Genomic DNA, 181,383 nt, shown 5'->3' with positions numbered 1-181,383 from the left:
GTGGACGAGAAGGCGAGGGGGGGGGGGGTGGGTGGGGTGGTCGAGGGGGGTGGGGTGGGGGGGGGGGGTGGGTGCGGGGTTGGTCCAGTGCGGAGGGAACAAGTCCCCCCCCCCCCCCAGCAAGCTAGCGGACCGGACCGGCCTCGGCCAGCCCCGGCCCGGCCCGAACCGGCCGGGAACCGGTCACGCGAGGGCGGTTCGGACCGACGGAGCCGGCGCCGTGCCCTGCCCGTTCGGGCAGCCGCCTCTGCCTCGGGGGCTCCTGACGTTCCAGGGACGAGGCGTTAACGTCCCTGCGTGAGTACCAGGTTCCGGCGAGCGCCCAGGTGAACGACGAACGGCTGACCGTGGCGGAAGCCGCCCACGTCGCGGACGAACGGCCCCCGGAGCGACCGGAGCAGCCGCGACAGGCGGGGGCGGGCCCGGAAGAGCGGCCGGAGCGGGCCGCCGGGCGAAGGCGCCGCGGGCCGGTCCTCCTCACCCTGCTCCTGCTCCCGGGACTGGTCACCGTCATCGGTGTGGCCGCCTTCCTCGCGCTCACCGGCGGTCCGTCACCGGGGCCCGAGGACCCCGACGCGGACCGGGCGGCCGAGGTCGGCATCGACCCCTCCTACGTCCCGTGGCTGCGCCAGGCGGCCGCCGCCTGCACGCTGCTCACGCCGTCCCTGCTGGCCGCCCAGATCGACCAGCTCTCGGGCTGGAGCGACGGCACGGACGATCTCTCCGGCCAGAAGGGCATCGCCGCCTTCACGGACACCGAGTGGCGGACCTGGGGCAGGGACGACGACGGCAGCGGCAAGGCGTCCCCGCGTGATCCGGCGGACGCCATCATGGCCCTCGCCCGCCGGGACTGCTCCCTGGCGGCCGAGGTCACCGCACTGCGCACCGCGGGCGAGGTCAACGGTGACCTGGTGGACCTCACCCTCGCCGCGTACGCGACCGGACCGGACGCCGTGTCCGAGGCGGGACGCGTGCCGCCCACCGCCAAGACGTACCTCGCCGAGGTCCGGGCCCTGCTCCCCCGGTACGAGGCGCTCGACCGGGCCGACGCCGGCGGCGGTGCCGGCACGGCGACGGGCGTGCTGCCGGCCGCCCCGGTGACCCCGCTGACCGTCACCTCGCCCTACGGCTCGCGGGAGCACCCGCTGACCGGGGTGACCAAGCTGCACACGGGGGTGGACTTCGCGGCGCCCCAGGGCGCGCGGGTCGTCGCAGCGCGTCGGGGCCACGTCGTCTTCGCCGCGAACACGAAGGCGTACGGCAACCGTGTCGTGGTCGACCACGGGACCATCGAGGGCAAGCGGCTGGAGACCACCTACAGTCACCTGTCGTCCCTGGACACCACCGTGGGCCGGACGGTGGAGGCCGGGACCCTGATCGGCCGGGTCGGGTCGACCGGCCTGTCCACCGGCCCCCACCTGCACTTCGAGGTCGTGCTCGACGGGTACTACACGGATCCGCGGCCCTGGCTCGCGAACGGCGGGTAGGACGCGCCGTCCGGATCACCCCGTCCGGATCGCTCCGGTCGGCTCCGCCCGCGGGGTTTGATCCGGCGGATCGTGTCGACGCTCACCACATGAGCCAGTCGAAGCGCGAGACAGAGCGAAAGTACGAGCCGGCCGCCTCCGGCGCCGACGGGCTGCCGGACCTCACCGGCGCCGGCCCCGTCGCCTCGGTCACGGCGGCCGGGCCCGAGGAGCTGGACGCGGTCTACCACGACACCGCGGATCTGCGGCTGGCCGGGGCGTCGGTGACGTTGCGCCGCCGGACGGGCGGAGCGGACGCCGGCTGGCACCTCAAGCTGCCGCTGGGCGGCGACAGCCGGGAGGAGGTCCGGGCGCCGCTGTCGGACGACGTGCCCGAGGAGCTGCGCGACCTGGTGCTCTCCCGTACGCGGGGCGCCCGGCTGCTTCCGGTCGTGCGCATCCGGTCGAGCCGCTCCCTGCGGCAGCTGCGCGACACCGGGGGCACGGTGCTCGCCGAGCTGAGCCTCGACGAGGTGCGCGCCGAGTCCCTGCGGGCCGGCGGCGGGCACGCCGAGTGGAGCGAGCTGGAGGTCGAGCTGGCCGACGGCGCCCGCGCCGCACTGCTCGACACGGTGGAGAAGAAGCTGCGCAAGAAGGGCATCCGGCGGTCCGACAGCCCTTCCAAGCTGGTGCGGGCGCTGCGGGAGACCGGCCTGGAACCCGGCCCGGCGCCGCACCCGTCCCCCGGGGTGACCCCGGGCTCTCCGGGCTCCTACGTGCTCGCGTACCTGCGCGAACAGGTCGACGCGCTGGTGGCGCTGGATCCCGCGGTCCGCCGTGACCTGCCCGACGGGGTGCACCAGATGCGGGTCACCTGCCGCCGTCTGCGGAGCTGCCTTCGCTCGTACCGGTCCGTGCTCGACCGGCGGGCCACCGATCCGCTCCGCGCGGAGCTGCGCTGGCTGGCGGGGGAACTGGGGGTGGCGCGGGACCAAGAGGTGCTGCGCGAGCGCATCGGCACGGCCCTGGACCTGCTGCCCGGTGATCTCGTGCTCGGTCCCGTCGCCGCGCGGCTGCGGGTGTGGGACGTCTCCGGGAACGACGAGACGCGCACGCGCACCCGGGAGGCCCTGGCCTCGTCCCGCTATCTGCGCCTGCTGGACGCGCTGGACGACCTGGTCCGGCGACCGCCCCTGCGCACGAAGGCCGCGAAGAAGCCCGGCCCGGTCATGGCCAAGGCCGTCCTCAAGGAGTACGACCGCTTCGCCGCGCGCACGGACCGGGCGCTGGAGCTGCCGCCGGGGCCGTCGCGCGACGCGGCGCTGCACCAGGCGCGCAAGGCGGCCAAGAAGGTCCGCTACGCCGCCGAGGTGGCGCGGCCGGCACTGGGCAAGCCCGTCGCCCGGCTGGGCAAGCGTGCCAAGGCGGTGCAGAAGGTGCTCGGTGACCACCAGGACGCCGTCGTCGCCCAGGAGACCCTGCGGGGGCTGGCGGTGGCGGCGCACGCCGCGGGCGAGTCCGCGTTCACCTGGGGGCTGCTGCACGGCCGGGAGGGTGCGCGGGCCGAGGCACGGCAGGAGGAGCTGCCGTCGGTGTGGCGGGCGGCGTCGGACCCCGCGCTCCGGGCGCCGCTGACGCGCTGATCCGCACAGCGTCCGCCGGGCGCCGGGCCGGGTGGCCGGCGCCCGGGGCGCTGCGTGCGGTGCGGGCTCCGGGGTGTCAGTCCGCGCGGTCGGGGTGGATCCCGGGGCCGTCGCCGTGCCCGGCCAGCGGGGTCGGCGAGAGGTCGACCGGTTCCTCACCGGCTTCGAGCAGGGTGTCCGCGGCGCCCACGATCAGCGGGTCGGGCCGCCCCACCGCCTCCAGGTTCTTGGCGGGGTAGTCGCAGCGGTCCAGCAGGCTGCGCATGGCCTCCAGCCGGCCGCGGCGCTTGTCGTTGTTCTTGACCACCGTCCACGGTGCGTGCGGTGTGTCGGTCGCACGGAACATGTCGACCTTGGCCGCGGTGTAGTCGTCCCACCGGTCCAGTGAGGCGAGGTCGGTGGGCGACAGCTTCCAGCGGCGCACCGGGTCGACCTGGCGGATGGCGAAACGGGTCCGCTGCTCCGCCCGGGAGACGGAGAACCAGAACTTCACCAGCATGACGCCGTCGTCGGTCAGCAGCCGCTCGAAGAGCGGCGCCTGCTCCAGGAACTGGCGGTACTCGGTCTCCGTGCAGAAACCCATCACCCGCTCGACGCCCGCCCGGTTGTACCAGGAGCGGTCGAAGAAGACGATCTCGCCGCGGGCGGGGAGGTGCGACACGTAGCGCTGGAAGTACCACTGCCCCGCCTCCCTCTCGGTCGGCTTGTCGAGCGCGACCACGCGCGCGCCGCGGGGATTCAGCCGCTCGGTGAAGCGCTGGATGGTGCCGCCCTTGCCGGCCGCGTCGCGGCCCTCGCACAGGACGACGACCCGCTGCCCGGTCTCCTTGACCCAGCGCTGCATCTTCAGCAGCTCGATCTGCAGGACCCGCTTCTGCCGCTCGTAGTCGGCCCTGCGGATCTTGCGGTCGTAGGGGTGGTTCTCCCGCCAGGTGTCGACGGGCGTGCCCTCCGCGCTCAGCAGGATCGGCTTCTCCGGCCTCCGCTCGTCGACGCGCAGACCCGCGAGGAGGTTCTCCTCGGCCGGTTCGCCCCCGGCGTCGCCCGACTGCGCCGTCCCCTCGTCCTCACGCTCGGAATCCACTGCGCCTCTCCCCTCGTCTCGCCGGCCTCATGCCGCGTATGCCCGGTCCCGCACCGCGCGCACCGACCCGGCGGGGGTGCGTATCGCCTTGACCCGGTAGATGGTGCGGGCGGGGTCGGTCAGCGGCTCGCCCAGGCTGATACGGCCCGCCGCGTGCAGCTTGTCGCACTCCGCGGTGGGCAGCGCCGCGTAGCAGCCGCCCCGGCCCGTGGCGGAGTCCAGCGGCCGCCAGTAGCTGTATCTGCGCCGGCCGCCCTCGCGCACCGTGACGAACACGGGGGTGCGCGGGTCGGCGACGATCCGCAGGACGTCGGCCTCGGCGGGGCTGAGCGGGCCACCCGGGCGGGGCCCGCGTCGACCGGTCGCACGGGAGGGGGCGGTCTGCGCGTGGACGACGGTAAGCGGCATCGGCTGTGGCCTTTCCGGGACAGGGACTCGAGACCGCCTACCCGCTCCGGCCGGTGTTGATCTCGCTTGGCCGCATTCTTGTGCACGGCACTGACAATCCCGCCCCCGCTCCGCCGGGCGAGGCCGTGTTCAGCCCAGGGGCACGGCCGCGGGGCGCAGCGGGTGGGGGTTGAGGCGGGCGAAGCCCTCCTGCCGTTCGTAGGGGAAGTACGGGTACGGGGCAGTGGTGGCGCTCGCCGCGTCGAGCCTGGCCACCTGGTCCTCGGTGAGGGACCACCCGACGGCCCCGAGGTTCTGCCGCAGCTGCTCCTCGTTGCGGGCGCCGATGATCACGGAGGAGACGGTGGGGCGCCGCAGCAGCCAGTTGATGGCGATCTGCGGGACGGTCCGGCCCGTCTCCTCGGCGACGACGTCCAGGGCGTCGACCACCCGGTACAGAAGCTCGTCGGCGACGGGCGGGCCGTAGTCGGCCGTGGCGTGCAGCCGGCTGCCGGCCGGGAGCGGGCTGCCGCGGCGGATCCGGCCGGTGAGCCGGCCCCACCCCAGCGGGCTCCAGACCACGGCTCCGACGCCCTGGTCCCGGGCGAGCGGCATCAGCTCCCATTCGTAGTCCCGGCCGACCAGTGAGTAGTAGACCTGGTGCGCGGCGTAGCGCTGGTGTCCCCGGGTGTCCGCGTCGGCCAGCGACTTCATCAGCTGCCAGCCGCTGAAGTTGGACACGCCGGTGTAGCGCAGCTTGCCCGCCCGTACGAGGTCGTCGAGCGTGGAGAGGACCTCCTGGACGGGGGTCCCGGCGTCGAAGGCGTGCAGCTGGAAGAGGTCGATGTAGTCCGTGCCCAACCGGCGCAGGGCCCGGTCGACGGCGGTGATCAGGCGGGCCCGGGAGGTTCCCGCCTCGGTGGGCCCGTCTCCGGTCGGCAGGCCGGCCTTGGTCGAGATGATCACCTGGTCGCGGCGCCCCTTCACGGCGGCTCCGAGGACCTCCTCCGAGGCACCGCCGGAGTAGACGTCGGCGGTGTCGAACATGGTCACGCCCGCCTCCAGGCAGATGTCGACCAGTCGGCGCGCCTCGGTAGCGTCCGTGGTGCCCCAGGCGCCGAACAGCTCTCCGCGCCCGCCGAAGGTGCCCGCGCCGAAGCTGAGTGCCGGGACCATGAGTCCGGACGCTCCCAGTCTCCTGTGTTCCATGACCGCGTCTCCTCGTCCGGCCGTCCGTCGCGTCGCGGTGGTGCGGCGCGCGGGGACGGCGTCCATTAACGGGACTTCCGTTCCGTTAAGATGTCCCCACAGTAACAGCAACCCACCCACTAATGGAACCGGAGTCCCGTTATGACGTCCGAAGAGAGCGGTCCCGGCTCCGCCCGCCCGGGGGGCCGGACCGCGCGCGTGCGGTCAGCGGTCCTGCGGGCCGCCGGTGACGCCCTGGCCGAGCACGGCCTGGCCGGCCTCGACCTCGCCGACGTGGCCCGCCGCGCCGAGGTCGGGAGGACCACGGTCTACCGGCGCTGGGGAACCCCGGCCGCCCTGGTCGCGGACCTGCTCGCGGACATGGCCGAGCAGTCGCTGCCCCGCACGGAGACCGGCACCCTGCTCGGCGACCTGCGCGCGAACGCCCGGCTGGTCGCGCGCACGCTGGCCGACCCGCGCCAGGGGGCACTCTTCAAGGCGGTGATCGCCGCCGCGACCTGCGACACCCAGACGGCCACCGCCCTCCACCGCTTCTACGACCTCCGCGTCTCGGAGTGGGAGCCCTGCGCCCGCCAGGCCGTCGAACGCGGCGAACTGCCCGCGGACACCGACCCGCGCGAGGTGGTCCGCGCGGTCTCGGCCCCCCTCTACTACCGCCTGCTGACCACCGGTGAGCCCCTCGACGAGGCGGCGGCGGACCGAGCCGCCGAGGCGGCGGCAGCGGCGGCCCGCGCCGGAGCCTTCCGCTCCGGCACGGGCTGACGATCTCCTTCCGGAGCGAGCGGGCCACGGCGCCCGGACGAGGCCGCGCTCCCGTGACCTGCGACCGGCCATGAGGCGGCGCGGGCCGGGACCAGGCCGTCCCGGCCGGCGCGGCCCCCTCGGCGGGCACCCGGAATCCGCCATTGCCGTCCAGGCACCCGGTCGCACACGGGGCCCGTGACGATCGGGCGCCGCCCCGGGCACACCCGGGCACTGTCATGCGAGAACGCCGGCCACCACCCTTTGTGACGGCGTCATCACGCATCCTTCACCGTAGGCACACTTCCGGCCGGGCCGTGTTCCCGGCGTTCCGCACGGTGCAGACGGTGCGTCATGGCCGTGCCTAGTCTCCCGGGCCATGCGATCCACACGAACGAGGCGCTTCGGCCTCGCCACGATCATCGCCCTCGCCCTCGCCCTGTTCGGCCTGGCGCCCTCCGCGAGCGCCGCCGACCCCGCCCCGGCGGAGCTGACGTTCACCACCGACGCGGCGACCACCCAGCCCGGCGGCACGGTGAACCTGTCGATGACGATCAAGAACAACCAGACGTACGACATCTGGTTCGTCTACCAGACGATCAACCCGACCTGGCTGACCACCCAGCGCCCCGACCTCAAGTACAGCTTCACCGGGTGCAGCCTGGCCTCGGAGGCCGGCGCCGTCCCGTGCTCCGGCACCGGACCCGCGAACCTCGGCACCAACTACGGCGCCACCATCCCGCCCGGCCAGAGCCGCACCGTCACCCTGACCCTCCAGGTCGGCGCCGACTCCGGCTGCAACGGCAACATCGGTTTCTACTCGTACTACTACGCCGAGTTCAGCGACAGCACGAGCGTCAACGGGGGTCCGGTCTACACGCCCGAGACCCGCGTCCTGTGCGCCTGACCGCACACCTCCCGCAGGGCTGAGCGCCGACGTCGTCCGACCCACCGCGGGTCGGACGACGTCGGCGCTCCGGTGCGCCGGTTGACCTGATCTCGCTCCGGCGCCGGTCAGCGCCCTGGTCGAGACCATTGACACCCGCGCGCCACGGAGGCCGGAGTTCCGGTCCGCCTCCTGCCGACTCGCCGCAGCACACAGGCCTGCCGGTGCGGTTCACCGGGCGGAACGCGGCGCTCGCGGCGGGCCCGGAGCGCCGTCCGTTCCGGGCAAATGGACACATGCGCTTTTCCGTCAAGTTCCGCAGCAGGCACACAAAAGCTCCACACGCGCCTCACTATGTGACGCGACGGAAACGTCGACGACCGGCGTCTCAGGGGGGCGACGGCGTGGTCACGGGGTGGGGCTGGTTCCGACAGGAGCCCGTCCGCCCCTGCCCGGGGGAGGGAATCTCACCGCATGAAGCGGACCATTCGCACCACGGCGCTCGCACTGAGCGCGCTGACCGCCTCGCTCGGCCTGTCGGCCGGTCCGGCACGGGCCGACGCCCCGGCCCCGCGCATCGACCTGCGGGTCCTGGTCGTGAGCGACGGAGGACCGGCCACCGACGCCATCGCCGCCGAACTGGAGACCGCCGGCACGCCGTACACGGAGGTCGACCTCCAGGACGCCGGCCGCCCCGTGATCGACGCCGGGTTCCTGGCGGACACGGTGGACGGACACCCGCGTGCCAAGTTCCAGGCCGTCGTCCTGCCCAACGACAACCCCTTCCCCGCGAACTCCGCCGAGATGACCGCGCTCGCCTCCTACGAGCGGACGTACGCGATCCCCCAGGTCGACGCCTACACCTACGCACGCCCCCAGGTGGGGCTCCAGGCCGCGGTCGGAGCGGGGTACGCCGGAAGCGTCGACGGGGTCAGCGCGGAGGTGACCCCGGCGGGACTGGCCGGACCCTTCGGATACCTCGAAGGCGCCGTTCCGTTCGAGGACAACTCCCCCACCGTCGGTGAGTCCTACGCCTACCTGTCGACACCCGCGCCGGGGGCCGACTTCGTGCCGTACGTGCAGGCCGCGATACCCGGACGCGCGACCAAGGGCTCCCTGGTGGGCGAGTACCGGCACGACGGACGGCGGGAACTCGTCGTCACCTTCGTCTACAACCAGCACCAGCAGCAGTTCCGCCTGCTCGCCCGGGGCATCGTGGAGTGGATGACCGGCGGGGTCCACCTCGGCGCCGACCGCAACTACTTCGCCGTGCACGTCGACGACGTCTTCGCCGCCGACGACCGCTGGGACACCGTGCTCAACTGCACCCCCGGCGACGTGGACTGCGCGCCGGGCGAGGGCACGCCCAACCCGATCCGCATGGTCCCGGCCGACGTCGACCACGCCACCGCCTGGCAGGACAGCCGGGGCTTCACGCTCGACATGGCCTACAACGGCTCCGGAAGCGTCGACCACCGCCAGGACAACGGCGGCGCCGACCCGCTCGCCGACAGGCTGATCGCCGAGCGCGACGAGTTCCGCTGGATCAACCACACCTACACGCACGCCTTCCTGGGCTGCCGGCAGGACGTCAGCGTGGTCCCGTGGAAGTGCGCGACCAACCCCGACGGCAGCACCCAGTGGGTGAGCCGCAACGAGATCGCCGACGAGATCGCCACCAACCGCGTCTGGGGCGAGAGCGCCGGACTGCCCCTGGAGGACGACGAGTTGGTGACCGGCGAGCACTCCGGCCTGAAGGTCACCCCGCAGCAGCCCGTGGACAACCCGAACCTGGGCCCGGCCCTCGCGGACAACGGCATCGCCTGGCTCGCCTCGGACAACTCCCGCGACCCCGTGCAGCGGCAGGTCGGCAGCGCCACCACCGTCTCCCGCTACCCCATGAACGTCTTCTACAACGCCGGCCGGGCCGCCGAGCAGGTCGACGAGTACAACTGGATCTACACCAGCCGCGCCCAGGGGGGCAGCGGCATCTGCGAGGACAACCCGGCCACCTCCACCTGCCTGCCCGCACCGCTGGACACCGCCACCGGCTACGCGGGGCACATCGTGCCGCTCGAGACGCGCATCGCGCTCGGGCACGTGCTCTCCAACGACCCCAAGCCGCACTTCATCCACCAGTCGAACCTGGCCGAGGACCGCATCGCCTACCCGGTCCTCGACGGTGTCCTGGGCGGCTACGACGACCTGTTCGCCGGGAACACGCCCGTGGTGAACCTCCGCATGGAGGACATCGGCGTCGAGATGCGGCGCCGCGCCGCCTGGGGCGCCGCGGTCGACGCCGGCCAGGTCACCGCGTACCGCGTCGGTGACGCCGTGACCGTCCAGGCCCCGGACGGCGTGGCCGTGACGGCGACGATGCCCGCCGGCACCCAGCGCGGCAACGCGGGCTTCGGCGACGCCTACGCCGGCGCGCTCTCCGGCTGGACCACCACCGCCGACGGCGCGCTCGCCCTCACCCTGCCGTCCACGGCCACCGCGCCGGCCCCGGCCGCCGAGCCCGACGGTCCGGCCACCACTCCCTCCACCGCGCCCCGCACCCGGGTGCCGGCCGGGGTGAGCGATCCGGTGCCGTACGGCGCCGAGCGCTGAGCGCCGCCTCGACCCGCAGGTCCGCCCAGCCCGCACGATCACCCACACCTCGGCCGTGGAGCACATCCATGCACGTTCCCCACGGCGCGCGACGCTCCGGCGCGTCGCGCGTCACCCTGCTCACCGAAGGCACCTACCCGCACAGTCACGGCGGCGTGAGCGTATGGTGCGACCAGCTCGTCACCGGCATGCCCGACCTCGACTTCGACGTCACGGCCGTCACCGGCACCGGGCGTGAACCACTCGTGTGGGACATCCCCGGACACGTCGGCCGGGTCGTCTCCGTCCCCATGTGGGGCCCGGCCCCTCCGGGGCACCCGCCCCGCGGACGGGCGGGCAACCGGCTCGCCGCCGCCTACGAGCGGTTCGTGACCGCGCTGCTCGACCCGCGCGCGGAGGACGGCTTCGGCCCCGCCCTGTACCGGCTGGCGCGGGCCGCGGCCGACGGCCGGCTCAGCCCGTTCCTGCGCGGCGACCGGGCGATCGCCATCCTGACCGCGGTCTGGAACCGGCCGGGACTGCCCGTGCGCGAGGCCCGGCCCACCCTGCACGACGCGGTGACCGCGACCGCGCTGCTGGAGCACGCCCTGCGTCCACTGGCCGCCCCGTACCCGGAAGAGGGCGTGGCGCACGCGGTCAGCGGCGGGGTGGCGGTCCTGCCCGGCCTCGCGGGGCTGGAGCGCGACGGCGTGCCGCTGCTGCTGACGGAGCACGGCGTCTACCTGCGCGAGCGCTACCTCGGCTACCGCACCGCCCCCTACCGGTGGCCGGTGAAGGCGCTGCTGCTCGGCTTCTTCCGGCTGCTGGCCGAGGAGACCTACCGCCGGGCCGCCCTGATCACCCCGGGCAACCGCTACAACCGGCTGTGGGAGGAGCAGGGCGGCGCCGCCCCGGAGTCCATACGCACGGTGTACAACGGCGTCGACCCGGCCGCCTTCCCGCCCGCCGGACCCGAACCGGCCGAGCCCGTGCTCAGCTGGGCCGGACGCGTCGACCCGATCAAGGACCTGGAGACCCTGATCCGCGCCTTCGCCCTGGTACGGGCCGAACTGCCCGCCGTCCGACTGCGGTTGTTCGGCGGCACCCCGCGCGGCGGTGAGGCCTACCGGGAACGCTGCGAGGCGCTGGCGGACCGGCTCGGCCACGGCGACGCGGTGACCTTCGAGGGGCGGGTCGACGACATCAAGGACGCGTACGCCGCGGGGAACGTCGTGATGCTCTCCAGCATCAGCGAGGGCTTCCCCTTCACCCTGATCGAGGCCATGTCGTGCGGCCGGGCAACCGTGTCCACGGACGTCGGCGGGGTCCGGGAGGCCGTCGGCGACAGCGGTCTGGTCGTGCCGCCGCGCGATCCGGCCGCCATGGCCGCCGCGGCGCTGGAGCTGCTGCGGGACGCGGAGCGCCGCCGGGCCATGGGCGAGGCCGCCCGCCTCCGGGTGATCGAGCAGTTCACGCTCCGCCAGACCATCGACACCTTCCGGTCCGTGTACCTGGAGCTCTCCGCGTTCGGGGGTACGGCCGCACGCGCCGGCGCGGCCGCGGAGGACCTCCTCGCACCGGCGGGCGGAGCACCGGCGCCGGTGAGGAGTGCGACCGGATGAGCGGGCCCATGGCACTGGAGCCGGGCGGCGCGGAGCAGGACACGCTGGCGCTGCGGCTCGCCGGCGGACGCGCCCCCGCCGGCTTCCCGGCCGACCAGCACACGCTCGCCCTGGTCCGCCCCGGCCACGGCGCCCAGAGCGACGCGGTCGACCTGCTGGCCGCGGAACTGGCCGACCGGATCGCACCCGCCGTCCACCCCTACGAGGTGGCCGCGCTGCTGGAGTCCGAAGGGCTGACCGGTGAGGCGATCCGGGAGCGGTACGGACACCGCGACCTCTTCTCCCTGGCCGCGGCCCTCTACGAGCGCATACCGCGCACGTTCCCGGACCCGCCGCGCCCGGCCGACCCCTGGCGGCCCGACCACGTGCGCTGTGCGCTGCGCGGAGCGCTGTTCGCCCTGCCGGGGCTCGCCTACGCACTGGCCGGCCGGCTGCTGGACCAACCAGGCGCGGTGCGGGCGCTGGTGGTGGCCGGTCTCCTCTCCTGGGCCTGGAACCAGGCGCTGGGACACCGCGCCTACCTGCGGCTGGCCACCGGGCGCCGGGAAGCGGGCCGCACCCTCCTCAAGGGAGCGACCGCGGGGGCCCTCGCGGCGACCGCGGCCGGGGTGGCCCTCGCCGGGTCCGGTCCCGCCGCCCTGGCCGTCGCCGCACAGTCGGGCTACCTCGCGGCGGCCGGGGTGCTCCTCGTGCTGGGCCGGGAGCGTCTGCTGCTGGCCGCCCTCACGCCGGTGATCGCCGGTGCGGCGACGCTGCCGTGGTGGGAGCCCGGCGCCGTGCTGCGGGCGGGCCTGCCGCTGCTGGCGTTCCTCGGCACGCTCGCCGCGGCCGGCTGGGCCCTGCGCGGCACCCGCACGGCCACGCCCGTGGCGGGCGCCACCCGCCCGTCTCCGGTCCGCTCGCTGCCGTACGGCCTCTTCGGACTGGCCGCGGGTGCGCTGGTCTTCCTGACGGGCCGTCATCATCCGTGGGGGGTGATCGTGCTGACCCTGAGCATGGGCCCCGCGGAATGGCTGCTGTACCGGTACCGCGGGCTGTCGGTGGCGGCGCTGCGGGCCACCGCCACCCCGGCCGGTTTCCGGTGGCGCTCCGCCGCGGTCCTCGCGGGCTGCCTGCTGGTGTACCTGGGCCCGCTGCTGCCCGCGGCCCTGCTGGTGGACGCCGAACCCGTCACGCTGCTGCTGCTCGCGGCGGCCCTGTGGACCTCCCTGCTCCTCCAAGCCTTCGGTGTGGCCTGGCCGCCGGCCGCGCTGTGTCTCGCGGCGGCCGGGGGCGCCGGCGCGGCCGCCCTGGCCGGATCACCACCGGGGCCGGCGACCGCCCTGCCGCTGTGCTGCGGCGCGGCCGCACTCTGTCTCACCGTGTGCGTGCTGCGGCTGCTGGGCCGGCCGGCGGCCCATGCCTGACGCCGCGGCGGAACCGGGCCACCACCGCCCGGCCGGCCGCTCTTCGCTCTCGGCCGGCACCGGCCCCCTGCCCCACGGACTCACCGCCCCACCGCCCCACCCCGACCCACCGACCCACCGACCCACCGACCCACCGACCCACCGACCGGAAGGACCCCCGCGTGACCGCATCACCGCTCGCCGCCGTCACCGGAGCCGAGGGCTTCATCGGCTCCCACCTCACGGAGGCGCTCGTCGCCTCCGGGCACCGCGTGAGGGCCATGGCGCAGTACAACTCCTTCTCCTCCTACGGCTGGCTGGAGACCCTCTCCCCCGACGTCCTCGACCAGGTCGAGATCGTCCTCGGCGACGTCCGGGACCCGGGCTCGGTCCGCGGGCTCGTCGAGGGCGCCGACTGCGTCTACCACCTGGCCGCCCTCATCGCCATCCCGTACTCCTACCAGGCCCCGCACAGTTACGTGGACACCAACGTCACCGGCACCCTCAACGTGCTGGAGGCGGTCCGCGCCCAGGGGACGCCCCGGCTGGTGCACACCTCCACCAGCGAGACGTACGGCACCGCGCAGACCGTGCCGATCACCGAGGACCACCCCATCAACACCCAGTCGCCGTACGCCGCGTCCAAGGCGGGCGGCGACCGGCTCGCGGACAGCTACCACGCCAGCTTCGGCACGCCGGTGGTGACGCTGCGGCCCTTCAACACCTACGGGCCCAGGCAGTCCATGCGGGCGGTGATCCCGACCGCCATCGGCCAGATCGCGGCCGGCGAACGCACCCTCACCCTCGGCGACCTGCGGCCCACCCGGGACTTCACCTTCGTCAAGGACACCGCGCAGGCGTTCCTCGCGGTCGGCTCCGCGCCCGCCGAGCGGGTGGTGGGCCGGACGTTCAACGCGGGCACCGGCGGCGAGATCTCGGTGGGCGACCTGGTGGCCCTCATCGGCAAGGTGATGGACACCGCCGTCGACGTACGGGAGGACGCGCAGCGGCTGCGTCCGGCGAACTCCGAGGTGATGCGGCTGGTCGCCGACGCGACCCGGCTACAAAAGGCCACCGGCTGGAGCCCGGCGCACGACCTGGAGGCGGGCCTCGGGCACACCGTGGACTTCTTCCGCGACCCGGCCAACCTGGCCCGCTACAAGACCGGCATCTACAACATCTGACCCATCGCCACATCTGACCTGGACCGGCACGTGAACCGAGGGGGGAACCTCATGCACGCAGTGATCCTGGCCGGGGGCAAGGGCGTCCGGCTGCGGCCCTACACCACCGCACTGCCCAAGCCGCTCGTGCCCATCGGCGACCAGCACGCCATCCTGGAGATCGTCCTGCGCCAGCTCGCCTCGGCGGGCTTCACCGGCTGCACGATCGCCATAGGCCACCTGGGCGAGATCATCCGGGCCTACGTCGGTGACGGCTCGCAGTGGGGCCTGACCGTCGACTACTCCACCGAGGAGAGTCCCCTGGGGACCATCGGACCGCTGCTCACCATGCGCGAGCGGCTGCCCGAGCACTTCCTGGTGATGAACGGCGACATCCTCACCGACCTCGACTACGCCGACGTCCTGCGCCGGCACACCGCTTCCGGTGCCCCGCTGACCATCGCGACCTACGTCCGCAAGGTGCACATCGACTTCGGCGTCCTGACCACCGACGCGAGCCGGGTCGTCGCCTTCACCGAGAAGCCCAGCATGGACTACCGCGTCTCCATGGGCGTGTACGGGCTCTCCCGCGCGACCCTCGACGAGTACACGGCCGGACTGCCGCTGGGCTTCGACGAGTTGGTGCTCGACCTGCTCCGATCCGGCGACTGCCCGCACGCCTACGACTTCGACGGCTACTGGCTCGACATCGGGCGCCCGGACGACTACGACCGTGCCAACGCGGAGTTCACCAGCCGCAAGTCCCTGCTGCTCAAGGGAGCCTGAGCACCGCATGCGCATCCTCGTTGTGGGCTTCACCGGCTATCTGGGCGCCCACGTCGCCGAGCGGCTCCGTGCCCGGCCGGGCACGCGGGTCCTCGGCGGCGGCCGCTCGGCCGCCGCCGACGTGCCGGTCGACCTCGCGGGCGACCGCGTCGACCGGCTCGCCGAGGCCCTGGCGTCGGCGGCCCCCGACGCCGTGGTCAACTGCGCGGGCGCCACCGGCGGCGACCCGGTGGCGCTCGCCGAGCTGAACGCCCGCGGCCCCGCCGTCCTGTGCGCCGCCCTGCGGCTGGCCCGCCCCGCCGCCCGCCTGGTCCACCTCGGTTCGGCCGCCGAGTACGGGCCGGGCACGGTATACGTCAGGGTGCCGGAGTCGGCGGCGACCCGCCCGCTGTCCGCCTACGGCGCGACCAAACTGGCCGGCACCGTCACGGTCGCCACCTCGGACCTGGACGCGGTGGTCCTGCGGCTCGGCAACCCGGTGGGGCCCGGCGCCCCGCCGTCCGGACTGCCCGGCCGGGTCACCGGGCTGCTGCGCGCGGCGGGTGCGGACCCGGACGCGGTGCTGCGGCTCGGCGACCTGTCGGCGTACCGGGACTTCGTGGACGTGCGCGATGTCGCGCGGGCCGTCGAACGCGCCGTCCTCGCGGCCGGCCCGCTGCCGCGCGTGCTCAACATCGGCGGTGGTGACGCCGCGCCGGTGCGCCGACTGGTGCGGACGCTCGCGGACACGGCCGGCTTCCGCGGCCGGATCGAGGAGGACGCCACCGGTTCGGCGCGTTCGGGCGAGGTCTCCTGGCAGTGCTCCGACATCGCCGCGGCGCGGACCGCCCTGGACTGGCGGCCCTCGTACTCGCTCGACGAGTCACTGGCCGCGCTCTGGTCGGCGGACGCACGTCCGCGGGCCCTCACCGCGAAAGGCGACGGACCCTCGTGAGCCTGCTGATCCCGCTGTACGTCCACCCGGCCGAGGACCCGGGCGCCTGGCACCGGCTCATCACCGCGGCCGACCGCACGTACGGCGTCGTCATCAACCCCGGGGACGGTCCGGGCGGTGCTCCCGACCCCGCCTTCGTCGCGGCGGCCGACGCGCTGCGGGCGGCGGGCGCCCGCCTGCTCGGCTACGTCGACACGGACTACGGCACGCGCCCGCCGGCCGCGGTCGCCGAGGACGCCCTGCTCCACCGGGAGTGGTACGGGACCGACGGGTGCTTCCTGGACCGGGTCAGTTCGGCGGCCGACGCGCTGCCCGCCTACCGGGCCCTGGTACGGGGGCTGCGTCGGCGGGGGGCGCGGTCGGTCGTCCTGAACCCCGGGGTCCACCCGGCGCCGGGATACGCACGGCTCGCCGACCTCGTCGTCACCTTCGAGGGGTCCTGGTCCACCTACGTGTCCGCGTTCAGCCGGCCGGACTGGACGCTGCGGCTCCCGCCGGAACGGTTCTGCCACCTGGTGTACGGGGTGCCCGAGGCGCTCGCCCCGCTCGCCGTGCGGACCGCCCACGAGCGCGGCGCCGCCGTCTCCGGCCCCGTGACGGGCGAACCGCCCAACCCGTGGGCCCGGCTGACGCCCCTGCTGACCGGAGCGCAGCGGTGAGGCGCCGGGCACGGGTGTGCGCCGCGCTGCTGGTCGTCCTGTCCCTCTCGGTGGCCGCGGGGTGCTCCGGCGCGGACCACGAGCCCGCACCGGACCCGTCCGACGGCGCGAGGTGGCGGCCCGGGCCCGGACTGGCCTGGCAGTGGCAGCTCGACGGCAGGGTCGACCCGTCGGCCGACGTGCCCGTCTACGACATCGACGCGTTCGAGAACGGCACGGCGGACGTGGCCCGGCTGCACCGCGCGGGGCGCAAGGTGATCTGCTACGTCAACGTGGGCGCCTGGGAGGACTACCGGCCCGACGCGGACGCCTTTCCCCGCGCGGTGCTGGGCGAGCCCAACGGCTGGCACGGGGAGCGCTGGCTGGACATCCGCGAGATCTCCGTACTGCGCCCCCTCATGGAGCGGCGCTTCGACATGTGCCGGGACAAGGGCTTCGACGCGGTGGAGCCCGACCTGGTGGAGGGCTACGCGGACGAGACCGGCTTCCCGCTCACCGCGCGGGACCAGCTCGCCTACAACCGCATGATCGCCGCCATCGCCCATGAACGGGGCCTGGCGGTGGGCCTCAAGAACGACCTGGCGCAGATCCCGCAGCTGGTGGACGACTTCGACTTCGCCGTCAACGAGCAGTGCGCCGAGTACGGCGAGTGCGCGCGGCTCACGCCGTTCGTCGAGGCCGGCAAGGCCGTCTTCCACGTGGAGTACGGCGAGCCGACCCGTGCGTTCTGCCCCGAGTCGCGCCGGCTGGGCCTGTCCTCGATGCGCAAACGGCCGGAGCTGGGCGTCTGGCGCGATCCCTGCTGAGCAGGGCATGCGGCAGGATGGGGACATGAGCGTAGTCAAGATCAACGTACTGACCGTCCCGGCCGAGCAGCGGGAGACGCTGGAGAAGCGCTTCGCCTCGCGGGCGCACGCCGTGGAGAGTTCCGACGGGTTCGAGTGGTTCGAGCTGCTGCGGCCGGTGGAGGGCACCGACGACTACCTCGTCTACACGCGGTGGCGTGACGAGGAGTCGTTCCAGGCCTGGATGGAGGGGCCCATGAAGGCGGCGCACCAGGGTGGCGGCGCGGAGGGCGGCGAGCGTCCGAAGCCCGCGGCGAGCGGGTCCACGGTGTGGTCCTTCGAGGTGGTGCAGCAGGCGGCCCCCAAGGAGGCGTGAGGCCACGTAGGCGGCCGCGGTCCGGTGGTCCGGGCCGCGGCCGCCTCCGTGCTCAGCCGAGCTGCACGAGCAGGTCGCCGCCCTCGACCTGCTGGATGCGGTTGATGGCGAGCCTGGTCACCGTGCCGGACTTCTGTGCGGTGATCGTGGCCTCCATCTTCATCGCCTCGATGGTGGCCACGGTGGCGCCGGCCTCGACCTCGTCGCCCTCGGCCACGGCCAGGGTCACCACCCCCGCGAAGGGCGCCGCGACATGGCCGGGGTCCGAGCGGTCGGCCTTCTCGGTGACCGGGACGTCGGAGGCCGCCGACCGGTCCCGGACCTGGATCGGCCGGAGCTGGCCGTTGAGCGAGGACATCACGGTGCGCATGCCGCGCTCGTCGGCGTCGCCGACCGCCTGGAGTTCGATGAGCAGGCGGACGCCGGGGTCGAGGTCGACCGTGTACTCCTTGCCGGGGCGCAGCCCGTAGAAGAAGTCCTTGCTGTCCAGGACGCTGGTGTCGCCGAAGGTGCCGCGGTGGGACTCGAACTCGCGGGCCGGTCCGGGGAACAGCAGCCGGTTGAGGGTGGCCCGGCGCTCCTTGGCGAGTCCGGTGCGGTCGTCGGCGGTCAGCTCCGGCAGGGGCTTGGCGTCGGCGCGGCCGCGCAGTGCCTTGGTGCGGAACGGCTCGGGCCAGCCGCCGGGCGGGGTGCCCAGTTCGCCGCGGAGGAAGCCGATGACGGAGTCGGGGATGTCGAACCGGTCCGGGTCGGCCTCGAAGTCCGCCGGGGAGACTCCGGCGCCCACCAGGTGGAGGGCGAGGTCGCCGACCACCTTCGAGGAGGGGGTGACCTTCACCAGGCGGCCCAGCATCCGGTCGGCGGCGGCGTACATCGCCTCGATGTCCTCGAAACGGTCGCCGAGGCCGAGCGCGATGGCCTGGGTGCGCAGGTTGGAGAGCTGGCCGCCGGGGATCTCGTGGTGGTAGACGCGGCCGGTCGGTGAGGCGAGGCCCGCCTCGAAGGGGGCGTAGACCTTGCGGACGCTCTCCCAGTACGGCTCCAGGTCGCCGACGGCCTGGAGGTCGAGGCCGGTGGGGCGCTCGGTGTGGTCGGTGGCGGCGACGATCGCCGAGAGGGAGGGCTGCGAGGTGGTGCCCGCCATGGACGCCACCGCCCCGTCGACGGCGTCCGCGCCGGCCTGGATCGCGGCGAGGTAGGTGGCGAGCTGACCGCCGGTGGTGTCGTGGGTGTGCAGGTGCACGGGGAGGTCGAACTCCCGGCGCAGCGCGGACACCAGCGTCGCCGCGGCCGGCGCCCGCAGCAGGCCGGCCATGTCCTTGACGGCCAGGACGTGGGCGCCGGCGGCGACGATCTTCTCGGCGAGCCGGAGGTAGTAGTCGAGCGTGTACAGCCGCTCGGACGGGTCGGAGAGGTCGGCGGTGTAGCACAGGGCCACCTCGGCGACCGAGGTGCCGGTCTGCCGTACGGCGTCGATGGCGGGGCGCATCTGCTCGACGTCGTTGAGGGCGTCGAAGATCCGGAAGATGTCGATGCCGGTGGCCGCCGCCTCCTGGACGAAGGCGTCGGTGACCTCGGTCGGGTACGGGGTGTAGCCGACGGTGTTGCGGCCCCGCAGCAGCATCTGGAGGCAGATGTTGGGGACGGCTTCCCGCAGGGCGGCCAGGCGTTCCCAGGGGTCCTCGGCGAGGAAGCGCAGGGCGACGTCGTAGGTGGCGCCGCCCCAGCACTCCAGGGACAGCAGCTGGGGCAGGGTGTGGGCGACCTGGGGGGCGACGGCGAGCAGGTCCTTGGTGCGGACCCGGGTGGCGAGCAGCGACTGGTGGGCGTCGCGGAACGTGGTGTCGGTGACGCCGATGGTGGGCGACTGGCGCAGCCGGCGGGCGAAGCCCTCGGGGCCCAGTTCGGCCAGGAGTTGCCGGGAGCCCGCCGGGGGCTCGCCCGCGGTCAGGGGCGGCAGCTTGGTCAGCGGGTCGGCCAGGTCGGGGCGCTCGCCGTGCGGCTTGTTGACGGTGACGTCGGCGAGGTAGGTCAGCAGCTTCGTGCCGCGGTCGGCGGAGTGCCGGGCGGTGAGCAGGTGCGGGCGCTGCTCGATGAACGACGTGGTGACCCGGCCGGCCTGGAAGTCCGGGTCGTCCAGCACCGCCTGGAGGAAGGGGATGTTGGTGGCGACGCCGCGGATGCGGAACTCGGCCACCGCACGCCGGGCGCGGTTGACGGCGGTGGTGAAGTCCCGTCCCCGGCAGGAGAGTTTGACCAGCATGGAGTCGAAGTGGGCGCTGATCTCCGTACCGGCGTGGGTGGTGCCGCCGTCCAGGCGGATGCCGGAGCCGCCGGGTGAGCGGTAGGCGCTGATCCGCCCGGTGTCGGGGCGGAAGCCGTTGGCCGGGTCCTCGGTGGTGATGCGGCACTGGAGGGCCGCGCCGCGCAGGGTGATGTTCTCCTGGGCGAGGCCGAGGTCGGCCAGCGTCTCGCCGGCGGCGATGCGCAGCTGGGACTGGACGAGGTCGACGTCGGTCACCTCCTCGGTGACCGTGTGCTCGACCTGGATGCGCGGGTTCATCTCGATGAAGACGTGGTTGCCCTCGCGGTCGACGAGGAACTCCACGGTGCCGGCGTTGCGGTAGCCGATCTGCCGGGCGAAGTTCACGGCGTCGGCGCAGATGCGCTCGCGCAGTCCCGGGTCGAGGTTCGGGGCGGGCGCCAGCTCGATGACCTTCTGGTGGCGGCGCTGCACCGAGCAGTCGCGCTCGAAGAGGTGGATGACGTTCCCCTCGCCGTCGGCGAGGATCTGCACCTCGATGTGGCGGGGTTCCACGACGGCCTTCTCCAGGAAGACCGTGGAGTCGCCGAAGGCGGAGGCCGCCTCCCGGGACGCCGCCTCGATGGCCTCCCGCAGCTGGGCGGGTTCCTCGACGCGGCGCATGCCGCGGCCGCCGCCGCCCGCGACCGCCTTGACGAACACGGGGAAGCCGACGTCCTCGGCCGCGCGGACCAGTTCGTCCACGTCGGTGGAGGGCGCGGAGGAGCCGAGCACCGGGACCCCCGCCTCGCGGGCGGCGGCCACGGCGCGGGCCTTGTTGCCGGTCAGTTCGAGGATGTGGGCGCTCGGTCCGACGAAGGTGATGCCGGCCTCTTCGCAGGCGCGGGCCAGTTCCGGGTTCTCGGAGAGGAAGCCGTAGCCCGGGTAGACGGCGTCCGCTCCGGCCCGCCGGGCCGCCCGCACGATCTCCTCCACGGAGAGGTACGCGCGTACCGGGTGCCCCGGCTCGCCGATCTCGTAGGCCTCGTCGGCCTTGAGCCGGTGCAGCGAGTTGCGGTCCTCGTGCGGGAAGACGGCGACGGTGCGCGCGCCGAGCTCGTAACCCGCGCGGAACGCGCGGATCGCGATCTCACCGCGGTTGGCGACCAGCACCTTGCGGAACATAGTGATCCCTTCAGCCTGCCGGGTGACGAGACCATGGTGTCGGCGCCGCCCCCGGTACGCCATGTGAGCCGGGCCACTCATGGCTCGCCCGGGGGGCGGGGTCCGCCGCGGTTCGGGGCGCGGGTCAGACGTCGGAGTCGATGCCGGTGACCACCGACGGGCCGAGGGGCGCGCTGCTCACGTCCAGGCCGACCGCGCGCAGGGCGGCGTCCGCGACCTCGTGGGCGCGGCCTTCCGCCTGGGCGGTGGTGTCCGCCTCGACGGTGAGGCGGATGGTGAAGGTGCCGTCGTCGTTGAGCGAGAGGGCGTCCAGGTCCTCCTCGTCCCCCAGGTGGGTGCCGTGCGGGTCGTCCGGGCGCAGCGCCCGGGCCAGCTCGTCCTTCGTGCCGTCCTGGACCGTGCCGGTGAACGTCCCGGGTACCGAGATGACGTACGTCGTCATGGCTGTCCTCCTTCGGATGCCCTCCGCCTACCCCGATCCGGCCGCGGGACCCAGGCCGTGCGGGCGGGGCGGCGGGCCGCCCGGCCCGTCCGGCCGGGTGTCCCGCGCGGGGCACCCGGCGGTGGCGGGCGGGAGGACCCTGCCACCGCGGGTGCGCCGACGGTGCACCGGCGGCTCGCCGGGTGCACGCCGACAGGCTGTCCCGCGGCACGGCCCGGTAAGCGGCCCGCGGGGGTGGCCGCGGAGCGTCCGAGGCGTCCGAGGGGCGCCCCGCGGGCTCCCGCACCTCGCTTCACGTCTTCACGCTGGAGCGCCCCCACCCGGCCCCGGTCCGGGGGCGGCGGCCCGTGACGGGCGGAGACCGGCCGGTTCGTGGCCGTCGTGCTTCCTCAGCGGACTTTGGCGGCTCTTTTAAGGCTTTCTGAAGATGACCTTCGGACGGCCCTTTCCGGCCCGGCCGCGTCCTAGGCTGCCGACCACCCCCCACAGTCCCGGTGGGCGCGGTCGCGTCCACCGGGTACGGGGTCCGATCAGCCGACAGACAAGCCGAGGTGTCCTGCGCATGGGTTCCCGCCGAGCCGCCCGTCCGTCCCGCTCCCACGCCCGGCCCCGCGGCGGGCTCAGGACCCGCGGTACCGCGCTGGCGCTCGGCGCCGTCACGTTGACGGCGGGCGTCGGGATCACCCTGGCCGTCGCGGGGGGCGAGGACGAGCGGGCCACGGACCGGGTCGCCACGAGCGCGGCCGGTGAGGCCCCGCGTGCCGGGGAAGCGGAGGGCGGCGCGGCTCCGCTCGCCTCCGCGTCCGCCCGTCCGAGTGCCACGGCGAGCGGCTCACCGAGCGCGAGCGCCGGAGCGAAGGACGCGGAGAAGAAGAAGGACGGGCGCGAGCCGAAGAGGACGACGAGCCCCTCCTCCGCCCGGCCGGCGACGACGGCCCCGTCCGAGGCTCCCGCGCGGACGACGGCGAAGAGCGGCGGCGACCGGACGTCGGGCGGTGGCGGTGACACCGGGTCGGGCGGTACCGGCGCGGGCTCGGGATCCGGTGCGGGGTCCGGCGGGTCGGGCGGCCCCGAGGCGCAGGTGCTGGCTCTCGTGAACGAGGAGCGGGCCGCGGCGGGCTGCTCGCCGGTCACCGCGAACGACCGGCTGACCCGGGCCGCCGACGACTACAGCGACGTCATGGCGAGCAGCGGTGTGATGTCGCACACCGGCCCCGACGGCTCCACGATGACGAGCCGTGTCGAGGCCGCCGGTTACCAGTGGTCCACGCTCGGCGAGAACATAGCCAGGGGGCAGGCGGACGCCGCTTCGGTGATGGAGTCGTGGATGAACAGCTCCGGTCACCGCGCGAACATACTGAACTGCTCCTTCAAGGAACTGGGCGTCGGCGTGCACTTCGGCGACGGCGGCCCCTGGTGGACCCAGAACTTCGGCGCCGGCCGCTGACGCCTCCGTCACCGTCCGCCGTTCGCACCCGCGAGTCCGAACGACACCCGCACCCGTGCGCCTCCCAGCGGCGCGCGGGTGATCGTCAGCTCGCCGTCCGCCGTCCCCGCCGCCCGGGCCACGATGTCCAGGCCGAGACCGGTGGAGCCTCCGACGCTCACGCCCCGGGTCAGCGCCGCCTCGGGGTCCGCCACGCCCGGGCCGGCGTCGTCGACGGTGAGGACGACGTGCCGCTCCGCCCGTTCCACGCGGACGGCGAAGGCGGTGCCCTGCGGGGTGTGCCGGAACACGTTGCCGATCAGGGCGTCGACGACGGCCGCGAGGTCGTCCTCGGGGAAGGCCACGGGTGCCGGGCGCGGGGTGAGGGAACGCTCGTAGGGCCGGCCCTGCTGGGTGGCGAGGACGGACCAGAACTCGAGCCGCATGGCGACCACCTCGGCGAGGTCGCACGGTTTCGCCGTGGCCGTCCCCGCTCCGCCGAGCTGGGCGGCGGCCAGGGGCGTGCGGGCCGCGGCGATGATCGAGTCGAGTTCGCTCTCCAGTTGCCCGGCCGCTTCCGTCACCCGCCGGGCGCTCGGGGTGGCGCCCATCCGGTCGGCCTCCAGGTACAGGGCGGTCAGCGGGGTGCGCAGCCGGTGGGAGAGGTCGGCGACCAGCTCGCGTTCCACGGCGAGGAGGTCGACGACCCGGTCGGCCATGGTGTTGAACGCGACGCCGGCCTCCTGGAGCTCGGGCGGGCCGTCCGGTTCGACCCGTACGTCGAGGTCGCCGGAGCCGAGGGCCAGCGAGGCGCGCTTGAGGCCGCGGGAGGAGCGGACGACGCGGGCGCCGAGCCGGTCGGCTACCAGCACCGAGCCGCCGACCAGGCCGAGCGCGAGCAGCGCCATCACGCCCCAGGACGCGGCCACGCCCCGGGTGAGGTCGGCGGCGGGCACGTAGGCCTCGACGACGGCGACCCGGTCGCCGCGCAGGACGACGGGCTGGAGGTAGACCCAGCCGTCCTCGGTGTCGACGGCGAGCGTCTCCCGCCCGCGCACGGCCCGGTCGAGCGCGTCCTTCGGCGCGTGCGGGTCCCCTACGAAGCCGCCGTCGGGCAGCCGCACCACGAGCTGGTCGGACGAGCCCAGCTCGGCGACGGCCTGGTGCACGTCGGCGCGCCGGGTGGTGAGGGCGAGCACCGGGGAGAGGGCCGAGGCGCGCTGCTCGGCGGCGGTGGTGACCCGGTCGCGGGCCTGTTCGCGGACGAGGAGGGCGAGCGGGATGAGGAACGACAGGGCGACCATCGAGGTGACGGCCAGGGCGATCCCGGCGAGGGCACGTCTCATGGCGAGCTGACCAGCTTGATCCCGATGCCGCGCACGGTGTGGAGGTAGCGGGGCTTGCGCGCCTTCTCACCCAGTTTGCGGCGGAGTGCGGAGAGGTGGACGTCCACCGTCTGGTCCTCCAGGTACGGCTGCTGCCAGACCTCGGTGAGGATGCGCTGCCGGGAGATGACCTGGTCGGTGTTGGCGGCCAGGTAGGCGAGCAGGTCGAACTCGCGGCGGGTGAGGGCCAGCTCCCGGCCGGCGAGGTGCGCGGTGCGGGCGGTGGGGTCGACGCGCAGGTCGGCGACCTGGAGGACGGACCGCCGCGCCGCCCGCACGTCGGCGGGCTCGGACCGGCGCAGGACGGCGGCGAGGCGGGCCGCGAGCTGCCCGCCGGAGAACGGCTTGACCAGGTAGTCGTCGGCCCCCGCGTTGAGCAGCCGGATGATCTCCGTCTCGTCGTCGCGGGCGGTGGCGACCAGCACCGGGACGCGGGAGATGCCGCGGATCATCCGCAGTACGTCCAGCCCGTCGAGGTCGGGCAGCCCCAGGTCGAGCACCACGATGTCCGGGGGGCTCTGCGTGATGTCGCGCAACGCCTCGAAACCCTGGTGAGCGGTCTTCACCGCGTAGCCGTGCCCGGTCAGGACCTCGATCAGCGCGGCCCGGATCACAGGGTCGTCCTCGACGACAAGTACGGAGGCCATGGGCAGGCACGTTAGCCGGTCCGTCACTATGGTGTCGTGTCCCGCCTCCTCCGCTACCTGATCATCTGGCTGTCGTGCACGGCCGCCAGTGTCACGGCCGTCATCATCACGATCCACTTCGTGGTGGGCTCGACCCGGCCGACGGCACCGGTCGCGCAGTCGGCGCCGCAGGAGCTGGCGGCCCCGTCGACGTCCCCGCGGCCCTCCCCGTCCCGGACCGCGAAGCCCTCGCCCAGCCCGTCGGCGACCAGCCGCGAGCCCAGCCCCACGCCGACCCGCACCAGCGAGAAGCCGGCCGATCCGGTTCCGACGCCGACGCCCACCGCCCGCACCACGCCTCCACGGGCTCCGGCGGGCGGGGGCGACCTCGGCTGCGAGAACGGCGGGGCCGGCGTCTACACCGTGCCGTCGGAGGGCGGCAAGGTGACCGTGCGGTTCGGCGGCACCGGGGTGTGCCTGATCTCCGCCGTGCCGAACCAGGGCTTCACGGCGGGCACGAGCCAGAGCGATCCGCGGACACTGACGGTGACGTTCTCGGCGGACCGCCACCGGTCGGAGATCACGGCGACGACGCAGCCGCGGAGCCAGGCCAGTGTCCGCGAGGTGTCGTTCTAGGGTGTCCCGCCCGGCGGGGGCCGGCGCGGGGCACCCGCGGTGCCCGCCGCCGGCCGGCGGGGCGCTCCGCCTACGTCCTCGCGCAGGCGGACCCGTTGACGTGGAACGCGGTCGGGGCGGTGTTGGCGGACCCCTTCGCGCCGGTGAACCCGAGGGTCACCGCGGAGCCGGCCGGGACCGTGGCGGTGTAGGAGGCCGGGGTGACGCTCACGGCGCCCCCGTTCTGGACCGGGGTCCCTCCCCACATGTTCGTGATCCTCTGTCCGTCGGCGAACGCGAAGGCCAGCGTCCACGGGCCGAGGGGCGCGGTGCCCGTGTTGCGGACGACGATCTCCCCCTGGAAGCCGCCGGGCCACTCGCCCACGACGCGGTAGCCCACCGAGCACGTGGCGCCGGGGGTGCCGCCCGCGTCGGTGGTGACGTTCACGGTGGCGGAGCGGGCCGAACGGTTGCCGGCCGCGTCACGGGCGTAGACGGCGAAGCTGTAGGCGGTGTTCGCCGTGAGGCCCGTCACGGTGGCGGTGGTGCTGGTGGAGGCGGCGGCCGGGGTCTCGCCGCCGGCACCGAGGCGGACCACGTCGTAGCCGGTGACGCCCACGTCGTCGGTGGCCGCACTCCAGCCGAGGGTGACGGAGGTGGCGGTGACGGCGGTGGCGACCGGGGTGCCGGGGGCCGTCGGGGCCCGGGTGTCACCGGGGCCGCCGCCTCCGAAGACCGTCGCCTCCTTCGAGGTCGCGGCGATACCGTTCACGCCGTTGAAGATGCGCTCGCCCCAGGAGCTGAGCCGGCTGGGGTCGAAGTCGATCACGAGGTCGAGGATCGGGTCGGTGTTGCCGCTCCAGGACCAGGCCAGGTAGCCGAGGTCGAGCTGCTCGGCGGTGGCCATCATGGTGTCCTCGTCGGGGTCGCCCCACTGGTCGGCGGGACCGCCGAACTCCCCGATGAGGATGGGCAGTCCGGCGTCCACGAAGGAGTTCAGGTAGCTGGTGATCTCCTGCGCGGTGTCGTAGACGCTGTACATGTGGATGGAGAAGATCAGGTTGCCGGTGGGGTCGGCGTCGTAGACGGCCTGGGCGTCGGCCTTCATCACGCCCTGCCAGTCCTGGCCCCAGTTGGGGGCGTCCACCATGATCGTGTGCTGGAAGCCGGCCGCGCGGAGCTTCCCGACCGCGGCGACGGTCGGCGCGGTCCAGCCGGCCGGGTCGGTGTTGCCCCAGGGCTCGTTGCCGATGTTGACGATGACGTAGTCCTCCTCACCGGCGAGGACGTCCTTGAGGCCGATCCAGTAGTCGGCGGCGTGGTCGAGCGTGCCGGCCGCGGCGTCCTCCCCGTAGCCCGTGGTGTCGTGCACCTCCAGCACGCAGATCAGGCGGTTGGCCTTGCAGTCCGCGACGACGGCGGCGACGTCGGCCGGGCTGTTCTCGGACCAGCGGTGACCGTCGGAGAGGACGACCCGGACGCTGTTGGCGCCCTTCGCCTTGATGTCGGCGAGCGACTGCGTCTCACCCGGGTACCAGGTGTGGGCGTGGTTGACCCCGCGCATGACGAAGTCGTTGCCGTTGCCCTCCAGCAGCCTGCCGTCGCTGATGTGCAGGCCGACGGCCTGGGCGGCGGGCGCCTGGGCCAGGGCGACGGCCGGGCAGAGGGCGCCGACGACGACCAGGCCGATCAGGGTGGCCAGACCGGTCAGGAGACGGGCGACGGCGCTTCTGCTCTTCGGCAGGGGGCGTCGTACCGGTAAGGGGCGTTGTGCGGTGCGCACGGCGACTCCAGGGGGCGAGTAAGTGCGGACACGGGGGACACGAAGCTGTGGGAGCGCTCCCATAGAACTCAGGCGTCACGTACACGTCAAGACCTCGGGCGGAAAACGCTTGCCGGCCGCCCGTTTCCGGGCGGCCGGCAGCCGACTCACGTGACCGCACCCGTCAGGGCAGGGTCCACTTCTGGTTGGGTCCGGTGTGGCAGGACCACAGGTGCACGGGCGTACCGTCGTTCCAGGTGCCGCCCGACGCGTCCAGGCACTTGCCCGACTGCGGGTTGCGCACGGTGCCGTCCGACTGCGCCGCCCACTTCTGGGCGCCCGAGCCGTTGCACGTCCACAACTGGATCCGGGTGCCGTCCGCGCTGCCGCCGCCCGAGACGTCCAGGCACTTGCCCAGCGCCTTCAGCGTCCCGTCAGCGGCGACCGTCCAGCTCTGCGCCCCGCTCCCGTTGCACGTCCACACCTGCACCTTCGTCCCGTCCGCGGTACCGGAGTTGTCCACGTCCAGGCACTTGCCGTTCACGCCCGTCACCCGACCGGTACGGGGCCCGGGCGACGTGCCGGACTGCTTGACGCGGATGTTGCGGAAGGCCACGTCGTCGCCGTCACCGTGGTTCTGGAGTCCGATGTGCCCCTGGGCCAGGCTCCGCGCCGGGTCGGTGTTGGTGAAGTCGTTGATCTTCGACCCGTTGAGGAAGATCTCCAGCCGCTCGCCGGTGACGCGCAGTTCGTAGGTGTTCCACTCCCCCGGCGGGTTCAGCGCTGCGTCCCGTGCGGGAAGGTCCGCCGACTTGAAGCCGTAGACGGCGCCCGTGGTGCGGTCGGCGGCGTCCGTGGCGTCGATCTGGATCTCGTAGCCGTTGTTGACCGCCGACCAGGGGTCGCTGGAGGCGGGGAAGCCCAGGAAGACACCGGAGTTGTCGTCGCCGGACGCCTTCCAGTCCAGCTTGAGGGAGTAGTCCCCGGTGAGTTCCCGGGCGGAGTGCCAGAGCAGGCCCAGACCCCCGTGGGAGGTGAGGGTGCCGTCGGCGAGGGTGAACCCGCCGGGGCCCGCCTGCTGCCAGCCGGTGGTGCCGGAGCCGTCGAAGAGCGACGTGTAGCCGCTCTCCGGGCGGCAGTCCGCGTTCGTCATCCCCGCCGCCCAGCGGACGCCGCCGAGCAGGTGCCGGCGGAAGGCGGGGTCGGTGTAGGACTCGTCGGTGTGGCCGCCGCCGGTGTAGAAGGCCCGGCCGCCCCGGTAGTCCTTGCACCAGGCGATCGGGTGGTCGCCGTTCATGTTCCCGCCCGCGTAGCTCGACTCGTCGAGGGAGGCCAGCACATGGGCCGTGGTGCGGGGGTTGGTGCGGTAGTTGTACCACTCGTCGGTCCGCTGCCAGGTGCCGCCCAGGTGCGCGGTGGCGTCGTGGGCCCGGTCCTCGACCTCGACGGTCGCGGACTGGACGGCCGGGTGCGAGTGGAAGAGGGCGCCGGCCAGCCCCTCGTAGAAGGGCCAGTCGTACTCGGTGTCGGCGGCGGCGTGGATGCCGACGTATCCGCCGCCGCCGGTGACGTAGCTCTCGAAGGCCGTCTGCTGCGCGCCGCCCAGTACGTCGCCCGTCGTGGACAGGAACACGACCGCCTTGTACTGGGCGAGGTTCCCGGTGGTGAAGGCTGCCGGGTCCTCGGTGGCGTCCACGGTGAAGTTGTTCGCCGTGCCGAGGGCCCGCAGCGCCGCGATGCCGTCGTCGATCGAGGAGTGGCGGAAGCCCGCCGTCCGGGAGAACACGAGGATCTTGTAGGCCGGGTCGGCCGCGGCTTGGGCCACGGTCTCCGGGGCCGCCTGCGCGGCGGTGGTGCGGGCGGTGTCACCGGCGGCGACGCCGGGAAGGGCGGTGGCCTGGGGGGCCATGCAGAGCAGTGTTCCGGCGAACAGGCCCAGGGCTGCTCTCAGTTTGTTGCGCATGATCGTCGCCTCCTCTCTACGGCAGGGTCCACTTCTGGTTGGGTCCGGTGTGGCAGCTCCACAGGTGCACGGGCGTCCCGTCGTTCCAGGTGCCGCCCGACGCGTCCAGGCACTTGCCCGACTGCGGGTTGCGCACGGTGCCGTCCGACTGCGCCGCCCACTGCTGCGCACCCGAGCCGTTGCACGTCCACAGCTGCACCTTCGTGCCGTCCGCCGTGCCGCCGCCGGACACGTCGAGGCACTTGCCCAGCGCCTTCAGCGCGCCGTCACCGGCTACCGTCCAGCTCTGCGCCGTACTCCCGTTGCACGTCCACACCTGCACCTTCGTCCCGTCCGCCGTGCCCGCGTTGTCCACGTCCAGGCACTTGCCGTTCACCCCCGTCACCGCACCCGTGCGGGTGCCTGCGCCGGAGGTGGAGAAGGAGAACTCGTCCACGTCGAACAGCGAGCCGCTGCCGCCCTTGAAGACCAGGTGGAGGGTGGTGGAGCCGGTGGGCTGGTTGCTCAGTGCCGCGGTCACGTCCTGGAACGTCTCCCAGCCGCCGGTGACCGGCACCGTCGCCGTGCCCAGCAGCGTGCCGGTCGGGGAGCCCGCGCGCACCTCGATGGTGCCGCCGGACCCCGCGGAGGAGACCCGGGCGGTGAAGGCGGTGGTGTTGCCGAGGGCGTACGGCTGGAAGGAGATCCAGTCGCCGTTCTCGATGTGACCGACGGTCCTGCCCCCGTGCGCCGGAGCGTGGGTGACGACCTGGACGCCCGAGGAGTTCCCGTAGTGCTCGGCCTGCCGGTGGCTGGGCTGGGTGATGTGCTGGTCGTGGGTGGTGAGGGCGGGCTGCCCGTTCGCGCCCAGGTCGGTGTACTCGGCGTCGATGACGCCGAAGATGTTGGCGTTGGGGTCGTGTTCACCGTCCGCGAGGGTCCGCAGGGTGCCGGTGCAGCCGGTGGCCGAGGTCTGCGGGTGTCCGTGGCTGTCGTGCCCCACGATGAAGGTCACCTTCACCCTGGCGCAGTCGATGGTGGCGTCCTCGGGGTCGGTCACCGTCACCTTGAACGGGATGGCGGCGCCGAAGTCGTAGACGCTCCCGTCGGCCGGCAGGTCGAGCCGCACCGTGGGCGCGGTGTTGCCGACCGTGATCTGCACCGAGGCCGTGGCGGACTTGCCCGTGGTGTCGGTAACCTTCAGCGTGGCCGTGTAGCGGCCGTTGGTGGTGTAGGTGTGGGACGGGTTGGCCGCGGTGGAGGTGGCGCCGTCGCCGAAGTTCCAGGCGTACGCGAGGGCGTCGCCGTCCGCGTCGGAGCTGCCGGCGGAGGAGAAGGCCACCGCGAGGGGCGCCTTGCCGGAGGTGGTGTTCGCCTTGGCCTGGGCCACCGGGGCGTGGCCGCCGGTGACGTGCTCGATGCGGTACAGAGCGGAGTTGGCGTCGCCGTTGAAGTAGCCGGTGCCGTAGTCGAGTACGTACAGGGCGCCGTCCGGGCCGAAGGCCATGTCCATCACCTGGGTGCCGCTCCAGGGGAAGGCGTTGATGGACTGCACGGTGCCGTCGCCGCCGGCCTCGATGCGCTTGATCCAGCGCCGGCCGAACTCGCCGGCGAAGAAGTCGCCGTCGTACTCGGCGGGGAACTTGACCTCGGAGGTGGAGTTCGCGTCGTAGCGGTAGACGGGTCCGCCCATGGGCGACTCCGAGCCGCCGCCGAACTCCGGTACCGAACCGCCGTCGTAGGGGATCCAGGCGGGCTGGACGGGCGGCAGGTCGGTGAGGCCGGTGTTGCGCGGGGAGGTGTTCTTCGGGGCGGCGCAGTTGAAGGCGGCACCCGAAGCGCCGGAGGCGAAGTCGTGGTCGACGTAGGCGTCGTTGTCGCCGGTGCAGTAGGGCCAGCCGAAGTTGCCGGCCTTGGTGACGCGGTTGAACTCGACCTGCCCGGCCGGTCCCCGGGAGGCGCTCGCGGTGCCGGCGTCGGGGCCGTAGTCACCGACGTAGACGGTCCCCGTGGCCTTGTCGACGCTCATCCGGAAGGGGTTGCGGAAGCCCATCGCGTAGGTCTCGGGGCGGGTCCTGGCGGTGCCGGGGGCGAAGAGGTTGCCGGAGGGGATGCCGTAGGACCCGTCGGCGTTCACCTTGATGCGCAGGATCTTGCCGCGCAGGTCGTTGGTGTTGCCGGAGGAACGCTGGGCGTCGTACGCGGGGTTGCGCGAGGCGCGCTCGTCGATGGGGGTGTAGCCGTCGGAGGCGAAGGGGTTGGTGTCGTCGCCCGTCGACAGGTAGAGGTTGCCGGCCGCGTCGAAGTCGATGTCGCCGCCGACGTGGCAGCACAGGCCGCGGGAGGCGGGCACGTCGAGGATCTTCTTCTCGCTGCCGGTGTCCAGGGTGCCGTCGGTCCGCAGGACGAACCGCGAGAGCCGGTTGACGCCGTCGAAGGGGGCGAAGTCGGCCGCCGATCCACTGGCCGGCGCGTCACCGGCGGGGGTGCTCAGCTTGGGGGCGTAGTAGAGGTAGACGAACCGGTTGGCCGAGAAGCCGGGGTCCGCGGCGACGCCCTGGAGTCCTTCCTCGTCGTGGCTGTAGACATCCAGTCTGCCCGCCACGGCCGTGGTGCCGGCCGCGTCGGTCCGCCGGAGGGTGCCGTCGCGAGAGGTGTGGAGCACCGAGCGGTCCGGCAGGACCGCCAGGGTCATGGGTTCGCCCGTCTCGGCCACCCCCTTGGCGAGGGTGACCTGCTGGAACTCCTCGGCCGCCGCGGCCTTGGTGCCGCCGCCCGGGTCCGCGGGGGACGCGGCGGCCGGGCTCAACGGCAGCGTCAGGCCGACGGCACACGCCAGGGCCGGCAGCAGGAAGCGGACACGTCTGTGTCCGCGCGGTCTCGTGCGCACTGGGTTCTCCCGGAGAGTGAGGGGTGGCGGCAGGCATGCTGGGTCTGCCGTGAGGGAGTACGGGCGCGCGCCGTCGCGCCGTCGAGCGCCGGTCGGGGGACAGCTATGACCGGTTCATTTCAAGGAAGTTAGCGGCCTTGGTCCGAACCTGTAACCCCCTTCTCCACAAGATCTCTATTCTTTTTCCGCCGACGGGACAAAGTGCCTGGACGCGTCGCCGAGGAGGATCACGGCGCGCCGCGCCGGCCTACGCGGTCCAGCACCGCCCGCATCGCGCGCCGGACGGCCGCCCGGGACTCGTCGGTCGGGTCGACGGTCTCGAACGAGTGGTGTCCGTGCGGTACGTCGATCACCTCCACGTCCGCTCCGCCGTCCTCGGCCGCCGACAGGAACTCCTCGACGGTGGCGGCGATCTCGGGCATCTCCAGACCGACGCGGGTGAGCACGACGGGCAGCGCGCCGGCGTCCGCCACCGTTCGCGCAGGGTGGAAACGGGTGCCGGACAGGCCCCAGTTGGGCAGGGGTACGAGGACCGGGTAGGTGACCGCCAGGCAGCGCAGCCACGCCGGGGGCGCGGCGAGCCAGTCGGCCGCGAGCAGGCCCGCGCCCGAGAAGAACCACAGCGCGATCCGGTCCGCGTCCACCCTCGGGTCGGCCCGGACCGCCTCCACCGCGGCGGCCACGTCCGCGGCGGCGCGCTCGAAGTCGGCCAGGTCGTGGAGACGGTGGTCGACGACGGCGCCCACCGCGCCGCCGGCCGCCGCGCCGCGCGCGTAGCCCTTGAGGGTCGGCCAGTCCCTCGGCGTGGGCCGGGCGTCGGCGGGGACCGGGCCGCCGTGCACGAACAGCACCGCGGGCCTGGGCCCGTCGGCTCCGGGCAGGTGGAGGTCGACGTTCCCGTGCCGCTCCCTGGGCGCTTCGGGCACGTCGAGCAGGAACGGCCGCAGGTGTGCCGGTGGGGCCGCCGCGTCGGCGGGCACCAGCCGGCGTCCCTCACCGGCCGCGGCCCGCAGCAGCACGTCCGTCAGCTCCGCGGGGCGGGAGAGCATCGGCCAGTGCCCGGTGGCCAGTTCGAAGAAGGTCACCCGCGGGTCGGTGAGGGCCTGCAGCGCGGGGTCGCCGAAGCCGACGCGCATCTGCACCGTGTCGATGCTCGCGCCGTTCTCCGTGCACAGCACGCCGGTGGTGGGTACCGCGGTGACGGCGGCGGTGAGGCGCAGCGGCTGGAGCAGGGTGCCGAGCGGCTGCGGTGCGGCGTGCGCGGTGAGCCGGTCGAGCGCCGTGTCGTCCACGCCCGCGGTGCTGCCCCACAGCCGCCACGCGTCGCGCCCGGCGGGGGGCGGCAGGACCTCACCGATGCCCCGGTCCTCGCCCGCGCCGGTCAGCCGTGCTCGCAGGGACTGGTCGGGCACTGCGGCCAGGGCCGGGGCGCCGTCCCTGGGCATGCCGGAGTCCAGGTACACGATCCGGTCGACGCGCCCGGCCCTCCGGTCGGCGGCGCCGAGCGCGGGGTGGATGCCGTAGCCGTGGCCGACCAGCACGATCTTCCGGTCCGTCGTGGCGCCGACCGAGTCGACCACCGCGAGGACGTCCGCGATGTGGGTCTCCAGGTCGACGCCGCTCGCCGGCACGGCGCGCGGACCCTCCAGCCCGGTGAGGACGACCGGGTGCGCCTCGGCGCCGGCGGCGGTCAGTCGGGCGGCGGTGTCCTGCCAGACGTGCGTGCCGGTGAACATGTCCGACACCAGGACGAACGCGGTCATGGTCTCTCCTGTCGTGCCTGTGCGGGCCGGCCCGATCACCGGCCCGCGCTCGCCGGTACGGTAGGAACTCCCCCTGAGGGAGGTTCAAGTGACCACGTCGGACGACGGGCTGCACGGCATCGGCGAACTCGCCGAGCGGGCGGGCGTCACCGTGAAGACGGTCCGTTTCTACTCCGACCGCGGACTGCTGCCGGAGGTCTCCCGCAGCGCCGGCGGGCACCGGCGCTACGGCCCCGAGGCACTCGAACGCCTGCGGCTGATCCGGTCCCTGCGGGCCCTGGGGGTGTCCGTCCCCGAGGCGCGCCGGGTCCTCGACGAGGAGGACGACGCGTGCGGTGCGCGCGCCGCGGGGGGTGCGCTGGAGGCCGCCGTCGCCGGGCGGCTGCGCGAGGTGGGCGACGAGCTGCGGGCGTTGCGCTGGCGGGAGGCGGCGCTGCGTCTGGTGCGGGAGTGCGCGCCCGGGGAGCGGCCGGACCGGCTGCGGCTGATCGGCGCCATGGGCGTCCCGCCCGGCACGGCCCCGCTGGTCCGGTTCTGGCGCGGCTGGCTGCCGCCGCGGATGCCGGCCCGGTCCACCGGCGCGTTCCTGGAGGTCGCGGTGCCGAGGCCGCCCGACGATCCGGCCCCGGCGCAGGTCCTCGCCTTCGCGCGGCTCAACGCCCTCACCCTCGCCCCGTGCCCGGGTGCCGCGCGGCCGCAGCCCGAGGCGCACCGGGCGGCGGGTGCCCGCGGGGCCGTCGTGCTGTACGCGGGGCTGGCGGAGGCGTACGAGCTGGCGGGCGTCCAGCTGCGCCGGGACCGGCCCCCCGGCCCGGGCGAGGCGCTGGACGGCTTCGTCGGCGCGTACACGAGCGCGTACGGCGTCCGGGACACTCCGGACTTCCGTCGCCTGCTGGCCGGACAACTCGCGGCCGACCCGCGGATCGACCGCTACTGGGAGCTGGTCGCCGAGGTGACCACCCCGCCGGGCCGGCGGCCCGAGCCGACCCCGGGCACCGCGCACGACTGGCTGCTCGCGGCCCTGCTCGACGAGACGGGGGCGCCGGCGGCGGTGCCTCAGGGCACGTCGCCCCGCCAGTCGAAGCGCCTGCGGTCGCGAGGCCGCGGACCGTACGCGGAGCGGCCGCCCGGGCCGTAGCGGCCTATCTCCGTGGCCAGGACGACTCCCCTGGCCCGCTCGCGCTCCGTGAGGTCCGTGACGTCCAGGAGGAGACCGTCCAGGGGGCCGCCCACCAACTGGACGTAGGCCCGGCCGACCCGCGGGCCCGGGCTGTCGTGGTCGGCGCCGTAGACCCTGCCGCGCATGAACTCCACCTCATCCATGACGCGCAGCCTCGCATCCGCCACTGACAACGACTGCCGGACGGCTTCCTCGCAGGGGGTGACGGTGTCCTGGGACCGTCCCCGGTCCACCACCGTCCGCGTCGTCTCGCGCACCGCCTCGTCTCAGCACCGCGTCCCGGGTGCGGCCACCGCTTTTCGGCCCTGGCGGGTCGTGCCCGCGCCGGGAGTGCGGCGGACGGTGAGGGCGAGGAGGGCCGCGGCGGCGCAGGCCGCGCCGAGGACGGTCCACAGCGGGTCGTAGCCGGCGAAGGCGTCCCGTACGACGCCGCCCAGGACGGCGGCCAGCGCGGCACCGACCTGGTGCGCGGCGTTGGCCCAGCCGAAGACGATGGCGCTGTCGTCGCCCCAGAAGGCGCGGCACAGGGCGATGACGGGGGGCACCGTGGCGAGGTCGAGGAGTCCGAAGAGGACGACGAAGGCCATCATGGGCGGCGTCACGGTCGCGCTCATGAGCGTGGGCAGCGCGACCAGCAGCAGACCGCGCGCGGTGAGGACGACGGCCAGCAGCCTGCGCGGATCGAGCCGGTCGGTGAGCCAGCCGGCGACGACGGTGCCGGCGACGTTGAAGACGCCGATCAGCGCCAGCAGTGCCGAGGCGGTGGTGACCGGCATGCCGTGGTCGTGGGCGGCGGGGGTGAAGTGCGTCCACATGACGCCGTTGGTCGAGGCACCGCAGACGGCGAAGGCGGTGGCGAGCAGCCAGAAGGGGGCGGTCCGCGCGGCGTCGCGCAGGACGGTGAGGGCGCGCCGTGCCGCGCCCGGGACGGGGGGCGGCTTGGGGACGAAGGCGGCGTGGCCGTAGGGGCGGTGACCGCCGTCGGCGGGGTGGTCGGCGAGGGCGAGCCGGACCAGGAGCAGGACGGCCAGGGCGGCGAGGGCCGGCGCGGCCAGCGACGCACGCCAGCCGTGGTGGTCGACGGTCCAGGACAGGGCGGGCAGGAAGACCATCTGCCCGAGCACGCCGGCCGAGGAGAGGATGCCGGTGACCAGGCCGCGGCGGGTGGTGAACCAGCGGTTGGCGACGGTGGTGGCGAGGGTCATGGACAGCGCGCCGGTGCCGAGGCCCACCAGGAGGCCCCAGAGGAGGGTGAACTGCCAGGCGGCGGTCATGACGGTGGTGAGCAGCGCTCCCGCGGCGACGACGCCGAGGGCGGTGCCGACGATCCGCCGGATGCCGAAGCGGTCCATCAGGGCCGCGGCGAACGGGGCGGTGAGGCCGTACAGGACCATGTTCACCGAGGCGGCGAGGCCGATGGTGCCGCGGGACCAGTGGAACTCGTCGTGCAGCGGGCTCTGGAGGATGCCGGGCAGGGTGGAGAACGCACCGGCGACGACGATCGTGGCCGCGGTGAGGGCCGCCGTCCACCAGGCGCGGTGGCCGGGGAGGGTGCGGAGGTGTCGGGTCGTGTGGCGCATGGGCACCACCCTTCGCCGGTCCCGGAGCACACACCACTGGCCAGATGGACAGCGAGTGAAAGAATCTGGTCATGACTGATGAGCGAGGCCGGGCGCCGCACCGGGTGGCGGTGTTCGTGCGCCCCGGGTTGCTGCCGATGGAACTGGGCATCGTGCACCGGCTGTTCGGGACGGCCGCCGATGAGGACGGGCGGCCGCTGTACTCGGTGCTCACCTGCGCGAGCGCGCCGGGCGAGATCGCCACCGACACGGACTTCGGCGTGCACGTCCGGCACGGGCCACAGGTCCTGGAGAGCGCCGACACGGTGGTGGTGCCGGCGGCGGTGGAGGACTACGGGCCGCAGGAGCGGGGGCGGCTGGCCGACCCGGTGCGGGCGGCGCTGGAGCGGGTCCCGGCCTCCGCCCGGCTGGCGTCCATCTGCACCGGCTCCTTCGTCCTGGCCGCGGTCGGCGCGCTGGAGGGGCGCCGGGCCACGACGCACTGGAAGTCGTGTGCCGAACTGGCCTCGCTGTACCCGGAGGTGGACGTCGATCCGGACGTGCTCTACACGGACGACCGCGGAGTGCTCACCTCGGCCGGCGTCGCCGCGGGGATCGACCTGTGCCTGCACATGATCCGCGACGATCACGGCGTGGAGGTCGCGAACAGGGTGGCGCGGGGCACCGTGGTCCCGCCGCATCGCGAGGGGGGCCAGGCGCAGTACGTCGACCGGCCCGTCCCGCAGGCCGACGACGCCTCGACGGCCGCCGCCCGGACCTACGCGCTCCAGCGGCTGGGCGAGCCGCTCACCCTGGAGGACCTCGCGCGGCAGGCGGCGATGAGCGTGCGGACCCTCAACCGGCGGTTCCGGCAGGAGACCGGGGTGACGCCCATGCAGTGGCTCGGCCGGCAGCGCCTCGACTACGCGCGGCGGCTGCTGGAGCGCAGCGACGAGCCGGTCGACCGCATCGCCGCCCGCGCCGGGTTCGGCACCGGGACGGCGATGCGTCAGCACTTCCGCGAGGCGCTCGGTGTGTCGCCGCGGGCGTACCGCAACACCTTTCGCGGGACGGTGTAGCGCGGGTGTCCGGACCGGCCGACGGGCGGGCCGGTCCGGACACCGGCGGATCAGACCAGGTCGAAGCGGTCGAGGTTCATGACCTTGACCCAGGCGTCGACGAAGTCGTGGACGAACTTCTCCTTGGCGTCGTCGCTCGCGTAGACCTCGGCGAGCGCCCGCAGTTCGGAGTTGGACCCGAAGACCAGGTCGGCGCGGCTGCCCGCCCACTTGACCTCGCCGGTGGCGGCGTCGCGGCCCTCGAACGTGGTCTGGTCCTCGGAGGTCGACTTCCAGGTGACGCCCAGGTCGAGCAGGTTCACGAAGAAGTCGTTGGTCAGCGAGCCCGGCGTCCTGGTGAAGGCGCCGAGCTGGGAGTTCTGGTGGTTGGCGCCCAGGACCCGCAGGCCGCCGACGAGCACGGTCATCTCGGGCGCGCTCAGGGTGAGCAGGTTCGCACGGTCGAGCAGCAGGTACTCGGCCGGCAGGCGGTTGCCCTTGCCGAGGTAGTTGCGGAACCCGTCGGCGACCGGCTCCAGCGCCTCGAACGACTCGGCGTCGGTGTGCTCCTCCGTGGCGTCCACCCGGCCCGCGGTGAAGGGGACCTGCACCTGGAAGCCCGCCTCCTTGGCGGCCTTCTCCACGGCGGCGGTGCCACCGAGGACGATCAGGTCGGCCAGGGAGACCTTCTTGGCACCGGAGTCGAACTCCTGCTTGACGCCCTCCAGGACCCGCAGGACCTGGGCCAGCTCGTCGGGCTCGTTGACCTCCCAGCCGCGCTGCGGCTCCAGGCGGATGCGGGCGCCGTTGGCACCGCCGCGCTTGTCGCTGCCGCGGAAGGTGGACGCCGAGGCCCAGGCGGTGGACACCAGCTGCGAGACGGACAGGCCGGACTCGAGGAGCTTGGTCTTGAGGGTGGCGACGTCCTCGGCGTCGAGGGGCTCGCCGTCGGCCTCCGGCAGCGGGTCCTGCCAGAGCAGGGTCTCCTCGGGCACCTCCGGGCCGAGGTAGAGGGACTTCGGGCCCATGTCGCGGTGGGTCAGCTTGTACCAGGCGCGGGCGAAGGCGTCCGCGAACTCCTCCGGGTTCTCGTGGAAGCGGCGGGAGATCGGCTCGTAGATCGGGTCGTAGCGCAGCGACAGGTCGGTGGTGAGCATCTTCGGGCGGTGCTTCTTCGACGGGTCGTGCGCGTCCGGGACGCTCTCCGGGGCGTCCTTGGCCACCCACTGGTTCGCACCGGCCGGGCTCTGCTCCAGCTCGTACTCGAACTCGAAGAGGTTCTTGAAGAACCCGTTGCTCCAGCGCGTCGGCGTGGAGGTCCAGGTGACCTCCAGGCCGGAGGTGATGGCGTCGCCGCCCTTGCCGGTGCCGTAGGTGCTGCGCCAGCCCAGGCCCTGCTCCTCCATGGAGGCGGCCTCGGGGTCGTCGCCGACGTGGTCGGCGGGGCCGGCGCCGTGGGTCTTGCCGAAGGTGTGGCCGCCGGCGATCAGCGCGACGGTCTCCTCGTCGTTCATCGCCATGCGGCGGAACGTCTCGCGGATGTCGCGGGCGGCGGCGATCGGGTCCGGGTTGCCGTTGGGGCCCTCGGGGTTGACGTAGATCAGGCCCATCTGGACGGCGCCGAGCGGGTTCTCCAGCTCGCGGTCGCCGCTGTAGCGCCGGTCGTCGAGCCAGGTGGTCTCGGGGCCCCAGTAGACGTCCTCCTCGGCCTCCCAGACGTCGGCGCGGCCACCGGCGAAGCCGAAGGTCTCGAAGCCCATCTGCTCCAGGGCGACGTTGCCGGTGAGGACCAGCAGGTCGGCCCAGGACAGGCTCTGCCCGTACTTCTTCTTGACCGGCCACAGCAGGCGGCGGGCCTTGTCGAGGTTGCCGTTGTCGGGCCAGCTGTTGAGCGGCGCGAACCGCTGCTGTCCGGCGCCGGCGCCGCCGCGGCCGTCGCTGATGCGGTAGGTGCCCGCGCTGTGCCAGGCCATGCGGATCATCAGCGGGCCGTAGTGGCCGAAGTCGGCGGGCCACCAGTCCTGCGAGGTGGTGAGGACCTCGGCGATGTCGCGCTTCACGGCCGGCAGGTCGAGCGACCCGAACGCCTCGGCGTAGTCGAAGTCGTCACCCAGCGGGTTGGCCACCGCGGGGTTCTTGGCGAGGATCTTCAGGTTGAGCCGCTCCGGCCACCACTGGCGGTTTCCACCCCCCTGCGTGGGGTGCGGGGCGCGTCCGTGGGCGACCGGGCAACCACCGGTCTCCTCGGTCTTCGCGTCGGTCACGATGGCGTCGTGGTTCTCGGACATGGACATCCTTCCGGAGGGGCGGATCAAGGTGCTGGGGTACTGCCGGGGGTGGAGCAGTCGGGGCACAGGCCCCGGTAGATGACCTCGGCCTCGTCTATCGCGAAGCCGTGGTCGTCGGAGGCGGTCAGACAGGGCGCCTCGCCGACGGCGCAGTCGACGTCGGCGAGGGCGCCGCAGGACCGGCACAGGACGTGGTGGTGGTTGTCCCCCACCCGCCCCTCGAACCGCGCCGGGCCGCCGGGCGGCTGGATGCGGCGCACGAGCCCCGCCGCGGTGAGCGCGTGCAGCGCCTCGTACACGGCCTGCAAGGAGACGTGCCCCACGCGCAGGCGCACCTGGGCGGCGGCCGTCTCGGCGTCGAGGTGACCGCCCCGCCGGACGGTCTCGAGCAGCGCGACACGGGCTGCGGTCACGCGTAGGCCGGCCCCGCGCAGTTCCGAGGCGACGGCCGTATCCCGGGATGCGGTCATGGCGGGAACCTACTCCGCCAAACACGAAAGCCTCAAGGAAACGAAGCGATCAATTTTGGTGACGATCCGGTGCTGAGGGGCGGCGCCGTGCCGGGCTTGCCCCGGTGGCGGTGAACGATCGTGGTAGACAACGTGAGTGCGGGGCACTGGCAGGGAACGCCGCATCCGGCACAGCGGCACAGCGCGACAACAGGAGTGAGTGAGCAGCCCGTGCTATTGAAGACGTTCCGGTGGGCCTTCGCCGTCACCGCCCTGGGCCTGGCCGTGGGGGTGCTGTACGACGGGTGGACCGCCTTCGGCCTGGTCGCGATCCTCGCCGTGCTGGAGATCTCCCTGTCCTTCGACAACGCGGTGATCAACGCCGGCATCCTGAAGAAGATGAGCGCCTTCTGGCAGAAGATCTTCCTCACCGTCGGCATCCTGATCGCCGTCTTCGGGATGCGCCTGGTCTTCCCCGTCGTCATCGTGGCGGTCAGCGCCCGGCTGAGCCCGTGGTCCGCGGTGCACCTGGCGCTCACGGACAAGGAGCGCTACCAGGAGCTGGTCACGGACGCCCATCCCTCGATCGCCGCCTTCGGGGGCATGTTCCTGCTCATGATCTTCCTCGACTTCGTCCTCGAGGACCGCGAGATCAAGTGGCTCGGTCCGCTGGAGCGCGCGCTGGCCAAGCTCGGCCGGGTGGACATGCTGTCGGTCTGCGTCGCCCTGATCGCGCTGCTCGCCTCCGCCGTCACCTTCGGCGCCCATGCCCACCAGCACGGCGGCATCCACGCCGACAAGGCGCAGACGGTGCTCCTGGCCGGCATCGGCGGCCTGATCACGTACATGGTCGTGGGCGGTCTCTCCGGCTTCTTCGAGGACAAGCTCGAGCGGGAGAAGGAGCGCGAGCGCGAGGCCGGGACGGAGGCGGCGCGTTCCGGCGGGAACCGTTCGGCCGTCGCCCTCACCGGCAAGGCCGCGTTCTTCATGTTCCTCTACCTGGAGGTCCTGGACGCGTCGTTCTCCTTCGACGGCGTCATCGGCGCCTTCGCCATCACCAACGACATCGTGCTCATGGCCCTGGGCCTCGGCATCGGCGCCATGTACGTCCGCTCGCTCACCGTCTACCTGGTCCGCCAGGGCACCCTCGACGACTACGTCTACCTGGAGCACGGCGCCCACTACGCCATCGGCGCCCTCGCCGTCATCCTCCTGGTCACCATCCAGTACGAGATCAACGAGATCGTCACCGGCCTCATCGGCGTCCTCCTGATCGGCGCCGCGTTCTGGTCCTCCGTGCGCCGCAACCGCGCCCTGGCCGCGGCTTCCTGACGCCGGACGCGGCCGGGCCGCGGGGGCGGGCAGGAGCCGCGCGGCGGGTGACCCTGCCTCAGGAGACGGTCGCGGGCGGCGGGGTCCAGCGCCGGGTGCGGGCCGCGGCGCCCGAGACACCGTAGTCCTTCCTCAGTTGCTCGGGGATGGCGTAGTGCATGACGCGTCCGCGGGTGAGGGAGGACAGTTCGAGGACCGTCGTGAGGTGGCCGATCCGGTCCAGCGCCCACGCGCCCAGCGGCGAGCGGTCCTCGATGGCCTCCAGGACGCCCAGGAGGTGCGGAGCCGCCTTCACCAGGGTGTCCCAGGTGGTCCGGGGCACTTCCAGCCAGTCGGCGCACGTGTCCCCGACGAGGTAGCGGATCAGGGCCGAGACCACCGGGTCGAAGAGGGTGCCGGGGACCACTTCCTCGTACAGGTCGATCAGCTGCCGCGTCAGGTGGGCGCCCTCCTCGGAGGGGCCCATGTGGCGCAGCATGTACAGGTCGAGGAACCGGCGCGCCTCGTCGAGCGTGCGGGGGACGGCGCTCTGGTCGACTCCGAGCATGGCGCCGACCACGCGCCAGGCGTAGAAGTACGCGTCCGCCCCTTCGGCCGACATGTGCACACCGAGGCGGTGCAGGCTGTCCAGGACCAGCAGGGAGAAGAACATCTGCCCGCCGATCATGTCCTCCTGGCAGATCGGTACGCCCAGGGCGTCGGTGTCCCAGCGGTCCTCCCGCTTCAGGTGGTGGCGGATGGCGGCGTGCAGCAGACGTACCTTCTGGGCGGCCGGGATGAAGCGGCCACCGGCCTCGAAGGCGTCCGGTTGCATGAGGTAGACGGTGAACTGGCCGGTCTCCGCCATGCGTTTGGAGGGGTAGCTCAGACCGTGGGTGGCGGACAGCAGCCTGGCCACGTGCGGGACGACGTAGCAGGCGGGCATGGACGCGAAGGACAGCGCGGTGGAGATGTGCACGTTGTTGTCGATGAAGAAGAGGCGGGCCTTCTCCATCTCGTTCCAGTCCACCCAGTCGGGCGGGGCGGCCGTCGCCCGCAGGTACTCCCTGGCGACGCCGGGCAGGCCCTCCGGCAGCGCCTGGCCGGTCGTGGAGACGTAGCGCATCAGGGAGTTGAACGTGCCGATCTCGCCCCGCTCGAACAGGGTGGCGACGACGGCGTCGGCCAGTTCGTCGCCCCCGCGGCGCAGGGCGTCCATCGAGGTCTCGGTGTAGGTCATCGCGGTCTCCTCGTCAGTGGATGCGGTCGGTGGCCTGCTGGGCGAGTGCGTGCAGCGCCCGGCGCGCGTACGGGGGCGTGTCGGCGCGGTCCAGGGCGCGGGTGGCCTGTTCCACCCGGGCGCCGATCATCCGCTCGACGCGCTGCGGTGCCTTCAGCTCGCGCATGAGGGCGCGCACGTCGCGCAGGTGCGTCCCGTCCAGGTCGTCACGGCCCAGCACCCCGCTCAGCCGCTCCCGCTGGGACGCGTCGGCGGCCCGCCAGGTCTCGGCCAGCAGTGCGGTGGGCCGGTGGGCCCGCAGGTCGTCCAGGCCCGCCTTGCCGGTGCGCTCCGGGTCCCCGAAGAGGCCGAGCAGGTCGTCGCGGAGCTGGAAGGCCTCGCCGAGCGGCAGGCCGTAGGCGGAGTAGGCGTCCCGCAGGCCCGGGCCGGCGCCGGCGAGCAGGCCGCCGAGGAGCAGGGGGTGTTCGACGGTGTACTTGGCGGTCTTGTACCGGACGACCTTGAGCGAGGTCGCGGTGTCCGGCCGGCCGCCGGTGTGCAGGATCTCCAGGCACTCGCCGGCGATGAGTTCCCGGGCGAGTTCGCCCCACAGCCCCCGGGCGCGGGCGAGGTAGGCGCCGGGCAGGCCGCAGTCGGCGAACAGCCGTCCCGCGAGGGCCATCAGGTGGTCGCCCACCAGCATGGCCAGGGACCGGGCGGCGGTACGGGCCCGGCGGCGGCCGTCCCGGGCCAGTACGGCTTCCAGGGCGACGTGGGCGGTGGGCAGACCGTGCCGCAGCGGGCTGTCGTCGATGAGGTCGTCGTGGACGACGGCCGCGGCGTGCACCAGCTCCATGGCGGCCGCCGCCCGCACCAGCGCGTCGTCGTCGGGCTGCCCGGCCGCTCGCCAGCCCCAGTAGCAGAAGGCGGCCCGCAGCCGCTTGCCGTGCCCGGCGGCGCCGCGCAGCTGCTCGGCCACGGGGGTGAGGGCGTCGTCGAGGGTCACCAGGTGACCGGCCTCCTCGTCCACGAAGCCGTGCAGCACGCCGTCGACGCGGACCTTGAAGGCGGCCGGGTCCCAGCGGTCAGTCATCGACGCCGTCGGCCGCCCGGCGCCCGCGCACGTGCCGGGCGAGTACCTCCAGGTGGGCGGGCGGCACGTTGCTGCACCGCTCCAGGGCCAGCCTGCCCCGGGCCTGCAGGTCCTGTTCCGCCTCGCGCACCAGGTCGGCGGTGTCCGAGCGGCGCAGCAGACCGCGCACCGCGCCCACCGCCGACCCGAGGGTGCTCACCGCCAGGTCGGCCAGTCCGGCGACCACCAGCACGGCCTGGTCGTCCCTGCCTCTGCCCCGTCGCGTCGCGTGCGTCATGCTTCTCCCCGGAGATCGCGTCGTCGGCGATGCGCCCGGTCGACGGCGCATCCGGTCCGATCATGACCGGGCAGAACGGGCGAAAGATCGCGAATACCCCTTCGAGCGATGCGGGGAACTGGCGAGCGACGTCGGGCGAACCGGCGTCGGACGGGCGGTTCAGTCGTCCGCAGCCGCTCCCCCGGCGCGACCCGCGGTTCATCCGGCCCGCTCGACGCTCCACGTCGGAAGCCGCTCGAAGAAGTCGACCGCCTCCTCGCGCCACCGCGGACGCCAGCCCGCGGCCACCAGGCCGGCCTGCTCGGCGTGGCGCCGCATGTCCGCCCGCATGCGGGAGGCCACGCCGCGACGCTCACCGATCTCCCGGACGGCGGCGACGGTCTCCGGGGTGCAGGTCCGGTTCCCGAGGGCCGCCTCCACGAGGGTGCGCTCGGCACCGCTCGCCGCGGACAGCAGGCGGGCGACGGTGTAGCTGTGCCTGCCCTCGCGGAGGTCGGTGCCCGTCGGTTTGCCCATGGCGGCCGCGTCGCCGAACAGGTCCAGGTAGTCGTCGCGCATCTGGCCGCAGATGCCGACCAGTCGCGCGTAGCGGCGCAACTCCTCGTCGTGGTGGGCCGGTTGTCCGCCCGCGGCCAGGAGTCCGAGGTACAGCGGGGCGAGGACCGAGTAGCGGGCGGACTTGTGGTCGGCCACGTCGTGCAGGATCTCGTCGTCCGGGGCGGCGGGCGCGAAGTCACGCTCCAGGTCGGCGATCTGCCCCACGAAAGTGTCGGTCGCGGCGCGTGTCTGGACCTCGATCATGGCCTGCCGCACCTCGACCGGGAGCTGCACGTCGTCCAGCAGCACGCGCAGGGAGAGGGCGAGCGCGAGGTCCCCCGCGAGGACGGTGAGCCCGAGCGCGGCCTGCGGGTGGCGGGGGAACCGCTCCCGGTAGGCGTGGTAGGTGGTCGGTCCGCCCCTGCGGGTGGCGCTGTCGTCGATGAGGTCGTCGTGCACCAGGCCGTGGGTCTGGAGCAGTTCGATGCTCAGGGCGGCGGCGTCCAGCCCCGGGACGGGCTCGTCCCGCACCAGGCGCGCGGCCTCGTGCAGCAGCACGACCCGCATCCGCTTGCCGCCCCGCAGGGAGAGGTCGCGCAGCAGCTCCAGGCACTCCGGCGTGAAGCGGCTGAAGGACGGCGCCTCCAGCGTCGCGCCCAGCGTGTCGAAGTACTCCGCGAAGAGCGCGTTGAACCGGCGCGCGCACCGGGCGGCACGGTCCGGCGGCTGCTCGGGCATGGCGAGGTCCTCCTGGGGCCGGGCGGGTGACGCTGAGCAGTGTGCCAGGTGGCCCGGACACGGCGGGGCCCGGCTCCGCCGTCGCGGGGCCGGGCCTCGGGGTCACTCGCGGTTCAGCCCTGGCGGGCCTTGAAGCGCGGGTCCTTCCTGTTGATCACGTAGGTCACGCCGTGGCGGCGCACCACCTGTGCGCCCGGCCTGGCCTTCAGCGAGCGCAGGGAACTGCGCACCTTCATGATCGCCTCCTTGCTCCGTCGTGCCGTTCAGCGTTCCTCGCGGAACGGGACGTGCTCTCCCGCCACCGGGTCGTACTTGCGCAGGACGAGCCGGTCGGGGTCGTTGCGTCGGTTCTTGCGCGTCACGTAGGTGACGCCGGTCCCGGCCGTCGACCTCAGCTTGACGAGCGGGCGTGCGGTGCTGCGTGCCATGGTGCTCCTTCCGACCGGAGCGCGGGCTGCCGATCCGTCCCGCGCATGTCGGTCAGCGGTGTCAACAGTGCCGTCCGGCGGTGCATTCCCGGCGGCCCGCGTCCCCGACGGGACGGCGGCGGCGCTCGACCGGGGGCGCTGCCGGCCGCGTCCGCGGGAGACGCCCCCGCGGGCGCTTCAGCACTCGTCGACCTCGGTCCGCTCGACCTCGGTCCGCGCGGACGGGCGACGAGCCGGTCCGCTCGTGCCGCCGGCTCACCCTCGCCCGCGCAGCCGCCGTACGAGGTCCTCGGCCGCCTGGGGCCACGCGGGGTGGTCGAAGGCGAACCCCGCGTCGAGCAGACGGCCGGGGACGACGCGCCGGCTCTTGAGGAGCAGTTCGGTGTCCGAGCGCAGGACCAGGGCACCGAGTTCGGCCATCCACCGTGTGGCGGGCAGGCCCACCGGTATCCCCCGCGCCTGCCGCAGGGCGCGCATGAAGGCCCGCTGCGGCAGGGGGGCCGGAGCGGCGAGGTTGACCGGGCCGGTGAGGTCGTCGCGGGCGGCCAGGAAGTCGAGGGCGCGGACGAAGTCGCGTTCGTGGATCCAGGACACGTACTGTGCGCCGCCCGCGACGGGGCCGCCGAGCCCGAGGAGCGCCAGCCGCAGCAGGACGTCCAGGACGCCGCCCCGGTCGGGGCTCATCACCATGGCGGAACGCAGGGCGACCTTGCGGGTGTGCGGGGTGTCGGCGCGCTCCTGTTCCCGTTCCCAGGCCCGGGCGATGTCGACGCTGTAGGACCAGTAGGCGGGCACGTCGCGCTCCCGGCCGCCGATCACTCCGGTGGCCTCGTCGTGGGGCGCGTCGAAGCGGTGGGCGTAGACGGTGGCGGTGCTCATCTGCAACCAGACCGGAGGCGGTTCGGCGGCCGCCGCGATCGCCTCGCCCACGACGCGTGCGGAGTGCACGCGCGAGTCCCTCATGGCCCGTAGGTTGGCGGGGGTGTAACGGCAGTTCACACTGCGGCCGGCCAGGTTGACGACCAGGTCGCTGCCGTCGATCTCCTTGAACCAGTCCCCCGGCGTCCTGCCGTCCCACGGGACCTCGCCGGGCCGCTCGGGCCGGCGGCTGAGCACCACGACCTCGTGTCCGGCCCCGGTCCAGGCACGCTTCAGCACCGTCCCGACCTGCCCCGTCCCTCCGGGGATCACGATCTTCATGGGCTGCTCCCCCTTCGTCGTACGGCGACCCTATCCCAGATTTGAACACGTTCAAACGGGGGGTCGGCGGGGTGCCGTCCCGCGGTGGGGCCCGCCGCCGACACCGTCTGGACGAGCGTGGGATGCGGTCCGGCGCGACAGCGGATCGGATGGGTGCCATGCGCAGACCCATAGCCGTGGCGTCCCGCCACTCCCGTCGCCTGCTCACCTCAGGCGTCCTCCTCGCCGTCCCGTCCCTCCTCCTGACCGCGTCCGCGGTCCCCGCGTCGGCCGACGGGACGGGCACGACGCCCGTCCGCGGTTCCGCCCACATGGGCATGGGGGTCCTGGCCCACGAAGGGGTCCAGGGGCAGCCCGCCGGGACCCGGGTCACCCAGACCGAAGGGGTCGACGTCTCCAGCCACCAGGGCAACGTGGCGTGGCCGACCCTGTGGAGCAGCGGGGTCAAGTGGGCCTATGTGAAGGCCACCGAGGGGACCTCCTACCGCAACCCGTACCACGCACAGCAGTACGGGGGTTCGTACGACGTCGGCATGATCCGCGGCGCGTACCACTTCGCGACCCCGGACGGCGCCGGCGGTGCCGCCCAGGCCGACTACTTCGTGGACCACGGCGGCGGCTGGTCCAAGGACGGCCGGACGCTGCCGGGAGTCCTCGACATCGAGTACAACCCCTACGGGGACACCTGCTACGGCCGGACGGCGAGTCAGATGGTCACCTGGATCGGCGACTTCCTGGACCGCTACCGGGCGCGGACCGGCCGTGACGCCGTGATCTACACCTCCACCAACTGGTGGAAGCAGTGCACCGGGGACTACAGCGGCTTCGGCGCGGCCAACCCGCTGTGGATCGCCCGGTACGCCTCGACCCCCGGCCCCCTCCCGGCCGGCTGGGACTACCACACGATGTGGCAGTACACCTCGTCCGGACCGACCGTCGGGGACCACGACAAGTTCAACGGCACGCTGGACCAGGTCAAGGCGCTGGCCAACGGCTGAGGCCCGCCGGTCCGGGCGGCTCCGTCAGCGCTCGGCGAGGGAACCCAGGACGTCGGCGACCTGCTCGCGCACCACGTCCCGCGCCCCGGGGGGCAGCGCGCCGATGTCCGTACGCCGCAGCAGGTCGAAGACCTCACCGGCGTCCGCGTGGCACGGTGCGCTCCCGTCGAGCACCTCGTAGCCGTCGCGCACGGCGACCCGTATCCGCCTCGGGCCCCCGTCCTCGGCGTGCACGGCGGTGGCGACCACCAGCGGCGGCGGTCCGCCGGCCTCGGCGGGCTGCTTGCGGTACCCGCTGGCCAGCGGGGTGCGCCAGCGCAGGCCCAGCAGCAGATGGCGCTTGGCGACGACCTCCGGCAGATCGGTCTCGTAGGCCCCCTCGGGTCCCAGCACCCGGGCGCGGGCGTCCAGCACCAGGGCCGCGGGCAGCAGGCACCGCAGGCTGCTGCCGACCAGGTTGCCCCCGACCGTGGCCGTCCGGCGTACGGCTCCGGTGCCCACGGTGCCGGCCGCCCCGCGCAGCACCTCCGGGACGCGGCCGTCCATGTGGTGCAGTACCACTGCCGCTCCCAGCTCCTCGGGCCCGATCACGGACGCCTCCGGCAACTCGCGCAGCGACATGGCCAGTTCGGGGAAGCCGTCCCGCTGCCAGGTGGCCCACACGAGGGTCGCCCCGCCTATGGGCACCGCTCCCTGTGCCATGCACTCCTGCGCTTCGGACACGGACGTGGGCAGACGCAACAGCACGGCGATCGACCTGCTTTCCCCGGAGGGCGGCGGTCGGTCGGCACCGCGCCCCCCGCCGCGTGATCACGGTCACTGCGCATTCTCCGTACCCCCGCGGGGGCGCGTACAGGGCTCACTCATGCACCATGTGCGCTGTTCGCGCGCCGGAGTACCACGCCGAAGCGGCCTCACCCGAGCGGGTCACCCCAGCGTGGCCAGGAAGTCCAGCAACGCGCGGTTGAACGGCTCGGGTCGCTCGGCGCCCGGGAGATGGCCGGCCCGGTCGACGACGACCAGGGTGGAGTGCGGCACGAGCCCCCGGATGGCCTCTGCCTCCGCGACCGGGGTGTAGACGTCGTCCGCGCCGACGACCACGAGGACCGGTGCCTTCACGGCGGCCAGGACGTCCCGGTAGTCGGGGCGTTCGGCCCGCCCGCGCAGCGCCGCCGCGGCACCGCGGGGATCGGTGGCGCGCATCATCTCCAGGACACGGGCGGCCACGTCCGGCAGGGCGGTGACGTTGTAGGCGGCGAGCATCCTGTCGATGACCTCGTCCGCGTAACCGTCCATGCCCTCGGCGAGGAGACGGTCGGCCAGCCGGTTGCGGAACTCCTTGCCCTCGGCGGTCTCGGCGGGCGCGGAGGTGTCGGACAGGACGAGGGCCCGTACCCGGTCCGGGTGGCGCAGCTGGAACTCCATCGTGATCTGACCGCCCATGGAGACGCCGCCGACCACCGCGCGCTCGACACCCACGTGGTCCAGGAGCGCGGCGAGGTCGTCGGCGAAGTCGGCGAGCAGGACCTTGCCGGGCGTCACGCTGCTGCGACCGTAACCGCGCAGGTCGGGGGCGACGACCCGGTGGCCGGCCGCCGTCAGCGCCTGCACCTGGGGCGCCCACAGGGAGCGGTTGAAGGGGTGCCCGTGGATCAGGAGGACCGGAAGCCCGGCCGAGGGACCGGAGTCGTCGTACTCGATCGTGGCGCCGCGCACGGTTACGGAGTTCATTCCCGGCACCCTAACGGGGGCTTCGCACCCCCGGGGAGGAAGCGTGCGGGCGTCGTCCGCCGGCGCGGACCCGCCGTCCTACGGGCGTCGCGCGACGAAGACGAACTCCCGTCCCGCACGGTCGGGGGCTCCGCGCACCTCCTCCACCACGAAACCCCGCGCCGCCAGGTCCGCCTCGACCTCCTCCCGCTGCCGGAAGCGCAACGTCGAGTCGGAGGTGAGCACTTCGCCGTCGGAGCCGAAGACATAGGTCCAGCGGAAGCGGACCAGCGGCCACCGCACCTCCGTCAGCCGGCACCAGCTCTCCACCGTGCCCTCGCCCGGCACCTCCGTGACCCGGTACGTCCCCTCGCGGTTCCATCCCTCCCAGGCGCGCCGGGCCGGATCCCGCGTCTCGAACACCAGGCGCCCGCCCGGCCGCAGGGCCTCGTAGGCGCCACGGAGTGTGGCGTGCCACGCGCCGGGGTCGGTGATCTCCTGGGAGGCGTTCGCCGTCATGGTCGCCAGATCGACCCGCAGCGCGGGCAGCGCGGTCGCGTCGCCCTCGATCCACCGCACCCGGTCACCGCCCGGCTTGCGCCGCGCCACGTCGACCGAGGCACCGGCGGGATCGACGCCGACGACCTCGACGCCGCGGTCGGCCAGCAGCAGGGCGAACACTCCCGTGCCGCAGCCGATGTCCAGTACCCGCGAGGCCCCGAACTCCTCCGCCATGCGCACGTAGGCGTCGAGGTCACCGCGGTCGGGGTCCAGGGCGTCGTGGACGGCGGCGAGCCGTGGATGCCGGAAGCACTCGTCAGCCATGCGGCCGACCGTAGCGGAGGCCCCGGCGCGGTGGCCTCGTGCATCAGCCGGGACAGGTACACCGGGTCGCGGTTCGCGCGCCGGCGCCGTCCGATGCGGACACGCCGACGTCGTCCGCCTCCGGCCGTCGGCCCGGGGCGCTCCGCGCCGCACCGGCCCCACGTGCGGTCGGACGAAGGGGCTCCCGGGTTCCCGGGACCGCCGGTCCGGCCGAAGCAGCGGAGGCGGACGCGGGGGCATCGGCGCACGGCCGTCGCCCGCCGTGCCTCCGCGCCCGGCCGCAGAACGCGTCCCCGGCCGCCCCGCCGGGTATCCCCCAGGCACGCCCTCGCGACCGCCGGTGCGGATCCGGGCGCGGACACCCCGTCTCCCACGGAAGGCGAACCGGAATGACCGACCTTCACAGCCTGGAGCCCGTCGCCACGTTCTGCGGCAACTGCGACTGCGGCTGCCCCCAGTTGTTCGTCGACCCCGCCGCCCCGGCGGAACGACGGATCGTCCTGACCGACGACTTCGGGCAGCGCGTGCAGATGAGCGCCAACCAGTTCGCGTCGCTGGTCGACGAGGCCAAGCGGGGCGGACTCGACGGGATCGCCCTGCCCTGAGCGAACACACGGGGGCCGTCGCCCGCCCGCCCTCCCGTCCCGGCCGCGCCGTCCGGCGCGCGCCCGGGCGGGTGAACGCTCACGCGATCGGACGATCGAGAGCGCCGCCGCGGGGAAGAGGGGATCCATGCGCGCACTCGTCATCAACTGCACCCTCAAACCCTCCCCGCAGCCGTCGAACACCGAGGCCCTCGCCTCCACGGTCATCGCGGCGCTGAAAGGCCACGGCGTGGAGGTGGACGTCGTCCGGGCCGTCGACCTGAACCTGAAGCCCGGGGTCGAGACCGACATGGGCGAGGGCGACGACTGGCCGGGCGTGCACGAGAAGCTGCTGTCGTCGCAGATCCTGATCATCGCCTCGCCGACCTGGCTCGGTCGCCCCTCCTCCGTCGCCCAGCGGGTCCTGGAACGCATGGACGCCATGCTCGGCGAGACCGACGACGAGGAGCGGCCCGTCGCCTACAACCGCGTCGCCGGCGTCCTGGTCACCGGCAACGAGGACGGCGCCCACCACGTGATCAGTGAGATCAGCGGTGGGCTCACGGACATCGGCTACACCATCCCCGGCCAGGCCTGGACCTACTGGCACCTCGGCCCCGGGCCCGGTCCCGACTACCTCGACGACGACCGCGGCCACGACTGGTCGACGTCCACGGGCCGGGCCATGGCGTCCAACCTGGTGCACGCGGCGCGCGCGCTCGGCGCGATGCCGCTGCCGGCTCCGCCGTCCTGACCTGCGGACGATTGACGCACCGCAGCGGGGAGACCCGTACCTCCGGGGAGGGGCGCAACGACCGTGCATGTCTGCCGCCGCGGATGCGGGGCAGTCGTGCACGTGCGACAACGTACGAAATACGCATGAGGAGCTGAGGTCCGACATGACCCACGATCTGACCCCGAAGTACACGGTTCCCGGCATCGAGCGCGAGGCCGCCGGACGACTGATCGGCGTGCTGCGCATGCGTCTGCACGCCCTCAACGACCTGCACCTGACCCTCAAGCACGTGCACTGGAACGTCGTGGGGCCGCACTTCATCGCCGTGCACGAGATGATCGATCCGCAGGTCGACCAGGTGCGCGAGATGGCCGACGACGTCGCCGAGCGCATCGCCGCCCTCGGCGGGGTGGCGCAGGGGACGCCCGGGTCCCTCGTCTCCGAGCGGAAGTGGGACGACTACTCCATCGGACGCGCCGACGCCATCGCCCACCTGGGTGCGCTGGACGTCGTCTACACCGGCGTCGTCGAGGACATGCGCGCGGCGGTCGAGGAGGCGGGCAAGATCGACCCCGCCACCGAGGATCTCCTGATCGGCCAGCTCAGGGACCTGGAGCAGTTCCAGTGGTTCGTCCGCGCCCACCTGGAGAGCTCCGGCGGCACCCTGGCGACGGGCAGCGCGACGTCCGAGACGGAGGCCGCCGAGCGCGGCGCGGAACTCGCCTAGGGCCTCCTCGCGGCGCACCGGCGCGGGCGTCGGCCCCCGCCGGTGCGCGGGTCCCGGGAGGGACCGCGCCGCCGGTGCGTGCTCAGCGCGCGGGACGCCCCCGGCGTCGTCCGATGAGCACGCCGACGAGGATCAGGTCGAGGACCAGGAGCACGGCGCCGACGACGAACAGGTAGAACAGTCCCTCGGCGGCCACCCCGATCACGCCCAGGACCAGCGCCACCAGCAGCAGCAGGAGAAAGAGGCTCACGGTCGTCTCCCCTCGGAGCGTCTCGTAGGTGGGTCAGCGACGGCCGAGCCGGCGTTCACCGCGGGTGCCCTGCGCGTACGGCAGGCCGTAGTGCGCGAAGACCGCGCCCTCGTCCTCGGCGGCCAGCTCACCGTCCGGATCGATGCCGGGCGCGTCCTTGACCAGGCCCTTGTCGTAGGTCACCTTCAGATAGCCCGGTCCGACGACGGCCTTGTCCACCGGGACGAACACCAGCCGCCGCCGGGTCGGCAGACCGATGGTGACCGCGACGAACGCGGGCAGGTCGGTGGCGGTGTCGACGTAGACCGATTCCAGGGTCCCGATCTTGCGGCCACCGTTGTCGACGACATCATGGCCTCGCCAGTCCCGGATGTTCTCAGCTTCGAACATGCCCGTTCTTCCCTTCCTAGGACGCGCTCACTGTCTTGTTCCCCGCATCGCGGTCTTGTTCCCCGCATCGCGCCCACGTCGCACGCAGTGTTCCCCCGTCGGACGCCGGGTGCCCGGTCGCGATAGGCTGCCTGGCCGGAGGAGACACCCGGGAGACGCACCGCGCCCGGCGGGATTCCGAAGGAGATCGAGTGTGGATGCCGCAGGCCCCACGGACGGCTCGCCGCAGGTACGGAGTGGCCCCGTGCTGGAAGTGGGCCCCTTGCCCGGACGGCCGGGCATCCGGGCCAGTGGAGAGATCAGCGTGACCACACGCCGGTCGTGGCAGAACGCTCTCACCGAGATGTCCCGACGGCACGCCGACGTGTCGTACGTCGAGCTGTCGGGCGTACGCTTCGTCGACGTCGCCGGTGTGACGGCGCTCGCCGTCACGGCCATGAACCTGCCGGGCGGGCGGGTGGTGGTGGAGCAGCCGCCGCCGCAGCTGCCCCGGGTACTGGAACTGTTCTGGCCGTCCCTGAAACGGATCGAGGTGGCCCCGCGATGAGTACGGTGACCGCCGGGGAGACCTTCTCGCATCCCGCGCTGTTCTACCGCTCGGAGGGCGAGTACGCCGACCTGACCGTGACGTTCGTGCGGGAGGGGCTGGCCGCCGGCGAACCGGTCGCGGTGGCCGTGCCCGCCCCCAACCTGGAGCTGATCCGCGCGGGGCTGGGACCGGACGCGCGCGACGTCACCTTCCTGGACATGAACGAGGCGGGACGCAACCCGGGGCGGATCATCCCCGGTGTCCTGCGGGCGTTCGCGGACACGCACCCGCGCGGACGGGTGCGCATCATCGGCGAGCCGATCTGGGCCGGGCGCAGCGCGGCGGAGTACCCGGCGTGCGCCCAGCACGAGGCGCTGATCAACGCGGCCTTCACGGGCCGTCCCGCCACGATCATGTGCCCGTACGACGAGACCCGGCTGGCCCCGGACGTCCTGGCGGACGCCCTGGTCACCCACCCGACGGTCATCGCCGCGGGTCACGAGCGGGTCAGTGAGACCTACGACTGGCCCGAGGTCGTCGCCCGCTACAACGAGCCGCTGGAGCCCACCGCGGGTGCCGACGTCCTCTCCTTCGGGGCCGGGGAACTGCCCGAGGCACGCCGCTTCGCCGTGGACCGGGCGTCCGGCCTGGGCCTGTCCGGGCGTCGGCTCCAGGACGCGGAGCTGGCGGTGTCGGAGCTGACCACCAACAGCGTCCTCCACGGTGGTGGCAGCGGCACGGTGGCGGTCTGGGCCGAGGCGGGACAGGTGGTGTGCGAGGTCCGGGACAAGGGGCGGCTCACGGACCCGCTCGCCGGCCGCCGCCCCGCCGAGCGGGGGCAGATCGGGGGACGCGGCCTGCTGCTCGTCCACTACGTCGCGGATCTGGTGCGGGTGCACACGACGGACGACGGCACCGTGGTCCGCTTCTACCTCGGCCTGTGAGGGCGCGGATGCCGGCCCTGGCGAGACAGACCACGAAAAGCATGCATGAGGGTCATGAGCCGGGGTAGGCGCAGTCTCGTCGGCCGATGAAGCCGGCAGTGACGGGGGCCGATCGACTGGGAGGGAACATCATGGCGACGATGACCGCACGGATCACCGAGCACACCACCACGGGCATGCCGGAGGTGGCGGACCCGTCCAAGGTGGCACCGAAGGACGCGCGGGAGTTGTCGAAGCTCTTCTTCCAGCAGCTGACGGCCCTCGAGGAGGGCACGCCGGAATACCAGTACGCGCGCAACACCCTCATCGAGATGAACATGTCCCTCGTCCGCTTCGCGGCCGGCCGGTTCCGCAGCCGCGGACCGGAGGAGATGGAGGACATCGTCCAGGTCGGCATGATCGGCCTGATCAAGGCCATCGACCGCTTCGAGCTGACCCGCGAGGTCGAGTTCACCTCCTTCGCGGTGCCCTACATCGTCGGTGAGATCAAGCGCTTCTTCCGCGACACCTCCTGGGCCGTGCACGTGCCCCGCCGCCTCCAGGAGGCCCGCGTCCAGCTGGCCCGGGCCACCGAGGAACTGCGCAGCCGCCTGGGCCGCAACCCCACCACCAGGGAACTCTCCGAGCTGATGAGCCTGCCGGAGGACGAGGTCGTCGAGGCCCGCCTGGCGGCCAACGGCTACAACTCCGCCTCCCTGGACGCGGCCATCAGCGGCAGCGAGGACGGCGAGTCCGCCCTCGCCGACTTCATCGGCGCCGACGACGCCACCCTCGCCCTGGTGGACGACTTCCACGCGCTCGCACCGATGATCGCCGAGCTGGACGAGCGCGACCGCCAGATCATCCACTGGCGCTTCGTGGAGGAGCTCACCCAGAAGGACATCGGCGAGCGCCTCGGCGTCTCCCAGATGCACGTCTCCCGCCTGATCTCCCGCCTGCTGGCCCGCCTGCGCGAAGGCATGCTGACCGAGCACTGAGCCTTGCGGCTCAGGCGGCTGCCGTCCTCCTGCGGCGGCCCCCGGCACCGCTGAGGGCGTCGATGAGCTGTTCGCGGCTCATCCTCGACCGCCCGGTGACGCCCTGGTCGCCGGCCTTCCGGTACAGCTCCGCCTTGCTCATCTCCCGCAGGTCGCTCCGCTTCTCCCGCGGAGACGTCCTGCGGGAGGAGGCCGCGGCCTTCTTCCGCGGTGCGGAGGACCGCTTGCCCGGAGCGCTCCCCGTGCCGGCCGTCGACCGGCCGCCGGCCCCGCTCCCCGCGGATGCCGGCTTCTTCTTCCCCGGCCCCTGCTTCTTCTCGGCGGGGGCTTTCCGGCTTTCCCCCGGCCCCTGCTTCTTCTCCGCGGGGGCCTTTCGGCTTTCCCCGGGTCCCTGCTTCTTCTCGGCGGGGGCTTTCCGGCTTTCCCCGGGCCCCTGCTTCTGCTCCGCGGGGGCCCGCTTCCTCTGCCTCTTCTCCGGGGACGGCCGGTCGCCCCGCCCGCCCTTCGCGGACGCCTGCCCACCACTGCCGCCGGCCTGCTCCAGACTGCCGCGCAGGGCTTCCATCAGGTCGACGACGTTCGTGGCCCGGGGCGCTTCCTCGGCGACGGCGACCTCCTTGCCCTCGGCCTTCGCCCGCACCAGCTCGCGGACCTTCTCCTGGTACGTGTCGTGGTACCGGGCGGGGTCCCAGGGACCGCTCAGGGCGTCGACCAAGCGCAGCGCCATGTCCAGCTCCTTGCCCCGTCCGGCCCGCTCCTCCGGCAGCTCGGGCAGTTCCTCGACCGGGTCCCGGACCTCGTCGGCCCAGTGCAGGGTCTGGAGCACCAGGACCTCGTCCTCGGCGCGGAGGGCGGTCAGGTACTGCCGGTTGCGCATGACGAAGGTGGCGACGCCGGTCTTGCCGGTCTCCGCGAGGGCGGTGCGGAGCAGTTCGTAGACCTTGAGGTACTCCTTGCCGCGCGGGGCGACGTAGTAGGTGCGGTCGAAGTAGACCGGGGCGATCCGGTCCAGGTCGACGAAGTCGGTGATCTCCAGGGTGCGGGAGCGGCCGGGTGCGATCTCGTCCAGTTCCTCCGGCTCCACGACGACGTACTCGCCCTCGCCCACCTCGTAGCCCTTGACGATGTCTCCGGCCTCGACCTCCTCGCCGGTGCGCTGGTTGACCCGTCTGTTGCGGATGCGGTCCGAGGTGCCGCGCTGGAGCTGGTGGAAGTGGACCGTGTGGTCCTGCGTCGCCGTGAACACACCGACGGGCACCGACACCAGCCCGAAGGTGATCACACCCGTCCAGATCGCCCGCGCCATGGCCGTCCGCTCCGTCCGCTCCGCCGTCCGCTCCACCGCCCAGGCCCGCCACGCTGCCACCGCCGTGGCCGCCCCGCGCGCCGGGCGGGGCACACGAGTCACGGGTCCGGCCCGGCGCGCCGGAGGGCGTGCGGCGCCGCCGCACGAACAGCCGGTAGCCCGCGCGGATCGGCCGCTCCCGGTATTCCCTGTGACATGGGGACGGCGGTCGCACCGGCGCCTCGGCCCGTCCCCTCCGTCGACCTCCGACCGAAGGGACACACCCATGACCTGCCACCTGAAGGCGATCACCCGCGAGGAGCACCTGCGCTTCGTCGCCTCCCGCCCTTCCGTGAGTCACCTCCAGACCCCGGCGTGGGGAGAGGTCAAGCCGGACTGGCGGGCGGAGAGCCTCGGCTGGTTCGACGAGAGCGACGACCTGGTGGGGGCCGGACTGGTGCTGCTGCGGGCGTTGCCGAAGGTGCGGCGGTATCTGGCGTATCTGCCCGAGGGTCCCGTGCTCGACTGGGCCGCGCCGGACCTGGAGCGGTGGCTGGAGCCGATGCTCGCGTACCTGAAGGGCCGGGGCGCCTTCTCGGTGAGGATGGGGCCGCCGGTGGTGGCGCGGCGCTGGAGCGCCGAGACGGTCAAGGCGGCCATCGCCGACCCGGAGGCCCGGCGGCTGGGCGATGTGGAGCCCACCAGGCGGGAGGCCGCGGCCGACGGGGTCGCCGAGCGGCTGCTCCGCATGGGCTGGCGGCGGACCGAGCCCGGGGGCGAGGACGGGTTCGCCGCGGGCCAGCCCCGCTACGTGTGCCAGCTGCCCCTCGCGGGACGCTCGCCGGACGAGATCCGGAACGGTTTCAACCAGCAGTGGCGCCGCAACGTCAAGAAGGCCGAGAAGGCGGGCGTGAAGGTGGTCCGCGGCGACCAGGAGGACCTGCCGACCTTCTACGAGCTGTATGCGGAGACGGCCGAACGGGACCGTTTCGTGCCGCGCCCCCTCCCGTACTTCCAGCGCATGTGGACCGCGCTGACGGCGGAGGACCCGGACCGCATGCGCCTGTACCTCGCGCACCACGACGGGGACGTGCTCGCGGCCGCGACGATGCTGACCGTCGGCGAGCACGTCTGGTACTCCTACGGGGCCTCCACCGCCCGCCGCCGCGAGGTGCAGCCGAACAACGCCCTCCAGTGGCGGATGATCTGCGACGCCCATGAACTGGGCGCGGCCGTCTACGACTTCCGCGGCATCACCGACACGCTGGACGAGGACAACCACCTGCTCGGGCTGCTGCGGTTCAAGACCGGCGCCGGCGGTGAGGCCGTGGAGTACCTGGGCGAGTGGGAGTACCCGCTCAACCGGGTGCTGCACCGGGCCCTGGGGCTCTACATGTCGCGGCGCTGACGCCGCCCCGCGGTCGGTCGGCGGATTCCTCCCGCACCGAGGGGCGGCAGTCGCAGCGCCTCGGCGTCAGTCCGCGAAGGCGCCGTCGCCCGTGAAGGCCAGTGCGGCGAAGCGTTCGCCGATGCGGCGGTGGGTGGCCGCGTCGGGGTGGAGGTTGTCCGGCAGCGGCAGCTCGGCGGAGTCGGCCTCGCCGTAGAGCGCACGGCCGTCGAGGTGGTACAGGTTCGGGTCGTCGGGCGTGCGTTGCGCGACGATACGGGCCAACTCGTCCCGGATGACGTTCAGCGTGAGTTTCCCGCTCGCTCGTTCCGCCGGGTCGCCCATGGGCACGAAGCGCATCCGCCCCTCGCCGAGGCCGGTGAGGTCGGGGGCGAGGGGGCCGGGGGTGTCCTCGTGGACGGGGCACAGGATCGGCGAGACGACCAGCAGCGGGACGGTGGGGTGCCCCTCCCGGACGGTGTCGAGGAAGCCGTGCACCGCGGGGGCGAAGGCACGCAGCCGCATGGCATCGTGGTTGACCACGTTGATGCCGATCTTGACGCTGATCAGGTCGGCCGGGGTGTCCCGCATGGCCCGCGCCGTGAACGGGTCCAGCAGGGCGCTGCCGGCCAGTCCGAGGTTGACGAGTTCGACACCGCCCAGGGACGCGGCCAGCGCCGGCCAGGTGGTGGTGGGACTCGCGGCGTCCGAGCCGTGACTGATCGAGCTGCCGTGGTGCAGCCAGACCCTGCGTCCGGGGTCGGAGGCGGGTGCGACGGGAGCGTCGGTGCGCAGGGCGACGAGTTCGGTGGTCTCGTTGTGCGGCAGCCAGATCTCGATGTTCTTGCTGCCCTCGGGCAGGCCGGTGAAGCGCAGTGTGCCCACCGGGCCGGGCTCGAGCGCCGCCGTGCCGGTGGTCATGTCGATGGTCAGGGTGTTGCCGCCGTCGACGCTCCCCCGGCCCGCCGGGCGGCCGTCGACGAGCAGGTCGTAGACGCCGTCGGGACGCGGCGGGGCTCCGGTGTAGACCCGCTTGGTGGGCAGGGTGTCCAGTTCGAGCGCGGTGGCCCGGGTGCGCAGGGCGAGCCGGACGCCGGACGGCTGGGACTCGGCCATGGCCAGCTGTCCGTCGGTGTTCTGGGCGCGGGCCCGGGCGGGCAGCCGGTGCGGCAGCAGGCCGTGCTCGGTGCGCTCCACGTCGAGGGCGCCGCGCAGGAGTTCCCGCGTGATGGGCGTGGTGATCCAGTCGTGGTCGGTGTTCATGCCGCCTCCGGCCGATGGGTGGTTCGGGGTGTGCACAGTGCGGGCTTCAGGCTGCGCGGCTCACTGTGCGGGCCAGTTGCGCAGCAGGGCGTCGAGGGCGTCCACGATGCGGGTCCAGGTCTCCTGGCTGTCGGGGGCGCTGTGACTGAAGCCCCCGGCCAGTTCGAGGCTGACGTAGCCGTGGAAGACGCTGCCCAGCAGGCGGACCGCGTGGGTCTCGTCGGGTTCGGTCAGGTGGTATCCGCGCAGGATGGCCCGGGTCATCCGGGCGTGGCGGACGCCGGCGCTGTCCGCCGCCGTCTCCGGGTCCAGGCGCAGTCTGGCCGCGGCATAGCGGCCCGGGTGCTCCCGGGCGTAGTCGCGGTAGACGTCCGCGAAGGCGGCGAGGGCGTCCTTGCCGGCCCGTCCCGCCAGTGCCGCGGCCGCCCGGTCGGCGAGCTCGGCGAGGGCGAGCAGGGCGATCCGGGTCTTGAGGTCCCGGGAGTTGCGCACGTGCGAGTACAGGCTGGCGACCTTGACGTCGAAGTGCCTGGCCAGGGCGGAGACCGTCACCTGGTCGAAGCCCACCTCGTCGGCGAGGTCCGCACCCGCCCGCACCAGTCGGTCGGTGGTCAGCCCCACACGTGCCACAGTCGCGTCCTCCCGCTTGCCTCCACCTATTATGCAATTGCCTAAATGTTTTAGGCAACGTGCTCCGGGACCATGAGTGAGGGGCGCGGTCCGCCCGGTTCGGCCCCGGGACGGGGACCGGAGGGACATGACCGCCGGCGGTGGCAGGCATGAGTGCCGACGGTGCGGGGACCCCGACCACATGTCCCAGCCCCGTCTGGTCACGTTCGGACACGGCACCGCGGGCCGCACGGCCCTGGCGGACCTGCTGCGCGGTGCCGGCGTGGCCGCCGTGGTCGACATCAGGACCGCGCCGGGCAGCCGACGCGACCCCGATCTGCTGCGCGAGCGGCTGGCGCGGTGGCTGCCGGAAGAGGGGTTCGCCTATCGGTGGGAGCAGCGGCTGGGCGGGTTCCGCAGGCCCGCGCCGGACTCGCCCGACGTCGTATGGCGCAACGCCTCGTTCCGGGGCTATGCGGGTCACACCCGCTCGCCGGAGTTCGTCGCCGCCATGGACGCGCTGCTGGACCAGGTGTCGCGGGAACGCACCGCGGTGATGTGCGGCGAGGCGGTGTGGTGGCGGTGCCACCGACGCCTGGTCGCGGACTTCGCCGTGCTGGCCCGGGACCGCCCCGTGGACCACCTCATGCACGACGGCCGCCTCACGGCGCACTCCCCCACCCCGGGGGCACGACTGCGGGCGGACGGACTCCTGGTCTACGACGACGAGGAGGCGGCGGCGATGCCCGCGGCGTCGCGGCCGGGGCGGCCCTAGACGTCGACAGGAGGCGAGGTCCCATGCGGCGCAGCAGCGGCGGACACGGCCGGGCGAGCGGTGGCCCCGGCGCGGCTCGGGTCGAGTCGGTCCTCGACGAGCTGTACACCACGCCTCCCTCCGACTTCGTCTCCCGCCGCGAGGAACACGCCGCGGCCGCGAGGACCGCCGGCCGCAAGGAGGACGCACGCCGGCTCCACGCCGCCCGGCGGCCCACCCTCGCGGCCTGGGCGGCGAACCTGCTGACGCACTCCCGGCCGGAGGAGGCCGGCCGGTTCCTGGAACTGGGCCGGGCGTTGCGCGACGCACACCGCACGCTGGACGCCGCCGGGCTCGGGGAACTCTCCGACCAGCGCCGGCGCATCGTCTCCGCGCTGTCCCGGCAGGCGGCCCAGCTCGCCGGCGAGGCGGGGCACCCGCTGTCGGAGGCGGCGCAGCGGGAGGTCGAGGCGACCCTGCGCGCGGTACTCGCGGACCCGGACGCGGCCGACCGGTGGGCCGGCGGACACCTGACGGTGTCGCTCACTCCCCCGTCCGGGTTCCCCTCGGACGGGGCCCCGGCCGAGCCCGCGCCGCCCGAGCGGCCGTCCCGGCCCGGGACACCTCGCGGCAGGCCGGCGGGCCGGGCGAAGGACGAACTCGCTGAGCGGCGCCGCAGGCGGCAGGAGGAACTCGACCGCGCCGAACAGGCGGCGGAGCGGGCGGCGCGACTGCTGCGCGACAGACGTGCGGAACAGGCGGACGCCGGCGCCTCGCTGCGGCGGACGCAGGACGAACTCGACCGGGCGCGGGAGGAGTTGTCCGCCGCCGAGCAGCAACTGCGGCAGGCCCGGGAGAGACTCGACCGGGCCGGACTTGAACGGCGGGAAGCCGAGGAGCGGGGCCGCACCGCCGCGGACGCGCTGGCCCGGGCCGAGCGCGAGGCGCGGGAGGCCACGCGTCAGGTGGACCGTGCGGCCTCCCGAGCCAGGCGATCCGACCCGGCCGACTGAGTATTCGTGTCCACTCGGATCCACTCGACTCGACTCGGCCGCTTCCCGTCGACGAGGGGGGCCGGCCGTCCCGTCGTCAGGAGGAAACCGTCGTGCACATCAGGCACATCACCGGCCGGCTTCACCGTCCGTCCGCCACCGGTGTCAACCACGTGACACGATCCGTCCGGCGCCTGGTCCTCGCGGGCGTTGCGGTCGCCGCGGTACTGACCGGCTGTTCGGCCCAGGACGCCGTCTGCGGTGGTGGTGAGTACCCGGTCATGACCACCGGCGGCACCGGCCGCACCTGTGTCCCCGACGGCGAGGAACCGCCCGAGGGATACACCCGCTTCCCCTCGGGCAAGGTCCCCGAGCACGTCGGAGACGAGTGGGACACCTACTGGCAGACGCACACGGTGGACCGGGACGGGAAGACCGTCGAGGTGTCCGGCGGCGAGTGAGTACGAAGGACTCGCGACCCGAACACCCGCGCGAAGAACCGTCGACACATACCACGTTGGCGGCCATACGTGGTATACCGGCCCGGCAGCAAACAGGGGAACAAGCAGCACTCACCGTCCGTACTATCTGTGTCAGCACAGTGGGCGACAGTCGCCTGTTCTCCGCTGCCGGGCGCCGACGGGACATGGTTCGCCACGTCCCGCGCCCGACGTCCCGCCGTTCCTCCCGAGCCTTCACGGCCGCGAATCGAGGAGAGTCACCACCATGTCCGAGAGCACCATGCAGGCCGCCACCGAACTGGCATCGCAGTACAGCGTCCAGGTCACCGACGACCTGGAGCGCAACGTCAAGGAGCAGGAACGCGTCAGCGGGGAGATCACCGCCCTGCAACAGCAGTTGGCCGCGCTCCAGCACGACCATGCGCTCCTGGTCAACGTGCAGCAGGCGCTGGGCATCGCCGCGCCGTCGGCCCCGCAGGCGACCGCTCCGGCCCCGGCCGCCACCGGCGCGGCGACCGTGCCCGCTCCCCGTGGCGGTGCCACCGACGAGCCGGCCGCCGGGAAGCGGAAGCGGGGCGGCAAGGCCGGCGCCGCTCCCCAGCGCGCCGCCGCGCCCAAGTCGGGGGCCAGGTCCGCCAAGCCCGCCGCCACCAAGCCGGCCGCCAAGGCCACCAAGGCCACCAAGGCCACCGCGAAGCCGGTCACCAAGGCCGCCAGGAAGCCCGCGGCGAAGAAGACGTCGGCGCAGGCCGCGACCGGGGCCGCCGCCTCGTCCACCGCCACCGCTCCCTCGGCCTCCTCCGCGAAGCAGCCCGCCCAGCCCACCCTGGTGGAGCTGGTGCGCCGGCACCTCGGCGAGCAGAAGGAACCGCGCTCCGCCGCCGAGGTCACCACCGCGCTGGACGCGGCCCACGCCGGACGCACCATCAAGACCACGGTCGTCCGCACCACCCTCGAAGGGCTCGTCGCCAAGAACCTGGCCCAGCGCACCAAGCAGGGCACCTCGGTCTACTACACGGCCACCGAGGCGCCGGGCGCGCAGCAGAAGCGGGACGCCGGGACGGAGGAGCCCACCGCGCCGGGCGACAACTGACCGCGGACGCAACCGGCGCCGACAGGCGCCGGCTCCGTCCGCACCCGCCGTGGTGCGGCGCGCGCCCGGGGGTGAACGGGGTGAGGATCGGTGGATGGGTGTTGTCCTGCCGGTGCTCTTCGCACTTCTCGCCGCGTTCAGCAACGCGCTGGCCACCGTGCTCCAGCGGCGGGCCGCACTGAGTGTGCCGCAGTCCCAGGGGTTCCGCCCCGGACTCGTCGTGGACCTGCTGCGGCAGCCGGTCTGGATCGCCGGCATGCTCGCCGTCGTCGTCGCCGGTGTGGGCCAGGCGGTGGCTCTCGCGACCGGGCCCCTGTCACTCGTACAGCCGTTGTTCGTGCTGGAGCTTCCGCTGGCCCTGCTGCTGGCGTCGTTGATGACCCACCGCCGCCTGCCCCGTGCCATGTGGCTGGCCGTGGGGTCGGTGGTCGTCGGGCTCGGCATCGCGCTGGCGTCGGCCGCTCCCGACGGCGGCGAGGCCGAGGTGGCGCTGGACCGCTGGCTGCCCGCACTGGCGGCCTGTGCCGGAGCGGCCGTGCTGCTGGCCGCGGCCGGTCTGAGGCGGCCCGTGGGCAAGGCCCGTGCCGGTTGCCTCGGTGCGGCCACGGCCGTGTGCTACGCCCTGACGGCCGCTCTGATGAAGGACTCGATGCGGGTCCTGGACACCGAGGGCGTGACGGGCTTCCTGACCACCTGGCAGACCTACGCGTTCGCCGCGGCCGGTGTCGGCGCCGTACTGCTGCTGGAGCACGCCATGCAGGGCGGCCCGTTGGTGGCTTCCCAGCCCGCCCTCACCCTGGGGGACGCGGCGGTGAGCCTCCTGCTCGGCGTGGCCCTGTACCAGGAGGACGTGCGGGGCGGCTGGTGGGTCGTTCCGCAACTGCTGGGCGTCGCCCTCATCGTCGTGGGCGTGCTCGCCCTCGCCCGGCGCGGCACCGATCTGCGCACCGGACAGTGACCCTCCGGCCGGGGCCGTCCGGTGTGCGCGGGCCGGGGACGAGATGCCCTGCCTCACCCCGTGATGCACAGTGGTCGCAACCGCACCGCGACCCGGAGGAACGGCATGCCGCAGGCCGCCACGTCCGACGCCGCCGGTCAGGCCCCGCCGGCCGCGAAGCTGCCGCTGTTCACCCTGACGGCCATGGTCGTCGGGTCGATGGTGGGTGCCGGCGTCTTCTCGCTGCCGGGGCGGTTCGCCGAGGAGACCGGCGTCGCCGGGGCGTTGATCGCCTGGACGATCGCCGGCACCGGCATGCTGATGCTGGCCTTCGTCTTCCAGTCCCTCGCCGTCCGCAGACCCGACCTCGACGCCGGCGTGTACGCGTACGCCAAGGCGGGCTTCGGCGAGTACCTGGGCTTCTTCGCGGCCTTCGGCTACTGGGCCAGCACCTGTGTGGGCAATGTGACCTACTGGGTCCTCATCATGTCGACCGTCGGCTCGGTCTGGCCGGTCCTCGGCGACGGGGACACCGCAGTCGCGGTCGTCCTGTCCTCGGTCGGGCTGTGGGCGTTCTTCTGGATGATCCGGCGCGGGGTGAAGGAAGCGGCGGCCATCAACAAGGTCGTCACGGTGGCCAAGCTCGTCCCCATCGTGTTCTTCGTCGTCCTGGCCCTGGTGTACTTCAGGCCGAGCGTGTTCGCCGACAACTTCGGTGGCGCGGACTACTCCGGTTCGCTCTTCTCCCAGGTGCGCGGCACCATGCTGGCCACCGTGTTCGTCTTCCTCGGCGTCGAGGGCGCCAGCGTCTACTCGCGGCACGCCCGGCGCCGCTCCGACGTGGGCAGGGCGACGGTGCTCGGCTTCCTCAGCGTGTTCGCGGTCTTCGCCTCGGTGACCATCGTGTCCTACGGCATCATGCCGATGGCCGAGATCGCCGACCTGCGCCAGCCGTCCATGGCGGGCGTCCTGGAGGCGGCCGTCGGGACCTGGGGCCGGGTGTTCATCAGCGTCGGCCTGATCGTGTCGGTGCTGGGCGCCTACCTCGCCTGGACGCTGATGGCCGCCGAGGTGCTCTTCGTCGCGGCCCAGGACGACGACATGCCGCGCTTCCTGCGCCGCGCCAACGCCGTCGACGTGCCCGTCCCGGCCCTGCTGATGAGCTCGCTGCTCACCCAGGTGGTGCTGGTCGCCACCAGCTTCTCCGACGACGCCTTCGACTTCGCCCTCAACCTGACCAGTGCCCTCTCCCTGATCCCGTACCTGCTGGCCGCGGCCTTCGCCGTGCGGCTCGGTGTCCGGGACGACCCGCGCACCGAGGGCGGCCGGACCTCCCGGCGCGAACTGGTCGTCGGCGTCGTCGCCACCGTGTACACCGCGTTCCTGCTGTACGCCGCGGGCCCGAAGTTCGTGCTGGTCTCCTTCGTCCTCTACGCCCCGGCGACCGTCCTGTTCGTCATGGCCCGGCGCGAGCAGGGCCGGCGGCTGTTCTCCCCGGGGGAACTCGTCGTCCTGGCCGTCTCCGTGGCCGGCGCGGTGCTCGGGGTCGTGGCCCTGGTGGCCGGGTGGATCAGCCTGTGAACCGCGCCCCGCGCCCCTTCCAGTCCTTTCCCACCCCGCACCCCCGAGGGAGCCAGTGTGACCGGCAACGAAGGCACCGCCCGACCCGCTCTCGGCGTCCACTCCGAGGTCGGCAGGCTGCGCAAGGTCCTGGTGTGCTCCCCCGGACTCGCGCACCGGCGGCTCACCCCCACCAACTCGGACGACCTCCTCTTCGACGACGTGATGTGGGTGGAGAACGCCCAGCGCGACCATGCCGCGTTCGTCGGTGAACTGCGCAGGCGCGGGGTGGAGGTGGTGGAGCTGCACGACCTGCTGGCCCAGATCATGGCCCTCCCGGAGGCCAGGGCATGGCTCCTGGACCGGAAGATCGTCGCCAACCGGGTCGGCATCGGCCTCGTCGACGCGACCCGCGCCTACCTGGAGACCCTGTCGCCCAGGCAACTCGCCGAGTACCTCGTCGGCGGGCTGGCCACCAGCGACCTTCCCGAGGACTTCCGCTCCCCCCACCTCGCGCTCGCCCGCGAGTCCACCGGCGCACGCGAGTACCTGATGCCGCCGCTGCCCAACACCCTGTACACCCGCGACACCACCTGCTGGCTGTACGGCGGCCTCACCCTCAACCCGCTGTACTGGCCCGCGCGGCACGACGAGACGCTGCTGATGAAGGCGATCTACACCTTCCACCCCGACTTCAAGGGGTCGCGGGTGTGGTGGGGCGATCCCGAACTCGACTGGGGTCAGGCCACCTTCGAGGGCGGTGACATCATGCCGGTCGGCAACGGCGTCGTCCTCATGGGCATGAGCGAGCGGACCTCGCGCCAGGCCATCACCCAGGTCGCCGCCGCGCTGTTCCGCGAGGGCGCCGCACAGCACGTCGTCGTCGCCGGACTGCCGAAGCTGCGGTCGGCCATGCACCTGGACACGGTGTTCACGTTCGCCGACCGGGACGTGGTGACCCTCTACCCGCGGATCATGGACGGGGTGCACACCTTCTCCCTGCGCCCGGGCGACCGGGGGCCCGGCTTCGACGTCGTCGACGAGGGCACGACCCCGTTCGTCGACGTCGTCGCCAAGGCGCTCGGCCTCTCCTCGCTGCGGGTGGTGGAGACGGGCGGCGACGCCTACGCCTCCGAGCGCCAGCAGTGGGACAGCGGCAACAACGCCGTCGCGGTGGAACCGGGGGTGGTGTTCACCTACGACCGCAACACCCAGACCAACGCCCTGCTGCGCGAGGCCCGTATCGAGGTCGTGCCCATCGTGGGCGCGGAACTGGGCCGGGGCCGCGGCGGAGGCCACTGCATGACCTGTCCGCTGGTGCGGGACCCCGTCGACTTCTGAGACCGTCCCGCGGACGCCGGGCGGGACGTCAGCGGCAGAAGCCGTACGCCTGCTCCAGCCACCGGCGCAGTGCCTCGTGCACGTCTCCGGGCAGTTCGCTGAGCCGGGCGACGGCGGCCCGGTCCCCGGGGGAGGGCGCGATGCCCGCCGCCGTCAGGAGGGCGAGCAGGTCGAGGCGCCGCAGGTCGACGGGGTCGATGCCGCAGGGCACCCGCCGCGCGGGATCGGGCGGCGGGAGCAGGAAGTCGCCCTGGGTGTCCCGGGAGCGCGGGCGGGTCGGGTCGGTGGCGGTCGAGGCAGTCATCGTGTGCATACCGCGGTCCTCCGCAGGTGGGGTCGCCGTTCTTGACCCCAGGAGACACCGGGGCGGCCGCGGCGGTTGCGGACCGCGCCCACTGCCACCCGGCGGATGCAATCGGCGTCTTGTCGCACGAACCGGCCCGGCGGGGGCGCTGGGCCGTACGAGTGGTGCGTTCACCGGGCCGGCCGTACGGTCGGTACGGGAAGGAGAGCGGAGCCGAGCGATCCCGAGACCGACTGCTGGGAGCAGACATGGGCAGCAAACCGATGAGGACCGCGGTCACGCTCTGTGCCGCCGCCGCGCTCGCCGTACCCCTGGGCACGGCCTCCGCCGCACCGTCCGGGGAACGCACGTCACAGCAGTCGCGGGACCCGGTGCTCGTCGACTGCTCCTCGCGGCCCGACGTACGGCCCGGGACGTTCGTGCTCGCCTGCGGTGACGGCAACAGCCGCCTGGTCTCGATGCAGTGGTCCCGGTGGGACGCGCAGGCCGCGGTGGGCCGGGGCACCAACGCCGTCAACGACTGCGTCCCCTACTGCGCCGAGGGCACGTTCCACTCCTATCCCGTGACCGTCCGGCTGGACCAGCCGCGGGCCTGGGAGAAGGACCCGGGCGAGCGGCACTACACCCGGATGACCCTGACCTACACCGACGGCCGGCCGGCCGGGTCCCCCGGCACGGTGACCTACCCCCTGTGGGACTGAGGCCCGGCGGTCAGTCCGGGAGCGCCAGCCGGCAGGTGTCGCCCGGCTGGAGGCGTACCGCGCGGTCCGGCAGCCGGACGTCGATCGGCAGGCGGCCGGAGGACGGCACGGCGATCTCCAGCCGACCGTGCTCCAGCCGCAGCCGCACGCCCCAGTGGCCCTGGTAGCGGATGGAGAACCCGTACGACGACAGTTCCGGCAGGGGCACCGGGTCCAGCCACAGGGCGCCGGAGCGGGTCTCCAGTCCGGTCAGGCCGCGCTGGACGAGGTCGAGGGTGCCCGCCATGGCCCCGAGGTGGATGCCCTCGCCGGTGGTGCCGCCCTGGAGGTCGGCGACGTCGCCCTTGAGCGCTTCCTGGCAGTACGTCCACGCCTCGGCGCGGCGGGCCCGGGCCAGGATCCAGCCGTGGACGAGTCCGCTGAGGGTGGAGCCGTGGCTGGTGCGGGCCAGGTAGTAGTCGACGGTGCGCTGCCACGTCCGCTCGTCCAGGCGGTACCCCAACCTCTCGAAGAGGGAGCGCAGTTCGGTCGGGGAGAACAGGTAGCCGAGCATCAGGACGTCGGCCTGCTTGGACGCCTGGTAGTGGTTGACGCTGTCGTTCTCGGCCTCCAGCAGGCGGTCCAGGCGCCGGATGTCGCCGTACCGCTCGCGGTAGCCCCGCCAGTCGAGTTCGGCGAGGTCGCCGTACCCCTCGAACTGGCTGACCACGCCTTCGTGGAAGGGGACGTGGAGGGTGCGGGAGACGTTCTCCCACTGTTCGAGTTCGCCGTCGTCCAGGACGGTCCGCTCGACGAGTTCGCGGCGGCGCGGTTCGGGCAGGTCGTTCAGCACTTCCAGGGTGCGGGTCAGTACCCAGGCGGCCGTGACGTTGGTGTACGCGTTGTCGTCGAGGCCGGGAGCGGCGGCCCCGGGGTAGGCCTCGTGGTACTCGTCGGGACCGACGACGCCGCGGATGCGGTGCCGTCCGAGGTGCTCGTCCCAGGTGGCGGAGTCCGCCCAGAAGCGCGCGATCTGCAGCAGCGTCTCGGCACCCTTGGTGTGCAGGAACTCGGCGTCGCCGCTGGCCTCGCAGTACTGCCACACGTTGTAGGCGATGGCCGAACCCACGTGGTGCTGGAGGTGGGAGTGGTCGGGGAGCCAGCGGCCCGAGCGCGGATTGAGGTGCAGTTGCTGGGTCTCCTCGCGCCCGTCGCTGCCGCTCTGCCAGGGGTACAGCGCGCCGCGTCTGCCGATCGCGCGGGCGGCGGCGCGGGCGCGTTCCAGGCGCCGGTGCCGGTAGTGGAGCAGGGCCCGGGACACCTCGGGGAAGTGCAGGTTGAGGTAGGGCAGGACGAACAGTTCGTCCCAGAAGACGTGTCCGCGGTAGGCCTCCCCGTGCAGCCCCCGCGCCGGCACGCCGACGTCGAGGTCGGCGGTGTGCGGCGAGAGGGTCTGCAGCACGTGGAAGAGATGCAGGCGCAGGATGCTGCCGGCCTCGCCGGGTACGTCGAGTTCGGCGCGGCGCCACAGCTGGCCCCAGGCCGTGCGGTGCGACACCAGCAGCTCGTCGAAGCCGGGGGCGTCGGCGACCCGGTCGAGGGCGGCCTGCAAGGGGTCGCTGATCGCCGGGTCGCGCGAGGTGTGCAGGGCCACGATCTTGTCGACGGTGACCGTGCGCCCCGGTTCCGGCCGCAGGGTGGTGCGCTGGGCCACGCGCAGGTGTTCGCGGGCCGGGGTGACGGGCGCGTCGGCCGTCGTGCGGGCCGCCATGCCGATCCGGATGTCGGAGGTGCGGGTGCGGCAGCGCAGCCACACCGTGTCGTCGCCGCCCGTCCCGGTGTGCACGTGGGTCAGGTGGCGGCCCTCCAGGTCCCGGTAGCGGGGCACCCCCGAGTTGGTGACGCCGCCGTCGAGTGCCGCCTCCACCTCGATCTCCGCCGCCCCGGTGTCCACCGTGAACTCGGTGCGCAGGGCGGCGAGGTGCGGGTCCCCCATGTGCACCATGCGCAGCTGGCGCACGGACAGCACGCGCCCCTGGCCGATGCCGAGGTGCGTACGGCGCTCCAGCACTCCCGAGTCCAGGTGGACGGTCTGGCGGTGGTCGAGCACCTCGGCGGTGTCCGGCGTGAGCCAGTCCCCGCCGGCCACCCTGAAGCGCAGCGGCAGCCAGTTGGGGAGGTTGACCATTTCCTCGTTCTCCACCCGCCCCGCCTCGAGCCCGGCGACGGTGGAGGTGAGCCGGTTGTAGCAGCCGGCCACGTAGGTGCCCGGGTAGTGCACGTCGTCCGCCACGCACTCGGGCAGCGCGCCCCGCGTGGCGAAGTAGCCGTTGCCGAGCGTGCACAGCGACTCGCGCAGCCGCTCCTGCGCCGGGTCGTAGTGGTCGTAGTCCCAGGTCGAGGGAGTGGCGGTCACCGTGGGTCGTCCCAGGACCAGTCGGCGACCTCGGGCAGGTCGACGCCGTGTTCGCGGATCCAGTCGTGGTGGCGCAGCCGGGCGTCCTCCATCCGCTGCCGGACGGCCGCCGCGCGCACGGCGAGGCCGGGGACGCGGTCGATGACGTCCATGACGAGGCGGTAGCGGTCCATGTCGTTGCCGAGCACCATGTCGAAGGGCGTGGTGGTGGTCCCGATCTCCTTGTAGCCGCGTACGTGGAGGTGGGCGTGGCCGGTGCGCCGGTAGGCGAGCCGGTGGATCAGCCAGGGGTAGCCGTGGTAGGCGAAGACGACCGGCTTGTCGGCGGTGAACAGCCCGTCGTACTCGAAGTCGCTCATGCCGTGCGGGTGTTCCCCGCTGGGCAGCAGCCGGGCGATGTCGACGACGTTCACGACGCGCAGGGTGAGGTCCGGCAGGTGGCGGCGGATCAGCTGGGCCGCGGCCAGTACCTCCTGGGTCGGCACGTCGCCGGCGCAGGCGAGCACGACGTCGGGTTCGCGGCTGCCGTCCTCGGTGCCCGCCCATTCCCAGATGCCGGCGCCGCGTGCGCAGTGCACCCGGGCCTCCTCCAGGGACAGCCAGTCGAAGCAGGGCTGCTTGCCGGCGACGATCACGTTGACGTAGTCGCGGCTGCGCAGGGCGTGGTCGGCGACGGAGAGCAGGGTGTTGGCGTCCGGCGGCAGGTAGACCCGGACGGCTTCGGGGCTCTTGTTGAGGATGTGGTCGACGAAGCCGGGGTCCTGGTGGGAGAAGCCGTTGTGGTCCTGGCGCCAGACGTGGGAGGTGAGCAGGTAGTTCAGGGAGGCGATGGGGGCGCGCCAGGGCAGGCGCCGGGTCACCCTGAGCCACTTGATGTGCTGGTTGACCATCGAGTCGACGATGTGGACGAAGGCCTCGTAGCAGGAGAACAGCCCGTGCCGGCCGGTGAGGAGGTAGCCCTCCAGCCAGCCCTGGCAGGTGTGCTCGGAGAGGATCTCCATCACGCGCCCGTGCCGGTCGAGGTCCTCGTCGACGGGGAGCGTCCGCTCCTGCCACGCCTTGCCGCTGGCGGCGTAGACCGCCTGGAGGCGGTTGGAGGCGGTCTCGTCGGGGCCGACGAGGCGGAAGTCGCGGCGGTCGGCGGTCGCGTCCATGACGTCCCGCAGCAGGTCGCCCAGGACGCGGGTGGGTTCGTGCGTGCTCGCGCCGGGCCGGTCCACGGGAACGGCGTACTTCTCCAGCGGCGGCAGGGGCAGCTCGCGCAGGAGCAGCCCGCCGTTGGCGAAGGGGGTGGCGCCCAGGCGGCGGGCGCCGTGGGGCACGCAGGCCAGGGTGGCGGGCCGGGGGCTCCCGGTGTCGTCGAACAGTTCCTCGGGGCGGTAGGAGCGCAGCCACTGCTCCAGCAGCCGCAGGTGCTGCGGGTCGGTCCGCACGGCGGACAGGGGGACCTGGTGGGCGCGCCAGGTGTTCTCGACGGGCAGGCCGTCGACCTCCGCCGGGCCGGTCCAGCCCTTGGGCGTACGCAGCACGATCATCGGCCAGCGGGGGCGCTCCCCGGCGCCCTCCTCGCGGGCGGCCCGCTGGATGGCGGCGATGCGGTCGAGGGCGGTGTCCATGGCGCGCGCCATCGCACGGTGGACGGCGTCCGGTTCGTCACCGGTGACGTGGAGGGGGTCGTGGCCGTAGCCGCGCAGCAGGTCGTCGAGTTCGGCCTCGGGGAGGCGGGCGAGCACCGTCGGGTTGGCGATCTTGTATCCGTTGAGGTGCAGGATCGGCAGGACGGCGCCGTCGTTCACCGGGTCGAGGAACTTGTTGGAGTGCCAGGATGTGGCCAGCGGGCCCGTCTCGGCCTCGCCGTCGCCGATCACGCAGGCGACCACCAGGTCGGGGCGGTCGAAGGCGGCCCCGTAGGCGTGCGAGAGCGCGTACCCCAGTTCACCGCCCTCGTGGATCGAGCCCGGCGTCTCGGGCGCGACATGACTGGGGACGCCACCGGGGAACGAGAACTGCCTGAACAGCCGTGCCATGCCGGCCGCGTCCCGGGTGACGTCCGGGTAGGTCTCGGTGTACGAACCCTCCAGCCAGGAGTTGGCCAGGACCGCGGGCCCGCCGTGGCCCGGGCCCCAGACGCACAGGGCGTCCAGCTCGCGGGCCTTGATCACCCGGTTGAGGTGGGTGTGGACCAGGTTGAGGCCGGGCGAGGTGCCCCAGTGGCCCAGCAGGCGCGGCTTGACGTGCTCGGGGCGCAGGGGCTCGGTCAGCAGGGGGTTGGCCATGAGGTAGATCTGGCCGACGGAGAGGTAGTTCGCGGCGCGCCAGTGGGCGTCCAGGCCGGCGAGCTCCTCGTCCGTGAGCGCGGCGGGCGCCTGCTGGGTGTCGTCGGACATCCGGGGTCCTTTCCGTTGCGGGACGGCGGTCGGGCCGGCATGGACCGGGGTGTCCCCCGCCCATCCCAACCCCGCGCGAAGCGCTCGGGTACCCGACAGGGCCGTTCGGGTCACGTGGCCGTCGCCTCAGGTGCCGGTGCCGGCCCCGGCGGGTCGCGGGGGCTGCTCGCCCGGCCCGTGCTCCTCCCGCCCCGGGTCCCGTGTGCGCACGAACGGCACGGCCGTCACCGGCGCCGACCCCGGAGGCGGCCGTGTCGACGGGCCGCCTACCCCGGCTTCCGGGCCGTACGCCGGTTCGGCGCCGGTGGTACGCGGGACCGGCCGCGGCCCGGTCCCCCGCCCCCAGGAGGGCACCCGGGCCAATTTTGCATGTCGTGCATCTTTGCATACCATGCAACTTATGTCGGAGAAAGGTAGCGCGGGGGGCGGTCTGCGCGAGCGGAAGAAGCGGGCCACACGGGTCGCGCTCACCGAGGCCGCGGTGCGCCTGGCCGCCGAGCACGGCGCGGAGAAGGTCACCGTGGAGGCGATCAGCGCCGCGGCCGGAGTGTCGGTGCGGACCTTCTTCAACTACTTCGACACCCGCGACGACGTCTTCGTCCTGACCGGCGCCGACACCAGCGCGCACGTGCGCCGGGCGCTGCTCGCCGCACCGGCCGGACTCACCCCGCTCGAAGCACTGCGCGACGCCCTGGCGGCGGAGCTGGCCGAGGCCGAGCAGCAGCACGAGCTGTGGCGCCTGCACGGACAGGTGCTGCGCGCCGCGCCGCACCTCTTCGTGCGCAGTCTCGGCGCACACATGGCGGACGAGACCGAACTCGCCGAAGCCATCGCCGAACGGATGCGCTCGGTCACCGGCGCCCCGGGCGACACACCCGGCGACACCCAGGGCCCACCGGCCGGCTCCGACGAGGAGCGGCGGCAGGCGCTGGACCTCTACCCCCGGCTGCTGGCCGCGGTGGCGGTCACCGCCGTCCGGGTCAGCATCGACCACTGGTGCGCCCGCCCGGAGGTCCGTGCCTTCCGCGACGTGTTCCAGGAGGTGTTCACCCTCCTCGCCGCCGGGCTGCCGGCGCCGCCCGCCTGACCACCGCACCGGCCGCACGGCTTCCCAGCCGACGCCGTGCCGCCGTCCCTCGTCCGATCCGCGCGCTCCGGAGCCGAGCCCTGCCCGGCCCGCGCCGATCACCCACACACCCCTGTCGAAAGAGAAGTCGTGACCGCAGCTCAGGCGCCCGCCGACGCGCCTCCCACCTCCATGAACCAACGGCAGATACTCCAGGCCATGTCCGGCCTGATGGCCGGCATGTTCGTCGCCATCCTGGCGGGCACCGTCGTGTCCAACGCACTGCCGACGATCATCGCCGACCTGGGCGCCAGCCAGTCCTCCTACACCTGGGTCGTCACCGCCGAACTCCTGGCGATGACCGCGACCGTGCCCCTGTGGGGCAAGCTGTCCGACCTCTTCAACAAGAAGCTGCTGCTCCAGGCGTCCCTGGGCATGTTCGTGGTCGGCTCGCTGCTGGCGGGCTTCTCGCACGACACGACGCTGCTGATCTTCAGCCGGGTCGTGCAGGGCATCGGCGCGGGTGGTCTCACCGCGCTCGCGCAGGTCGTGATGGCCGCCATCATCCCGCCCCGGGAGCTGGGCAAGTACTCCGGCATCTTCGGTGCCGTCTTCGCCGTCGGTACGGTGGCCGGACCGCTCATCGGCGGTGTGCTGGTCGACACCGACTGGCTGGGCTGGCGCTGGTGCTTCTTCATCGGCGTGCCGTTCGCGCTGCTGGCCATCCTCCTGTTGCAGCGCACGCTGAAGCTGCCCACGGTCAAGCGCCAGGTGAAGATCGACTGGCTCGGGGCCTTCCTGATCGTCGCCGGTGTCTGCGCGCTGCTCATCTGGGTCTCGCTGGCCGGCAACCAGTTCGACTGGGCGTCCTGGCAGACCGCCGCGCTCGTGATCGGCGGCGTGCTGCTGCTGGGCCTGGCCGTCCTCGTCGAGGCCCGCACCGACGAGCCCGTCATCCCGCTCGACATCTTCAAGAACCGCACGGTCACCCTGACCACCGTCGCCAGCCTCCTGGTCGGTGTCGCCATGTTCGGCGGGACCGTCTTCCTCTCGCAGTACTTCCAGGTCTCCCTCGGCAAGTCACCGACCGTCGCGGGCCTGATGAGCCTGCCGATGATCCTGGGCCTGCTGGTGTCCTCGACCGTCGCCGGACAGCTGATCAGCCGCACCGGCAAGTGGAAGAGCTACCTGGTCGCGGGCGCGGTCGTCATGACCGTCGGTCTCGCGCTGCTCTCCCTGATCGACGCCGACACCCACTTCGGTCTGCTCAGCCTCTACATGGCCGTCCTCGGCGTCGGCGTCGGCATGCTGATGCAGAACCTGGTGCTCGCCGCGCAGAACGACGTGCCCGCGGCCGAGCTGGGCGCCGCGACCTCCGTGCTGTCCTTCTTCCGCAGCATGGGCGGCACCATCGGCACCAGTGTGCTCGGCGCCATCCTGGCCAACCGGGTCGCGAGCGAGATGACCAAGGGCCTGGAGAAGGCGGGTGCCGCCGGAGCGGCCGAGGGCGGCTCGGGCGGTGGCGCGCACAGCGTCCCGGACATGAGCACGCTCCCCGCCCCGATGCGCGAGATCGTGCAGCACGCCTACGGTGTGGCCACCGCCGACCTGTTCCTGGTCGCCACGCCCTTCGCTCTGCTCGCGCTCGTCGCCGTGGTCTTCATCAAGGAGAAGCCGCTGAAGACCACCAGCGGCATGGAGCGCCTGGCCGAGGAGGCCGGCGAGGCCGTCCTGGGCGCCCCCGTCGGCGTCCCCGGGCAGCGCTCGGGTGACACCGCGTCGAAGGCGGACAGCGGACCGGCGTCCCCGGTCGGCTGACCCGTCCGAGCACCACCCGGCACCGCCTGCGAGGGGCCGTCCACCACAACCCGGTGGGCGGCCCCTCGTGCACCCGGCGCAGCAGTCCCGCGCGACCGCACCGGCCCGTGGCAGGGCGCCGCGGCCGTCAGATGCCGAACGGTGCCGCGTAGCGGACGGTGCCGGCGGGCAGCGGGTGACCGGTGTCCAGCGTGAGGGCCATGAGGGCCTCGTCCGGGACGTCGAAGGTCACGCGGATGCCGTGCGCGGAGGCCCGGCCGAAGCCGAACCGGGGGTAGTACTCGGGATGCCCCAGCACGACGACATGGTGCTCCCCCCGGCGCCCGGCGGCGTCCAGCGCGGCCCGCACGGCCGCCGAGCCGGCGCCGCCGCGCTGCCGCCCGGGCCGGACGGCGACAGGTGCGAGGCAGAGCGCCGGGCTGTCGCCGATGTGGCAGCGGGTCAGCAGGGCGTGGCCCACGGGACGGTCCTCGTCGTCCACGGCGACGAGGGACAGTCCCTCGATCCACGCCTCGGGGTCGGCACGCAGCGCGTCGACGAGGTCGGCCTCCTCCGGAGTGGGGAAGGCGGCACGGACGAGGTCACGGACGGCGGGTACGTCGGCGTCGGTCTCGGCGCGGGTGGTCCAGGTACGGGACATGGCGGAGGAGGGTTCCCTTTCCGGGTGCGGTCGTCGGGGGGTGCGGGCGGGTCGCGACCTCATCCTGTCCCCCGCTCCCGTCGTCCGCGGGAGCGGGGGCCTCGCGGGAGCGGGGGCCTCGCGGGAGCGGGGGCCTCGCGGGAGCGGGCCCCGGGTCAGAGGAACCGGCGGATGGGCTGGACGGAAAGCTCCCGGGCCCGCTGGGCGACGGAGCGTCTCTTCCACCGGTCCGCCCGGATCAGTTCGCTGACCTCCAGGTCCGCGGCGAAGTGCCGGTCGAGGGTCGCGGTGAACTCCTGGTCCAGCACGGCGAGCATGACCTCCTCGTCGTGGTCGAGCGAGCGGCGGTTGAAGTTCGTGGAACCGATCAGGGCGGCGACCCGGTCGACGGTGACCACCTTGGCGTGCATCATCGTCGGCTGGTACTGGTAGATCTTCACCCCGCACGCGGTGAGGTCCTCGTAGAAGTGCTGTCCGGCCAGCTGGCAGACCCGTTTGTCCGTGTACGGACCCGGCAGCACGATCTCCACCTCGACCCCGCGCCGCGCCGTGGCGCACAGCAGCTCGACGAAGTACGCGTCGGGCGAGAAGTAGGCGGTGGCGAGACGGACGCGTTCCTCCGCCGACTCCAGCATCACGCGGATCAGCGTCTGCATGTCCTGCCAGCCGAAACTGGCCGAGCCGCGCACCACCTGCACGATGGAACCGCCCTGGGGGCGGTGCTCGACGAACCGGTCGCGGTCGTCGAACAGCTCGTCGTGGCACTCGGCCCAGTTCTGCGCGAAGGCCGCGGCGATGCCGTCCACCGCGGGGCCGCGCACCTCGACGTGCGTGTCGCGCCACTCCTGCGGGTTGCGGGCGTCGCCGCACCACTCCTCCGCGATCCCCACCCCGCCGGTGAAGGCGGTCTCCTCGTCCACGACGAGGACCTTGCGGTGACAGCGGTGGTTCTGCTTGAGCGGCGAGAGGTACAGCGGCTTGCGGAACCAGGCCACCTGCACCCCGGCCCGCTCCATCGTGCGCAACTGCTCCGCCTCGATCAGCCGGCTGCCGAACCCGTCCAGCAGCAGCCTCACCCGTACCCCGGCACGGGCCCGCTCCGCCAGGGCCTCGGCGAACCGGCGGGCGATGTCGCCCTTCCAGTACACGAAGGTCATCATGTCGACCGTGTGCTCGGCGCGGTGGATCCCGGCCAGCATGGCGGTGAATATCTCGTCCCCGTTGCGGAGCGCGGTCAGCGAGTTGCCCTCGGTCGCCGCGATTCCGATCAGGCGCTCCAGACGGCGCCGTATGCGCGTGACGCGTTCCTCGGCCGACGTCGACGGTGCGTCCCGCACCGCAAGGGTCGGCCCGGTCAGCTCCGGCGGTTCCTGTGTACTGCTCATGGCTCCCCTCGCCGGATCACGACGACAGACCCGCGGGCCGCCGCGCCCGGTCCGGCACGGGCTGAGCGGCGAGCAGACTTTACCCCCGCTCGGCGGAACCATGCTGTCCGGCCACGGATCGCGGCAGGTACCGGCCGGGCGACCGGGGCGGCCGGTGACCACCGGGGCGGGCGGACGACGTTCCCGCGGCTCCGGAGGGCCGGCTGTTAGAGTGGGAGGGACGTTGATCGTCTGTCGAAACGTCTCCCGGGCCCTCCGCCGAGCCGGACCCCCGGGTGCTTTCGGGTCGTGCATCGAGGAGTCGCAGACATGGTGGGTGAAGACGACATCTCCGGGTGATACCCGGGTCCGAACGGCCATGCGGGCGCACGGAAGCGCCGCCGCGGTGGCCTCGTCGTCGTCCCCTCCCCCGCTCTGCCCCGGGCAGCCTTCTGCCGCTGCCCTCGTCTCCACGAGGTCGTCTCCATGTCCGACGCCGCCGTCCGCTGTTCCCACCTGTCCTTCGCCTGGCCCGACGACACCCCTGTCTTCGAGGACCTGTCCTTCACCGTCGGCACCGGCCGTACGGGTCTCGTCGCCCCCAACGGCTCCGGGAAGAGCACGCTGCTCAAACTGATCGCCGGGGAGCTACGGCCCGGCACCGGGACCGTGTCGGTCTCCGGGACCCTCGGCCATCTGCCGCAGACCCTCCCGCTGACCGGTGACCTCACGGTGGCCGAGGTACTGGGCGTCGCCGCCGTGATCCGCGCCATCGACGCGGTCGAGTCCGGGGACGTGGCCGAGGAGCACTTCACGACCATCGGCGACGCGTGGGACGTCGAGGAACGCACCCGCGCCCAGCTCGACCGCCTCGGCCTGGACGACCTCACCCTGGACCGGAGCCTGGGCACGCTCAGCGGAGGGCAGGTCGTCTCCCTCGGGCTCGCCGCCCAGCTGCTGAAGCGGCCGGACGTGCTGCTCCTCGACGAGCCCACCAACAACCTCGACCTGGCGGCCCGGCACAGGCTGTACGACGTGCTGGCGGACTACAACGGCTGTCTGCTGCTGGTCAGCCACGACCGTGCGCTGCTCGACCGCATGGACCGCATCGCCGAACTCGGCCGCGACGAACTGCGCCTCCACGGAGGCAACTTCACCCAGTACGAAGCGGCGGTCCGCGCCGAGCAGGAGGTGGCCGAGAAGAACGTCCGCAACGCCGAGCAGGAGCTGAAGCGGGAGAAGCGGGAGATGCAGCAGGCCCGCGAGCGCGCCGAGCGCCGGGCGAGCAACGCCGCCCGCAACCTGAAGAACGCCGGTCTCCCCCGCATCTTCGCCGGCACCATGAAACGAGGAGCCCAGGAGTCCGCGGGCCGGGCGGGGCAGACCCACTCCCACCGGGTCGGCGAGGCGCGGGCACGGCTCGACGAGGCGGAGCGCTCGCTCCGCGACGAGCAGCGCATCACCCTGGACCTGCCGGAGACCCACGTGCCCGCCGGACGCAACCTCTTCCTCGGACAGGGACTGCGGATCCGGCTCGGCGACCGGGAGGTGTTCCCGGGCGAGGGCCTCGACCTGACCGTACGGGGACCCGAGCGCATCGCGCTGACCGGCCCCAACGGTGCCGGCAAGAGCACGCTGCTGCGACTGGTCGACGGCGACCTGGAACCGGCGGCCGGCGAGGTCAAGCGGGCCGACGGGCGCGTCGCGTACCTCTCCCAGCGGCTGGACCTGCTGGACCCCGGGCTGACGGTCGCCGAGAACTTCACCGCGTACGCCCCGCACCGGCCCGAGGCCGAGCGGATGAACCTGCTGGCCCGCTTCCTCTTCCGCGGTGCCGGCGCCCATCTGCCGGTCGGCCTCCTGTCGGGCGGCGAGCGGCTGCGGGCCACGCTCGCCTGCGTCCTGTGCGCCGAACCCGCCCCGCACCTGCTGCTCCTGGACGAGCCGACCAACAACCTGGACCTGGTCAGCGTCGGTCAGTTGGAGAGCGCACTCAACTCCTACCAGGGCGCCTTCGTGGTGGTCAGCCACGACCAGCGGTTCCTCCGCGAGATCGGTGTCGGCCGTTGGCTGCGGCTGGCCGACGGCGAGCTGACGGAGACCGGGGCGCCCGAGGCGTGAGCCGCGGCGGGGTGGCGTTCCTTGCGGCGTGCGGGTGCGGGGCGGCAGGCTTCGGGGGTGGCCACTTTGCTGATCGTGCATCACACGCCCTCGCCGAACTGCCAGGCGATGCTGGAATCCGTCGTCTCCGGGGCGACCGCCCCCGAGATCGAGGGGGTACGGGTGGTCCGGCGCGCGGCACTGGCGGCCACCGCGGTCGACGTGCTGGAGGCCGACGGCTACCTGCTCGGCACCCCGGCCAACCTGGGCTACATGTCCGGGGCGCTGAAGCACTTCTTCGACCAGGTCTACTACCCGTGCCTGGACGGGACGCGGGGCCGGCCGTTCGGCTTCTACGTGCACGGCGGCAGCGACACCACCGGCGCGGTGCGCGCCATCGAGTCGGTCACCACGGGACTCGGCTGGCAGCGTGCCGCCCCGGCGGTGAGCGTGGCCGGTGAGCCCGGCAAGGCCGACCTGGAGGCCTGCTGGGAACTGGGGGCCACCCTCGCCGCCGGACTGACGGACGACTGACGCGGGCCGGTCCCGGCTCGGCGGGTCGAAGGTCCTCCCGTGCGCCGGTCAGAGGGGCGTCGCGGCACGGAGGATGAGGAACATCGTCACGGCGGCGTTCGCCGACGACATCGCCGACGCGGCGGCTCCGGCGGCCGCGGCCCAGGCCGCCAGGCCCACCGAGGTGAACAGCGAGGGCCAGGTGCGGGCCGCGGGGGCGGGTCCCAGCAGGGCCGCCACCCGGCGAGGGACGGGGCCGGGCGCGGCGAGACCGGCGAGGGTGGCGACCGGGCCGCCGCGGGAGACCAGGGCCGCCTTGCCGATCGCGGTCGCCACCGCGCGGCGGTCGCCGACCACCCGCGCGGCCGCCTCGTCCGCCCACCGCTCCGCCGTGTAGGCCACGGCGGTCCGCAACGGCCGCAGGAACGGGTTGGCCAGCGCGGCGAGCCGGACGGCGAGCAGGAAGCGGTGGTGCCGGGCGGTCAGGTGGGCCCGCTCGTGGGCGAACAGCGCGCGGCGTTCGGCCGGTTCGAGACGGTCGAGCAGCGCCCTGCTGACCACCACGCGGTCCCGGCGGCCGCCGGGCAGGGCGTACGCGTAGGGCATGTCGTCGGGGAGCACGGCCACCGCGGTGCCCGGCAGTCCCTCCAGCGCGCGGTGCGCGCGGCGGCGGACCCGGCCGTGCCGCCACAGGGCACGCGCCGAGGCCAGCACCACCGCGCACAGCGCGGGGATCGCCGCCTTGCCGACGACCTCGTCGTACGGCACCGCCGCCCGCACCTCGGGATCGGACCAGCCGTCGGGCAGGGGGTTGCCGGGCAGCTGCGCGGTGCCGACCACCATCACCAGTGCCAGGCACACCGTGCTGCACAGCGCCATCACCGCGGCCACGGCGGTGAGCAGCCGGGTCGCGGTCCGCGGGTGCAGGTGCTGTTCGGCCAGCCGGGCGATCGGCCAGGCCGTCAGGGGCAGGACCAGCGGCAGGAAGACGAAGACCCCCATGCGGCGTCAGCCGTCCCCCGCGTCGCGGGCCTGCCTGAGCAGCTCGCGCAGCAACCGCTCGTCGTCCGGGTCGAGGCCGGTGACGAAGCTGGCCAGCACGGCTTCGCGGTCGCTCTCGGCGTCGAGGACCTTGCGCATCTTCCGCGCGGCGAGGCCCGCCTGGTCCGCGGGTGTCCAGGCGAAGGACCGGCCCGCGCGCTCCCGGCTGACCGCGCCCTTCTCCAGGAGCCGGGTGAGGATCGTGATCACCGTGGTGTAGGCGAGGTCGCCGCCGAGGTGCTCCTGCACCCAGCCGGCCGTCGCGGGGCCGTCCGCCTCGCGCAGCGCCGACAGCACCAGCGCCTCCAGCTCGCCCTGCCCCCGCCGCCGCGGACGCCGGTCATCCGTCACTGCCCCGCCTCCTTCCGCCGCAGTCCCCGTCCGGGGCGCCATCGTATAGAGGCGACGGACCACCGTGCGCCACCCGGACCCTTTCCGTCGCTCTCGGGGCTCTGCCGGCCCCCGCGCAGGTCAGTGGTGGCCGCCGCAGCAGCCGTCCGCCGTGCCCGCGGCGGGTTCGGGGCCGAGGCGGCAGAAGCAGGAGGCCTCGACCGGCACGTCCGCCAGCGCGGTGGCCAGCTTCAGCTGCTGGGCCACGATCCGCGCCTCCCCCTCTTTGCCGAGGCGCACCAGGCACTCGTGGTACCCGTGCAGGGCCCAGACGTTGCCGGGGTGTTGCAGGGCACGGGGCAGGGTGTCGTCCAGACCCAGGTCGGCCCGGTAGACCGCCTCGGCCTCCTCGACCCGGCCCTGGTCGAGGAGCAGGGCGCCGTAGGCGTGCCGGGTGGGCTGCATCCAGCCCCACGGTTCGTCGTACGGGAGGCTGTCGTCCAGTGCGATCGACCGCTCCAGGGCGGCGAAGGCGGCGGCGTGGTCGCCCTTGCGGTACTCCAGCTCGCCGTCGAGCATGGCGGAGGCGATGGCGAGGATGTCGGCGCAGGTGTTGTTGAACAGGGTGCGCGAGTCGGGTACACGGGCGACCGCCTCGCGGAACAGCCTGCGTTCGATCTCCGCCCGGTCGATCTCGCCGGTGGCCGAGAGGGCGACTCCGCGGGCGTAGTGGAGCATCGCCGTCGTCACGCAGTACAGGCGCGGGTCGGCGGGCAGCGGCAGCCGGAGGATGTCCGCCCAGCGGCCGAACCGGATCAGGACGTGCACCCGCATGGCGAGGAAGCCCTCCAGCCAGTCGGCCATCGGCGGGCTCTCGACGCGCAGCAGTTCCTCGGGGACGGACGCCTCCAGCTGCTCGGTGGTGTCCAGGGCGACCGCGTACCGGCCGAGGAACATCGCGCCGTAGATCTTGAAGTGGTGGTTGTGTGCGCGGTAGAGCGTGTAGAAGTTCATGGCGCCGGCCCGGGCGCGGTACTTCTCGTCGGCGGCGACGGCGGCGGTGTTGTCCGACACCACGCGCCGGTAGTCGCCGCACAGCACCTCCAGGTGGGAGGGCATGTGGAGGAGGTGCCCGGCGTCGGGGACGAGCCCGCGCAGCCGGTCGGCGACGGTGAGGGCGGCCTCGGGGGTGGGGGACATCTCCATCAGGTGGATGTAGAGGTGCACGATCCCCGGGTGCTCCGGTCCCCCCTCGGCGGCCAGGGCCCGGTCGAGCACCTCCTTCGCCTCCAGGGTGCGGGCGCCCTCGGCCGGACGGCCGGTGCGCAGGTCCCACAGCTGCCAGGGGGTCAGGTTCATGAGGGCGTCGGCGTAGAGGGTGGCCACGTCCAGGTCGTGGGGGGCCAGTGCGTGGACGGCGCGCATGCTGTCGGCGTACGGCGGGTTCCACACCGCGCAGTCGTCGACGGCGCGCGCCTGCGGGTAGCGGGCGCGCAGGGCTCCGATCAGCGCGCGTTCCACCGGGGTGGCCCGATCCGCTTTCCGGTGGGCCAGCTCGACGGCGGCGTGGGTGCGGTCGACGGTCCTGGTCAGCTCCTCGGCGTCGAAGGCCTCCCACGGCTTGTTGTAGTTCGGGCCGAGGGCGTAGGCGATGCCCCAGTGGGCCATGGCGCAGTCCGGGTCGGCCTCGGCGGCAGCCTCGAAGCAGGCGACGGCCTCCTCGTGGTGGAAGGCGTACGTCCACACCAGCCCGCGGTCGAACCATCGCTGGGCCTCGGGGGACGAGGTCGTCACGGGGCGGCCGTGGCTGCCGAGGTCGTAGTAGTCCATGCGGGGACGTATACCGCACTCCGGGCCGGTCGCGGAGTACTACGCGCGACGGTCACACCGACCGGTGTCCCCGCCGGACGCGGGGCGCCCGGCGGGGGTGGGGTCGCGCGGGAGGGGCTGGCCGCGCGGGTGGGCGCCCTGTCCGTGCGGTACGTGCTGCCCGACCGCCTCGGCGCGGTGCCCGTCGACCGGATCGCGCAGCTGCGGACCCGGTACGAGGCGGAGTCCCGCGCCTCTTGCAGATCAACGACGGCGAGGTGGACGTCTTCGACGCCACCGGCAACCTGCTGCGCTCGGGACGGGGCACCCTCGGCCGGGTCGGGAGGTCAGGCAGGCTCGGGATCGAGGCCGAGAGCGGGGCCGGTGTCCTGTCCGCCCCAGCCCTGCGGGGTGCGCCACAGGACGTGGACGCCGAAGACGGCGTGGACGGCGGCCGGCGACCAGTCTTCGGCGGGTGGCTGGGACAGCACCAGGTAGAGGCGGTCGGCGACCGTCGGCAGGGTGTGGTTGATCTCGCGGAGGCGGGCCGCTCCCGAGCGGAGGTCGGGGTACGTGCAGAGGCCGGCGCCCAGGACTTCGTAGAGGAAGTGGCCGTGCTCGGTGGTGCAGTCGACGTCGACGACCGGTGAGTCGGCCTTCGGCTGCCGGTCGGCCCGCAGGAGGGCCGCCATCAGTTCGAAGCGCACGGCCTCGTGGGTCTTGCAGGTGCGTTCGGTCGCGGTCGAGGTCTCCAGGAACCGGAGCAGGTCCGTGCTCGGCCCGGCCGTCGGTTCGGGCGTCAGGGCGGGCACCGGCGCGGACGTCGGGGCGACGGTGCCGGCGGTGGTGCTGGGCATGGGGTGGTTCTCCTCCGGCTCGGGCTGGTCGGGCTGCTGCGGCGGTGTGGGCGGTGCAAGCGGTTCGGTTCCCCTGGACGGTGCGGGATCGACGGGTGGCGTGGCGGTGGTGTCCCGGTTCCCGTCCGCCGGGCCGTCGGCGGCTTCGGCCGCGATGCGCTGTTCCAGCGTCCGGCGTGCCTCGGTCAGGGCCTCGGACCAGCCGCTGCGCCGAAGTTCCGCCCGGAACCGGTCCAGGTCGGGGGTGTCCGAGGCGAGCGCGCGGTTGGTGTTCGCGGCGAGGTCCCGCAGCAGGGCCAGGCGGTCCCGGTCCGGGGAGCCCAGGACGCGCCAGACGTCCAGCCAGTCGTGCTGGTCCAGGCGCAGGCAGCGGTTGGCCATGCCCTTGAGTTCCGAGAGCCGGGCCCGGGCGTCGGATGGGACGTTTCCGTCGGCCAGTTCTCCGACCACGGTGAGCGCGTCCACGTACCGCTCGGCCATGGTGGACGAGATGGGCCTGCGTCCGCGTTCATCGGTGGTGACGAAGGTGACGTTGGAGGTGTGGCGCAGGACCCAGGCGTCCATCTCCGCCCCGGCCCCGGGAGGGGCGGAGCCGTGGCGTACGGCCAGGAGCAGGGGGCGGTCGGTGGCGGGCGAGACCGCCTCGACCTTGTAGTTGCCGCCGGTGGTGTGGCCGACGACGCGGACCCTGATGTCGGTGCCGATCTCGAGGGTGTTCCCCGCCGGTGAGGCCTCCGGTCCGGCGGTGCTGTCGGCGCCCTTGCCGGTGCCGGTGGACTGATGTTCCACGAGGTCCGCGGTACCGGTACTCGTGAGGGCCTTCGGGAGCGGCGCGGTGTGCAGGACGGTCAGGCTCTGGGTGCTGCGGGTCAGCGCGATGTAGAGCTGGCGCAGGCCGGCCGGGCCGCGGGCGGCGATGATGGCGGGTTCGACCACGAGGACGTGGTCGTACTCCATGCCCTTGGCCTGGGCGGCGGCCAGTACGGACACCGCCGCGCGTTCCTGCTGCGTGAGGCCGTCCGCCTCGTCGAGGTGGCGGGCGATCTCGTCGAGCCAGCCGGAGTCGTCGGGCACGATGACGGCCACCGAGCGCAGGGTCTGCCCGTCGCTGCTGCCGAGCAGGCGGACGGCCTGGGCGACGGTGTCGTCCAGGAGCCGCCACGGCTCGGTCGCAATGGTGCGTACGGCGTCGTCGCCGGCTTCGCGCACCGCCTGCGGGTACGGCAGCGAGGGGGCGATCGTACGGGCCAGCGGCGCGACGAACTCCATGATCTCGGCGGGCACGCGGTAGCTGGTGGTCAGTTCGGCGACACGCCAGTCGCCGTGGTCGGACAGCAGGGTGCCCAGTTCCTCCCAGTCCCGGTGCTCGCGCGGACCGGTGGCCTGGGCGAGGTCGCCGAGGACGGTCATGGAACCGCCCCGCGCGACGCGTCGGCGCAGGGTGCGGGCCTGCATGGGGGTCAGGTCCTGGGCCTCGTCGACGACGATGTGGCCGTAGCGGCGCGGGGTCTCGCCGGTGATGAGGTACCGGAGTTCCTCCAGCAGGACCAGGTCGTCCAGGGTCCACGGGTCACCGTCGGCGGTGGCGGCGCGGGGGCGGTGCAGGGCGGCCTGCTCCTCGTCGTCGAGGGCTCCGGCGCCGCAAGTGCGCAGCAGTTCGGGCGAGTCGTAGAGGCTGCGCAGGGCCTCCAGGGCTCCGGGCGAGGGCCAGACGCGGTCGAGGAGGCGTTCGACCTTGCGGTTGCGTTCCAGGCTGCGGCGGATCGTGCCGTCCGCACCGCGGCGTGGGGCGACGGCGACGAGTTCGGCCAGGAGGCGGTCGACGAGCTGGTTGCGGAAGCGGTCGCGCCGCTCGCGGTAGGCACCTTCACCGCCGCGCGCCTCGTCGAGGAGGGCGAGGACCCCGGAGCGCGGTACGCGCAGGGTGGTGCTGCCGGCGGTGACGGTGAACGCCGGCTCGTCGCCCTCGAAGGAGGGAACGGTGAGGAGGGCGTCGAGGGCCTCGGGGCGGCACTCGTGCTCGACCCGTCGGCGCAGGACGGTCGCCATGCGCTCGTCGGACTTCACCAGCCGCACCCGCGGGGTGTCGGTGCCGAGGACCTCGCCCTCCCACAGGCGGGTCAGCTGGACGGCGTTGACATCGCGGGTGCCCAGGGTGGGCAGCACGTGGCCGACGTAGTCGAGGAACCGCTGGTGGGGGCCGATGACGAGGATGTCCGAGGCCGTGAAGTGCTCGTTGTTGACCAGCCAGGTCACGCGGTGCAGGCCGACGGCGGACTTGCCGGTGCCCGGCCCGCCCTGCACGACGAGGATGTCGGTCGGCGAGCCCGTGACCAGGGCCATCTGGTCACGGCGGATCGTCTCCACGATGTCCCGCATCCGGCCGCCGCGCGAGCGCTGCAGCTCGCGCAGGAGGAAGTCGTCCGGCCGCGGGGGCCTGCGGCGCTGGACACGGGCGACGTCGGCAGGCGTGCGGGCCGGCTGACGCTCCCGCTCCTCGCGCCGCGCGATGCCCGGCCGCCCGGTCGTCGGGAGATCGTCGGCGGCGGGCCTCGGCGTGGGGACGAGGCCCGTAGGGGGCAGGGCCTCGGGAGCTGCGTCGGCGGCGGCTTCGGGAACGGTTCCGAGGGCGTTCTCGGGCGCTGCGCCCGGGACGGCTTCGGGAACGGTGCCAGGTAGTGCTCCGGGCACGGCGATCTCATCCGAGTAGTCCTCGACGACACGCTCAGCGCAGCGCAGCCGCCGCCGTAGAACCACGTCGCCCGGCGCCTCCTGCTGCGCCTCCAGCCACTTGGTGGCCATACCGCTGGTCCAGAGCACGACGACGGTGTCGCGGGTCCGGACGTCGGAGACCGGACGCCGGCCGACGTACCAGGGCCGGGGCTCGCCGCCGGGTTCCTCCGGCGCGTCGACGCGGGCGAAGACCAGCGACTCGCCTCCGAGGTTGCCGTAGGCCGCGGCCCGCTGCTCCGTGTCCTTCCGGTTCGCGATGCCGTCCTTGCCGGTGGCCGACGCCGTGGCGACCCCCGTGCCGCTCATCTCGGCCAGCCGCGCCTCGTAGCAGGCGTACGCGTGGTCCACCGCCCTCTGTTCGAGGGCGATGACGTCGTCGCGTGTGGTGGTGCTCATGTGCTTTCCCTCCCTCGCGACGCCCCGCAGGACGTCACTACGGGCGTACGCCCGTCCCCAGCGACATGACTATCAGAGACCGGACGGTGACAAACAGTCCGGGGCACACTTCAGAGGGCCTACGTGGTCAGCGACGGATGGGGATCACTTCCACCTCGGCGTGCATGGCCCGCAGTCGCCGGGCCGCGTTCAGGAGCGAGACCTGGGCGAAGGCGAAGAGGGAGTCGACGGTGACGTCCTGCCCGTCCTTGAGGAGGATGCCGAACACCACGCGGAGAACTCCGAGGTCCTCCGGAACACTGTCGGCTCCGGCTCGTGCGGCGACCTGCTTGCGGAACTTCTCGCGCACCTCGAGGTCGGTCCGGAGCGTCTCGACGGCGACCACTCCCTGCGCGAAGAGGTGGTTGAGGGAGGCGGTCTGCGACGCCTTCTTCACGCAGATCAGCTCGCCCTCCGGCCCGAGGACGTCACAGATTTCGAGGCCGCCGCCGTTGAACCGGTCGGTGACAATGGTCTTTTTGTCGAACAGCGTGTAGCCCGGCTGCTGGGCGACCTTCTTGTCGTTGTACCAGGCCTCGTCGTGGGGGTCCCGCCCCTTCGCGTCGGGTACGCCCTTCGGCCACGGCGGCAGGGTCACCGTTCCCCTCCGCGCGAGGAGCTCCCGCAGTTCCTCCTCCAGCGTCTGCAGGAACTCGGCGCCGACCTCGTACCACTTCCCCTGGCCGTAGAAGTAGCGGTGCGCATCGACGGGAACGTCTGCGATGAGCCACTCGGAACCTCTGGTGGCGGAGCTCGCGGGAGTCCGGCAGTCGTCGTCGGCGTACAGCGTGACGCGCACCTCTCCCAGCGCCTTCAACCGGTCGCCTTCGTCCTCGTCCCTGACGAACCTCAGCAGGGCGGACAGGTTGAGGTCGGTCACCTCCTCGCGGCCGTGGTTCGGCCTGGTGAGCCGGAACGCCTGGGCGGACCCGAACGCCTCCAGGCAGGATTCCGGAACACTGACCGCGAGGCGAGGACTCTCCGGATCCGCGAGCAGCCTCTCCAGGGCTCCCTTCGCCTCCTCCGCCTTGCGGCCGGAGGGGGCGAGGGTGCGCACCCGGTCGACGAACCGCAGCTCGGGGAGGGCGTCGGGGCGGGCGCAGATCTCCTCGATCGCCCGCAGATCGCTGAGGAAGTCCTCGGGCCTGGTTGCCAGGGGCAGCTTGATGGTCGACGCCGCGCACTCCACCTTGACCTGGTGGGCCTTCCCATTGCGTACGGACGTCAGGGGGATGCCGCTGACGGTGCCGCACAGGCGCCTGACGATCGCGCCGATACGGTCGAGGCCGAAGCCGTCGATGCGCTCCCCGCGGGCAACCGAGTACTCGTCGACCCGTCCCCGACCATCCATGATCTGGTTGCGGACCTTGATGACGCCGTCCTCGTCGAGGCTGCGTGTGGCGAACTCCAGTCCGAAGTCGTCGTCGCGGTGGGACGGGTCGAGCATGTGGTGGCCCACGCCGTAGCTGAGGGCGTAGAGGCCCCGCTCGGTCCGCATCACGATGAGACCGGCGGCGGAGTGGCTGCGCTCGCTGACCTCGAGGCCGGTGATGGCCTCGACCGCGGTGCACCAGTCGGCCCGCTCGCGGGGGACTCCCCCGGTGACCAGCAGGCCTTCGATGCCCTCCGCCGTGAAGTCCCGCACCGTGTGGTCGGGGCTCTCGAGGTAGCGGTCCCGGACCAGGTCACGGAGGCCGACGGCCTCTCCCCGGGGCACCCTGAGGCGGTGGAGCGTCGACTTCCGAGTGGTGTGCTTGCGCTGCTGCGTGTTGCTCATGGCACAGCCCTTTCGTACGAGGGTAAGAGTGGGTGGTGCTCGGTCATGTGCGAGTTCCTCGGTGCTTCGGCCGAGTCCGGGTCAGTCGCCGAGCGTGAACTCAAGTTCTGCGGCCCGCAGTTCGTGCTCGTCCTGGCCGATGCGATGTCGTCGGCCGTGAAGGGGAAGGTGCAGCCGCCCCCGGCTCTCTCGCCGAGGACGTGGAAGCCGGCGGCGACCACGGTTCCGTCCGCGGCGGTGCCGTTGCCCTGGCGCCGAGGCCGATGTCGGAGCGGCCGCCTATCCGGTCGTAGAACGTGCCGCCTCTTCGGGCAGGCCCACGTCGGCATCGGCGAGCGGCGCGTTCAAGGCAGGGACGGCGGTGGCGTCAGCCGGCCTTCTCCCACTTCTGACAGCCGTTCGTCTCGAAGTACTCGCCCTTGTTGAGGGTCACCCGGCCCTGACCCTCGAGGTTCGCGTTGGCGATGATCGCGCCGAACTCGCCCGAGGCGTCCTTCAGCCGGGCCCAGTAGCAGTTGGGCATGATGCTGTCGTCCTGGGGGCCGGCCGTCTTGTACGTGCCGGCCTGGACGTCCTCGCCCACCAGGTACTGGCCGTCCCCGTCGAAGCTGCTCGGGGGACCCGGCTTCTTCGTCGGCTTGGGCGTGGCGGTCACGGTCTCCTTGACCGTCTCGGTGACGGTGACCGCCGGCTTCGGCGCGTCCGCGCCCTTCTCGGCGGGCGCGGTCTCCGTGACGGTTGCCGCCGGAGCGGACCTCGAGGCGTCCGCCGCGCCGTCGGCCTCCCCACTGCCGCCTATCGCGGCACCGAGGATCAGCGCGACGAACGCCGTCGCCCCGTGGGTGAGCCACGCCTTGCGGCGCGAGGGCTTGCCTCCGGTGGGTGGCATGCCCTGGTCAGACGGCGGGGCGAACGCGGGCGGCCGCCCGGCCCCGGCCGGCATCGGGTGCGGGCCGGCGGCCCAACCGGGGAGGGGCCCGGTGTACTGACCGGTGCCCTGGCCAGAGCCCGGGCGTGCACTCGGACCAGTGGGTCCGGACGACTGGGAAGCGGGCGGGAACGAGGGCGTGTCGGTCATGGTGGGACCTCCGTACGGAACGTGGTGCGGTGAGCGGAGCCCAAAGGTGCACCTGATCCGATTCGGAGACTCTCGATTTATCTGGTAACCCGGGTTATCAGGCCGATCGGGAGCACGATGTACCCCTCGCTGTAATGTTCTGCCTGCCGTGAGACCGGGCGATCCACCCGGGAGCGGCTATGAGGAACAGGCCCGACGCAGAGGGGGGACGGGGTCGAGTGACCACCGCACGCGAAGCCGTACCGCCCATCGTGCCCGAAACGCCGGCCTGGCGGATCACTTATGCCGAGATCGCCGCCCTCGCCCAAGTACGGCGGCCCGTTCCCACCACCTGGAGTCGCCGGCACCCGGACTTTCCGGCGCCCGTCGATCACGTGGACGGCCGGCCCTTGTTCGACGGGCGTGCGATCGTCGACTGGCTGACGTCGACCGGTCACGGCAATGCCGATGCCCGCCGCCTTCGCGCGGAGCTGGCCCTGCACACCCTCGCCGCCTGGCGTACGCCCAATCTGCCGGGTCCCGCCCTGGTGGGGGCGCTGACCGCCTTGATCTGTCTGCGCCAGCAGCTCGACGCGCCCTTCTCCGGCCAGGACTGGGGCGGGCTGCTGGCCCGGGCCGCCGACCTGGACCCGGAGGACCAGTTCCTGTTGTCGGAGCTGCGCGCCGTACCCGGCGCCCCGGATGACCACACCGGCGGCTCCATGGGCCCTGAGGGGTCCACGGGTCCCGCAGACACCATGGGCTCGGCACTGGCCACCCTCGCCGACGAGCTGACCGAGGCCGCCTACACCCCTGCCGAGGCCTTCGACTGGGTGCTGGAGGCCCGCCGACGCCTCGGCTCCCATGACCCGGCCGCCGATGATCCCGCCCCGGCCGTCGTCCGTGTGCTGGCCGCCCTGGGCGGGGTGGAGGACCTGGACGAGGAGTCCGTCCTCGCCACCCCCTACGCCCGCACCGGCGACCTCCTCGCCGCGCTGCACACCCTGGCGCCGGAGGGTTCCGGCCACACCTACCTGGCCTGCGATCCCGACCCGGCCCGGGTCCGGCTCGTACGCCGTCGGATGCTGGTACGCGGGGTGTACGAGTTCCAGCTCGACGTCACCGAGGGTGACGAACTGGCTGCCTCCGTCGACGTGTGGGGCGACCCGCACCTGTTGGTCTGCGTCCTGCCGTACGAGGCCGCGGAGGTCCGTGACCCGGTGACGGTTCTGGACCGGATACAGGCGCTCACCGACTACCTCGGCACCGGCTCCACGGCCGTGGTCCTCGGCCCCGCCGACGTCCTCGTAGACCCGTTGCCCCGGCACGACGAGGCCGACCGCCTGCGCCGCTCCTTCCTCCGCCCCGGCCTGCTCAAGGCCGCGATCGGCCTCCCCGAGGGGGTACTCCCCTACCGCCCCGGCTACCGCAGCGCCGTGTGGGTCCTGTCCCGCACGGAGCAGGAGGAGCGCACGGGCCTCGTCCTCCTCGCCGATCTCTCCGCGCGCCCGTTGACCGAGCCGGTCCTCGACGCGCTCGCGGAGGACATCGCCATCTGGCGCGCTTCGGGCTGGCGCGGCGACCGCAGGCACGAGCCCCGCCACGCCGTCGTCGTCCCCGCGAAGGACCTCAACGACCGCCCGGGCACCCCCTTCAGCCCGCAACACCGCCCGCACAAGTCCCGCTACACGCGCGGCGTCATAGAGCGGCCGGCCCGCATCAGCGGCCTGGAGCGACGCCTGATCGAGCTCCACGAGCACTCCTCGGCGAGCCACCGCGCCGACCTGCGCGCGGCGCTGCGCATTCAGGCCGTACTGCGCTCCGAGGACCAGCAGCCGCCCCGGCGCACCACCGTACGGCGCCTCGTCGAGCAGCGCCGGCTGCGCCGCCGCCCCGGCCACCGGATCGCCCCCGAGCACATCGCGGCCGAGGGCCACCACACGGTGCTCACCCCCGAGGAGATCCTGGGCATCGCGCGCCCGGGCGGCCGCCGTATCGACCGCGGTTTACTGCTCACCGCATACGACCACGCCGAGTTCACCGAGCCGGGCGACCTCGTCGTCACCGCGAACCCGCGCTTCGGTGTCTGCGTCGACGAGGACGGCCTGTCCGTGGTCGCCGCTCCAGGCCGCGTCCTGCGGGTACGGCCTGACGCCGATCCCCCGGTCTTCCCCCGGGTGCTGGCCGCGCTGCTACGTGCGGCGGCCGCCGAGTACGCGCGCACCAGCGGGGCCGTACGGGCCTCCCGGGGCATCGAGGACCTCCTCGTCCCGGACCTGGGGTGGGAGGAGGCCGAGCGCTTCGACGCCCTGCTGGCCGAGGTCGAGGGCAGGGCGGCCCTCCTGCGGGAGCAGTGCGCGGCTCTGGACGATCTGGCCCGTACGGCCGCCGCCGGCGTGGCCGACGGCACGTTGACCTTCCAGGACCTTGCCGGTCCCGGCACCGACGACCGAACCGCATGACCGACGAACACCGACCGATGGAACGACCGAAGGAGACGTCCTACCCCATGCCTCCCGGCACGAAGAAAGCCACCGACCAGGCGGAGCTGTTCAGCGCCTCCACCGCCAAGGAGATCCAGGCGATCCTGTGGAAGGCCGCGGACAAGCTGCGCGGCTCCATCGACGCCGCGCAGTACAAGGAGTTCGTCCTCGGTCTGATCTTCCTGAAGTACGTCTCCGACGCCTTCGACGAGCGCCGCAACGAGCTGAAGAAGGAGCTCGTCGAGGACGGCATCGACGGGGAGCGCCTCGACGACTTCCTGGAGGACCGCGACGAGTACACCGGCGCCCACGTCTTCTGGGTCCCGGAGACCGCACGGTGGTCGTGGATCGCCGCGAACGCGAAGAGCCAGGGCGTCGGCAAACTTCTCGATGAGGCGATGGACGCGGTCATGGCGGAGAACGCCTCGCTGAAGGGCGTTCTGCCGAAGATCTTCAACCGCGACAACGTCGACCAGAAGCGCCTGGCCGAGCTCGTCGACCTCATCAGCGACGCCCGCTTCGGCGGCACCGAGGACAAGCCGGCGCAGGACGTACTGGGCGAGGTGTACGAGTACTTCCTCGGCAACTTCGCGCGAGCGGAGGGCAAGCGTGGCGGCGAGTTCTACACGCCGCAGTCCGTCGTCCGGCTGCTCGTCGAGATCCTGGAGCCCTACGGGGGCCGGGTGTACGACCCGGCGTGCGGCTCGGGCGGCATGTTCGTCCAGGCAGCCAAGTTCATCGAGGCGCACCGGGGCCGCGGCCACAAGGCCGACATCTCCGTCTTCGGCCAGGAGCTCAATGAGCGCACCTGGCGGCTGGCCAAGATGAACCTCGCCATCCACGGCATCGACGGCAACCTCGCCGCTCGCTGGGGCGACACCTTCGCCGACGACAAGCACCCGGACCTCAAGGCCGACTTCGTGATGGCCAACCCTCCCTTCAACATCAAGGACTGGGCGCGCGACGAGGGCGACGCGCGGTGGAAGTACGGGGTGCCGCCGCGGAACAACGCCAACTACGCGTGGCTTCAGCACATGATCTCCAAGCTGGGCGAGCGGGGCACGGCCGGCATCGTCCTGGCCAACGGCTCGATGAGCTCCCAGTCCAGCGGAGAGGGAGAGATCAGGAAGGCACTCGTGGAGGCCGACCTGGTGGCATGCATGGTGGCGCTGCCATCGCAGCTCTTCCGCACTACGCAGATCCCGGCGTGTCTGTGGTTCCTGTCCAAGGACAAGTCCCCACAGGGCGCGCGGCGGTTGGACGACCGCCGGAGTGAGATCCTCTTCATCGACACCCGGGCGATGGGCGAGATGGTGGACCGGACAGAGCGCGTCTTCTCGGAAGTCGACCTCAGGAAGATCGCCGACACGTACCACGCGTGGCGCGGCACGGCCTCGGCTCGTGAGACGGGGCTGAGGTACGAGGATGTACCCGGCTTCTGCTGCTCGGCCGACCTGGAGAAGGTACGAGAGTACGGGTACGTGCTGACGCCGGGGCGGTATGTGGGGGCGACGCAAACAGACCAATTGGGCAACGATGGTCTCGTTGACCGGATCGACGGCCTCACTCGAGAACTTCTTGCCCTTTTCCAGGAATCCGACCGGCAGCAGCAGACCGTGACTGAGATTTTGGGGGCGCTCGACGATGGTGACGCGTGAAATTCCATTTTCCGACCTATTGAGTGTTGTGATTGATAATCGAGGGCGCACCTGCCCAACGTCACACGAAGGGGTGAAACTGATCGCGACGAACTGCATCAGCAACGATGCCCTGTATCCGAAATACGAGAAGCTGCGGTACGTGTCACAGGACACTTATGATAATTGGTTTCGCAGTCACCCCGAACCGGGCGACTTGATCTTCGTCTGCAAGGGAACACCTGGGCGTGTGGCCATTGCCCCAGATCCAGTAGATTTTTGTATCGCGCAGGACATGGTTGCGGTCCGGGCGGACCGATCTAAGGTGAATCCCCTCTACCTCTTCGCTGCTCTGAGATCGCCCGTGGTGCAGAATCGAATCCAGAATCTGCACGTCGGCACGATGATTCCGCACTTCAAGAAGGGTGACTTCGGTCGACTGAACATCCCCGTTCCGGAATATAAGGATCAAATCGGAATCGGGCGCATCTATCTTGAAATCTCTCGCAAGATCGATATCAATGAGCGCATCGTTGACGTAGCTGATAAACTCCTGCGATCGATTTATCAGGATGTTTGTAGCCATACCTCGGACTCGATCGCCATGAGCAAGCTCGGGTCCCTGGTTCGGACGGGAGTATCCGCTTCATCCCTCACCGGTGACGAGCATTACATCGGCTTGGAGCATATGCCACGCCGAAACATGTGGCTCACTGCGTGGAAGGAAGATGCTGAGATCGTCAGTGGGAAGTCCGCGTTCGAGTCGGGCGACGTGTTGTTCGGGAAGTTGCGGCCATACTTCCATAAGGTCGGCCTGGCCCTGACCTCGGGCGTGTGCTCTACGGACATTCTCGTGGTGCGTCCCGTGGAGCCGTCCCGTCTGGGGTGGCTCCTCCTCTCTCTGTCGAGTGATGAAGTCATTGCGCACGCCTCAGCGGTCAGTGACGGTACCCGGATGCCTCGCACGAAGTGGAAGGACCTGGAAGCTCTGGACGTTCCTTGGCCTGGGGAAGAGCACGTTGCCCGTATGAACGAAGTTGTCCGCTCGATGAGAGCGCGCATCCAGTCCGCAGCTGGTGAAAACCGCACTCTCGCCACCCTTCGCGACACCCTCCTCCCCCAGCTCATGTCCGGCCGGCTGCGCGTCAAAGACGCCGAGAAGATTGTCGAGGACCACGTATGACGAACGAGGACGACGACAGAGAGAACTACCGCCCCCACGAGTCCGACTGGGAGCTCCTAGCTCTTGAGGAGCTGGCCGAGCTCGCGTGGGAGCCCGCCCCCGGCAACGCGTTCGCGCCCGGCTCCGACCACCGCAAGTCGTGGGACGACCTGATCCTCTACCCCGACCTCCGTGAGGCCGTCGAGCGGCTCAACCCCGGCCTCCCCCCGAACGCCGTCCGCGAGGCCGTCGCCACCGCCGCGACCCCGGCGTCTCAGGACACGTACGAGGAGAACCGCACCGCCCACGAGTACCTGACGACCGGCATCCGCTCCGTCACGTACACCGACGTCTTCGGTGCCGAGCACAACCCGACCATCCGCCTCGTCGACCTGGACGACCCCGACGCGAACGTCTACCGCGCGCTCAACCAGGTCACCGTCATCGACGGCGAGAAGAACCGCCGCTTCGACATCGTCCTGTACGTCAACGGCCTGCCCCTCGCCGTGCTGGAGCTGAAGCGGGCCGGCGACGAGGACGCCACGCTCCAGACGGCGCACTCGCAGGTCACCCGGTACGTCCAGGAGTTCCCGACCGCCTTCCGCTACAACGCGTTGGTCCTGCTCTCCGACGGCATCACCGCGAAGTACGGCACGCCCTTCACCCCGTACGAGCACTTCGCGCCGTGGAACACGGACGAGTTCGGCAACCGCGTCGACGTGCTCGAAGCCGAGGGCATAGGGGACTCGGGACAGAATCTCGCCCTTCACGGCCTGTTCACCCAGCCGCGCTTCCTCTCCCTCGTCCGGTCCTTCGTCAACTTCGTCCCGTCGAGGCGGATGAAGCGGATCGCCAAGCCGCACCAGTTCTACGCGGTGACCCGCGCCGCCGAGGCAGTACGGGAGGCCGCGGCGAGCGACGGGAAAGCCGGCGTTGTCTGGCACACGCAGGGCTCGGGCAAGTCCGAGGAGATGGTCCTCACCACGACCATGGTGATGCGCGACCCCGCGCTCCTGAACCCGACGATCGTGGTCATCACGGACCGCACCGACCTCGACGACCAGCTGTTCTCCACCTTCCTTGAGAGCGAGATCCTCCCGGAGCGCCCGTGCCAGGTGCAGACCCGGGCCGAGCTTCGCGAGAAACTGGCGGCCAAGGGCGTCGGCGGCATCCTCTTCACCACGCTGCAGAAGTTCGGCCGGACGAAGGAGGAGAAGGAGTCCGGCGCCGACCACCCGCTCCTCTCCGCCCGACGCAACATCGTGGTGGTCGTCGACGAGGCGCACCGCAGCCACTACGACTCCCTCGACGGCTATGCCCGCCACCTGCGCGACGCGCTGCCGCACGCCACGCTGCTAGCCTTCACCGGCACGCCGATCTCCAAAGCCGACCGCAACACCCGCGACGTCTTCGGCGACAAGGGCGCATACGACGGCTACGTCGACATCTACGACCTCAAGCGGGCCGCCGACGACGGGGCCACCGTCAAGGTCTTCCACGAGAGTCGCGTGATCTCGCTCGTCCTGGACAAGGACGTCGATCCCACGAAGATCGACGAGGAGGCCGACCGCATCACCGACGGCCTCGACGACACCGAGCGCCGCCGCGTCGAGCAGGCCGTGGCCACGATGAACGCGATGTACGGCACGCCCGCCCGCATACGGGACCTCGCCGACGACCTGGTGAAGCACTGGGAGGCGCGGCGCGAGCGGATGCAGCCGTTCGTCGGCGTCTCGGAGAAGGGCGGTGCGGCCGGCAAGGCGATGGTCGTGTGCGCGACCCGGGAGATCTGCGTCCGCGTCTACGACGCCCTGCGCGAGCTGCGACCCGAGTGGCACAGCGACGAGCTCGACAAGGGCGCCATGAAGATCGTCTTCTCCACGAACTCTCGGAAGGACCCCGACCACCTGCTCGCCCACTCCCTGAGCGACACCCGGCGGAAGACGGTCATCAACCGGGCGAAGGACCCCGACGACGAGCTCGAGCTGCTCATCGTCAACAACATGCTGCTGACCGGCTTCGACGCCCCGCCGGTCCACACGATGTACCTGGACCGGCCGCTCAAGGGCGCCAACCTGATGCAGGCGCTGGCCCGGGTCAACCGCCGCTTTCGTGCCAAGCAGGACGGCCTCCTCGTCGGGTACGCGCCGCTGACCGAGAACCTCCAGCGGGCGATCGCCGAGTACACCGAGGCCGACCGAGCGGACCGCACGCTCGGCCAGGGGCTCGACCGGGCGCTGGACGAGCTGCGCAACGAGTACGACGTCCTCTCGGACATCCTGCGCGGTTTCGGCTGGCGGGAACGGCTGGCCATGCCGGCGAGGACGGCGTTCATCGACGCCGCCATCCGGGCCGCCAACTACCTCCGAGATCCGCAGACCGCGGGCAACGACCCGGAGAAGCTGGACGATCCCCGGCAGACCCTAGGGCGCCGCTTCCGCGACCACGCGCACCGGCTGGAGCGCTTCTACGCGCTGTGCGGCAGCGCCACGAACATCGGCGAGCGGTTCCCGGACCACCCGGCCTGGCGACGGGACATCCAGTTCTTCGTCGAGGTGCGCGCCTACATGGCGAAGTACGACGCGATGGACCGCGAGGCGCGCGGTCTGCCGGTGGCCCGTGACGTCGAGCTGTACCTGGCCCAGCTGACTTCCTCGGTCGTCGAGACCAGCGGCGTGACCGACCTCTTCGCGGAGGCCGGCCTGGAGACCGCCGAGCTGACGCAGCTCAACGACGCGCTCGTCGGCCAGCTGCTGAACAGCGAGACACCGCACCTGGCGGCGGAGGCGCTGCGGCGGCTCATCGAGAAGAAGATGCGTGAGGTGACACGGCACAACGTCGTGCGCCGCACGACCTTCTCCGAGCGGCTCCAGGACCTCATGGTCCGGTACATGCGGCAGCAGTACACGAGCGCGGAGCTCATCGCAAAGCTGATCGAGATGGCCAAGGAGGTCATGGAGGACAGCCGGCGCGGCGAGAAGTTCGACCCGCCGCTGGACTGGCGCGAGCTCGCCTTCTACGACGCGGTCGCCGACCACGGCACGGCGCGTTCGGTGATGGGCGACGAGGTGCTGGCCGGGATCGCCCGCGAGCTGGTCGCCGAGGTGCGCAGCAAGCTCAAGCCGGACTGGATCGCCCGCGAGCCCGTCCGGGCCCGTCTGCGCAGCGCCATCAAACGCCTCCTGGCCCGCCGCAACTACCCGCCGGACCAGGCCCCGGAGGCCATCGACCTGGTGCTGAAGCAGATGGAGCACTTCGCAAACGAGTGGTCCACCAACAGTCTCCCGGACAACTGACACACCCGCGCCGCGCGCTCGTCGTCCGCGCTTCGTCCCGGCATCGGTCTCCCGTTGACGGGACGAAGGCGCCTTCCCGCAGCAACGAGAACAGGGGCGTTCCGCCGGGAGTCAGTCCGGCAGGTGGCGTCCCACGTGGCCGACAACCAGCACCTTGTCCGTCTTGTCGACGTACCAGTAGATACGGAGGCACTGATCCGGGCTGGTGGCCTCGTCAACCTTGAGGTGTGCCTCCATCAGCACGGTCTCACCGTTGTACCGCACTTCGTAATGGCTCCGGAACCGACGGCTGTGGGCTGCGGGGTGCCGGGCCGAGTAGCGGTAACCACGCTCCAGGAAGAACTCCCCGAACGGCTTCCCGAGCGTGTCGTCGGCCCACCCTCGGCCCGCGGTGGCGACGTCCAGAAGTGCCCGGTAGAGCTTACTTGGGTCTTTGTAGGCGCTGAACTTCTTCACGCTCGCTTCGGTGCTGGGCAGGAAGATGACGTCGTCGCCGATCTCCTCCTTGGCGCGCTGGAAGGCCTCCCTTACCGTCAAGTCCGACACGTCCGTCCCGGCCAGCTCGGTCGGCAGATCTTCGTCGTCGGCCGACCTGCTGCCAACCAGGCTCACTTCGTCGAACTGTGCTTGGAGGGCTTCCGCTTTGGTGAGCGCCGTGGCCAGCTTCTTGCTGACCTCGTCGTACTGCTGGGTGAGGGTCTTCACTTCCTGCTCCTGGAGGCGGACGTACTCCTTCACCCAGTCCGGCAGATCGTCATCCTTCTGCAGGGCCTGCCAGCGCGCCGCCCTCACCCAGCCGTGAACGGGATTCTCAGGAACCGAAGCGGCACTCACCGACCCCAGCCAGCGCCTCAGCTCATCGAGCAGGGATGCGCCGCCCTCGTCGGGGATGCGGTGGGGAGGCCAGTACTTGTGGTCGTACGGCTTCGCGTCCTTTCCGAACTTCGGCCAGTACAGCCGCACGGCCCCCTGCCACGCGGACAGCTGGGCGCCCACCTCGTCGGTCAAGGTACGGGCCGCCAGGTGGGTGGAAAGGTGCGCGACGTGGGCCAGGCCCGCCAGCTCCCGTGACAGTTTCTGCGTGTCGACAAGAGGCCGGCCGGTCGACGGATGGTTCGTGACCACAACAATGGGCAAAGCCCGGCGGTCGTATGTCAGCCACTCGACAAACCCCGGAATGTCACCCGCGGTGAGTGTCCAGGGGGCCGGCTTCGTCCGGTGTCCCGCATCGACGACCACGAACTCCCGCAGCAGGGTGCGGACGATCGCCGGAGAGGAGAACCGGAAGACGGGACGGCGCAACTGAAACATGTCGCTGTCCTGCTGGAGGCCGATGCGCACGGTGGCGCACACCCCGTCGCTGCCGGAACACAGGGCCAGGCTCGTGACCCACCGCACGGTGGGATCGTCCGCCGCGGGCTGGTACCAGGAGCACATCCAGCCCTTCGGCACTTCGTCGGTCGCGTGATGGTGAGTGGTCACCGTGTGTCCGCCCGTAGTCTCGTACCGTCCGTCCTCGGCGAGGGCGGACGGTACGAGACCCGTCGGCCGCCCGACCCACTCACGGATGAGTCTCTCGGCCCGGCCGAGCACGTCGTCCGGAGTGGCCTGCGGGTCGGTGAGCAGGAGCTGGCATGCGTAAAGTTCGCGCATCTGAAACCTTTCGGACTCGCGGGGATCGAGCGGTGGCGAAGCTGGGGCCTCTGGAACACGTACCGGTGTGAAGTAGCAACGCCAGTCGACAGGCGGCTGGTTCCAGCATTGAAGCGCGAGGCTCGGTGAAGCGGGGGTCGGCCTGAGGAAACATCGGTACGGCAGTCGGCGCTGAGAACGGTCATCGTGAGTCTGACTGCTGAGCAGGCCGGGGCGTACGGGAAGGTCGCCGAGGAACCGGCCCGTCCCGAGCTGGAGCGGTTCTTCTTAGGTCGCCGAGGTCGCCAAGGCGTTCGAGGAGGAATCCTGCGGCGGCCCTGACCAGCGTCCGTGCGCCCAGCCCCGCCAGGTCGCCCTGGCCGAAGCAAGCATCCGCCGGGCGTACGGCGCCCCGGGGAGCAGCCGCGGTATGAGTCCGACGCCCTGAAGCACACGTGGGCCCCGCACGCTCCCCCGGTGGGGGCCAGGTGCGCCTCAGGGCGTCGACTGGAGGTCAGGCGCGCCGGCGAGGCTGCGCGCCCGGAGCACGTGGACGGGGGCGGCGCTGCTCAGCGGGACCACCCAGTACTCGGCCCACTCCTCCTGCTTCCACCTGTTGCGGCTGACGTGCTGGTTGAGCCTGGTCGCGGCGGCTCCCTGGGTCAGCGTCCGGGTCGGAGCGGTCTGTCCGCAGTAGCAGGCGAGGCCCCCGGTGGTTACGTGAGGCCGGCCGTGGCGTTGTCCTCCCAGCCGTCGACCCGCTGGAAGTAGCCGTTCATCGAGCGGGAGTGTCGGGCCCATCCGCCCTGGTCTGCGATGGCCACGGCGTCCTTGCCGCGCTTGCGGGCGGTCGTGGCCAGTCCGATGCGGAGGGAGTGGCCGGTCCAGGCGAGCGGGATGCCGGCGCGGGCGCTGATCCGCTTCACGGCCCGGGTGACGGAGTCGGGGACCATGCCGCCGGTGACGTTGCCGTGCCGGTCGACGCCGACGAACGCGGGCGCGTCGGGCTGCGACCAGCGCGGCTCGGCGTCTGCGGCGAGGCGGGCCCGGTACGCCTTCCACGCCTCCACCGGGCAGACCTCCGGGTCCTGTTGGTAGTTGATCTTCGCGTCGCGGACGCTGTGCTTGGTCTTGCCGGTGAGCACCGAAACGACCAGGCCGCGCGGGGTGAGGGTGACGTCCCCGGCGCGGAGGCCGGCGGGGTCCTGGGCACGCGAGGCGTAGTGGAAGCCGGTCAGGACGAGCGCCTTGTCCCGGGCCCCGGCGAGGGTGTCGGGACAGGCCCTCGCCACCCGGTACAGGTCGGGGACCTCGGCCGCGGCGGCCTGACCCCGGCCGCGCCGCTCCCCCGCCTTCAGCAGCTCCACGGCGGCCGCGTCCAGTGTCGCCCGCGCCTGCGCCTGGTCGTCCCGGTTCACCTCCGCGCCACGGCGGCGCAGCTCCACGACGGTCCCGGCGAGGATCGTGCTCGCCGATGACGCGGCGTATCCCTTGCCGTTGACTTGACCCCGGTCGAGCAGCCACACCACGAACGCCGTCAAGACGCCACGCGTGGCCGCCAGTTCGGGGAACCCCTGCGTCGCGCAGAACCGCGTCCAGACCCTCCACGCCTTCGCGTACGTGTCCGTCGTGTTGGCCGGCCGCAGTCGCCGCCGCACCTCGTCGGCGAAGTCCGCCGCGTCCGCGAGGCGTTGGGCGACCTCGACGCCGTGGCGCTGAGCCCACTGGACGACGATGCGATCGCGCCCTGCCGGTACGGGGGCCGAGTCGGCCTCTTCCGACGAGTGCTCGGCGGGGGTGGTCAAGGCGCGCTCCTCTCGACGTTTCTGACGTCGGATAAGGAGAGCTTATCCGACGTGTGATGCATCGTCGCACCCTCGCGCCACCCGAGCTGATGCAGATTCCCGGCCAGATTCTCCGGGTTCTCCATACGCATACCAGTGGCAGCGGCCATACTCTCCATGAAGAACCCGGAGAACCTGGTAAGAATCTGAGAGGCGCCTCATGAGGATCACGATCGAGGGCGCGGACAAGGCGTTCGCCGAGAAGCTCGTCGCGCTTGCCGCAGCGCACCGCGCGGAGCTGACCGTCGCGACCGTCGACACCGACTGGACCGTCGAGCGCGCCACGCGCTACCTGCGTTCACTGACCGCCGGCGCCCGCCGGTTCGCCGAGATGGTCATCGTCGACGGCGACGGCTACATCGAAGCGGACCGACTGCGCGCCGCCGTCGGGAAACTCAACGGCCCGACCGTCGCCCTGTCCCGTGCCGTCCCGCGCGGCGTGCGCGAGGGATGGTGGCCCGAAGGGATCAGCGCGCCCATCACTCCGGTGTGGGACCCGGACAACCCCAGCTGGCACAAGAACATCGCCTACGAGATGAACAGCGAGAACGTGCCCGTCTTCCGTACCGCCCTCGCCGCCCTGGCCACCGGCCACAAGACTCCCCCGTCACCGGAGCCGCCCGCCCCATGGAGCGACGAGGAGGCACCGTCGGCCCTCGCCGTGCTACCCGGCTGGGCCGCCGGCGACGACGTACCGCGCGCACTGCCGCACGACGGCAACCTCGACGTCGGCCCCGACACCAGCAGCGAGCGGCAGCAGACCAGTTGACGCAGGTCACCGGGGGGTTGCGCGGCTAACCCCCCGATCCCGGAAAGTCGGCGCGGCCCGTCGCACCGGCGGGCTGTGACCAGCCGCGCCACCCAGGAGTGATGCCGCCATGCCCGTCCTCGTCTCCCTCACCCTCGACCAGGGCCTGAACCTTCTCGGCACGGCCCTGGGCCCGTGGCTGCTCGTCGTGCTTCTCGCCGCTGCCGCCGCCGGTGTCGGGCTGTACCGACGAAGCCGGGCCACTCCCCCGGAGCCGCCCCGCCTACGCCGCTTCACGCTTCTGCGCACCGAGGACGCCGACGGCACGCCCGTGCGGTTCGAGACCACCCGGCCTGCGGGGACCAGAATCACGCCCTGGATCAGTGGCCGCCAGCGCCTCTACGAACTCACGGACGTACCGCTCGAGGACGGGACCTACGCAGCCGAGCCCCTCGATCGTTTCTGACCAGCGCGGTTAAGGAGACACAGCGGTGATGCCGGCCGCGCTGAGGATGGACGGCGGTGCTGGAAGAGCGACTCGATCGGCGCGTCTGTGCCGCTCAGTTCGTCCCTGAGCTGTCCAGAGCATGCGAGCCTCGCGCCCGTCGACCGCGGTTCAGGTGCGCCGGGTCGGTCAGGAAGCACAGGGCGAGCATCGCCAGGGCTGCGCCTCGCGTGAGGACGGAACTGCCGGAACCGCTGAGCGCCGCGTCGACCACGAGCAGCAGCTCCATCACGGCGGCCACGGCGACCGCGGAGCGGGCGGAGGTGCCCCGTGCGCAGGACCGGATCAGCATCGCGCCGGCGGACAGGGCAACGGCGATCACGACTGCGCCGATCGCCATGGAGATTCGTAGTCGTCCAGTCGCCGATTCCGTCGGCTCGTCCAGGGGCGCGAACGACTCGGCGGAGTTGAACACGAAGGTGAACACCGCGACCACCAGGGCCTGGGCGGCCATCACGAACGCGGTTGTTGCCTGAAGCAGGCGGTATCGGATGGGCATCCTGTTCCCTCGATGGGCCGGGGCGCCGGCGCGGGGCCCGCACCCCGACCCTGGTCATGTGGCGGTCACCTGACCTGTGTGTACGGTCAGTACCACAAGTAGTTGAGCGTACCGTCGCCGATGGCCATCATGCACCAGCCCGGCAGTAGTGACTCGGCCTCGTCCCGAGGCATGTCCACGTCCTTGCCGTACTGTCCGAAGAACCGGCCCCAGGCGTTGTTGTGGTAGTCCATCCTGTGGTGCCGCTCGGCGAGTGCCTCGGACATGCCGTCCGGTTTGGGTCCCTCTTCGTGACGGTCGGCGAATCCCTTGGCCGTCTTGGAGCCCATCTCGTAGGCCATGAGCGCGTTCCAGGTGCAGTGGCGGTAGGCGTCCGCCTTGCCGCCGTTGGTACGGCTTCCCGGGTAGAAGCCCGTGTCCCTCACCTCGAGCAGCGCCAGGTTCCTGGCGAGGTCGGCTTCCTGCTTCGCCTTGGTGCAGATGCGCCATCGGCTGGGCCACTTGCAGAAGTCGCCCTCCGCCTCGTTCATCCCGCCGGGGTAGGAGTCGCGGGTAGAGACCTCCGGCAGACCGTTCCAGTCGGGTTCCACCGCCATGTGCGCGATGTCCTCCGGCGTGGCAGCCTCCTCTCCGGGTGCCACGATCTCGCCGCTGACGAACTTCTCGGTGGCCGCTCGCTGCGCCGCCAAGGCCACGGAGTCGGAGATCGCGCTCGTACCGCCGAAGACGGTGACGGAGCGCGTCGTGGCACTGTGATCCTCGGAGAACCAGCTGCCGCCCTGGTCGAACACCGTGGCCGAGTTCAGCAGCAGCGGCACCTCGACGGTGGCCGCGTACGCGCCACCGCTCATCGCGTCGGTGTAGCCGGCCGCCGTGGTCAGGGAGACACCGCCCGCATGGGGCATGTACTTGTCGCCGACCATGGCGCTGGTCTCGATGTTGTCCCGTCCCACGACCGTGCCGAAGGTGCTCTCGTAGGCGCCGGCGGCGCCCTTGCCCACGACGGTCCTGCTGACCCCGGTGCCCAGTCCGTCGAGCCATGTCTTCGCCGCGCTGCTCAGGGTCGCGCCGTTGCTCAGGATGACAGCGCCGTCGGCGGCCGCCACCGCGCTCGCCGTCGGCAGGGCCTCCTGCCAGGTGTTCGCCGTCACGATGGCGACATGGGCGGGGTTCCTCACACCGTCGCGTGCGACGAGCAGTGACGTCTCCAGCTCGTTGGCGCCCGCGTAGCGCGCCGTGGTGTAACCGAGGGCCCGGATCGCCGTCTCCACCGCGGAACTGACGCCGGACCCGACGAGGTGAACGGTCCTGCCCGTGGGCAGGATGCGCCCGAGTTCGGCCGAGACCCTGGCGTCGAGTGCCGTCTTGCCGGTGATGAGGAGCGGACCGTTCTTGGCCTTGGCCAGGGGGATCGCCGAGGCACCGTCCTTGTAGTTGTCGCTGGCGACCACGACCGCCGAGCCGGCGGCGTTCCCGGTCGCAGCCGTCGCGTTCTTCCAGTGGGCCTGGGAGATTCTCACCGAGGTGTCGATCGCGCTGGCGCCCCCGATGCGGGCCAGGCTGGCCCCTGTCGACGTCATGACCCGGAACGGTGTCCAGGCGGACCAACCGGTGTTGTAGTGCGTCCCGTCGTACGAGGAGGTACGGAACTCGTACGTCCTGTTGTCCTGCAGCAGGTCTGCCGGCACCGTCACCTGGGTCGCCGTGCCTGGCTCCGCCCAGGGGGAGACCAGGTAGTCGCCGACCTTGACGCCCGTCGCCTTGTCGCGTATCTCGAAGGTGCCGTTGACCTGGTCGCCGTTGACGTCGTCGAAGGTGGCCCGCAGCACGGGAGTCGTGCTGCTGACGATCCACACGTCGTCGGTCGAGGAGAACGGAGGACCGGCCTGCTGGGCGGTGGCCGTCTGCGGCCGGTGGTTGTAGGTCACCGAGAGCTTCGGCTGGTTGGTCGCGTTGTTGGCCGAGTTGACCCGCTTCCAGCCCTTGGCGTCGTCGTTGGCCGCCCGCAGTCCCATGTGTCCGGTGGAGACCTGCCCGGACGCCCAGGTCTGGGCGAGCTCGGTCACGTCCGCCTTGATCCAGCCGTCGGCACCGCACGCGGCGTTGCCCTTGGTCTCGGAGGACGTGGCGAGCTGTTGCTGCCACGCCGGCTGGTTGGTCCAGCGTGAGGACGTGGAAGCCGCACCGGTGGCCCACACGCTCCATGGCTGGGCCGTGCAGTCGGTGTTGCCGGAGTGGAAGTTGAAGAGCTGCAGGGACGCGCTGGAAACGAGGGCGTCCTTGATGGGAGTGGTGTTCCAGTGAATGAACGACCGGGCGACACGGGTGGTGCCATCGGCATTGGTGGTGCCCGGGTTACCCATGTCCAGTTCGGTGTCGCTCGACCAGTCGACGGTCTCGCCCCGCTGCACGTACGTGTCGAAGGCGTTCGACAGCGCGGAGGTCGAGGGATCGACGGTCACCGGATACTTGGTCCTGGGGTCTGCGAGGAACGCGGCGTCGGGCGTGACGACCAGGTCGATACGTCCTTCCCCGTGGTCCACTACTTCCATGTCGACGGTCCTGCGCCGGGTGTGTTCACCGGACTGCTGGTCGACGGTGGCGTCCCACATGACCGGAGACGGCATGACGGCCCGCTTTTTGCCTGCGGCGTCCATGAACAGGACGGAGCCGTCGGGCTGCTCTTTCGCCGTCAGGCCCTTGGCTCTGACCGGCAGTGTGTACGAGTAGTCGTCAGCCCCCGGCTTCGCGCCGATCTCGACGAACTGCTCGAACCCGGTGCGTGTCGCCTCGACGATCACGTCGGCGCCGGGCACTGCCTCCACGTAGCGGGCGGAATTTCCCGTGAGTACCGGCTCGGGCAGTCCCCCCTTCCACTGGAGAGTGACCTGCTCCGGGCCGCTGCCCAAGGTCACGAGGTCCCGCGGAGCCGCCGTCTCGGTGGCTGCCAGCGACCGTGCCCTGGCTCCGCCGCCGCCGGACAGCACCAGGCTCTCGGGGTGGTTCGTGGCCGCGACCGCGCCGTCGTCCCGCTTGTGCAGTGATACGTCGACGGCTTCCCACCGCCCGTCCCGCTTGATGCGCTCGGGCCCTGGCGTGAGTTCCGTGGTGAAGCTGCCGTCGGGGTTGGCGAACGTGCGCGAGGTTTCCGTACGCTCCGACACCAGCTCGACCGGGCTGCCGGTCTCGCGCGCCTTCATGCGCGCCTTAGGTACCTCACCCGGGTCGGCGTCGGCCTTCAATTTGGCCTCGACAATTCCGGTGGGCACGGGTTTGTCGGTCGACGGCTCGGAATTTGAGAGAGCTGCGACGGATGTCCCGGCCATGGCTTGAGCCGCTAGTGCAAAGGCTGCGCCAAATGCAATGCGTGAAGACCAACGTCTGTGTCTGCTCTTACTGGGCAAGAGAAGCCTTCTGCCCGCCCCGATGGCTCCGAGACGGGACTTGACGTGTTGGGCCACCTGCTCAGGTGGCATAGCCCGTCGGTCGGGCAGTTGATCATCGCATCGCTTAGTCGTTCGAATGCTCTGCGTTTCGGTCAAGTTGACGGCGCGATCGGAACCACCTCGACCGGCGGCGCGCGAGTCGGTAGCGATAATTCCCGAGAATGGTGAAAGCGCTTACATCGAGTGATGAACTGGCTTTTGTCCTGACAATTTTGACAGGTCTGACGAACAGGAAAACCGGCGAAATGGAATGCTGTGATCAAGTGAGTCGTTTTCGCCTTGGACAGCTCGAACCGGGGAAGCGATGTCGAAGAAATAGGGAAGGTGCAGGTCAGAGCGATATCCCCAAGTGACTGGCCTGGTCGTGGTGCCACGCGGCATACTCGACGCATGGCTGGCATCGAGATCGACGACACCACCGCGGACGCGCTGCGGGCCCTGGCCGACGCGGCGGGGCTGCCGCTGGACGCCTACCTCGCGCAGGTCGCCGAGGAGAAGCGGCGCGAGCGCGCGCTGGCCGAGGGCGCGGAGATCTTCCGGCAGGTCACCCGCGATCCGGAAACGGCCGCTGCGTTCGACGCTGAGTACGGGGGCCCCGCGCCGGCGCAGACCGCCCCGCGGGCGGCCTGACCGATGTCTGCCGAGTACTACGTCGACTACCGGTGGTTCCTGGAACGTCAGGCTGAGCTGCTGGACGACCTCGCGGTCAACGACTACTCCGTGTTCGTCGGTCTCGCCGCCCGGCACAAGGTCGACCCGCCCCGCCACGACCAGCACCACCCGGACGCCTTCTGGCGCGCGGCCGTCATGCTGGAGGAGTGCGTCGTGCTCCGGCCGCTGCCCGCTCGCAACGAGCTGTACGGATTCGGCTTGGCCGTGGCGTACCTCGGGATGCACGGGGAGCGGGTGAACACCAAGTTCGAAGCCTGGCGGGACCTCATTACCGACATCACCGCCCTGCGTCTCGACTCGTTCACCGTCGCCGAACGGCTACGCTCGCTCCGCCTGCCGTCAGCCTGACCTCGGTGTCTATCTGGGCCACATCCGAGGGTTACGCAGGTAGTCCCGGGCCGGGCGGGTGAGGGGCGGGGCCGTCGCGTTGGGTGACCATCGCCGCTGGGTGCGGGGAGCAGGCACCGCGAGCGATCAGTGCCGAAGTGGCTTCGGGACCATCCCCGCGCGTGCGGGGAGCAGGCTGTTTGACCTGGGAGTCTACGGGCCACGAGGGCGTGTTTCAGCGACTTGTGCAGATTCCGGCAAATAGGGCACGGGCGGCGTGGATGCAAGTGATGTCTTCCCTGGGCCCCGGCACAGACGTATGGGCCACGAACGCCCTCCGGCAGCGGGCTCCGCTCCCGCGGAACTGCAATCGACCTCACCAGAATGAGCCGCTCCCCTACCGATGATCACCGCGAACCCTGAAGCCCAGGTACCGGACGTGCTGCCGGCGCAGCCCGGTGCGCTCTGACCTCGCGGCACAGCTCCGGGGATCGCTGCGGTTCGGGCGTCCGGCAGGCCGCGCCCTGTACGACGGCTTCGGCGGCCGAGCGCGGACCTGATGGACTCACGGCATGACGACACTGCCGCGCCGCTTGCTGCATTCCCTCGACCGGTTCAACGCCGCCCACCCGTGGGACCACAACGCCCACTACCACCGCTGGATCATGCGGCAGCTCCCCAGAAGCTTCCGCACGGCTCTCGACGTCGGCTCCGGCACCGGCGACCTGGCCAGGCTCCTGACCACCCGTGCCGCCGCAGTGGAGGCGATCGACCCCGATCCGGCAACCGTCAACCGAGCCCGGGGACTGACCCCTAACGACGCTCCGGTGGCCTTCACGACCGCGGACGCGCTCACCGGCATCCCCTCTGCTGCTTCCTACGACGTCATCACCTGCGTCGCCGCCCTTCATCACCTGCCGTTCGCCGACGCCCTCGCCCACTTCCGCCGGCACCTGGCGCCCGGAGGGACGTTGGTGGTCGTCGGTCTCTGGCGTGCGCAAACCCCTGGCGACCACGTGCTCGGGGCCGCCGCCGTTCCGCTGAACGCCGCCATGGGCCTGATCAAGCACAAGGGCCGCACGGCATGCCCACCGGCCTCGATGACAGCCCCGGTCCGACCGGCGGCCATGGGCTTCGCCGAGATCGTGCGCGAGGCCCGGCGCACACTGCCCGGCGCACGACTGCGTCGCAGACTGTTCTGGCGCTACACGCTGGTGTGGCACCAGGACTGAACCCAGAGGCCACAGATCACCGGGCGTTCGTCACACCTTTGTCGAACGAAGTGCCTTCGAGGGGCTCGCTTCTCACCGCTCCACGTCTCCGTCCTCGAAAGGGGCGGTTGTCCACAGGGCGCCGGCGTCGCCCTCGCCGAGTGAGACGATCGCTGTTTGACCGGCCGAGACGGGGAGATGACGTAATGCCACTGCCAGACGTGCTGAAGCCCTTGGACGCCGCCCTGGATTCGACAGACCGGTCCGAGACCACGGCCGCCGCATGGGAGGCCTTCGCCGTGGCCGAGAAGGTCGCGGACGCCGTTGCGTTCGAGGAAGGCGGCGACGAACTCCAGGCCCTGATCGCAGCACAGGCGAGTGCCGCGGGCCGGAGCCTGCTGCCGTTGCCCAGCACCGGTCGCCCCGTCGACGTACCGCCTCCGCCGCCGGGTGCGCAAGGACTCGCTCCGTACGTGGAGCTGCTGCGCCACGTCCAGGCGGCCCTGGAGCGTGCGGCTGCCACCCCTGGGACGGAGGAAGACGGCCGGGCGGTAGCGCGGGAGGCCGCCGGCAAGGCCGCGACCGCCGCCGACGCGCTCCTCGCCGCTCGGGAGGGATAGGCATGCCCACCACGCTGGGCGACCTGAACGAGGCCGCCAACCGCAACCTGCGCGAGGTGGTCTCCAGCACCTTCATGCCGGACGACGCCCGAGAACAGGCCGTTGTCGTCGGACTGCTCGGCGAGCTGGTCGGGCACCTGCGGGACACCCTGGAAAGCGCCGGAGAGCGGCCCCGGCGGGCGAATGCGGCACCTGCCGCCCACCTGGCCACCGCCCGCACCGCCCTGCGTCGCGCAGCAGGACGACTGCCCGCCGTCGACGCCGAGATCCCCGCCCTGCACCACGACACTCCCTTGTCCCGCGCGGTACAGGCCGCGGCCGCCGTCCAGGACCTCATCGCCAGCCACCGCGGGCGGGACGGCGCACCGGTGACGCCGTACGCCCTGGCGTTCACGCACCGGTCCGCCCGCGCCTACCTGGTGCAGTGCTCGGCGGACTTGGCCTGGGGAGCGGCCCGTGTGGCTCAGGCGTTGGGCAAGGCCGTCACCCGTGAGTCCGTCGCGGTGCAGCTGTACGTCGCATGCGGGAGCCTCGACCACGCCTCGGTGTTCGGCCGCGCCGCCGGCGGACAGAGGAACGAGGCCATCGCGGCGTTCCCGCTCGTACCGCCGCTCGATCCACGCCCGGCTCTGGCCACCGACGCGGCGGGGAGCATCCCCCTTCATCTCGCCGACGACTGCGAGCGCCTGTCCCGGGTCGCCTTCGAGGCCCTGCACGGCCGCGGCGAGCCCGCCCTGAGCGGGTCCGACGTGCAGCAAATGGCCCGATGGCGTGCGATGAGCAACCTGCTGTCCGGCCGCCTCCTGCTTCATGCCGACGCCGACGCCGACCCGCCCACCGCCGAGGCGCTGCGTAAGTCAGCCGACCGGTTACGGACTGCGGCACAAGCCTGGCAGCAGACCGCGACGCGATGGCACCGGATCGTCGACCTCTCCGACCCCCGCGTCCACCCGAAGCTGCCGCTGCCCGGCTACGGCCTCGCGCGCAGCGGCCAGTTCGCGCCGATGCCGAAGACGCCTCCGCACCCCGCCCTGCTCACCGCACACGCGCACGCGACACGCATCGGGCAGCTGTTGTACGGCATGGCGTGGAACCCGGAGACGCCGGGCCGCCCGGTCCAGCGGGACGCTTCCGAGATCCTCGCCGACGCCGGAGGTCCGGCGGGGCTGACGGAGACGGTGTACCGGGTGGCAGCTACCGGGTGGCAGCTCGCCGCGGCCATGCCCACCGCCGTCCGGCACATCGAATCGACCCTGGTCACCGACAATGTGGATCACCGGCCCCCGAAGGCCGTGCATCGCTTCTACCCCCTACCCGATCACCAAGCGAGACGGCTCGTGGAGCCGTACGAGCACGTGATGGAGGCCGAGCAGGCAGCAGCAGCCGCCATCCTGCGCGCGGCGCCCCACACAGGCATGGACATGGCACGCGCCCAGCTGGACGCGACCGCCCACGAGCAGATCCGCTCCGGCCAGCCGTGGCTGCCCGCCGACCTCCTGACGGAACAGCGGCCGAGGACCACGCGACCCTCGGCCCAGGCTGCCCGGTCACGGTCGACCACCGCGGCCAGGACCACCCCTCGGCCGGCAACGCAAGGCCCCTCCCTCTCACGCCTACCCGAAGCGCCAGACCTACAGCCACCCCTGCGGAGCCGAGGCCACCGTCCATGACCACCTGACCGACCGCGGTCGGCCCGCAGCCAGGAATGGAGTCCCTTCAGCCCAGCGTTGCCGACGCCGGAGGCGCCGGAGGCGGCCCGGAAGAGGAGCATGCCGCCACGTCGACGCTCGCGCAGAACCTGCTTCAGTCCATGCTGTTCTGATCCCCGGAGCGAGTCGAAGATGCAGGAGGTCATGGACGCCATGGACGTCCACGCCCTCGCCGACGCTTGTACCTGGCCCACCTGCTTGCCGCCCAGCCGAATCGGTGCGACACATGCTCGAGCAGGCCGCGAGCACGACTGAGGCGATCGGCGGGGCGGCCGCAGCCGTACGGCGTTGCGTGACGCCGTCCACACTTCCCAGTCTGGCTACGTTCGTTTTCGGCCCATGGCCAGGTGGTTCTGTGCGTACGTCCACTCCCATACGGCCCGCCTCCGGATCGATCGCACCGACGCCTCCTCGCCGGCGCGACGAGCGTCAGTCGTGGCCGTAGGCATCGGCGAGGACGCCTGTCAGCGCCTGCGCGATGTCCTCCCGCAGACCGTCGTGCCGGGGCCCGAGGGCGTGCTCCGGGGCAGTGCGCTCCTCCCCGTAGCGCCATACGGGTCCACGCAGCAGCCGCGGAGGCTCCCAGCCATAACGCGGATGGACGTGGCCGTGCAGGTGCTCCCACGAGTTCCCCAGGACCTCGTAGTTCAGCCGGCGGAATTCCTCGTCGCGCTTGCTGCACGCCATCTGTACGGCTTCACCGAGCAGAGAGAGGTCGAGGAGGAAGAGGGCTCGTTCGGCGCGCGGCAGGTCAGTCAGATGACTCGCGTGGCCGGCGTACAGCAGCAGGCAGTAGCCAGGGAGGTGTTGGGTGTCACCGATGACGGCCCATCCGGTTCTCATCCGCGCCAGAACGGTGGGGTTCTCGCCCCGCTCGGCGGCTCCCACACGATCACTTCTCCAGTGCTCCATGCACCCATAGATATCAGCCAGTTGACCCGGAAGGATCACATGATCGATGTCGGAGGGCGCCGATAGGCTTCCGGCATGTTGAAGATCGTCGGAAGTATCGCCGATGTGGCCGAGGGACAGGCCGGCCTGGTGACTGAACGGCAGGCTGCCGCATGCGGAGCCAGCCCTGCCGTCCTCCGTGAACTCCTCGAAGGCCGTGTCATCGAGACCGTCATACCCGGAGTCGTGCGGCTGCGCGGCGGGACGCGACCCCCATTCCCACAGTTGTACGCACACTGGCTGTTGCTGGCCCCGGACGAGCCCGCCTGGGAGCGGCCGCTGCCTGCTGCCGGTGTCGTGTCGCACGGGGCCGCGGTGCGCGTCTACGCCGTCGGCAACCTACCCGGCCCGGTAGCAGAGTTCACCGTCCCTCCCCACCACACCGCCGCCTCTTCCCAGGACGTCCTCATCCACCGCGCCGAGCTGGGACCGCAGGATTACCGCGAGGTAGCAGGCCTGCCGGTGACCTCGCCGGGTCGCGCCCTCGCGGACATCGCGGCCGCCGGCAGCACCGATCCGGATGGATTGGGGCGTATCGCCACGAATCTTCTGCAGCGGCGTCTGGCCACCCACGCCGAACTCGCGCAGGCCCTGGAGGTTCGGGAACTGCCCGGCACCACCGGTACTGGCGCAGATCTGCTGGCCTACCTGCTGGCCAGTGTGGACGGTGCCGAGACGGCCGCGAACTCCGGGGAGGACGCGTAGATGCCCGACTTCGGGGTGATGGACACCGCCGAGCATCTCGGGGACGCCTTCCGGGAGGAGTTCCCTCGGTGGCAGGAACTCCGCGGGGCTGTGGCCGCGCGAGCGCGATATCCGGAGTTCAACGAACGGCGCGCTCTGCAGCAGGTGCTGATGTCGGACCTGGCACACCGCATCACCTCGGACCAGGGCCTCGGCTGGCTGCTGATAGGTTCGCTGGCCCTGCCCGCGCGTCCCGCGGACGGCGACTGGCCCGCCGACTTCGGCGTCCCGGGCATCACAGGTATCCCTCAGCAGTACGTGATGCCGCGCGACGCATTTGACCTCGACCTGTGCGCCAGCGCCGTCACGGATCCCGACCCGGGCCGGGCCGCCGACCTGTATAGGGACGCGGTGGAAGGAGCAGTCCGCCGCGTCGCCGCACCGCCCGGCCACACCGGTAGCGCACACGGCATCGGGCTGGGCGGCCTCGTGCGCTACACGGCCGGCGAACTCAACGTCTTCCCCAACGGCCAGGTCATGGGCATCGTGACCGCCACGCCGGTCGACCCTCGCTTCGGACCGCGCCACACACCGACCGTCGATGACCCGATCCCCATCGAGATCGATATCAAGCCGCCCGCCAAGGTAGCGGTCACCGGCGGACCTGACACAGCGCACCGCCCGGTAGCCCCTATCAACCTGCCTGGGTTCACCCCGTTCCAGCCCCCGCTGAACCCTGCGGTCAACCAACTGGCCGACAAGCTCACGCTGCTGACCGGCAAGCCCCGGGGCCTGCGGGGCGAGGGAGACCGGCCCTGGCACCGTTACAAGGACGTTTACGACGCGTACTTCATGCTGCGCACCTGCCGGATCGACGCCGACCACATGCGTGAGGCGGTGAAGAGCAACTGGAACCTGGGACCGATGGGCATGGACCGCGTGCCTGTGCCCTACCGCTTCTACGGGCAGGACAGCGACGGCCCTGAACCGGTCGTGCCCTGGAACGAAGGGCTGGACGCTCTGCGCGCAGGCTCGCCGCAACTGCATCAGTACCCCGGCTGGCACAGCATGCGTGAAACGCTCGGTGCCTTCATGGACAGCCTGCCCGCGGCGCCGGGTGGCAGTACCTGGGTACCGGGCCAGGGGTGGAGCCTCCCGTACGCGCAGACCGCCTCCGAATCCGCCCGAGCGTCCGGCGTATCCCCAAAGGCCGCCCGTTCCCGCTCTACCACCACCCCCGACGGCCCACGGCGCAGTCCCTCCGGTGGCCCCCACACGCTTCCACCCGCTCCGGGGGCGGCGCCCCGGCAGGAACGCGGCCGCGGCCACGGACGGTGAAGCGCCCCACCGGGCGGGCCCATCGAGGATGCCCCCGGTGACCGGGGCCTCCCGGTCATGGGCCGGGACGGGGTTCGCACGTTCGGCGCGAGATACCCGTACACCAGGCAGGGGATGTGTGGCGAGCTCTCAATCCACATGGATCTGTCAATCCGAAGTCTCATGGGCTCGGCTCCGCCGTGCAGTCCATTGCGGGCATCGACCCCAGCAATGCCTCCACTGTCCGACTTCGGACCAGAATTGAAGGAACCTGCATGCGCGTACTCCTGACAGGAGCGACCGGTTACACCGGCCTGATCGTTGCCTCCAGACTCATGGATGCCGGAGCCCATGTCCGGGGTCTGGCCAGCCGTCCCAGTGAATTCACTCAGAGGCTGGAAAGCACGGGTGATTTCACTTTCCTTCAGGGAGACCTCCGCGATACGCAGACGCTCGCCGAGGCAGTCGAAGGCGTCGACGCGATCGTCCACTTCGCGGCCATCGTCGGCGACCCCGCCAGCGCACGCGAGCCGGAACTCGCCCGCCAAGTGAACGTCGAAGCGACCAAGGTACTCTACGAAGCCGCTGACCGATCGGGCGTCAACCACCTCATCTTCGGCTCGACCTGCAGCGTCTACGGCCGTCACGCCGCGGGCGTCGCCACGGAAACCACACCCGTGAACCCAATCTCCCTCTATGGCGAAAGCAAGGCAGAGGCTGAAGGCTATCTCCTTGATCAGGATGGCGGCGTCAATGTCACCGTTCTGCGGCTGGCCACGGCCTACGGCGTATCCCCGAGAATGCGACTCGATCTCGTCGTCAACCAGTACGTTCACGAGGCCACCACTCGCGGTGAGGTTACCGTCATCGGACCAGAAGCATGGCGCCCTCACGTCCATGTGCAGGACCTCGCACAAGCAGTGAACAGCGTTCTGTCCGATCCCGGCAAAACACGCCAGCAGATCTTCAACGTCGTCACCGAGAACATGCAACTCAAGCAGGTGGCGGCGCTGGCTTCGGCGGCCCCTACGGGGCCCGTCCGTATCAACTATCGAGCGACGGTGGACGATCGACGCGACTATGCCGTCTCAGGTGAGAAGTTACGCAATAGCCTCGCCTATACGCCGGACTGGACCATCGCTCAAGGCGTCCGCGAAGTGTGCAACCACCTCATCTCCGCGCAGGCCGCAGGCTCGCGGTCAGCCGATGAAGCGGCTCAGCAGGACCGGCCACCAAGAATATCCACCAATGCCGCCCGTTCACGGTCAACCACCACACCGGACGGCTCACGACGCAGGCCGCCCACCGACTCTGGAACCGCACTCGGGGTTCCAGGAACGACGCCGCCACGACGCCAACAGGGCCGCGGCCGGTGATGACGGTGCGTTGGTATTCGGGGTGTTGCTCCGAAACAGACCGACCACGGCTGCTGCCACCACGCGAGCGAAGAGACGGGACGCAAGGGTCTGCTCACCCGAAGTCCCACGGGATCGCGAAAATTACCCAGACAACCTGATTGGAAAAGGAAATTGACCACCTTCAACAAAGATAACCCCGTTCGAGGTTGGACCGTTGGAGAACTCCGTCAAGCTCTGGAGAACCTTCCGGCTGACACCCCACTGCTGGCGTACGGTCCAACAGCGCCGGGTTCCGATGCCGTCCAGGATTACATCATCGTTACGGCAGGATTCGGTTCACAAGACACTGGCGACGGCCGCGGTCAACAGCCTACACGCGAATTTCAGATTGGTGTAGCCTATCCCGCCAGCGCCTTCTACCACAGCAATAGGTGAGGCCATAATTGTCGCAACCTGCGGCGGACAAAACTGACTGCCGGGGCAACGTGTACGCATTTACTGCGGAAATTCCGGGAGGGCGGGGCGGGCGGGATGATTGAACCGACCGAACTCGGGAGAGAGTCGCGAGCTCTGCCTACCGTGCGCTCTCGTCGCTGCCGCGGTCCTCCGCGGCATTCGACGGACATCGCTGACGACGTGGGGAATGCTCGTTTGAATCAGCGTCGACGGAACCCGCCCGGGTGGGGCACGAATCCACCCGTCTCTCCCTTCGCCGCAATCGACGAGCCGGCGCTGCCGGAAGAACTGGTCGAGCGGACTGCCCACGGGCGTCCGCTATCGAGTCCGTCCGGATCCGCTTTCCTGCCCCTCTGTCCTGTGCGGGGATGGATGCTGCGACGACGGCGGGCTCGCCGCCTTCTTGGCGCCCGGACGTGCCGGCGCGGTGGTCGAGCGCTGCCTTGCTGCCTGGGACACAGTGGGGCGACCGTTTCCCGGTTGGGGGGTGATCATAGGGGCGGCAAGCTCGTCGACCCGGGCCAGACGTGCGGCCCACAACTGCGGGTCCTCCCCTATGGGAGCGGCCTCGACTCGCTCCCGTCTACGGAGGAAGTCCGCGGTCACAGACTGCCCCCAGGGCCGGAGACGAATCTCTTCCACTGCATCGGCCGTTGGCCGGTCGGGTGCCCACACGCTGTCGTCGCCGAGCCGCTTGCTGAAGGCGATGCCACCAGCGTCCACGACGTGCAGCGCGTCGGCGGCCCTTTCGGCCTCAATTCGGGTCACGACGGCGGGGACGTTTGAGATGACCCGCTCCAGAAGCTCCGGGGAGACCAGGAAGCTGTAGCCCGGTCCGTCGGTCAGCGCCGCGAGGTGACGATCCATCGCGGCGAGCTGCGACAGCGCCGGGTGCAGAGCGGTGTAGGCCACATCGGTGCGGTAACCGTCGGCACGGAACTCGGCGAGGCGTCCAAGGGTGTACTCCGAGTGTGTGTACGGGCCGACGAACATGATGCTCAGCCGCCGGGTCCGCACCTCACTGAGGATCGCTCCCCGGATGATCTCGTTGTCCTCTCGGATCAGGCGAGCGGCCTCCGGCGCGCCGTGCTGGCGGGCGAGCCGGTCGTAGTGCGGATGGAAGTCGTTGTGGTCGTCTCCGTCGAAGTAGACGACGTCGTCGCCCAAGCCCAATTGCTCGGCCACGACGGGCCTGAGTGTGGTCTTGCGCGATCCCTGGGGCCCCCCGAGCACAACCATGCGCGGCGTAGCCTGCGGTGACAACCTGGCCAGCGGCGGCAATACATCCTCTCGGATGATCTCGCTGATCTGCTCGTCCGTGAGGAGACGGGACGCGGGGGCCGGCTCAGGCATGGCCGCTGCCGGCGCGAACGGACTCGAGGCGGCCCGGCATCCCGCGGAGGATCTCCGCGACGCGTTCCCGGTCGTCGGCCGTCAGCTTGTCCCTCTCCTCGAGCAGCGGAGCCCGTTCAGCTCGCAGCACCTGGGAGACCTCCCTGGTCTGTGCCCGGCCTATGTGTGCGCTGTACGCGGCGATCAGCGCGCTCAGTAACGCCCGGGCGCGCTCGAAGTCGTCCATCTCCTTCGCCGTCCACCGTGGCGACCGCACCTCATGTGACATGGCTTCTCCCTATCTCCTTTGGGTTCCTGCACAACGACGGTCCCTCGTGGGTGGCTGCTGGTCCGTAGACTCCGCCAGGCGGGCACTGGTGCCCGCCCACTTCCGACCGTCGCCAGGAGGACCTCATGCCGCTCCCTCCCACGGGCTGGCACAAGAGCAGCCACAGCACCGACTTCGAGGAAGCATGCGTGGAGGCCAGCGTTGCCGCAGCCGGCGCCGGCATCCTCGTTCGTGACACCAAAGACCATGATCGTCGTCCGTTTCCCGTCTCAGCCCGCGCCTGGAACAGCTTCTTGAGCGCGCTGCAACACGACAGCATCTGACCAGACAGCTCTCGCCGTGGGTGTCGTTCGCTGCGGCCCCCGGCCCGCCGCAGCCCCTCAGTGCCCCTCCATCGTCGAGGCGCTGGGCACCAGGCCGGGCAGCCGGTGATCGATCTGGTGCTCGCTCTTGGTGCACCCGGCGAAAGGGCCGCCGGCGCCGCGCAGCTCGCGCAGACACGGGTCCAGGTGGTCGCGGTGCCAGACGCTGGGCCCGGTGTAGCCGCAGGTGGCGGGGTCGGTGAGTTCCTGCCAGGCCAGCCAGCAGGCGTGGAGGCGGGCGACGGCGACGGGGTGCTCGAACCACAGGTGGCACCAGCGGGCGTCGGCCGACGGCTCGGCGAGGTAGCCGGGTACGAGGACGCCCTCGACCCACTCGATCAGCGCCCGCAGCTCGTCGTCGTACTCCGGCGGGTCCAACAGCAAGATGAACGGCGGGTACTGCCAATCCTCTTCCTCGCTGTCATCGTCGGCTGCGGCCTCCCCGCCGGCCGACTCGTCCTCGTCGGCCGAGGCCTCGCCCCGCCCCTCCTCCCCCGGCCCGGCCAGCCTCTCGACCAGGGACTTCAGGAGCGCGACCTGGGCTTTGAGGTCTTCGATGTCCTCGAACATGCCGACCGGCACGTCCAGCTCCGGGACGTCCTCGGGTTCATCGGCCACTGCGTGCCGCCTTCCGCTCCTCGTATGCGGCCACGGCGCGCTTGGTGATGGCCTGCTCCTCGGCCTTCATCTGGGGGCCGATGTGTGCCATCGCCTGCTCCGCGTACCAGGGGCGCAGGCTGATCTGCGCGACGGGCATGCCGGTGGACATCAGCAGGGCGGTGCCCTTGCGCATGGCGCGGATCTCGGCGGGGTCGAGCACCTGCTCGCGCTGCTCGCTCCAGCTCTTGCTGCCGCCGTCCTTGGACCTGGAGTACGAGCCGCGCTCGACGTAGTGGGCGCCGGTCAGCGTGGAGACGTCCTGGGCGAACTTGGCATCGTCCATGCCGACACCGATGACCTTCTTCGTGGCGGCCGACCACATCGAGTCCATGCCGACCTCGCCCCATGCCCGGACGCCCTGGCGGTAGCTCTGGAGGATCACGAACGGCGTGATGCCGAGCGAGCCCAGGTGGCTGTAAAGGTCGGGCAGGTCGGCGATCTTGCAGATGTTGGCGGCCTCGTCCAGGACGGCGCGCATCGGCTCGGGCAGGCGGCCGCCGTGGCGCTCGCCCGCCTCGGTGCCGGCGGTGAAGACCGCGTCGGCGACCGCAGCAACCAGGGCGCTCGACGGGCCGCCCTTCTTGCTCAGCAGGTACAGCGTGTCCGTGCTGGTGGCGAAGGCCTCCGGGTCGAAGCGCATCCTGTTCTTGTCCGGGGTGACCCACGCGAGGACCTTCTCGTCGCGCAGTGCGGACATGGCCGTACGGGCGTTCTGATAGATCCCGGACTGGGTCTCTTCGGCGATGTTGATGGAGGAGTCGACCTGTTCGGCGAGGACCGCCTCGTGCTGGTAGAGCACGCGCAGCGGGGCCTTCTCCTTCGGGTCGGCCAGCCACTTCATGACCTCACGGACGGTGGCGCCTTCCCACCACGCGGCGCGGAAGAGGCCGGTGAGCAGGTCACCGGCCGCCTGGGACCAGAACGGATCGGCCTGCTCCGAGGTGATCTGGGTGACGAAGTGGCTGGCCAGACGTTCGGCGCCTTCCAGTGTCTCGGCCTGCGCGACCAGGTCGACCCACACGTCCCGCTCGGCCTGGGCGACGCCCTGGGTGTCGAACAGGAACGTCTGCCCGGCCCGGGCGCGGCTCGCGCGCGTGGCGGCGTAGACGTCGGCCTTGTTCGAGGTCATCAGCAGGGCGCCCGGCGCCTCCTCGGCCACGGGGATGGCCAGCGACGTCGACTTGCCGGCGCGGGGGGCCATGATGGCGACGTAGGTGTCCTCGTCGCTGCCGCGGAGTTCGACGCCGGAGGGCAGGTGGTCGCCCAGGAGCACGCCCCGGTCCCGGGGTGGGACCTTCGAGGGCTTCGTCTCCTTCAGGGAGGCGCGCAGCCGGGTGGCGGTGCGGGCCGCGTGCTTCGGTGTCAGCTCCCGCACCTGGTGCAGCGTCGCCAGGCTGCTCGGGTTGCGGAACCAGCGGAAGGCCCAGCGCAGCCCCCAGATGAGGAAGACGACGACGGCCAGGTCCGCGACGGTGGCGCCGACGAGGGACGCGGTCTGCGAGTGCGGCCAGGCTGCGGACCAGTCGGTGGCCATCTGGAAGACGCCCACCAGGGAGGTGGGGAAGGGGGCGGCGTCGTCTCCGGTCATCACCGCGCCGGCGGCTCCTCCCGCCCAGGTCGCCACGGACAGCGTCACGGCGCCGCCCAGAAGGATGCCCCCGGCCGCCCATGCCCGGTCGGACTCCGTCATCATGCGCGTCCACCTCCCGTCGCGGTCATCCGCCGGCGGTTGTTGTCGGTGCGGTAGAGCCGCAGCTCCGTGCCGGTCAGCTCCAGCGCGGCCGCGATCCCCGGCCTGGTGCCGATCTTGATCAGGTACTTGCCGCGGCCCGGGTGCCGGGCGCCTTCTTCCTCCAGGGGCGCGGCGCCGTCGGCTTCGTCGTAGGTGGGGTCGATGTCGAGTCCGGTGCTGGTCGCCGAGGACCAGGAGCCGATCATCATGCGCTCCTGCTCAGTCAGCGACCGCTTGCCGGTGACCCGGCGCAGCTCCTCCTCGGAGGACGCGCCGATCACCCACGTGTCGCACCGGTCCATCAGGCCGCGGGCCTTGGCCCTGTCCTGCTCGGTCGGCAGGGCCTCGACGTCCAGCAGGGAGTGGGTGACGTAGATCGTCACGTCGTTCGTGGTCCGGTTCAATCGGGAGATCGCGTCCATCGCGTCCACGAGCCCGGGGCCGGAGCGCAGGGCCCGCCACATCTCGTCCATCGGCAGGACGAGGGAGCGGTCCATCATGCCGATGCTGCGGGCGCTGTCGATCGCGCTGTAGGTGTACGCCCACGTCGCGATCATGCCCGCGCTGACGACGTCGTTGCCGCGGGCCCGCAGCGCGGAGATGTCCACCGAGACGGCCGGAGCGCCGATGTCCAGCGGCGTTGTGGTGGGCCCGTCGAACAGGCCCTTGAGCGGGCCGCCGATCAAGTTGTCGAGTCCGGCGATGACGCTGCGCGTCAGGTCCTGGTAGCGCTCGCCGTCCGCGGCGAGCTTGGTCCGTAGTTCCTCGGGCGCCGCCCGCAGCACCTGCACGACGTCGGCGACCACCGGGTCGCTGCCCGACTCCTGCGCGGCGGAGGCGACCTGCACGGCCGTGTCCAGCGCGGAGCGCTCGACCTCGTCGGGAGCCCGGCCCAGTCCGTGCTTGGTCGACAGCAGGGCGACCAGCGTCTCCAGGCGGCGCCCGTTGAGGACGTCCAGCAGGGCCTCGCGCCGCTCCGTGGTCAGGGATTGCACGCGCCCCTTCAGCGGGCCGGAGTCCAGGGGGTTGAGGCGGCCGATGCCGTCGCCGATCCGCACGACCGATCCGCCCAGTTCGCGGATCATGTCGGAGTACTCGCCCTTGACGTCCCCGGGCACGCACGTCAGGAAGCCGTACGCCGAATACACCATGCACATGCGCTTGACCAGCGCGCTCTTGCCCGCGCCCGGCTGACTCATCACCCACACGCCGGGGTTGGTCGTCAACCGGCCCGTCCACCCGCTCGGATCGATGCACACCAGCTCGCCCGTGAGCAGGTCGCGGCCGACGGGCACCCCGCGCGGCGGCAGACCCGAGCCGAGGAGAAAGGGGTAGATGCCGCCGGCCTGGGAGGTGGGGCCGGTGTAGACGGTGCCGGTGTCCTCGACCGGTGCGCGGCCGCCGAACCGTCCGCCCCAGCCCAGCCTGGGGGCGAAGCGCCCCCGCAGCTTCTTCTCGGCCTGCCGCTCCTCGCGCGTCGGGCCCTGCTCGACCGTCTTGACCACGCGCTTGGGCGTGGTCACCGGCACCGGTTTCGCCTTACGTGCCATGTCAGTCCTTCACCAGGGGCGAGTAGCCGATCGGCAGTCCGGCAGCGAAGACGGCGGCCTGGGCGCCAAAGGCGCTGCGCATGCGGATGCCGCGGGTGGCCTTGACCGCCCGGGCCATCTCCTGGCGGGCGGCGGGCAGGTCGGCGGTACTGCGGGCGGTGACGGTCACCATCAGCGTCCAGTCGACCACCTGGGCTCCTCCGGCCACCTGGGCGGCGGCCTTCTCCGCCCGCTGGGCGTCCGCCCGCTGCGACCACTTGGCGCGGCCCTTGACCTCGGCGGTGGCCTGCGCCCGCTGGTGGGCGTTGGAGATCTCGCGTTCCAGCACCGCCTCGCCCTCCATCGGGTCGAGCACGCGGTAGGCGATGGTGATGCGCCGCTGGTAGCGGCCCGGGGCCAGCAGCGGCAGCAGCACGGAGTAGGGGATCGGACGGCGCGGCATCTCGCGCAGCACCCAGCTGACGGACACTCCGCCGTCGTGCGCGTAGGTCTCCCAGTCGTCGTCGGCGGCCTGCGGCCCGCACTCCGACCACGACAGCTCCTCGAAGTCCGCGTCGCGGGCGTTGAAGACGTCGGGATCGTAGGCGCTGCGGACGATACGGCGCAGGTCGACGTCGGTCGCCCTGCGCTCAATGTCCGTGCCCGTACCGGACAGGTCCAGGCCGTCCACCACCCGCAGCGCCTCGGCGACCTGCTCGGCCAGGTCCACCGGCGGGTTCGCGGACGCGCTCGGGTCGACCGTGACGCTCATCCACGGGGCCACGCTCGCGGTGGCGTGCGGGGTCGTGCGCACCAGCTCGTCGATGACCTGCGTCGCCAGCTTCGGCGCTCCCGGGGCCTTGCGGGCCTTCACGTCGTCCCCGAGTGCTTCACCGGCGCCGGGGGTGATCTGGATGGTGACGCTGGCGCCCTTGACCTGCTCGTCCGTGCTCATCGCGTCCAGCACCGACGCCCAGGTGCGCAGACTGCTCTGCACCGCGCCGGTGGGCGCCATCAGGCTGCCGCCCGGCGCGAGGAGGGTGCTGACGGTCATGTAGCCGGTGGCCCGGTCGTGGACGACGCCGACCGGGCGGCCGGTGGTTGGGTCGTGCGCCTTGATCAGGGTGCTGCTCGCGCCGACGCCCGGCAGGTCCAGGGCATAGGGGTGGGGCAGCAGCAGACGCCGGTAGGAGGTGGCGTCGAAGCGGGCCGCGCGCTTCCACGCGAAGCGGGCCCAGTAGTAGGACAGGGCGGACATGCCGTGCCTGCGGGCGGCGGCCAGCGCGAAGAACGCGCCGGTCACCGGCAGGGTGACCAGCAGGGAGAGCGGCATCTGCGTGGCGATCAGGCCGTCCGCCGTCAGGACCGCGGCCGCCAGCATCGTGGCGGTGCGGGACAGCCCGCCGAACCCGAAGGATCGGCGGGCGCGGAAGCCCTCCACCATCAAGGTGGTGGGCACCTCGTGGGCTGTCACTGCTGGTCCCCTCCGCCCATCTGTCCACTGGCACTCTGGAGAGCGTCGTTGACGCCGTCCAGGACCTGGATTCCGGCTGCGGCGACGCCCGCGCCGGCGGCGGCGGAACCGCCTGCGGCCGCCGTGCCGCTGCCGCTTGCGCTCGACGTTCCTGCCGTCTTCCCTCCGGTGGAGGCCGCGTCCGCGCCGGGAGCGCCCTCGGGTCCGGGCTGGCCCGGCACACGGGACCCGGCTGCGTTGCGGGAGGCCTGCGCCTGGGCGTCGCTGCCCTGGCCGCCGTCCTTCCCGGAGTCGCCCCCGCCGCCCTGGCCGCGATTCTGGGGTCCCATGTTCTGCTCGACCATCTGCATGTGCCGTATGGCGTCCGACTGCCGGTCGCCGCCTCCTCCGCTACTGCCGTCGTCGCCCTTCGCGCCGCTCTTCCCTCCGATGTAGCTGGCGGCCGCCGACAAGGCACCGCTGGCGCCGCCTGCGCTGAGCCCGCCACCGGCCGCCGCACCGAAGGGAGCGAAGATCTTGGTGAGAGGGCCGGGCGCCAACACCGCGAGGACCAGCGTCGCGCAGCCGCGCAGCCACTCGGAGAGCGTCTTGGCCTCCCCGAACTCCGCGAACCCCGTGCAGATGATGACCGCGACGATGGGCTTGTACGCCACGATGACCATGCCGGAAGTGATCAGCGCCGGGGCCCACTTGCGGGTGGCGTCACCGCCGGTGCGTCCGGCACCGGCCACGGGGATCAGCAGGCAGATGATGGGGATCGCACTCTGCCGCAGGAAGATCATGACCATTTGGATGAAGCCGACCAGCAGCAGCACCGCGATGATGCACAGGAGCGTCACGGGGTTGGACACGCCGGTCGGCAGCATCACCGCCACGATCCGTTCGTAGGCCTCGGAGTCGTTCTTGAACGTCGCGTTCACCAGGCCCGCGCTCAGCGCGTCCCCGAGGACGAGCAGCGTCGCGAAGAGGGACACGCCGAGGAAGGACAGGACGAAGTTCTCGACCCATCCGGCCATGGCCCTGCCTGCGTATTTGCCCTGCCCGGTCAAGGCCATCCGGGCAAGGTTCCAAATCACCCCGGCCACGGCGATCACCAGCCCCAGCCAGGTCAGCATGCCTGCGAGTGTCGGTTCTTTCGTGTCTTTCCCGGTCCACAGTCCAGTGCCGGCCAAGTCCAGTGATGGTCCGAGCAAGGCGAAGGTCAGCGTCTTCTTGATGACCCACTTCGTCACGTCGACACCGGACTTGATGACGTCGCCGAGGAGGGACTCCATGATGTTGTTCCACTCCTCCTTGATCTTCTCCTGGCCGACCTTGCCAACCGCGTCGCATCCGTCCCAGCCAGTCAGGCTTCCCGGACGCCCGGGAGTCGTCGAGCGGCCACCGGGCAAGAGCGTGCCGAAGAGAGGCCCCGTGACCCCTCGGCAAGCGATTTCGATTCCGCCGCCGATCGGCCCGTCCGCCCGGGCAGGCTGCGGTGCTGACACCGATAGTCCGAGCACTGCCACGAGCGCCAGCACCAGGACGACCAGACGACGCCCGGTCACGACGCCTCCCGGATAGCCGTCCATCCAGCTTCGTTGAAGGCCTCGTCCCCAGGCGCCACGATCTCTGGCTTGTCCGGCTGGGCGTCCAGAGCTCGCTGGGTGGCCGTGCCGGATACCTTCCAGTCGCCGCCCTCCCACACCACCGCGATCAGAGTGCGGGTGTAGCTGACCGTCTCCTGCGCCGTCTCTCCCCCCTTCTGCGCCACCCGGGAGAGCACCCACACACTGACCTCGTCATCCGACTCACCGATGACCTTGAAGCCGATCCCAGTGCTACGCATGTACGCCCCAGGCGGCAGCGGCCCGCCGACGGGGACGCCCAGCTCTCGGTGCAGGTCCTTGTCCGTTTCGATCGCGGCCAGCTCGATCTCCTCGGCGTGCTCGTCGCTCTGGTCCGCCCTGGAAACGTACGAGTGGTAGAGCCGCAGTTGCTCGTCGGCAGTGTCGTGGTCCTCCTGCATGCTGACCGTGTTGACGGCTGCCGCTGTGGCCACGGCGCCCTCGGTGGTGTGCGGGAAGCCGACCTGGCTGCCGAGCATATTGGTGCGCTTCCCCCGCGGAAGCGCAGCCCACTGCTCCGGTTCCGTCCAGTCGTTGGGCGGCGCGTACGTCGCCGACGGGCCGGAGGAGGCGGACGCGCTCGGGGTCGACCCGTCCTTGCCCGGCGTGTCCGTGCCCTCGTCGCCGCCGGCGAAGACGGCGTAGCCCGTCAGGGCGAGGACGGCCGCGAGCGCGGCGCCCGCGAACCAGCTGCCCTTGGTGTTCCACGTTCCCCTTGTGCGTCCCACGGCCGCCTCAGCCTGCGATGCCGTTGAGGATGGCGATCAGCGAGCTGGACAGGATGACGGCCGCGATGCCGCCCCCCATCCACTTGAAGGGCTCGCTGCCGCCGCCGTTGCGGGACTTGTCCGCCACGGCCATCTTGTAGACGCCGAAGCCCACACCGCCAACCCCGGCCAGGATGAGCAGCCACAGGCCGTACCCGAAAAGCTCGGCCACCGGTCCGTCCATGTTCGGGATCGGGGTGGGCTTCGCCCCCGGGATGAGGGCCGCAAGGTTCGCCATGGTCATTTCCCTTCGATCGTGCGCCGCAGCGTCGCGGCCGCGGACTGGACGTCCTTGTACTCCAGGGCCTCCTCGGGCCCCTTCACAGCGCGCAGGACAGGCAGGTACGGAAGCCGTGCGACTCCGGCCAGGCGCCCTTCGAGAGCCCGGACGGTGAACCGGGCGTCCTGCACGGGCCGGGCAGGGGCGTCGGCCACCCACACCAGCCAGGGCTTCGGCAGCGGACCCCAGCGCAGCAGGGTCTCCTCCAGGCGCTGCGCGCCGTAGACGGTGGTGTCGGTCACCAGCACCGGGACGGTCCCGTAGGGCAGGACCTCCCCCGGAGCCAGGACCCGTGCAGCGGTGCCGCCGGCGTCGTCATCGAGCATCGCGGCAACCGTCGCCACCGCAATGCCGTTCCCGTCCACGGGCATCAGCGCATACCTGAGTGCATCCCTCGTGCGGGCGCCCGGGGTTGAAAGAACCGGTTGGGTGGTCACGACCCAACTCCCCCTGTGTCTTTGAGTTTGAAGTCACGATATTGGGTTCTTGGGAACCGTGAGGCTACCGTGACCCGCTGTCAGACGCGGGGGCACTTTCTCGCGTAGCCGGAGGTCAGGTCACAGGTGTGGCTCTACAGCAGCGCGGTAGGGTGCGGGCTTTGCCCAGAATGGAGCAGATTCACGAAAAGGGCGGCCGCCCTGTTTCCCGCGTGCTTCCCCGCCATTCCCCGTGCCGCAATGCCCGCCCCCATCAGCCACACCCCCGAGTCGCCAAAGGCCTCCCCGGACGCCCCTATCCAGGACGTTCCGTTGCGCGAAGACCCCCGCGCGAGGCTGTGACCGACCCTACGCGGTCAGTGATCGCGGGTCCCTCCCGGCCCCCGCACCTATGGAGGCGCACATGCCAAGCAAGTCGTGATCTAGTACGGCGGAACGTCACACGACCGGCAACAGCGAAGAGAGAGTCAGCACGGGGGGAAGAGCACGTGAAGCTGCTCGTTGCGGCTGCCGCCGCAGTGACAGGCCTGGTTCTGGTGGTGGCCCTCGGGATCGTGGCCCTGGTCATCGCCGACGAGGATGCCGAAGCCACCGAGGCGACCGACGGGGGCGGGGGCCTGCAAGGTGTACCTGCGGAGTTCCGTACCTGGATTCTGAAGGCGGACAAGGCCTGCGCGGAACCGGCCATGGTCCCGTCCCTGCTGGCCGCGCAGCTCTACCAGGAGTCGAAGTTCAAGACCAGCCGCGCGGAGGCCACCAGCCACGCCGGTGCGCAGGGCCCGGCGCAGTTCATGCCCGGCACCTGGGCGACCTGGGGCCGCGACGACGACAACAGCGGGGAGGCGTCGCCCTGGGACATCGGTGACGCCGTGATGGCACAGGGCCGCATGATGTGCTCCCTGCTGAAGCAGGCTGAGAAGTCCGGCTACCCCGGTGACGTGCGAGCCCTCGCACTGGCCGGCTACAACGCGGGCTGGGGCCGCGTGGAGCAGTACCGCGGCGTCCCGCCGAAGTCCTTCGCGGGCGGCGAGACCTACAACTACGTCCAGATCATCCTGTCGACCATGAAGCGGTTCGAGGGCCCCGGCCTGCTGGAGATCTCCGGCTCCGGCACGGGCGCTGACGCCCTGCGCAAGGCCGCCACCCGGATGGGCACCCCGTACGCCTACGGAGGCGGCGGCCCCGCCGGTCCCTCGGTGGGCTTCTGCGACGGCAGCAACGGCTACCGCAACGGGCGGTGCGCCGCCTCCAGCACGGTGGGCTTCGACTGCTCCAGCCTCATGCAGTACGCCTACTGGCCCAACACGAAGCTGCCGCGCACGGCTGCCGCGCAGTACGGCGCGACCAGCCACCGCCCCATCGCGCGCGGCGATCTGAAGCCCGGCGACCTCCTGTTCTGGGCGCACGGCGGAAGCGGATTCATCTACCACGTCGCGATGTACGCGGGCGACGGCAACGTCCTGCACGCCCCCCGCACTGGACGCAGTGTGGAACTGGCTCCCCTGACCTCGGCGATGCCGCAGAACGACTACGTCGGCGCCACCCGCCCCTGACCGCAGACGACGTGTGCCGCAGACCAGCCTTAGGTCTGCGGCACAGGCCCATCACGCTGGCGGACTACCGGGACCGTGCACTCTTCGGCGCAGGTCCGGCCTGCCGGTGCGGGGCCGTTCCAGGGTCCGCGGGTGCTGCGGCCTTCGCCGCCTTAGTAGGGCCCAGGCTCGTCGACGTCGCCCTCGCCGCAAGAGTGTTCACCTTCGGCCGCGACGTCGCCGCATCCCCGAGCCGACGGTCCAGGGTGGCGCCGGCGGCCTGCACCAGCCGCGTCGCGAGCTGGGCAGGAGGTCCTTCCTGCCAGGACGTGTCGCTGGCCAGCCGGGCCAGGTGCTCCCGCACCGGCATACCGTCCTTCTCCATCTGCGCCATGCGGGCGGCCAGGAGGGGCCAGTGACGGGACGCGACCATCAGGTCCGCCTCCCGCTCGTGCCCGGGCATCGCCTCCCGCACCCACCGGGTGTACCGCTCGTTCTCCGGCGTGGAGACGGCCAGCTGGTGCTTGAGTGCTCGCTCGCGGTCGGACAGGTCGAGGTCCCGGGGCAGATCCAGCCCGGTCGTCAGCGGCCCGTAGGACAGCTGGGCGTCCCGGCTCATCACCGGTTCAGCGGGCGCCCCGAGCCCTTTCGCCACCGCCTGGTCGACGGCCAGCACCTCGTTGTGCGCGGCCGCCAGGACCTCGCGCACGTTGACTCCCCGCTCCTCCAGCCGGGCCATCGTCGCCGCCATCTCCGGCCACGCCGGAGAGGTGAGGATCGCCTCGCGCACCGGTCCCGCCGGCAGCGTCTCCCGGACGGCCCGCACCCACTGATCGGTGGCCACTCCCTCAGCCTTCGCCGCGACCTGGTCGCGCACGTTCACCGCGATCTCGCCGATGTGCGGCAGGACCTGCTCCAGGTCGACGCCCGCATGGCGCAGCGCCATCAGCTGCTGCGCGAGCTGCGGCCAGTCCGCCTCTCCCATCAGCGCGAGGGAGACGTCGGACGGAAGCAGCCGCTTGACGTCCTTACCCATCTCGTTCACCGCCTCCTCGGCGGCGGGCAGGTCGTCCTCCTTGCCCTTCTGCCTGCGCTGCTGGTGGCGTCGCGCCGCGTCCGCGATGGCCATGACCAAGCGCGCCGCCATGACCGCGGTCTGCACCGCCTCGGCGGCGGACTCGATGAACGCCTCCCCAGCACGTTCCTCTGGTGTCGGTGTCGTCATCTCGCGCTCTCCCCTCGTCAGCGGCCCCGCTTCGGGCCCTTGCGCTGCTGCTCCTCGCCCGGCGGCCGCCGCGTCGATGAGGACGCGTCCTGCCTGCGGGCCGGGACAGGCCGTCCGGCTCCTCCGGTGGGCGAGGCGGTCCTACCGCTGCCGGAGGCGGCCGCCGCACTGCGCTGCCGTTGCCATCCGTCCAGGCGCCATACAAGCACCTCGGCAACCGAGTCCGCTGAGTTCAACTCCCGCCGGGCAGCGACCGTTTCCAGGACATCACCGGGATCGTCACCGGCCTTCTCGACCTCTGCGAGCCGCGCTCTCATCGCAGGCCACGCGGGGTCGGCCAGAATCTCGCGCGCGTGCTCGGGAACGGCCTCCTGGACGATGCCAGCCATCGGCCGGATGCCCGGCGCTGGGGCCGCTCGACGCCCGGTCCCGGCCCCGGCCGCGGCGTGCTTGGGGCGGGGCTTGTACTCGCGTGCCGCGTTGACTCCGACGGTCACCTCGACCGCCTCGTGCAACAGCCGACCGGCCCGTCCAGCGGCGTCCGCCTGAACCCGGTGCTCCTGCGCCTGGTGCCAGCGCCGGGAAGCCTCTACGGCCGTCACCAGGGCCAGCAAGAAGCCCAGCGCGGCGGCCGTGTCGTTGCGCCCGGCCGATGACACCGAGCGTGAGAGGACTTGCGTCGACTCCCGGTACAGCTCGCGCGCCTGGCCCTCCAGCTCGCGTGCGGCCGGCGCCCGGGAAGCCCGCTCGAACTCGTACGCGGCCTTACGCATCTGGCTGCGCACCAGGTACGGCGAGACGACTGCGGCGACCACGATCAGGTCACCAAGCGCGGCCACGTCCCCGGCTCCCTGATGCAGTCCTCCGACACCAAGCTGGTCGGCTGCGGCGCGGACCTTCTCTGCTGCCGCGCGCCACACGTCCGCCGGCGGCGCCGCGGTATTCACGGGAGGTCCGTTCCAGCGTTCGCGTACGCGCGGCAGGGACAGGTCGGGGGCCAGTCTGGTACCCGGGAACCACACCGGCTTCTGTACGCCGTCGCGGTCCCCGGGCAACGCCACGGAGTAGCCGGTCACGTTGCCGTCCGGGGCGATCCTGCGCTTCACCCGCAGTCCGGCCGCGGCGAGCCGTTCGAAAAAGTCGGCGTCGCTCACGGCGGCCGCCGCAGCCTCGCGCACGGTGCGCTGGAGTGTCTCGCGCACCGGCTCGGACAGGCCCCGGCGTGTCGCCTTCTCCGTCTCCCCGGTCTTCGACCACCTGCGTGCGGTGCCGTCGGCGTGGGTGAGACGGCGCAGGCCAAACTCGACCTCGAACCCGCGCGCGGCTTCCTGCATCCGCAGCTTGCTCCAGCTTGTGTCCGGCTGACGCCCGTCCTCGCGGGCTCGGGTGGCCACGATGTGAATGTGGTCCTCGGCATGGCGCACGGCCACCCACTGCTCCCCGCACCCGCGGGGATGGTCCCAGATGGTGATGCTGAGCCCTGGCCGCCGGATCCTGCTCCCCGCACCCGCGGGGATGATCCCACCAGCGGCACGAACCCGCGGAGCGCGAAGCACTGCTCCCCGCGCCCCTGAAGGCTCCCCCGGCCAGAAGGAGCTGAAGCGAGCCTCGAACAGCTGGTGAACCAACCCGTCGAGCCGCACAGCGCGAGCTCGGTATGCGCACAGGGCGCCAAACGCCGGCCCGCTCGGGTCCGCGCGAGGCCTCAGCAGCGGCCAGGTCCGCTTTTGCGCGGGATACGGCTTGCTGCGAGCACCTGAACGCAGCGCGCCTACGCGGCCTGGTCCCAGCTGTCCGGGAGGGTGTCCTCGTCGGTCGGGTGCTGTGTGGCCTTCTCGCGAATGCGCAGGATGGCCCAGGCGGCGAGGGACAGGCCGGCGAGGTACCAGGGCAGGGGCCACAGGGTGCCCCACCACGGCCCCTGCGGTGTCAGGAGCAGGTCGGTGGCTGCGGTGGCCATGCCGGCGGCGAGGCTCCAGCACAGCAGGCGTCCGGCCCGCTGCACGGCACGGGTGGTCCGGTGTGCGGTGGGGGCACGGCGGCGGGTGGGGTTGGAGCAGGGCATGCGTCTGCCCAGTGCGTTCATCGAGAACGTCCTTCACAGCAGGGGTGGTTGCCGCGGGCTGGGGGACCACGCATACGACGGGAGAAGTGTGCATTCCGTGAAGTCGTACACGCAGGAACGTCTCACGCCCCCCGCCCGGTCTGAGACAACTTGCCCAGACAGCGCTTTCCGTCCATGACCGGCAACGATGATCGATGGGCGCCGCCTGGCAACGCCAGGAAGCAGGTCTGAACCTGACCGAAAAGAAACGGTCGCTGACCTCCTCTTTCACAGAGAAGGACCAGCTCACGGGTTTTCGGACAAGGTAATCGCAGCGAGCGGTATCAGAACCATCAATTCCACCCAGATCGGATGACGATTCGGGCGTAAATGTCATGACGACGCCGGACGAAGCGGTGGGGCTGATTCCGGCCCGCATGCACAGGACGTTTGGGGGGACGCCGCGCCGTTTTGTGTGCTTCCTGTGACAACTTGTGCGTCGCCGGTGACCGTCGTGGTCGCTGGTTCTGACTGAACGTCTGACTTCCTGTGGGGGGAAGCTGATGCACTCGCGTGCCGATCGCACGCCGTTTCGGTGTGCCCGGAGAACACACAGAACCGCTCTCGCGACGACACCGGCAAGCGCACCCACACCTACGCTTACGGACCCACCGGCCTGTACAAGATGGGCCACCGCTACTACGACCCCACCCTCGGCCGCTTCACCCAACCCGACCCCTCCGGCCAGGAAACCAACCCCTACCTGTACGCCGCCGGCGACCCTGTAAATCTGGTGGACCCGACGGGACTTTTCCCCACACCTGACATCCCTGACTGGCTCAAGAACGGCACGAAGAAAGTTGGGAGCGTCTTCGGAAAGTATTCGAAGCCCGCAGGTGTCATCGGGTTGGCATGCTACGTGAACAACTCGGTTCGAGATGACGACCCCGGTAGCCTCACGTGGCAAAATCTCAAGCGTGAAGCGGGACAGGCTCTTTCCTGCCAAAGCAATTGGGCTGCCTGGAAATTCTGACTCTCACCTCTGGCAGAACAATTCGAAGGATCGATTGCAGCCAGGGCTGGGACTGCTCCCACCCTGGCTGCGCTTCGCCGTATGCAGCCCCAGAAAGAATCCAATACGAGGACTCGCCCAGAGGAGGATAAGTGAAGAGTTTGAGCCGTGAACTTCCCGCCATCATCGGCGTTTCTGCCGCTTGGGGGGTCATCATCTTCCTTGGTGCGTTGATGTTCACAGACGCAAGTGCGGGGCAGTCCGCCTCGAACGGACTCGGTGCGGCTCTCATGTGGCTTGTCATCATCTTCTGCTGGCGCGCCATAAAGGCGGTTGCTCGAGTCAGGCGAGAAAAGGTGGGGCGCAGAAAACCAGATGGCGACTGAGGGGGCTGAGTATGTCGAGTTTCGCAAAATGGAAGGTCTGATCTATGGGTAACTTGGGTGGCGCAGAATTTGTGATCATATCCGGATTCCTGCTCATCCTCGCCGTTTCAGTCGCGGCGATCGTCTACACAGTTCGACGTCGAAACAGGGGATGAAACGTGCAGCGCAGCCAGAGGCGGGGAAGCATGTTCTCTGCCTGGAGTGGCTTCAGCAGGTGCTGTTGAGGCGCTCACGCAGGTGTGTGGGCGCAGGGGTCGTGCCCTGCGACGTCGGAGTTGCGGCCCCTGGTCATGGCAGCCGGTTGCTTCTGCCGCCGGTGCTGGGCATACGTGCCGTCTGCTCCCGGCGCGGCCCTCGCATGCACCTCGTTCCTTTTGATCGGGGTGGGATCCCGTGGCGAGGAGGCAGAAGCCGTGCCCGAGGCGTTCAGGGTGACGTGTGACCGGTGCGCTGGACAGGCAGTCGTGCACCATGGACAGGAGCTCCTGGTCCGTGAGACCGAACTCGCGTGCTTGGGTGATGAGGCCGTGCACGGCCTCGGTGAGCCGGGCCTGGTCCGCGATGCCGGGCGCCGCGGTGATCACCGCGCCCCGGCCACGGCGCAGCTCGATCAGGCCCTCGTCACGCAGTCGCTGGTAGCCGCGCAGAACCGTGTGCACGTTGACGCCCAGCGACTCGGCGACCTCGCGGGCGGGCGGCAGTCGCTCACCCGGGGCTGCCGTGCCGCCTGCGATCGCTCCCCGTACGCAGGCGGCGATCTGTTCGCCCAGCGGCACTGGAGAGCTCGGAAGCACCCGAAACAGCATTCCTACTCACGCTCCCGCCACATGGCGATACACCAGGCCGTTGAGCAGCGCAGCTGCGGTCGTCGAGTCGTCGACGGTGACCACGTATTCGCGTCCCCCTGCCGTGCGGACCGATAGCGCTTCCCCTGAACGCAGCACCACGCCCCGCCGGTTCGGGCGTATCCGATAGCCCCAGCCGCCGAAGTCTCCCATGGCGTTGATCTGGATGCTGCTGGCCCTGACGATGCTGCTGAGCGGCAGGGCCAGCCGAGGCCTGGGCAGGACCGTCGAGGCAACGGTAAGTCCGCGCCGGTCGACGGTAACCCGGACACCGGCGAACGGTGTGCTGGTAAGACCGAGGACGAGCGGCAGCAGTCCCGCCTGCCAGGGACCGAACGCCACGGCGAACAGCCCGCAGAGTGTGACGACGCCGGCCGGGAACAGCAGTGGACGGGAGATTGTGGTGCGGCTCCAGGCCGCAGCCTCCCCCTCGGTCAGCAGTAGGGCAGGGGACAGTCGCGTGGGCGCGGTGCGCGGCCCGCCGCTCGTCAACAACCAGGCCAGCGCGCCGGTGGCCAGGCCCGCGAGCAGTAGAACGGCGATATGCCACATCGGCAGTTGCACTGCAGTCGGATCCTGGACATCCGTGTTGACAAGGACGGTGAGGACTAAGGGATATCCGAGCGTGACTGCTGTGCCGGCGCCGACCGCGGCGGTCAACCTCATCCCAGGGCTCTCCTTGGAGAGCAGGGTCAGCACCGTGAACAGCAGCCCAAGACCAACGAGCAGGCCACTGCCGAACCACAGCGCGGCGGTCCGGCTCGTGAAGCCGTCAGCCCCACCATCCCCCGAGAAGTGGGTGGCGATCCGCCCGGGCAGCCGGTCGTAGCTCGCCAGAAAGACACCGACGTAGGCGGCGGTGGCAACGCCGAACGGAATGGCCGTCAGGACGCACTTGCGAATGACTGTCATGACTCTCCCTCGTGTCATTGTTCTTATTTAAATAGAACAATGACAACCTACTTCAGGACCGCCCTTCGAGACCCTCGCTCCTGAAGCTGCGTCAAGTGACAGGCAGCTGGCCAGGGCTTGTGCGCACCCCAGAGACAGTGCGGAGCTGACACCGCCAGCTCATCAGAGGGCCCAATGCACCCACTCAACACCCAGAGGTTTCAGAAACAGGCACTGACCGGCAAGAACGGGACCACCACGGGCTGGTCCTACGACAAGCTCGGCAACGAAACCGCCGCAGCCGACACCAGCCCCCGCACCGGCGAGACCTGGACCGACCACAGCCTTCTGGCCGGCATCACCACCGGCGGTAAGACCTACGACCTGGTCACGCCGGCACCAGCAACGCGGAGCGCACCAAGCTCAGGGACACGTGGTTCCACCACACCGCCCTCGGCCTCGCCTCCACGACCACCAACGGCGTCGACACCGGATTCACCCGCGAGCCTTCGGGCACGCTGAATCTCATGACGACTGGGGGAAAGTCCTACTACTACCTCACCGACGCCACCGGCAACGTCCTCGCCGACGGCGCGGGCAAGCGCACCCACACCTACGCTTACGGCCCCACCGGCCTGCCCCGCGGCACCACGGCCGAGGCCGTCCCTCAGCCTTGCCGCTACGCCGCCGGTGACCCCATCAACAACAGTGATCCACAAGGGTTGCTGTCTCTCGGCGGAGTACTTGAGGGGGTCGGCATCGGCTTGCCCCTCGGTGCACTCGTGGCTTCGAGGCCTTTGGGGATCGGCCTTGGCGTCGCAGCGGCTGGTGCAGACATTGCAGGTGCTGCCGTCAGTGGCGCCTCCGGATCCGAGATCGCGGGAGTGGCTGTGGTTAGCGCCTTCACTCTGGGTGTCGGGGGTGGCGCGTCAGCGTTGGCGAAGGGAAGCGCAGCTGCCGACAGGGCTGCCACTGGTGTGGACGCCGGGTATGAGGGTCTCGGCTACGGGGTCAACAAGTTGATCACTAGCTAGGGAGTATTCAGCATGATCTTCGCAGCGGGTGGCGCAAGCAGTGGTAGCACGGTTGTCGGTGTCATCCTGGGCATTGTCTTCCTCGTCGGGATCGTGCTGATTGTCGTGACCAAGAATCGCAGGCGGTGAATCAAAAACGATCGCTGCTGGGTGTCTCAGTTCGGCCTGTCACCCAGCACGAAACGTATCGTCGCTGATCGTTGATGTCGCCGGGCAAGGGCCTCGGAATCGTTCCGAAGCCCTTGCTTTTTTCGCGTCGTCCTTGGGTAGAGCCGCCAGAACGCTGTCGGTACCGGATCTCTTCGCGAACCGGCGGGCACGCTGAACTCCATGACGACTGGGGGAAGGTCCTCCTACTACCACCTCACCGACGCCACCGGCAACGTCCTCGGCCTCGCCGACAGCACCGGCAAACACACACACCTACGCCTACGGCCCCACCGGTCTCCCGCGCACCACATCCGCGGAGTCCGTCCCTCAGCCCTACCGCTACGCGGGCGCCTACGCCGACCCGGCCGGCCTGTACAAGATGGGCCACCGCTACTACGACCCGTCTCTCGGCCATTTCACGCAGCCCGACCCCTCGGGGCAGGAGGAGAACGCCTACCTTTACGCGGTCGGAGACCCGGTCAACCGAACCGACCCAACCGGCTTGAGAAGCTCGCCCGCACTGAACCACCGGCGCGAGAGGGGGCCCGTTCGCTCGGCATTCGAACCGGTAGGTACTTGCGCGGCCCTTGCCCTACTTGAGCATTGGCTACAGCTTCAAGGCTCGCCCCTCGGCCAGGGGACGCTTTCCGGCGTGGTGGTGGCCCGGGGTTCTACGCGGTGGGTCGGGAGCCGTCTGGCTGGGAGCGCCCTGCGGGCTCCCCCGAGCGCGACGCGCAGGTCCGCTGCGCTCCCCCTCGCTGCGGTCCTGCGCTGCGCGCCGGGCGGACCGCCGGGGCCGGCGCTCTGCGGGCGCACCCACCCCCCGCGGCCCCACCGGCCTGCCCCGCGGCCTGGCACGGTGTGTCATGACCGACGGTGGCGAGCTGGCCGTCCAGGTCGGCCAGGTGCCGCCCTGTGCCCGTTGCGGAGGTACGGCACTGCTCCGTGTCCGGTTCGCCCATGCGTGGCCGAACATCGCCGGGCACCTCGTCGAAGGCTTCCAGGAGGCTGACCTGTGCCCGGCCTGCGACAGCGGTGAGACCCCGGCGGACGCTCTGCCGGCACTCTTCACCGTCGCCGGGGAGGTCCCCCTCATCCGCATAGCGGAGATCGCCGATTTCCGCTGCCACGTGGTGACCTGGATCGAGTCGGTACGACAGCGGAGAGTTGACCCGGTCCGTCTGCGAGATGAGGAACAGGCTCACTGGCGCCAGGGCAAGCTGCCATGACACCGAGCCCGCGCGGCTGACCGGCACTTGCGTTCCGTTGCCCGGCTGCGGCCAAGCCACATGCATGCGGCGGCGAGCGCTCGACCACGCGACAGACCGTGGTCCGCCGAAGCGCGGGTCTTGCCCGGCCGGGCGGTAGCGGAAGACCGTATGACGTGGCGGTTGGACAACCGCTTGCTGTACGTCGCGACACGACACCGGGGGTGCGGGAGCATGCAGGACGCGATCTATGGATTGCTCGGTGCGCTGGGCGGTGCTGCCCTCGCCGGGGCAGCCACATACTGGGGTCCGCTACAGGCGCAGAAGGCAGCTCGCCGCGAAGCCGAACAGCAGCGTGAGCGGGCAGAGACGGAAGCCACTGCGGCGAGGGAACATGAGCGTCGGGGCGCTCTGGTGGCGCGCACCGCTCTCATCCGACGAGTGGTGGGCAACTGGTACCACCTGCTGGAAGTGACGCTGGACGAGGTCCGACAGGCGCATGCTGCATACCTGGTCCTCGCTGAAGAAGCCCATAGGGCCGGAGGCACGGCAGTGACCGAGGAGCAGTCGGGTCACGCCGTCAACCGGAACTACTTCGAGAGTGCACGCCAAGCCAGAGACGCTGTATCAGAGGCGGTCTACGAGAGTGCCCGTGACGGTGTCGTCATCGTCGCAACCCGTAGAAGCGTCGATGCATACGATCGGTTGCGGGACGGAACTCGTACCTCGCGCATCACGGTACGGCAGTCAGACGGACCGCTGAGAACAGCGCGCGTCAGTGATCCCACGATCAATGTTCCCGAAGCCGAGCGGCAACTGATCCTGGACGCGCTCGACCATGCCACCGCGCGCATGGGTGCCCTGGTCCGGCTGCCTTTGGGCCACGCTGATTTCCGGGACGGCTTGCCGAGGCGCATCGCGCCCTCGAGGGAGCCGGCCGGGCGAGAGCAGCCCTTTCTGCCCAGCTCATGCAGCGGCTCATGGACATCGTGGACATGGAGGTCATCGACACGCGTGACACTGCGAGCCCGACCGACCCGTGACCGCCGCTGGTCCTGCACGCTCGGCACACGTCTTCCTCTGAGGTGACACAGACGCGGCCCCACTCGTTGTCGCGGGGAAGACGACGAGCGGGGCCGAGAAGCGGTCGTTCTGCTACCGGGCTTCCAGCTCGGCCATGAGCGCCTTGTAGGCATCCGGATGCTGCGCCCGCAAGATGTCCATCCACACTCGGGCGCTTTGGGCGAATGTCGCGGCATTCATCTTCTGGTGGAGATGGTGAACGCAGTAGAAGGCGTCGTCGTAGGGAAGTCGTTTCGGCTGCTTGGGCTGGGCTGCGCCGCTTCTGCGTACACCGTCGAGGATCAGCAGCGGACCGTGGGCGAACCGCGGGTCCGCCTCGATGGCGCCGCCCGCCCTTCGGGCCGGTGTCCTCTTGCGGGCGGCCGGACGCGCAGTTGCGGGCGGCGCCGCCTGGCGTACGGGAGAGGCCGCCTCCCCCGCAGCGTCAGGCCGTCCGAAGGCAGCGGGCGGAGCGGAAAGCGGCTGCGCGGAGATGGCCACCTCCACCGGCTCCCCCGGCGGCATCTGCGCCGGGGGCTCTGCCGGGACAGCCGCCGCCTCGGCGGGCGTCGCGGGCGCCGTCGTCGGCGGGACGGCGGCAGGGCTCGGGTATGTCTCCGCCCACCCCGCCGACAGCCGCTGCTACGCCTCCAGGCGCGGCGGCCTCGGCTCAGTCCCGCCGTTCGCCCAGTTCTTCACCGTCTGCGCCGTCGACCACAACGCAGCCGCCGGCCGAACCTGCGTGCGCTGTGGCCACCGGATCAGCCGAAGTCGACGTCGCTGCAGAGGAAGTACGTCTGGTCCATGTGCGACGCCTGCCAGACCGTGTAGAGGACGTGCCGGCCGCTCAGGCCCGACGTGCTCACCGGGATCTCGTAGTTCTGACCGGGCGCGTACCTGCCGGTGGTGGTGAGCAGTTGGAGGTCGTCCCAGCCCAGGGGCTGCGTGCCGGGGTTGTAGCCCTGCCGGCTGACGTAGACCTTGATGTAGTCGGCGCCGTGCCTCGCCTGGTCGTGCAGCTTGACCGTGAAGTTGTCGTTGACCGCCGTCGTCTTCCAGGCGCCCGCGGTGTCCAGGGCGTTGTAGCGCCCGCCCTCGGTCCGGCCGCCGCTGCACAGCTGACCGTCGGGGACGACGGCCTCGAAGTTGCCGGCGGAGCCGTTGCGGTACAGCCCGTTCCAGTTCCACATGGCGTTGGGGTCGGCCTGCCAGGCCTGCCAGCACATGGGGTCCTGCTGGGCCATGGCCGGGTTCTGGAAGTCGGCGCCCCAGCGCTGCCAGCAGCCGTAGTTGCGGGAGGCGGGATCGACGACCGAGCCGTGGGCGGCGGCGGTACCGCTCCAGGGGACGAGGGTGAGCAGGGTGGCGGTCAGGGTGCCGAGGGCGAGGGTGGACGCCCGCCTGACGCGCTTGATGCGATCATGACAATTCATGAATCCTTCTTTCGCGTGAGGGGACGGCGTGGGGGGACGCGGAGGGAGTGGTGGGAGCGCTCCCAGGTGCTTCTGGAGACCAGGCTGCGCCCGGGCAAACGGAATGGCAACAGTGTGAATGCGCCACTTCCGGAGCCGCGTTGGCGTGTTCGGTACGGACGGCCGGAGGGCTCACGGCCCGACGGGCGGGCGGGATCTGCCCCGCCCGCCCGTCGTCACCAGGATGCGTCGCCCTACCGGGCATGCCTCCTGGCGCGGACCAGCAGCAGACAGCCGCCGGCGAAGAGGACGCCTCCGACGGCCGCCGGCCACAGACCGAGGCCGGAGCCCGTCTCGGCGAGATCGCCCTGGGCCGCCTGCGGTGCGGTCGCCGAACCGGCCGCCTCCTCACCGCCGCCCCCGGCCTGCGTCGCCCGCGGCGCGGTCACGCCGCCGGTCTCCTCCGGGGCGCCGGCGGCGGGTGTCGTGGCAGCCCTGGGCTCGGCGGCGGGGGAGGCTTCGCTGCCACGGGGCTGGTCCTGGCCCTGGCCTTGGCCCTCGTCCTGGTCCTGGTCCTGGCCTTGGTCCTGGTTCTCGTTCTGGTTGCCGTTCTCGTTCTGGTTCTGGTTGCCGTTCTGGTTCTGGCCTTGGGTCGGTTCCTGAGCGGGGGGCCCGGGCTTGTCGCCTTCGTTCTGACCGTCGTCCTGTCCCGGGTCGGTGCCCTCGTCGGTCCCCTCGTCCTTACCGTCGCCCTGTCCCTCGTTCTGGCCGTCGTCCGGCCCGCCCTGGCCGCCGTCCGCGGGAACCGAGGCGGTGGCGGTCGGCTCGGCCGGGGGCTGTGAGGCCTCGGGGGTGCCGGTGGGCTGCTCCTGGGGGTCCTCCCCCTCGCCGGGCTCCGCACCCGGGGGCGTGTCCGCACCGCACGTACGACCGCTGTTGATGCAGTCGACCATCTCCCGCATCAGGTCCTCGTCGAAGACGTTCACGAAGTCGCTGTGGTCGGTCACCGGCTTGTGCAGCTGCTCCGGGAAGGAGTCCACGGCGAAGAGCGGGACGGTCTTCCCCCCGTCCCGGAGGCTGGGCGCGTCGACGTCGTAGACCACGCGCTGCACCAGCCGCGGGATGGGCCGGAAGCCCTCCGGGCAGGCGCCGTCGGCGGCGGCGAAGGCCACGTGGGTGCGGTGGTTGGCGCTGTCGATGTTGCGGCCGTCCCAGCAGCTCTGGAAGGTGAAGGTGCGCACCACGTCGCTGCCGGTCGGGCAGAGCGGGTACTTGTCCTTGAGCTGGCGGTCCTCGAATCCTGTGCAGCTCCAGGAGGCGTTGGCGTTGGTGTTGCCGTTGACGAACGCCTTCGCGTCGCCGGTGATGATGCGCAGCAGTCGCGGCATCTCCGTGACCCGGCCCCGCTCGTTGCCCTGGAAGGTCAGGGTGACCTCGGCGGGCGTCACGATCTCGCCGGCGTTGCCCTCGATGCCGCCGCCGGGCGACTCGGCGTCCTTCTCGACGGTGCCGTTCTGCAACCGCAGCACGGGCCAGTAGTAGGAGGACCTGTCGCCCTGGTCCGCGCAGCTCGTGTCGGCCGCGGCCAGGTCCTCGTCGCTGGCGAAGGCGTCGTTGCCCTGGTTGCCGACGTAGTCGTGGAAGTGGTGCGCACCGTTGCTGACGCCGGGGGCGGCGATGATGTTGTCCGAGTTGAACAGGCCTTCGGCGTTGACACCGCAGCTGGTGGCGAAGGAGCCGCGCGAGGCGTTCTTCTGCCGTGCCGCCTCGGCGCCGCCCGGCTGGACCGACTTGATGTCGACGTAGTCCGCGGCCACCGGCCCGTTGCCCGCCTGCCCACCGTTGCCGGGCTGCTGCTGACCGTCCCCGGTCGCCCCGTCCCCGCCGGCGGCGTCGCCGTCCCCGGCGTCCGTGGCGTCCCCGGCGTCTCCACCCGTTCCGGGACTCTCGCTCCCGCCGTCCCCGGCGGCCGGTGCCGCGATCTCGGTGCGACGCAGCGTGCACGAGGCCAGGGCTTCCAGGCCCTCGGGGCGGGCACCGGCCTTGTCGACGGCGGCGACGATGCGTTCGATCGTCGCGGCCCGCTCCTGCTTCAACGGGTCCAGGAGGGCGCCCTCGTCGACCTTGCCGTCGTCGGCGGTGCGGGCGGCTTCCTGCAACCGCAGGTAGGCCGCGGCGATCTGCTCGTCCAGCCGGGCCAGTTCCTTGTCGACGTCGGGCCTCGCTTGCTCCTCGACCGCGGTGAGCCGTTCGCTCAGGTCGGGGCAGTCGACCGTGGCCGCCACGCCGGAACTTCCCAGGGGTACCGCGGGGTTGCCGGCTTCGGTCGCGGAGGCGAACACGTTCACGGCCACCAGGCCGCCGCCCCCCAGTATCAGCGCGAATGCTCCGAAGGTCGCGCGGCGCGCCCCGGTCGGGCGTCTGCGCCTGTTGTGTCCCAAGACGTGCTCCAGTGTCGTGACGGACTCGGACATGCAATGCCCCCGGCTCCATACGGAGCCGGGGGCCGGAGCGTTCAGACGTGCCGGGATTTCTCGGAGAACGCCGTGTCCGTCTCGTTGCCGGAGGCGCCGGCCGGAATCCGGCACCACCTCACGGGCCCGCGAAGCACCCGAGGACGGTCGCCCGGTCGAAGCGCCGCGCCTCCACGTCCTTCCTCGCGACCGTCCAGAAGACGTCACCGCCGATGCGCAGGCCACCGAAGTCCAGGACGCCGCCGTACCACTGGGCGAGAAGCACCCAGTCGTCGGGACCGGGCCGGGTCCAGGGGTCGGCCCGCCCGCTCTCGGGCTTCCCCGCCCTTGCTGCCGCCATGGCGGCGGACGCGGTGACGGGGTCGTCCTCGCCGTAGGAGTCCCTGGAGTGTCCGTCGAGCTGCAGGTGCGTCTCGTGGCGAGGGTGCCCGTCCTCGTACAGCACCTCCGACCAGGCCTGGCGCAGTTCCTTGGCGTGCGGGTGCGCGACGGGGTCGATGAGCACCTCGTTGTCCGGCAGGGAGAGGTCGTACCGCAGCCGCAGCTCCGCGCGGTCGTAGCCGTCGTCCCCGGGGCGTTCCACGAGGGGCGTGCCGGCGGGGACGTGCAGCACCCGGCCGGAGGCGTCGAGGTCGTCGGGATGGAGCCGGGCGAAGAAGAGGAGTCGGCCGTCGGGGGCAGTGCCGGAGTCGTCGCGTCGTCGGGCAGCGCGGCGAGGTCCGGCATCGCTGTCAGGTGCAGCCCCGCCGGGGGTCGGGGAGCGTCGGCGGGGAGCAGGTCGGGCCCGCCGAAGTGGCCCACGACCGGCCCGTCCACGGTGGACGCCAGGGTGGCGCACGGGCGGGCGGCCTCGAGCCACCTCTCCACCTCGGTGGACGGGACGCCGGCCGCGAGAGCCTTGGCACGGAACCGGCTCGTCTTGTCGAGCAGCTCGGGTTTCTACGTGAACTTAGGGGCGGGTACCGACACACCGACCCGGGGGCCGCGGCCGCGACGGCCCCGGCCGCCCCGCGGTGGGCGGCAGCCGGAGTGGTCCACCGGGACACGCGCTCCGCGAGGGCTGCCCTGTTAGGCCTCCGGGTTCGGGGAACCCGGAGGCGGCCGTACCCGCCCGCGCACCAGCGCCCACGCCGAGGGAGCCCCGGATGTCACTGACCAAAGGCCTCGTCGCCGGAGCGGCCGGGACCGTCGCGCTGAACCTCACCACGTACGGTGACATGCTGCTGCGCGGCCGGGGGCCCAGCGACGTCCCGACCCAGGTCGCGGACCGGTTCGTCGACCGGGCCGGGATCGGGCTGGGCGACGAGGAGACCGGGCACCACCGCGAGGAGGCCGTCGGAGCCCTCCTCGGCTACGTCACCGGCCTCGGGGTCGGCGCGGCCTACGGGCTGCTCCGCCGCCGCCGCGGGGCGCTGCCGGACTGGGTGGCCGGTCCCCTGCTCGGCGCCGCCGCCATGGTGAGCAGCGATCTGCCGGCCACATTGCTCGGGGTCACGGACCCCGCCTCGTGGGACCGGACGTCCTGGGTGTCGGACCTCGTGCCGCACCTGGTGTACGGCTTCGCCACGGCCTCGGTCTACGAGGCACTGCGCTGAATGTGAACGGAGGAGTCACCATGTCCGGCAGCAGGCCGCTCGCCCTGGTCACCGGGGCGTCCAGCGGAATCGGGTACGAACTCGCCAGGCTGTTCGGGGAGCAGGGCCACGACCTCGTGGTCAACGCCGAGGACGAACGGCTGGAGCACGCCGCCCAGCGGCTGCGGGAGACCGGCGCCGAGGTGCGGGCCGTACGCGCGGACCTCAGGACCGCCGAGGGCGTGGACCGGCTGGTGGCCGCCCTCACCGGGCTCACCGTGGACGTGGCCGCGCTCAACGCGGGGGTGGGGCAGGGCGGTGCCTTCGTCGACACCGACCAGGCCGACGACCAGTCCGTCATCGACCTCAACGTGACGTCGACCGTGCGGCTCGCCAAGCCGCTGCTGCGGGACATGGTGGCGCGTGGGGTGGGCCGGCTGATGTTCACCTCGTCGGTCGCCTCGACGATGCCGGGCTCCTTCCAGTCCGTCTACAACGCGTCGAAGTCCTTCGTGCAGTCCTTCGCCCAGGCGCTCCAGGAGGAGGTCGCGGACACCGGCGTCACGGTCACCTCCTTCATGCCGGGCCCGACGGAGACGGACTTCTTCCGGCGGGCCGGGATGGAGGACACCAAGGTCGGCGCCATGGACAAGGACGATCCCGCCCAGGTCGCCCGGCAGGCGTACGACGCCGTCATGAAGGGGCGCGGAAAGCTGGTGACCGGCTCGGCGAAGACCAAGGCCCAGGGTGTGGCCGACAAGGTCCTGCCGGACCGCGTCAAGGCCGCCGTGCACCGCCGGATGGCCGAGCCGGGGACGGCGCCGGACGCCGAAGGGAGCCCCGACCGGGGGTAGCGCGGTCCGGCGGTCCCCTTGTCGGCGGCTCGTCCGCGGTGCGACGATGCCCGCGGCACCGGATCAGCCCAGCGAAGGGACCGTCGTGACCGACGACCAGCAACGGCCACCGGCCGCCGCCGTGTTCGACGCGCTGGGCGCGGACTACGAGAAGGCGTTCGCCGCTTCGAGGACGCACCGGCACTCACTGGAGTGGCTGCTCGGGCGGCTCGCGCCGGGCAGCCGGGTGCTGGACGTGGGCAGCGGCACGGGCCGGCCCACCGCCGAGACACTCGCGAACGCCGGGCACGACGTGCTCGGCGTCGACGTCTCCCCCGTCATGGTGGAGTTGGCGACGCGGCAGGTGCCCGCCGCCTCCTTCCGGTGCGCCGACATCCGTGACGTCCCGCTCGAGGACGCCTCGTTCGACGCGGTGTGCGTGTACTTCTCCCTGCTCCAGCTGGACCGGCGGGAGCAGGCGGACCTCGTCAGGGGCCTGGTCCGTGTGCTGCGGCCGGGCGGCCTCATGGTCCTGGCCACCGTGCCGCTGGACGTGGAGGGCGTCGACGTCACCTTCATGGGCCGGCCGGTGCGTGTCTCCAGCTTCACCGCGCAGGGGTTCACCGCCGTGGCCGAGGAGGCCGGCCTGGAGATCCTGGCGCAGGAGGCGTCGATGTTCACCCCGGCCCACCCGGCCGCCCAGCCGGAGCCGCACCTCTTCCTGCACGCCCGGCGCCCGGACACCACCACTGCGCGCACCTGACGTCCGGCGTGCGGTCGGCCGGAACGGCCCGGGGCCGGGTCCGGGGCCTGCCCGGACCCCTCTGGGGCACGCAGATCGCGCCATCACCGCCTGGCGGGCGGATGCGTCACCTGCCTGGCCTGCGGTGACGGTGGAAGCGAGGGACCGCGGCGCGGCCGTCAGCCCAGTCGGTGTCGTCGTCGGCGTCCGCCGCCGGCACGGCGGCGAGGATCATCTCCCCGGTGCCCTCGACGGCCCCTCCGATCAGCCGCATATGAGCGGTGGGGTCATCGCCCGGCGCGGGAACGGCGGCAGCGCGACGTCCCCCGGGACGAACGACCGCTCTCCCGGGCTCCCGGGTTCACCACCGCCGCCGGCCGGCGCTTCCTCGGCCAGGATCGAGCCCCGCTCCTTCAGATGGCGATCGACTGCTGGAGCCACCGGCTGACACGGTAGGGCAGCCACCACGCGTACGGGCCGACGTCCAGGACGAGGTGCTCGGAGCGGAAGTCGGCCAGTGCGGCCCGGTCGACGGTGTCGGCGAGGGCACCGTGGTCCAGCAGGCCGACCGCGGTGTCGTACTCCGGTTCGTCGGCGGTGAAGCGGCGCAGCTCTCCCCAGCGGCGGTCGCGGATCTGCAGGAAGCCGGGGCCTTTGCGCCACAGGCACTTGCACAGGTAGTGACCGCGCCGCCACGAGCGCAGCGACTCCCCGGCGTCGGCGGGGCCGTGCAGCGCGGCGGGCGGCTGGAGATGGCTGAGCCGTCGCCAGGTCTCCCCCTCCCCCGCATCGAGGCGCAGTTCCCACTCGATCATGACCGCCCGCGCGGTCAGGTCCCGGACCAGGGAGAGCCCGTACACGGCGGCCGCCGGGTCCGCGCCGGTGGAGAGGTCGACCGGGGCGGGCAGCCGCACCCGGCGCGCGCCCAGCTCCCACAAGCGTGCGGCCTGGCCACGCGCCGGGCCGGGCAGGGGCAGCTCGCCCAGGAACATGCCGGGCAGCTTGCACGCGGCGAGGTCGTAGTCGCGCCAGGCGAGAACCGTCGGCGCGGTGAGGGTGGCGATCATCGTGCTCCTTCGAAGCGGGGCGGGGAGGGGTCAGGCCGGCTCGGGGACGGCGGCACCGTCGGGGGCGTCCTCGGTGTGGATGTGCCGCATGAAGTCCAGGCGCAGCAGATCCTCGTTGACGGCGGCCGGGGCGACGTGGACGTACTGTCCCGCGTCGGCGAAGACGATGCCGAGGGCGAGCCAGGTGTCGAGGAGCCGCCGGACCCCGTCCTCGTCGCGGGCCGCCCCGGGCACGCGTGCCGCGGCCTTGCGGGTGAGGGCCTGCACGCTGTGCGGCTGGTCGAGGAGGCGGAAGAGGGCGAGTTCGAAGGGGTCGGTCAGCTCCTTCACCCGCCAGTCGAAGGCGCGGCGACGGCTGACCAGGACGATGCGGTCGCCGTGGTCGTCGTGGGTGAGCCGGGCGTCGGTGTGGTGCTTCTTCCAGTCGGCGAGGGCGTCGTTGAGGGCGCTGACGGTGGGTTCGCCGATGCCGCGGGCGGGCGCCTCGAAGACGTACGCCATGCCGTACAGCTCTTCCTCGGGCAGGTCGTAGGTGAAGCGGTAGTGCGCTTCGGGGCGCAGACCGGTGAAGCCCAGTTCGGGGCGTTCGAAGTAGGGGCTGAAACGCTCGATGGCGATGCGCGCGGACAGGTCGACCGGTGGGTCCAGGTGTTCCAGGGCCGGCAGCTGGGCGATGACCGGGTCGTAGTCCTCGGCGCTCTCGCCGGGAAATCCGTGCAGGTAGTTCCAGGCGACGGAGAGTCCGGTCTCGGCGCCGTCACGCAGCATCCGCACGTTCTGGCAGCCGCTCACGCCCTTGTCCATCAGGTCCAGCACGCGGCTGTTGAGGCTCTCGATGCCCGGTTGTACGTAGATGAGTCCGGCATCGGCGAGGGTGCGCAGCTGGCTGCGCCTCATGTTCGCCTTGATCTCGATGTGCAGGCGCAGGTCGTAGCCGCTGTCGATGATGCGGGGCAGCACGGTGGTGAGATAGCGCATGTCGAGGATGTTGTCGACGACGTACATGTCGAGGACCCGGTGGCGGCGGGCCAGCTCCATGATCTCCTCGTAGAAGGTGTCGGGGCTCTTGGAGCGGAACTCCATGAAGGAGCCGTTGAGCCCGCAGAAGGTGCAGTGGTGCTTCTCGCCCCACCAGCAGCCCCGCGCCCCCTCGACCACGAGTTTCGGCTCGACCCAGTTACGGGCGACGGACGCGGCGAGCCGTTCGAAGTAGCCGCTGTAGTCGGGCGGCAGGATCGCGGCGGGCGGCAGCGGGCGGGTGGCCATCGGGTTGGCGACACTCGCGCCGTCCGCGTCGCGGTGGCACAAACCGGGAATGGAGTGGAGCGGACCGTCCTCCGCCAGCGCGCCCAGGAGTTCGGGGAAGGCGGCCTCACCCTCGCCGCGTACGACGTGGTCGACGAAGGGGAAGTTGCGGTGCACGGTGGCGCCCTGTTCGCCGTCGCAGTTGGCTCCGCCCATGACGGTCACGATGTGCGGGGCGAGCTGCTTGACGCGGCGGGCGGCCGCGAGCGCGGCGGTGTTCTGCTGGAAAGTGGAGGTGAACCCCACGACATCCGGCTCGCTCGCCACGATCTGCCGGGCGATCGTCTCGACGAACTCCGGTGCTATGCGGTGCAGTTCGCGGGTCATCCTCATCCGCGCGGACTTGAGCTTGCCGCTCATCGTCGCCACGAACTCGTCCTCGCGCCACGCCGGGTCGTCGTACAGGGCGGAGGAGAAGACCCAGTCGCCGCAGCCCATGAAGTAGGAGGAGAGGGCGTAGTACTCGTAGTCGTCGCCGGTGAACTCGGTGCGCTCGGTGATCCAGTCGGTGAACATGAGGTTGGCGTGCAGCACCTCGGCACTGGCACCGGGCACGCGCTCGTCCACGCTCCGTTTGAGGATGCCGAGGGCGAGGGACGGCAGGTCGATGGGCGACCAGGGCATGTTGACCAGCAGTACGCGCATGGGCGCATCTCTCCTGACGGGGTGCGGGGGCGGGCGACGGTGCGGGCCGGTCGGCCCCGGGGCGCCCCGGGGCCGACCGGTGAGGGTCAGTCCTCGACGGTGTCGTCGCCGTCCTCTGCGTTGCGGAACGGGACGGTGACCGTGATGCCGATGCTCGGCTTGCGGTTCGTCTCGTCCTCGGCCAGCGGGTCGTTGTGGATGACGTCCTTCTGCATGGGCTTCGCCTTCTCTCTAGTGTTCGACCGTGTGGTGCGCTGACCCCTCTCCGGCCGGAGCGGGGCGTCTGGGGGGTGGGGTGGTGCGGGCGGTGCGCCGGAGCGTGCGGTCGAGGAAGCGCACCGCGCGGCGCAGGACGGTCACGTGGTCGGCCCCGTCGTAGCCGTCGTGCCCGGACTCGAGCCACAGTGACTCGTGCGGGGCACCGGCCGCTTCGAGGGCGGCGAGGTAGGGACGGATCTGCGCGGGCGGGCACTTGGCGTCGTATGTGGCGGCGACGACCAGAAGCGGATCACGGACGCGGGCGGCGTAGCGGATCGGCGAGCTGTGCGCGTACGCGTCCGGTATCTGTTGGGGTGTGCCGCCGAACAGCCGCTCGTCCAGCGCGCGGAGGGCAGGTGTGGCGGCGGCGTGTGCGGCGGCGTAGTCGGCCACGGGTTTGACGGCGACACCCGCCTGCCAGAGCCCGGGGCGGGTGCCGAGGGCGAGCAGGACGAGGTAACCGCCCCAGGAGGTGCCCCAGAGTCCGGTGGCGTCCGGCCGGATGAGCCCGCGCGCCACGAGGTCGGCGCGGACGGCGGCGAGGTCGGTGACCTGGGTGTGGCCGACGCCGTCGCGGAAGGCGCGCTGCCAGCCCGGCCCGTATCCGGTGGAGCCGCGGTAGTTGACGCGGGCCACGGCGAACCCGGAGGCCACCAGGGAGTGCACGGTGCCGTCGTAGGCGTCGCGGTCGTGGTCGGCGGGGCCGCCGTGGACCAGGAACACGGCGGGGTGCGGCCCGGGTGTGGACTCGGGAAGGCTGAGCAACGTGTGTACCGGGCCGTCCGGTCCCGGTGTGTGTATGTCGCGCAGGATGCCGGGCACGCGGCCGTCGACGGTGCCGAGCGGGGGCAGCGGTGTCCCGGCCGTGGACCTCATGCGGGGCGGGTGGGCGCTGTCCGTCCAGAGGGTGTGCAGGTCGCCGCCGGGGCGCGGGGCCGCGTCCAGGAGGGTGCCGGGCGGGGTCGGTACGGGGCCCAGGGTGCGGCGGGCGAGGTCGGCGCGGCGGAGCAGGGAGCGGCCGTGCCGGTCCTGCCGGATCAGCACGGCGCCGCCGTCCGGGTACCAGCGGGCGGTGAACTGGGTGTCCAGGGCACACCAGTCGTGGGTGACGGTACCGGTGGCGGCGGTCCAGGTGACGAGGGTGTAGCGGTCCCCGCGCTCGCGGACGAGCAGCAGGGTTGGGGGGTCGCCGGGCGCGGGGCCGAAGCCGAGCGCCCACAGTCTGCCGTGCGGGCCGTCACCGGGGAGGGCCGCGACCTCGGTGCCGTCGGGGGTGAGGAGGGTGACGGCGCGGGGCGAGTCGGCGGTGCGGGTGAGGGCGAGGAGGCCGCCGTGCGGGGCGAGTCCGGCGAGCGCGGCGGGGCCGTTCACCCGTGTGACCTCGCGTCCGGGGCCGCCGCGTGTCCCGAGGCTGACGGTGGTGTGGTCGCCCAGTCCGATGCCGAGGGCGACGGTGGCGTCGGCGGTGACGGCGAGGCCGCGGGCGGTGCCGTCGGGGATGCCGGTCAGGCCGGGCCGGCCGGGGCCGCCGGTCAAGGGGCCGTCGAACGGCTGACATTGCCAGTGACCGACGCCATGCGCGTCCTCGGCGAACCACCACACGTAAGCGTCGGCGTCGATCGCGCCGTGCAGGGTGCCACCGGGGCGGTCGGTGACGCGGCGGGCGCGGCGGGCGGCGGCGTCCCAGGTGAAGACCTCGCAGCGGCCCTCGGCGTCGGCGGTGAAGACCATGCGGTGCGGATCGGTGGCGCACACCTCGGGCAGCGCGGCGCGGAACACCTGGAAGCGGCTCATGCGGCGGCCTCCGTGAGGGCGGCGCGCCGGGTGGTGTGCGCGGCGAGCAGGACGAGGAGCGCGGCACAGCCCAGCGCGGGCGTCGCGGAGTTCAGCCGGCCTGCGAAGACACCGGCCAGGACCGGAGCGAGGGCCGCGGTGGCGCCGGAGGCGGTGGCGATGACGGCGCCGACGCGGGCCTGCAGTTCCGGCTCGGTCGTCAGCAGGGCACGGGCCTGGAGGACGACGGCGGGCAGCGGCACGAGGAGGCCGATCGCGCCGAGCAGCACGCCGTAAGCCCAGGGCCCGTCGGCGAGGGCGAGGGCCGCGGTGAGCGGGGCGAGGAGCCAGGTGACCGTGGTGAGGGTGCGGGCGGCGCCGAGGCGGGCGGCGGCCTTGGGCGCGGCGAGGGATCCGGCCAGACCCGCGGCGCCGGTGACGGCGAGGACGAGGCCGAGCGGGAGCGCACCACTGCCGGAACGTTCCAGCGCGAAGACCGCGGAGTAGTAGAGCGTCGCGGCCACCCCGTTGACCAGCGCGATCCACACCAGCACGAGGCGCAGCAACGGCCGTCGTCGCACCAGGTGCAGCCCGGCGGCGGCCGCACGCCACAGCCCTTCGCCCGAAGGAGCCGCCGCGGCCTTCAGATCCGTGCGCATGGCCCGTACGCAGCCGGCGACGACGGCGTAGGAGAGAGCGTCGGCGGCGAACGGCAGAGCGCGGGAGAGCTGGTACGCGGCTCCACCGAGGGCCGGGCCGAGGATGAGTGCGCCTTGGTCGGCGGCGGCGAGCCGGGCCACGGCACGCGGCTGGTCGTCGGGCGGGCAGACGAGGGCGACCGTGCCGCGCGACGCGGCGTCGTGACAGGCGGTGGCGAACCGTTCGACGAGGACGGCGGCCACGAGGTGCGCAAGCGTCAGGTGTCCGGCGAGCAGGGTCGCGGTGACGGAGCCCATGGCCAGCGCGGCGACGACGGCGGACCAGAACATGATCGTCTTGCGCGCGCCGCGGTCGGCGGGGACGGCGGCGAGCGGCCCGAGCAGCAGGCCCGCGGCCAGCGAGAGCCCGGCGACGAGCCCCGCGGTCCGCGGTGAGTGCCCGAGACCGAGGAGCAGCAGGGGAAGGACGGCGCCGGACGCCTGGGTGCCCACAGCGTCAACGGCGTTGGCCCACCAGAAAAGGCGGAAGTCCCGGGCGGACGGATCACGCCCGGAATCGGAAGCGTCGCGGCGGCCCCGGAGCAACCGGGGCCGGGGTAACCCATCGCGGGGGCGCGCCGCTCCCGTCTGCCTGAACGACTCCACGATCCCCCCAAGTCTGATGAAGCAACCGTGCAGGTTGTGCAGAAAGCGAAGAGAAGCGAGCGGGATCGTAGCCAGCGCCTCGAACGAGCTACAAGGTCGCGGATCGGTTGGCTGGAAAGCGCGAGGAAGTCCGGAGGGGGTGGGGATTTCGGGACCGCAGCAAAGGGAGGGGTGTGTTCCGGTGCCGTCCGCGGGGAGGGTGAGGTGTGGGAGACGCTTGTGATGTGTGAGGCGTGTCGTCGGCTTGCTTCTGGTCAAGCGCCGAGCCTGCCGAAGCGGTCCGGGAGGACGTCGGACGGGGGCGGGTCCGGATCGGGGCCGGTGCTTCCCGGGCCGAGGATGGCCAGTTCACACCGTCAGGTGCCCCCGTGGCATCGCAGTGCCGCGCCCCTGCGGGGAGCGGCACTCATCGCTGATGAATCACTTCGTCACGGCACGAGCCTCAGCGGCTGGCGTCCCTCGAGAATTCCTCACGTGCCGTCCGCGCCCGCCTGCGGCGAGGCCCGACTCGACAGCCGTCCACCCGGCTTCGGCAGCCAGGCCTACAAGCAGCGGAACAGCGTCGAGCCGTGCATCCCCCCTCGGCAGGGGCGCGCCCAGTCCACACGAACCGACAAGCCCACCACCGCGTGACGGGCCGCACTCCATCTCGCGGGCATCCTCATCCGGACCCGACGCTGACCGAAGCGGCAGGTCCTGGTAGCCCCCGGATGGGGTAACTGCGCACGCGCGGACCCGGTGCCGCGGCCAGAGTGGGCAGCATGACAGAACCTGGCGGGCGACGGCGCGGCACGACTTCCACGACCACGCGCGAGCGTGCCGTGCGGGGTGCCCGGGACGCCGCCCAGCACGCCGCCGACGCCCTGGGCGAGCTGATCCGGCACCGCCTGGAGGGAGTCTCCGCGGTGTGCCGGAGCGAGGACGACGGCTGGATCGTCCGGGTGGACGTGCTGGAGGTGGCGCGCATCCCCGACACCACCAGCCTGCTCGCCACCTACGAGGTCGAGCTGGACTCGGCGGGCGACCTGCTCCAGTACCGCAGGGTCGCCCGGTACCGGCGCGGTGCCCAGGACCAGTGACCGGGCCGTCGGGCCCGCCCCCGGAAGGACCACCGCATGATCACCTATGACGACGAGGTCGTCTGCGCGCCCCGCGCCGGAACCCTCTACGACGTCCTCGAACTCATCCTCGACCGCGGCATGGTGATCGACGTCTTCGTACGCGTCTCCCTGGTCGGCATCGAGATCCTCAAGGTGGACGCCCGCATCGTGGTCGCGAGCGTCGACACGTACCTGCGTTTCGCGGAGGCGTGCAACCGCCTGGACCTGGAGCACGACGTGCGCTCCAAGACGGTCCCCGAGATGTTCGGCAGTCCGGTCGCCAAGACCATAGGCAAGGCGGGCGCCAAGCACACGGCACGCTCCCTCACCGACAAGGTGCGCGACATCCTCACCCCCGAGGAGGAGGAAGAGGAGTCGGCGCAGGAGGAGGAAGCCCGCCCCCGTGAGCGTGCGGAACGCGGCCGTGCCGCTCAGCGGCCCCGCAGCCGCACGGCCGCACGCCCCCGCGCGGAGGACGACCGCCCGCGCAGCCGCCCCCGCCGACGCACGGAGACGGAGGACGAATGACCGCCCCCACCACCAGTGCCCCCACCAGCAGCGCTCCCACGGCCGGCTGCGACGCCGGCACCGCCGAGGCCGCTGCCCCCAGGGCGCTGTACGTCTACGGGATCACGCCCGCCGGAGTCGGCACCCCCCGCTCCCCCGGGGTCGACGGTGCCCCCGTACGGCTGCTGACCGAGTCCGGACTGTGCGCGGCGGTGTCGTCCGCCCCCGCACGGCTCCGGCCCCGGCGCCGTGACCTGCTGGCCCATCAGGCCGTGCTGGACGAGTTGGCCGCGCAGGGGCCGCTGCTGCCGATGCGGTTCGCGGTCCTCAGTCCCCGGCCGGATGCCCTGGCCTCCCAACTGCGTTCCGAAGCCGCCCACTTGAAGCGGCAGCTGGACGACGTCCGGGGGTGCGTCGAGTTCAACGTCAAGGGAACGGTCGTGCCCGGCCACTTCGCCGATCTCGTGCGTCGTGACGAAGGGCTGCGGGCCCTTGCGCTGCGCACCCGGCGGCGGCCGGACTACGAGGGCAACGTCCGGCTGGGCGAGGCGCTGGCCCGCGGTGTACGCCGCGAGGCCGGGCGCGCGGCCGGCGACGTGCTCGACCGCCTGGCCCCGCTCGCCGTACGCACGGTGCGGGGACGGACCGACGACGAGCAGGTGCTCAGCGCGTCGTTCCTGCTGCGCGCCGCCGACGAGGAACTCTTCCGGCAGGCGGTGGACGAGCTGGCGCGCACCTGCGGGGACCGGCTGGCGATCAGCCTGACCGGGCCCCTGCCCTGCTACAGCTTCGTCGACCCCGGCCCCGCACCGGACGGGCGGTGACGAGGTGGGCATCGTGAGCGGTCTCCTGCTGCTGCCCCTCGCGCCGGTGCGCGGCACGGCGTGGATCGCGGACCACCTGCTGCAGGAGGCCCGGCGCCAGGCCCACGACCCGCGCGTCGTCCAGACGCGGCTGGCCGCCCTCAACCGCGCCCTGGACGAGGGCGCCATCGACGAGGCGACCTTCGAACGGGAGGAGGACCGATTGCTCACCCTCCTCGAACGCACGGCCCGGCCCACCGGCCGCGCCACCACCGTGGACCGAGCGCAGAGAAGGCCCGTATGAGCGACAGCAGGGCGACCATGGTGGCGGCCGTGGCGGGCGGATACCTCCTGGGACGCAGGAAGAAGGCCAGACTGGCCCTCGTCGTCGGCTCCTACCTCGCGGGCCGGCGGCTCGGCCTGTCCCCCGGTCAGGTCCTCTCCCAGGGCCTGACCGGCCTGCAAGGGACGCCTCAGTTGCGGGAACTGACGGATCAGGTCCGCGGCGAACTGCTGACCGCCGGACGCGCCGCCGTCACCGCCGCGGCGAACCGCGGGCTGACCGGTCTCGCGGACACGCTCCGCGACCGCACCGACGCGCTCACCGGCGGCGGCCCGTGGGACGACCGGTCCGGCGAGTACGACGACGAGTATGACGACGAGTACGACGACGAGTACGACGACCGCGGCGCAGAGGACCGCGCCGAGCGGGAGGACGCCGGGGACGAGGACGCCTACTTCGACGAGGAGGAGCGCGAGGAGGACCGGCGCCCCGCCGCGGCGCCCCGCAGGACGAGCGAGAAGACTCCGCCGCGCAGGACCGCCCCGCCCGCGAAGAAGGCTCCGGCGAAGAAGGCCGCCTCGAAGAAGGCCGCGAAGAAGGCCGCTCCGGCCAAGAAGGGCGTGCCTCCGAAGAAGGGCGCGCCCGCGAAGAAGACGGCTCCGGGCGGCAGGCGCGGAGGTGGGCGCGGATGACTCCGGACCGGCAGGAGAACGGTGGGGCGTCGCCCCTCGGTGACCTCAAGGACGCGCTCGGCGGGTACCTCGCCGCCTCGGGACACAGTCTCGTGGGCAAGGCCGGGAAGCGGATCGGAGGACTGACCGAGCGGCTCACCGAGTCCGCCGGCGACCGAGGCTCCGAAGGCGGCAAGGACCGTGGCAACGGCAACGGCAACGGCAACACACGGAGCAAGGCGAGCGGCGGCAGCGTCAAGGCGACGCACATCATGGAGACCGTCGACATCGGCGTCCCCCTGCGCACCGTCTACGACCACTGGACCCGGTTCGAGGAGTTCAGCGGCTTCACCAAGGGCGTCCGCAGCGTCAGCGCGCAGGACGAGGTGACGTCGGACTGGAACGTCAAGGTGGGCCCGTCCAGTCGGAGTTGGAAGGCGACCGTCCAGGAGCAGGTCCCCGACCAGCGGATCGTCTGGACCTCCGAGGGCGCGAAGGGCAGTACCCGTGGTTCGGTCACCTTCCACGAACTGGCACCCCGGCTGACCCGGATCGTGCTGGTCGTGGAGTACTACCCGGCGGGCTTCTTCGAGAAGACCGGCAACCTCTGGCGTGCCCAGGGCCGTCGGCTGCGGCTCGACCTGAAGCACTTCGCCCGGCACGTGACCCTGCTGGGCGACGAGGAAGTCGAGGGCTGGCGCGGCGAGATCCGCGACGGCGAGGTCGTGAAGAGCCATGAGGAGGCGCTGGAGGAGGAGAACGCCGACGCCGACGAGGACGGCACCGACGCGGAGGACGGCGCAGAGTACGAGGGCGACGAGAGCGAGGACGACGAGGAAGGTGAATACGACGAGGACGAGGACGAGGACGACGAAGACGAAGACGAGGACGAGGCGTACGGGGACGACGAGGACGACTCCCACGAGGACGACGAGCGGCCTCGTCGCCGGCGTCGCTGACCGCCCGGGGAGCACGCAGTGACAGACGTCGACCACCGCTTCGCGGGACCGGACGGCCAGCCCTACGCGCCCGTCACCGGCAACCTCGCCGACCTGCTCGAACGCGTCCTGGACAAGGGCATCGTCATCGCCGGCGACATCAAGATCGACCTCCTCGACATCGAGCTGCTCACGATCCGGCTCCGGCTGTTCATCGCCTCGGTGGACACCGCCAAGAAGGCGGGCATCGACTGGTGGGAGACCGACCCGGCGCTGTCGTCCCGGGCCGCGCGGGACGAACTGGCGGAGGAGAACGCGCGGTTGCGGGCCCGCCTCGACGCACTGGAGGAAGCGCTGGAGGAGTCGCCGGAGGGCCCGCCGCAGGGCGAGCGGGACTCCGAGGGCTCCCTGGCGGGGGCGTCCGGGGAGACGGCGGAGGCCGCCCGGTGAGTACGGTCGCGATCCGGCCGGACGCCCCGGCCCTCGTCTGCGTGTTCGCCGTCACCCGCACCCCGCCCGACGAGACCGCGCTGGCCGCGACGACCGGTCACGAGGAGGGCGGTCCGCTGCGCGTCCTGCGCGCGGACGGTCTCTGCCTGGTCGTCCAGGACGTGCCGGCCGCGCTGTTCGACGAGCAGGCGCTGGCGGAGCGGCTCAACCGGCCCGCCGATCTGGAGCGCTGCGCCCGCGCCCACCACCGCGGCGTGGAGGCCGCGGGCGGGAGGGGCCGCTCCGTCGTACCGCTGCCGATGGCGACCCTGTACCGGAGCGACCGGACCGCGCGGCAGGCGTTCGCCCCCCGCAGGGCGGTCCTGGAGGCGCTGCTGGACCGGCTCCGGGACCGTACGGAGTGGGCGGTGAAGGTGCACGCCGCCGAGCAGGCGGCCCCCGTCGCCCCGCCGGCCGGCACGGGCACCGGCGCCGGCCCCCGTCCCGCCGCGGGCGGCCGTGCCTACCTCAGCCGGGTCAGCGCGCGGCGGCGCGACCGGCAGGACGCGCACGAACGGGCCCGGGCCGCGGCGGAAGCGGTCGACGCGGAACTGCGGCGGTACGCGGTCGCCGCGACCCGGCACCGGCCGCAGAGCGAACGGCTGACGGGCCGGCGCGCCCCGCAACTCCTCAACGCGGCCTACCTCGTGGCGGACGCGGACAGGGCCGCCTTCACCCGCGCACTGTCCCGGCTCACCGCGGAGGACCCGTCCGGCGAGGTCCGGATCGAGGCGTCGGGCCCATGGATGCCGTACTCCTTCGCCCGCTGGGACGAGGAATCGGACCCCACGGAACCCGACTTCACGGAACCCGACCCCACGGCACCCGACCCCACGCGACCCGACCCCACGGGACCCGACCCCGCGCAGCAGGAGGCCCGCGCATGACCGAAGTGGACCCCCGTACGCCGGGCCCGGCGGCCGTGCCCTGGGACGGCCCCGAGCCGTACGCGCCGGTCGGTGTGCCCCTCGTCGACCTGCTGGACCGGGTGCTGGCGACCGGCGTCGTGGTGAGCGGGGACCTCGTCCTGGCCGTCGCGGACGTGCCGCTGGTACGGATCTCGCTGCACGCCCTGCTGTCGTCGGTGAGCGAACGGATGCCCGCCCCCTGGCCGGACAGCGGGCCGCTGTGACGGCGCCCCGGGCCCACTCCCTCGACCTGGACCCCGAGCGGGTCACGAACGACCTGGCCGCCCTGGTCCTCACCGTGGTGGAGCTGCTGCGCCAGCTCATGGAGCGCCAGGCCGTGCGCCGCTTCGACGAGGGCACGCTGAGCACGGACCAGGAGGACCGGCTGGGCACGGCGCTGATGCTGCTCGACGAACGCATGGACGACCTGTGCGCGCAGCACGGCCTGAGCCGCGCCGACCTCAACCTCGACCTGGGTCCCCTGGGCACCCTCCTGGCGGACCCCGAGCCCTGAGGAGGACACCGGTCGGTCCCCGCTCCCGCGACGAGCGATCGCTATGATGACGGCGAATCGCTCAAACGAACATTGTCGGGTGGGGAGAACGGATGCGGGAGCCGGTCGATCTCAGGCGTCAGCGGATTCTGGCGGCGGTCCGGGCGCGGGGCACCGCGCGGGTGCGTGACCTCGCCGAGGAGTTGCAGGTCTCCGTCGTGACGGTCCGCCGTGACGTGGAGGAACTGACGCGCGAGGGCCGGCTCCGCCGCGGGCACGGCGTCGTCCGCTCCACGGTGCCCGCCGAGGAGGAGCCCGCCGGTACGGGTGCGGCGGCCGGGGACCGGGTGGCCGTCGTGGTGCCCGTACGGCACTCGTACCTCAACGAGACCCTGCACGGCGCCCGCACGGTCCTGGAGGAGGCCGGACTGCGCCTGGCCCTGCACCTCGCGCCGCAGGCCGCGGGGGCCGAGCGCCCGCTGGTGGAACGGGCCCTGGCGGAGGGGGCGGACGGTCTGCTGATCGCCCCGCGCTGGCGTCGCCGGGCCGAGGAGGAGGCCGACCACGAGTGGCTCGCCGCGCTCGGGGTGCCGACGGTGCTGATGGAGCGCCGCCCGTGGCGCGGCAGCGCCCTGCACGCCCTGGACTCGGTGTGCTCGGACCACTGGTACGGCGCGCACCTGGCCGTGGAGCACCTGGTGGGGCTCGGTCACCGGCGCATCGTGTTCGCCACGCGCCACGACAGCCCCACCGCGCGTTCGCTGCGGGCCGCCTTCACCGAGATCGCCGGGGCGCATCCGCTGGTGGAGCGGTGGGCGTGGACGCTCATCGCGCCGGAGGCCGGTGCCGACGGGCCGTACGCGGCGGACGAGACGGCCGAGTTGCCCGCCCTGATGCGCAAGGTGGGGGCGACCGCCCTGGTGCTGCACGGGGACGTGGACGCGCTGATGGTCGTCCAGCGTCTGGCGGAGGAGGCGGTACGGGTGCCGGAGGACTGCTCGGTGGTGGCGTACGACGACGTCGTGGCCGGACTGGGTTCGCCGCCGCTGACGGCCGTGTCGCCGCCGAAGACCGAGGTCGGGCGCATGGCCGCCGAACTGCTGCTCCAGCGGCTGGCCGAGGCGCCGGGGGCCCGGCCGGGGCGGCGGGTGGAGTTGCTGCCGCGGCTGAGGGTGCGGGGATCGACCGCACCGAGTACTGAATGAGCGTTTGAGCGTTTTATTTTCTTCTGATCGATCTATTGACCGTTTGAGTCAGGGCGTTCAGGATTCCCGTGTCCCGAACAGCCGTGTCCGCGCGTCCGCCGCGGACCCGCAGGAGCCGCGGGAGGCGCCATGCCCGGACGACCACCCAGCCGTCGTTCCGTACTGGCCGCGATGGCCGCCGTACCCCTGACAGGAGCCGTGAGCGCCTGCACCGGGGAAAGCGGCGCATCGTCGACCCGTACGGGCACCACCACGCGCATCACCTTCTGGTCCGCCCTGCGCGGCAGCCAGGAGGTGGTCGACGCCTTCAACCGCACGCACCGCACCGTCCAGGTGGATTTCCAGCAGATCCCCTCCGGCGGGCAGGGCGGCTACGCCAAGCTCAGCAACGCCGCCCGGGCCGGCAACGCGCCGGACGTCGCCACCATCGAGTATCCGCAGGTGCCGGGGTACGCCATCGACGGCGTCGCCCGTGACCTCACCGACCTGGTCAGCGACCGTCTGCGCCGCAGGCTGCTCCCCCAGGCGCTCGGGCTGACCACCTTCGAGGGCCGGGTGTTCAGCGTGCCGCTGGACGTCGAGCCCATGGTCATGCACTACCGCGCCGACCTCTTCGAGCACTACGGGCTGCGGGCCGCGCGCACCTGGGACGAGTTCGCCGAGCAGGCCGCCACCGTGCGCCGCAAGGCGCCCGACCGCCGGCTGGTGCTGTTCCCCACCGACGGGATGACCCAGTTCGCCTGCTACGCCTGGCAGGCGGGCGCCCAGTGGTTCGACACCTCCGGGGGTGCCTGGAACGTCTCCCTGGCCGACGCGCCGTCCAGACGGGTGGCGGAGTACTGGCAGCGGCTGATCGACCGGGACGACGTCTTCATGAACGCCGTGGAGAGCAGACAGTCCGACGCGCAGATCGGCAACGGACTCGTCCTCACCCGGCTCAGCGGCGCCTGGGACGCCGGGGCGCAGATGAACGCGCGGCCCGGGCAGAAGGGCCGGTGGCGGATCGCGCCCATGCCCCAGTGGGACGGCTCCGCCCCCTCCGCCGGCACGCACGGCGGCTCGACCTTCGCGGTCACCGAGGACAGCCGTCACCCGGAGGCCGCGATGGAGTTCATCGAGTGGCAGGTCTCCCACCCCGACGCCCTGCGCGCCCGCCTCTCCAGCGGCACCAGCAGCCAGTATCCGGCCGCTCCGGGGCTGGTCCCCGTGGGCCGCGAAGCCTTCGACCGGTCGTACTACGGCGGGCAGGACATCTACACCCTGTTCGAGCGGGAGGCCGAGAAGATCGGCGAGAACTGGTTGTGGGGTCCTCGGATGAGCGCGACCCAGAAGGTCATGCAGGACTCCTTCGCCCGCGTCGGCGGCGGCCGGGGAAGCCTCGTCGAGTCCCTGCGCACCGCCCAGGAGGGCACCATGCCCGACCTCGAGGCGCTCGGCCTGTCCACCACCCAGCACAGCACCTGAGCCGACGAAAGGCAGGTGACACCCCATGACCACGACCACCCACCCCCGGGTGCCGGCCGGCGCGTCCCGCGCCACCGTACCGGCGCCCTCCGCCTCGGGCCTGCGCGCCCGAAGAGCGGCGAAGCGGCGGCAACTGACCGCCTGCGGCGTCCTCATGACGCCCTTCTTCGCCCTGCTGGCCACCGTCTTCCTGATCCCCGTCGGCACGGCCGTGTACCTCAGCTTCTTCAGTGACGACCAGCCCGGCCTCGGTTTCGGACCCGAACGCACGGTCTTCGTCGGCCTGCGCTCCTACACGGCCGTCCTCACCGACCCCACCTTCCTGGGCGGGCTCGGCACGGTCGCGCTGTACTGCCTGATCTACATCCCGCTGATGGTGGCCCTCGCCCTAGCCCTCGCCCTGCTGCTGGACTCCGGCGTGGTCCGGCTGCGCGCCCTCGCCCAGCTCGGCCTGTTCCTGCCGCACGCGGTGCCCGGCATCATCGCGGCGCTGATCTGGCTGTACCTGTACACACCCGGCATCAGCCCGGTCATCGAACTCTTCGCCCGGGGCGACATCACGATCGACTTCCTGGGCGTGCACACGGTGATCCCGTCCATCGTGAACATCGCCCTGTGGAGCAACCTCGGCTACAACATGGTGGTCTTCTACGCGGCGCTCCAGGCCGTGCCGCGCGAGGTGATCGAGGCGTCCGTCGTGGACGGCGCGGGACCCGTGCGCACGGCGCTCCAGGTGAAGACCCCGCTGGTGCGGGCCTCCATCGTCATGGTGTCGATCTTCACCCTGATCTGGGCGCTCCAGCTCTTCACCGAGCCGATGCTGCTCAGCCAGTCGTCCCCGATGATCAACTCGCGGTTCTCGCCGAGCATGTACATCTACGACGCGGCCTTCACCCGGAACAACTACAGCCTCGCCGCGGCCGCCTCGGTGGTCCTGCTCGTCTGCACCATCGCCCTGTCCTACGGCGTCACCCGCTTCACCAGCCGCGCCGACACCGAGGAGGCCCGATGAGCGCCACCGACACCTCCCGGCCGCGCCGGGGGATGCTGGGCCGGGCGACGGTCAACGCGGTCGTCGCGATCTCCGTCCTCTACACGCTGCTGCCGGTGCTGTGGCTGGTGCTCGCCTCCACCAAGACCCGGGACGCGCTGTTCGGCAGCGACCTGCTGTCCCTGAGCGACTTCTCCTTTGGACGCAACCTCACCGACCTGTTCGCCATGGACGGCGGGCTCTACGGCCGCTGGTACGTCAACAGCCTGCTGTACGCGGTGGTGGGCGCGGCGGTCGGCGCGCTGGTGAGCGTCGCCTGCGGCTACGCCTTCGACAAGTACCGCTTCCGGCACAAGGAGAAGCTGTTCGGCCTGGTCCTGGCCGCCGTCATGGTGCCGCAGACGGTGCTCGCGCTGCCGCTGTACCTGATGGCGTCCGAGGCCGGCCTGGTCAACACCTTCTGGGCGGTGTTCGTCCCGGTGCTGTTCAACCCGTTCGGCGTCTACCTCGGCCGGATCTTCGCGCGGGGCTACGTGCCCGACGAGGTGCTGGAGGCGGCACGGGTGGACGGGGCGGGCGAGCTGACGACCTACGCCCGGGTGGCGCTGCGGATGCTCGGCCCCGGCCTGGTCACGGTCTTCCTCTTCCAGCTGACCGCGATCTGGAACAACTTCTTCCTGCCCATGGTGATGCTGTCCGACCAGGACCTGTATCCCGTCAGTCTCGGGCTGTACCAGTGGAACAGCGCGGCCTCCGTGTCGCCGGAGTACTACCCCGTGGTGATCATGGGTTCGCTGCTCGCCGTACTGCCGCTCATCCTCGCCTTCGTGCTGCTCCAGCGTTTCTGGCGCAGCGGCCTGACCGCCGGAGCCGTCAAGTGACCCCGCACGCCCCGGACTCCCCCGACCGCCGGCCCCGCCCCCGAGCCGCCGTGGCCATGTCCCCGGACGCCGCCTCGGCCGTCCTCGACCCGCAGTCGCTCGGCGCGTTCCGCCGGGTCTGCGACCTCGCGCCGCTCCCGGCGCTGGACGACCTGTCCACCCCGCGGGCCCGGGGAGTGCTGGCCGACGTCGACCTGCTGATCACCGGCTGGGGCTGTCCCCCGCTGGACGCGGACGTGCTGCGGGCCGCGCCCCGGCTGCGGGCCGTCGTGCACACGGCGGGCAGTGTCCGCGGGCACGTCACCGACGCGTGCTGGGAGCGGGGGATCGAGGTCTCCTCGGCCGCCGCGGCCAACGCGCTGCCGGTGGCCGAGTACACCCTCGCCATGATCCTGCTCACCGGCAAGCGGGTGTTCGAACGCGCCCGCGACTACCGGACGACCCGGACGCGCGGCAACTGGCTGCGCACCCCGCGCAGCGTCGGCAACCACCGCCGCACGGTGGGCATCCTGTCGGCCTCGCTGATCGGCCGCCGGGTGGTGGAGCTGCTGCGACCGCACGACGTCGAGGTCCTCCTGCACGACCCGTTCGTGAGTGACGAGGAGGCCGCCGCGCTCGGCGTCGAACGCGTCGGGCTGCGCGAGCTGTTCGCCCGTTGCGACACCGTCAGCGTGCACACCCCGCTGCTGCCCACGACGCGCGGTCTGGTCGGCCGCCCCCTGATCGACGCGATGCCGGCCGACGCGGTGCTGATCAACACCTCCCGCGGGGCCGTCGTCGACCAGGACGCGCTCACCGACGCGCTGCGGGCGGGCCGCATCCGGGCGGTGCTGGACGTCACCGATCCCGAGGCGCTGCCGCCGGACCACCCGCTGTGGGACTGCGACAACGCACTGATCACCCCGCACCTGGCCGGCTCCGAGGGCAACGAGTGGCGCAGGCTGGCCGACCTCGCGCTGGCCGAGACGACCCGCTGGGCCTCCGGTGCCGGTTTTCTCCATCCCGTACGACGCGAAAGGCTGGCGTTCCTGGCATGAGCATCCCGTTCGAACTGCCCACCGAGGACCGTGCGCTGAGCCCGTACACGGGATACACCCGCGCCCACTGGGAGGCCGTGGCGGACGGGCTCCTGTGGGCGGCCTGGCGCTGGGGCACCCCCGGGTGCGCGCTGCTCGACCTGCCGGGCCGGCCCTCGCGTTCGGGAGCGCGCTCCGACGGTCTGGAGGGCTTCGCTCGCACGTTCCTCGCTGCGGCCTTCCGCGTCGCGGGTGCCGACGGCGACGACCCGCACGGCTGGCTGGAGCGCTACGCGCGCGGTCTGGCGTCGGGCACCGGCTCCCCGGGCCGCGACGACGCCGAGTCCTGGCCGCTGATCCTCGACCACGACGTGCAGGGCCAGCCCATGGTCGAGTCGGCGTCGGTCGCGCTCGGACTGCGGCTGACCTCGCCCTGGCTGTGGAAGCACCTCGACGCGGGGGTGCAGGACCGGGTGGAGGAGTGGCTGCGGGGGGCGCTGCGGCACGTGCCGGCGCCGAACAACTGGTACCTGTTCCAGTACACGGTCGCCGGGTTCCTGGAGGCGGTCGGCCGCGGCGACGGCGAGACGGCCGCGGTCCGGGAGCGCGCGCTGGAGCTGATGGAGGGCTGGTACCGGGGCGAGGGCTGGTACGCCGACGGCGACGGCCGCGCCTTCGACCACTACAACGGCTGGGCGCTGCACCTCTACCCGGTGCTCGACGCCCATCTCGCGGGCGAGACCGGGCCGACGGCCGCCCACTTCGGGGGGCGGCTGCGCACGCACCTCGACGGCCTCGCGGCGATGTTCGGCGGGGACGGGGCGCCGCTGCACTTCGGCCGCTCCCTCACGTACCGGTTCGCCGCGTCCGCCGCCGTGGGCCTGGGCGCGGTCACCGGGCACACGCCGCTGACCCCGGGCACCTCCCGGCGGCTGGCGAGCGGCAGTCTGCGGTACTTCCTGGAGCGGGACGCGCTGACCGACGACGGGCTGCTCAGCCTCGGCTGGCACGGGCCGCACGAGGCCACCCTCCAGCCGTACTCCGGGCCGGCCTCCCCGTACTGGGCGTCGAAGGCGTTCGTGTCGCTCCTCGCCCCCGCCGGTGATCCCCTGTGGACGGCCACGGAGGAGGCCGCTCCGGTGGAGGAGGCCGACCGGGTGCTGGCCCTGCCCGCACCCGGGCTGCTGGTGCAGTCGACGCGCGGGGACGGGATCGTACGGCTGCACAACCACGGCAGCGACCATGTCCGGCCGCACGAGGGCGAGTCGGCCGCCGAGGACGACCCGCACTACGGGCGGCAGGCCTACTCCACCCGGACGGGGCCCACCGCACCGGCGAACACCGCGGACAACCACCTGTCGGTGGAGGTCGGCGGCCGGCGCAGTGTGCGCCGCCGCATCCACCCGCTCGGGGCGGGGCACGGCGACGGCTGGGGCTGGGCCGCGTCGTGGCACCGGCCGGTCTTCGCCGGCGGGCCCCCGATGGTGCCCGGCCTGCGGGTCGAGAGCGTCACGGTGGCGCGGGGGCCCTACGAGCTGCGGGTGCACCGGGTGACCGGGGCGCCGCCCGGGGCCCGCCTCACGCAGACCGGCTGGGCCACCGGCCCCGACGAGCCCCTGGTGTCGGCGCTGCACGGCCTGTACGGCTGGCACCCCGGCTCCGGGACCGTCCGCGCCCCGCAGGGCACCGCCTACGCTCCGTGGGCCGAGCTGCCCCGGCTGTCCGGCGACGCGGGCGGCACCTCCCTGCACGTGTGCGTGGCGGTGCTCAGCGGTGAGCCGGGGCCCGTACCCGCGGCGGAGGCCGTCACGGAGGTCACCGTCGACGGCGGCGCCGCGGAGGTCCTCTGGGCGGACGGCGGAGGGCGGACCCGGGTCTCCTTCGGACCGGTGCGGGTGACGCACACGGTGGGTTAGCGAGTCCGGGGGTCGCGGCGCGTCCCCGGGCCCCGACCGGCATCGCCGGTCGGGGCCTCGCCCGTGCGCGCGCCTGGGGTGGCGCGGCCCGCGGCCTCCGGTGAGGCTGGTACGGCACCGGCGAGAAGGAGCCTTCCCATGCGCGAGTCGTCCTGGTCCGTGATCGCGGCCCTGACCCTGGCGGTCCTGTGCGCCGCGCCGGCCGAGGCCGCCGTGGCGCGCGCCCTCCCCGCCGATTCCGGCGCCCCGCGGGCCGCGCGGCTTCCGGGCGACGTGACGGCGACCCAGTGCGTCCAGGGCGGCGGAGTGATCATCGTCTCGGTCGACGGGACGGGGACGGGCACCTTCACGAAGCGTTGCCAGGGCGGGACCCACGACGGCGAGACCGTCCTCTGAGCCGACCGCCTTTCGTCCCCGCACCCATGCCTTGAGTGGCGCTCGCTGGGTACGCGGTCACGGCCCACCACGGCAGTCGGTACTCGAATGTGTGCGGCCGCGCGCTGCGGTCCGCCCGGAACGGAGAAAAAGGCTGATGAGCGAGGCCAACCCCCTCAAGCGGGTAGCCCACAAGGTCACCGAGACCCTGCAGGGCGAGGGTGGCGGGCCGGCGGACGGGATCCCCGGCAAGCCGGGTCCCCAGTCGCCCCCCGTCGCCGAACCCACCGAGCCCCGGGAGCCGCTGCCCCCGAAGCCGGACCAGAGCGGCCCGGACACCGTGTCGCCGACCGGTCAGCCCACGGGAGCAGACCAGGCCCGGGTGGCGCAGTCCGGGGCCTACCTGACGAACGCTCAGGGCACCCGGCTGTACGACACCGACCACTCGCTGAAGGCGGGACCGCGCGGGCCCGTGCTGTTGCAGGACCACCACCTGCGCGAGAAGATCATGCACTTCGACCACGAGCGCATCCCGGAGCGCGTGGTGCACGCCCGCGGCGCTGGGGCGCACGGCGTCTTCCAGAGCTACGGCACGGCGGCCTCCGTGACCAAGGCCGGGTTCCTCGCCGCGGACGTCGAGACGCCGGTGTTCGTGCGGTTCTCCACGGTGGTCGGCTCCCGCGGGTCGGCGGACACCGTCCGGGACACCCGCGGCTTCGCGACGAAGTTCTACACCAGCGAAGGCGTCTTCGACCTGGTCGGCAACAACATCCCGGTCTTCTTCATCCAGGACGCCATCAAGTTCCCGGACGTCGTGCACGCCGCGAAGCCGCACCCCGACCGGGAGATCCCGCAGGCGCAGAGCGCGCACGACACGTTCTGGGACTTCGTCTCCCTGCACACCGAGGCGACCCACCACACCATCTTCTTCATGGGCGACCGCGGCATCCCGCGCTCGTACCGGATGATGGAGGGCTTCGGCGTCCACACCTTCCGGCTGGTGAACGCCGAGGGCGGCACGACGCTGGTGAAGTTCCACTGGAAGCCCAAGCTGGGCGTGCACTCCCTGGTGTGGGACGAGGCGCAGCTCATCAACGGCGTCGACCCGGACTTCCACCGCCGGGACCTGGCCGACGCCATCGAGGCGGGCGCCCACCCGCAGTGGGAGCTGGGCATCCAGACCTTCCCGGACACCCCGGACCAGACCTTCGAGGGCATCGACCTGCTGGACTCGACGAACCTGGTCCCCGAGGAGCTGGCTCCGGTGCAGCCCATCGGACTGCTGACGCTGAACCGCAACCCGTCGAACTACTTCGCCGAGACCGAGCAGGTCGCCTTCCACGTCGGTCACCTGGTGCCCGGTATCGACGTCACCGACGACCCGCTGCTCGCCGGGCGGCTGTTCTCGTACCTGGACACCCAGATCACCCGCCTGGGCGGCCCCAACTTCCCGCAGCTGCCCATCAACCGCCCCCAGGCGCCGGTCAACGACATGCTGCGCGACGGCATGCACCAGACCGCCGTGCACCGCGGTGTCGCGCCCTACCGGCCCAACACCCTGGACGGCGGCTGCCCGTTCACCGCCGGGGCCGACACCGGTGCCTTCATGGAGGTGCCGGTCAGGGTCCCCGAGGCGACCAAGGTGCGCGAGTCTCCGGAGTCGTACTCCGATCACTTCAGCCAGCCCCGCCGCTTCTGGCTGAGCATGAGCCCGGTGGAGCGCGAGCACATCATCGGCGCCTACACCTTCGAGCTGGGCAAGTGCTACGAGCAGGCCATCCGGGAGCGGACGCTCCAGGTCCTGGCCAACATCGACCCCGAGCTGTGCGCGGGCGTCGCCGAGGGCCTCGGCCTGCCCGCCCCGGAGCCGACCGTGCCGCTGGCCGACGTCGAGCCCAGCCCGGCGCTGTCCCAGGTCGGCGGGGTCTGGCCGACCGAGGGCCGGGTCGTCGGCATCGTGACGGGCGGGGCCGATCTGGAGGGTGTCACGGCGGTGCGGGAGGCCGTGCTGAGCGCCGGGATGGTGCCGCTGGTGGTGGCACCGACCGGCGGCACCATCGGCTCGGGCGAGGGCGCGCTGACCGTCCAGCGCAGCTACGTCACCGCGCGGTCCGTCGAGTTCGACGCCGTCCTGCTGGCGGGGACGCCCGACATGGGCGGCGACGCCCACACGCCGCGGGACTACAAGGCGGCCCCGACCCCCGCGGCACCCGGGACGATCGACCCGCGGGTGAGCCTGCTGGTGTCGGAGGCGTTCCGGCACGGCAAGGCGATCGGCGTCTGGGCGGGCGGCGAGGCCGCGCTCGACGCGTCGGGCGTGCCCTCGAACGCTCCCGGTGTGGTGGTCGCCGACTCCGGTACCTCGGCCCTGGAGCAGGTCACGGAGTTGATGGGCTCCCACCGGGTGTGGGAACGCTTCACCACCCCGCGGGGCTGACCCCCGCACACGCCCGCCGGGCCGGTCGCCGACGTCGGCGGCCGGCCCGGTCCGGTCAGGGGGCCAGGACCCGCAGCGCGCCGGGCAGCACCCGGGCGGTGACGGGGACCGCGGCCTCGACCTCGCCGTCGGCGCCGTAGGGGACGGCCCGGTCGGCCTCGATACGGACCTCCCGGCCCCGCAGGACCCGCACCTGGGGCCTGCGGACGTGGGCGCCCGTCCCCAGCTCGTTCATGAGGGCGAAGAACAGCCGCCGCGGCGCCTTGTGGATCATCACGACCTCCAGCAGGCCGTCGTCCACCCGGGCGGAGGGGGCTATCAGCCGGTTGAAGCCGTAGTAGCCGGAGTTGGCGGCCACCACCGTGTAGCCGGTGAACGCGTGCTCCTCCCCGTCGACGGTGACCCGGTACCGCGTCGCGCGCCAGCCGGCCACGGCCCGCAGCGCACCCGCGTAGTAGGAGGCCGTGCCGCGCAGCAGACGGGCGTTGTTGGCGTGGTGGTTGGCGAGCGCGTCGACGCCGGCGTAGACACTGCCGAGCACGACGGTGCGGTCGTGGACGGCCGAGGTGACCTCGATGGTGTCGACGGGGCGGGGCTCACCGTGCAGCAGTATCCCGGCGAGTTCGGCCGGCCCGGTGGGCAGTTCCAGGGCGCGGGCGAAGTCGTTGCCGCGGCCGGCCGGGACCAGTCCCAGCAGGCCCCCGGTGCCGCTCAGGGCGCCGCCGATGCCGCCGGCCATGCCGTCGCCGCCGACGGCGAGCACGACCCGGCCCCGCTCCCCGGCCCGCCGGGCGAGGTCCCGTGCGTGCGGGAGGCTGCGGCTGTACTCGGTCTCCAGCTCCGCGCCGGCCTCCCGCAGCAGCCGGGCCACCCCCAGCAGTGCGGCGGCCGAGGTGGCGCCGCCCGCGGTGGGGTTGACGACGGCGGTGAACTGTCGCATCGATGTGCCTCCGGGCTGACGGGTGGTGCCGGACTGTTGTCTCACGGGGCGGGGACGCCCCGGCGGGTGGGGTGCCGGCCGCGCGGGCCGGCGGGATGCGGGGCGGTCCGGTCCCCCGCCGTCCACGGCCGGGCGGCGGGGGACCGGGCCGCGGTTCAGTCGGCGGGCAGCAGGACCCCGGGGCTGAGCACTCCGGTGGGGTCCAGGCTCCGCTTGACGGCCCGCAGCGCCTCGACCCCCAGGGCGCCCGCCTCCCGCACGTACCAGTCGCGGTGGTCGGTGCCCACCCCGTGGTGGTGCGTGATGGTGCCGCCCGCGGCGAGGATCGCCTCGTTGGCCGCGTGCTTGGCCCGCGTCCAGTGCGCCACGACGTCGTCGCCCTGCGCCGAGACGACGGTGAAATACAGCGAGGCGCCGTTCTCGTACACGTGCGAGATGTGGCACATCACCAGGGGCGGTGTGCCGGCGCCGGTGAGGGTGCCGGTGAGCGCGTCGCGGACGGCCGCGTACAGCTCGGGGAGGCGGGACCAGAAGGTCGCCGTCTCCAGGGTCTCGGCGAGCGCCCCCGCGTCGAGCAGGGAGTCGCGCAGGTACGGCGCCGAGTAGCGGCCGTGGGCCCAGCGCTCCCCCGGTTCCGCTCCGGCGAAGGTGCCGCCGCACGCGTGCAGCACCTCTGCGGCACCCTCGCGGCGGTAGGTGGTGTCCTCCTCCGTCCCCTCGAAGCCGACGACCGCCAGGCACCCGGCGTCCTGCCCGGCGAGGGAGGCGCCGATCGCGTCGGGCTGGGCGAGGCCGATCAGCGTCTCGGTCTCGTCGGAGAGCCGCAGCACCGTGGGACGCGGGCCGTCCTGGGCGAGGCGGCGCAGGGCTGCGGCGCCCTCCTCGAAGGAGGCGAAGCGCCAGCCCTCGTAGCGGCGGACCCGCGGCACGGGCCGCACCCGCACGGTGACCGAGGTGATGACGCCGAAGGCGCCCTCCGAGCCCATCACGAGCTGGCGCAGGTCGGGGCCGGCCGCCGAGCGCGGGGCACGGCCGGTGTCCAGGGTGCCCTCGGGGGTGGCGAGCGTGAGACCCAGGACCATCTCGTCGAAGCGTCCGTAGCCGGCGGAGGCCTGACCGCTGGAGCGGGTCGCGGCGAAGCCGCCGATGGTGGCCCACTCGTAGGACTGGGGGAAGTGGCCGAGCGTCCAGCCGCGTTCGGCGAGGAGCGCCTCGGCCTCGGGTGCGCGCAGGCCCGGTTGCAGGATGGCGGTGCGGGAGGTCTCATCGAGGTCGAGCAGGCGGTTCATGCGGCGCAGGTCGAGGGCGACGAAGCCGCCGCGCCGGGCGGGGGCGAGGCCGCCGACGACGGAGGTTCCACCGCCGAAGGGGACGAGGGCCAGACCGTGCGCGGCGCACGCCCCCAGCACGGCGAGCACCTCCTCGTGGGCGGCCGGCAGGACGACGGCGGCCGGGGTGTCGGCGGTGTCGCCGGCCCGCATCCGCAGCAGGTCGGGGGTGGACTTGCCGCGGGTGTGCCGGATGCGGCTGTCCGCGTCCGTACGCACGTGCGCGGGGCCGCCGACGGCGTCCTCCAGCGCCCGTCGGGCGGCCTCGTCCAGCGGCGGGGCGGGGACGTCGATCTCCTCCAGCGGTACCGAGGCCGCCTCGCGCGGTTTGACGCCGAGCAGCTCGCGCAGCAGTCCGGTCACCGTGTCGGGCAGCGCCGTCGCCCTGGCCGGGTCGCCCCAGCCGTTCCAGAGCATGTCCATTGCCTGTCGTCCTCACGGTCGGTTCGGGGGATGCCGTCTGCGCGGCCTCACGGGCGTTACACTGTTACACATGACGCCTAACCGTCACAACAACGCGGGCCGACCGAACACCTCGGACAACGACACGGTGCTGGACGCCGTGCGCGACTGCGTGCTCGCCGTCGGGGTCCGCCGCACGACGATGACCGACGTCGCCCGCCGTGCCGGGGTCTCCCGGATGACGCTCTACCGGCGCTGGCCCGACGTGCGGTCGCTGGTCGGCGATCTGATGACCCGGGAGTGGATCGCGGTGGCCACCGGGGCCATCCCGGCTCCCCGCCCCGGTGTCGGCACGCGCGCGCGTGTCGTCGAGGGCCTGGTGACCGGGATCGAGGCGTTCCGCGCCCACCCGCTCTTCACCAAGATCGTCGACGTGGACCCGGAGCTGCTCCTGCCGTACGTCCTCGACCGGCGCGGAGCGAGCCAGGAGGCCCTGCTGGAGCTGCTGGCCGACGCGCTCGGCGAGGGCCACGCCGACGGGTCGGTGCGCCCGGCCCACCCCGGGCGGCAGGCCCGTTCGCTGCTGCTGATCGTCCAGTCCTTCGCACTGTCGCTGCGGACCATGACCGACGAGGACGACGCCGAGCTGACCTCCGCGGCCCTCCTCGCGGAGCTGCGCACCATCCTGGAGAGGACCCTCACGCCATGAGCCCGACCAGCAGCCCCGACGCCGGGGCCTCCCTGTCCGCCGCCCGCCGCTCGCGCGAGCTGGCCGACGCCGTCGGCGGTCCCCGCGTGGACGTCCTGGTCGTCGGGCTCGGCGCGACCGGCGCCGGCGTGGCCCTGGACGCCGCGGCCCGCGGGCTGAGCGTCGTCGCGGTGGACGCCCACGACCTGGCCTTCGGCACCTCCCGCTGGAGCTCCAAGCTCGTCCACGGCGGCCTGCGCTACCTCGCCTCCGCCCAGCTCGACGTCGCGCACGAGAGCGCGGTGGAGCGCGGCGTGCTGATGGAGCGCACGGCTCCGCACCTGGTGCACGCCCAGCCGTTCGTGCTGCCGCTGACGCCCATGGTCTCCCGCGGTCAGGCCGCACTGGCGTGGGCCGGGTTCCGGGCCGGCGACACCCTGCGCCTGGCGGCGCGCACGGCCCGGGCCACGCTGCCCGCGCCGCGTCGGCTCTCCGCGGTGGAGACCCGCCACCTCGCCCCGGCGCTCCGCTCCGACCGGCTGCGCGGCGGCCTGCTCTCCTGGGACGGCCGGCTCACCGACGACGCCCGGCTGGTGACCGCCCTCGCCCGGACCGCCGCCGCGCGCGGTGCCCGCGTCCTGACCCGTGTCCGGGCGCTGGAGCTGACCACGTCCGGTGCCCGGGTGCGCGACGAACTCACCGGCGAGGAGGGCCACGTCCGTGCCCGCGCGGTGATCAACGCCTCCGGGGTGTGGGCCGGTGACCTCGTGGACGGCATCCGGGTCCGGCCCTCGCGCGGCACCCATCTCGTCCTGCGCTCCGACCGGATCGGCCCGCTCCCGGCGGGGCTGCACGTGCCCGTCCCCGGCGAGACCAACCGCTTCGTCCTCGTCCTGCCCCAGGGCGACGGCCGGGTCTACGTCGGGCTGACCGACGAGCCCGTCGACGGGGACGTGCCCGACGTCCCCGAGGTGCCCGAGACCGACGTCGGCTTCCTGCTCGACGTGCTCGGTTCCGTACTGGACGTGCCCGTCCGGCGCGAGGACGTGGTGGGCGCCTTCGCGGGGCTGCGTCCCCTGCTGGACACCACCCCCGCGGACCGGCCCGGCGCCGGGCCCCGCACGGCGGACGTCTCACGCCGGCACGCCGTGCTCACCTCGTCGGAGGGCGTGATCACCGTGGTCGGCGGCAAGCTCACCACGTACCGGCGCATGGCCGAGGACGCCGTGGACGCCGCCGTCGCCGCCCGCCGGCTCGGTGCCGGTCCGTCGCCCACCGCCGGCCTGCCGCTGGTCGGCGCCGCCGCGCCGCACGTCCTGGCGGGGCTGCGGGCGCCGGGCCGGCTGGTGCGGCGCTACGGCACCGAGGCACCCGCCGTCCAGGCCCTCGCAGCCCTGGACGCCCGGCTCGGCGCGCGGGTACTGCCGGACCACCCCGTCACCGGCGCCGAGCTGGTCTGGGCGCTGCGCCACGAGGGCGCGCTGGACGAGTCCGACCTGCTGGACCGGCGCACCCGCATCGGGCTGGTGCCCGAGGACCGCGACGCGGCACTGGACGCCGTACGCGCTCTCGTCGGCGAGGCCGCGGCGGGGCGGAGCTGAGAGACGGCCGGGCGCGGCGTGCGGGCCGGCCGGGTCAGCCGTCCTGGACGGCCTTGCGGACCTTCGCCTCGATCTTGTGCCGGGACTGACCCTCCTCCTTGACGTACTCCGTCATCGCGGTCTGCGCGTCCCGGTCCAGGTCGCGCCAGGCCCGTACGGCCGTCTCGTAGGTGTGCGACTGCCGTGCGGTCCACTGATGCTGCGTGGGAGGCCCGTACGAGTCCCGCAGTTCCTCGACCCGGTGCTGTGCCAGGTCCGCCGCGCGACGCTTGTGCACGAGCTCCTCGAAAGTGTGAGCCACCACACCTCGACCGTAGTCAGCGGAGCGCTGTCGCGCGCGTCGAGGCCGTCCCGGCCCGTCCTGGCGGTGTTCGGTCCGCACAAGAAGCCCACACGGGCCCCCGCGGGCCTTAACATCAAGCCACCGAAGACGGCCGGGCATATGCGAGAGGTGAGGGAAGCGTGGCGGACATCGAGGGAGCGGCAGTACCGGAGCGGCTGCTGATCACCCGTACCACCACGGGCGACGGTGTCAGCATCGTCATCCTCGCCGGTGAGGTCGATCTCGACGGCAGCGGTCAGCTCCGCGACGTCCTGCTCTCCTGCGTGCAGTCGGCGCCGGGCACGGTGGTCGACTTCGGCGAGGTGGCCTTCCTGGACTCCAGCGGGATCAACGTGCTCATCACCGCCCACCAGGCCGCCGAGGCCCGCGGCGTCTGGTTCCGGATCGCCGCGCCGCAGTACGCCGTCGAGCGCGTGCTCCAGCTCGTGGGCGTCGACACGCTCATCGGCTGCTTCCCGACCGTCGAGCAGGCCCTGGCCGCCTGAGGCCGGGAGGGCGTCAGCGCAGCGGCAGGCGCGCGTACACGGTCTTGCCGGTCGCGTGCGGCTTGGTGATGACCTCGTCGCACAGCCGCGTCACGATCTCCAGACCGTGCCGGCCCACCCGCAGCGGATCGCGCGGCAGGAACGTGGGAAAGCCCTCCCCCGTGTCCGACACCGCGATCTCCACGCTCTCGTCCACCAGGGTCAGCTCCAGCCGGCAGGGACCGGGAGCGTGCCGCAGCGCGTTGGTCACCAGCTCGCTGGCGACCAGGCGGGCGGCGTCCAGGAAGGTGTCGGCCGGTTCGACGCCCTGGTCGGCGAGTCTCGCGACGAAGCCGTGCACGACGTCCCGGGAGGCCGGGATCATCGCGGAACCGCCCCTGAACTCCACGACCGTGGACACGACCGAAACGTCCGCGGCATCGGGTCTGCGCGCCGGAGTCATACCGAGCCTCACCGTCCGGTCCGGGGCCGAGTAGGGGAAGCGCGGGCCCCGGCCCTTCACGATACGCACCGGGACGGTTTCCACGATCCCTTTGCCCCAACTTCCGCCGGACGCGCCGCCTTTCGGACAAGCGCGGACCGAGTGCACCGCGAGGAGCACCCCACCCGGTCGCCTGCGGGCACCGCGAGGAGGCGCACCGGACCGCCGGACCGGACGCCGTCGCGGCCACCCGTGCGGGTCCGACGGGGTGCGCCACCCCCGCGCCGTGGCGCATTCTGGCTGTGTCGCCCGCGTGACGGCACACGGACGAGGTGGGGCCCATGAAGGCAGGCGCCGAGGACGCAGACCGGATGCCCGCGAGGCTGACGGCGCTGCTCATCGACGCCTCCTCCCGGGCGATCAGCGCGACCACGGGCCATGCGGGCGGGGTCTATCTCCCCTCCCGGACGCCCGGCCTGCTGCGGCTGGCCGTCCTCGCCGGCCTCCCGGGGCCGCTGTTCCGGCCCTGGTGGCGGCTGCACGCCGACAGTCCGTTCCCCGTGGCCGACGCCTTCCGGCTGGGCGTGCGGGTGGTGCTGCCCAACGCCACCGAGACGATGCGCCGCTATCCGCAGTTCGCCGCCGGGCTGCCCTTCCCCTTCGGGTCTCTTTACGTGCCCGTCGCCGGCGCGGCACGGACCTACGGCGTCCTGACCGTCCTGCGCCCCACCGCCTCGGACACCGCCGAGGTGGTGGAGGGTGCGGAACGGATGGAAGGGCTGGCTCGGGACCTGGGCGCGGCGCTGGAGGCGCTGGACGGCGGCCGCGACGCGCCGGTCGTCTGGGACGGCGATCCCCTGTGCGTCCGGCCGCCCGCCTCCGTACGCCGTCCGCAGCGGGCCGGGAGCTTCGCCTGGGACCCGGCGACCGGCACCGTCGTCGTCGACGAGCCGCTGCGCGTCCTGCTCGGCCTGGCGCGGGCCGCCGAGGGACCCGCCACGCTCGACGCGCTGACCCGCGCCCTCGCGCCCGACGACGGGCACCGGGTCAGCGCGGCGCTGCGTCAGACGGCCGAGGGCCTGCCGCCCCCGCTCCCCCTGCACGTGCGGGCCGCGGACGGGGCTCCGCTCCTGGTGGAGCTGTGGCGTCCGCAGGGCGCGCCGGCCGGGACGGTACGCGGCGCCGTGCGCGACCCGTCCTCCGGCACGGTGGCCGACGCCGCGGCCGACCTGCTGCCGGACGGCGTGCTCTGCATGGACCGCCTGGGCACCGTCGTCTACGCCAACCGGCGCGCCGCCGAGCTGCTGGGCCGGCCACGGGCACGGCTGCACGGCCACTCCCTGTGGGAGGCCCTGCCCTGGCTCGACCAGACCGCGTACGAGGACCACCTGCGCGGCGCCCTGCTCTCCCCCGAGCCGGTCCGCTTCCACGTCCGGCGCCCGCCCGACGGCAGCCGCCGGTCCGCGCCGCAGCCCTACGAGGGCGACTGGCTCGCCGTCTCGGTGCATCCCGGCCCGGACCTCCTGACCGTCGCGCTCCGCCCGGCCAACCGGGTCGCCGACGCGTCCGCCGGTCCCCCGCCCCGGCCCGGCGCACCGGAGCCGCCGCTCCACGCCGACGCCCCCGCACCGGCCCTCGCCGCCGGTACGGCGCCGGTGTACCGCCCCATCGTCCTGGCCGTGGCGCTGACCGAGGCGGTGACCGCGCGGCAGGTGTCCGCCGTGGTCGTGCGGGAACTGCTGCCGGCATTCGGCGGCCGCCGCCTCGCCATCTACCTGCTCCAGGACCGGCACCTCCACCTGGCGTGGGAGACCGGCTTCCCGCCGGGGTTCCTCGCCCCCTTCGAGGGGGTGGCCCTGGACGCCAGGCTGCCCGGTGTCGAGACGCTGACCAGCGGTCGGCCGCTCTTCTTCGACTCGATGCAGGCCCTGGCCACCGCGTACCCGGGCATCCCGCTGGACGCCACGGAGGGCGCCCGCGCCTTCCTGCCGCTGATCGCCTCCGGGCGGCCGGTCGGCTCGTGCATCCTGGGCTTCGACCGCGCCCGCAGCTTCGGCAGCGAGGAGCGCACGGTGCTCACCGCCCTGGCCGGGGTGATCGCCCAGGCGATGGAACGGGCCCGGCGCTACGAGTCGGAGACCGCGCTGGCCCGGGGGTTGCAGCGGGCGCTGCTGCCCCGGCGGCTGCCGGCGCACCCCCTGCTGGAGACCGCCGGACGCTACCTGCCCGGGACCCAGGGCATGGACGTGGGCGGGGACTGGTACGACGTCGTCGCCTCGGGTGACGGCATGGCGCTGGTCATCGGCGACGTGCAGGGGCACGGCGTGCAGGCGGCGGCCACCATGGGGCAGCTGCGCAGCGCCGTGCGCGCCTTCGCCCTCGACGACCGCCCGCCCGACGAGGTGCTGAGCGGGGTGAACCATCTGCTGACCGATCTCGACCCGGGCCTCTTCGCGAGCTGCTGCTGCCTCCGGCTGGACCCGGTCACCGGACGGGTCCGCGCGGCCCGCGCGGGGCATCCGCCGCCCCTGCTGCGCCACCCGGACGGACGCACCGAGGCCCTGGACCTGCCCGGCGGTGTGGTGCTCGGCGTGGATCCGGGCGCCCGGTACCCGCTCACGGAGTTCCGGGCCGAGCCCGGCGCCGTGCTCGCGCTCTACACGGACGGGCTGGTGGAGCGGCCCGGCACCGACATCGACGAGGGCATCGCCGCGCTCGGGCGCGCCCTGGCCAGGGCCGGCGCGCCCCAGGTGCGACCGGGGAGCCGTTGGCTGGCGGGCGTCGCCGACCGGCTCATCGTCACCGCCCGCCACACCACGGACCGCCCCGACGACACCGCCCTGCTGCTCGCCACCCGCCGCCACCCGGGCGACCGCCGGTGAGCGCGGCTCCCGCTCCCGCCGCCCGTCCCGTCACAGGGGGTGCCCCTCGCCTCCTGGGGCCCGGCAGTGTAGACATGGGCACATGGTCCGACTGATGGGTCGATCGGGAGAGCGGTCACCCCGTCGTCCCAGCGGTCCGCCCGCCCGGCAGCGGCGAGACGCGGACCGGCCGCGGCGGGGAGAGGACACGGGGCGGCGGCGTGCCGCGGCCCTGCGTTCGGCCCTGTCCGGACGCAGCGTCGCCGGCCAGGTCTTCGCCATGAACGTGGCGATCGTGCTGCTGCTCGTGGTCGCCGCCGCCGTCGCGCTGGTGCTCCAGGGACGGCACGACAGCGAGGTGGAGGCCCGCAACCGCTCGGTCTCCGTCGCCGCGACGTTCGCGAACTCCCCCGGCATCCGTGAGGCGCTGCGCTCCCCCGACCCCACCGCGGTCCTCCAGCCGCGGGCGGAGGCCACGCGTGAGGCGACCGGCGTGGACTTCGTCGTCGTCATGAACACCGACGGGATCCGCTACACCCATCCCAGGCCCGACCGGATCGGCAAGCAGTTCGTGGGGGACATCGGCCCCGCGCTGGCCGGGGAGACGGTGACCGAGGAGATAGAGGGGACCATCGGCCCGCTGGTGCAGGCGGTGGTCCCCGTCGAGGCGGACGACGGCACGGTCGTGGGCCTCGTGTCGGCCGGCATCACGACGGAGAACGTGGGCGGCGTCGCGGACCGGCAACTGCCGCTGGTGCTGACCGCGGCGGCCGTCGGCCTCGCGCTGGCCACCGGCGGCACGGCGCTCGTCAGCCGGCGCCTGCTGCGGCAGACGCACGGCCTGGGCCCGCACGAGATGACCCGGATGTACGAACACCACGACGCGGTCCTGCACAGCGTCCGGGAAGGCGTGCTCATCGTCGGCGGGGAGGGCCGGCTGGTACTCGCCAACGACGAGGCGCAGCGCCTGCTCGACCTGCCGCCCGACGCCGAGGGGCGCCACGTCCGCGAGCTGGGCCTCCCGGCCGACACGGCCGAGCTGCTGGCCTCCGGACGCGTCGCCACCGACGAGGTCCACCTGGTCAAGGACCGCTTGCTGGCGGTCAACCAGCGGCCCACGGACGTACGGGGCGGCCCGGCCGGCAGCGTCGCCACCCTCCGCGACTCCACCGAGCTGCGGGCCCTGTCCGGCCGGGCCGAGACCGCCCGGGAACGCCTGGACATCCTGTACGCGGCCGGCGTGGCCATCGGCACCAGCCTCGACGTGGGCCGGACCGCGGAGGAACTGGCGGAGCTGGCCGTGCCCCGGTTCGCGGACTACGTGAGCGTGGACCTGTTCGACACCGTGCTGGCGGGCGGTCAGCCGGAGGGGGTGACCCCGCTGCGCCGCACCGCGCTCAGCGGCGTCCGCCAGGAGGTCCCCCTCTACCCGGTGGGCCGGCAGCTGCGGTTCGTGGCGTCCTCCCCGCAGGGCCGGTCCCTGGACACCGGGCGGCCCGTCCTGGAGCCCCGCCTCGGCGAGGCCCCCGGCTGGCAGGCCCAGGACCTCGAACGCTCCGCGCAGGTCGTGGAGTACGGCGTCCACTCGCTGATCACCGTGCCGCTGCGCGCGGGAGCCCTGGTGCTCGGGGTGGTCAGCTTCTGGCGTTCGGAGAAGGCCGAGCCCTTCGACGAGGACGAGCTGGCCCTGGCCGAGGAGCTGGTCACGCGGGCCGCGGTCTCCATCGACAACGCGCGCCGCTACACGCGCGAGCACAGCATGGCGGTGACCCTCCAGCGCAGTCTGCTGCCCCGCAGGCTGCCCGACCAGAACGCCCTGGACGTCGCCTACCGGTACCTGCCGGCGCAGGCGGGGGTCGGTGGGGACTGGTTCGACGTGCTGCCGCTGTCGGGCGCCCGCGTGGCGCTCGTGGTCGGCGACGTCGTCGGGCACGGGCTGCACGCCGCGGCCACCATGGGGCGGCTGCGGACGGCGGTGCACAACTTCGCCTCCCTCGACCTGCCGCCCGACGAACTGCTCGGTCTGCTGGACGAGCTGGTCAACCGCATCGACCAGGACGAGACGGCCGACGACGGCAGCGCCCCGGTCACCGGCGCGACCTGCCTCTACGCGATCTACGACCCGGTCTCGCGCACCTGCGTGATGGCCCGCGCGGGCCATCCGCCGCCCGCCCTGGTCCGGCCCGACGGGGGCGTCGAGTTCCCCGAGGTGTCCGCCGGTCCGCCGCTGGGCCTGGGCGGCCTCCCGTTCGAGACGACCGAACTGCGCCTGGCGGAGGGCAGCCGGCTGGTGCTGTACACCGACGGGCTGGTGGAGGACCGGGAGCACGACATCGACGTCGGTCTCGAACACCTGCGGCGGGCGCTGGAGACGGCCGGTGCGTCGCCCGAGGAGACCTGCCGGGCCGTTCTCGACGCCCGGCTGCCCGACCGGCCGGGTGACGACATCGCCCTGCTGGTCGCCCGCACCCGCGCGCTCGGTCCCGACCGGGTCGCCGAGTGGCAGGTCCCGAACGACCCGGCGGCGGTCGGCGAGGTGCGGGCCGAGGTCACGCGCCGGCTGGCCGAGTGGGGGCTGGACGAGCTGGCGTTCACGACGGAGCTGATCCTCAGCGAGCTGGTCACCAACGCGATCCGGTACGGCGGCGAGACCGTGCAGGTCAGGGTGCTGCACGACCGCAGCCTGATCTGCGAGGTGTTCGACAGCAGCAGCACCTCGCCGCACCTGCGCTACGCGGCCATGACGGACGAGGGCGGGCGCGGCCTGTTCCTCGTCGCGCAGCTCGCCGAGCGCTGGGGGACGCGCTACACGCCGGCCGGGAAGGTCATCTGGGCGGAACAGCCGGTGCCCTGACGGCCGCCGCACTCCGCGCGACCCCGGTACGGCGCCCCTCGCGGGCGTCCCCCGCACGACGACGCGGGCCGCGGGGGAGGGGGGGGGGTGGGCAGGGCGGACGGGTTCTGCGGTTGGTTCTGACCCAAGCCCCGGAACACTTCCTCTATTTTCCTGTGCGGAACAAACCCCT

Annotated in this window: 159 protein-coding genes and 3 pseudogenes; 88 read left to right on the top strand and 74 right to left on the bottom strand. The window is 72.2% G+C overall.

The features are described 5' to 3' along the window. The first annotated feature begins 326 nt into the window (after positions 1 to 326). Together AC07FV_RS08605 and AC07FV_RS08600 are read left to right on the top strand one after the other, a co-directional pair. Positions 327 to 1,487 (top strand): M23 family metallopeptidase, encoded by a 1,161-nt coding sequence (locus tag AC07FV_RS08605; RefSeq protein ID WP_479085645.1) that lies wholly within the window; start codon positions 327 to 329, stop codon positions 1,485 to 1,487. An 89-nt stretch (positions 1,488 to 1,576) separates the two neighbouring features. Further along, a complete protein-coding gene (locus AC07FV_RS08600) occupies positions 1,577 to 3,109 on the top strand; it encodes a CYTH and CHAD domain-containing protein (protein ID WP_479085643.1) in 1,533 nt (510 codons plus the stop codon). A gap of 76 nt (positions 3,110 to 3,185) precedes the next feature. Here the strand turns inward: AC07FV_RS08600 and ppk2 are convergent, their stop codons facing one another. From ppk2 to AC07FV_RS08585, 3 genes are all read right to left on the bottom strand, one after another. After that, positions 3,186 to 4,193: a polyphosphate kinase 2 gene (ppk2, locus tag AC07FV_RS08595; RefSeq protein WP_479085641.1), complete on the bottom strand. Its 1,008-nt coding sequence runs from the start codon at positions 4,191 to 4,193 to the stop codon at positions 3,186 to 3,188. Between the two features lie 27 nt (positions 4,194 to 4,220). Next, complete coding sequence (locus AC07FV_RS08590; RefSeq protein WP_356610219.1) at positions 4,221 to 4,601, bottom strand: hypothetical protein; 381 nt, start codon at positions 4,599 to 4,601, stop codon at positions 4,221 to 4,223. 129 nt (positions 4,602 to 4,730) lie between these two features. Next, on the bottom strand, positions 4,731 to 5,789 hold the full coding sequence (locus AC07FV_RS08585) for an aldo/keto reductase (protein ID WP_479085639.1): 1,059 nt from the start codon (positions 5,787 to 5,789) through the stop codon (positions 4,731 to 4,733). A gap of 141 nt (positions 5,790 to 5,930) precedes the next feature. Here AC07FV_RS08585 and AC07FV_RS08580 point away from each other — a divergent pair, with 141 nt between their 5' ends. The 11 genes from AC07FV_RS08580 to AC07FV_RS08530 all read left to right on the top strand — a co-directional run bounded on the left by AC07FV_RS08580 (position 5,931) and on the right by AC07FV_RS08530 (position 17,715). Next, positions 5,931 to 6,551: a TetR/AcrR family transcriptional regulator gene (locus AC07FV_RS08580; protein ID WP_479085638.1), complete on the top strand. Its 621-nt coding sequence runs from the start codon at positions 5,931 to 5,933 to the stop codon at positions 6,549 to 6,551. A gap of 358 nt (positions 6,552 to 6,909) precedes the next feature. Then, positions 6,910 to 7,437 (top strand): hypothetical protein, encoded by a 528-nt coding sequence (locus AC07FV_RS08575; protein WP_479085636.1) that lies wholly within the window; start codon positions 6,910 to 6,912, stop codon positions 7,435 to 7,437. 453 nt (positions 7,438 to 7,890) lie between these two features. Then, positions 7,891 to 10,026 (top strand): hypothetical protein, encoded by a 2,136-nt coding sequence (locus AC07FV_RS08570; RefSeq protein ID WP_479085634.1) that lies wholly within the window; start codon positions 7,891 to 7,893, stop codon positions 10,024 to 10,026. Between the two features lie 68 nt (positions 10,027 to 10,094). Further along, positions 10,095 to 11,627, top strand: coding sequence for a GT4 family glycosyltransferase PelF (gene pelF, locus AC07FV_RS08565; protein ID WP_479085633.1), 1,533 nt, complete (start codon positions 10,095 to 10,097; stop codon positions 11,625 to 11,627). Next, positions 11,624 to 13,033: a hypothetical protein gene (locus tag AC07FV_RS08560; RefSeq protein WP_479085631.1), complete on the top strand. Its 1,410-nt coding sequence runs from the start codon at positions 11,624 to 11,626 to the stop codon at positions 13,031 to 13,033. Before pelF ends, AC07FV_RS08560 begins: the two co-directional genes overlap by 4 nt. A 161-nt stretch (positions 13,034 to 13,194) precedes the next feature. Beyond that, the gene (locus tag AC07FV_RS08555) at positions 13,195 to 14,196 is read left to right on the top strand and encodes an SDR family NAD(P)-dependent oxidoreductase (RefSeq protein WP_479085629.1); all 1,002 of its coding nucleotides are present in this window, start codon (positions 13,195 to 13,197) and stop codon (positions 14,194 to 14,196) included. A gap of 51 nt (positions 14,197 to 14,247) precedes the next feature. Then, positions 14,248 to 14,961: a nucleotidyltransferase family protein gene (locus tag AC07FV_RS08550; RefSeq protein ID WP_479085628.1), complete on the top strand. Its 714-nt coding sequence runs from the start codon at positions 14,248 to 14,250 to the stop codon at positions 14,959 to 14,961. A 7-nt stretch (positions 14,962 to 14,968) separates the two neighbouring features. After that, the gene (locus AC07FV_RS08545; protein ID WP_479085626.1) at positions 14,969 to 15,895 is read left to right on the top strand and encodes an NAD-dependent epimerase/dehydratase family protein; all 927 of its coding nucleotides are present in this window, start codon (positions 14,969 to 14,971) and stop codon (positions 15,893 to 15,895) included. Beyond that, the gene (locus AC07FV_RS08540; RefSeq protein WP_479085625.1) at positions 15,892 to 16,554 is read left to right on the top strand and encodes a spherulation-specific family 4 protein; all 663 of its coding nucleotides are present in this window, start codon (positions 15,892 to 15,894) and stop codon (positions 16,552 to 16,554) included. Before AC07FV_RS08545 ends, AC07FV_RS08540 begins: the two co-directional genes overlap by 4 nt. Beyond that, positions 16,551 to 17,360, top strand: coding sequence for an endo alpha-1,4 polygalactosaminidase (locus AC07FV_RS08535; RefSeq protein WP_479085624.1), 810 nt, complete (start codon positions 16,551 to 16,553; stop codon positions 17,358 to 17,360). Before AC07FV_RS08540 ends, AC07FV_RS08535 begins: the two co-directional genes overlap by 4 nt. Before the next feature lie 25 nt (positions 17,361 to 17,385). Then, positions 17,386 to 17,715: an antibiotic biosynthesis monooxygenase family protein gene (locus AC07FV_RS08530; RefSeq protein ID WP_063483989.1), complete on the top strand. Its 330-nt coding sequence runs from the start codon at positions 17,386 to 17,388 to the stop codon at positions 17,713 to 17,715. Positions 17,716 to 17,767: 52 nt separating this feature from the next. On the opposite strand, the gene AC07FV_RS08525 is transcribed toward AC07FV_RS08530, so the two are convergent. Continuing rightward, positions 17,768 to 21,142: a pyruvate carboxylase gene (locus AC07FV_RS08525; RefSeq protein ID WP_479085622.1), complete on the bottom strand. Its 3,375-nt coding sequence runs from the start codon at positions 21,140 to 21,142 to the stop codon at positions 17,768 to 17,770. 124 nt (positions 21,143 to 21,266) lie between these two features. Next, complete coding sequence (locus AC07FV_RS08520; protein ID WP_383638721.1) at positions 21,267 to 21,584, bottom strand: hypothetical protein; 318 nt, start codon at positions 21,582 to 21,584, stop codon at positions 21,267 to 21,269. A gap of 562 nt (positions 21,585 to 22,146) precedes the next feature. On the opposite strand from AC07FV_RS08520, the gene AC07FV_RS08515 reads away from it, so the two are divergent. Further along, the gene (locus tag AC07FV_RS08515) at positions 22,147 to 23,031 is read left to right on the top strand and encodes a CAP domain-containing protein (RefSeq protein WP_479085620.1); all 885 of its coding nucleotides are present in this window, start codon (positions 22,147 to 22,149) and stop codon (positions 23,029 to 23,031) included. An 8-nt stretch (positions 23,032 to 23,039) separates the two neighbouring features. On the opposite strand, the gene AC07FV_RS08510 is transcribed toward AC07FV_RS08515, so the two are convergent. Both AC07FV_RS08510 and AC07FV_RS08505 read right to left on the bottom strand, forming a co-directional pair. After that, the gene (locus tag AC07FV_RS08510; RefSeq protein WP_479085618.1) at positions 23,040 to 24,356 is read right to left on the bottom strand and encodes a sensor histidine kinase; all 1,317 of its coding nucleotides are present in this window, start codon (positions 24,354 to 24,356) and stop codon (positions 23,040 to 23,042) included. Next, a complete protein-coding gene (locus AC07FV_RS08505) occupies positions 24,353 to 25,042 on the bottom strand; it encodes a response regulator transcription factor (RefSeq protein WP_479085616.1) in 690 nt (229 codons plus the stop codon). Before AC07FV_RS08505 ends, AC07FV_RS08510 begins: the two co-directional genes overlap by 4 nt. Before the next feature lie 36 nt (positions 25,043 to 25,078). On the opposite strand from AC07FV_RS08505, the gene AC07FV_RS08500 reads away from it, so the two are divergent. Further along, positions 25,079 to 25,657, top strand: coding sequence for a hypothetical protein (locus tag AC07FV_RS08500; protein WP_479085615.1), 579 nt, complete (start codon positions 25,079 to 25,081; stop codon positions 25,655 to 25,657). Between the two features lie 70 nt (positions 25,658 to 25,727). Here the strand turns inward: AC07FV_RS08500 and AC07FV_RS08495 are convergent, their stop codons facing one another. The 4 genes from AC07FV_RS08495 to AC07FV_RS08480 all read right to left on the bottom strand — a co-directional run bounded on the left by AC07FV_RS08495 (position 25,728) and on the right by AC07FV_RS08480 (position 33,993). Further along, positions 25,728 to 27,419, bottom strand: coding sequence for a cellulase family glycosylhydrolase (locus AC07FV_RS08495; RefSeq protein WP_479085614.1), 1,692 nt, complete (start codon positions 27,417 to 27,419; stop codon positions 25,728 to 25,730). A gap of 163 nt (positions 27,420 to 27,582) precedes the next feature. Next, on the bottom strand, positions 27,583 to 29,361 hold the full coding sequence (locus AC07FV_RS08490; RefSeq protein ID WP_479085612.1) for a ThuA domain-containing protein: 1,779 nt from the start codon (positions 29,359 to 29,361) through the stop codon (positions 27,583 to 27,585). A 16-nt stretch (positions 29,362 to 29,377) separates the two neighbouring features. Next, complete coding sequence (locus tag AC07FV_RS08485; protein ID WP_479085610.1) at positions 29,378 to 32,230, bottom strand: carbohydrate-binding protein; 2,853 nt, start codon at positions 32,228 to 32,230, stop codon at positions 29,378 to 29,380. A gap of 227 nt (positions 32,231 to 32,457) precedes the next feature. Further along, on the bottom strand, positions 32,458 to 33,993 hold the full coding sequence (locus tag AC07FV_RS08480) for an alpha/beta fold hydrolase (RefSeq protein ID WP_479085608.1): 1,536 nt from the start codon (positions 33,991 to 33,993) through the stop codon (positions 32,458 to 32,460). A gap of 88 nt (positions 33,994 to 34,081) precedes the next feature. Here AC07FV_RS08480 and AC07FV_RS08475 point away from each other — a divergent pair, with 88 nt between their 5' ends. After that, a complete protein-coding gene (locus AC07FV_RS08475; RefSeq protein ID WP_479085607.1) occupies positions 34,082 to 35,131 on the top strand; it encodes a helix-turn-helix domain-containing protein in 1,050 nt (349 codons plus the stop codon). On the opposite strand, the gene AC07FV_RS08470 is transcribed toward AC07FV_RS08475, so the two are convergent. Both AC07FV_RS08470 and AC07FV_RS08465 read right to left on the bottom strand, forming a co-directional pair. Further along, entirely contained in the window at positions 35,050 to 35,316 is a 267-nt protein-coding gene (locus AC07FV_RS08470) for a hypothetical protein (RefSeq protein ID WP_479085606.1), read from the bottom strand. The two genes, AC07FV_RS08475 and AC07FV_RS08470, sit on opposite strands and share 82 nt — an antisense overlap. A gap of 123 nt (positions 35,317 to 35,439) precedes the next feature. Then, positions 35,440 to 36,753, bottom strand: a complete 1,314-nt coding sequence (locus tag AC07FV_RS08465) for an MFS transporter (RefSeq protein ID WP_479085604.1) — start codon at positions 36,751 to 36,753, stop codon at positions 35,440 to 35,442. A 71-nt stretch (positions 36,754 to 36,824) separates the two neighbouring features. Between AC07FV_RS08465 and AC07FV_RS08460 the strand changes: the two genes are divergently transcribed. Next, positions 36,825 to 37,811 (top strand): GlxA family transcriptional regulator, encoded by a 987-nt coding sequence (locus AC07FV_RS08460; protein ID WP_479085603.1) that lies wholly within the window; start codon positions 36,825 to 36,827, stop codon positions 37,809 to 37,811. 50 nt (positions 37,812 to 37,861) lie between these two features. Here the strand turns inward: AC07FV_RS08460 and katG are convergent, their stop codons facing one another. Both katG and AC07FV_RS08450 read right to left on the bottom strand, forming a co-directional pair. Then, on the bottom strand, positions 37,862 to 40,078 hold the full coding sequence (gene katG / locus AC07FV_RS08455) for a catalase/peroxidase HPI (RefSeq protein ID WP_479085601.1): 2,217 nt from the start codon (positions 40,076 to 40,078) through the stop codon (positions 37,862 to 37,864). Positions 40,079 to 40,101: 23 nt separating this feature from the next. Then, positions 40,102 to 40,548, bottom strand: a complete 447-nt coding sequence (locus AC07FV_RS08450; protein ID WP_384696526.1) for a Fur family transcriptional regulator — start codon at positions 40,546 to 40,548, stop codon at positions 40,102 to 40,104. Positions 40,549 to 40,758: 210 nt separating this feature from the next. Between AC07FV_RS08450 and AC07FV_RS08445 the strand changes: the two genes are divergently transcribed. After that, complete coding sequence (locus AC07FV_RS08445) at positions 40,759 to 41,859, top strand: DUF475 domain-containing protein (protein WP_479085599.1); 1,101 nt, start codon at positions 40,759 to 40,761, stop codon at positions 41,857 to 41,859. A 58-nt stretch (positions 41,860 to 41,917) separates the two neighbouring features. On the opposite strand, the gene AC07FV_RS08440 is transcribed toward AC07FV_RS08445, so the two are convergent. The 7 genes from AC07FV_RS08440 to AC07FV_RS08410 form a co-directional block, all read right to left on the bottom strand. Next, positions 41,918 to 43,078: an oxygenase MpaB family protein gene (locus AC07FV_RS08440; protein ID WP_479085597.1), complete on the bottom strand. Its 1,161-nt coding sequence runs from the start codon at positions 43,076 to 43,078 to the stop codon at positions 41,918 to 41,920. 13 nt (positions 43,079 to 43,091) lie between these two features. After that, entirely contained in the window at positions 43,092 to 44,150 is a 1,059-nt protein-coding gene (locus AC07FV_RS08435; protein WP_479085595.1) for a polyprenyl synthetase family protein, read from the bottom strand. Continuing rightward, the gene (locus AC07FV_RS08430; RefSeq protein ID WP_384696519.1) at positions 44,143 to 44,427 is read right to left on the bottom strand and encodes a polyprenyl synthetase; all 285 of its coding nucleotides are present in this window, start codon (positions 44,425 to 44,427) and stop codon (positions 44,143 to 44,145) included. Before AC07FV_RS08430 ends, AC07FV_RS08435 begins: the two co-directional genes overlap by 8 nt. Before the next feature lie 198 nt (positions 44,428 to 44,625). Next, on the bottom strand, positions 44,626 to 45,702 hold the full coding sequence (locus tag AC07FV_RS08425) for a polyprenyl synthetase family protein (RefSeq protein ID WP_479085594.1): 1,077 nt from the start codon (positions 45,700 to 45,702) through the stop codon (positions 44,626 to 44,628). 113 nt (positions 45,703 to 45,815) lie between these two features. Further along, positions 45,816 to 45,938 (bottom strand): type B 50S ribosomal protein L36, encoded by a 123-nt coding sequence (gene ykgO / locus AC07FV_RS08420; protein WP_479085593.1) that lies wholly within the window; start codon positions 45,936 to 45,938, stop codon positions 45,816 to 45,818. A 27-nt stretch (positions 45,939 to 45,965) separates the two neighbouring features. Continuing rightward, positions 45,966 to 46,130 (bottom strand): 50S ribosomal protein L33, encoded by a 165-nt coding sequence (gene rpmG / locus AC07FV_RS08415; protein ID WP_384696512.1) that lies wholly within the window; start codon positions 46,128 to 46,130, stop codon positions 45,966 to 45,968. Between the two features lie 255 nt (positions 46,131 to 46,385). Then, a complete protein-coding gene (locus AC07FV_RS08410; RefSeq protein WP_479085591.1) occupies positions 46,386 to 47,330 on the bottom strand; it encodes a DUF1731 domain-containing protein in 945 nt (314 codons plus the stop codon). 158 nt (positions 47,331 to 47,488) lie between these two features. On the opposite strand from AC07FV_RS08410, the gene AC07FV_RS08405 reads away from it, so the two are divergent. Continuing rightward, on the top strand, positions 47,489 to 48,328 hold the full coding sequence (locus AC07FV_RS08405; protein WP_479085590.1) for a lysozyme: 840 nt from the start codon (positions 47,489 to 47,491) through the stop codon (positions 48,326 to 48,328). Positions 48,329 to 48,352: 24 nt separating this feature from the next. Here the strand turns inward: AC07FV_RS08405 and AC07FV_RS08400 are convergent, their stop codons facing one another. From AC07FV_RS08400 to AC07FV_RS08390, 3 genes are all read right to left on the bottom strand, one after another. Then, complete coding sequence (locus AC07FV_RS08400; protein ID WP_479085589.1) at positions 48,353 to 49,075, bottom strand: FAD binding domain-containing protein; 723 nt, start codon at positions 49,073 to 49,075, stop codon at positions 48,353 to 48,355. Between the two features lie 180 nt (positions 49,076 to 49,255). Beyond that, positions 49,256 to 50,059 (bottom strand): alpha/beta fold hydrolase, encoded by an 804-nt coding sequence (locus AC07FV_RS08395; protein WP_479085588.1) that lies wholly within the window; start codon positions 50,057 to 50,059, stop codon positions 49,256 to 49,258. Between the two features lie 78 nt (positions 50,060 to 50,137). Continuing rightward, positions 50,138 to 50,863 carry a class I SAM-dependent methyltransferase gene (locus AC07FV_RS08390; protein ID WP_479085586.1) on the bottom strand — a complete coding sequence of 242 codons (726 nt, stop codon included), beginning with the start codon at positions 50,861 to 50,863 and terminating at the stop codon, positions 50,138 to 50,140. 389 nt (positions 50,864 to 51,252) lie between these two features. Here AC07FV_RS08390 and AC07FV_RS08385 point away from each other — a divergent pair, with 389 nt between their 5' ends. The 3 genes from AC07FV_RS08385 to AC07FV_RS08375 all read left to right on the top strand — a co-directional run bounded on the left by AC07FV_RS08385 (position 51,253) and on the right by AC07FV_RS08375 (position 52,910). Further along, positions 51,253 to 51,468, top strand: coding sequence for a hypothetical protein (locus tag AC07FV_RS08385; RefSeq protein ID WP_479085584.1), 216 nt, complete (start codon positions 51,253 to 51,255; stop codon positions 51,466 to 51,468). Between the two features lie 127 nt (positions 51,469 to 51,595). Further along, the gene (locus AC07FV_RS08380; RefSeq protein WP_361015494.1) at positions 51,596 to 52,201 is read left to right on the top strand and encodes a flavodoxin family protein; all 606 of its coding nucleotides are present in this window, start codon (positions 51,596 to 51,598) and stop codon (positions 52,199 to 52,201) included. Positions 52,202 to 52,346: 145 nt separating this feature from the next. Then, positions 52,347 to 52,910 (top strand): Dps family protein, encoded by a 564-nt coding sequence (locus AC07FV_RS08375; protein WP_479085582.1) that lies wholly within the window; start codon positions 52,347 to 52,349, stop codon positions 52,908 to 52,910. A gap of 82 nt (positions 52,911 to 52,992) precedes the next feature. On the opposite strand, the gene AC07FV_RS08370 is transcribed toward AC07FV_RS08375, so the two are convergent. Together AC07FV_RS08370 and AC07FV_RS08365 are read right to left on the bottom strand one after the other, a co-directional pair. Continuing rightward, a complete protein-coding gene (locus AC07FV_RS08370) occupies positions 52,993 to 53,160 on the bottom strand; it encodes a hypothetical protein (RefSeq protein WP_167355249.1) in 168 nt (55 codons plus the stop codon). A gap of 33 nt (positions 53,161 to 53,193) precedes the next feature. Then, positions 53,194 to 53,550, bottom strand: coding sequence for a PRC-barrel domain-containing protein (locus AC07FV_RS08365; RefSeq protein ID WP_479085581.1), 357 nt, complete (start codon positions 53,548 to 53,550; stop codon positions 53,194 to 53,196). Between the two features lie 193 nt (positions 53,551 to 53,743). Between AC07FV_RS08365 and AC07FV_RS08360 the strand changes: the two genes are divergently transcribed. From AC07FV_RS08360 to AC07FV_RS08350, 3 genes are all read left to right on the top strand, one after another. Beyond that, a complete protein-coding gene (locus AC07FV_RS08360; protein ID WP_479085579.1) occupies positions 53,744 to 54,097 on the top strand; it encodes an STAS domain-containing protein in 354 nt (117 codons plus the stop codon). Further along, entirely contained in the window at positions 54,094 to 55,023 is a 930-nt protein-coding gene (locus AC07FV_RS08355; RefSeq protein WP_479085577.1) for an anti-sigma factor RsbA family regulatory protein, read from the top strand. The genes AC07FV_RS08360 and AC07FV_RS08355 overlap by 4 nt, the downstream gene beginning before the upstream one ends. Before the next feature lie 131 nt (positions 55,024 to 55,154). Beyond that, positions 55,155 to 56,000 (top strand): RNA polymerase sigma factor SigF, encoded by an 846-nt coding sequence (locus AC07FV_RS08350; protein ID WP_479085576.1) that lies wholly within the window; start codon positions 55,155 to 55,157, stop codon positions 55,998 to 56,000. A 10-nt stretch (positions 56,001 to 56,010) separates the two neighbouring features. Here the strand turns inward: AC07FV_RS08350 and ku are convergent, their stop codons facing one another. Beyond that, positions 56,011 to 57,366 (bottom strand): non-homologous end joining protein Ku, encoded by a 1,356-nt coding sequence (gene ku / locus AC07FV_RS08345; protein WP_479085574.1) that lies wholly within the window; start codon positions 57,364 to 57,366, stop codon positions 56,011 to 56,013. 205 nt (positions 57,367 to 57,571) lie between these two features. On the opposite strand from ku, the gene AC07FV_RS08340 reads away from it, so the two are divergent. After that, positions 57,572 to 58,693, top strand: coding sequence for a lipid II:glycine glycyltransferase FemX (locus tag AC07FV_RS08340; protein WP_479085572.1), 1,122 nt, complete (start codon positions 57,572 to 57,574; stop codon positions 58,691 to 58,693). A 66-nt stretch (positions 58,694 to 58,759) separates the two neighbouring features. On the opposite strand, the gene AC07FV_RS08335 is transcribed toward AC07FV_RS08340, so the two are convergent. Both AC07FV_RS08335 and AC07FV_RS08330 read right to left on the bottom strand, forming a co-directional pair. Continuing rightward, the gene (locus AC07FV_RS08335; protein WP_479085570.1) at positions 58,760 to 59,935 is read right to left on the bottom strand and encodes a GDSL-type esterase/lipase family protein; all 1,176 of its coding nucleotides are present in this window, start codon (positions 59,933 to 59,935) and stop codon (positions 58,760 to 58,762) included. Positions 59,936 to 59,995: 60 nt separating this feature from the next. Continuing rightward, the gene (locus tag AC07FV_RS08330) at positions 59,996 to 60,565 is read right to left on the bottom strand and encodes a TetR/AcrR family transcriptional regulator (protein ID WP_479085569.1); all 570 of its coding nucleotides are present in this window, start codon (positions 60,563 to 60,565) and stop codon (positions 59,996 to 59,998) included. A 181-nt stretch (positions 60,566 to 60,746) separates the two neighbouring features. Here AC07FV_RS08330 and AC07FV_RS08325 point away from each other — a divergent pair, with 181 nt between their 5' ends. The 7 genes from AC07FV_RS08325 (at position 60,747) to AC07FV_RS08295 (ending at position 67,682) form a co-directional block, all read left to right on the top strand. After that, complete coding sequence (locus tag AC07FV_RS08325) at positions 60,747 to 61,319, top strand: DUF488 domain-containing protein (RefSeq protein WP_479085568.1); 573 nt, start codon at positions 60,747 to 60,749, stop codon at positions 61,317 to 61,319. 23 nt (positions 61,320 to 61,342) lie between these two features. After that, the gene (locus AC07FV_RS08320; RefSeq protein ID WP_479085566.1) at positions 61,343 to 62,311 is read left to right on the top strand and encodes a hypothetical protein; all 969 of its coding nucleotides are present in this window, start codon (positions 61,343 to 61,345) and stop codon (positions 62,309 to 62,311) included. A 152-nt stretch (positions 62,312 to 62,463) separates the two neighbouring features. After that, a complete protein-coding gene (locus AC07FV_RS08315; RefSeq protein WP_479085788.1) occupies positions 62,464 to 62,751 on the top strand; it encodes an SCO0607 family lipoprotein in 288 nt (95 codons plus the stop codon). A gap of 265 nt (positions 62,752 to 63,016) precedes the next feature. Continuing rightward, positions 63,017 to 63,844: a hypothetical protein gene (locus tag AC07FV_RS08310; protein ID WP_479085565.1), complete on the top strand. Its 828-nt coding sequence runs from the start codon at positions 63,017 to 63,019 to the stop codon at positions 63,842 to 63,844. Positions 63,845 to 63,938: 94 nt separating this feature from the next. Beyond that, complete coding sequence (locus AC07FV_RS08305; protein ID WP_479085564.1) at positions 63,939 to 64,802, top strand: DMT family transporter; 864 nt, start codon at positions 63,939 to 63,941, stop codon at positions 64,800 to 64,802. Positions 64,803 to 64,907: 105 nt separating this feature from the next. After that, positions 64,908 to 66,362 carry a basic amino acid/polyamine antiporter gene (locus tag AC07FV_RS08300; protein WP_479085563.1) on the top strand — a complete coding sequence of 485 codons (1,455 nt, stop codon included), beginning with the start codon at positions 64,908 to 64,910 and terminating at the stop codon, positions 66,360 to 66,362. A 57-nt stretch (positions 66,363 to 66,419) separates the two neighbouring features. Then, positions 66,420 to 67,682 (top strand): arginine deiminase, encoded by a 1,263-nt coding sequence (locus tag AC07FV_RS08295; RefSeq protein ID WP_479085562.1) that lies wholly within the window; start codon positions 66,420 to 66,422, stop codon positions 67,680 to 67,682. A gap of 28 nt (positions 67,683 to 67,710) precedes the next feature. Here AC07FV_RS08295 and AC07FV_RS08290 read toward each other — a convergent pair whose 3' ends face one another. Continuing rightward, entirely contained in the window at positions 67,711 to 67,995 is a 285-nt protein-coding gene (locus AC07FV_RS08290; protein WP_479085560.1) for a hypothetical protein, read from the bottom strand. A 239-nt stretch (positions 67,996 to 68,234) separates the two neighbouring features. Here AC07FV_RS08290 and AC07FV_RS08285 point away from each other — a divergent pair, with 239 nt between their 5' ends. Continuing rightward, entirely contained in the window at positions 68,235 to 68,687 is a 453-nt protein-coding gene (locus AC07FV_RS08285) for a hypothetical protein (protein WP_356604779.1), read from the top strand. Positions 68,688 to 68,697: 10 nt separating this feature from the next. On the opposite strand, the gene AC07FV_RS08280 is transcribed toward AC07FV_RS08285, so the two are convergent. After that, complete coding sequence (locus AC07FV_RS08280; RefSeq protein ID WP_479085559.1) at positions 68,698 to 71,082, bottom strand: glycoside hydrolase family 65 protein; 2,385 nt, start codon at positions 71,080 to 71,082, stop codon at positions 68,698 to 68,700. Continuing rightward, positions 71,079 to 73,469, bottom strand: a complete 2,391-nt coding sequence (locus AC07FV_RS08275; protein ID WP_479085557.1) for a phosphoketolase family protein — start codon at positions 73,467 to 73,469, stop codon at positions 71,079 to 71,081. The genes AC07FV_RS08280 and AC07FV_RS08275 overlap by 4 nt, the downstream gene beginning before the upstream one ends. Positions 73,470 to 73,860: 391 nt before the next feature. On the opposite strand from AC07FV_RS08275, the gene AC07FV_RS08270 reads away from it, so the two are divergent. Beyond that, positions 73,861 to 74,556 carry a TetR/AcrR family transcriptional regulator gene (locus AC07FV_RS08270; protein WP_479085556.1) on the top strand — a complete coding sequence of 232 codons (696 nt, stop codon included), beginning with the start codon at positions 73,861 to 73,863 and terminating at the stop codon, positions 74,554 to 74,556. 171 nt (positions 74,557 to 74,727) lie between these two features. Continuing rightward, on the top strand, positions 74,728 to 76,353 hold the full coding sequence (locus tag AC07FV_RS08265; protein WP_479085786.1) for an MDR family MFS transporter: 1,626 nt from the start codon (positions 74,728 to 74,730) through the stop codon (positions 76,351 to 76,353). 127 nt (positions 76,354 to 76,480) lie between these two features. Here AC07FV_RS08265 and AC07FV_RS08260 read toward each other — a convergent pair whose 3' ends face one another. Then, positions 76,481 to 76,993 (bottom strand): GNAT family N-acetyltransferase, encoded by a 513-nt coding sequence (locus AC07FV_RS08260; RefSeq protein ID WP_479085554.1) that lies wholly within the window; start codon positions 76,991 to 76,993, stop codon positions 76,481 to 76,483. A 155-nt stretch (positions 76,994 to 77,148) separates the two neighbouring features. After that, positions 77,149 to 78,378, bottom strand: coding sequence for a phospholipase D-like domain-containing protein (locus tag AC07FV_RS08255; protein ID WP_479085552.1), 1,230 nt, complete (start codon positions 78,376 to 78,378; stop codon positions 77,149 to 77,151). 465 nt (positions 78,379 to 78,843) lie between these two features. Between AC07FV_RS08255 and abc-f the strand changes: the two genes are divergently transcribed. Both abc-f and AC07FV_RS08245 read left to right on the top strand, forming a co-directional pair. Further along, positions 78,844 to 80,478 (top strand): ribosomal protection-like ABC-F family protein, encoded by a 1,635-nt coding sequence (gene abc-f, locus AC07FV_RS08250; protein WP_479085551.1) that lies wholly within the window; start codon positions 78,844 to 78,846, stop codon positions 80,476 to 80,478. A 57-nt stretch (positions 80,479 to 80,535) separates the two neighbouring features. Continuing rightward, the gene (locus AC07FV_RS08245) at positions 80,536 to 80,991 is read left to right on the top strand and encodes a flavodoxin family protein (protein ID WP_479085549.1); all 456 of its coding nucleotides are present in this window, start codon (positions 80,536 to 80,538) and stop codon (positions 80,989 to 80,991) included. Between the two features lie 48 nt (positions 80,992 to 81,039). Here AC07FV_RS08245 and AC07FV_RS08240 read toward each other — a convergent pair whose 3' ends face one another. From AC07FV_RS08240 to AC07FV_RS08215, 6 genes are all read right to left on the bottom strand, one after another. Then, on the bottom strand, positions 81,040 to 81,972 hold the full coding sequence (locus AC07FV_RS08240; RefSeq protein WP_479085548.1) for a M56 family metallopeptidase: 933 nt from the start codon (positions 81,970 to 81,972) through the stop codon (positions 81,040 to 81,042). Positions 81,973 to 81,978: 6 nt separating this feature from the next. Continuing rightward, on the bottom strand, positions 81,979 to 82,404 hold the full coding sequence (locus AC07FV_RS08235; RefSeq protein WP_391970707.1) for a BlaI/MecI/CopY family transcriptional regulator: 426 nt from the start codon (positions 82,402 to 82,404) through the stop codon (positions 81,979 to 81,981). Positions 82,405 to 82,482: 78 nt separating this feature from the next. Then, positions 82,483 to 84,171, bottom strand: a complete 1,689-nt coding sequence (locus tag AC07FV_RS08230; protein ID WP_479085546.1) for a tetratricopeptide repeat protein — start codon at positions 84,169 to 84,171, stop codon at positions 82,483 to 82,485. Between the two features lie 326 nt (positions 84,172 to 84,497). Beyond that, entirely contained in the window at positions 84,498 to 88,136 is a 3,639-nt protein-coding gene (locus AC07FV_RS08225) for a HelD family protein (RefSeq protein ID WP_479085545.1), read from the bottom strand. Positions 88,137 to 88,263: 127 nt separating this feature from the next. Then, complete coding sequence (locus AC07FV_RS08220) at positions 88,264 to 89,952, bottom strand: DUF6119 family protein (protein WP_479085543.1); 1,689 nt, start codon at positions 89,950 to 89,952, stop codon at positions 88,264 to 88,266. A 367-nt stretch (positions 89,953 to 90,319) separates the two neighbouring features. After that, positions 90,320 to 90,841, bottom strand: coding sequence for a hypothetical protein (locus tag AC07FV_RS08215; protein WP_479085542.1), 522 nt, complete (start codon positions 90,839 to 90,841; stop codon positions 90,320 to 90,322). Between the two features lie 407 nt (positions 90,842 to 91,248). Here AC07FV_RS08215 and AC07FV_RS08210 point away from each other — a divergent pair, with 407 nt between their 5' ends. The 4 genes from AC07FV_RS08210 to AC07FV_RS08195 are packed head-to-tail and all read left to right on the top strand — an operon-like array spanning position 91,249 to position 99,587. Beyond that, positions 91,249 to 93,471: a hypothetical protein gene (locus AC07FV_RS08210; RefSeq protein ID WP_479085541.1), complete on the top strand. Its 2,223-nt coding sequence runs from the start codon at positions 91,249 to 91,251 to the stop codon at positions 93,469 to 93,471. A 47-nt stretch (positions 93,472 to 93,518) separates the two neighbouring features. Beyond that, positions 93,519 to 95,150, top strand: a complete 1,632-nt coding sequence (locus tag AC07FV_RS08205) for a class I SAM-dependent DNA methyltransferase (RefSeq protein WP_479085539.1) — start codon at positions 93,519 to 93,521, stop codon at positions 95,148 to 95,150. Beyond that, on the top strand, positions 95,137 to 96,312 hold the full coding sequence (locus AC07FV_RS08200) for a restriction endonuclease subunit S (RefSeq protein WP_479085537.1): 1,176 nt from the start codon (positions 95,137 to 95,139) through the stop codon (positions 96,310 to 96,312). Before AC07FV_RS08205 ends, AC07FV_RS08200 begins: the two co-directional genes overlap by 14 nt. After that, entirely contained in the window at positions 96,309 to 99,587 is a 3,279-nt protein-coding gene (locus tag AC07FV_RS08195; RefSeq protein WP_479085536.1) for a type I restriction endonuclease subunit R, read from the top strand. Before AC07FV_RS08200 ends, AC07FV_RS08195 begins: the two co-directional genes overlap by 4 nt. A gap of 111 nt (positions 99,588 to 99,698) precedes the next feature. Here AC07FV_RS08195 and AC07FV_RS08190 read toward each other — a convergent pair whose 3' ends face one another. Continuing rightward, positions 99,699 to 101,240, bottom strand: coding sequence for a hypothetical protein (locus tag AC07FV_RS08190; protein WP_479085535.1), 1,542 nt, complete (start codon positions 101,238 to 101,240; stop codon positions 99,699 to 99,701). A 695-nt stretch (positions 101,241 to 101,935) separates the two neighbouring features. After that, a complete protein-coding gene (locus AC07FV_RS08185; RefSeq protein WP_479085533.1) occupies positions 101,936 to 103,024 on the bottom strand; it encodes a tyrosine-type recombinase/integrase in 1,089 nt (362 codons plus the stop codon). A gap of 199 nt (positions 103,025 to 103,223) precedes the next feature. Between AC07FV_RS08185 and AC07FV_RS08180 the strand changes: the two genes are divergently transcribed. Both AC07FV_RS08180 and AC07FV_RS08175 read left to right on the top strand, forming a co-directional pair. Continuing rightward, the gene (locus tag AC07FV_RS08180; protein WP_479085532.1) at positions 103,224 to 103,832 is read left to right on the top strand and encodes a hypothetical protein; all 609 of its coding nucleotides are present in this window, start codon (positions 103,224 to 103,226) and stop codon (positions 103,830 to 103,832) included. A gap of 109 nt (positions 103,833 to 103,941) precedes the next feature. Then, positions 103,942 to 104,277: a hypothetical protein gene (locus AC07FV_RS08175; protein WP_479085531.1), complete on the top strand. Its 336-nt coding sequence runs from the start codon at positions 103,942 to 103,944 to the stop codon at positions 104,275 to 104,277. Positions 104,278 to 104,371: 94 nt separating this feature from the next. On the opposite strand, the gene AC07FV_RS08170 is transcribed toward AC07FV_RS08175, so the two are convergent. Beyond that, positions 104,372 to 104,815, bottom strand: a complete 444-nt coding sequence (locus AC07FV_RS08170) for a hypothetical protein (RefSeq protein WP_479085530.1) — start codon at positions 104,813 to 104,815, stop codon at positions 104,372 to 104,374. An 86-nt stretch (positions 104,816 to 104,901) separates the two neighbouring features. Next, positions 104,902 to 108,015, bottom strand: coding sequence for a cell wall-binding repeat-containing protein (locus tag AC07FV_RS08165; RefSeq protein ID WP_479085784.1), 3,114 nt, complete (start codon positions 108,013 to 108,015; stop codon positions 104,902 to 104,904). Positions 108,016 to 108,651: 636 nt separating this feature from the next. Here AC07FV_RS08165 and AC07FV_RS08160 point away from each other — a divergent pair. From AC07FV_RS08160 to AC07FV_RS08140, 5 genes are all read left to right on the top strand, one after another. Then, positions 108,652 to 108,891: an antitoxin MazE7 gene (locus AC07FV_RS08160; RefSeq protein WP_458416793.1), complete on the top strand. Its 240-nt coding sequence runs from the start codon at positions 108,652 to 108,654 to the stop codon at positions 108,889 to 108,891. Positions 108,892 to 108,894: 3 nt separating this feature from the next. Next, a complete protein-coding gene (locus AC07FV_RS08155) occupies positions 108,895 to 109,281 on the top strand; it encodes a toxin Doc (protein WP_479085529.1) in 387 nt (128 codons plus the stop codon). 551 nt (positions 109,282 to 109,832) lie between these two features. Further along, entirely contained in the window at positions 109,833 to 110,492 is a 660-nt protein-coding gene (locus AC07FV_RS08150) for a class I SAM-dependent methyltransferase (protein WP_479085527.1), read from the top strand. A 185-nt stretch (positions 110,493 to 110,677) separates the two neighbouring features. Further along, positions 110,678 to 111,091 (top strand): hypothetical protein, encoded by a 414-nt coding sequence (locus tag AC07FV_RS08145; protein WP_479085526.1) that lies wholly within the window; start codon positions 110,678 to 110,680, stop codon positions 111,089 to 111,091. 2 nt (positions 111,092 to 111,093) lie between these two features. Continuing rightward, positions 111,094 to 112,761 (top strand): hypothetical protein, encoded by a 1,668-nt coding sequence (locus AC07FV_RS08140; protein WP_479085525.1) that lies wholly within the window; start codon positions 111,094 to 111,096, stop codon positions 112,759 to 112,761. A gap of 468 nt (positions 112,762 to 113,229) precedes the next feature. On the opposite strand, the gene AC07FV_RS08135 is transcribed toward AC07FV_RS08140, so the two are convergent. Continuing rightward, positions 113,230 to 113,643: an HIT domain-containing protein gene (locus AC07FV_RS08135; RefSeq protein ID WP_479085523.1), complete on the bottom strand. Its 414-nt coding sequence runs from the start codon at positions 113,641 to 113,643 to the stop codon at positions 113,230 to 113,232. A gap of 144 nt (positions 113,644 to 113,787) precedes the next feature. On the opposite strand from AC07FV_RS08135, the gene AC07FV_RS08130 reads away from it, so the two are divergent. From AC07FV_RS08130 to AC07FV_RS08115, 4 genes are all read left to right on the top strand, one after another. Next, a complete protein-coding gene (locus AC07FV_RS08130) occupies positions 113,788 to 114,456 on the top strand; it encodes a hypothetical protein (protein ID WP_432887844.1) in 669 nt (222 codons plus the stop codon). Then, positions 114,457 to 115,773: a hypothetical protein gene (locus AC07FV_RS08125; RefSeq protein WP_479085522.1), complete on the top strand. Its 1,317-nt coding sequence runs from the start codon at positions 114,457 to 114,459 to the stop codon at positions 115,771 to 115,773. A gap of 254 nt (positions 115,774 to 116,027) precedes the next feature. Beyond that, positions 116,028 to 117,128: an NAD-dependent epimerase/dehydratase family protein gene (locus AC07FV_RS08120; RefSeq protein ID WP_479085520.1), complete on the top strand. Its 1,101-nt coding sequence runs from the start codon at positions 116,028 to 116,030 to the stop codon at positions 117,126 to 117,128. A gap of 153 nt (positions 117,129 to 117,281) precedes the next feature. After that, entirely contained in the window at positions 117,282 to 117,545 is a 264-nt protein-coding gene (locus AC07FV_RS08115; RefSeq protein ID WP_432887853.1) for a DUF6225 family protein, read from the top strand. A 339-nt stretch (positions 117,546 to 117,884) separates the two neighbouring features. Here AC07FV_RS08115 and AC07FV_RS08110 read toward each other — a convergent pair whose 3' ends face one another. Then, positions 117,885 to 118,919 carry a zeta toxin family protein gene (locus AC07FV_RS08110; RefSeq protein ID WP_479085518.1) on the bottom strand — a complete coding sequence of 345 codons (1,035 nt, stop codon included), beginning with the start codon at positions 118,917 to 118,919 and terminating at the stop codon, positions 117,885 to 117,887. After that, positions 118,912 to 119,187 (bottom strand): hypothetical protein, encoded by a 276-nt coding sequence (locus AC07FV_RS08105; protein ID WP_432887859.1) that lies wholly within the window; start codon positions 119,185 to 119,187, stop codon positions 118,912 to 118,914. Before AC07FV_RS08105 ends, AC07FV_RS08110 begins: the two co-directional genes overlap by 8 nt. A gap of 125 nt (positions 119,188 to 119,312) precedes the next feature. Between AC07FV_RS08105 and AC07FV_RS08100 the strand changes: the two genes are divergently transcribed. Then, the gene (locus AC07FV_RS08100; RefSeq protein ID WP_432887862.1) at positions 119,313 to 119,510 is read left to right on the top strand and encodes a DUF397 domain-containing protein; all 198 of its coding nucleotides are present in this window, start codon (positions 119,313 to 119,315) and stop codon (positions 119,508 to 119,510) included. Between the two features lie 57 nt (positions 119,511 to 119,567). Here AC07FV_RS08100 and AC07FV_RS08095 read toward each other — a convergent pair whose 3' ends face one another. Genes AC07FV_RS08095 through AC07FV_RS08060 form a run of 8 tightly spaced genes read right to left on the bottom strand, consistent with a single transcriptional unit; the run spans position 119,568 to position 127,924 of the window. Further along, positions 119,568 to 120,167 (bottom strand): DUF4913 domain-containing protein, encoded by a 600-nt coding sequence (locus AC07FV_RS08095; protein WP_479085517.1) that lies wholly within the window; start codon positions 120,165 to 120,167, stop codon positions 119,568 to 119,570. Continuing rightward, positions 120,157 to 121,902, bottom strand: a complete 1,746-nt coding sequence (locus tag AC07FV_RS08090) for a type IV secretory system conjugative DNA transfer family protein (protein WP_479085515.1) — start codon at positions 121,900 to 121,902, stop codon at positions 120,157 to 120,159. The genes AC07FV_RS08095 and AC07FV_RS08090 overlap by 11 nt, the downstream gene beginning before the upstream one ends. After that, the gene (locus AC07FV_RS08085) at positions 121,899 to 123,491 is read right to left on the bottom strand and encodes an ATP-binding protein (RefSeq protein ID WP_479085514.1); all 1,593 of its coding nucleotides are present in this window, start codon (positions 123,489 to 123,491) and stop codon (positions 121,899 to 121,901) included. Before AC07FV_RS08085 ends, AC07FV_RS08090 begins: the two co-directional genes overlap by 4 nt. A 1-nt stretch (position 123,492) precedes the next feature. Then, a complete protein-coding gene (locus tag AC07FV_RS08080; protein ID WP_479085512.1) occupies positions 123,493 to 124,944 on the bottom strand; it encodes an SCO6880 family protein in 1,452 nt (483 codons plus the stop codon). Next, a complete protein-coding gene (locus AC07FV_RS08075) occupies positions 124,941 to 126,515 on the bottom strand; it encodes a hypothetical protein (RefSeq protein ID WP_479085511.1) in 1,575 nt (524 codons plus the stop codon). The genes AC07FV_RS08080 and AC07FV_RS08075 overlap by 4 nt, the downstream gene beginning before the upstream one ends. After that, the gene (locus AC07FV_RS08070) at positions 126,488 to 127,279 is read right to left on the bottom strand and encodes a hypothetical protein (RefSeq protein WP_479085510.1); all 792 of its coding nucleotides are present in this window, start codon (positions 127,277 to 127,279) and stop codon (positions 126,488 to 126,490) included. Before AC07FV_RS08070 ends, AC07FV_RS08075 begins: the two co-directional genes overlap by 28 nt. A 7-nt stretch (positions 127,280 to 127,286) precedes the next feature. Next, on the bottom strand, positions 127,287 to 127,556 hold the full coding sequence (locus tag AC07FV_RS08065) for a hypothetical protein (RefSeq protein ID WP_479085509.1): 270 nt from the start codon (positions 127,554 to 127,556) through the stop codon (positions 127,287 to 127,289). A gap of 2 nt (positions 127,557 to 127,558) precedes the next feature. Next, positions 127,559 to 127,924, bottom strand: a complete 366-nt coding sequence (locus AC07FV_RS08060; protein WP_479085507.1) for a hypothetical protein — start codon at positions 127,922 to 127,924, stop codon at positions 127,559 to 127,561. Between the two features lie 599 nt (positions 127,925 to 128,523). Between AC07FV_RS08060 and AC07FV_RS08055 the strand changes: the two genes are divergently transcribed. Continuing rightward, positions 128,524 to 129,588, top strand: a complete 1,065-nt coding sequence (locus tag AC07FV_RS08055; RefSeq protein WP_479085505.1) for a C40 family peptidase — start codon at positions 128,524 to 128,526, stop codon at positions 129,586 to 129,588. A gap of 64 nt (positions 129,589 to 129,652) precedes the next feature. Here AC07FV_RS08055 and AC07FV_RS08050 read toward each other — a convergent pair whose 3' ends face one another. From AC07FV_RS08050 to AC07FV_RS08040, 3 genes are all read right to left on the bottom strand, one after another. Continuing rightward, complete coding sequence (locus tag AC07FV_RS08050) at positions 129,653 to 130,792, bottom strand: hypothetical protein (protein ID WP_479085504.1); 1,140 nt, start codon at positions 130,790 to 130,792, stop codon at positions 129,653 to 129,655. A 17-nt stretch (positions 130,793 to 130,809) separates the two neighbouring features. Then, positions 130,810 to 132,222, bottom strand: coding sequence for a mobilization protein (locus AC07FV_RS08045; protein ID WP_479085503.1), 1,413 nt, complete (start codon positions 132,220 to 132,222; stop codon positions 130,810 to 130,812). A 341-nt stretch (positions 132,223 to 132,563) separates the two neighbouring features. Beyond that, entirely contained in the window at positions 132,564 to 132,878 is a 315-nt protein-coding gene (locus tag AC07FV_RS08040; RefSeq protein ID WP_479085502.1) for a hypothetical protein, read from the bottom strand. A 586-nt stretch (positions 132,879 to 133,464) separates the two neighbouring features. Between AC07FV_RS08040 and AC07FV_RS08035 the strand changes: the two are divergent. Both AC07FV_RS08035 and AC07FV_RS08030 read left to right on the top strand, forming a co-directional pair. Continuing rightward, positions 133,465 to 133,869: pseudogene (locus AC07FV_RS08035) on the top strand (RHS repeat-associated core domain-containing protein); the annotation flags it as partial. A 131-nt stretch (positions 133,870 to 134,000) separates the two neighbouring features. Continuing rightward, entirely contained in the window at positions 134,001 to 134,234 is a 234-nt protein-coding gene (locus AC07FV_RS08030) for a hypothetical protein (protein ID WP_479085501.1), read from the top strand. 449 nt (positions 134,235 to 134,683) lie between these two features. On the opposite strand, the pseudogene AC07FV_RS08025 reads toward AC07FV_RS08030, so the two are convergent. Together AC07FV_RS08025 and AC07FV_RS08020 are read right to left on the bottom strand one after the other, a co-directional pair. Continuing rightward, positions 134,684 to 135,040: pseudogene (locus tag AC07FV_RS08025) on the bottom strand (GntR family transcriptional regulator); the annotation flags it as partial. Between the two features lie 6 nt (positions 135,041 to 135,046). Continuing rightward, positions 135,047 to 135,991, bottom strand: a complete 945-nt coding sequence (locus AC07FV_RS08020) for a DUF1648 domain-containing protein (RefSeq protein ID WP_479085499.1) — start codon at positions 135,989 to 135,991, stop codon at positions 135,047 to 135,049. 506 nt (positions 135,992 to 136,497) lie between these two features. Here AC07FV_RS08020 and AC07FV_RS08015 point away from each other — a divergent pair. From AC07FV_RS08015 to AC07FV_RS08000, 4 genes and pseudogenes are all read left to right on the top strand, one after another. Further along, positions 136,498 to 137,004 (top strand): hypothetical protein, encoded by a 507-nt coding sequence (locus AC07FV_RS08015; RefSeq protein ID WP_479085497.1) that lies wholly within the window; start codon positions 136,498 to 136,500, stop codon positions 137,002 to 137,004. Between the two features lie 285 nt (positions 137,005 to 137,289). After that, positions 137,290 to 137,665: pseudogene (locus AC07FV_RS08010) on the top strand (RHS repeat-associated core domain-containing protein); the annotation flags it as partial. A gap of 355 nt (positions 137,666 to 138,020) precedes the next feature. Further along, positions 138,021 to 138,383: a DUF6300 family protein gene (locus tag AC07FV_RS08005; protein WP_479085496.1), complete on the top strand. Its 363-nt coding sequence runs from the start codon at positions 138,021 to 138,023 to the stop codon at positions 138,381 to 138,383. Positions 138,384 to 138,596: 213 nt separating this feature from the next. Then, positions 138,597 to 139,451, top strand: a complete 855-nt coding sequence (locus AC07FV_RS08000) for a hypothetical protein (RefSeq protein ID WP_479085495.1) — start codon at positions 138,597 to 138,599, stop codon at positions 139,449 to 139,451. Between the two features lie 66 nt (positions 139,452 to 139,517). Here the strand turns inward: AC07FV_RS08000 and AC07FV_RS07995 are convergent, their stop codons facing one another. From AC07FV_RS07995 to AC07FV_RS07980, 4 genes are all read right to left on the bottom strand, one after another. Beyond that, complete coding sequence (locus tag AC07FV_RS07995; RefSeq protein ID WP_479085494.1) at positions 139,518 to 139,925, bottom strand: hypothetical protein; 408 nt, start codon at positions 139,923 to 139,925, stop codon at positions 139,518 to 139,520. 260 nt (positions 139,926 to 140,185) lie between these two features. Continuing rightward, a complete protein-coding gene (locus AC07FV_RS07990) occupies positions 140,186 to 140,857 on the bottom strand; it encodes a lytic polysaccharide monooxygenase auxiliary activity family 9 protein (RefSeq protein WP_479085492.1) in 672 nt (223 codons plus the stop codon). 233 nt (positions 140,858 to 141,090) lie between these two features. After that, positions 141,091 to 143,310 carry a DUF1996 domain-containing protein gene (locus tag AC07FV_RS07985; RefSeq protein WP_479085490.1) on the bottom strand — a complete coding sequence of 740 codons (2,220 nt, stop codon included), beginning with the start codon at positions 143,308 to 143,310 and terminating at the stop codon, positions 141,091 to 141,093. Between the two features lie 118 nt (positions 143,311 to 143,428). Next, the gene (locus tag AC07FV_RS07980) at positions 143,429 to 143,923 is read right to left on the bottom strand and encodes a hypothetical protein (protein WP_479085489.1); all 495 of its coding nucleotides are present in this window, start codon (positions 143,921 to 143,923) and stop codon (positions 143,429 to 143,431) included. A gap of 532 nt (positions 143,924 to 144,455) precedes the next feature. Here AC07FV_RS07980 and AC07FV_RS07975 point away from each other — a divergent pair. The 3 genes from AC07FV_RS07975 to AC07FV_RS07965 are packed head-to-tail and all read left to right on the top strand — an operon-like array spanning position 144,456 to position 146,480. Next, a complete protein-coding gene (locus tag AC07FV_RS07975) occupies positions 144,456 to 144,905 on the top strand; it encodes a hypothetical protein (RefSeq protein ID WP_479085487.1) in 450 nt (149 codons plus the stop codon). A gap of 20 nt (positions 144,906 to 144,925) precedes the next feature. Next, the gene (locus tag AC07FV_RS07970; RefSeq protein ID WP_479085485.1) at positions 144,926 to 145,738 is read left to right on the top strand and encodes an SDR family NAD(P)-dependent oxidoreductase; all 813 of its coding nucleotides are present in this window, start codon (positions 144,926 to 144,928) and stop codon (positions 145,736 to 145,738) included. 46 nt (positions 145,739 to 145,784) lie between these two features. Continuing rightward, on the top strand, positions 145,785 to 146,480 hold the full coding sequence (locus tag AC07FV_RS07965) for a class I SAM-dependent methyltransferase (RefSeq protein WP_479085484.1): 696 nt from the start codon (positions 145,785 to 145,787) through the stop codon (positions 146,478 to 146,480). Positions 146,481 to 146,872: 392 nt separating this feature from the next. On the opposite strand, the gene AC07FV_RS07960 is transcribed toward AC07FV_RS07965, so the two are convergent. The 5 genes from AC07FV_RS07960 to AC07FV_RS07940 form a co-directional block, all read right to left on the bottom strand. Further along, positions 146,873 to 147,526: a DUF5825 family protein gene (locus AC07FV_RS07960; protein WP_479085483.1), complete on the bottom strand. Its 654-nt coding sequence runs from the start codon at positions 147,524 to 147,526 to the stop codon at positions 146,873 to 146,875. A 30-nt stretch (positions 147,527 to 147,556) separates the two neighbouring features. Further along, positions 147,557 to 149,476 (bottom strand): RiPP maturation radical SAM C-methyltransferase, encoded by a 1,920-nt coding sequence (locus AC07FV_RS07955; RefSeq protein ID WP_479085481.1) that lies wholly within the window; start codon positions 149,474 to 149,476, stop codon positions 147,557 to 147,559. An 86-nt stretch (positions 149,477 to 149,562) separates the two neighbouring features. Further along, entirely contained in the window at positions 149,563 to 149,691 is a 129-nt protein-coding gene (locus AC07FV_RS07950; protein ID WP_479085480.1) for a hypothetical protein, read from the bottom strand. Positions 149,692 to 149,707: 16 nt separating this feature from the next. After that, positions 149,708 to 151,528 carry an alpha/beta hydrolase family protein gene (locus tag AC07FV_RS07945; protein WP_479085478.1) on the bottom strand — a complete coding sequence of 607 codons (1,821 nt, stop codon included), beginning with the start codon at positions 151,526 to 151,528 and terminating at the stop codon, positions 149,708 to 149,710. Next, complete coding sequence (locus tag AC07FV_RS07940) at positions 151,525 to 152,811, bottom strand: MFS transporter (RefSeq protein ID WP_479085476.1); 1,287 nt, start codon at positions 152,809 to 152,811, stop codon at positions 151,525 to 151,527. The genes AC07FV_RS07945 and AC07FV_RS07940 overlap by 4 nt, the downstream gene beginning before the upstream one ends. A 474-nt stretch (positions 152,812 to 153,285) precedes the next feature. Between AC07FV_RS07940 and AC07FV_RS07935 the strand changes: the two genes are divergently transcribed. From AC07FV_RS07935 to AC07FV_RS07845, 19 genes are all read left to right on the top strand, one after another. Next, positions 153,286 to 153,444, top strand: a complete 159-nt coding sequence (locus AC07FV_RS07935; protein ID WP_479085475.1) for a hypothetical protein — start codon at positions 153,286 to 153,288, stop codon at positions 153,442 to 153,444. Positions 153,445 to 153,572: 128 nt separating this feature from the next. Next, positions 153,573 to 153,890, top strand: a complete 318-nt coding sequence (locus tag AC07FV_RS07930) for a gas vesicle protein GvpO (RefSeq protein ID WP_383638531.1) — start codon at positions 153,573 to 153,575, stop codon at positions 153,888 to 153,890. Between the two features lie 36 nt (positions 153,891 to 153,926). Beyond that, a complete protein-coding gene (locus AC07FV_RS07925) occupies positions 153,927 to 154,439 on the top strand; it encodes a gas vesicle structural protein GvpA (protein WP_479085474.1) in 513 nt (170 codons plus the stop codon). Further along, positions 154,436 to 155,242: a GvpL/GvpF family gas vesicle protein gene (locus AC07FV_RS07920; RefSeq protein ID WP_479085472.1), complete on the top strand. Its 807-nt coding sequence runs from the start codon at positions 154,436 to 154,438 to the stop codon at positions 155,240 to 155,242. Before AC07FV_RS07925 ends, AC07FV_RS07920 begins: the two co-directional genes overlap by 4 nt. Before the next feature lie 4 nt (positions 155,243 to 155,246). After that, the gene (locus AC07FV_RS07915) at positions 155,247 to 155,525 is read left to right on the top strand and encodes a gas vesicle protein GvpG (RefSeq protein ID WP_479085471.1); all 279 of its coding nucleotides are present in this window, start codon (positions 155,247 to 155,249) and stop codon (positions 155,523 to 155,525) included. Further along, positions 155,522 to 156,196: a hypothetical protein gene (locus AC07FV_RS07910; RefSeq protein WP_479085470.1), complete on the top strand. Its 675-nt coding sequence runs from the start codon at positions 155,522 to 155,524 to the stop codon at positions 156,194 to 156,196. Before AC07FV_RS07915 ends, AC07FV_RS07910 begins: the two co-directional genes overlap by 4 nt. Next, on the top strand, positions 156,193 to 157,134 hold the full coding sequence (locus tag AC07FV_RS07905; protein ID WP_479085468.1) for an SRPBCC family protein: 942 nt from the start codon (positions 156,193 to 156,195) through the stop codon (positions 157,132 to 157,134). Before AC07FV_RS07910 ends, AC07FV_RS07905 begins: the two co-directional genes overlap by 4 nt. Before the next feature lie 18 nt (positions 157,135 to 157,152). Continuing rightward, positions 157,153 to 157,563 (top strand): gas vesicle protein, encoded by a 411-nt coding sequence (locus AC07FV_RS07900; RefSeq protein ID WP_479085466.1) that lies wholly within the window; start codon positions 157,153 to 157,155, stop codon positions 157,561 to 157,563. Then, complete coding sequence (locus tag AC07FV_RS07895; RefSeq protein WP_479085465.1) at positions 157,560 to 158,489, top strand: GvpL/GvpF family gas vesicle protein; 930 nt, start codon at positions 157,560 to 157,562, stop codon at positions 158,487 to 158,489. The genes AC07FV_RS07900 and AC07FV_RS07895 overlap by 4 nt, the downstream gene beginning before the upstream one ends. Beyond that, positions 158,486 to 158,734 (top strand): gas vesicle protein, encoded by a 249-nt coding sequence (locus AC07FV_RS07890; protein ID WP_479085463.1) that lies wholly within the window; start codon positions 158,486 to 158,488, stop codon positions 158,732 to 158,734. The genes AC07FV_RS07895 and AC07FV_RS07890 overlap by 4 nt, the downstream gene beginning before the upstream one ends. Continuing rightward, entirely contained in the window at positions 158,731 to 159,024 is a 294-nt protein-coding gene (locus AC07FV_RS07885) for a gas vesicle protein K (protein ID WP_356604825.1), read from the top strand. The genes AC07FV_RS07890 and AC07FV_RS07885 overlap by 4 nt, the downstream gene beginning before the upstream one ends. A gap of 92 nt (positions 159,025 to 159,116) precedes the next feature. After that, positions 159,117 to 160,208 carry a substrate-binding domain-containing protein gene (locus AC07FV_RS07880; protein ID WP_479085462.1) on the top strand — a complete coding sequence of 364 codons (1,092 nt, stop codon included), beginning with the start codon at positions 159,117 to 159,119 and terminating at the stop codon, positions 160,206 to 160,208. Positions 160,209 to 160,337: 129 nt separating this feature from the next. Beyond that, positions 160,338 to 161,672 carry an ABC transporter substrate-binding protein gene (locus tag AC07FV_RS07875; RefSeq protein WP_479085461.1) on the top strand — a complete coding sequence of 445 codons (1,335 nt, stop codon included), beginning with the start codon at positions 160,338 to 160,340 and terminating at the stop codon, positions 161,670 to 161,672. Positions 161,673 to 161,697: 25 nt separating this feature from the next. Beyond that, positions 161,698 to 162,684 (top strand): carbohydrate ABC transporter permease, encoded by a 987-nt coding sequence (locus AC07FV_RS07870; RefSeq protein ID WP_479085459.1) that lies wholly within the window; start codon positions 161,698 to 161,700, stop codon positions 162,682 to 162,684. Then, entirely contained in the window at positions 162,681 to 163,544 is an 864-nt protein-coding gene (locus tag AC07FV_RS07865) for a carbohydrate ABC transporter permease (RefSeq protein ID WP_479085458.1), read from the top strand. Before AC07FV_RS07870 ends, AC07FV_RS07865 begins: the two co-directional genes overlap by 4 nt. Positions 163,545 to 163,600: 56 nt before the next feature. Continuing rightward, positions 163,601 to 164,581, top strand: coding sequence for a hydroxyacid dehydrogenase (locus tag AC07FV_RS07860; RefSeq protein WP_479085783.1), 981 nt, complete (start codon positions 163,601 to 163,603; stop codon positions 164,579 to 164,581). Continuing rightward, positions 164,578 to 166,476 (top strand): DUF2264 domain-containing protein, encoded by a 1,899-nt coding sequence (locus tag AC07FV_RS07855; protein WP_479085457.1) that lies wholly within the window; start codon positions 164,578 to 164,580, stop codon positions 166,474 to 166,476. The genes AC07FV_RS07860 and AC07FV_RS07855 overlap by 4 nt, the downstream gene beginning before the upstream one ends. 138 nt (positions 166,477 to 166,614) lie before the next feature. Beyond that, positions 166,615 to 166,872 (top strand): hypothetical protein, encoded by a 258-nt coding sequence (locus AC07FV_RS07850; protein ID WP_479085455.1) that lies wholly within the window; start codon positions 166,615 to 166,617, stop codon positions 166,870 to 166,872. Positions 166,873 to 167,008: 136 nt separating this feature from the next. Further along, a complete protein-coding gene (locus AC07FV_RS07845) occupies positions 167,009 to 169,288 on the top strand; it encodes a catalase (protein ID WP_479085453.1) in 2,280 nt (759 codons plus the stop codon). 55 nt (positions 169,289 to 169,343) lie between these two features. Here the strand turns inward: AC07FV_RS07845 and AC07FV_RS07840 are convergent, their stop codons facing one another. Both AC07FV_RS07840 and AC07FV_RS07835 read right to left on the bottom strand, forming a co-directional pair. Next, positions 169,344 to 170,228 carry a diacylglycerol kinase family protein gene (locus AC07FV_RS07840; RefSeq protein ID WP_479085451.1) on the bottom strand — a complete coding sequence of 295 codons (885 nt, stop codon included), beginning with the start codon at positions 170,226 to 170,228 and terminating at the stop codon, positions 169,344 to 169,346. A 155-nt stretch (positions 170,229 to 170,383) separates the two neighbouring features. Further along, positions 170,384 to 171,979, bottom strand: coding sequence for an FAD-binding oxidoreductase (locus AC07FV_RS07835; RefSeq protein WP_479085450.1), 1,596 nt, complete (start codon positions 171,977 to 171,979; stop codon positions 170,384 to 170,386). Positions 171,980 to 172,049: 70 nt separating this feature from the next. On the opposite strand from AC07FV_RS07835, the gene AC07FV_RS07830 reads away from it, so the two are divergent. Then, entirely contained in the window at positions 172,050 to 172,667 is a 618-nt protein-coding gene (locus tag AC07FV_RS07830) for a TetR/AcrR family transcriptional regulator (protein ID WP_479085448.1), read from the top strand. Continuing rightward, positions 172,664 to 174,247, top strand: coding sequence for a glycerol-3-phosphate dehydrogenase/oxidase (locus AC07FV_RS07825; protein ID WP_479085446.1), 1,584 nt, complete (start codon positions 172,664 to 172,666; stop codon positions 174,245 to 174,247). The genes AC07FV_RS07830 and AC07FV_RS07825 overlap by 4 nt, the downstream gene beginning before the upstream one ends. A gap of 34 nt (positions 174,248 to 174,281) precedes the next feature. Here the strand turns inward: AC07FV_RS07825 and AC07FV_RS07820 are convergent, their stop codons facing one another. Continuing rightward, positions 174,282 to 174,548, bottom strand: a complete 267-nt coding sequence (locus AC07FV_RS07820; RefSeq protein ID WP_063483927.1) for a hypothetical protein — start codon at positions 174,546 to 174,548, stop codon at positions 174,282 to 174,284. 161 nt (positions 174,549 to 174,709) lie between these two features. Here AC07FV_RS07820 and AC07FV_RS07815 point away from each other — a divergent pair, with 161 nt between their 5' ends. After that, positions 174,710 to 175,075 carry an STAS domain-containing protein gene (locus AC07FV_RS07815; protein WP_479085445.1) on the top strand — a complete coding sequence of 122 codons (366 nt, stop codon included), beginning with the start codon at positions 174,710 to 174,712 and terminating at the stop codon, positions 175,073 to 175,075. A 13-nt stretch (positions 175,076 to 175,088) separates the two neighbouring features. Here the strand turns inward: AC07FV_RS07815 and AC07FV_RS07810 are convergent, their stop codons facing one another. Continuing rightward, positions 175,089 to 175,475, bottom strand: a complete 387-nt coding sequence (locus AC07FV_RS07810; protein ID WP_479085444.1) for an ATP-binding protein — start codon at positions 175,473 to 175,475, stop codon at positions 175,089 to 175,091. 362 nt (positions 175,476 to 175,837) lie between these two features. Between AC07FV_RS07810 and AC07FV_RS07805 the strand changes: the two genes are divergently transcribed. Next, complete coding sequence (locus AC07FV_RS07805) at positions 175,838 to 178,378, top strand: SpoIIE family protein phosphatase (RefSeq protein ID WP_479085442.1); 2,541 nt, start codon at positions 175,838 to 175,840, stop codon at positions 178,376 to 178,378. A gap of 94 nt (positions 178,379 to 178,472) precedes the next feature. After that, the gene (locus tag AC07FV_RS07800; RefSeq protein ID WP_479085440.1) at positions 178,473 to 181,211 is read left to right on the top strand and encodes a SpoIIE family protein phosphatase; all 2,739 of its coding nucleotides are present in this window, start codon (positions 178,473 to 178,475) and stop codon (positions 181,209 to 181,211) included. Positions 181,212 to 181,383: the final 172 nt, after the last annotated feature.

Source organism: Streptomyces sp. NPDC045956, assembly GCF_056430705.1.
This window is presented reverse-complemented; position numbering and strand designations above follow the sequence as displayed.

Excerpts from the sequence above, each read along its gene's own strand:
- AC07FV_RS08600 (WP_479085643.1), top strand. The coding sequence starts at position 1,577 with ATGAGCCAGTCGAAGCGCGAGACAGAGCGAAAGTACGAGCCGGCCGCC.
- AC07FV_RS08590 (WP_356610219.1), bottom strand. The coding sequence starts at position 4,601 with ATGCCGCTTACCGTCGTCCACGCGCAGACCGCCCCCTCCCGTGCGACC.
- AC07FV_RS08585 (WP_479085639.1), bottom strand. The coding sequence starts at position 5,789 with ATGGAACACAGGAGACTGGGAGCGTCCGGACTCATGGTCCCGGCACTC.
- AC07FV_RS08580 (WP_479085638.1), top strand. The coding sequence starts at position 5,931 with ATGACGTCCGAAGAGAGCGGTCCCGGCTCCGCCCGCCCGGGGGGCCGG.
- AC07FV_RS08575 (WP_479085636.1), top strand. The coding sequence starts at position 6,910 with ATGCGATCCACACGAACGAGGCGCTTCGGCCTCGCCACGATCATCGCC.
- AC07FV_RS08570 (WP_479085634.1), top strand. The coding sequence starts at position 7,891 with ATGAAGCGGACCATTCGCACCACGGCGCTCGCACTGAGCGCGCTGACC.
- pelF (WP_479085633.1), top strand. The coding sequence starts at position 10,095 with ATGCACGTTCCCCACGGCGCGCGACGCTCCGGCGCGTCGCGCGTCACC.
- AC07FV_RS08560 (WP_479085631.1), top strand. The coding sequence starts at position 11,624 with ATGAGCGGGCCCATGGCACTGGAGCCGGGCGGCGCGGAGCAGGACACG.
- AC07FV_RS08550 (WP_479085628.1), top strand. The coding sequence starts at position 14,248 with ATGCACGCAGTGATCCTGGCCGGGGGCAAGGGCGTCCGGCTGCGGCCC.
- AC07FV_RS08545 (WP_479085626.1), top strand. The coding sequence starts at position 14,969 with ATGCGCATCCTCGTTGTGGGCTTCACCGGCTATCTGGGCGCCCACGTC.
- AC07FV_RS08530 (WP_063483989.1), top strand. The coding sequence starts at position 17,386 with ATGAGCGTAGTCAAGATCAACGTACTGACCGTCCCGGCCGAGCAGCGG.
- AC07FV_RS08525 (WP_479085622.1), bottom strand. The coding sequence starts at position 21,142 with ATGTTCCGCAAGGTGCTGGTCGCCAACCGCGGTGAGATCGCGATCCGC.
- AC07FV_RS08520 (WP_383638721.1), bottom strand. The coding sequence starts at position 21,584 with ATGACGACGTACGTCATCTCGGTACCCGGGACGTTCACCGGCACGGTC.
- AC07FV_RS08515 (WP_479085620.1), top strand. The coding sequence starts at position 22,147 with ATGGGTTCCCGCCGAGCCGCCCGTCCGTCCCGCTCCCACGCCCGGCCC.
- AC07FV_RS08510 (WP_479085618.1), bottom strand. The coding sequence starts at position 24,356 with ATGAGACGTGCCCTCGCCGGGATCGCCCTGGCCGTCACCTCGATGGTC.
- AC07FV_RS08505 (WP_479085616.1), bottom strand. The coding sequence starts at position 25,042 with ATGGCCTCCGTACTTGTCGTCGAGGACGACCCTGTGATCCGGGCCGCG.
- AC07FV_RS08490 (WP_479085612.1), bottom strand. The coding sequence starts at position 29,361 with ATGCGCAACAAACTGAGAGCAGCCCTGGGCCTGTTCGCCGGAACACTG.
- AC07FV_RS08480 (WP_479085608.1), bottom strand. The coding sequence starts at position 33,993 with ATGACCGCGTTCGTCCTGGTGTCGGACATGTTCACCGGCACGCACGTC.
- AC07FV_RS08470 (WP_479085606.1), bottom strand. The coding sequence starts at position 35,316 with ATGGATGAGGTGGAGTTCATGCGCGGCAGGGTCTACGGCGCCGACCAC.
- AC07FV_RS08465 (WP_479085604.1), bottom strand. The coding sequence starts at position 36,753 with ATGCGCCACACGACCCGACACCTCCGCACCCTCCCCGGCCACCGCGCC.
- AC07FV_RS08460 (WP_479085603.1), top strand. The coding sequence starts at position 36,825 with ATGACTGATGAGCGAGGCCGGGCGCCGCACCGGGTGGCGGTGTTCGTG.
- katG (WP_479085601.1), bottom strand. The coding sequence starts at position 40,078 with ATGTCCGAGAACCACGACGCCATCGTGACCGACGCGAAGACCGAGGAG.
- AC07FV_RS08450 (WP_384696526.1), bottom strand. The coding sequence starts at position 40,548 with ATGACCGCATCCCGGGATACGGCCGTCGCCTCGGAACTGCGCGGGGCC.
- AC07FV_RS08440 (WP_479085597.1), bottom strand. The coding sequence starts at position 43,078 with ATGACCTACACCGAGACCTCGATGGACGCCCTGCGCCGCGGGGGCGAC.
- AC07FV_RS08435 (WP_479085595.1), bottom strand. The coding sequence starts at position 44,150 with ATGACTGACCGCTGGGACCCGGCCGCCTTCAAGGTCCGCGTCGACGGC.
- AC07FV_RS08430 (WP_384696519.1), bottom strand. The coding sequence starts at position 44,427 with ATGACGCACGCGACGCGACGGGGCAGAGGCAGGGACGACCAGGCCGTG.
- AC07FV_RS08425 (WP_479085594.1), bottom strand. The coding sequence starts at position 45,702 with ATGCCCGAGCAGCCGCCGGACCGTGCCGCCCGGTGCGCGCGCCGGTTC.
- ykgO (WP_479085593.1), bottom strand. The coding sequence starts at position 45,938 with ATGAAGGTGCGCAGTTCCCTGCGCTCGCTGAAGGCCAGGCCGGGCGCA.
- rpmG (WP_384696512.1), bottom strand. The coding sequence starts at position 46,130 with ATGGCACGCAGCACCGCACGCCCGCTCGTCAAGCTGAGGTCGACGGCC.
- AC07FV_RS08410 (WP_479085591.1), bottom strand. The coding sequence starts at position 47,330 with ATGAAGATCGTGATCCCCGGAGGGACGGGGCAGGTCGGGACGGTGCTG.
- AC07FV_RS08405 (WP_479085590.1), top strand. The coding sequence starts at position 47,489 with ATGCGCAGACCCATAGCCGTGGCGTCCCGCCACTCCCGTCGCCTGCTC.
- AC07FV_RS08395 (WP_479085588.1), bottom strand. The coding sequence starts at position 50,059 with ATGAACTCCGTAACCGTGCGCGGCGCCACGATCGAGTACGACGACTCC.
- AC07FV_RS08390 (WP_479085586.1), bottom strand. The coding sequence starts at position 50,863 with ATGGCTGACGAGTGCTTCCGGCATCCACGGCTCGCCGCCGTCCACGAC.
- AC07FV_RS08385 (WP_479085584.1), top strand. The coding sequence starts at position 51,253 with ATGACCGACCTTCACAGCCTGGAGCCCGTCGCCACGTTCTGCGGCAAC.
- AC07FV_RS08380 (WP_361015494.1), top strand. The coding sequence starts at position 51,596 with ATGCGCGCACTCGTCATCAACTGCACCCTCAAACCCTCCCCGCAGCCG.
- AC07FV_RS08375 (WP_479085582.1), top strand. The coding sequence starts at position 52,347 with ATGACCCACGATCTGACCCCGAAGTACACGGTTCCCGGCATCGAGCGC.
- AC07FV_RS08365 (WP_479085581.1), bottom strand. The coding sequence starts at position 53,550 with ATGTTCGAAGCTGAGAACATCCGGGACTGGCGAGGCCATGATGTCGTC.
- AC07FV_RS08355 (WP_479085577.1), top strand. The coding sequence starts at position 54,094 with ATGAGTACGGTGACCGCCGGGGAGACCTTCTCGCATCCCGCGCTGTTC.
- AC07FV_RS08350 (WP_479085576.1), top strand. The coding sequence starts at position 55,155 with ATGGCGACGATGACCGCACGGATCACCGAGCACACCACCACGGGCATG.
- AC07FV_RS08340 (WP_479085572.1), top strand. The coding sequence starts at position 57,572 with ATGACCTGCCACCTGAAGGCGATCACCCGCGAGGAGCACCTGCGCTTC.
- AC07FV_RS08335 (WP_479085570.1), bottom strand. The coding sequence starts at position 59,935 with ATGAACACCGACCACGACTGGATCACCACGCCCATCACGCGGGAACTC.
- AC07FV_RS08325 (WP_479085568.1), top strand. The coding sequence starts at position 60,747 with ATGTCCCAGCCCCGTCTGGTCACGTTCGGACACGGCACCGCGGGCCGC.
- AC07FV_RS08320 (WP_479085566.1), top strand. The coding sequence starts at position 61,343 with ATGCGGCGCAGCAGCGGCGGACACGGCCGGGCGAGCGGTGGCCCCGGC.
- AC07FV_RS08310 (WP_479085565.1), top strand. The coding sequence starts at position 63,017 with ATGTCCGAGAGCACCATGCAGGCCGCCACCGAACTGGCATCGCAGTAC.
- AC07FV_RS08305 (WP_479085564.1), top strand. The coding sequence starts at position 63,939 with ATGGGTGTTGTCCTGCCGGTGCTCTTCGCACTTCTCGCCGCGTTCAGC.
- AC07FV_RS08300 (WP_479085563.1), top strand. The coding sequence starts at position 64,908 with ATGCCGCAGGCCGCCACGTCCGACGCCGCCGGTCAGGCCCCGCCGGCC.
- AC07FV_RS08290 (WP_479085560.1), bottom strand. The coding sequence starts at position 67,995 with ATGCACACGATGACTGCCTCGACCGCCACCGACCCGACCCGCCCGCGC.
- AC07FV_RS08285 (WP_356604779.1), top strand. The coding sequence starts at position 68,235 with ATGGGCAGCAAACCGATGAGGACCGCGGTCACGCTCTGTGCCGCCGCC.
- AC07FV_RS08275 (WP_479085557.1), bottom strand. The coding sequence starts at position 73,469 with ATGTCCGACGACACCCAGCAGGCGCCCGCCGCGCTCACGGACGAGGAG.
- AC07FV_RS08270 (WP_479085556.1), top strand. The coding sequence starts at position 73,861 with ATGCAACTTATGTCGGAGAAAGGTAGCGCGGGGGGCGGTCTGCGCGAG.
- AC07FV_RS08265 (WP_479085786.1), top strand. The coding sequence starts at position 74,728 with ATGAACCAACGGCAGATACTCCAGGCCATGTCCGGCCTGATGGCCGGC.
- AC07FV_RS08260 (WP_479085554.1), bottom strand. The coding sequence starts at position 76,993 with ATGTCCCGTACCTGGACCACCCGCGCCGAGACCGACGCCGACGTACCC.
- AC07FV_RS08255 (WP_479085552.1), bottom strand. The coding sequence starts at position 78,378 with ATGAGCAGTACACAGGAACCGCCGGAGCTGACCGGGCCGACCCTTGCG.
- abc-f (WP_479085551.1), top strand. The coding sequence starts at position 78,844 with ATGTCCGACGCCGCCGTCCGCTGTTCCCACCTGTCCTTCGCCTGGCCC.
- AC07FV_RS08240 (WP_479085548.1), bottom strand. The coding sequence starts at position 81,972 with ATGGGGGTCTTCGTCTTCCTGCCGCTGGTCCTGCCCCTGACGGCCTGG.
- AC07FV_RS08235 (WP_391970707.1), bottom strand. The coding sequence starts at position 82,404 with ATGGCGCCCCGGACGGGGACTGCGGCGGAAGGAGGCGGGGCAGTGACG.
- AC07FV_RS08230 (WP_479085546.1), bottom strand. The coding sequence starts at position 84,171 with ATGGACTACTACGACCTCGGCAGCCACGGCCGCCCCGTGACGACCTCG.
- AC07FV_RS08225 (WP_479085545.1), bottom strand. The coding sequence starts at position 88,136 with ATGAGCACCACCACACGCGACGACGTCATCGCCCTCGAACAGAGGGCG.
- AC07FV_RS08220 (WP_479085543.1), bottom strand. The coding sequence starts at position 89,952 with ATGAGCAACACGCAGCAGCGCAAGCACACCACTCGGAAGTCGACGCTC.
- AC07FV_RS08215 (WP_479085542.1), bottom strand. The coding sequence starts at position 90,841 with ATGCCACCCACCGGAGGCAAGCCCTCGCGCCGCAAGGCGTGGCTCACC.
- AC07FV_RS08205 (WP_479085539.1), top strand. The coding sequence starts at position 93,519 with ATGCCTCCCGGCACGAAGAAAGCCACCGACCAGGCGGAGCTGTTCAGC.
- AC07FV_RS08200 (WP_479085537.1), top strand. The coding sequence starts at position 95,137 with ATGGTGACGCGTGAAATTCCATTTTCCGACCTATTGAGTGTTGTGATT.
- AC07FV_RS08195 (WP_479085536.1), top strand. The coding sequence starts at position 96,309 with ATGACGAACGAGGACGACGACAGAGAGAACTACCGCCCCCACGAGTCC.
- AC07FV_RS08190 (WP_479085535.1), bottom strand. The coding sequence starts at position 101,240 with ATGCGCGAACTTTACGCATGCCAGCTCCTGCTCACCGACCCGCAGGCC.
- AC07FV_RS08180 (WP_479085532.1), top strand. The coding sequence starts at position 103,224 with ATGAGGATCACGATCGAGGGCGCGGACAAGGCGTTCGCCGAGAAGCTC.
- AC07FV_RS08175 (WP_479085531.1), top strand. The coding sequence starts at position 103,942 with ATGCCCGTCCTCGTCTCCCTCACCCTCGACCAGGGCCTGAACCTTCTC.
- AC07FV_RS08170 (WP_479085530.1), bottom strand. The coding sequence starts at position 104,815 with ATGCCCATCCGATACCGCCTGCTTCAGGCAACAACCGCGTTCGTGATG.
- AC07FV_RS08165 (WP_479085784.1), bottom strand. The coding sequence starts at position 108,015 with ATGAAGGCGCGCGAGACCGGCAGCCCGGTCGAGCTGGTGTCGGAGCGT.
- AC07FV_RS08160 (WP_458416793.1), top strand. The coding sequence starts at position 108,652 with ATGGCTGGCATCGAGATCGACGACACCACCGCGGACGCGCTGCGGGCC.
- AC07FV_RS08155 (WP_479085529.1), top strand. The coding sequence starts at position 108,895 with ATGTCTGCCGAGTACTACGTCGACTACCGGTGGTTCCTGGAACGTCAG.
- AC07FV_RS08150 (WP_479085527.1), top strand. The coding sequence starts at position 109,833 with ATGACGACACTGCCGCGCCGCTTGCTGCATTCCCTCGACCGGTTCAAC.
- AC07FV_RS08145 (WP_479085526.1), top strand. The coding sequence starts at position 110,678 with ATGCCACTGCCAGACGTGCTGAAGCCCTTGGACGCCGCCCTGGATTCG.
- AC07FV_RS08140 (WP_479085525.1), top strand. The coding sequence starts at position 111,094 with ATGCCCACCACGCTGGGCGACCTGAACGAGGCCGCCAACCGCAACCTG.
- AC07FV_RS08135 (WP_479085523.1), bottom strand. The coding sequence starts at position 113,643 with ATGAGAACCGGATGGGCCGTCATCGGTGACACCCAACACCTCCCTGGC.
- AC07FV_RS08130 (WP_432887844.1), top strand. The coding sequence starts at position 113,788 with ATGTTGAAGATCGTCGGAAGTATCGCCGATGTGGCCGAGGGACAGGCC.
- AC07FV_RS08125 (WP_479085522.1), top strand. The coding sequence starts at position 114,457 with ATGCCCGACTTCGGGGTGATGGACACCGCCGAGCATCTCGGGGACGCC.
- AC07FV_RS08120 (WP_479085520.1), top strand. The coding sequence starts at position 116,028 with ATGCGCGTACTCCTGACAGGAGCGACCGGTTACACCGGCCTGATCGTT.
- AC07FV_RS08110 (WP_479085518.1), bottom strand. The coding sequence starts at position 118,919 with ATGCCTGAGCCGGCCCCCGCGTCCCGTCTCCTCACGGACGAGCAGATC.
- AC07FV_RS08105 (WP_432887859.1), bottom strand. The coding sequence starts at position 119,187 with ATGTCACATGAGGTGCGGTCGCCACGGTGGACGGCGAAGGAGATGGAC.
- AC07FV_RS08100 (WP_432887862.1), top strand. The coding sequence starts at position 119,313 with ATGCCGCTCCCTCCCACGGGCTGGCACAAGAGCAGCCACAGCACCGAC.
- AC07FV_RS08090 (WP_479085515.1), bottom strand. The coding sequence starts at position 121,902 with ATGATGACGGAGTCCGACCGGGCATGGGCGGCCGGGGGCATCCTTCTG.
- AC07FV_RS08085 (WP_479085514.1), bottom strand. The coding sequence starts at position 123,491 with ATGGCACGTAAGGCGAAACCGGTGCCGGTGACCACGCCCAAGCGCGTG.
- AC07FV_RS08075 (WP_479085511.1), bottom strand. The coding sequence starts at position 126,515 with ATGGACGGCTATCCGGGAGGCGTCGTGACCGGGCGTCGTCTGGTCGTC.
- AC07FV_RS08065 (WP_479085509.1), bottom strand. The coding sequence starts at position 127,556 with ATGGCGAACCTTGCGGCCCTCATCCCGGGGGCGAAGCCCACCCCGATC.
- AC07FV_RS08060 (WP_479085507.1), bottom strand. The coding sequence starts at position 127,924 with ATGCTCGATGACGACGCCGGCGGCACCGCTGCACGGGTCCTGGCTCCG.
- AC07FV_RS08050 (WP_479085504.1), bottom strand. The coding sequence starts at position 130,792 with ATGACGACACCGACACCAGAGGAACGTGCTGGGGAGGCGTTCATCGAG.
- AC07FV_RS08040 (WP_479085502.1), bottom strand. The coding sequence starts at position 132,878 with ATGAACGCACTGGGCAGACGCATGCCCTGCTCCAACCCCACCCGCCGC.
- AC07FV_RS08020 (WP_479085499.1), bottom strand. The coding sequence starts at position 135,991 with ATGACAGTCATTCGCAAGTGCGTCCTGACGGCCATTCCGTTCGGCGTT.
- AC07FV_RS08015 (WP_479085497.1), top strand. The coding sequence starts at position 136,498 with ATGACGACTGGGGGAAAGTCCTACTACTACCTCACCGACGCCACCGGC.
- AC07FV_RS08005 (WP_479085496.1), top strand. The coding sequence starts at position 138,021 with ATGACCGACGGTGGCGAGCTGGCCGTCCAGGTCGGCCAGGTGCCGCCC.
- AC07FV_RS08000 (WP_479085495.1), top strand. The coding sequence starts at position 138,597 with ATGCAGGACGCGATCTATGGATTGCTCGGTGCGCTGGGCGGTGCTGCC.
- AC07FV_RS07990 (WP_479085492.1), bottom strand. The coding sequence starts at position 140,857 with ATGAATTGTCATGATCGCATCAAGCGCGTCAGGCGGGCGTCCACCCTC.
- AC07FV_RS07985 (WP_479085490.1), bottom strand. The coding sequence starts at position 143,310 with ATGTCCGAGTCCGTCACGACACTGGAGCACGTCTTGGGACACAACAGG.
- AC07FV_RS07975 (WP_479085487.1), top strand. The coding sequence starts at position 144,456 with ATGTCACTGACCAAAGGCCTCGTCGCCGGAGCGGCCGGGACCGTCGCG.
- AC07FV_RS07970 (WP_479085485.1), top strand. The coding sequence starts at position 144,926 with ATGTCCGGCAGCAGGCCGCTCGCCCTGGTCACCGGGGCGTCCAGCGGA.
- AC07FV_RS07965 (WP_479085484.1), top strand. The coding sequence starts at position 145,785 with ATGCCCGCGGCACCGGATCAGCCCAGCGAAGGGACCGTCGTGACCGAC.
- AC07FV_RS07960 (WP_479085483.1), bottom strand. The coding sequence starts at position 147,526 with ATGATCGCCACCCTCACCGCGCCGACGGTTCTCGCCTGGCGCGACTAC.
- AC07FV_RS07955 (WP_479085481.1), bottom strand. The coding sequence starts at position 149,476 with ATGCGCGTACTGCTGGTCAACATGCCCTGGTCGCCCATCGACCTGCCG.
- AC07FV_RS07950 (WP_479085480.1), bottom strand. The coding sequence starts at position 149,691 with ATGCAGAAGGACGTCATCCACAACGACCCGCTGGCCGAGGACGAGACG.
- AC07FV_RS07945 (WP_479085478.1), bottom strand. The coding sequence starts at position 151,528 with ATGAGCCGCTTCCAGGTGTTCCGCGCCGCGCTGCCCGAGGTGTGCGCC.
- AC07FV_RS07930 (WP_383638531.1), top strand. The coding sequence starts at position 153,573 with ATGACAGAACCTGGCGGGCGACGGCGCGGCACGACTTCCACGACCACG.
- AC07FV_RS07925 (WP_479085474.1), top strand. The coding sequence starts at position 153,927 with ATGATCACCTATGACGACGAGGTCGTCTGCGCGCCCCGCGCCGGAACC.
- AC07FV_RS07920 (WP_479085472.1), top strand. The coding sequence starts at position 154,436 with ATGACCGCCCCCACCACCAGTGCCCCCACCAGCAGCGCTCCCACGGCC.
- AC07FV_RS07910 (WP_479085470.1), top strand. The coding sequence starts at position 155,522 with ATGAGCGACAGCAGGGCGACCATGGTGGCGGCCGTGGCGGGCGGATAC.
- AC07FV_RS07905 (WP_479085468.1), top strand. The coding sequence starts at position 156,193 with ATGACTCCGGACCGGCAGGAGAACGGTGGGGCGTCGCCCCTCGGTGAC.
- AC07FV_RS07890 (WP_479085463.1), top strand. The coding sequence starts at position 158,486 with ATGACCGAAGTGGACCCCCGTACGCCGGGCCCGGCGGCCGTGCCCTGG.
- AC07FV_RS07880 (WP_479085462.1), top strand. The coding sequence starts at position 159,117 with ATGCGGGAGCCGGTCGATCTCAGGCGTCAGCGGATTCTGGCGGCGGTC.
- AC07FV_RS07875 (WP_479085461.1), top strand. The coding sequence starts at position 160,338 with ATGCCCGGACGACCACCCAGCCGTCGTTCCGTACTGGCCGCGATGGCC.
- AC07FV_RS07870 (WP_479085459.1), top strand. The coding sequence starts at position 161,698 with ATGACCACGACCACCCACCCCCGGGTGCCGGCCGGCGCGTCCCGCGCC.
- AC07FV_RS07865 (WP_479085458.1), top strand. The coding sequence starts at position 162,681 with ATGAGCGCCACCGACACCTCCCGGCCGCGCCGGGGGATGCTGGGCCGG.
- AC07FV_RS07860 (WP_479085783.1), top strand. The coding sequence starts at position 163,601 with ATGTCCCCGGACGCCGCCTCGGCCGTCCTCGACCCGCAGTCGCTCGGC.
- AC07FV_RS07855 (WP_479085457.1), top strand. The coding sequence starts at position 164,578 with ATGAGCATCCCGTTCGAACTGCCCACCGAGGACCGTGCGCTGAGCCCG.
- AC07FV_RS07850 (WP_479085455.1), top strand. The coding sequence starts at position 166,615 with ATGCGCGAGTCGTCCTGGTCCGTGATCGCGGCCCTGACCCTGGCGGTC.
- AC07FV_RS07845 (WP_479085453.1), top strand. The coding sequence starts at position 167,009 with ATGAGCGAGGCCAACCCCCTCAAGCGGGTAGCCCACAAGGTCACCGAG.
- AC07FV_RS07840 (WP_479085451.1), bottom strand. The coding sequence starts at position 170,228 with ATGCGACAGTTCACCGCCGTCGTCAACCCCACCGCGGGCGGCGCCACC.
- AC07FV_RS07835 (WP_479085450.1), bottom strand. The coding sequence starts at position 171,979 with ATGGACATGCTCTGGAACGGCTGGGGCGACCCGGCCAGGGCGACGGCG.
- AC07FV_RS07830 (WP_479085448.1), top strand. The coding sequence starts at position 172,050 with ATGACGCCTAACCGTCACAACAACGCGGGCCGACCGAACACCTCGGAC.
- AC07FV_RS07825 (WP_479085446.1), top strand. The coding sequence starts at position 172,664 with ATGAGCCCGACCAGCAGCCCCGACGCCGGGGCCTCCCTGTCCGCCGCC.
- AC07FV_RS07805 (WP_479085442.1), top strand. The coding sequence starts at position 175,838 with ATGAAGGCAGGCGCCGAGGACGCAGACCGGATGCCCGCGAGGCTGACG.
- AC07FV_RS07800 (WP_479085440.1), top strand. The coding sequence starts at position 178,473 with ATGGGTCGATCGGGAGAGCGGTCACCCCGTCGTCCCAGCGGTCCGCCC.